Below are 230686 nucleotides of genomic sequence, written 5' to 3' on the forward strand. Positions count from 1 at the left end.
CCGGCTCGCTCCGCCGCGACCCGGTGACCGGCGGCTACTACGGCCGCAACGGCGTGGACTTCACCGGTTTCGGCCGGGTGCCCACCGACGCCGACGGCCACTACGCGGTCCGCACGCTGCCGCCGGGCGGCGCGCCTTACCTCTCCGTCTGCGTCTTCGCGCGCGGCCTGCTGCACCACCTCTTCACCCGCGCCTACCTCGACGAACCCGCCGGCGACACGCTGCTGTCGGGTCTGGAGCCCGCGCGGCGGGAGACTCTTCTCGCCAGGGCCGAGGCGGACAAGCACCGCACGTACCGCTTCGACATCCACCTCCAGGGCGACAAGGAGACGGTCTTCCTTGCCTTCGACTGACCCCATCGAGGGATCCGTGGCCGGGCCGGACGACGTGGGGCTGCTGGCCCCCGTCCGGGCCGGCTCGGCGGCCGAGCCCGCGACCGGGGACGCCGCGTTCCTCCAGGCCATGCTGGATGCGGAGGCCGCGCTCACCCGGGCGCAGGCCGCGCTCGGCGAGGCCCCGGCGGCCGCGGCCGAGGCCGTGACGGCCGCAGCCCGCGCGGACCGCTTTGACGTCCGCGACCTGGCGCTGCGTGCCCGCTCCGGCGGCAACCCGGTGATCCCGCTGGTCGCGGACCTCACCGCGGCCGTGAAGGAGGCGGCGCCGGACGCCGCCGCGTACGTCCACCGGGGCGCCACCAGCCAGGACATCTGGGACACCGCCGCGATGCTGGTCGCGCGGCGGACGGTGGCGCTGGTACTGGGTGACCTGGAGCGCACGGCGACCGCGCTGTACGGGCTGGCGGACGCGCACCGCGAGACGGTCATGCCGGGCCGCACCCTCACCCAGCACGCCGTGCCGACCACCTTCGGGCTGAAGGCGGCGGGCTGGCGGGCGCTGGTCCTGGACGCGTACGAGCGGCTGGCCGCGGTCCGGCTGCCGGCCCAGCTCGGCGGCGCGGCCGGGACGCTGGCCGCGTTCGGCGCGCTGTCGGAGACGTTCGCCCCCGAGGACGGGGAGCGGCTGATCGCCGCGTACGCGGCGGAGGCCGGGCTCGACGAGCCGACGCTGCCCTGGCACACCCTGCGCACGCCCGTCGCCGACCTGGCGGCCGCGCTCGCCTTCGCCACCGGCGCGCTCGGCAAGATCGCCGCGGATGTACTCGTGCTCTCCCGTACCGAGTGCGGCGAGGTCGCCGAGGGCAGCGGCGGCGGTTCGTCCGCGATGCCGCACAAGGCCAACCCGGTACGCGCCACGCTGCTCGCCGCCGCCACCCGGCAGGCGCCCGGACTCGCCGCGACCGTACTGGGCTCGCTGGCCGCCGAGGACGAGCGCCCGGCCGGCGCCTGGCACGCCGAATGGCAGCCGCTGCGCGAGCTGCTGCGGCTGGCCGGCGGCGCCGCCGAGCAGGCCGCCGGGCTGGCGGAGGGCCTGCGCGTCTTCCCCGACCGGATGCGCGCGAACCTGATGCGGACCAAGGGGCTGATGGCCGCCGAGCGGCTGTCCGCCGCGCTCGCGCCGGTACTCGGACGGCAGGCCGCCAAGGCCGCGCTGACCCGCGCCTCCCGCACCGCCGTCGAGGAGGACCGCACGCTGGCCGACGTGCTGCGCGCCGACCCGGAAGTGGCCGGCGCGCTGTCCCCGGAGGAGCTGACCGCACTGGCCGACCCGGCCGCCTACACCGGCTCCGCCGCCGCCCTCACCGACCGCGCCCTGCGCCGGCCGGGACCGACGGACGCCTGACCGCCGCCCCGCCGGGCACCCGTTCCCCATCCGTACCCGTAACTCCCCCGAGGAGGCCCCCACATGACCGAGCTCCCCCACCACCGGCTCGACGGACCGCAGGACGCCCCGCCGCTGATCCTCGGCCCGTCCATCGGCACCTCGCTCGACGTCTGGGAGCCGCAGCTGGCCGCCCTGACCCGGACGCACCGCGTGCTGCGCTGGGACCTGCCGGGGCACGGCGGTTCGGCGGCCGGGCTGGTGCCCGCCGAGGCCACCATGGCCGACATCGCCCGGCTCGTGCTGGGGCTGGCCGACGCGCAGGGCTGGGACACCTTCGCGTACGCCGGGATCTCCATCGGCGGCGCGGTCGGCCTGACGCTCGCCGCCGACCACCCCGAGCGGCTGACCCGGCTCGCAGTGGTGTGCTCCTCGGCCCACTTCGGCGGCTCGGACACCTGGCGGGAGCGGGCCGCGCTGGTCCGCAAGGACGGTACGGAGGCAATGGCGGCCAGCCGTCCGGGCACCTGGTTCGCGCCCGAGTTCGCCGCGGCGCACCGCGGCCAGGAGCTGATCAAGGACCTGCTGGACACCGACCCGGCCGGGTACGCCGCCTGCTGCGAGGCGCTCGCCTCGTACGACGTCCGGGACCGGCTCTCCGGCATCACCGTGCCCACGCTGGTCGTCGCCGGCCGCGAGGACCCGGCGACGCCGCCCGCGCACGCCCGCGAGATCGCCGACGGCATCCCCGGCGCGAGCCTGACCGAGGTCGCGGACGCCCACCACCTCGCGGGCGTGGACCGGCCGGGCCCGGTGACCGCCGCGCTGGCCGCGCACTTCGCGCCGAGTGCGGACGCGGGCGCCGAGACGGACGGGGTGCCGTCCGACGACGCGGGCCGGCACGCCGCCGGCATGGCCGTCCGCCGCGCCGTCCTCGGTGACGCGCACGTCGACCGCGCCGAGGCGAAGAAGACCCAGTTCACCACCCGCTTCCAGGACTTCATCACCCGCTACGCCTGGGGCGAGATCTGGACCGGCGACACCCTGGACCGCCGCACCCGCAGCTGCATCACGCTCACCGCACTGGTCGCCCACGGCCACCACGCCGAACTGGCCATGCACGTACGGGCCGCGGTACGCAACGGCCTCACCCCCGAGGAGATCGGCGAGGTCCTGATGCAGAGCGCGGTCTACTGCGGTGTCCCGGCCGCCAACGCCGCGTTCGGCATCGCCCAGGAGGTGCTGGCCGAACTGGAGTGACCTGCGTGGCGGGGGCGCGATGCCCCGGCCATGTCCCCCGGCCGGAATGATCTGTTGCGCGTTTCACGTGGTTGCCATGCGTGCATCACACCGGTGCGGCAGAGTGGTCGCCGCACCGGGTCGATCATCGACGAGCGCTGGGGGACAGCAGGCATGACGGACATCGGCAGACGGCGGCTGTTGGCGGCCGGCGGCGGTATCGCGCTCACCGGCGCACTGGCGGCCTGCGGCTCCAACACCGGCCGGAGCGGCGGAGGTTCGGGCCCGGCGCTGAGCCAGTGGTACCACCAGTACGGCGAGGCCGGCACCGAGCAGGCGGTGAAACGGTACGCCGATGCGTACGACAAGGCGCAGGTCACCGTCCAGTGGCGGCCCGGCGACTACGACCGGCAGACCGCCGCCGCCCTGCTGACCGACTCGGGCCCGGACGTCTTCGAGGTCAACGGCCCGACGCTGGACCAGATCCGCGGCGGCCAGGTCGTCGATCTGACCGACGCTGTCGAGCCCGTCAAGGACGACTTCAACCAGGCCGTCCTCGCGCCGAAGATCTGGCAGGACAAGATCTGGTCGATCCCGCAGGTCATCGACATGCAGCTGCTCTACTACCGCAAGAGCATGCTGGCGGACGCCGGGGTGCAGCCGCCCCGCACACTCGACGAACTGGTCGACGTCGCCCGCGAGTTGACCGCCAAGGGCAAGAAGGACAAGGTCAAGGGGCTGTTCCTGGGGAACGACGGCGGCGCGGGCGCGCTCGGCGGCACCCCGCTGTACGCCGCCGGGCTGTCCATCGTCACCGAGGACGGCAAGGTCGGTTTCGACGACCCGGCCGCGGCCCGCACGCTCGGGAAGATCCACGAGCTGTACGCCGACAAGTCCCTGCTCCTCGGCGCGCCCACCGACTGGTCCGACCCGGACGCGCTCACCCAGGGCCTGACCGCGATGCAGTGGTCGGGGCTGTGGGCGCTGCCGGAGGTGAAGAAGGCGCTGGGGGACGACTTCGGGGTGCTGCCGTTCCCGAAGGACGGCTCCGGCGGCAAGAACGCCGTGCCGGTCGGCGCGTACGGCTCGGCGGTCAGCGCGCGCAGCAAGCACAAGAAGGAGGCGGTGGCCTTCGCGAAGTGGCTGTGGATCGACCGCACGGACTACCAGCGCGACTTCGCGCTCTCCTACGGCTTCCACATCCCGGCCCGGCTCTCCCTCGCCGAGAAGGCGAAGGAGCTGCGTTCGGGCGCGGCCGCCGACGCCGTCTCGTACGCCACCGACCTCGGCCACTCCGAGCCGCTGCTGTGGACCACCGCAGCCAAGACCGCCTACCAGGACGCGGTCAGCCGCATCATCAAGGACGGCGCGAACCCGGAGAGCGAGCTGAAGACGGTCGTACGGAAGACCAAGGCCGAGCTGGACCGGGTCAAGAAGAAGTGATCCGCACGCTGCTGGGACCCCAGAACCGCAATCTGTGGTTCTGGGTGTTCGTCGGTCCGTTCGCGGTCGGGCTGGCCCTGTTCACGTACGTACCGCTGCTGTGGAGCGTCTGGCTCAGCTTCTTCGACGCGCACAACACCGTGACGCCGACGAAGTTCGTCGGGCTGGACAACTACGTCTCGATGCTGGGCGACGGCGCGTTCCTCAGCAGCCTGGGGACGTTCCTGCTGTTCTCGGCGTTCATCGTGCCGGCGACGTATGTGCTGTCGCTGGGGCTGGCGCTGATGGTGAACCGGGTGCGGTTCGCGCAGGCGTTCTTCCGGTCGGTCTTCTTCCTGCCCACCGCCTGCAGCTATGTCGTCGCGTCGCTGGTGTGGAAGCTGTCGATCTTCAACGGGGTGCGGTTCGGGCTGGCCAACACCGTGCTGGGGTGGTTCGGCGCGGACCAGACGGCGTGGCTTTCGACGACCGATCCGCCCTGGTACTGGCTGGTGATCGTCACCGTACGGCTCTGGCTGCAGGCCGGCTTCTACATGATCCTCTTCCTGGCCGGGCTGCAGCGGATCTCGCCACGGCTGTACGAGGCCGCCGCGGTGGACGGTGCCAAGCCCGGCTGGCAGACCTTCCGGCACATCACCTTCCCGCAGCTCCGTGCGACTTCGGTGGCCGTCGTCCTGCTCCTCGTGATCAACGCCTTCCAGGCGTTCGACGAGTTCTACAACCTGCTCTCCGACGCCCGCGGCTATCCGCCGTACGCCCGGCCGCCGCTGGTCTACCTGTACTACATCGCGCTCGGCAGCGAGCAGAACCTCGGGCTCGGCAGCGCGGGCGCGGTGATCCTCGCGCTGATCATCGCGGTGGCGACCATCGTCCAGGCCCGCTGGTTCGGGCTGGGCCGCAAGGAGGACTGACCGGTGGACCAGGCACTCATCCGGGCGGGCCGGGCCCTGCGGCTGGTCCTGCTGATCGCCCTCGCGCTGCTCTTCCTGATCCCGTTCTACCTGCTGCTGCGCAACGGGCTGGCGACCGAGGCGGACATCACCGCGCCGGACTGGACGTTCTTCCCGCGCTCGCTGCAGTGGGGCAACATCGCCGAGCTGTTCGCGGACCCGAATCTGCCGATGGCGCGGGCGCTGCTGAACTCCACGGTGATCGCGGTGGCCACGACGCTCGGCACGCTGCTGCTGGCCTCGCTGGCCGGATACGGCCTGGCCCGCATCCCGTACCGGCACGCGAACGCGGTCTTCTACGCGATCCTCGGCACGCTCATGGTCCCGGCCGCGGTGACTTTCGTACCGAGCTTTGTGCTGGTCTCGTCGCTGGGGTGGATCTCCACCCTCCGCGGGCTGATCATCCCGACCCTCTTCTCCGCCTTCGCGTGCTTCATCTTCCGGCAGTACTTCCTCGGCTTCCCGCGCGAGCTGGAGGACGCGGCGCGGGTGGACGGGCTGGGGTACTGGCGGACGTACTGGCGGGTGGTGGTGCCGAACTCCCGGCCGGTGTTCGCGGCGGTCGGCACCATCGTCTTCATCGGGGCGTGGAACGCCTTCCTGTGGCCGCTGGTGATCGGCCAGGACCGGGAGGCGTGGACGGTGCAGGTGGCGCTGTCGACGTTCACCACCGCGCAGAACGTCAATCTGCACGAACTGTTCCTCGCGGCCGCGGTCTCGATCCTGCCGCTGATCCTGGTGTTCTTCCTGCTGCAGCGGTACATCGTGGCCGGGGTGGAGCGGACAGGCATCGACGATTGATGTACGGTGCCAACATGATGGCGCGACCGACCTCCCGTGAGCAGGAGCCGCAGTTCTGCGGCCCCCGCGGTGAGTGCGCGCCCCGCGGTCTCAGCTTCCTGAGCCGCCGTGGCCGGGTGGGTTCTCCCCCGGTCTGTTCCTGCCGCTGAGCCCGTTCGCTCCGGTTTTCTCCCCCCTTTTCCCTTTGCTCGCCTTTCTCCTTCCTGCACACCTCTGTCTCTTCAGGAGGATCAGATGACGGCCATCGCCGTACCCACCGCCCCTGCCCTGCGCGACCACCGCATCCCCGCCGACGGCCTCTACGAAGGCGTACGCGTCCTGAACCGGCTGCCCGAAGGCTGGGAGGACCGGCCGTACGAGCGCTTCGAGGTCGTGCCGCAGGGCCGCACCATCGGCGCCGAGATCCGCGGTGTGGACCTGTCCCGCCCGCTGGGCGACGCGCTCCGCGCCGAGCTGAACCGGGCCCTGCTGGAGTGGAAGGTGCTCTTCTTCCGCGGCGCGCACCTGCCCTCCGGCGCGCAGGCCGCGTTCGCCCGCAACTGGGGTGAGCTGGAGACCAATCCGCTGCTGGCGCGCGGGGACAGCGAGGAGGTGGTGCGGTTCGACAAGAAGGACCCCACGGCACCCACCTTCGAGAACGTCTGGCACACGGACGTGACCTTCCGGGAGCGGCCGGCGCTGGGCGCGGTGCTCCAGTTGCGCGAGGTGCCGCCGTTCGGCGGGGACACGATGTGGGCCGACATGGCGGCCGCGTACGACAACCTGCCGCAGGAGGTGAAGAACCGCATCGACGGTGCCCGCGCCGTGCACGACTTCATCCCCGGCTTCTCGCGCTTCTACCCGGCCGAGCGGCTCGCCCCGCTCCAGGAGCAGTTCCCGCCGGTCGAGCACCCGGTGGTGCGCCGCCATCCGGAGACGGGCCGGAAGATGCTCTTCGTCAACACCTCCTTCACCACCCGCATCGTGGGCTGGGACCGGGCGGAGAGCGACCGCATGCTGCGGCTGCTGTTCCAGCAGGCCCATGTGCCGGAGTACCAGGTGCGGTTCCGCTGGCAGGCGGGCGACGTGGCGTTCTGGGACAACCGGGCGACGCAGCACTACGCGGTGGCGGACTACGCCCCGCACGGGCGGGTCGCGGAGCGGGTCGCCATCGCGGGTGACCGGCCGCAGTAGGACTGTCCGGCCTCCCGTTACCGCTTGTTGAGGCCACGTCAACTCGGGCCTCCTACGGTGCACTGCGCGTCTCCCCGGCCGCCACCCGGCGGCCGGGGCTCTCACGACACACGTGGAGTGACCGTGGAACGTCGTACCTTCCTGCGCGGAGCCGTCATCGGCGCCTCGGCGGCCGCCTTCGCCGGCACCCTGATGCCCGGTGCCGCATACGCCGCCCCCGCCCAGCCGGGCTCCGGCCCGTACGGCGCGCTCGGCGCCGCGGACGCCAACGGCATCCAGCTGCCCGCCGGCTTCACCAGCCGCATCATCGCCCGGTCCGGCCGACAGGTCGGCAGCACCGGCTACACCTGGCACAACGCCCCCGACGGCGGTGCCTGCTTCGCCGACAGCACGGGCTGGATCTATGTCTCCAACTCGGAGATCAACCCGGGCGGTGGCGTCAGCGCGGTGAAGTTCGGCGCGACCGGTGCGATCACCGGCGCGTACCGCATCCTGTCCAACACCCGGCAGAACTGCGCGGGCGGCAGAACCCCGTGGAACACCTGGCTCTCCTGCGAGGAGGTCTCGCTCGGCGCGGTGTACGAGACGGATCCGTTCGGGGCGAAGGCGGCCGTCCGCCGGGACGCGCTGGGGAAGTTCAAGCACGAGGCGGCCGCGGCCGACCCGGTGCGCAAGGTGATCTATCTGACCGAGGACGAGTCGGACGGCTGTCTGTACCGCTTCGTGCCGGCCACGTGGGGCGATCTGTCGGCCGGCCAGCTCCAGGTGCTGGTCGCCGGCTCCGCCACATCCGGCTCCTTCAGCTGGGCGAACGTGCCCGACCCGGACGGTTCGCCCGCCACCACCCGTACCCAGGTCTCCGGCGCCAAGCACTTCAACGGCGGCGAGGGCTGCCACTACGCCAACGACACGGTGTGGTTCACCACCAAGGGCGACAACCGCCTCTGGCAGCTGAACCTGGCGGACAACACGTACGAGCTGGCGTACGACGACTCGCTGGTCAGCGGCGGGAACGCGCCGCTGACCGGGGTCGACAACGTCACCGGCGCGTCCTCCGGCGACCTCTACGTCGCCGAGGACGGCGGCAACATGGAGATCTGCGTCATCACGCCGGACGACGTCGTGGCGCCGTTCCTGCGCGTCAACGGCCACTCGGGCTCGGAGATCACCGGCCCGGCCTTCTCGCCGGACGGCAAGCGGCTGTACTTCTCCAGCCAGCGCGGCACGACCGGCAGCTCGTCCGGTGGCATCACCTACGAGGTCACGGGGCCGTTCCGGGCGTAGCCGCCGATACCCGCTCCGCCGGGGCGCCGCCGCGGATGAGGGCGGCGCCCAGCGGGGTGAGGGTGTGCAGGACGGCGTTGCCCTGGCGCAGGGTGACCAGCAGTCCGGCCTCCCGCAGCACGGTCGCGTGCTGGCTCGCGGAGGCCAGCGACACCTCGGCGCGCCGGGCCAGTTCGCTGGTGGTGCAGCCGCCGCCGATGCCCCGCAGGATCGCGGAGCGGGTGCGGCCGACGAGCTTGCCGAGCGAGCGGCCCGGTGCCGCGGGGGCCGTGGGCCGTGGCGCCTGGTGCTCGACGGGGTAGACCAGGACCGGCGTGAGCTCCGGGTCGAGCAGGGTGACCGGGGTGCGGCGGCAGAAGAACGACGGGACCAGCAGCAGCCCGCGCCCGTCCAGGTACAGATCGCGGTCGACCGGGTAATCCGCCTCCAGGACGGGCGGCCGCCAGCGCATCATCGGCGGCAGCGAGCCGAGCAGCCGGTCGGCGCCGCCGTCCAGCAGGGCCCGGCCGCGCGTCGCCCGGTCCGCTTCGATACGGGCCTGGAGATGCGGCCAGTACGGCGCGATGGCCGCGTCGTGGTAGTGCCGCAGCACGCCGGCCAGCCGGTGCAGCGGCCGGGTGTCGCCCTGGGCGAGGTCGCGCACCCACGGCTGGGGCGGGCGGCCCTCGGTCAGCCGGGTGAGATCCCGGTGCAGTCGCGGGGCCGGTGTCGCCTTGAGCGCGGCGAGTGCGTCATCGATTCCGAGCAGTCCCTCGGGGGGCGTCAGGAAATCGGGAAAATATCCCTTGGTTGGGATCAGCGGGGCGAGATAACGTGTTTCACCATTCAACCGGGAGCGGGTTTCCGTACGCCATTCGTTGAGGGTCGTACCACCCTGCCGGTCGCGCAGCCGGTGAAAACTTAAAACGGTCTCCCACAGCACATCAGGGCGTGCGGCAATCCGCACGCGGGCCAGATCCGGTCCACTGAAATGGACGCGCAGCACCGAAACCCCACCATCGCCATCCGTTGTCGGCCCCCGAGCACCCGAGTATGCACACGGCCACGCGGGGTCACCACGCCCTTTTGGCCAGTCTTGAAAAGGGTCGCGTCGGAGCCGAACTCCCGGAATGCTGTTGCTCAATTCGGTGGCGATACGGATGGCACGGATTGCTCGGACCCGTGGGGGGTGACGAGTCATCACCGGCCGTCCCGCTACCCGCCGAAGGCCGCCGCCCGGGCCGAGCTGGCGGCGGCAGCTCCCGAGGGGGGAGTCCGGAAAAGGCGAGGGCGGCACCTCCGCACAGGTGCCGCCCTCGTTTCAGCGAGCCGGAGCCGCCCAACGGGCTGAGGGTCGGGGGCCCATACAGCGGCTCCGGTCGTCTGCAGGCCGGGTGACCGGCCGTTGTACCGCCTGCCGACCGGAGTTTCGTGCACCGGCCGGCAGACGTGCTCAGGGGGTCAGCGGCTGTCGCTGCCCTTGGACTCCGCCGCCGCGCGGCCCGCCTCCAGGCGCGCCACGGGGATGCGGAACGGCGAGCAGGACACGTAGTCCAGGCCCACCTCGTGGAAGAAGTGCACCGACTCGGGGTCGCCGCCGTGCTCGCCGCACACGCCGAGCTTGAGGTCGGGGCGGGTGGCCCGGCCGGCCTCGGCGGCGTTGCGTACGAGCGAGCCCACGCCGTCCTTGTCGATCGTCTCGAACGGGCTGACGCCGAAGATGCCCTTCTCCAGGTACGCGGTGAAGAAGCTGGCCTCCACGTCGTCCCGGGAGAAGCCCCACACGGTCTGCGTGAGGTCGTTCGTGCCGAAGGAGAAGAAGTCGGCGGACTCGGCGATCTGCCCGGCGGTGAGGGCCGCACGGGGCAGCTCGATCATCGTGCCGAGGGTGAGCCCCAGGTCCACACCGCGGGCGCGCTCGACCTCGGCGATGATCTGCTCGGCCTCCTCGCGGACGATCTCCAGCTCCTGGACGGTGCCCACCAGCGGGATCATGATCTCCGCACGCGGGTCGCCGTTGGCGGCCCGGCGCTCGGCGGCGGCCTCCGCGATCGCCCGTACCTGCATGGCGAACAGGCCGGGGATGACCAGGCCGAGGCGGACGCCGCGCAGACCCAGCATCGGGTTCTGCTCGTGCAGCCGGTGCACGGCCTGGAGCAGGCGCAGGTCGTTCTCGTTGGAGTCCTTGCGGGACTCGGCGAGCGCGACGCGCACCGACAGCTCGGTGATGTCGGGCAGGAACTCGTGCAGCGGCGGGTCCAGCAGCCGCACCGTCACCGGCAGCCCGTCCATCGACTCGAAGAGCTCGACGAAGTCGCCCTTCTGCAGCGGCAGCAGCTCCGAGAGCGCGGCCTCGCGCTCCTCGCCGGTGTCGGCGAGGATCAGCCGCTCGACCATCTCGCGCCGCTCACCGAGGAACATGTGCTCGGTGCGGCACAGGCCGATGCCCTGGGCGCCGAACCGGCGGGCGCGCGCGGCGTCCTCGGCGTTGTCGGCGTTGGCGCGTACCCGCAGCCGGCGCACCCGGTCCGCGTACGCCATGACCCGGTGCACGGCCTTGACCAGCTCGTCGGCGTCATCGGCACCGGCGTGCATCCGGCCCTCGAAGTACTCCACGACCGGGGACGGGACGACCGGGACCTCACCGAGGTAGACCTTGCCGGTCGAGCCGTCGATGGAGACGACGTCGCCCTCCTCGATGACCACGCCGCCGGGCGCGGTCAGGCAGCGCCGCTTGGTGTCGACCTCCAGCTCCTCGGCGCCGCAGACACAGGTCTTGCCCATGCCGCGGGCGACGACGGCCGCGTGCGAGGTCTTGCCGCCGCGCGAGGTGAGGATGCCCTCGGCGGCGATCATGCCGTTGAGGTCGTCGGGGTTGGTCTCGCGGCGGATGAGGATGACCTTCTCGCCCGAACGCGACCACTTCACGGCGGTGTACGAGTCGAAGACGGCCTTGCCGACGGCCGCGCCCGGCGAGGCGGCGATGCCCCGGCCCAGCAGCTCGGTCTTCGCCTTCTCGTCGAAGCGGGGGAACATCAGCTGCGCGAGCTGCGCGCCGTTGACCCGCTGCAGCGCCTCGGCCTCGTCGATCAGGCCCTGGTCGACGAGCTGCGTGGCGATACGGAAGGCCGCGCCCGCGGTCCGCTTGCCGACGCGGGTCTGCAGCATCCAGAGCTTGCCGCGCTCGATGGTGAACTCGATGTCGCACAGGTCCTTGTAGTGCGTCTCGAGCGTCTCCATGATCTGCATCAGCTCGTCGTACGACTTCTTGTCGAGCTGCTCCAGGTCCGCGAGCGGAACGGTGTTGCGGATACCGGCGACAACGTCCTCGCCCTGCGCGTTCTGCAGGTAGTCGCCGTACACGCCCTGGTGGCCGCTGGCCGGGTCGCGGGTGAAGGCGACGCCGGTACCGGAGTCCGGGCCGAGGTTGCCGAAGACCATTGAGCAGACGTTGACCGCCGTGCCGAGGTCGCCCGGGATGCGCTCCTGGCGCCGGTACAGCTTCGCCCGGTCGGTGTTCCACGAGTCGAAGACCGCGCGCACCGCGAGGTCCATCTGCTCGCGCGGGTCCTGCGGGAAGTCGCGGCCCGTCTCCTTGGAGACGATCTCCTTGAACTGGCCGACCAGCTTCTTCATGTCGGCCGCGTCCAGCTCGACGTCGACCTTGACGCCCTTGGCCTGCTTGGCCTCCTCCAGCGCCTCTTCGAAGAGGTCACCGTCCACGCCGAGCACGGTCTTGCCGAACATCTGGATGAGGCGGCGGTACGAGTCCCACGCGAAGCGCTCGGAACCGGCCTGCTGCGCGAGGCCGTTCACCGACTCGTCCGAGAGCCCGATGTTCAGCACGGTGTCCATCATGCCGGGCATCGAGAACTTCGCCCCGGAACGGACCGATACGAGCAGCGGGTTGTCCGCCTGCCCGAGCTTCTTGCCCATCTGGCGCTCCAGCGCGTCCAGATGCGCGGTGACCTCGGCACGCAGTGCCGCCGGCTCCTCGCCGTTCTCCAGGTACTCCTTGCACGCCTCGGTGGTGATGGTGAAACCGGGCGGGACGGGAAGTCCCAGATTGGTCATCTCGGCGAGGTTCGCACCCTTCCCGCCGAGCAGATCCTTCAGGTCCTTGTTGCCCTCGGTGAAGTCGTAGACGAACTTCACCGCGTCGGCGGACGGGGATACGTGGGGATCTTGTGTTTCCGACACGGGACTGACTCCTCGCGGACGGGCTGCCCTGACGGCGAGGAACATACCCAGATCGAAGGCGCCTGGGTACGTCCACTCGGTCGACATGCGCCCGTAACCCGGCGTCAGCCAACAGATCGAAAGTCGAGTGTCCCGACCGCATGCATTCACCTTATGAAGGCATGACTCCGGAAGGTGCGGGCGATCATGGCTGGTTCTGCACGGAGCGCGACGGCTGCCTTGATCATCTGAACTCAAGAGCCGTGGCACCCAGTGCCAGCTTTGGAGACATAGAACCCCGATGAATCGCTCATCTGAGCGCGACCCTTATCAAGGGTGGCGAGAATCACGCGCCGCGAGGCCCGCCGATCCCACGATTCGGACCCGTCGACGGACATGTAACGCCGCTGTCATCACGCCGCCGCAACCCGCTCCAGGAAGGCGTCCACGAGCGCGTACGCCCGCTCCCGCGCCTCGGGAAGCGCCGCCCGCACCTCCTTGACCAGCGCGTCGGGGTCGGCACCGAGCGACTCCGCGACACCCGTGTCATCGCCGTCGAACCAGGCCCGCAGCACCCCGGGCGTCAGCTCCGGATGGAACTGCACCCCCAGCGACCGCCCGCAGACGAACGCCTGCGACGCGACCTCGTTGCGCGCGAGTTCGCGGAGCGGCAGACCGGCGCCGCCCTCGTCCGGCACGGCCTCCGGGAGCAGCCACCGGTCCCCGTGGAACTGGAACCACGGCCCCGGCCCGACCAGCCCCGGCTCGTCCACCTCGACCTCCGTCCAGCCGAGCTCGAAGCGTGGAGCGCGCTCAATCGAGCCCCCGAGCGAAGCGGCCAGCAGCTGCCCGCCGAAGCAGATGCCGAGCACGGGTATCCCCAGCCGCCGCGCGTCCCGCAGCAGGTCCAGCTCGGCCCGTATCCACTCATTCATGCGGTTCACCGACCAGGGCGCGCCGAGCGACAGGATCAGGTCATATTCGGCGACCGCCGGAAATCGGGGCTCGACGTCCGGAGTCGCATACCGCTCGGCGGGGACCACGAGCAGTTCGTCGAGCGCGTATCCGCGCTGCGCCAGCCGGTCGCCGACATGGCCGGCGGCGGAGAGGTGGTCGTGGGCGATGACCAGGGCGCGCTTCGTCATGGAGACCTCGTTCGGTTCGGTACCTGCGGCCACGCGCCGTTCCGGCGCCGGCCTCTTGTGTCGTTTGATCTCAAACAATAACGTCGGACGGCATCGGAGAGCCCTCGTCGACCGACCTGGAGGCACTGTGCCGTCCCCCCGCATGCTGCTCGTCCTCAGCGAGAACTGGACCATGACCGGCGGCCGCTGCGACCTGGAAGCCCTGGTCCGCTGGGCCCGCGAGGCCGAGGACGCGGGCTTTGACTCGGTCATGCTCAGCGAGCACCTCGTCCTCGGCCCCGACTCCGGCGCACTCGGCGTGATGCCCAACCCCCGCGAGTACGCCCTCCCGGGCAACCAGGACCCGCACACGCCCTGGCCCAACTCGGTCGTCCTGCTCAGCGCGATCGCGGCCGTGACGTCACGCCTGCGGCTGGTCGCCGGTGCGATCCTGGCGCCGCTGCGCCACCCGCTCGTACTCGCCAAGGAGCTGGCCACCCTGGACCTGCTCAGCAAGGGGCGGCTGGTCGTCCTGCCGACGGTGAGCTGGAGCCGGGACGAGTACGCGGCGCTGGACGTCCCGTTCGGGAAGCGCGGCAAGCTGCTCGACGAGCACCTTGAGGCGTGGGAACGGCTCTGGCGCCCCTCCCCCGCGACGTACGAGGGCGAGCACTACGCCTTCTCCGACGTCTATCTGGAGCCCAAGCCGTACCGGCCCGGCGGCCCGGAGCTGTGGTTCGGGGGCGGCTCGCTGCACGGTCCGCTGCTGCGGCGCCTGGTCCGGTACGGCCACGGCTTCAACCCGCTGGGCCGGCCGGCCCCCGAGGAGCTGGAGAAGCTGCGCGCGGCGATGGCGGAGGCCGGGCGCTCGATGGACGAGCTGGAGATGATCGGCGGTACGCGGGCGGTCTTCCCCGGTCCGGACGCGGTAGCGGACCTGGGCCGCGCGCTGGAGAGCGTGCCGGAGCAGATGACGCAGGGCTTCGGCACGTTCTGCATCAAGCCGTCGCAGTTCACCGACGACCCGCAGGACGTCGGCCGCTTCTGCCGCGAGGTGATGCGGCGGGTGGAGCGGCTGACGTCCTGAGGGGCCGTGTGCTTGTGCTTCGAGCGGCTGCGGCTCAGTGGCCGCGGGCGATCCATTCCTCCAGGTGCGGGGCCTCGTCGCCGATGGTGGTGCTGTCGCCGTGGCCGGTGAACACCTTCGTCTCCGGCGGCAGGGTCAGCAGCCGCTTCCGGATCGACTCGACGATGGTCGGGAAGTCCGAGAACGACCGCCCGGTCGCGCCGGGGCCGCCCGCGAACAGGGTGTCCCCGGTGAACACGGCCCCCAGCGCCGGCGCGTACAGGCACACCGCGCCGGGCGCGTGCCCCGGCGTGTGCAGCACGGTCAGCTCCGTACCGGCGACCGTGAAGACCTGTCCGTCCTCCAGCTCGCCGTCCGGCAGCCGCTCGGGGTGGGTCAGCTTCCACAGCGGCCAGTCGTCCGGGTGCAGCAGGACCGGGGAGGCGGCCCGGTCCGCGAGTTCCGGCGCGGCGTCGATGTGGTCGTTGTGCGCGTGCGTGGAGATGATCGCCAGCAGCCGACGGTCCCCGACGGCCTGCAGGATGGCCTCGGCATCGTGCGCGGCGTCGATGACGACTGCTTCGTTGTCGTCCCCGATGATCCACACGTTGTTGTCGACGTCCCAGGTACCGCCGTCGAGGGAGAACGTCCCGGAGGTGACGAGGTGCTCGATGCGTGCCGCCATCACAGCACCACCACCGAGCGAAGCACGTCGCCTTCGTGCATCCGCGCGAACGCCTTCTCCACGTCCCCGATCCCGATCGTCTCGGTCACGAACGCGCCGAGGTCGATCCGCCCCTGCTGGTGCAGGTCGACGAGCATCGGGAAGTCGCGGGACGGCAGACAGTCGCCGTACCAGGAGGACTTGAGCGCTCCGCCGCGCCCGAAGACATCCAGCAGCGGCAACTCCAGGTTCATCTCCGGCGTCGGCACGCCGACCAGGACCACCGTCCCGGCCAGGTCGCGGGCGTAGAACGCCTGCTTGTACGTCTCCGGGCGACCGACCGCCTCGATGACGACATCGGCGCCGAAGCCACCGGTCAGCTCGCGGATCGCCTCGATCGGGTCCACGGCCTTGGAGTTCACCGTGTGCGTGGCGCCGATCGTCTCGGCGGTCGCCAGCTTCCGGTCGTCGATGTCCACCGCGATGATCTTCGCGGCGCCCGCCAGCCGGGCTCCGGCGATCGCCGCGTCACCGACGCCACCGCAGCCGATCACGGCGACCGAGTCGCCCCGCCCGACGTTGCCGGTGTTGATCGCGGCACCGATGCCGGCCATCACACCGCAGCCCAGCAGTCCTGCCACGGCCGGCGAAACGGCCGGATCCACCTTCGTGCACTGCCCCGCCGCCACCAGCGTCTTCTCCGCGAACGCACCAATACCGAGGGCCGGCGACAGCTCCGTACCGTCCGTCAAGGTCATCTTCTGCTTGGCGTTGTGCGTATCGAAGCAGTACTGCGGACGCCCCCGCAGACACGCCCGGCACTGCCCGCACACCGCACGCCAGTTGAGGATGACGAAATCGCCGGGCTCGACGTCCGAAACGCCCTCGCCGACCGACTCCACGACACCAGCGGCCTCATGCCCCAGCAGGAACGGGAACTCGTCGTTGATCCCGCCCTGCTTGTAATGCAGGTCCGTATGGCACACACCGCACGCCTGGATCTGCACGACCGCCTCACCGGGACCGGGGTCCGGGATCACGATCGTCTCCACCCGTACCGGCTCGTTCTTCCCCGGTGCGATGACTCCGCGTACTTCCTGCGCCATGGGAGCAGCCTTTCGCCACGTCAGTTCGCTGGGACGGGACTCCTGTCCTGCCCGCCCCCGGGACCACCCTCGCGCTCGCGCGGGTACCGCGTCCAACATCCAGTTCTGATCACATTCATCGCTGACTGTGCTCAATAGAAGGGTGCTCAAGGGAAGCGTGGTGCTCAAGGGAAGGCTGGTGCTCAATGGAAGCCAGCAGCGCCTGGGCCGCGGGCGAGAGCCGGCCGCTGCGGGGCACGGCGATGCCCACGTTCCACACCGTGTCGGCGGCGAGCGGTACCGAGGCGAGCCCGCGCGCCTGGTCCTTGTGCGTGACCGGGCGGGGCACCACCGCCACGCCCATCCCCCGCGCCACCAGGTCGAGGAGCGTGTAGACGTCGTTGACCTCCATCGCCACCGTGCGGCGCGTGCCCGCGGCGGCGAACAGCGCGTCGGCGGCCCGCCGGGCGCCCCAGTCGCGATGCAGGTCGACGAAGACCTCGCCGGCGAGCGCTTGAGGAGCGAGCGGGTCGCTGCCGGCGGCGAGCGGATGGTCCGGGCGGCACAGCAGCATCATCGGCTCGGTCGCCACGGGCCGGATGCGCACGCCCTCCTCATGCCCCTCGTACACGACGAACGCCAGGTCCAGGGCGCCGCGGCGGACCTCCCCCAGCAGGTGCGCCGAGCCGGACTGGACCATGTGGACCTCGACGCCCGGGTGGCGTCCGCGCAGGTCGGCCAGGAGCGAGACCGGGTCGACGATGCCCATGCACTGCTCGGTACCGACGGCGAGGGTGCCGGTGAACAGCCCGCGTACGGCCGCGACCGCCTCCCGCGCCGCCGCCGCACCGGCCAGCGTGCGGCGCGCCTCCACGAGGAAGGCCCGGCCCGCGGCGGTGAGCTGGACGCGGCGGGTGGTGCGGGCGAAGAGGTCGGCGCCGAGCTCACGCTCCAGAGCGCGTACCGAGGCGGACAGTCCGGACTGGGCGATGTGCAGCCGTTCGGCGGCGCGCGTGAAGTGCTGTTCCTCGGAGACCGCGACGAAGTGTTCCAGGTGCCTGAGTTCCACGATTAAGCACTGTAGGTGCTAGGGCCGTATGGCGGAACGGGTTGCGCATGACGCAGCGTACGACACTCGGCGCCCCACCAAAATCCCCCCGCCCTCTTGCGCCTCCCCCACACTTCCACATTAAGTTTGACCCCAAACGACTAGCCCAGTCAGCTGTCTCCGTCCTTCCTAAGGGGCTGCCGTGCCCGATCCCGCCGCTCCCGCCGACCTCACCGCTCCCGCCGATCTCGTCCTGCTCAACGGCCACGTCCTCACCCTCGACGCCGCGTTCCGTACGGCCGAGGCGGTCGCCGTGCGCGGCGGCGTCATCGCCGCCACCGGGACCACCGCCGAACTGCGCCCGCTCATCGGCCCGCGTACGGAGGTCGTCGACCTCGCCGGCGGCACCGTCCTCCCCGGCATCAACGACTCGCACCTCCACGGCTGCGCGTTCGGCGCCACCCGCCCGCCGCTCGCCGTCGACGTCTCGACCCCGGCCGTCTCCTCGATCGCGGACATCCGCGCGGCCGTACGCGCCCAGGCGGACCGGCAGCCGCCCGGGACCTGGATCTTCGGCAACGGCTGGGACATCGGCTACCTCGACGAGTGCCGCAAGGACCGCGCCCGCACGCCCACCCGCTGGGACCTGGACGAGATATCCCCCGACCACCCCGTTCTCCTGTACGAGTTCTCCGGGCACACCGCCTGGCTCAACTCCCGCGCCCTGCAGGCGGCGGGCATCACCGAGGACACCGGCGTACCGCCCGGCGGCGTCATCGAGCGCCGCGCCGACGGCGCCCTCACCGGCATCCTCCGCGAGAGCGCCCAGGAGCTGGTCAACACCGTCATCCCGCCCATGACCGAGGCGGCGCGCGAGGCCGCGATCCGGGCCGCGATCGACGTCTGCCACACCGAGGGCATCACCAGCTTCACCGAGCCGGGCCTCGGCCCCGGCGGCAAGAGCCTCTTCCTGGGCTCCGCCGACACCGCCACGCTGGAGGTGTACGCGCGTATGGCACGCGAGGGCGAACTCCGGGCCCGCGTCAGCGTCCTGCTCCTCCCCCTCGAAATGGGCGGCGCGGCCGCCGACCTCCCCGACCGCCTGGCCGCCCTCGAAGGACTCTGCGCCGGCGCCGACCCCCGCCTCCTCTCCGTCCTCGGCGTCAAGCTCTTCGCCGACGGGGTACCGCCCAGCCGTACGGCCTGGATGTCCGAGGAGTACGCGAACGGCGGCGGCCACGGCGGCCTCTGCCTGCACGGCCACACCGACACCCAGCGCGTCGGCGAACTCAACGCGATCGTCCGGCACGTCCACGCCGCGGGTCACCAACTCGGCGTCCACATCACCGGCGACGCGGGCATCGACGCCGTCGTGGACGCCTTCGCCGCCGCCCAGCTCGACCACCCGCGCCCGGACGCCCGCCACTACATCATCCATGGCGACTTCGCGTCCCCCGGCGCCCTGGCCACCCTCGCGAAGCACGGCTGGGGCGCCAACATGAACCCCGGCGTCAAGGACGCCATCGCCGACCTAATGGACGGCATCGTCGGCCCGGAACGCTCGGCGTACCAATGGCCCGTACGCAGCGCCGTCGACGCCGGCGTCCCCGTCACCGCCAGCTCCGACGCCCCCATCACCTACCCGAACTGGCGCGCCGGCGTCTCCTCCATGCTGCTCCGCCGCTCCAAGGCCACCGGCCGCCCCAGCGGCCCCGACCAGTGCGTAGACCTCCAAACGGCCCTCCGCGCCTACACCACCCACGCCGCCCACCAGGACTTCGCCGAATCCTGGAAAGGCACCCTCACCCCCGGCAAAGCCGCCGACCTCTGCGTCCTCGCAGGCGACCTCCTCCACACACCCCCAGAAGACATCCCGTCCCTCCCCATCACCATGACCGTCTTCAACGGCGAAATCGTCCACGACACCCGCTGACCGCCCAGCGGCAGCACCACCAGACAAGGAGGCCGCAATGGGCCCCACGCTCGACAGCAGTTACGAGGACTGGGTACGGGTCGCCGAGGGGGTCGTGCCGCCGGGGCGGCATCGGGTCGGGGGGCGGGAGGAGGGCGGGTCCGGGGCCGTGTTCGGCGTGGTCTCGCCGCGGGACGGTACGGAGCTCGCCGAGGTCGCCGACGCCGGGGCGAAGGAGGTGGATCTTGCCGTTGCCGCGGCTCGGCGGGCGTTCGACTCCGGGCCCTGGCCACGGCTCGCTCCGGCCGATCGGGGGCGTGTGCTGCTGCGGATCGCCGATCTCGTGGAAGAGCACCGGTCCGAGATCGCGGCGCTGATTTCGCTGGAGAACGGAAAGCCCGTCGCCGAGTCGTATGGCATCGAACTGCGGGCCGTTGCCGGGACGTTCCGGTGGTACGGGCAGCTCGCGGACAAGGTGTGCGATGAGGTGCCGCACACCGATCCCGGTGCGCTGGCGCTCGTCACGCGGGAGCCGGCCGGGGTGGTCGGGGCTGTCGTGCCGTGGAACTTTCCGCTCACGCTCGCCGCCTGGAAGATCGCCCCGGCGCTGGCCGCCGGCTGCACGGTCGTACTCAAGCCCTCCGAGCTGACCCCGCTCTCCACCCTGCTGCTGGGGCGGCTCGTCGACGAGGCCATGGAGGAGGCGGGGGTGCCGGGCGGCGTGCTGAACGTCGTCGCGGGCGACGGGCCGACCGCGGGCCGTGCGCTCGGCCTGCACCCGGACGTCGACGTGCTCGCCTTCACCGGCTCCACCGCCGTCGGCCGCCACTACCTGCGGTACGCCGCCGACTCCAACCTCAAGCGGGTCTGGCTGGAGCTGGGCGGCAAGTCGCCCAACATCGTGCTGCCCGACGCGCCGGACCTGGACGCCGCTGCCGCCACCGCCGCCTGGGGGATCTTCTTCAACCAGGGCGAGATGTGCACCGCGCCCTCCCGGCTGCTCGTGCACTCCTCGGTCGCGGAGCGGGTGACGGACGCGGTGGTCGAGCGCGCCGAAGCGCTGCGGGTCGGCGATCCGCTCGATCCGGCGACCGAGATGGGCGCGCTGGCGGGGGCCGCCCGGCTGGCCGCCGTACGCGGGCACATCGACGCGGCCCGCGCGGCCGGCGCCCGACTCCGTACCGGTGGCGCGCCGCTCGACCCGGCGCCCGTGCCCGGCGGTACGTACCTCCGGCCCACCGTCTTCGACCGGGTCACCCCCGACATGGCGGTGGCCCGCGAGGAGATCTTCGGGCCCGTGCTGTCCGTCCTCACCTTCGACACCGTCGAGGAGGCGGTGGCGCTGGCCAATGACACCGAGTACGGCCTGGCCGCCGGGGTGTGGACCGGCGATCTCCGCACCGCGCACACCGTCTCGCGCGCCCTGCGCGCCGGCACGGTCTGGGTCAACTGCTACGAGGAGGGCGATCTGACCGTCCCCTTCGGCGGCTACAAGCAGTCCGGCAACGGCCGCGACAAGTCCGCGCACGCGCTGGAGAAGTACACCGAACTCAAGACGACCTGGATTCAGTTGTGAGTACTCGCACGCATACGCCCACTCGTCCGCTGATCGCGTTGCCGCAGCGGTTCTCCGCTTCCACGTCCGCGCTGCGGTACGAGGCCGTGGTCACCGCGCGGGCGCTCGCCGATGCCGTACTGCGGGCCGGTGGCGAGCCGTTCATGATGCATCCGTACGCGCCCGAGGGGCGGGTGGACGAGGCGGAGGTCGCCGACCGGCTGGCGCGCTGCGACGGGGTGCTGCTGCCGGGCGGCGGGGATCTGACACCTCGGTGGTATTCGGAGGCGTCGGTGCACGAGAGCGTGTACGACGTGGACGAGGAGCAGGACGCGTTCGACCTGGCGGTCGCCCGGCACGCGCTGGCGGCCGGGCTGCCCGTGCTCGCCGTCTGCCGCGGGCTGCAGGCCGTGAACGTCGCGCTGGGCGGCACGCTGCGGCAGGACATGGGCGGCCCTGACCGGGAGCACCGGCACGTCGTGCATCCCGTACGGCTGGAGAGCGGGTCGGCCGTGGCCCGTGCGGCCGGTACCGAGCGGGTGGACGCGTCCTGCTTCCACCACCAGTGCGTGGACCGGCTGGGCGACGGGCTGGTGGTGACCGGCCGGGCGGCGGACGGGACGGTCGAGGCGCTGGAACTGCCGGACGGGCGGGGCTGGTTCGCCGCCGTGCAGTGGCACCCGGAGGACACGGCGGCGAAGGACCCGGCACAGCAAGGGCTGTTCGACGCGCTGGTGGCGGCCGCCTCGTAGCGCGCTACCCCCGCGCCCGCCGCCCACTTCTCCGTGGCCTCGGGTCCGCCCCGCCCAGCAGATCCAGGCGGCGCTGTTCGCCGTCCGTCTCGACGCGGACGACGATCCGGCGCAGCAGGTCGGCCAGTTGGCGGGCCTCGGCGTCGCTGAGGTCGTCGGTGACGAAGGCCTCCTCGGCGTTGAACTGGGGAAAGAGCTCCGCCATCAGTTCCTCGCCCGCCGGGGTGAGGGAGAGCAGTGCGAGGCGGCCGTCGGTCGGGTGGCCGCTGCGTTCCATGAGGCCGCGGCTCTGGAGCGTGCGGGCGACGCCGGTGAGCGTGCCCTTGGAGATGCCGGCCTCCTCGGCGACCCGCCGGGTCTCCATCTCGCCCCAGATCCACACCACCCACAGCACCACGAAGGAGGTCCAGGTCAGCTCGGCGCCGCGCAGTACCGAGTTCTCGAAGTGCTGCCGGACCGCGGCGGCGGCGCGGTAGATGTTGCCCACCGCGGCCATCTGCGCGTGCCGGATGGGCGTTTCACCGAGCTTGGCCTGTACCGCCTTCTCCGTGTCCCCGATGGAACGGTGGCCGGTCACCACAGCTTCTCCCGCATCTCCCCACACCTTCCTGCGAACCCGCCCGGACCCTTGCCGGGGGTCGTTTGTGGTCGTACGATCTCCCGCATCTGAACCCGTACGGGCTCAAACGATATCGCGGCGACGCCTGCTCCCCCGCCGCCCTCCCGTACGCCCGCGCCGCACGCACGCTCGCGCCCCATCATCCCCGCCCCAGGAGCCCGGCATGGCCATCGACCCACGCGCTCCCGCCGCCCGCCCGTCGGGCGCGGCACCGCCCGCGACCCCCTCGCCCCGCATCGGCGTCCCCGGCATCGTCTTCTTCATCATCGCCGCCTCGGCGCCGCTCACCGTCGCGGCCGGCGGCATCCCGCAGTCCCTCGGCGTCACCGGCGTCCTCGGCATCCCGCTGCTCTACCTGCTGATCGCGGCCCTGCTCGCGGTCTTCAGCGTGGGCTACGCCGCGATGAGCCGGCACATCACCGGCGCCGGCGCCTTCTACGCGTACGCGGCGCACGGCATCGGCCGCACCGCGGGCGTCGCCGCCGCCTTCGTCGCGCTGGTCTCGTACAACGCGATGCAGGTCGGCATCGCCGGGCTCTTCGGCGCCACCACCGCCGACTTCCTCAAGGCCCGCACCGGCCTGGACGTCCCCTGGTGGGCACTGGTGCTGGCCGCGACGGCGCTGGTCGGGGCGCTGGGCTACCGGCGGATCGACGTGGGCGTGAAAGTACTCGCCGTACTGATCGTCATCGAGTCCGGGACCGTGCTGGTCTTCGACATCGCACAGTTCGGGCACGCCCCGCAGGGCGTCTCGCTCGCCCCGCTCACCTGGCACGCCGCCACCGACGGTGCGCTCGGCGTCGCGCTGTGCTGCATCTTCGCCGCCTTCATGGGCTTCGAGTCGGCCGCGCTGTACGGCGAGGAGTGCAAGGACCCGCGGCGCACGATCGGCCGCGCGACCTACACCGCGGTCGCGCTCATCGGCGTCTTCTACGCCGGCACGGCCTGGGCGATGATCAGCGGCGCCGGGGACGGGCGCGCGGTGCGCTACGCCGCCGCGCACGGCCCGGAGATGATGTTCGCGCTCGGTGCGGACAGCCTCGGCCCGCTCTTCTCCGACCTGGCACAACTCTTCCTGATCACCTCCCTGATCGCCGCGCTGCTCTCCTTCCACAACGCGGTGGCCCGGTACGTGCGTTCCCTGGGCCGGGAGGGCGTACTGCCGCGCGGGCTCGGCGCACTGCACCCCCGGTACGCCTCCCCCGCCCGCGGCTCGCTCGTACAGACCGCGGTAACAGTGGCCGTGACCGCCCTCTTCGCGCTCGCCGGGCGCGACCCGGTGGACGACGTCTTCACCTGGCTCACCAACCTCGGCGCGCTGGGCGTCATCCTGCTGCTGCTCGTCACATCGGTGGCGGTGATCTGCTACTTCGCGCGCCGGGGCGGCCGCAGTACGGACGGCCGTACGGAGGAAGGGACGTGGCAGCGACTGATCGCGCCCGCGCTCTCGGCCGTCGCCCTCGCCGTGATCTTCTACCTCGCGCTCACCACGTTCCAGGTCCAGCTCGGCGTCGGCCCCGGCAACCCACTGCGCTGGATCCTCCCCTGCCTGGTCATCGTGGCCGCCGTGCTGGGCATCGCCTGGGCCCGTTACCTGCGTGCCGCGCGCCCCGCCGCGTACGCCACGATCGGCACCTGCGCCACGGACGACAGGCCCTGATCACAGCCCCCTTCCCCTTCCCCTCCGAGGAGTTCACCTGTGCCCGAGAAGCCGACTGCCGGAGGGCCGCTGTCCCGCCGCCGCCTCCTCGCCGCCACCGGCGCCGCCACGCTCGCCGGCGGAACCGCAGCCCTGGGAGCGACCCCTGCGTCCGCCACGTCCCGCATCCGCCCGCTCGACGGCCCCCGCCTCGTCCTCCTCGGTACCGCGGCGGGCCCGCCCCCGGAGAGGACCCGGCGCGGCATCGCCAGCGCGCTCGTCGTCGACGGTCGTACGTATGTGATCGACTGCGGCCGCTCGGCCGTGACCCAGTACCAGCTCGCCGGCCTGAAGCTGGCGGACCTCACGTCGATCTTCCTGACGCATCTGCACGCCGACCACATCGCCGACTACTACAACTTCTTCCTGCTCGGCGCGCAGCTCTCCAACGACGAGGACGACCTGATCACCGAGCCGGTGGACGTGTACGGGCCGGGCCCGGCCGGCGCCCTGCCGCCCGCCTTCGACAACGACGACCCGCCGGTCGTCGCGCCGCACCACCCCACCCCGGGCCTGAAGCGGCTGACGGAGAAGCAGATCGAGGCGTTCGCGTACAGCACCAACGTCTTCATCCGGGACTCCGGCATCGCGGACCCCCGCACCCTCGTCCGCACCCACGAGATCGAGCTGCCGGAGGGCACGGGCGCGCACCCGCTCGGCCCGACCGCGCCGCCGATGGAGCCGTTCGAGGTGGCGGACGACGGGACGGTCCGGGTGACGGCGATCCTGGTGGACCACGGGCCGGTGTTCCCGTCGTACGCGTTCCGGTTCGACACCGCGTACGGGTCGGTGGTCTTCTCCGGCGACACGGTCAAGCACGACAACGTCGTACGGATCGCCCGGGGCGCCGACCTCCTCGTGCACGAGGTGATGGACGCGGACTTCTACCGCAAGGCCGGGCTGCCGCCGGCCTATCTGGACCACATGCTGCAGTCGCACACCGACGTCACCGAGGTCGGCCCGATCGCCGAGGCCGCGGGCGTCGACACCCTCGTACTGAGCCACATCTGCCCCGCCGACCCGAAAAACGTCTCCTCGGCGGAGTGGCGCCGCCGCGCGGGCAAGGGCTTCTCGGGCCGGGTCATCGCGGGCGAGGACCTGCAGCAGATACCGCTGCGGAGGCGGTGACCGCACCGCGGCGGCCCGGCCGCGTCAGCCGCCCGACGTGTCCAGCTCCGCGTCCGCGCCCACGCCCGCGCAGTCGTACGGGTCGTCCAGCCAGCCGTCCGGGAGGACGACCTTGTTGCGGCCCGAGGTGCGGCCGCGGGGGCCGTCGGCGCCGGCCGGCCAGGGCTGGTCGAGGTCCAGCTCGGCGAGGTGGTCGGCGAGCTCGGCGAGGGAGGAGGAGACGGCGAGCTTGCGGCGCATCTCCGAGCCGACGGCGAAGCCCTTGGTGTACCAGGCGACGTGCTTGCGGAAGTCGATCACGCCGCGCGCCTCGTCGCCCAGCCACTCGCCGAGGAGCGTCGCGTGCCGGACCATGACCTCGGCGACCTCCTTCATGGTCGGCCGCGCGTAGTCCTCCTCGCGGCCCTCGAAGGCGGCCACCAGGTCGCCGAAGAGCCAGGGGCGGCCGAGGCAGCCGCGGCCGACGACCACGCCGTCGCAGCCGGTCTCGCGCATCATCCGCAGCGCGTCGTCGGCGGACCAGATGTCGCCGTTGCCGAGCACGGGGATGTCGCTGACCGCGCCGACGTGCTCCTTCAGGCGCGCGATGGCGTCCCAGTCGGCGGTGCCGCCGTAGTGCTGGGCGGCAGTGCGGCCGTGCAGCGCGACCGCCGTCACGCCCTCCTCGACGGCGATCCGGCCGGCGTCGAGGTAGGTCATGTGGTCGTCGTCGATGCCCTTGCGCATCTTGATCGTGACGGGCAGCGAGCCGGCGTTGCCGACCGCCTCGCGCAGGATCGAGCGCAGCAGATTGCGCTTGTACGGGAGGGCCGAGCCGCCGCCCTTGCGCGTCACCTTCGGGACCGGGCAGCCGAAGTTCAGGTCGATGTGGTCGGCCAGGTCCTCCTCCGCGATCATGCGGACGGCCTTGCCGACGGTGTCCGGGTCGACCCCGTACAGCTGGATCGAGCGCGGCTTCTCGCTCGCGTCGAAGTGGATCAGCTGCATGGTCTTCTCGTTGCGCTCGACCAGCGCCCGCGTCGTGATCATCTCGCTGACGAAGAGGCCCTTGCCGCCCGAGAACTCCCGGCACAGGGTCCGGAAGGGCGCGTTGGTGATCCCGGCCATCGGCGCGAGGACCACCGGGGGCTGCACACTGTGCGGGCCGATCTGCAGCGAGGACATGTGAGCGGATTCCTTCGACGGGTACGAGGGGTACGGCCTCCCATTGTCCCGCACCCGGGAAGTGAGTCGTCCCTGCGGCCGCCCGCGCCCCGTCAGGGGCGCGGGGAACTGCGCGAGCAACCACGACGGCGGGTCGGTCGGCAACGGCCGCAAACCCCTACGGCGAGCCGCCGCAGTCGGCCTCGGCCCCCTCCGCGGCCTTCGCCGCCACCGCCAGCTCCCGCAGCCGTTCCAGCCGCTCCCGCGACGCCTCGTCCTGCGGCGAGTACACCGTCACCCGGATGCCCTCCCGCGCGCCGACGTACATCGGGGTGTTGGCCACCCGCACCAGCCCGACCTCCGGGCTCTCGAACGTCTTGGTCTTCGCCCGGGCGCACAGCACCTCGTGCCGGTCCCAGAGCTCCCGGAACTCCGGCGAGGCCTGCTGCAGCCGCTTGAGCAGCGCCTTCCAGGCGGGCTCCGCGACATGCTCGGCCATCGCGGCACGGAAACGGGCCGTCATCTGGCTGAGCGTCTTCTCGAGGTCGGGCACGGCGGCCCGCCACTCGGGGTGCGTGAAGGTGAGCCACAGACAGTTGCGGTCCTGCGGCTCCAGCGCGTCGAGGTCGGTCAGCAGCCGCCCGTACGTGCGGTTGTACGCGAGGATGTCGTACCGCCGGTTCTGCACGCAGGCCGGGAACGGCTCCAGCTGCGCCAGCACCTGCCGCAGCTCCGGCGAGACCACCGCGCACTCGCCGCCGGGCGCCGGGTCGACCGCGTCGGCGAGCGCGAAGAGATGCGTACGCTCGCTGGCATCGAAGAGCAGCGCCCGCGCCACCGCGTCCAGCACCTGCGCCGAGACATGGATGTCCCGGGCCTGTTCGAGCCAGGTGTACCAAGTGACCCCGACCGCGGCGAGCTGCGCGACCTCCTCGCGGCGCAGCCCGGGGGTGCGCCGCCGCGGGCCGCGCGGCAGGCCGACCCGCTCGGGCGTGATGCGTTCGCGGCGGCTGCGCAGGAACGCGGCCAGCTCGTGCCGGCGGACCCGGGCGGCGTCGCGGGCGGGCGCGGGGAGGGCGGTGACGGTCATGCGTCCAGGGTGGCGCACCGCCGAGCCGGTTGCCAGGTAGTGCCGGTACCAGGATGAGCACACTCTGGTACCCGGCTGGGCGCTGCCGGATCGTCGCAGTGTGAGCACCACGACAACCACACCGGATCCCATCGCCCCCGACCAGAACCACACACCCGGAAGGGCCGCCCCCGCCGCCCATCTGTCCGCGTTCGGCCTGGCCACCCTCCTCCTGGGCGCCGCGCTGCCCATCACCGACTTCTTCATCGTGAACGTCGCGCTGCCCTCCATCGAGCACGATCTGCGGGCCGGGCCCGCCATGGTGGAGATGGTCGCGGCGGCCTACGCCATGGCGTACGCCGTGCTGCTCGTCCTCGGCGGCCGGCTCGGCGACACGTACGGCAGGCGGCGGCTCTTCCTGTGGGGCGCGGCCGCCTTCGGCCTGACCTCGCTGGCCTGCGGCCTGGCGCCGGACGCCTGGACGCTGGTCGCGGCGCGGGCCGCGCAGGGCGCGGCGTCCGCGGTGATGCTGCCGCAGGTGCTGGCCACCATCCACGCGACCACGTCCGGCGAGCGGCGCGGCCGGGCGCTCGGCCTGTACGGCGCGATGGGCGGCGCCGCCGCAGTGGCCGGGCAACTGCTCGGCGGGCTGCTGGTCTCCGCCGATCTGCTGGGCACCGGCTGGCGCGCGATCTTCCTGGTGAACGTGCCGGTGGTGGCGGCCGTCCTGGTGCTGGGCCGGTTCTCGGTACCGGACAGCCGGGCGGCGCGCCCGTCCCGCGGCGACCGGGCCGGCACGGTCCTCTTCGCGCTCGCCCTGGTCGCGCTGCTGCTGCCGCTGACCGAGGGCCGGGCGGCCGGCGGCCCACTGTGGTCCTGGCTGCTGCTGGCCGCCGCACCCCTGCTGGCCTGGGCGTTCTACGCGGTCGAGCGGCGGGCCGAGCGCAGCGGCGGTGCCCCGCTGCTGCCGCCGTCCCTGCTGCGCGAGCCGGGGGTGCGGCGCGGGCTGGCCGTCGCCGTGCCGCTCTTCGCCGGGTTCGGCGGCTTCATGTTCGTGCTGGCGATTTCGCTCCAGCAGGGGCTGGGGCTGTCGCCCGTGGTGGCGGGCGCCGCGGTGGCACCGATGAGCGTGGCGTACCTGCTCACGTCCCTGTGGGGTCCCCGGCTGGCACCCCGGCTGGGCAGCCGGGTGCTGACGGCCGGCGCGGTGGTCCACGCCGTGGGGCTGGCCCTGCTCGCCGGGACCGTCCTCACCCGCTGGCCGGACCTGGACCCGGTCTCCCTGGCCCCCGCGATGGCCGTCATCGGCGCCGGCCAGGGCTTCCAGCTCCCGACGTACTTCCGGGTGATGCTCGCCTCCGTACCGCCGGAGCGCGCGGGCGCGGGCAGCGGCCTCTCGGTCACCGCCCAGCAGACCTGCCTCGCCCTCGGCGTCGCGACGATCGGCTCGGTGTACTTGGCCCTCGTCCCGTCGGCCGGCGTACGCAACGCCCTGCTCATCGCACTCGCCGTCCAGTTCGCCGGCCTCCTGGCCATGACGGCCCTGTCCCTGCGCCTGCCGCGCGCCCTGCACTGAAAAACGCAGTTCCCCGCGCCCCTTGAGGGGCGCGGGGAACTGCGCGCTCAGTCAGAGCGGCGGGCCACCTCCGCTACGGAGGCGCGGCCCCACCCCGGGGGCCCGGAAAACCGCTGGGTCAGCAGCCCAGCAGACGCCCACCCAGGTAAGACTGGATCTGATCCAGAGAGACCCGCTCCTGCTTCATCGTGTCGCGCTCGCGCACGGTCACGGCATTGTCGTCGAGGGTGTCGAAGTCGACCGTGACGCAGAACGGCGTGCCGATCTCGTCCTGGCGGCGGTAGCGGCGGCCGATCGCGCCCGCGTCGTCGAAGTCGATGTTCCAGTTCTTGCGCAGGTCCGCCGCGAGGCCCTTGGCCTTCGGGGAGAGCTGCGGGTTCCGGGACAGCGGCAGGACGGCGACCTTGACCGGCGACAGGCGCGGGTCGAGGCGCAGGACGGTGCGCTTCTCCATCTTGCCCTTGGCGTTGGGCGCCTCGTCCTCGGTGAACGCGTCGAGCATGAAGGCGAGCATCGCGCGGCCGACACCGGCCGCGGGCTCGATGACGTACGGGACGTACCGCTCGCCGGCCTCCTGGTCGAAGTACGACAGGTCCTGGCCGGACGCCTTGGAGTGCGAGGAGAGGTCGTAGTCCGTGCGGTTCGCGACACCCTCCAGCTCGCCCCACTCCGAGCCGCCGAACTGGAAGCGGTACTCGATGTCAGCGGTGCGCTTGGAGTAGTGCGAGAGCTTCTCGGCGGGGTGCTCGTACCAGCGGATGTTCTCCTCGCGGATGCCGAGGTCGCGGTACCAGTTCCAGCGTTGCTCCATCCAGTACTCGTGCCACTGCTCGTCCTCGCCCGGCTTGACGAAGAACTCCATCTCCATCTGCTCGAACTCGCGGGTGCGGAAGATGAAGTTGCCCGGCGTGATCTCGTTCCGGAACGACTTGCCCATCTGGGCGATGCCGAACGGGGGCTTCTTCCGCGAGGTCTGCTGGACCTGGGCGAAGTTGGTGAAGATGCCCTGGGCGGTCTCGGGGCGGAGGTACGCGACCGAGCCGGAGTCCTGGGTCGGGCCGAGGTGCGTGGAGAGCAGGCCGGAGAACTGCTTGGGCTCGGTGAAGCCGCCCTTGTTGCCGCAGTGCGGGCAGTTGATGTCGGCCATGCCGTTGGCGGGCAGGTGGCCGTGCTTGGCCTCGTACGCCTCTTCCAGGTGGTCCGCGCGGAACCGCTTGTGGCAGGAGGTGCACTCGGTCAGCGGGTCGGTGAAGGTCGCGACGTGACCGGACGCGACCCAGACCTCGGAAGCCAGGATGACGGACGAGTCGAGACCGACCACGTCGTCGCGGGAGGTGACCATGTTGCGCCACCACTGGCGCTTGATGTTCTCCTTGAGCTCGACTCCCAGCGGCCCGTAATCCCAGGCGGCTCGCTGGCCGCCGTAGATCTCGCTACACGGGTATACGAAGCCACGGCGCTTGCTCAGGCTGACGATGGTGTCGATCTTGTCGGCGGCCACGGTGCTCTCTTCATTGCGACGACGAACAGCGAATGACTCAGGTTACCGGCGGCCATGCCCCCCGGATCAAATCGGTTCCCGCCGCTGTCCCCCTCTCACCTGGTTTGTTGACAATCGTTTCCAGCCTAGTTGAAAATGACTGTCATGAACGTACGCCGTCACATATCCACCGCCGCCCTCGCCGGCTCCGCCGTCCTGGGCCTGCTCGCCGTCTCCGCCTGCTCCACCTCCGGTGCGGCGGACAAGGAGGACGGCAAGCTCGCCGTGACGGCGTCCTTCTACCCGATGCAGTTCCTCGCCGAGAAGATCGGCGGCAAGCACGTCTCGGTGACCAGCCTCACCGCCCCCGGCACCGAGCCGCACGACCTGGAGCTCAGCCCGAAGCAGACCGCCCAGCTCGGCGAGTCCGACGCCATCGTGTACCTCAAGGGCGTCCAGCCGGCCGTGGACGAGGCCGTCAAGCAGTCCGGCGTGAAGCACACCGCCGACGCCGCCTCCTTCACGAAGCTGGAGAGCCACGGCGCCGAGGTCGGCGGGCACGACCACGGGGGCCACGAGGGCGAGTCCGCGGAAGAGCACGCCGAGCACTCCGAGCACGAAGGCCACGAAGGCGAAGAGTCCGGCCTCGACCCGCACATCTGGCTCGACCCCGTGAAGTACGCCGAGGCCGCCAAGGGCGTCGAGAAGACCCTCGCCGCGGCGGACCCCAAGCACAAGGCCGACTACGAGAAGAACACCGCCGCCCTGGTGAAGCAGCTCGACGAGCTGAACCAGGAGTACAAGGACGGGCTGAAGAACCGTAAGTCGGACACCTTCATCACCACTCACGCCGCCTTCGGCTACCTCGCCGAGCGCTACGGCCTGACCGAGGAGGCCATCAGCGGCCTGGACCCGGAGGCCACCGACGTCAGCGGCAGCCGCGTGAAGGAGCTGCAGGGGCTCGCCAAGAAGCACAACGTGGACACCGTCTTCTTCGAGACGCTGACCAGCCCCGACATGGCCAAGACGCTGGCCAAGGACGTGCACGCCAAGACCGACGTGCTCGACCCCATCGAGGGCATCACCAAGAAGTCCCGCGGCGACGACTACCTCGCCGTCATGGAGTCCAACCTCAAGGCACTGCAGAAGGCACTGGGCGCCAAGTGACCGTGCCCCACGCCAGGGAAGGAGCTGCCATGAGCGGTACGGACAGCGTTACGGGCGGGGCCCCCGCTGTCGTCTCGCTGCGCGGTGCGAGCGCCGCGCTGGGCGCCCGCCCCGTGCTGCGCGGCATCGACCTGACCGTGCGGCGCGGCGAGGTCGTCGCGCTGCTCGGCGCGAACGGCTCCGGCAAGTCCACGGCCGTGCGCGCGGTGGTCGGCCAGGTGCCGCTCAGCTCCGGCGAGCTGGAGCTGTTCGGTACGCCCGCGCGCCGCTTCAAGGACTGGGCGCGCATCGGCTACGTACCGCAGCGCACCACCGCGGCCGGCGGGGTGCCCGCCACGGTCCGCGAGGTCGTGGCGGCGGGCCGGCTGGCCCGTACGAAGCTGAAGTGGCCTGGCAAGGCGGACCGGGCGGCCGTGACGGCGGCCCTGGAGAAGGTCGGCATGGCCGACCGTGCCAAGGACTCGGTCGGCGCGCTCTCCGGCGGCCAGCACCAGCGCGTACTGATAGCCCGCGCGCTGGTCGCCGAGCCCGAGCTCCTGATCATGGACGAGCCGATGGCCGGGGTGGACCTCGCCAGCCAGGAGGTGCTGGCGCAGACGCTGCGCGCGCAGGTCGACGCCGGGGCCACGGTCCTGCTCGTGCTGCACGAGCTGGGCCCCCTGGAGCCGCTGATCGACCGTGCCGTGGTGCTGCGGGACGGCTGCGTCGTCCACGACGGGCCGCCCCCGGAGGCGGTCGGCCAGCACGCGCTGCCCGGCCACGATCACGTACACCCGCACGCGGACGCGGCCCACGAGCCCGTCCGGACAGGACTGCTGACCTGAGATGGACATCCTCACCTACGCCTTCATGCAGCGGGCGCTGATCGCCGCGGCCCTCGTCGGCATCACCGCGCCCGCCGTCGGCATCTATCTCGTGCAGCGCCGCCAGGCGATCATGGGCGACGGCATCGGGCACGTGGCGCTGACCGGTGTCGCGCTCGGCGTCCTGCTCAACACCTCGCCGGTGTGGATGGCCGTGCTGGTCGCCACCATCGGCGCGGTGATCATGGAGCTGGTCCGCTCGTACGGCAAGACCCGCGGCGACATCGCGCTCGCCATGCTCTTCTACGGCGGCATGGCCGGCGGCGTAATGATCATCAACCTCGCCCCCGGTGGCTCCACCGCGAACCTCACGAGCTACCTCTTCGGTTCCATCACCAGCGTCTCCCCCGAGGACGTCACGGTCACCGCGATCCTGGCCGCCTTCGTGCTGGTGATCACGCTCGGGCTGCGCCGCCAGCTCTTCGCGATCTGCCAGGACGAGGAGTTCGCCCGCGTCACCGGCCTGCCCGTACGCGTACTGAACCTCCTCCTCGCGGTCACCGCCGCCGTCACCGTCACGGTCGCCATGCGCGCCGTCGGCCTGCTGCTGGTCAGCGCGCTGCTGGTGGTGCCGGTCGCGGCCGCCCAGCAGGCCACCCGCGGCTTCGCCGCGACCCTCGCCATCGCGGTGGCGATCGGCGTGATCGTCACCCTCTCCGGTACGGCCGTGTCGTTCTACGTGGACGTGCCGCCGGGCGCGAGCATCGTGCTGCTGGCCATCGCGGTCTTCGCCGTCTTCTCGCTGATCGCCGCACCACTGGCGAAAAAACGCGCGCGATCGGCCGCCCGGGCCGAGGAGGGGTGCACCCTGGAGGTGCCGGGAGCCGTACCGGGGGCGCGGAAGCCGGCGGACGACGTCAGCGTGAGCAAGCCTTGAGCGTACGGGTGTAAGCGTCCCACCCGGCCTCCGGTCATCACCTGGCACAATGGCCGGACGTTCCGCAGGGGGATGTTCTACGCCTAAGGGAGGCAACGGTGGCGACGAGCGCGGGATCTCCGGTGCGCGGCCGGTCGACGCGGCAGCGAGCCGCCGTGGCCGCGGCTCTCGACGAGGTCGACGAGTTCCGCAGCGCGCAGGAACTGCACGACATGCTCAAGCACCGGGGCGACTCGGTGGGGCTCACCACGGTCTACCGCACGCTGCAGTCGCTGGCCGACGCCGGCGAGGTGGACGTGCTCCGCACCAATGAGGGCGAGGCCGTCTACCGCCGGTGCAGCACCGACGACCACCATCACCACCTGGTCTGCCGCACCTGCGGCAAGGCCGTGGAGGTCGAGGGTCCGGCGGTGGAGAAGTGGGCCGATCAGATCGCGGCGGAGCACGGCTTCCGTGACGTCGCGCACACGATCGAGATCTTCGGCACGTGCGGGGAGTGCGTGAAGGCCGCACAGGCGTCCTAGGGGCGCCGTCAGAACGACGAAGGGCCCGGTGGCCGCGCAGGCGGCTACCGGGCCCTTCAGCGTCCGCTCAGCCCTTCTGCGGCGCGTCCTGGACCTCGTTCGGCTGGGCGCCGCCGAAGCGCCGGTCGCGCTTGGCGTACGCCATGCACGCGTCCCACAGGTTCCGCCGGTCGAAGTCCGGCCACAGCACGTCCTGGAAGACCATCTCGGCGTACGCGCTCTGCCAGATCAGGTAGTTCGACGTGCGCTGCTCACCGGACGGCCGCAGGAACATGTCCACGTCCGGCATGTCCGGGTAGTACAGGTACTTCGCGAAGGTCTTCTCGCTCACCTTCGACGGGTCCAGCCGGCCCGCCTTCACGTCCTCGGCCAGCGCCTGCGCCGCGTCCGCGATCTCCGCGCGGCCGCCGTAGTTCATGCAGAAGTACAGCGTCAGCTTGTCGTTGTCCTGCGTCTGCTCCTGGGCGACCTGGAGCTCCTTGGCCACCGACTTCCACAGCTTGGGCATCCGCCCCACCCAGCGCACCCGGATACCGAGCGCGTCGAGCTGGTCACGCGTCTTGCGGATGAAGTCGCGGTTGAAGTTCATCAGGAAGCGCACCTCGTCGGGCGACCGCTTCCAGTTCTCGGTGGAGAAGGCGTACAGCGAGATGGCCTTCACGCCCATCTCGATCGCGCCCTGCAGCACGTCCAGCACCTGCTCGGCGCCGACCTTGTGCCCCTCGGTGCGCGGCAGCCCGCGCTCCTTCGCCCAGCGCCCGTTGCCGTCCATCACGATGGCCACGTGCTCGGGGACCAGCTCACCGGGGATCTTCGGCGGCCGCGCACCGGACGGGTGCGGCTCCGGCGCCTGGTACTCCCGCCGCGAACGGCCCAGAATCCCACGTCGTGCCATGCGTGCCACGTCTCCTAGCTCTTTGGGTGGTTACTTCGCTACGCGGCTATTTCTCCACGTAGCGGAGCGAGCGCAGTCCTCGCTCCAGGTGCCACTGCAGATACGCCGCGACCAGCCCGCTGCCCTCCCGGACGTGCCGGGCCTCGGCCGCGTCCGCCGTCCGCCAGTCCCCCGTCAGCAACGCGCTGAGCAGCGCGATCGACTCAGAGGAGGGTACGACGCTGCCGGGCACTCGGCACTCCCCGCATATGACTCCGCCCGCGCCGACCGAGAAGAACCGGTTCGGACCGGGCATTCCGCACCGCGCGCAGTCGTCAAAACTGGGTGCGTAGCCGTTCACGGCGAGCGAGCGCAGCAGAAAGGCGTCCAGCACGAGATGCGCGGCGTGCTCCCCGGAGGCGAGCGTCCGCAGCCCGCCCACCAGCAGCAGATACTGCTGCACCGCCGGCTCGCCCTCGTGGTCGGTGAACCGCTCCGCCGTCTCCAGCATCGCGGTCCCCGCGGTGTACCGGTCGTAGTCGCGGACGATGCCGCCACCGTACGCGGCGATCGTCTCGCTCTGTGTGCACAGCGGCAGCCCGCGCCCGACCAGCTCGCTGCCGCGCGCGAAGAACTGCACGTCCACGTGCGAGAACGGCTCCAGCCGCGCGCCGAACTTCGACTTCGTGCGCCGGACACCGCGGGCCACGGCCCGTACCCGGCCGTGGCCGCGGGTCAGCAGCGTGATGATGCGGTCCGCCTCACCCAGCTTCTGGGTGCGCAGCACGACGCCGTCATCACGGAACAGACTCATGCAGCCATTGTCCCGTACGGCCGTGCCGTGCGGGGACGGTCCCCCGTTGCTCCCCGTCGGCCGCCGTCAGCCCACCTCGCCGCGGCTGCGGGCGTTCACATACGCCGTGGCCGCGCTCAGCCGCTCACTCGCCGTCGCGATCCGGACGGCCTCGGGCGCGCAGTCCCACTCCCGCCCGCCGCCCACCGGCCGCAGCTGCAGATACGGCCCCTCGCTCCCCATCACCATTCCGACCTTGCCCGTCCGCGTGTCCACGACGTACGAACCCACCGCGGCGCTCATCGTTCCTCGCTCGCCTTCCTCGCCTCGAATTCGGCATTGGCCCGCGGTCTTTCGCGCACACTGCTTTCCGCCGCCGACCGCATGCCCCACTTTCCCGAAACGGACTTTTCCGCCGGGAGATTTTCGCCGTTCACATCCTTGACACGCGCCTGCGCGCCTAAAATCGACAGCGGCGTACGTGCATCAAGTGCGCGTGCCAGTAAGGGTGTTGGTGAAAGCAGGCGGCAATTTCGCCCGCGCGTACGAGGAAGTACGAGGAATCGACAACCGGTGCGCGCCGGCCCTAAGAAGGCGTGCGCGCGGCGGCGGCGAGAAGCCGGTCCGTGTCCGTCGCGTCGAGCGACAGCGCCGTGCCGACCGTCGTGAGGACTTCGCGCTCCGGGCCCGTGTAGGGGCCGTCCGCAAGGGCGATACGCGCGCCCTGAAGGAGCAGCGACTCACGCCCCGCGGGGGCGAGATGCGGAGCCAGCGGCTCCAGCGCTTCGTGGAGCTCTATGGCGAGCGCCGTGCCGCACGGGTCGAGGCCGTCGCGGCCGTCGTGGTAGGTGCCGGGGAGCCGCCCCGTGTCCGCGGCGAGCGCGGCCAGCAGGGAGAGCAGCTGCTCCTCCGTGCACTCGGTGAAGCCGGAGGCCCGTACCGCCGCGACCGCCTGCTCGCGGACCGTGCGCGAGGCCGTGCCGCCCGCCGCCAGCAGCGCGAGCGTCACCGTGTGCACGGCGTCCCGGAGCATCGCGGAGAAGCGGGTCGTGGTGGGGTGGTCGAGGGCGTCGAGGCCGAAGTGGCCCGTACAGGAGGAACATTCGAGGACGGGGCCCGCCGTGCCGCGCGGAAGGACGGGGACGCCGAGGAGCGTGAGCCGGCGCCTGCCCGTACGGCGGCGGTAGTTACGGTCGCCACCGCACTCGGGGCAGAAGAACTCGCCGTCGGCGAGGGTGCGCCATGACGTGCGCACGCCCACCATGCCCAGCTTGTGCATCACGTCCAGACCTCCATACCGCGCCGGCCACGCTGCCACGCTGACGTGATGTTAGCCACATCCACGATGCCGCGTCAGCATGTCGTACCGGACAATGCGGAAGGCCCCGCCCCTCTTTTCGCAGAGGAGCGGGGCCTTGCGCGGGCGTCGCGCGGGAGCGGTGAACCGCCCGTGGGTACGTTCCCGTACCCGGCCAGCGGGTTTACCGACCCCATCCGTCCGGGTGTCAGCGGCTCGCGCGGTTGACGGCGGAGACGACGGCCTTGAGCGAGGCGCGCGTCGTGTTCGCGTCGATGCCGATGCCCCACAGGACCTTGTCGCCGATCGCGCACTCGATGTACGAGGCGGCCTGCGCGGAGGCGCCCTCGCTCATGGTGTGCTCCTGGTAGTCCAGCAGGCGTACGTCGACGCCGATGCCCTGCAGCGCGTCGAAGAACGCGGAGATCGGACCGTTGCCGGAGCCGGTCAGGACGGTGTCCTGGCCGTCGACGACCGCCTCGACCGTGAGCGCGTCGATGCCGTCCCGGTCCGTCGTGGTCTGGCCGTTCTTGACCTGGATACGGCCCCACGGGTTCTCGGGGTTGGGCAGGTACTCGTCCTGGAAGGTGGACCAGATGGCCGCCGGGGTGACCTCGCCGCCCTCGGAGTCGGTCTTCTCCTGGATGGTCCGGGAGAACTCGATCTGCATCCGGCGCGGCAGTTCCAGCTTGTGGTCGTTCTTCAGGACGTACGCGATACCGCCCTTGCCGGACTGGGAGTTGACCCGGATGACGGCCTCGTAGGAGCGGCCGACGTCCTTCGGGTCGATGGGCAGGTACGGGACCGCCCACTCGATGTCGTCCACCGTCTTGCCCGCGGCGGCCGCGTCGGCCTCCATGGCGTCGAAGCCCTTCTTGATGGCGTCCTGGTGGGAGCCGGAGAAGGCGGTGTAGACCAGGTCGCCCGCGTAGGGGTGGCGCGGGTGGACCTCCATCTGGTTGCAGTACTCGGAGGTGCGGCGGATCTCGTCGATCTGGGAGAAGTCGATCATCGGGTCGACGCCCTGCGAGAACAGGTTCATGCCCAGCGTGACCAGGTCGACGTTGCCGGTGCGCTCGCCCTGGCCGAACAGGCAGCCCTCGACGCGGTCGGCGCCGGCCATGACCGCCAGCTCGGCGGCGGCGACGGCGGTGCCGCGGTCGTTGTGCGGGTGGGTCGACAGGCAGACGTACTCACGGCGGGACAGCCTGCGCGACATCCACTCGAAGCGGTCCGCGTGGGTGGACGGCGTGGAGCGCTCGACCGTGGCGGGCAGGTTCAGGATGATCTCGCGGCCCTCCTCGGGCTGCCAGACGTCCATGACCGCCTCGCAGACCTCCAGAGCGAAGTCCAGCTCGGTGTCGGTGAAGATCTCGGGGCTGTACTGGTAGCCGAAGATCGTCTCGTCGCCCAGGATCTTCTCGGCGTACTCCATGACCAGCCGCGTGCCGTCCACGGCGATCTGCTTGACCTCTTCCTTGGAGCCGCGGAAGACGACCCGGCGGAAGGTGGGCGCCGTGGCGTTGTACAGGTGCACCGTCGCGCGGTGCGCGCCGCGCAGCGACTCGACGGTCTTCTCGATCAGCTCTTCGCGGGCCTGCGTCAGGACGGAGATCGTCACGTCCTCGGGGATCGCGCCCTCTTCGATGATGGAGCGTACGAAGTTGAAGTCGGTCTCACCGGAGGAGGGGAAGCCGACCTCGATCTCCTTGTAGCCCATCTTGACCAGCAGGTCGAACATCTCGCGCTTGCGGGCGGGCGACATCGGGTCGATCAGCGCCTGGTTGCCGTCGCGCAGGTCGGTCGAGAGCCAGCGGGGCGCCTTCGTGATGCGCTTCTCGGGCCACGTACGGTCCGGAATCTCCACGGCCTCGTACTGGCCGTACTTGTGGACCGGCATTCCGGAGGGCTTCTGCGCCACGGTCGCGGCGGTGATGGGCGTGGGGCGACCGATGGAATTCGCGGGGTTCGACATGTGCGTTGGGCCTCTCGTATGTCCTTGAGGGACGGCCGACGGGGCGGTAAACCGCAACACCGAACTCCGCGGGGAGGGGGTCGGCCTACGACTACAGGCCCTCGCCGCGGCAGCTAAGGAGAAGCAGCCCGAAACGCATGATGCTCTGCACCCTAGCGGAGACCCGTGTCATATGGATGTCCCGTATCAGTATGCGGGACCGGAGATCCCTCGTGGCTGTTTAGCGAGCAAGCACACATTCGCGGGAATCTCCGCAGCGGGGAGTGACACGGCACACACACGGTGCCACGCTCGCCGCATGGACGCCACTTCCCGGAACCCCCGGAACCACAGTCATGCTGCCGGCCAGGTCTTCTGCGGAATCATCCCGCCGCATCTCCTCGACCACCTCTCCCGCGCGGAGAGCTCCACGATCTCCGGCCGGGCGCGCCGCACCCTCGAGCACGACGCCCTGCAGCGCACCCGCCGCCGCCTCACCACCGTCCGCGGCCTCGCCGCGCCGGCCGAAGCCCGGGCCGGCAGCGACAAGCCGCAGCGCACGATCTATGACGCGGAACACACCGAGACCCTGCCCGGCACGAAAGTCCGCGGCGAGTCCGACCCGGCGGGCCAGGACGCCTCCGTCAACCGCGCCTTCGCCGGCCTCGGCCACACCTTCGACCTGTACTCCAAGATCTACAGCCGGCGCTCCATCGACGGCATGGGTCTGCCGCTGGACGCCACGGTCCACTACGGCAGGGAGTACGGCAACGCCTTCTGGGACGGCGAGCGGATGGTCTTCGGGGACGGCGACGGCGAGCTGTTCCTGGACTTCACCACCTCCGTGGACGTCATCGGACACGAACTGACCCACGGCGTCACCCAGTACACCGCCAACCTGGAGTACCTCGGCCAGTCCGGCGCGCTGAACGAGTCCGTCTCGGACGTCTTCGGCTCGCTGATCAAGCAGTACTCCCTCCAGCAGAGCGCGGAGCAGGCGGACTGGCTGATCGGCGACGGGCTGCTCGGCCCGGACGTCGACAAGGGGACCGCGCTGCGCTCGATGAAGGCGCCCGGCACGGCGTACGACGACGATGTTCTCGGCAAGGACCCGCAGCCCGCCACGATGGACGGGTACGTGAACACCTCGCAGGACAACGGCGGGGTGCACATCAACTCCGGCATCCCCAACCACGCCTTCTACCTCGCGGCGGTCGCCCTGGGCGGCAACGCCTGGGAGCGGGCCGGGCAGATCTGGTACGACGTGCTGACCGGCGACGGGCTCGCCAAGGACGCCCAGTTCGCGGACTTCGCGAGGCTCACGATCGACGCGGCCAAGGCCCGCTACGGCGACCAGGGCGAGGAACACCAGGCACTGCTGAAAGCCTGGTCCCAGGTGGGCGTCACCAACAACCAGGGGCAGTGACCCGCGGCGGTCATTGGCCCGCGGCGGTCATTGACCGTCGGCATGCCGAGGAGAAGGCTGCGGCCATGCGGATTCAGGTGAGGCGCACCGGCGGTTTCGCCGGCATCGAGAAGCACGCCGAGATCGACACCGCTGACCGGGCCGATGCCGCCCAGTGGGACGACCTGGTCGAGCGGGCGCTGGCCGACGGGCGGGACACCCCGCCCGTCGGGGTGCCGGACGGGTTCATGTACCAGATCACCGTCGACGGCCGGACCGTGTACTGCGCGGACCCCCGGCTGACCGAGCACCAGCGCAAGCTGATCACTCGGGTACTGAAGGAAGGGGCGTAGGGCACCCGCCCTGGCCCCCTGCGACGCGTGTCAAGGGCGCGGGTGGGCGGCTCCGCCCGCGCCCTTGACACGTCACTGACGGGTCGGCGGCCACCCGGATGAGGAACTGACCGCGCTGCTCCCGGTACCGGTGGCGGAGGATCGGAAGATGATCTCCCAGCACCTGGACCGGTACGGCGTCGAGGACGCGCTGGCCGAGCCCGTCGTGCCGGTCGGGCGCGGCTGGACGGCGGCGCTGGTGGTGGCCAGTGGGGCGATCTGGGTCGGCTGGTTCGGGCCGCTGCAGATCCTGCTCGCCCTCCAGGCCGCCGAGCTGGCCCCGGCGGGCACCTCGAAGGAGACCGTACTGGCCTGGGTGACCGGCTGCGGCGCGGCCGTCGCGCTGTTCGCCACGCCGCTCTTCGGCGCGGCCTCGGACCGTACGTCCTCGCGCTTCGGCCGCCGTGCTCCATGGATCGCGGGCGGCGTCCCGGCCGGCGCCGGCGCGCTCGCGCTGCTGGCCACGGCGGACGGCGTGCCGTCCCTGCTGCTGGGCTGGTGCCTGGTCCAGCTCGCGCTGAGCGCCGCGTACGCCGCCCTCACCGCGGCGGTGCCGGACCGGGTGCCGCGGCGGCAGCGCGGGGCGGTCGGCGGCTGGCTGGGCGCGGCACAGATCCTGGGCGTACTGGCGGGCACGGGCCTGGCGACCGCGGCCGGCGGCATCGCGGCGGGCTATCTGGCCTGCGCCGCGTTCACGGTCCTGGCCACGCTCCCGTACGTCCTGCTCCACCGCGACCCGGTGCTGCCCGCCGACCGGCGCCCGCCGTTCGACCCGCGCGCCTTCCTGACCGCCTTCTGGATCAGCCCGCGCCGCCATCCGGACCTGGCCTGGGCCTGGCTGACCCGCTTCCTGGTCAACCTCGGGAACTCGATCGCGCTGCTGTACCTGCTGTACTACCTGCGGGACGCGCTGCACCACCCCGACCCGGCGACCGGGGTGCTGATCCTCACCGCGGTGAACAGTGCGCTGCTGCTGGCGACGGTCGTCGCCGCCGGCTTCTGGTCGGACCGCATCGGCCGCCGCAAACCGTTCGTCCTGTGGGCCGGCGTCCTGATGGCGGCGGCCACCGCGGTACTCGCCTGCTGGCAGAGCTGGCCCGGGGCGCTGGTGGCGGCGGGCACGCTGGGCATCGGCTTCGGCGTCTTCATGTCCGTCGACTTCGCGCTGATGACGGACGTCCTGCCGGCCGCGGCCCACCGCGGCAAGGACCTCGGCGTCATCAACATCGCCAACTCCCTGCCCCAGGTCGCCGCCCCGGCCCTGGCGGCGCCGGTGGTCCGCCACCTGGGCGGCTACCCGGTCCTGTACCTCCTGGCCGCGGCCATCGCCCTGGCGGGCGCACTCCTCGTACGCCGCATCCGAGGAGTGGGCTAGGGGACGGCTAGAAGCCCAGCTTGCGGAGCTGCTTCGGGTCCCGCTGCCAGTCCTTGGCGACCTTCACATGGAGATCCAGATACACGGGCGTGCCGAGCAGCGCCTCAATGTGCTTCCGCGACTTCATCCCGACCTCCTTCAGGCGCTTGCCCTTGGGGCCGATGATGATGCCCTTCTGGCTGGGCCGCTCGATGTAGACGATCGCGTGCACGTCCAGCAGCGGCTTCTCGGCGGGCCGGTCCTCGCGCGGCAGCATCTCCTCGACGACGACCGCGATGGAGTGCGGCAGCTCGTCCCGCACGCCCTCCAGCGCCGCCTCGCGGATCAGCTCGGCGACCATGACCTGCTCGGGCTCGTCGGTGAGGTCGCCCTCCGGGTACAGCGGCGGGCTCTCCGGCAGCATCGGCACGAGCAGATCGGCCAGCAGCCCCACCTGGCTGTCGCCGACCGCCGACACCGGAATGATCTCGGCCCACTCGATCCCGAGCTCTTGGCCCAGCTTGTCGATGGCGATCAGCTGCTCGGCGAGCGCCTTGGAGTCCACGAGGTCGCTCTTGGTCACGATGGCGACCTTCGGCGTCTTCTTGATCCCCGCCAGCTCACCCGCGATGAACCGGTCGCCCGGCCCGAGCTTCTGATCGGCGGGCAGACAGAAGCCGATCACATCGACCTCGGCCCACGTGGTCCGCACCACATCGTTGAGCCGCTCGCCCAGCAGCGTGCGCGGCTTGTGCAGACCGGGGGTGTCCACCAGCACGAGCTGGGCGTCCGGGCGGTGCACGATGCCGCGGACGGTGTGCCGGGTGGTCTGCGGCCGGTTGGAGGTGATGGCCACCTTCGTACCGACGAGAGCGTTCGTCAGGGTGGACTTGCCCGCGTTCGGGCGGCCGACGAAGCACGCGAAGCCGGCGCGGTGCGGGGCGGAGGAGTCTGTACGAACGCTCATGCCGCCCATTCTCCCCGATCGCGGGCATGACACCGACCACCGGCCCGGCCGGGCCGGTGGGTCAGCGGTATCTCAGCGGTATCTCTGTGGTGCTGCGGTGCTCAGCCCGCCTTGACGGTCTCGCGCAGGACACCGTCGGTGCCCGCGACCAGTACGGGGGTCTCCGCACCGCCCAGGTCGCGGACGGCCGCGCGGTCCGCGTCGGCCGCGGTCGCCGCCTCGGTGACCACCGCGGCGGCCTCCAGGGACTGCGCGCCGCTGGCGACGGCCATCGCGACGGCGGTCTGCAGGGCGCTCAGCTTGAGGGAGTCGAGGGTCACGGTCCCCGCGACGTACGTCCGCCCGGTCTCGTCCCGAACGGCGGCCCCCTCGGCAACACCGTTACGGGCACGCGCCGAACGGGCAAGCGTAATGATCTTGCGGTCTTCCGGATCCATCGCTTCGCTCATACGGCCGAGGATATGCGTTCACCACGCCCGCACGCGCAGCGGTATCCGCCCGCCTACGCTGGAAAGCGGGCAGCCGTACACGGAGGCGATCCGCATGGGTATCTACTCAGAACGCATCCTCCCGCGCATCAACGACGTCGCCTGCGGAATGAAACCCACCAAACCGCTGCGGCGCCAGGTCTGCGCACCCCTCAAGGGCGACATCATCGAGATCGGCTTCGGCACGGGCCACAACGTGCCCTTCTACCCGCCGGCCGTCAGCAGCGTGGCCGCCATCGAGCCCTCCGACCTCGGCTGGCAACTCGCGGGGACCCGCCTGCGAGCAACCCGTACGCCCGTCCACCGAGCCGGCCTCGACGGCCAGTCCCTCCCCTTCGAGGACAACAGCTTCGACGCCGCCCTCTCGACCTGGACGCTGTGCACCATCCCCGACGCCGAGGCCGCCCTCCGCGAGGTCCGGCGCGTCCTCAAGCCGGGCGGCACCCTGCGCTTCCTCGAACACGGCCTGGCCCCGGAGACGGATCAGTCCGTACGCCGGTGGCAGCGCCGCCTGGATCCCGTCAACGCACGCCTCTTCGGCGGCTGCCACCTCACCCGGCCGGTGGCCGACATGCTGAAGTCAACAGGCTTCACGATCACCGAACTCGAGACGTTCTACGAGAAGGGCGCTCCCAAGCCCATCGGCGCCGACTCGCTGGGCACAGCGGTGGCGCGCTAGTCCTCGTCGCTCCCGGCACCCTCGGTGCCGACCGGCTCCACCAGCACAGTCACGATCTTGTTCCGACGCCCCGCCGGCGACTCCGCGGTCAGCCGCAGCGCCTTGAGGGACGGGTCCACGGCGTCCTCGGAGAGATCGACCTCCGCCTGCGCCCCTGCGATCGGCACCCGCCCCAGCCGCTTGGCCAGCAGCCCGCCGACCGTCTCCACGTCCTCGTCGTCCAGCTCCAGGCCGTACAGCTCGCCGAGGTCGCCGATGTCGAGGCGGGCCGTGACCCGGTACCGCCCGTCGCCCAGCTCCTGCACGGGCGGCAGCTCGCGGTCGTACTCGTCGGTGATCTCCCCGACGATCTCTTCGAGGATGTCCTCGATGGTGACGATGCCGGCCGTGCCGCCGTACTCGTCGATCACCACGGCAACGTGATTGCGGTCCCGCTGCATCTCCCGCAGCAGATCACCCGCGTTCTTCGTGTCCGGCACGAACGCCGCGGGCCGCATCGCCGTCGAGACCAGCTCCGTCTCCGCGTCCCGGCTGATGTGCACCTTCCGGGCGAGGTCCTTCACGTACACCACACCCACCACATCGTCCTCGCTCTCCCCCGTCACGGGGATGCGCGAGAAACCGGAGCGCAGCGCGAGCGTGAGCGCCTGGCGGATGGTCTTGAAACGCTCGACCGAGACCAGGTCGGTCCGCGGCACCATCACCTCGCGCACGAGCGTGTCGCCGAGCTGGAAGACCGAGTGCACCATGCGGCGCTCCTCGTCCTCGATCAGCGACTCCTGCTCCGCGAGGTCGACCATCGCGCGCAGCTCGGCCTCGGAGGCGAACGGTCCCTTGCGGAAGCCCTTGCCGGGCGTGAGGGCGTTGCCGAGGAGGATCAGGAGCTGCGGGATCGGGCCCATGATGCGGGCCAGCGGCAGCAGGACGTACGCCGCTGCCGTCGCCGTGTTCAGCGGGTGCTGCCGTCCGATCGTCCGCGGCGAGACGCCCACCGCCACGTAAGAGACGAGCACCATCACCGCGATGGCGACGGTCAGCGCCTCCCACGTCTCCGCGAACCGCTGCACGCACGCGTACGTGACGACGACGGCCGCGGCCATCTCGCAGCCGACCCGCACCAGCAGTGCGACGTTCAGATAGCGGGTGGGGTCGGCGGCGACGGCGGCGAGCTTGGTGCTGCCGCGCCGCCCCGACCGTACGGCCTCCTCGGCGCGGAAGCTGGTCGTGCGGGCGAGGCCCGTCTCCGCGCAGGCGGCGAGCCAGGCGACCACGACGAGGAGGACCGCGACGGCGATCAGCTGGACGGACACCGCGTCACCGGGTGGTGGGTGCCGGGGACGGGCCCTCGATACCGCGCTCGGCCCGCCAGCCGTCGATGATCGCGGCCTGCAGGCCGAACATCTCGGCCTTCTCGTCCGGCTCCTCGTGGTCGTACCCGAGGAGGTGGAGGACGCCGTGGACGGTGAGCAGCTGCAGCTCCTCGTCCATGGAGTGCCCGGTCGGCGCCTCCTCGCCCTGCTTCGTGGCGACCTCGGGGCAGAGCACGATGTCGCCGAGCAGCCCCTGCGGGGGCTCCTCCTCGTCCTTGGCCGGCGGGCGCAGCTCGTCCATCGGGAAGGACATCACGTCGGTCGGGCCGGGGAGGTCCATCCACTGGATGTGGAGCTGCTCCATGGCGTCGGCGTCGACGACGATGACCGAGAGCTCGGACAGCGGGTGGATGCGCATCCGGGCGAGCGCGTAGCGGGCGACATCCAGGATCGCCTGCTCGTCGATGTCCGTACCGGACTCGTTGTTGACGTCGATTGCCATCGTTGTTGTGCTCAGTGCTTTCCGTTGCGGCTGCGGCTGTCGTGCTGGCCGGAGCGACCGTCGTTCTGGCCATTGCGGCTGTCGTACTTCTCGTACGCGTCGACGATACGGCCCACGAGCTTGTGCCGGACGACGTCGGTGCTGGTGAGGCGCGAGAAATGGACGTCGTCGACGCCCTCCAGGATCTCCTGCACCTGGCGCAGACCGCTCTTCGTGCCGCCGGGCAGGTCGATCTGCGTCACATCACCCGTGATCACGATCTTCGAGTCGAAGCCGAGGCGGGTGAGGAACATCTTCATCTGCTCGGGGCTGGTGTTCTGCGCCTCGTCGAGAATGATGAACGCGTCGTTCAGCGTCCGGCCTCGCATGTACGCCAGCGGCGCGACCTCGATCGTCCCCGCGGCCATCAGGCGCGGGATGGAGTCGGGGTCGAGCATGTCGTGCAGCGCGTCGTAGAGCGGGCGCAGATACGGGTCGATCTTCTCGTAGAGCGTGCCGGGCAGGAAGCCCAGGCGCTCGCCCGCCTCGACCGCGGGCCGGGTCAGGATGATGCGGTTGACCTGCTTGGACTGCAGGGCCTGCACCGCCTTGGCCATGGCGAGGTAGGTCTTGCCCGTACCGGCGGGGCCGATGCCGAAGACGACCGTGTGCTGGTCGATGGCGTCGACGTACCGCTTCTGGTTCAGCGTCTTCGGGCGGATCGTGCGGCCCCGGTTGGAGAGGATGTTCTGGGTGAGCACCTCTGCGGGGGTCTCGCTCGTCCCGCCCTCGCCGTTCTCCGCCGAGCGCAGCATGGCGATCGAGCGTTCCACTGCGTCCTCCGTCATCGGCTGTCCGGTGCGGAGCACCAGCATCATCTCGTCGAACAGGCGCTGGATGAGCGCGACGTCCTCGGGATTTCCGACGGCGCTGACCTCATTGCCACGGACGTGGATGTCGGCCGCCGGGAAGGCGTTCTCGATCACGCGCAGCAACGCGTCTCCCGACCCCAGGACCGTGACCATGGGGTGCTTGGGCGGGACGGTGAACTGGGCGCGCGCCTGCTGATTCGTGGGTGTCTGCGTCATGGGCCGGCTCTGTGGCCTGCTGATCCCCATTTCTACGTAGCGATGCCTGCGGCTCTCCTGAGCACGTCCAGGGTACGACGCACCACCGACATCGACGGAGAACTTTTCGAGGAGGGCCGGTGGAGGGGGCGGCTCCGCCCCCACCCTCGCGTGGAACCGTCAGCCGGAGCGGCGGAAGCCGATCGTGGGGAGGGCGCGGGCCAGCGGCCACTGGCGGTAGGCGGCGGGCAGTACGCCCTCCAGGAACGCGTAGCGCTCCCGCAGCGGGAGCCCGCCGCCCGGTGCCACGAGCCCCGCCACGGCCTCCGTGTGGTCGTCCCGTACCTGCTGCCACCACGCGGCGATCTCCGACCAGCCGGGCGCGGACAGCGAGCCGCCGAACTCCTGCACCGACAGCGCCGCCGTCAGGCCCGCGAACGCCAGCCGGTCGGCCAGCGGCCAGCCCGCGAGCGTGCCCGTGACGAAGCCCGCCACGAAGACGTCGCCCGCGCCCGTGGGGTCCAGCGCCTCCACCGCGATCGCCGGGACCTCGGCGCTCTCGCCGGTACGCGCGTCCACCGCGCACGCGCCCCGCGCGCCCATGGTGACCACGGCGACCGGCACCAGGTCGGCGAGCTTGCGGGCGGCGGCCTGCGGCGAGTCCGTACGCGTGTACCGCATCGCCTCCTCGGCGTTCGGCAGGAACGCCTCGCAGTGTTCGAGGTCGGCGAGATCGGCGGGGTCCCAGCGCCCGGTGTCGTCCCAGCCCACGTCCGCGAAGATCCGGGCGCCGCGGCCGGCCGCGCAGCCCAGCCAGCCCTCCCGCCGCCCCGGCACCAGCGAGGCGACGCAGGCGCGCGAGGCGGGCGGGCACCCCGGCGCGTGCGCCCCGTCGAAGGCGGACTCCGGCGGCGGCGCCTCGTGCCCGTGCGACACCATCGTGCGCTCGCCCTCGTACGCCATGGAGACGGTCACCGGCGAGTGCCACCCGGGCACCTTCCGCGACATCGACAGGTCGATGCCCTCCCCCCGGCGCAGCGCGTCCCAGCAGTACTCGCCGTACATGTCGTCCCCGAAGGCCGCCGCCAGCGAGGTGTGCAGCCCCAGCCGGGCCAGCGCGGTCGCCATGTTCGCGACGCCCCCGGGGCTCGACCCCATGCCGCGCGCCCAGGACTCGGTGCCGCGGACCGGCGCCGAGTCCAGCCCGGTGAAGATGATGTCGAGGAAGACCGTGCCGGTGAGATAGACGTCCGTGGCCGGGTCCCGCGGCCCCCGAAGGGCGGCGAGCGGGTCGAGCACCGCCGGTGTGGGACTCATGGGGGCGAACTGTTCTCCGCTGTGAGCGCTCACCTTGCCTGCCCCTTTCGTCCGTGCACGTCACGCCAGTGTGCCGGATCAGGGGTGGTCATGGCTGCGAGCGGGGCGGCTTCCGGCGCACCTTCGTGCGGTACGTTCCGGCCCATGAGGCTCACGATTCTCGGTGGTGGCGGCTTCCGGGTGCCGCTGGTCCACCGCGCGTTGCTCGACGACCCCGCGCGCGCCGTGACGGAGGTGACGCTGTACGACACCGACGCGGACCGGCTGCGGGTCATCGCGGCCGTACTGGAGCGGCAGGCGGCGGGCCGGGAGCGGCCGGTCCGGGTACGGCTGGCGACGGACCTCGACGACGCCCTGCGCGGCGCGGACTTCGTGTTCTCCGCGATCCGGGTCGGCGGCACCACTGGACGCGTCGCGGACGAGCGGATTCCGCTCGCCGAGGGCGTGCTCGGCCAGGAGACGGTGGGCGCGGGCGGCGTGCTCTACGGGCTGCGCACCATCCCCGTGGCGCTGCGCATCGCCGAGCGGGCCGCGGAGCTGGCCCCGGACGCCTGGGTCATCAACTTCACCAACCCGGCCGGAATGGTCACCGAGGCGATGGCGGAGGTGCTGGGCGAGCGGGTGATCGGCATCTGTGACTCGCCGGTGGGCCTGGTGCGCCGGGCCGCGCGGGCGGCGGGCGCCGACCCGGATGCGGTGACGTACGACTACGTGGGGCTGAACCACCTCGGGTGGCTGCGGTCGCTGTCCTACGAGGGCCGCGACCTGCTCCCGGGGCTGCTCGCCGACCCCGAAGCGCTCGGCTCGTTCGAGGAGGGCCGGCTCTTCGGGGCCGAGTGGCTGCACGCCCTCGGGGCGCTGCCCAACGAGTACCTGCATTACTACTACTTCCGCCGCGAGACGCTCGCCTCCGTACGGGAGGCGGACGAGACCCGCGGTGCCTTCCTCGACCGGCAGCAGGGCGGCTTCTTCGAGGCGGCGGCCCGGCGCCCGGAGGAGGCGTACGCGCTGTGGGAGCGCACGCGCCTGGAGCGCGAGGAGACGTACATGGCGGAGAGCCGGGAGGCGAGCGGCGGCTGGCAGCGCGACAGCTGCGACCTGGAGGGCGGCGGGTACGACCGGGTGGCGCTGGCCCTGATGCACGCGATCGCGGGCGACCGGCGGGCCCGGCTGATCCTGAATGTGCGCAACGGTACGACGGTTCCGGCGCTCGCCCCCGAGGCCATCATCGAGACGGTGTGCGAGGTGGGCGCGGACGGCGCCCGGCCGCTGCCGTGCGCCCCGCTCCGCAACGACCAACTGGGGCTGATGCTCCAGCTGAAGGCGGTGGAACGGGCCACGGTGGAGGCCGCCGTCTTCAAGGAGCGCGACGCGGCCCTACGGGCGCTCGCGCTGCACCCTCTGGTGGACTCACCGGCGGTGGCCGCCCGCATCCTGGAGCGGGCGGCGGACTGAACGTTCCGCCCGGCGGGCGCGGTTCGGCGGCCGGGCGGGCTCAGCGGCTGACGGACTCCGCCAGGGCGGCCAGGCGGCGCTGTACGTCGTCGCGGGCGCCGCTCCTGCCGGGCACCCGGCTCCGGAGGTTCGCCAGCTCCTCGCCCAGCTTCCGGGCCTCCTCGCCGTTGCTGATCTGGTGCCAGCAGTGGTGGGCACGGTCGACGGCGGCGGTGACCTCGGGGTCCGTCTCGCTCTGCCCGCCGGCCAGCCGGACGTGCGCGGACCGCATCCACAGCCCGCTCGCCCGCACCGGCTCGTCGGCCTGCCGGGCCAGCTCCGCCTGTACCTCGATCCAGTGCACCGCCTCGGGTGACACCGGCCCGTGGCTCCGGAGGGCGGCCTGCTCCCAGGCCGCGGCCATCGCGGCGGCCTCCCCGTGCCGCCCGGCCGCGGCAGCGGCGAACACGGCGTGATGCGGGTCGACGGCAGGCGCCGCACCGGGCACCGGGGGTATGGCGGCCACTACGGGAATCGGCGGCTGGGCGGGCTGCGTGGGCTGCGCCGGCACGGGAGCGGGCGCGGGCTCAGGAGCCGGGGCGGGCTCGGGCGTGGCAGCCGGAGCGGGAGCGGGCGCGAGCCTCGGATCAGACGCGGGCTCGGGCGCCGGGGTGGGCGCGGGCGCCACAGCGGGCGCAGACGCCCGAGCAGGAGCCGGTGCAGACGCCGGTGCAGGCGCCGGAGCGGAAGCCGGTGCAGGCGCGGGCGTGGGCGCCGGAGCAGACACGGGCGCGGACGTATGCGCGGCAGCCGGTACAGCCACACCCCCAGCAACCGGCCCAGGACCCGGACTCGGCGCCGGTACCGGTACCGGCGCCTCCCTCCACGCCATCGGCCGCTCCGGCGCCAGCCACAACGTCACCCCACCGTCCAGCCCCGCCTCACGCAGCGCCCAGTCGTGCAACTCCTCCGTACTGGGCCGCACCGCCGCCGTCCCCGTCTCCCCCACCGCCCGCAACACCCTCGTCAGAGCATGCGTGTACGCCGGCGCGAGCCGGTTCCGCTTGTCGCTCCGCTGCACCGTGCCGTACAGCAGGAACGGTCCGCCCAGCGACAGCTTCCCGCTGCCCAGGTCATGCCAGACCTCCGGCCCCGCCGCCAGGTCCGCCAGCACCGTCGTACTGCCCGGCGGCCGATGCTGCAGCTCCGCGGCGAGCCAGTGCCACGGCAGCGCCGTGTACCGGACCGTGCGGGGCACGGTCCGGGCCAGCGCCAGATGCGGTTTGCCCTGCCGCGCGTCGACCTGGAGGTGCCCCGCGACGTAGATCAGCAGCGGCCCGTCGACGGCGGCCGCGGTGCGGATGTGGGTCAGCACCGTATTCGGGTCGTCCGGGTTCGCCAGCTGTACGGCGCTGGCGTACGGAGCGCCCACGAGCCGCGCCGGCGGGACGGCCGCCAGCTGCGGCAGCGCGGCGGTCGCCGACAGCGGCCGACGCACCGGCGGATCGGCGGCAATCAGCAGGGCGTAGCCAGGAGCGGTCGGTGCGGTGCTGGTTGCCATACCGAGCACGGTAACCGGCCGCACTCCTGGTACGCATGGGATAGCGGCGCAAAGGTTCGAAAACCGGTAGCAAGTGACGCCGGTGCGGCCCCCTTTCAGTGGCCGCGCGCGATCCACTCCTCCAAATGCGGCGCCTCGTCCCCGATGGTCGTCGGGTCGCCGTGCCCGGTGAGTACCTTCGTCTGCGGCGGCAGGGTCAGCAGCCGCTTCCGGATCGACTCGACGATGGTCGGGAAGTCCGAGAACGACCGCCCGGTCGCGCCGGGCCCGCCCTGGAAGAGCGTGTCCCCGCTGAAGACGACCCCGAGATCCGGCGCGTGGAAGCAGACCGCGCCGGGCGCGTGCCCCGGCGTGTGCAGCACGGTCAGATCCGTACCGGCGATGGTCAGCACCTGCCCGTCCGTCAGCTCCCGGTCCGGGGGGCTGCCCGGATAGGTCAGCTTCCACAGCGGCAGGTCGTCGGGGTGGAGATGGATCATGGCGCCGGTACGGGACGCCAGCGCGGGCGCCGCGTCGATGTGGTCGTCGTGCGCGTGCGTACAGAGCACGGCACGCAGCCGCCGCCCGCCGAGCGCCGCGAGGATGGCATCGGCGTCGTGCGCGGCATCGATGACCACCGCTTCCTCGTCGTCCCCGACGATCCACACATTGTTGTCCACCTCCCACGTCCCGCCGTCCAGCGAGAACGTCCCGGAGGTGACCAGGTGCTCGATGCGCGCCGCCATCACAGCACCACCACCGAACGCAGCACATCGCCCTCATGCATCCGCGCGAACGCCTTCTCCACGTCCCCGATCCCGATCGTCTCCGTCACGAACGCCCCCAGATCCAGCCGCCCCTGCTGATGCAGATCAACGAGCATCGGGAAGTCACGGGACGGCAGACAGTCGCCGTACCAGGACGACTTGAGCGCCCCGCCCCGCCCGAAGACATCCAGCAACGGCAACTCCAGCTTCATCTCCGGCGTCGGCACGCCCACCAGCACGACAGTGCCCGCCAGGTCGCGGGCGTAGAACGCCTGCTTGTACGTCTCGGGACGGCCGACCGCCTCGATGACCACGTCCGCGCCGAAGCCACCGGTCAGCTCGCGGATCGCCTCCACCGGATCGGCGACCTTGGAATTCACCGAGTGCGTGGCGCCGATGGACAACGCCTTCTCCAGCTTCCGGTCGTCGATGTCCACCGCGATGATCTTCGCAGCGCCAGCGAGCCGGGCCCCCGCGATCGCCGCATCACCAACACCCCCGCAGCCGATCACGGCAACAGAGTCGCCCCGACCCACATTGCCGGTGTTGATCGCAGCCCCGATACCGGCCATCACACCGCACCCCAGCAACCCCGCCACCGCGGGCGACACCGCCGGATCCACCTTCGTGCACTGCCCCGCCGCCACCAGCGTCTTCTCCGCGAACGCACCAATACCGAGGGCCGGCGACAGCTCCGTACCGTCCGTCAGCGTCATCTTCTGCCGCGCATTGTGCGTATCGAACCAGTACTGCGGACGCCCCCGCAGACACGCCCGGCACTGCCCGCACACCGCACGCCAATTCAGAATGACGAAATCGCCGGGCGAGACGTCCGAAACGCCCTCCCCCACCGACTCCACGACACCAGCGGCCTCATGCCCCAGCAGGAACGGGAACTCATCATTGATCCCGCCCTGCTTGTAATGCAGGTCCGTATGGCACACACCGCACGCCTGGACCTGGACCACGGCCTCGCCGGGGCCCGGGTCCGGCACGACGATCGTCTCGACGCGCACCGGCTGGTCCTTGCCGGGTGCGATGACTCCGCGTACTTGCTGTGCCATGGGGGCGGCCCCTCTCGATGATCACGTACGGGACGGACCCATACCGTACGCGTTCCGCGCATTCCCGCCCAGAGGGCGACACCCCGGCTCCCGGCGCCGGGCGGCGCTCGCCGCCGCGCTCGCGGTTACCAGCGCGGCACGGCCGGCGTCGTCCACTCCGGGTCGGCGATCCGCATCGCCGCCGCGTCGTCCCGGTCGCGCTGACTGCCGTCGTCGTCCAGCCAGCGCCGGTGCAGCGCGGCGAGGCGGTCGCGGTCGAGTTCGACGCCCAGTCCCGGGCTGTCGGTGACCGCGACGGCGCCGCCGTCGAAGGCGATCCGCTCGGTGAGGACGTCCTCGGTCTGCCAGGGGTAGTGCGTGTCGCAGGCGTACCTCAGATCCGGGACGGTGGCCGCGACCTGCGTCATCGCGGCGAGGCTGATGCCCAGATGGGTGTTGGAGTGCATGGAGACGCCGACGCCGAACGTACGGCAGATCGCGGCCAGTTCGCGGGTGTTGCGCAGGCCGCCCCAGTAGTGGTGGTCGGAGAGGACGACCTGGACGGCGCCGCGGGTGAACGCCTCGGCGATCTCGTCGAAGGTCGTCACGCACATGTTGGTGGCGAGCGGAATCTCCGTACGGGCCGCCACCTGGGCCATCCGGTCCGTGCCGCTCGCCGGGTCCTCCAGGTACTCCAGTACGTCCTTGAGCTCCTCGGCGACCTGCAGCGAGGTCTCCACCGACCAGGCGCCGTTGGGGTCCAACCGGAGCGGCTGTCCGGGGAACTCCTTGGCCAGCGCGCGGACCGCGGCGATCTCCTCGGCCGGCTCGTGGACCCCGCCCTTGAGCTTGAACGAGCGGAAGCCGTAGGTGTCGGCGAGGCGGCGGGCCTGCGCGACCACGCCCGCCGGGTCGGTGGCCGCCGCCCAGTCGTCGGGCTCGCCGCGGCCGCCCGGGTGCTCGGCCCAGCGGTAGAAGAGGTACGCGCTGTAGTCGACGCGGTCGCGTACCTTGCCGCCGAGCAGGGCGTGCACGGGGAGTCCGGTGGCCCGGCCCCAGGCGTCCAGGCAGGCGACCTCGAAGCCGGAGAGGACGGAGAGGCGCAGCTTGTCGGCGGTCTGGACGCCGCGCAGCCCGCCGACGTCGACCGCGCCCGCGGCGGTGGCGCCCGGCGAGTCACCGCAGACCTCGGCGGCCACTACGGGAAGCGCGTTCAGATCCGTGACCGAGCGGCCGATGAGCGCACCGGCCAACGGCCGGGCGATGTCGAGGTACTTGGTGTCGCCGTAGGTCTCGCCGAGGCCGGTCGCGCCGCCCTCGGTGACCACCTCGACGATCAGCCGGGGGGTGTAGGGCTGGTGCACGCCCTGGGTGTTCAGCAGCGGCGGGTCGGCGACGAGGATCGGGGTGAGCCGGACTTCGGCGATCGTCAGTTCCGTGCGGGACATCGTGAGTTCCGTACGGGTCATCGGGTGGCTCCTACCAGGCCGAGGCCGCGCTCCAGGAGCGCCGCGAGGTCGGTGAGGTCGGCGGGGGTCGGGTCGGTGAGCGGGGCGCGCACGGGGCCGACGGGCAGCCCGCGCAGCCGGGCCGCCGCCTTGACCAGCGACACCGCGTATCCCGGCACCCGGTCGCGGAGCTCCACAAAGGGGATGTAGAAGCCGGTCAGGAGCTTCTCGACGGTGGTGTCGTCGTGCGCGCCGAGCGCCGCGAAGAAGGCACCGGCGATCTCGGGCGCGAAGGCGTGCACGGCGGAGGAGTACGCGGTGATGCCCAGGCTCGCGTAGGCGCGGGCCTGCAGTTCGGCGGTGGCGGCGCCGTTGAAGAACAGGAAGCCGTCGGGCGCGGCGAGCTTGCCGCGCTGCAGCCGGTCCAGGTCGCTGTGGCCGTCCTTGAGCCCGATGACGCCGGGGATCTCGGCGATCCGGCGGACGCTGTCGGCGGTGAAGGTGACGTGGTCGCGCTGGTAGGCGATCAGCGGCAGGCGGGTGCGGGCCGCGACCTCGCGCACCTGGGCGACCAGGCCGTCCTGCGGGGCCCTGACGAGGTAGTGCGGCATCAGCAGGGCCGCGTCGGCCCCGGCGTCCTCGGCGATCCTGGCGAACCGGGCTGCCTGCGCCCAGCCGTAGCCCACGCCGGCGACGACCGGCAGCCGCCCGTCCGCCACCTCGACGGCGGCCCTGATCACCCGGCCGTACTCGTCCTCGTCCAGCGAGAAGAACTCGCCCGTGCCGCAGGCCGGGAAGAGCGCGCCGGGCCCGGCGGCGATCCGGCTCGCGAGGTAGTCGCGGTACGCGGGCAGGTCCAGCGCGCCGTCGTCGGCGAAGGAGGTGAGGGGGAAGGACAGTACGCCGCGAGCCATGCCCGCGCGCAGCCGTTCGATGACCGTCATGGGCCTGTCTCCATATGTAGATGGCGTCCACGGATGAGAATGGAGGCTAGAGACAGGCATATCGGCCGTCAAGAGTGCAGACAGTCCGGTACGGGTACCGACAGACACTCCGTACAGACACTCACCGGCACTCCGTACGCCTGGAAATGCTTTGCCAACGATTTAATCTCCGCGCGTAGATACGCAGAAGCAACGCCTGCTAGATCTACCGGGGTCCCTCTTTCCGCCCCTACTCCGCAGGAGATCCACATGCGCTTCCGTGCGCGCCTGGGCGCCGTCGCCGCCGCGGCTGCCGTCGCCGCCACCACCGCGTTCGGCGTCGGCCAGGCCACCGCCGAACACTCCGTCCCGCGCTCGGACAAGGAGATACCGAACCTCACCCAGGTCCAGGACAAGATCAAGGCGTACTACGGCGACACCGTCACCGCCGACGGCGAGCACTACGCCTCGCCGAAGAGCAACTACGCCCGCCAGGTGCACGGCATCGAGGCGAAGGCACAGCGGTACCTGGACGACGCCGCCCGGAACCACCACGGCTCCGGCAAGCCCGCCATCGTCCTCGACATGGACGACACCACCCTGCTCACCTACAACTTCGAGCTGCAGATCGGCTTCGCCTTCAACGAGAAGGCCCAGGACGCGTACCTGAAGAGCCACGACATGGAGCCGGTCTTCGGGATGGACGCGCTGGTGAACCACGCCCGCGCCAAGGGCTACGAGGTCTTCTTCGTGACCGGCCGCAAGGAGGCCCAGCGCGACTGGAGCGTCCGCAACCTGAAGAACGTCGGCTACGACGTCCCGCTCGACCGCCGACACGTCTACCTCAAGAACAAGGAAAACCCGCCGTCGTACCTGTCCTGCGGCACCGGCTGCTCGACCATCGAGTACAAGTCGGGCACCCGCAAGCACATCGAGTCCCAGGGGTACGACATCGTCGCCAACTTCGGTGACCAGCACTCCGACCTGCAGGGCGGCTACGCGGACCGCACCTTCAAGCTGCCGAACCCGATGTACTACCTGCCGTAACGGGCACCGCTGGCATCCCCGGCAGTGCTCAGCGCCGCTTCGGAAGCGGTACCCGCAACAGGTCCCGGGCCACCGTCAGTTCGCCGTCGTAGCCCGCCTCCCGGGCCTCCCGCTCGAACTCCGACGGGTCGCTGTACCGCTGCGAGAAGTGCGTGAGCACCAGGTGCCGGACGCCGGCGTTGCGCGCGACCATGGCCGCCTGGCCCGCCGTCAGGTGGCCGTGCTCGGCGGCCAGCTGCCGGTCGCCGTCCAGGAACGTGGACTCGATGACGAGCATGTCGCAGCCCGCCGCGAGCTCGTGCGCGCCGGCGCACAGCCGGGTGTCCATCACGAACGCGAACGACTGGCCCGGCCGTACCTCGCTGACCTCCTCCAGGGTGACCGCCCGGCCGTCTTCTCGGACGATCGCGCCCTCCCGGCTCAGCCGGCCCACCTCGGGGCCGGAAATGCCGTGTTCGGCCAGCCGCTCGGGCAGCATCCGCCGCCCGTCCGGCTCCTGGAGGCGGTAGCCGTAGGACTCGACGGGGTGCGAGAGCCGGCGCGCGGTGAGGGTGTACGCGGGCGTGTCGGCGATCGCGCCGCCGTCGCCGGACACCGGCTCCTGCCGCAGCTTCACGGTCTCCCGGTACGCCGTCGAATAACGCAGCCGCTCGAAGAAGTGCGTCCCGCTCGCGGGGTAGTGGGCGGTGACCGGATGCGGCACCCGGTCGAGGTTGATCCGCTGGATCACCCCGGCCAGGCCCAGGCTGTGGTCGCCGTGGAAGTGCGTGACACACAGCCGGTTGACGTCGTGCGCGGCCACCCCGGCGCGCAGCATCTGCCGCTGCGTCCCCTCGCCGGGGTCGAAGAGCAGCCCCGCGCCGTCCCAGCGCAGCAGGTAGCCGTTGTGGTTGCGGTGCCGGGTGGGTACCTGGCTGGCGGTACCGAGGACGACCAGTTCGCGTACGGACAAGGCGCTGACTATCCGGGGGGCCAGTTGAGGCCGCGGCCGCCGAGGACGTGGGCGTGCGCGTGGAAGACGGTCTGGCCCGCGCCGGTACCGGTGTTGAAGACGATGCGGAAGCCGGTGCCGTCGACCTTGTCCTCCTCGGCGACCTTGCGCGCCTCGCACAGCACGTCGGCGGCGACCTGCGGCTCGGCGGCGGCCAGGGACGCGGCGTCCGGGTGGTGGACCTTGGGGATCACCAGGACGTGGGTGGGCGCCTGGGGGTTGATGTCGCGGAAGGCGACGGTCGTCTCGGTCTCTCGGACGATCGTCGCGGGCACGTCGCCCGCCACGATCTTGCAGAACAGGCAGTCGGCCTGCGGTTCTCCCGCCACCGGGTGCGCTCCTCACGGGTCGTCGGCTCGTACGACCCTGATCGTACCGATCGGGAGCGCGGCGGCGGCTACTGGCGTGCCGCGCGGTCGCCGTGGGCGTCGCCGTTGTCGTCCTTGCCGTCGTGCCACTTGCCGTCGTCGCCGTGCTCGCCGTCCGGGCAGTCGTCGTGGTTACCGTCGTCGTGGTGACCGTCGTCGTGGTTACCGTCGTCGTGGCTGCCGTCGTCCTGCCACTTACCGTCGTCGTGCCACTTACCGTCTTCCTGCCACTTGCCGTCGTCGTGGCCGTCGCCGTTCTGACCGCCACCCCCGCCGTTCTCGTTCCCGCCCTCGTCGCTCCCGGACCCCGGGTTATCGGAGTTACCAGGATTGCCGGAGTCATCAGGGTTGCCAGGGTTATCAGGGCTATCGGGGTTACCCGGGTTGTCGGCGTCCGGTGAGGCGTCCGCCGCAGGCGCATCGCAGTTGCCGATGGTGTTCGTGCGGAAGACCACCCGGTCGCCGACCCGGGCGGTCAGGTTGTTCCCCTCCACGCACCGGCCGCTGACCTCCCTGGTCACCGGCCCCCGGATGGTGATCCGCTCGCCGCTCACCGTCTCACCCTGGCAGTCGACCCGGGCGCGGTCGCCCGCGGCGGCCGGGGTGGCGGCGGCCGTTCCCGTCGGTGCCGGCCGGCCGCCGTTCGGGGCCGACGCCGTGCAGCTCAGCCACCGCACGTCGACGCTTTCCCACTCCAGTGCCCGGGTCCCCTGGCGGTCAGTGGTCACCGCTATCGCCGAGGTGTTGGAGTAGCTCGATGGCTCACATGCCGCTGTTCCGGCAGCCACCGCACCCGCGGCACCCGCCGCTGCCAACGCCCGTAACCAACGGCCCCGCACGCGTCCCTTCATGCCCCGCAGCGTGCCATTGCCGCCGTACGGCCCGACAGGCCCGCTCCGGCCAACTCCGCGCGGCGCTCCCCCGGCCGCGCCGATCATCACTAGCCTGGGCCCCGAAGAACCAGGTTCCGCCACATACGGGAGTGACCCACATGGCAGCGACGCGCACGGCCAGGACCCACTGGGAAGGCAACCTGATGGAGGGCAAGGGCCAGGTGACCCTCGCCTCCTCCAACATCGGTACGTACGACGTGAACTGGCCGGCCCGCACCGAGCAGCCGAACGGCACGACCAGCCCCGAGGAGCTGATCGCGGCGGCCCATTCCTCCTGCTACTCCATGGCGTTCTCGCACGCTCTGGCCGGTCAGGGCTACACCGTGGAGACGCTCGACACCCAGGCCGACGTCACGTTCCAGCCGGGTGAGGGCATCACCACCATCGCGCTGACCGTGAAGGCCGGCGTCCCCGGCCTCTCGGAGGCGGACTTCCAGGCGGCCGCCGAGGACGCCAAGAAGAACTGCCCGGTCAGCCAGGCCCTGGCGGCCGTCAAGAACATCACGATCGACGCGACCCTGATCTGACCCCGTACCGGCCGGGCGCTCAGCCCCACCGGGCGCTCGGCCCCACCGGCCGGGCTCAGTCCCAGCGGCCGGTACGCCCCAGCAGCAGCGCGGCCGCGGCCGTGCCGGCGGTGGAGGTGCGCAGTACGCTCGCCCCCAGCCGGTACGGCTTCGCGCCGGCCGCCGCGAACAGCTCCAACTCCTCCGGCGAGACGCCGCCCTCGGGGCCGACGACGAGCACGATGCCGCCGTCGGCGGGGAGTTCGGCGCGGGCCAGCGGCTCGCTGCCCTCCTCGTGCAGTACGGCGGCAAATTCGGCGCCGGACAGCAGCGCGGCCACGTCCTTCGTCGAGGCCGCATCCGCGACCTCAGGGAACGTCAGCCGGCGGGCCTGCTTCCCGGCCTCGCGCGCCGTATTGCGCCACTTCGTCAGCGACTTGGCGCCCCGCTCGCCCTTCCACTGCGTCACACAACGCGACGCCTGCCACGGCACGATCGCGTCCACGCCGGTCTCGGTCATGGTCTCCACGGCCAGTTCGCCGCGGTCGCCCTTGGGCAGCGCCTGTACGACGGTGATGCGCGGCCGCGGCGCCTCCTCGGTCCGTACCTCCGTCACGGCCACATCGAGGCGGTCCTTGCCCTCGACCGCGGCGACCGTCCCGTACGCGCCGGTGCCCGCGCCGTCCGTCAGCACGATCTCCTCGCCGGCGCGCAGCCGCCGTACCGACACCGCGTGCCGCCCCTCGGGGCCGTCCAGGGTGAGGGTCGCGCCGGGCGCGGCGCCGGCCAGCGAGTCGACGAGGAAGACCGGGGCGGTCACGAGGTACTCCCGAGGGGTCCGGTTCCGGCGGCGCCGGAGGGGTTCAACAGGTCGCGTGCGGCGGCCAGTTCGGCCACCAGTACCTCCGTCAGCTCGGCCGCGGGCAGCTGCCGGGCCAGCCGGTGGCCCTGGCCCGCCCACAGGCTCATGGCCTGCGGGTCGCCGGCCTTGGCGGCGGCCTTGCGTACCGGGGAGGTGAGGTAGTGGACGGCCGGGTAGGCGGCCGGAGCGTACGGGCCGTGCTCGCGCAGGAAACGGTTCGCCAGGCCGCGGGCCGGGCGTCCCGAGAACGCCCGGGTGAGCTCGGTACGGGTGAACAGCGGGTCGGTCAGCGCCTGCTTGTGCAGCGGGTGGGCGCCGGACTCGGGGCAGGCCAGGAAGGCCGTGCCGAGCTGGGCCGCGGCCGCGCCCGCGGCCAGTACGGCGGCGATCTGCGCGCCGCGCATCAGCCCGCCCGCGGCGATCACCGGGAGCCGGACGGCCTCCCGGACCTCGGCGATCAGCGTGAGCAGGCCGACGCCCGCTCCCCTACCGTCGCTCTGCTGGTCGTCGCGGTGCGTGCCCTGGTGGCCGCCCGCCTCTATGCCCTGGACGCACACGGCGTGGGCGCCCGCCTCCTGCGCGGCCCGCGCCTCGGCGGCCGTGGTGACGGTGACGACGGTGTACGTGCCGGCCCTGTCGAGGGCCTGCAGGGTCTTGCGGTCGGGGCAGCCGAAGGTGAAGGAGACCACCGGTACGGGGTCCTCGCGGAGGATCGCGAGCTTGGCGTCGTACCCGTCGTCGGCGGAGCCCGCGGTGTCGCCGAGCTCGGTCTCGTACCAGGTGGCCTCGCCCGCGAGCTGTTCGCGGTAGACCTCGACGGCGGCGGCGTCGGCGAGCTCCGGCTGCGGCATGAAGAGGTTCACGCCGAAGGGGCGGTCGGTCAGCCCGCGTACCTGCTTGATCTCCTGGTACATGCCGTCGGCCGTCTTGTATCCGGCCGCGAGGAAGCCGAGGCCGCCGGCCGCACTGACGGCGGCGGCCAGCTCGGGGCACGAGGCGCCACCCGCCATGGGGGCCTGCACGATCGGGTGGCGGCACAGATCGGTCAGCGCGGTGGGCATGCCCACATCGTGTCACGCGTCACGGCCGCCCCCTCAATCGGGGCGACCGTGACGGTACGCATATTCCGGAGCGATTCACCATCCGTAAGGACGGCCCCGCCCCTCTGCCTCATCGTCCGTTGGCTGTATCTCCCGGGGGACAACCCCCGGACCCCCGGCCGTGCTGCTCATCGTCCGTTGAAGGCATCTTTCAACCGCGAGAACAGCCCCTGCTGGCCCGGCTGGAACTGGCCCGTCGGGCGCTCCTCGCCGCGGAGCTTGGCGAGCCGGCGCAGCAGCTCCTCCTGCTCCGGGTCGAGCTTGCCCGGGGTCTGGACCTCGACGTGGACGACCAGGTCGCCGCGGCCGCCGCCGCGCAGATGCGTGATGCCGCAGCCGTGCAGCGGGATGGACTGGCCGGACTGGGTGCCGGGCCGGATGTCGACGTCCCGTACCCCGTCCAGCGTCTCCAGCGGGCACTTCGTGCCCAGTGCCGCCGCGGTCATCGGGATCGTGACCGTGCAGTGCAGGTCGTCGCCGCGCCGCTGGAAGACCGGGTGCGCGACCTCGTGGATCTCGACGTACAGGTCGCCGGCGGGACCGCCGCCGGGGCCGACCTCGCCCTCGCCCGCGAGCTGGATCCGGGTGCCGTTGTCGACACCGGCCGGGATCTTGACCGTGAGCGTACGACGGGACCGGATGCGGCCGTCGCCGGCGCACTCGGGGCACGGGGTCGGCACGACCGTGCCGAAGCCCTGGCACTGCGGGCACGGCCGCGAGGTCATGACCTGGCCCAGGAAGGACCGGGTGACCTGCGAGACCTCACCGCGGCCGCGGCACATGTCACAGGTCTGCGCGGAGGTGCCGGGCGCGGCGCCCTCGCCCGTACAGGTCGTACACACGATCGCGGTGTCGACCTGGATGTCCTTGGTCGTACCGAACGCGGCCTCGTGCAGCTCCACGTCCAGCCGGATCATGGCGTCCTGGCCGCGGCGGGTGCGCGAGCGCGGCCCGCGCTGCGACGCCGTGCCGAAGAACGCGTCCATGATGTCGGAGAAGTTCCCGAAGCCCGCGCCGAAGCCGGCCCCGCCGGCGCCGCCGCCTTGGGACATCGGGTCGCCGCCGAGGTCGTAGACCTGCTTCTTCTGCGGGTCCGACAGCACCTCGTAAGCGGCGTTGATCTCCTTGAACCGCTCCTGGGTCTTGGGATCCGGGTTCACGTCCGGGTGCAGCTCGCGCGCCAGCCGCCGGAAAGCCTTCTTGATCTGGTCCTGCGAGGCGTCGCGGCTGACACCGAGGACCGCGTAATAGTCCGTGGCCACTTACGACTCCGCCAGGATCTGTCCGACGTAACGTGCCACTGCGCGTACCGCTCCCATCGTTCCGGGGTAGTCCATGCGGGTCGGTCCGACCACGCCGAGTTTGGCGACTGCCTCGTCGCCCGAACCGTAGCCGACTGCGACGACCGATGTGGAAGTGAGGCCCTCGTGAGCGTTCTCGTGCCCGATGCGCACGGTCATGCTCGAATCCTTGGCCTCTCCCAGCAGCTTGAGGAGCACGACCTGCTCCTCGAGTGCCTCCAGCACCGGCCGGATCGTCAGCGGGAAATCATGTCCGAAGCGCGTGAGATTGGCGGTACCGCCGATCATCAGCCGCTCTTCGGTCTCCTCCACCAGAGTCTCCAGCAACACCGACAGCACTGTCGAGACCGTGCCGCGGTCCTCCGCCTCGAAGGACTCGGGAAGGTCCTGCACCAGCTGCGGCACATCGGTGAACCGGCGCCCCACGACCCTGCTGTTGAGCCGGGCCCGCAGGTCCGCCAGGGACGTTTCGCCGAACGGCGCCGGGCAGTCGATCATGCGCTGCTCGACCCGCCCGGTGTCCGTGATCAGGACGAGCATCAGCCGGGCCGGGGCCAGCGACAGCAGCTCGACGTGCCGGACGGTGGACCGGGTCAGCGAGGGGTACTGGACCACCGCGACCTGCCGGGTGAGCTGCGCGAGCAGCCGTACCGTACGGGCCACGACGTCGTCGAGGTCCACCGCGCTGTCGAGGAAGCTGTGGATCGCCCGGCGCTCGGGGCCGGAGAGCGGCTTTACGGCCGCCAGCTTGTCGACGAAGAGGCGGTAGCCCTTGTCGGTGGGGATGCGTCCGGCGCTCGTGTGAGGCTGGGCGATGAAGCCCTCCTCCTCCAGCACCGCCATGTCATTACGGACCGTGGCCGGCGAGACACCGAGCCGGTGGCGCTCCGTGAGCGCCTTGGAGCCGACCGGCTCCTCGGTGCCCACGTAGTCCTGGACGATGGCACGCAGCACTTCGAGTCTGCGTTCGCTGAGCATCGCGCACACCTCCAGTCCCGCGCTCTCCCCTGGGCCTCCGCGGCCGCCTGTCCGGCCGGGGTCCGGCCGACTGTCCCTGGCACTCGACCGGTCCGAGTGCCAAACCCTGACCAGTGTACGGCCGGGTAGCACGGGCAGGGCAAGGCCGGGCACCGCGGCGCGCGGCCCGGCGGGCCACCGTATCGCGCCGCGGCGGCTCCGTGTCCCCGGGATACGCCCAGGTCAGCCGGTCGGCCGCGCGCGTTTTCGCGGTATACGGGCTAGCGTCGCGGTATGCGCACGAGTTGGGAAGAGGCAGGGTGGGAGCGGCTCGCCGACGGGGTCGCCCGGCGCCGGCTGCCGCACTGGGACGCCACGGTCGGTGTCGTGGCCGGGACCACCGGCGTTCTTCTGGTCGACACCGGGTCCGGGCTGGCCGAGGGCTCCGAGCTGCGCCGCCAGGTGCGTGGCGTACTGGGCCGTGAGGTGTCCCACATCGCCCTCACCCACCCGCACTTCGATCATGTACTGGGCACGGCGGCGTTCGCGGGTGTGACGGTCTTCGGCGCGACCGGCATGGCCGAGCTGCTGCGCCGCGAGCCGGAGGCGCTGCTCTCCGACGCGGTACGGCACGGGGCCGACCCGGACGCGGCGGCCGACGCGGTGGACACCCTGGTGGTCCCGCAGCACACGGTCTGCGGCGAACGCACCCTGGACCTGGGCGACCGGCACGTCCTGCTGGCGAACGTCGGTCCCGGGCACAGCGCGCACGACCTGGCGGTGTGCGTGCAGGGCGGCGCGGGCGGACCCGAGGTGGTGTTCTGCGGCGATCTCGTCGAGGAGTCGGGCGAGCCGCAGGCCGGCCCCGACGCGCTCCCCGCCTGCTGGCCGGCCGCGCTGGACCGGCTCCTCTCCCTCGGCGGCGAGGACGCCCGCTACGTCCCCGGCCACGGCGCCGTCGTGGATGCCCGCTTCGTCCGCACCCAGCGCGACGACCTGGCCCGCCGCTTCGGCGTGTCGCCCGAATAGCCCCCACGGACGCCTCGCTCCCCGCATATCGTCTGTCGAATGCGCAGCAGAGAGTACGGGCCGGACCTCACCCCTCCTTGGAAGAAGCAGAAGCCCGCCCCCGAGGTCCCCGCGGAGCCCGACCTGGTCGTCGAAGAGATCACCACCGGCTACTGCGGTGCCGTCATCCGCTGCGAGAAGACGGCCGAGGGGCCGACGGTCACCCTGGAGGACCGCTTCGGCAAGCACCGCGTCTTCCCGATGACGCCCCGCGGCTTCCTGCTCGAAGGCAAGGTCGTCACCCTCGTACGGCCGTCTGCGCAGCCCCGGCAGCAGGGCCCGGCCCGTACCGCCTCCGGCTCCCTCGCCGTCCCCGGCGCCCGCGCCCGGGTCGCCCGCGCCGGGCGCATCTACGTGGAGGGCCGCCACGACGCCGAGCTGGTCGAACGCGTCTGGGGCGACGACCTCCGCATCGAAGGCGTCGTCGTCGAGTACCTCGAAGGCATCGACGACCTCCCCGCGATCGTCCGCTCCTTCTCCCCCGGCCCCGACGCCCGCCTCGGCGTCCTCGTCGACCACCTGGTCCCCGGCTCCAAGGAGTCCCGCATCGCGGCCTCGGTCACGGACGCGAACGTCCTGATCGTCGGCCACCCCTACATCGACATCTGGGAAGCCGTGAAGCCGTCGTCGGTGGGCATTGCGGAATGGCCGTCGGTGCCACGCGGCCAGGACTGGAAGACGGGGGTCTGCCGGTCCCTCGGCTGGCCGGAGAACACTGGCGCGGCCTGGCAGCGCATCCTCGGCTCGGTCCACTCGTACAAGGACCTGGAGCCGGCGCTGCTGGGACGGGTGGAGGAACTGATCGATTTCGTTACGGCCGGGAGTGCGGCCTGACGCCCTTGTATGTGTCGAACTCGCTGGTGTCCAGCTCGGCGCCGAGCAAGGGTAGCGGAAGGGATTCACCGAACTTCGTGATCTGCTGGGTCCGGTAGTCCGCTTCGTCCCCAGCGCCGACAGGCTGAGTGAGCAGAACGCACTGGGCGACGATGGGGTCGATGATCAAGTACGCGGGCACCTTGCCCGCAGCGTAGATCGAGCGCTTGATTCCGTAGTCATGATCGACGCTGGTCTTGGAAACGACCTCGACGACCGTCGCGATCACCCCGGACGGGATCGGCCCCGTCTCCGGGCGAGCATCGCGCGCCAGCACCACCAGGTCCGGGACAGGCTCACTCGCTTCGCACGGGACCGTGATGTCCTGTGTCTGGAGACGCATCCATGCGCGCCGGGGGATCTGGTCCTGTACCGACTCGACGATCTCGTTGTGCACGAGGTCGGGCGCCGCCATCATCACGATGTTCCCCCTGAGAAGCTCAACTTTGACGCCCTCGGGAACCTCCAGGTTCTGGAAGATCTGGGTCATCCGGTGATCGTCCACAACGGTCATCTCCGTGGCCCTCCACATCGCGCCGCGTTCTTGCGACGGCAGCCTAAGGACAGCGTAGGCAGGTCCCCCTCGTAACCGCAGGGGTTCACCCGGGCGAGTGATCAGTCCACCAAGTCCCGCACCACCGCGTCCGCCAGTAGTCGCCCACGCAGGGTCAGGACCGCCCGCCCGGCCTCGTACGGGCCGGGGTCCAGCAGGCCGTCCGCGAGCGCCTTCTCGGCCGCCGCGAGGCCGGTCGGCCGCAGGAGGGACAGCGGGCACCCCGCCGCCAGCCGCAGCTCCAGGAGGATGCGTTCGACGCGGCGGTCCTCCTCGGAGAGGAGCTCGCGGCCCGCGCCCGGGGAGCGGCCCTCGGTCAGGGCCTGGGCGTACGCGGCCGGGTGCTTCGCGTTCCACCAGCGGACGCCGCCGACGTGGCTGTGCGCGCCGGGGCCCGCGCCCCACCAGTCGGCGCCGGTCCAGTACAGCTCGTTGTGGCGGCAGCGGGCGGGCTGCGACGTGGCCCAGTTGGAGACCTCGTACCAGGCGAAGCCCGCGGCGGTGAGGGTTTCCTCGGCGATGAGGTAGCGGTCGGCGTGCTCGTCGTCGTCGGTCATCGGGACCTCGCCGCGGCGGATGCGGCGGGCGAGCTGGGTGCCCTCCTCGACGATCAGCGCGTACGCGGAGACGTGGTCGGGGCCCGCGCCGACCGCCGCGTCCAGGGAGGCGCGCCAGTCGTCGTCGGTCTCGCCGGGCGTGCCGTAGATCAGGTCGAGGTTGACGTGGTCGAAGCCGGCGGCGCGGGCCTCGGCGACGCACGCTTCGGGGCGCCCGGGGGTGTGCGTACGGTCGAGGATCTTCAGGACGTGCTGCCGGGCGCTCTGCATGCCGAAGGAGACACGGTTGAAGCCGCCGGAGCGCAGCTCCGCCAGATACCGGGGGTCGACGGACTCCGGGTTCGCCTCCGTGGTGATCTCCGCGTCCGGTGTGAAGCCGAATTCGTCGCGGATGGCGGCGAGCATGCGGGAGAGGTCGGCGGCGGGCAGCAGCGTGGGCGTGCCGCCGCCGACGAAGACCGTCTCGACGCGGCGCGGGTCGTCGCCCATGACCTTGCGGGCGAGCCGGATCTCCTCGATGAGGGTGTCGGCGTAGTTCTCGCGGGAGGCGAGCACCCCGCCGGAGCCGCGCAGCTCGGTGGCGGTGTAGGTGTTGAAGTCGCAGTATCCGCAGCGCGTCGCGCAGTACGGCACGTGCAGATAGAACCCGAGGGGCCGCTCGCCCGCTCCGTCCAGGGCGGAGGCGGGCAGCGCCCCGTCCTCGGGCATGGGCTCACCGTCGGGGAGTGCAGAAGGCATACCGCCATTGTCCGGCACGCGGGGAGTGATCCCCTCCGCGGCCGCCCACGGGTGTCCCGGCCGTCCGGCTACGGGCCCGGTACCGCCTGCAGCACCAGCAGCGCCAGGTCGTCGTCCGGCGGGGCCGTGCCGAAGGCGTGCACGCGGCGCCTCAGGTGCTCGGCGACGCCGTCGGCGCCCAGCCCCGCGCACTCGGCCAGGGCCTGCGCGAGGCCGTCCTCGTCGTCGAAGAGCCGGCCGCCCGAGCGGCGCTCGGTCACGCCGTCGGTCACGCACAGCAGCGTCTCGCCGGGCGCGAGGTCGAAGGACTCGCTCTCGTACTCGGTCTCCTCCATGACGCCGAGCAGCATCTGCGGCGCGGCGACCGCCCGCACCGTGCCGTCCGTGCCGAGCACCAGCGGCAGCGGGTGCCCGGCACTGGCCAGCGTGCAGCGGGCGCCGCCGGTGCCGTCCGCGTGCGGGACGATCTCGCCGTACAGGAGGGAGAGGAACCGTGCCTGCTCTTCCTCCTCGCGGTAGCCGGGCTGGAGCTCCGCCTCGGAGCCGGCCGCCACCACCGCGGCGGCCACCGCGGCGACGGAGTCGGCGGCCTCCCGCGCGACCGTGCGGTTCAGCCGGTCCAGCACGTCGCCGACGCCGTACCCCTCGCGGGCCAGCAGCCGCAGCACCGGGCGGGCCAGGCCGGTGACGGCCGCCGCCTCCGGGCCGCTGCCGCAGACGTCGCCGAGCATGAAGCACCAGCGGCCCTCGCCCGCCCGGAAGAGGTCCCAGAAGTCGCCGCCCGCCCAGGCGCCCTCGCGCGGTTCGTACACCACGGCCGAGGCCACGCCCGGCACGTCGGGGCGGCGGCCGGGCAGCAGCCGGCGCTGCAGCACCCGGCTGATGCGTTCCTGGCGGCTGTAGGCGTCCGCGGTGGCGATGGCCCGGGCCACCCGCCCGGCCAGGTCCTCGATGAGCGAGACGACCTCGTCGGGGAAGCGGAGCAGTCCGGCCCGGCCGATCAGGAGCGTGCCGTGCCGGCGCACGCCGGAGATCAGCGGGCAGGCCAGGGCCGCGCCGCCGGGGCCGAACCCGCTGGGCTCGCCCGGCCACGGCCAGGGGCCCGCGCCGGTGGGGTGGCCGTCGCCGCCGCGCCCGGTCAGTACCGGCGGGTCCTTCTCCAGCAGTTCGCGCAGCCCGTCGATGCGAGACTCCGTGGCGTGCCAGACGCGGGCCAGCCGGGGCGCGCCGAACTCCCCGCCGTCGTCCAGCCACACCGCGCACCAGTCGGCCATCCGCGGCACGATGAGCTGTGCGACCAGCGCGGCCACCTGGTCCGCGTCGAGCTGCCCGCTGAGCAGGTCGGACGCCTCGGCGAGGAAGGACAGCGCGCCGTGGTGGAGCCGCTCCACCTCGCAGCGGCGCAGCGCGACACGCTGCGGCCCCGGCGGCATCAGCTCGGTGGCCGGCGGCCCGCCCGGCGCCCTGCGGTCCGCGTGGAAGATCTCCACCGGCGGTCCGTACACCGCATCCGGCCCGTCCGCCGTCACCCGGAACCACACGGTCTTCAGGGTGCGCCGGTACGTGATGCCCCAGGAGTCGGCGATCGCGCCGACCAGTTGCAGGCCGCGGCCCGCCCCCTCGGCCGTCACGGCGTCGTGGCGGCCGCGCACCGGGCGGGCCGGGTGGTGGTCGGAGACCTCCACGGTCACGGCGGTGTGCGGGCCGTCCTCGTCCAGCCGGCACTGCAGCTCGACGGCGGTGCCGGCGTGCACGACGGCGTTGGTGACCAGCTCGCTGACGAGCAGTTCGGCCGCGTCGGTGAGGCGCGCGGTGAGGTACTCGGCGCCGGGCAGCCCGCGGGTGACCCAGTCGGCGAGCGTCGCGCGGACGAACTGGCGGGCGGCACCGGCGGCGATGGGCGTGCCGGGCAGTCCGACGGCGCGGAAACCGTCGGTTCCGTATGCATCGTCGGCGGGTTGTGCTCCCTCGGCGGGGCGGCCGTCGGCGGGCGGACCGCTCTCCTGGGCGGGGACGGCGTCGGACCGGGCCGTGGCCGGCCTGCGCACCACGTCGGTTTCCGACGGAGTTGTCGTCCTCATTGAGCACTCCCGAGCAGTTCCGCAATCGCGCCGAATGCGCCATCGCCAGAGTGACAGACTGAGCCCACCCATTCGCACCGAGTTACTGAAGTGGGTCACTATGTCGGTGGATTCCGCAGTGCCCCGCGATGCGCGGGAGGCAGGGACCGGCTGGGTGCGGGCGGCTGATCTCAGGCCGCTGCTGACCGCGCTCGTGTCGATGTCCTCCGGTGACTTCCGCACGCGGCTCCCCGTGGCGTACGACGGCGTCCTCGCCGATCTGCACGGGGCCTTCAACGACATCGTCCTGCGGGCGCGGCATCACTCCGACGAGCTGGTGCGGCTGCGCTCGGAGCTGATCCGGCAGGGCCGGCTGGACGAGCGGATGACGGCCAGTCCCGGCTCGGGCACGTGGGCTTCCTCGGTGCTCGCGACCAACGACATCATCGAGGCGCTGGTGGTCCCGGCGGCCCAGGCGACGCAGGTGCTGAACGCGGTGGCGGGCGGCGACCTGACCCAGCGCGTGGAGCTGCACGACGGGCACCGCAGACTGCGCGGCGACCGCTGCGGGCTGGGCCGCGCGGTGAACTCGATGGTCGATCAGTTGTCGCTGTTCACCGGCGAGGTCACGCGGGTGGCCCGCGAGTCGGGCAACGAAGGGCGGCTCGGCGGCCGGGCCAAGGTGGCGGGGCTGTCCGGGAGTTGGCGGGATGTGACGGAGGCGGTCAATACGATGGCCGCCCGGCTGACCGCGCAGGTGCGGGACATCGCGGCGGTGACGACGGCGGTGGCGCGCGGCGATCTGACGCGCCAGGTGACGGTGGAGGCGACCGGCGAGCTGCTGGAGCTGAAGCTGACGGTCAACACGATGGTCGACCAGCTCTCGGCGTTCGCCGACGAGGTCACCCGGGTCGCCAGGGAGGTCGGTACGGAGGGGCGGCTGGGCGGCCGGGCACAGGTGCCGGGCGTCTCCGGGGTCTGGAAGGACCTCACCGACAACGTCAATTTCATGGCCTCCAACCTCACCTCGCAGGTACGCAACATCGCCCAGGTCACCACCGCGGTGGCCAACGGCGACCTCAGCCAGAAGATCACGGTCGACGCGCGCGGCGAGATCCTGGAGCTGAAGGAGACCGTGAACACGATGGTCGACCAGCTCTCCGCGTTCGCCGACGAGGTCACCCGGGTCGCCAGGGAGGTCGGTACGGACGGGCGGCTGGGCGGCCGGGCGCAGGTGCGCGGGGTGTCGGGGATGTGGAAGGACCTCACCGACAGCGTCAACTTCATGGCGGACAACCTCACCACGCAGGTGCGCAACATCGCCCTGGTGGCGACCGCGGTGAAGGAGGGCGACCTCGGCCGGAAGATCACGGTCGAGGCCAAGGGCGAGGTCCTGGAGCTGAAGACGACGATCAACACGATGGTCGACCAGCTCTCCGCGTTCGCCGACGAGGTCACCCGGGTCGCCAGGGAGGTCGGTACGGAGGGCAACCTCGGCGGCCAGGCCCAGGTCCGCGGCGTCTCCGGAGTCTGGAAGGACCTCACGGACAGCGTCAACTTCATGGCCTCCAACCTCACCTCACAGGTACGCAACATCGCCCAGGTCACCACCGCGGTCGCCGACGGCGACCTGTCGAAGAAGATCTCGGTGGCCGCGCGCGGCGAGATCCTGGAGGTGAAGGACACCGTCAACGGCATGGTCGACCAGCTACGGGCGTTCGCCGACGAGGTGACCCGGGTGGCCCGTGAGGTCGGTACGGAGGGCGACCTCGGCGGCCGGGCCCAGGTGCGCGGCGCGTCCGGCGTCTGGAAGGACCTCACCGACAACGTCAACTTCATGGCGTCGAACCTCACGACGCAGGTACGCAACATCGCCCTCGTCGCCACCGCCGTCGCCCAGGGCGACCTGTCACAGAAGATCGACGTGGACGCGCGCGGCGAGATCCTGGAGCTCAAGACCACCCTCAACACCATGGTGGACACGCTGTCCTCGTTCGCCTCCGAGGTGACCCGGGTGGCCCGCGAGGTCGGCAGCGAGGGCCAGCTCGGCGGCCAGGCCCGCGTCGAGGGCGTCTACGGCACCTGGAAGTCCCTGACGACCAGCGTGAACGAGCTCGCGTCGAACCTCACCACACAGGTCCGGGCGATCGCCGAGGTGACCAGCGCGGTGGCCTCCGGCGACATGACGCGCAACGTCACGGTCGAGGCCCGCGGCGAGGTCGACGAGCTGAAGAACAACATCAACATGATGGTCTCCAACCTCCGCGAGACCACCCGCGCCAAGGACTGGCTGGACGCCAACCTCGCCCGGCTGGCGGGCCTGATGCAGGGCCACCGCGATCTGGTGGAGGTCGCCGACCTGATCCTGCGCGAGCTGACGCCGCTGGTGAACGCGCAGTACGGCGCGTTCTTCCTGGCCAGCGCCGAGACCGACGAGCTGCGGCTGGACTTCATCGCGGGGTACGGCTCCGCGCACGACGCCAGCATCGCCGTCCCCGGCTCGCACGGCCACGGCCTGGTCCGCCAGGCCGCCATCGAGAAGAAGCGCATCCTGATGGAGGAGGTGCCGCCCGACTACATCAAGGTCGACTCCGGGCTCGGCGAGGCGGCCCCGAACACCGTCGTGATCATCCCCGTGCTCTTCGAGGACCGGATCCTCGGCGTGATCGAGCTGGCGTCCTTCTCCCGCTTCTCCGACGTCCACCTCGCCTTCTTCGACCAGTTCGTGAACACCATCGGCGTCGCCATCAACACCATCGTCGCCAATTCCCGTACGGAGTCGCTGCTGAGCGAGTCCCAGCGGCTGGCCGGCCAGCTCCAGGAGCGCACGGGCGAGCTGCAGCGCCGCCAGGCCGAGCTGCAGCGCTCCAACGCCGCGCTGGAGGAGAAGGCCGCGCTGCTGGCCAGCTCCTCGCGGTACAAGACGGAGTTCCTGGCGAACATGTCGCACGAGCTGCGCAATCCGCTGAACTCCCTGCTGATCCTCGCCCAGATGCTCATCGACAACGAGCACGGCCACCTCAGCCGGCACGAGGTGGAGAGCGCGGCGATGATCCACCGCTCCGGCTCCGAACTCCTCCAGCTCATCAACGACATCCTCGACCTGTCCAAGATCGAAGCCGGCCGGATGGACGTCTTTCCGTCCCGGGTACCGCTGATCAAGCTGCTCAACTACGTCCACGACACCTTCCGCCCGCTGACCCTGGACCGCGGCCTGGCCTTCGAGGTCTCGGTCACCGACACGGTGCCCAAGGACCTGTACAGCGACGAGAAGCGGATCAAACAGGTGCTGCGGAACCTCCTCTCCAACGCCCTGAAGTTCACCTCCAAGGGCAAGATCGACCTGCGGGTGGACCGGGAGGACGAGGAGACCGTCACCTTCACCGTCACCGACACCGGCATCGGCATCGCCGCCGAGAAACTGCCGGTCATCTTCGAGGCGTTCCAGCAGGCGGACGGCACGACCAACCGAAAGTACGGCGGTACGGGCCTCGGCCTGTCCATCAGCCGGGAGATCGCGGGCCTGCTCGGCGGCGCGCTCACGGCACAGAGCGAGCCCGGCGCCGGCTCCACCTTCGCCTTCCGCATCCCCGTCCGCTGCCACAGCACGGCGGAGCCCTCCGAGCAGCCGCCCGACGACGACGGCGCGGACACCGACGAGGACGCGGCCCCCGCCGCCGCTCCGGAGCTCACCCGGTCGCCGGTCCCCGCGCCCGCCGCCTCCCCGGAGGAAAGCGCCTGGCCCGCCGTGTCCAATGTGGAGCAGTGGGCCAAGGGCGCCACCGGCGAACTGCTCTCGGGAGCCCAGGCCCTGGTCGTCGACGACGACATCCGCAACGCCTTCGCGCTGACGAACGTCCTCAGCCGGGTCGGTATGCGGGTGATCTACGCCGAGCACGGCCGGGAGGCCATCGAGATGCTCGGCAAGAACCCGGGCATCGACTTCGTGCTGATGGACATCATGATGCCGGAGATGGACGGGTACGAAACGATCCGCGCCATCCGCCGCACCCCCCGGTACGCCGATCTGCCGGTCGTCGTCCTGACGGCCAAGGCCATGCCGGGCGACCGCGAGAAATCCCTGGAGACCGGCGCCAACGAGTACCTTCCCAAACCACTGGACGTGGACCGGCTGCTGAACGTCGCCGTCGATCTGCTCTCCCAGTACCGGGCCCCCGCCTCCGCCCCTGACGGCGGCGCCCCGACCAGCCATGGGCACGCAGCCGACGCCGACCACGACGAGACCGGCCGGGCCGGCACTTCGTAGGGGCACACCAGTTCAGAGGCCACTCATGATCCACGTCACCCGCAATGACCGCGACGACCGGGCAGGAATCCTCCTCGTCGACGACATGGAGGAGAACCTCGCCGCGCTGGAAGCCGTCCTGCGCTCCCTCGGTGAACCGCTCGTCCGCGCGCGGTCGGGCGAGGAAGCGATGAAGGCGCTGCTCCGCCAGGACTTCGCGGTGGTCCTCCTGGACATCCTGATGCCCGGCATGGACGGCTTCGAGACCGCGAGCAACATCAAGCGGCTCGACCAGGCGAAACACATCCCGATCATCTTCCTGACCGGCACGGACGCCGACTCCGGCTACGCCTTCCGCGGCTACTCCACGGGCGCCGCGGACTATCTCACCAAGCCCTTCGACCCCTGGGTGCTGCGCGCCAAGGTCAAGGTCTTCCTGGAACTGCACCAGAAGAACCGGCAGTTGCGCCGGATGCGGCAGCAGGACCGGGACCGCCTCGACGAACTGGCGGACCGCATCGCCCTCATGGAGCAGACGCTGGCGGCCGGCGACGACGTCGAGGCGGGCGAACTGCGCGCCCGGATGTCCGCGCTGGAGGAAACGGTACGGGCGCTGCGCCACGGCCGGGCCTGACGCCTGCCGGGTCCGTACGTCCGCATGGAGAACGTACGGACCCGGCGGCCGGCGTTCAGGACTCGCGCGTCCCCGCGTACATGTCGTCCAGCAGGTCCTTGAAGGTCCGCTCGACGACCGGGCGCTTGACCTTCAGGCTGGGCGTGACCTCACCGTGCTCGATGTCCAGGTCACGGGGCAGAATGCGGAACTTGCGGATCTGCTGCCAGCGCTGCAGCCCCTCGTTGACCCGCTCGACGTAGCCGTCGATCAGCGCGCGGACCTGCTCGGTGGCGACCACCGCGGCGTAGTCCTTGCCCGCCAGGCCGTGCTCCTTGGCCCAGGTCAGGATGGTCGGCTCGTCCAGCGCGATCAGCGCCGTGCAGAAGTTCCGGTTGGCGCCGTGCACCAGGACGTTGGAGACGAACGGGCAGACCGCCTTGAACTGGCCCTCGACCTCGGCGGGCGCGATGTACTTGCCGCCCGAGGTCTTGATCAGGTCCTTCTTGCGGTCGGTGATCCGCAGATAGCCGTCGGCGGACAGCTCGCCGATGTCGCCGGTGTGGAACCAGCCGTCCGACTCCAGCACCTCGGCCGTCTTCTCCGGCAGCCCGTGGTAGCCCTGCATGATGCCGGGGCCGCGCAGCAGGATCTCGCCGTCCTCGGCGATCCGGACCTCGGTACCGGGCAGCGGCTTGCCGACCGTGCCGGTGCGGTACGCCTCGCCGGGGTTCACGAAGCTGGCCGCGCTGGACTCGGTCAGGCCGTAGCCCTCCAGGATGTGGATGCCGGCGCCGGCGAAGAAGTACCCGATCTCGGGGGCGAGCGCCGCCGAGCCGGAGACCGCGGCGCGCAGCCGCCCGCCGAACGCCTCGCGCAGCTTGGCGTAGACGAGCGCGTCGGCGACCTTGTGCTTGGCGGCGAGCCCGAACGGCACCGAGGCCGTCCCGGTCCGCCGGAAGTTCTCCTGGGAGACCTTGGCGTACTCCCGCGCCACCCCGGCCGCCCACTGGAAGATCTTGTACTTCGCCGCGCCGCCCTCCCGGGCCTTGGCGGCGACGCCGTTGTAGACCTTCTCGAAGATCCGCGGCACGGCGGCCATGTACGTCGGCCGCACGACCGGCAGATTCTCGATGATCTTGTCGACCCGGCCGTCCACGGCGATGACATGGCCCTGGGAGATCTGACCGGCGGTGAGCACCTTGCCGAAGACATGCGCGAGCGGCAGCCAGAGGTACTGCACGTCGTCCTCGTTCACCAGCCCGGTGGCCTGGATCGCGCGGGCCATGTACGCCCAGCAGTCGTGCGGCAGCCGCACACCCTTGGGCCGACCCGTCGTACCGGAGGTGTAGATCAGCGTGGCCAGCTGGTCGGCGCGGAGCGCCGCGACCCGCTCCTTCACACAGCTGGGGTGCTTCTCGAGGTACGCGGCACCGCGCTTCTCCAGCTCGGCGAGCGAGAGCACCCAGTCCTCGGGGTCACCCTCGGCCGGTACGGCATCCGCTTCCTGGATGACGATGACGTGTGCGAGGTCCGGCAGGTCGGCGCGGCACTCGCGCGCCTTGGCGAGCTGCGCGGCGTCCTCGGCGATCATGATGCGGCTGCCGGAGTCGGCGAGGATGTACGCCGTCTCGTCCGCGTTCGTGCTGGGGTACACGGTCGTGGTGGCCGCGCCCGAGCACAGCACGCCGAGGTCGGCGAGGATCCACTCCACCCGCGTACTGGAGGCCAGCGCCACCCGCTCCTCGGGGGCCACGCCCAGCTCGATCAGGCCCGCGGCGGTGGCGTACACCCGCTGTGCCGCCTCGGCCCAGGTCAGCGACTTCCAGTCGTCCGGACCCTGGCCCGAGGCAGGCGGGACGGGATACCGGTACGCCTCCCCCTCAGGGGTTGCGGCAACCCGCTCCAGGAAGAGCGTCGCCACGGAAGGTGGCCGGTTCTCGATCAACGACTGGCTGTCCGTCACGTGTTCCTCCGGGGCCCGCTTCATTGCTGGTGACTCGCGAGTAACCTTCGAGCAGGGATCAGACTAGAGCGCACCGCGCTCCCATGTAAGGGCCTGCAGCACACTCATTCACCTTGTGACCGATCGGTGTGCGCGGGGCTCCGCTGCGCGTCCGCGCATGGTCCTCAGAAGCCCGTCTTCCCCCGCACGGGGCGCCCGAACCGCGGTACGGCGGCGACCGCGCCGGTACGCGAAAGGCGCCCGTCCCCGGCTGGGAACGGGCGCCTCGCGTCGCCCGACGGCGCGCCGCCGCCTCGCGACGGTCACCGTCCGGCGTTACTTCTTGCTCTTGGAGTCACCATCGGAGTCCGAGGACAGGACCGCGATGAAGGCCTCTTGCGGAACCTCCACACTTCCCACCATCTTCATCCGCTTCTTGCCTTCCTTCTGCTTCTCCAGCAGCTTCCGCTTACGGGAGATGTCACCGCCGTAGCACTTGGCGAGGACGTCCTTGCGGATGGCGCGGATGGTCTCGCGGGCGATCACCCGGCTGCCGATGGCGGCCTGGACCGGCACCTCGAACGCCTGCCGCGGGATCAGCTCGCGCAGCTTGGCGACGAGCCGGACGCCGTACGCGTACGCCTTGTCCTTGTGGCAGATCGCGGAGAACGCGTCGACCTGGTCGCCGTGCAGCAGGATGTCGACCTTGACCAGGTCGGCGATCTGCTCGCCGGTGGGCTCGTAGTCCAGCGACGCGTAACCGCGGGTCTTGGACTTGAGCTGGTCGAAGAAGTCGAAGACGACCTCGGCGAGCGGCAGCGTGTACCGGATCTCCACCCGGTCCTCGGAGAGGTAGTCCATGCCGAGCAGATTGCCGCGGCGGTTCTGGCACAGCTCCATGACCGCGCCGATGAAGTCGCTCGGCGTGAGGATCGTGGCCCGCACGACCGGCTCGCGCACCTCGGCGATCTTGCCGGTGGGGAACTCGCTGGGGTTGGTCACCTCGTGCTCGGTGCCGTCCTCCATGGTCACGCCGTAGATCACGTTCGGCGCGGTGGCGATCAGGTCCAGCCCGAATTCGCGCTCCAGCCGCTCCCGGATGACCTCCAGGTGCAGCAGGCCGAGGAAGCCCACACGGAAACCGAAGCCCAGCGCGGCCGAGGTCTCCGGCTCGTACACCAGCGCCGCGTCGTTCAGCTGCAGCTTGTCCAGCGCCTCGCGCAGCTCCGGGTAGTCCGAGCCGTCCAGCGGGTACAGGCCCGAGAAGACCATGGGCTTCGGGTCCTTGTAGCCGCCGAGCGCCTCCGTGGCCCCCTTGTTCAGCTGGGTGATCGTGTCACCCACCTTCGACTGCCGGACGTCCTTCACACCGGTGATGAGGTAGCCCACCTCACCGACGGACAGACCGTCGGCCGGGGTCATCTCCGGCGAGTTCGTCCCGATCTCCAGCAGCTCGTGCGCGGCGCCGGTGGACATCATCCTGATGCGCTCGCGCTTGCCGAGCGTGCCGTCGACGACCTTCACATACGTGACGACACCGCGGTACGCGTCGTACACCGAGTCGAAGATCATCGCGCGGGCCGGCGCGTCCTTCACGCCGACCGGCGGCGGCACGTCCCGCACGACCTTGTCCAGCAGCTCGTCCACGCCCACGCCGGTCTTCGCGGAGACCTTCAGGACGTCCTCGGGCTCACAGCCCACGAGGTTCGCCAGCTCCGCCGCGAACTTCTCCGGCTGCGCGGCCGGCAGGTCGATCTTGTTGAGCACCGGGATGATCTGGAGGTCGTGCTCCATCGCCAGGTACAGGTTGGCGAGCGTCTGCGCCTCGATGCCCTGAGCTGCGTCGACGAGCAGAATGCAGCCTTCGCACGCGGCGAGCGACCGCGAGACCTCATACGTGAAGTCGACGTGTCCCGGGGTGTCGATCATGTTGAGGATGTGGGTCGCCCCACCCTCCTCGTCCGTACGGGCCCAGGGCAGGCGGACCGCCTGCGACTTGATCGTGATGCCCCGCTCGCGCTCGATGTCCATGCGGTCGAGGTACTGCGCGCGCATCTGCCTCTGCTCCACGACTCCCGTCAGCTGGAGCATCCGGTCGGCAAGCGTCGACTTGCCGTGGTCGATGTGCGCGATGATGCAAAAGTTACGGAGGAGAGCCGGGTCGGTACGGCTCGGCTCCGGCACGTTCGTAGGGGTCGCGGGCACGCAGAGGTCCATTCAGAGAACGCGGGTCAGAAAACGCGGTAGGCGGGACTCGGGTATTTCGTCCTCCCTATCGTCCCATGAGCTGCGGCCTCAAACTGTTCGGGAGTCCGGGGGCCCGGCTGTGGCGGTTGGGGCGGTCCGGTCGTGGCGGTGCTGCGGTCCGGTTTTGGGTGGCCGTTCCCCCTGCTGGTAGCCTGGTCCACTGTGTTTCGTGCGCTCTCGTGCACGCGACACGCAGAAAGCCCGGGACGGACGAGCTGCGGCTCGGCCCCCCGGAATCCAACGAACCTGAAAAGGCTCTTTCGTGGCGAACATCAAGTCCCAGATGAAGCGGATCAAGACCAACGAGAAGGCTCGTCAGCGCAACAAGGCTGTCAAGTCGACTCTGAAGACCGCGATCCGTCGCACCCGCGAGGCCGTGGAGGCCGGTGACCTGCAGAAGGCCACCACCGCCCAGGCCGAGGCGGCCAAGAAGCTCGACAAGGCCGTCAGCAAGGGCGTCATCCACAAGAACGCCGCCGCCAACAAGAAGTCGGCGCTGGCGAAGAAGGTCGCGTCCCTCAAGGGCTGACCTTCTGACGTTCTGCCGATACCTCCACAGAGGTCTCGCGGCCGCCGTCACGGGCCTGCCCCGTACGGCAGCCAACACGCTTCATCGCCGGTGAGGACCCAGCGGCCCCTCTCTCCGCTCCTCCCCGGCCCCCGCGCCGCACGCGGCCTGCGTTCGCCACGCGGGTGCGGCGCACCCAGCTTGATCCCGAGGACCCCGCTTCCGCCCTTCCCCAGGGCGGGGCGGGGTCTTCGGCTTGTGGGGCCCGGAATGGGTTACGTTCTGGTCTTCGTGGACGGGGCATCGGTGGCTGATTCCCGTCGGCTACGCTGCCGCCCATGTCCAACTCGGGGGAACAGCCCAATCCGTACGCCCAGCAGCCGCACCAGCCGCCGCAGGGGCCACCGCCGCCTCCGGCGGGGCCGCAGCCGGGGAATCCGTACGGTCAGGTGCCCCCGCAGCAGAACCCGTACGGCCGGCCCCAGCCACCGGCCGGCTACGGCTACCCGGCGGCCGCGCCGCACGGCGCACCGGGGCCGACCATGCCGGGCGCCGGCCCTGCTGGCCCTGCCGGCTACGCCGGCTACGGCGGCGGTCCGGGCGGCTCCGGCGGAACCAGCGGCGCCAAGGGCATGCCCTCCTGGCTGTGGGCCATCGGCGGAGCCGTGGTCGCCTCCGCCGTCTGGGCCGGCGTGCTCGCCGCGACCGGCGGCCTCGGCGAACCCAGCCCTGACCTGCGCGGCTACCGCTACCAGTCCGACCTCTGCCGGTCGGTCTCGTGGACGCCGTTCGAGGACGCGCGCTTCAGGATGGAGGACAGCAGCACCTCGGACAGCGCGGGCGAGAACCCCGAGCCCAGCGGCCACCAGGACCCCGCACTGGACTCCATGTGGTGCAATGCCGACCTGGTACCGGAGGACGCGGGCGACGACGACTACTCCTCCACGCTCGTCCACGCCAGGGCGTTCCTGCACAAGAAGACCGACCCGGCACCGGAGTTCGCGGCGCAGTACCGCTCGTACGAACAGGAACAGTCCTCGACCGACTACAAGGTCGAGCCCGTACGGGGCATCGGTGACGAGGCATACCTGGTGACCCGCGAGGAAACCGCCGACAGCAAGGGCTCGTACGTGGTCCTCGGCGTCCGCGACGGCTGGCTGACGTACGAGACCACCTGGTCCAGCTACTCCAGCAGCAACACCGCCACCAGCCCCGGCTCCGCCGAGGTGGCCGACATGCTCCGCACCAGCGCGAAGGAGACGCTGGGGAGGATGAAGGGCTGAGGCACTGCCTGCCTCGTGCCTGCCCCGTCGCGACCTGCCTCGTGCCGGCCCCGCCACGACGGGGCGGGTACCTTCGCACTGCCCGCCGGCTGAGCCGGCTCAGCGTCGCGAACGCGCCGCCCGGGCGATCGTCACGACCGCCTTCTCCAACGCGTACTCCGGGTCGTCCCCGCCGCCCTTCACCCCCGCGTCCGCCTCGGCGACCGCGCGCAGGGCCACCGCCACGCCATCCGCCGACCAGCCCCGCATCTGCTGCCGTACCCGGTCGATCTTCCACGGCGGCATCCCCAGCTCCCGCGCGAGATCGCCCGGCCGGGCGCCCCGCGGCGCGGAGGCGAGCTTGCCGATCGCGCGGACGCCCTGCGCCAGCGCACTCGTGATCATGACGGGCGCGACCCCGGTCGAGACCGCCCACCGCAGCGCCTCGAGCGCCTCGGCCGCGCGCCCCTCGACCGCCCGGTCGGCCACGGTGAAGCTGGAAGCCTCGGCGCGACCGGTGTAGTACCGCGCGACCACCGCGTCATCGATCGTGCCCTCGACATCCGCCGCGAGCTGCGCACACGCCGAGGCCAGCTCCCGCAGGTCGCTGCCGATCGCGTCCACCAGCGCCTGGCACGCCTCCGGCGTCGCCGACCGCCCCGCCGTACGGAACTCCCCCCGCACGAACGACAGCCGGTCGGCCGGCTTGGTCATCTTCGGGCAGGCGACCTCTCGCGCCCCGACCTTGCGCGCGGCGTCCAGCAGTCCCTTGCCCTTCGCGCCGCCCGCGTGCAGCAGCACCAGCGTGATCTCCTCGGCCGGCGCGCCGAGATACGCCTTGACGTCCTTGACCGTGTCCGCGGACAGGTCCTGCGCATTGCGCACGACCACGACCTTCCGCTCCGCGAACAGCGACGGACTGGTCAGCTCGGCCAACGTGCCCGGCTGCAGCTGATCGGGGGTGAGGTCACGCACGTCGGTGTCCGCGTCGGCGGCCCGCGCCGCCGCCACCACCTGCTGCACCGCGCGGTCGAGCAGCAGCTCTTCCTGCCCCACGGCGATCGTGAGGGGCGCGAGCGGGTCGTCGTTTGCTGTCTTCCTGGCCATCGCGAACAGCATCCCACGCCCCACTGACACACCGGCCGCCGCCGGTGCACGACCGCTGTCGGAGAATGGCCGGGTGAGCGATGTTCGACATGTACTGGTGCTGCCCGACCGGGACGCCGCTGAGGAAGTGGCCGAGGTGCTGACCGAGGAGTACGGCGTGGCCCACCAACCGCAGCTCGTACGGGACGCCCTGGCCGGCGAGGACGACGCCGAGGACGCCCAGTGGCTCGTCGTCCTGGAAGACCCGGAAGCCACGTACGACCCGGCCACCCTCGACACCCTGGCCGCCGAGCACGAAGGCTGGCTGGAACCGGCCCGCCCCTGACCACTCCACGGCGACCCCCGTCGGCCCCGTCCGGCCCCGTCCGGCCCGGCTCCGGCTCCGGCTGGGCCTCAGCAGGCGGGCGGCGGGCGGCGGCCCCCATCCGGCGGGTGGCGGTTCCTGGCCGTCCCGAGCGTGGTTCCGCGAGCCCTAGCCCGGTGCACTGCCTTCCGCCGGCTCAGTCGGCGATATCGGCGGACTCGGCGGTGTCGGGGCCCGGTCGAGGGTCATGCCGAAGTGCGTGCGATACGCAGCGAGTACCTCCGCCTCGGGAATCTCGCGCTCCCTCCGGCTCCCGTCGGGTGCGGTGATCACGAGCGTCCGGCCGGAGAGTGTGATCCGGCCGCCGTCTTCGGTGAGCCGCGAGCAGACCAGCGACTGCGTGAAGTGCGACTTCGGCGACGTGGTCTGCCACCAGCAGCCCGCCTCGAAGTCGGCGAGCGCCCGTGGCCGCAGTTCGAGGCGGTACTGCGGCGCCCCGTCCCGCAGTACGTCGAGATCACCCTCCGCCGTCTCCACGACCCGGAAGACCCCGCCCGGCTCGGCCTGCTCCTCCGCCGTGTCCAGCCGCAGCGGATAGTGACTGTGCCGCCCGAACCCGACATCGGCCAGCAGCGGCCCGTCAGGCGTACGAACACGCACGGCCGCGTGGTCGTACGGGATCCCCAGCCGCCCGTCCTCCCCGTAGACCCGCCCGGACAGCAGCTCGGCGTCGTACCCGAGCGCCGTCAGCAGGAACGCGAACGAGCCATTGAGTTCGTAGCAGAAACCACCCCGACGGTCCCGTACGACCTTGTCCAGCAACGCCTGCTCGGTGAGGACGATCTCCTCGCCGAGGTGGATGGACAGGTTCTCGAACGGCACCGTACGCAGATGCTGGAGGTGCAGCCGCCGCAACGTTTCGACATCGGGCACGGCCGGCCGCTCGCCCCCGATCCGCCGGAGATAGGCGTCGACGGCCTCGGCACCGGCAGCGGCCCCGGCCCCAGCGGCGCCCCCGTCGCGCTGCACGGTCGCGGCGGCCTCGGTGCGCCTGGCGGCCTCGGCGTGCCTGGCGGTCTCGGTGTCCATCAGCTGCCCGTCCTTTCCATCGCGAACCACCGGCGAGTACGGTCCGCCGCCGTGGCCGGAGCCGCAGCGAGGATGTCGGCCAGGGTCTGCGCGGCCAGCTCGCGGCGCCAGGCCAGCTCCGCGCGACGCATCGCCGTGGCGATGCCGCACGGCGCCCGGAAGTCGCGCCCCGGCCCCTCCGCACCCGCGCCCTGCTGCCGGATCTCCGTGCAGCGGAACGCCTCCTCCGGCCCCTCGATCGCGGCGACCACGTCCATGAGCGTGATCGCCTCCGGTGGCCGGGCGAGCCGGAACCCACCGCGGGCCCCCGGCGTCGAGCTGAGGATTCCGGCCCGTACGAGCGCCTGAAGGCGCTTATTGAGGTACGCGGCCGGCAAGTCGAAGGCCGCGGCCAGCCTCGCCGTGGACACCGGCCGCTCGTCCCCGAGCCAGGCCAGCGTCACGCAGCAGTGCAGCCCCCACTCGACGCCTTCACCCATTCTCATAATCTGGAGTTTACAGATCCGGGTTCTTCGGGTTCTCCGAGTCCTTCGGGTTCTCCGGGGCCTCCGAGTCCTCTCGGCTCTGACGGCTGTCGGCTGAACCTCTGGTGAAGGCTTGCCGAAGCGTGCTCGGCCACGGCGAGGGCTCCCTAGATTGCGGGCATCACCGTACTTGCCCTCAGTCCCACAGAGCGCAGCCGTCCCCTCTCCGATCTCCCCTGCGAGGTTGCCGTGGCCATGCCGGAAACCGAGACCGTCCTGGCCCTGGCCGGACTCGCGGTCACCGCCGTGATCTGGGCCGTGGAGCGCTTCCTGCCCGGCCGCAAGCGCATCGGCTACCGCGTCCAGATGGACACCCCGATCGGCATGAACCCCCAGGACGCCCACAGCCTCGTGCAGTTGCGGCTCCTGAGACAGGAACAGGAGATCTCCGACGCCACGCTGGCCCTGCTGCGGATCGAGAACGACGGCAGCAAGGACATCGTCCGGCAGGACTACCAGGAACCGCTGACGGTGGAGTTCACCGGCCGCACGGTCATCGGCGTCGAGGTACCGGACGCCAACCCGACCGACCTGATCAGCATGCTGACCCGGCCCGGCGCCGGCCTGCGCTACAGCGGCAACCGCCTGCACATACCGAAGGTCCCGCTCAACACCCGCAACCACTTCAAGCTGCTGGTACTGCTCTCCGGAACGGACGAGACCCCCGCGGGCCGCGGCCGGACGCGGGCCGGCGGTGAGGTGATCGTCGGCGGCTTCCTCAGCGGCGGCCGGATCCGCCGGAACACCCAACGCTGGGGTCCGCGCAAGTCGAGCCTCGCCCTCGGCGGCCTCTTCATCGTGCTGGTCGGGCTGCTGGGCGGACTGCTGCTCAACACCCCGGCACCGCCCGCCCGCGCCGAGTGCGCCACCGGGCGGCTGACCATCGACGGGTCCACCGCGTTCGCTCCCCCGATGCAGGAGATCGCCCGCCAGTATCAGGCGCGCTGCCCGGGTGCCGTGATCGACGTCGCCCGGAGCGGCAGCCTCTCCGGCCTCGCCAACCTGAACCGGGCCGGGCGCGCCACCCGCTCCGGCAGCCCGTCCTTCCTCGCCATGTCCGACGTCCCCGCCCCCTCGATCTACGGGCGGCTGCAGGGCGAGCGGGTGGGCGTCATCCTGCTGAGCCTGGTCGTCAACGAGCGCACCGGCGTCGACAACCTCACCGTCGACCAGGTGCGGAAGATCTACGACGGCACGTACACCAACTGGCGGGACGTGGGCGGCAACGACCTCGCCATCCACGTCGTCGGCCGCGACGCCGGCTCCGGGACCCGGCGGGCCTTCGAGACGACCGTGCTGCACCGTTCGGAGCCGGGCGTGGTGTCGTCGTACGACTGCACCGGCAAGGACCGGGACGAGCGGGCCCGCGTCACCCGCTGCGAGGTGAACAGCACCACCGGACTGCTGGACGCGGTCGACCGCGTGGAGGGCGCGGTCGGTTACGCCGAGACCTACGCGGCGGCCAAGCGACCGCACGTCATCGCCATCCGGCTGAACGGGCACGAGCCCGACATCGAGTGGGGACAGCAACATGAATACCCCTTCTGGACCGTTGAGTTCCTGTACTCCTACGGGCACCCGGCGGACGGCTCCCTCGCCGCGAAGTTCCTGACCTACCTGAACTCCGACACAGCGAAGAACGTCATGCGGATGTACAAACACGTGCCCTGCGCCGACGACCGAAGCCTGTCGGCCTCGGTATGCCGTCCCTGACACCCGCCCGCCGCCTGCGGCGGCCATTGCTGGTGGCGGCCGCGAGCCCGCTGGTGGCGCTGCCCGTCACGGCGATCGCGCCATCGGTGTCCGTACGCAGCACCCTCGCCCCCTGTATGCGCAGCGCGGCGACCGTGCTCGGAGCGGGATGTCCGTAAGGGTTCCCGGCACCGGAACTGATCACGGCGAGCCGGGGCGCCAGCGCGCGGAGGAGCGCCGGATCCTGATAGGCGGAGCCGTGGTGGGCGACCTTGAGCACGTCGATCGCGCGAAGCCCGGGGTGGGCGGCCAGCAGCGCCTGCTGAGCGGGCGGTTCGAGGTCGCCGAGGAGGAGTACGGTCAGTCCTGCCGTACGGACGAGGAGTGTGACGCTGGCGTTGTTGGGCCCTTCGGGCATGAAGCCGGCCGTGGGCCAGAGGACCTCCCAGGACACCGGCCCCGTCCGGCGTCGCTCACCCGGTGTCGCCCGGACCACCGGCACTTCCTGTGCGGCCGCAGCCTTGCGTACGAACGCCGCCTGATCCGGCGGGTCCTCGCGAGTCGTGGTCTCCAGCGCGCCGACGCTGCGGCCCCGGAGTGCACCGGAAAGGCCGTCCACATGATCGGCGTGAAAGTGCGTCAGGACGAGGAGCGGGATGCGGCGCACGCCCAGTTCCTGCAGGCAGCGGTCCATGGCCCGCGGGTCGGGCCCGGTGTCCACGACCAGCGCGCTGCCGGGGCCGGTGGCGACGACGAGGCCGTCTCCCTGGCCGACGTCGCACACGGCCAGCCGCCAGCCGGGCGGTGGCCAGCCGGTGACGATCCGGGTCAGGGGAACCGGCCGGACGACGAGCACGACCAGGAGCAGGGCACAGACGACGCACAACCAGCGGTACCGCAGCAGGACCCGGGCGACCGGCACCAGGGCGGCGATGGCCGCGGCCAGCAGAAAGCCCCCAGCCCAGCCACCGGGCCAGCCGAACTCGGCACCGGGCAGCCCCGCTCCCGTGCGCGCGATGGCCGCGATCCACTCGGCCGGCCACCCCCCGCACCAGGCGAAAGCGGTGGCGAGCGGCGGTAGGAGAGGCGCGGTGGCCAGGGCCGCGAATCCCAGCACCGTCGCGGGCGCCACGGCCAGCTCCGCGAGCAGGTTGCACGGGATGGCCACCAGGCCGACGCGGGCGGCGAGCACCGCGATGACCGGCGCGCACACGGCCTGCGCGGCGGCGGCCGCGGCGATCACCTCGGCGAGCCGGGGCGGTACGCGCCGCCGCTGCAGGGCGGCGCTCCAGCGTGGGGCAAGAGTGAGCAGCGCGCCGGTGGCCAGGACGGAGAGCAGGAAGCCGTAACTCCTGGCCAGCCAGGGATCGTAGAGAACCAGCAGCAGCACGGCGGCGGCGAGCGCGGGGAGCAGCGTACGGCGGCGCCCCGAACCGATGGCCAGCAGCGTGATCAGCCCGCAGGCGGCGGCGCGCAGCACGCTGGGATCGGGGCGGCACACGACGACGAAGGCGATCGCCACCGCGCCGCCGATCACCGCCGTGGTCCGCAACGACAGGCCCAAGCGGGGCGCGAGGCCCCGGCGTTCAGCACGTACGGCGAGATGCGGCGGGCCGATGAGCAGGACCAGCACGATGGTCAGGTTGCTGCCGGAGACGGCGAGCAGATGCGTCAGGTCGGTGGCCCGGAAGGCATCGTCGAGCTCCGGCGTCAGACGGGAGGTGTCACCGACGACGAGCCCGGGCAGCAGGGCGCGTGCGTCGGGCCGCAGGCCGTCGGACACCTCGCGCAGCCCTTCCCGGAGCGAGCCCGCGAGCTGCTGGAGAGACGTGGGGCCACCGATGCGCCGCGGCGGCGAGTCGGCCGCATCGGCCGCTACGCGCAGTACGGCGGCCACACGGCCGGTGGGCGGCAACGGCGGCGCGAGCCGTGCCTCGACCCGGATGCGCGTGGAAGGGAGCAGCGCCCGCCAGGCGTCGCCGGCTGCGCTGTCGGGGGCTTGCGTGGTCGAGTGGGCGCGCTCTCGCCCGTCTCCTGTATCGGGCGTGCGGTCCGGCTGAGGCCGGTGCTGGGGAACGATGACCAGGACGGGGGTGCGGACGGCGGTCACCGTACCGTCCGGTCCGGTGATGCGGCGTACCTCGGCGCGGAAAACGACGGCGGCCGGCATACGTTGCGCGCCGCGTACCCGCTGCCGGGCGAGGTGCGGATCCTCGGTCACCTCCAACTCGACGGTGGCTTGCGCGTACTGATGCGCCAGCCGCGGCACCGGGCCGCGCCGCAGATCCGCCCCCTGGAGCGCTGCCGAGGCAGCACCGCCCACCGCACAGAGCAGCACCGCGGCCGCCGCGACGAGGGTCCCCGCCTCCCACGCCGTACGCCGTCGACGCCACCCGCCGCGGGGAAGACCGCTGCCGGCATGCGGGCCAGGATCCGGGGAGACGGCTGGTCCGGCCGCGTGGCGGGGTACGGCCCGGAGGACGGCGAGGCCGGCCAGTACGAGGGCAGCGGCACAGAGCAGGAGCAGCGGGCCGACGGGCGCGTCCAGAGCCAGCGCCGCGGCTCCCCAGGCGGCCAGTGCCGGCCCAACCAGCCGCAGGTCGGCCGGCCCCTCCTCCTGCGGGGCGCCAGGGCCTGCCGGCGGCTGCGGGGCGCCCGGCATCTGCCGTGAGCCGGCCTGTTCTCCCTCGGGGCCGTTCGCCGACTGCACGGCCGCCGAGCCGTACGAGGAGGCCGGAGCGCTGGGGGTGGTCATGGCTGCACCAGGGGGCGCAAGTCGGCGAATCGTCGATCACCGATTCCGTTCACTTCTTGCAGCTGGTCGACCGAGGTGAAGCCGCCGTGCTGGGTGCGGAAGTCGATGATGTGCTGGGCGAGGACGGGTCCGACGCCCGGGAGGGTGTCGAGCTGGTCGGCGGTGGCGGAGTTCAGGCTGACCGGGCCGGCCGGTGCGCCACCGGCCGCAGCGGAGCCGCCCGAGGCACCCCCGCCTGCGGTACCGGGAGCGGCGGCAGCGGCGCCGCCCGATGCCGCCGGGACGGCGGCCGGAGCGCCGACGACGATCTGCTCGCCGTCCGCCAGGAGGCGAGCGCGGTTCAACGTGCGGGTGTTCGTCCCGGGCAGCACCCCGCCCGCGGCACGCAGCGCATCGGCGACGCGGGCGCCCGGGGGGAGGCGGTGGATGCCGGGGCGGCGCACCTTGCCCGCGACGTCCACGACAATCCGGCGGTCCGAGGCACTGGATACCGCACCGGCCGCCGCGCCTGCCGTGGTTCCGCCCGCTGTGGCACCGCTCGGTCCGGCAAGCCCTGCCGGCCCTGCCCGCTCCGCCTCGGTCGGCGCGCTGCCCGGTGCGGCTGCCGAGGCGTGCTGTGCGGTCGGCACCCGTACGGTCTGGGGCCGCGCGTTCCAGAAATGGTGGACCGCGAAGGCCACGGCGATCAGCAGCACGACGGCGAGTGCGCCGAGCGCCTTCGGGTCCGTGCCGCACCGCAACTGGATCCACAACGGCAGTCGCTCTTGCAGCGCCACCCGCCAACGGGCCATCGGCATCGGGCCAGTACCCAAGGAATCGGGTGGAGCAGCAGGCGGATCAGGTGGATGCGGCGGTGGCCGGCCGGTAGCCGGTTCGGAGCCGGAAGCAGCGGCAGAGGAATGCGCGGAGATGCGAGATCGCGGAGTCATGTCGACGACGCTAGAGCGACTTCGCGAATCCCGCTGATCACCACCAAATTCCGTGGATAACCGCCGAGTTGTGGATAACCCGGCCACCCGGACGAGGGATTCAGAACAGCGAAAACACCGTCACAGCGGCCTCAGACCACCGCCCCACCGCCCTACCGCGGCGACAGCACAACCCCCAGCAGCCCCGGCCCCGTATGCGCGCCGATCACCGCGCCCACCTCGCTGACGTGCAGGTCCATCAGGCCCGGCACGCGGGCGCGGAGGCGATCGGCCAGGGCGTCGGCGCGCTCGGTCGCCGCCAGGTGGTGCACCGCGACATCGACCGGGTCCGTGCCCGCCCGGTCCGCCACGATCTCTTCCAGGCGCGCGATGGCCTTGGAAGCCGTACGGACCTTCTCCCGCAGTTCGATGCGTCCGTCGGAGAGTTGGAGCAGTGGCTTGACCGCGAGCGCGGAGCCCAGCAGGGCCTGTGCCGCGCCGATGCGGCCGCCGCGGCGCAGGTACTCCAGGGTGTCGACGTAGAAGTACGCGGAGGTGCCCTCGGCGCGCTTCTCGGCCGCGGCCACCGCCTCGTCGACGTCCCCGCCGGACTGTGCGACCTCCGCGGCCGCGAGGGCGCAGAAGCCCAGTGCCATGGCGACCATGCCGGTGTCCACCACGCGCACGGGGACCGGCGCCTCCTTGGCCGCCAGTACGGCCGCGTCGTACGTCCCAGAGAACTCCGAGGAGAGGTGGAGCGAGACGATGCCGTCGGCGCCCGCGGCCGCGACCTCGCGGTAGGTCTCGGCGAACGCCTCGGGAGCGGGCCGGGAGGTGGTGACGTACTTGCGTTTCTGCAGCGCCTGGGCGACCGACCTGGCCGAGATCTCCGTTCCCTCTTCCAGGGCCTCGTCGCCGAGGACCACGGTCAGCGGCACCGCCGTGATGCGGTGGCGTTCCAGCGCCGTCCGCGGCAGGTAGGCCGTTGAATCGGTGACGATCGCGACATGGCGGGACATGACTGGGAGGTTATCCAGAGAACCCGGTGCCCGACAGTGCGGGCCCCGCCTCAAGATCTTCCCCGATCACCCGGTGATGCGCCACAGCCGACTTCGCGCCATCTGCGAGCTCACCTGTCGGCGATCCGGCAGGTCCCCGGCCCGCAGCCGGCCGCATCGAACACCGCTCTCCGGCCACGTCAGCCCGCGCTCTCCGGACGGGCCGTCTTCTGCCACGAGTACGGCGTCCGTATGCGCGGGTCCGGGGCGTCGATGGCCTGCGGGCCCTCGGGAGCAGCGGCAGTATCGGGCTGCTGCTCCGACGGCGGCGGCCATGCGGCGAGCGGGTCCGGCACGGCGTCCGTACCCGGCCCGGGCGTGGTTTCGTGCGGCCCCGGCGCCGACGTCCAGTGCCGCAATGCGCCCGCCTCCACGTCGATCTGTCCGGCCAGCGCCGCCAGGTCGTCGTCGGCGAACTTCTGGGCGCGGTCCTGGGCAGCCCAGCGCAGCGAGTCCGAGGAGTGCGTGATCCGCTCCAGGCGCTCACGCAGCTCGGGGAGACGGTCGGTGATCCGGGTCCGGTCCGGCTCGCGCTCCAGGCGCTTGAGGTCGGCGTCCAGCTCGTGGCCGTGCGCGCTGAGCCGCGCGAAGAGATTCAGCGCCTCGCTCAGCGACTGGTCCTCGGGGGCGGCCGCACGCAGCGCTTCCTGGGTGGCGCGCATCGAGGTGCGCAGGGAGAGCCGCATCTGGGCCAGCTGTCCGGCCGGGCCGGTCTGGGTGTACTGCCGGGCGCGCAGGGTGGTGTCCTCGACCGTGCGGCGGGCCTGGGCGACCGTACGGTCCACGCCGCGCTTGGTCGCCGAGACGGCCTTGACCGTCACGAACACGCCGGCCGCGACGAACAGCACGAACAGCAGGGCGAGGATCGCGAGCACAGCGGTCATGGGCTTACCTCATGTGGGCTCGGTCGGACCGACGGACGGACTGCTTCCTTCTCCCACCGTAAACGCCTCGGGCAGGTCGGGGGTTCCCACGAGAACCCCCAACCTGCCCGTAGTGGTCACCCCCCACGCGCGCCCGCCGGGCGAGCGCGCGTGGGAACCGGATCAGGCCGGAACGATGTTGACCAGCTTCGGAGCCCGCACGATCACCTTGCGGATGCCCGCACCGCCCAGCGCCGTCACGACCGCCGGCTCGGCCAGCGCCGCCGCCTCCAGGTCCGCGTCCGAGATGGCCGGCGAGACCTCCAGGCGGGCCTTGACCTTGCCCTTGATCTGCACGACGCAGGTCACGGTCTCGTCGACGACGTACGCCGGGTCGGCCACCGGGAAGTCCGCGTGCACCACGGAGTCGGTGTGGCCCAGCTTGCGCCACAGCTCCTCACCGATGTGCGGGGCCAGCGGCGCGACCAGCAGGACCAGCTGCTCGGCGACCACGCGCGGCACACTGCCGCCGGCCTTCGTCAGGTGGTTGTTCAGCTCCGTGACCTTGGCGATCGCGGTGTTGAAGCGCATCCCGGCCATGTCCTGGCCGACGCCGTCGATGGCCTTGTGCAGGGCACGCAGGGTGTCCTCGTCCGGCTCCGCGTCCGTGACGGTGACCTCGCCGGTGGCCTCGTCCACGATGTTGCGCCACAGGCGCTGCAGCAGGCGGTACTGGCCGACGACGGCGCGGGTGTCCCAGGGGCGCGAGACGTCCAGCGGGCCCATCGCCATCTCGTACAGCCGCAGCGTGTCCGCGCCGTACTCCTGGCAGATCTCGTCCGGGGTGACGGCGTTCTTCAGGGACTTGCCCATCTTGCCCAGGACGCGGCTGACCTTCTCGCCCTGGTAGTAGTACCCGCCGTCGCGCTCCTCGACCTCGGCCGCCGGGACGGCGATGCCGCGCTTGTCCCGGTAGACGAACGCCTGGATCATGCCCTGGTTGTACAGCTTGTGGAACGGCTCGGCCGAGGAGATGTGCCCCAGGTCGTGCAGCACCTTGGACCAGAAGCGGGCGTACAGCAGGTGCAGCACGGCGTGCTCGGCGCCGCCCACGTACAGGTCGACACCGCCGTGCGGCTGCCCCTCGCGCGGGCCCATCCAGTACTGCTCGACGGTCGGGTCGACCAGCTTCTCGTCGTTGTTCGGGTCCAGGTAGCGCAGCTCGTACCAGCAGGAGCCGGCCCAGTTGGGCATGGTGTTGGTCTCGCGGCGGTAGCGCCGCACGCCCCGGCCGTCGCCCAGGTCCAGCTCGACGTTGACCCAGTCCTCGTTGCGGGACAGCGGGGTCTCCGGGGAGGTGTCCGCGTCGTCCGCGTCGAAGGTGCGCGGCGAGTAGTCCTCGACCTCGGGCAGCTCCAGCGGCAGCATCGACTCGGGCAGCGCGTGCGCCACGCCGTCCTCGTCGTACACGATCGGGAAGGGCTCGCCCCAGTAGCGCTGCCGGCTGAACAGCCAGTCGCGCAGCCGGAAGTTGACGGTGCCCTCGCCGATGCCCTGCTGGGCCAGCCATTCGGTGATCTTCGCCTTGGCCTCGGTGACGCCCAGGCCGTCCAGCGAGATGGTGTCGTCCGAGGAGTTGACGATCTTCGCGTCGTACGAGGAGAACGCGTCGTCCCAGGTCGACGGGTCGGTGCCGCGGCCGTCCGAGGGCTCGACGACGCAGCGCATGGGCAGCTCGAAGGCGCGCGCGAAGGCGAAGTCACGGGAGTCGTGCGCCGGGACGGCCATGATCGCGCCGGTGCCGTAGCCCATCAGGACGTAGTCGGCGATGAAGACCGGGACGCGGTCGCCGCTGACCGGGTTGATCGCGTACGCGCCGGTGAAGACGCCGGTCTTGTCCTTGGCCTCGGCCTGGCGCTCGACATCCGACTTCGAAGCGGCCTGCTTGCGGTACGCGGCGACGGCCTCGGCCGGGGTGTCGTAGCCACCGGTCCACACGTCGTGCGTGCCCTCGGGCCACGCGTCCGGGACGATCGAGTCCTCACCGGAGACCAGATCGTGCTCCGGGGCCAGCACCATGTAGGTCGCGCCGAACAGGGTGTCCTGGCGGGTGGTGAAGACCGTGATGCGCCGGTCACCCACGGGGAAGTCGACCCGCGCGCCCTCGGAGCGGCCGATCCAGTTGCGCTGCTGCAGCTTGATCGCCTCGGGCCAGTCCAGCCCGTCCAGGTCCTCCAGCAGGCGGTCCGCGTAGGCCGTGATGCGCATGTTCCACTGGCGCAGCTTGGCCTTGAAGACGGGGAAGTTCCCGCGCTCGGAGCGGCCCTCGGCGGTGACCTCTTCGTTGGCCAGCACGGTGCCCAGGCCCGGGCACCAGTTGACGGGCGCGTCCGAGGCGTACGCCAGGCGGTACTCGCCCAGGACGTTGGCGCGCTCCAGGGCGCTCAGGTCGGCCCACGCGCGGCCGTCGGGCGTCTCGCGCTCCCCCGCCTCGAACTGGGCGACCAGCTCGTCGATCGGGCGCGCCTTCTTGGCGTCGGTGTCGTACCAGGAGTTGAAGATCTGCAGGAAGATCCACTGGGTCCACTTGTAGTACGCCGGGTCGATCGTCTCGATCGAGCGGCGCTGGTCGTGGCCCAGGCCCAGGCGGCGCAGCTGCGCCTTCATGTTGACGATGTTGGCCTCGGTGGAGACCCGCGGGTGGGTGCCCGTCTGGACGGCGTACTGCTCGGCGGGCAGGCCGAAGGCGTCGAAGCCCAGGGTGTGCAGGACGTTGTGGCCCGTCATGCGGTGGAAGCGGGCGTAGACGTCGGTGGCGATGTAGCCCAGGGGGTGGCCGACGTGCAGGCCCGCACCCGAGGGGTACGGGAACATGTCCATGATGAACTTCTTGGGCTTGGCCACCTGCTCCGGGGCGCCGGCCAGGTCACCACTGGGGTTCGGCGCCTCGTACGTGCCGTTTTCGTCCCAGAAGTCCTGCCAGCGTGCCTCGATGTCCGCGGCCAGCGCGGCCGTATAGCGGTGCGGGGCCGCCGCCTCGGCGGCCGTGGTCGTCTCGCTCATCGTCCTCAAAGCTCCATCGATCGTCTCTGCCTGCGGAAACGCACCCCTTGCGGGCACCTTCTTGCCGGCTGGCGCCTGAAACAAAAAGGCCCCTCGCACAGGAGGGGACGCCGCGCCGATGCCGACCTGGACCCGCAGTCCGTGATCCGGTCGGTACTGATCAGCGCGGCCCGCTAAGCAGAAGGCGTACGGCACGCATGGCGCCAGGGTACCGCAGCGCACCAGGGGCCCGCGCCGAGGATTCCCCCGCGCGGCCCCCGTCCCACATACCGGGACGAGCGTGCGCCCCGGTATGCGCGGCGCTCAACGCCCGTAGGAGTCCGCGTAGCCCCGGCCCGGTGAGCTCACGCCCGCACAAGAAGGGCGACCGATCGGGTGTACGGGGCGCGAACGGACCGACGTTAGCAGCGGGTCACGCCGTGCGGGCGGGATACGCGAAGGCCGCCGCGGGCCCCGGTGGCGGGCCCCTAGCTTGCCGGGCATGCAACCGCTCACGGGCTCGGCGGCGCGCCGAGCGGCCCGCGCCCGCCGCCCCCGCCGTTTACGCCTCCCCCACCGCCTCAAGAGGCCACGCCCCGCGCTCACCACCGGGGCCGGCGCCGTACTGGTCCTCCCCCTCCTCGCCGCGGCCCCCGCCTTCCGTGCGTTCTTCGACCACACCGCCGGGGTGCTCACGCTCGTCTCGCTCACCGCAGCCGTGGTGTGGGGCCTGCTCGCGGCCGGCCGCACCGTACTGGCGCCGCGCAGCAGGCTCCTGGCACAGGGCATCCACCGGGCGCTCGCCACCGCCTCGCTCGGCTTCCTGGTACTGCACATCGCGGTCAAGGTGGCCGAGGCGCACGCCCTGTTCTCGGATGCGTTCCTGCCCTTCGCCTCCGTAGTGCTCAGCGGGCCCGTCGCTCCTGGCACCGCGCCGCTCATCGGGTTCGGCACGCTGGCCGGGCTGCTGATGGTGCTGGCCGCCGCGACCGGCGCACTGCGCAGTTCCTTCGCCGGGCGCGGGCGCGTCTCCGGGCGCTGGCGCGCCCTGCACACCAGCGCGTACGCCGCGTGGTGCCTGGCCCTCCTGCACGGCCTCAAGTCCGGCCGCGCGCCTTCGGGGTGGGTCACCACCGGGTACGTACTCGCTCTGGCGGCGGTCATGACCGCGCTGCTGGCCCGTCTGTTGTTCACCCCGTGCGCGGAGTTCCCGTACTTCGCGCTGCGCCGGGAACTGCCGTTCTCGCTGCCCTTCCGGTCCCGAAGGCGGGACCGGAAGCAGGCGCTGCACAGGGCAGCGGACCGCACGGACACTCGCTCCGCTTCGGAGATGCCCGGGGTGACTGCCCCTGATGGCGCCCCCACGGGCGACGGTCCGCCTACGGGGCCGCGGCCCGTCCCGGACGTCCTTACGGGGGCGGCGAGCAGCGCTGCTCCAGGGGCTGCGCGGTACACGCCACCTTCTTGGGCTCTGCCCGACGCTCCTACAGAGACGCTCCCGCACGTCACCGACGCACCGCCCCTCGCCCTCGGAGCGGACGGGGCGCCCACGGAACGCATCCCCTTCGCCGGCTTCGACACCGTCCCCGAGTGGGGCGGCCCGCCCACTCTGGTGCAGCCCCGGCCCTCCGGCGCTCACCCCGAGGGGGCGCCCCTCCCCCAGGCCCCGAACGGCCGGACACCATGACCGGTACCGCGCTGGTCCCGTATACGGGCGGTGGACCGCTGCCCGATGTGCCCGCCGTGCGCGTACTCGGGCTGCCACGACTGTGCGCCGGATTCGACGAGGCGGAACGGCTGGACCGCAAGCGGCACCTGCTCCTCCACGGCTCCCTGCCCGCGCTCTCCGGCGAGCAGCTGGCCGCCGTCGCCGAGGCCGTGGCGCTGCGGGGCCGGGGCGGCGCCGGATTCCCGCTCGCGCGCAAGCTGACGGCCGTCGCGGAGGCCGCGGCCCGCCGCGGGGTTCGCCCCGTCGTCGTGGTCAACGGCTGCGAGGGCGAACCCGCCTGCCGCAAGGACACCGTGCTGCTGTGCCGTGCGCCACACCTCGTCCTGGACGGCGCGCTGCTGGCCGCCGCGGCACTCGGCGCACGCCTCCTGGTCATCGGCGTGACGAAGGCCACGACGGACAACTCCGTACGGGAAGCCCTCGCCGAGCGCGGGCTGGGGCGCAGACGGCGCGGGCGTGCGCTGCGCGCACAGGTCGTGCGCTCGCCCGAGCGCCTGGTGTCCGGGGAGGCGTCCGCGCTGATCCGGGCCGCCGAGGGCGGGCCCCCGGTACCACCGGGCCGCCGGGCACGCGCCGCCGAATCGGGCCTGGGCGGCGCACCCACGCTGCTCTCCAACGCAGAGACCTTCGCCCAACTCGCCGTCGCCGCCCGCCTCGGTCCCGACCGTTACGCCTCCACGGGCCTCCCCGGCGAACCGGGCACGCTCCTGCTGACGGTCTCCGGCGCGGTCCCCGCCCCCACGGTCGTCGAGGCCCCCTCCGGAGTACCGCTGCCGTACGTACTGCAGGCGTGCGGCGCGGAACCGGCACCGTCCGGCGTACTGGTCGGCGGCTACCACGGCGCCTGGCTGGACGCGGCCACCGCATACGGGACGCCGCTCTCGCGCGAGGCGCTGGCGGCCCGCGGCGGGGCGCTGGGCGCCGGGGCGGTGCTGCCGCTGTCCACCCGGACGTGTCCGCTGGGCGAGGCGCTGCGCATCGCCCGGTGGCTGGCGGCGGAGTCGGCGGGGCAGTGCGGCCCCTGCCGACTGGGGCTGCCGTCGCTCGCGGAGATGTTCGCGGACGCGCTGGGCGGTGGCGGGCAGCCGGCCTTGGAAGCGGTACGGGAAAGCGCGCGCGGCGTACGGGGGCGGGGCGCGTGCAAACACCCGGACGGCGCGGCGCGGTTCGTGCTGTCGGCGCTCGCCGCGTTCCCCGACGACCTGGCCGCGCACGTCCTGGGCAACGGCTGCGGGCGGCCCACGGCCGAGCTGCTGCCCCTGCCGCCCGAGGAGGGCGCAGGTGCGGCGAACGGCGGCGGAGAGGATGCCGGGGCCGTCGGTGCCGCCGGGGAGCGGCTGGCGGTGGACTGGACGCTGTGCGAGGGGCACGGGCTGTGCGCGGGGCTGCTGCCCGAGGCCGTACGGCTCGACCGGGACGGCTTCCCCGTACTGTCCGACGACGTACTGCCGGGCGCGCTGCGGGCCCGCGCGCAACGTGCCGTACGCCGCTGCCCGGCCCTCGCCCTCCGACTCGAGGAGTCCTGACGGCCGGCGGCGCCCATGCCCTGCCCCTGTCCGCGGCCCCGGCGGCACACGACAGAGGGCCCGTCCTCTTCGGACGGGCCCTCTGTTCACTGTGGAGCTAAGGAGAATTGAACTCCTGACCTCCTGCATGCCATGCAGGCGCTCTACCAACTGAGCTATAGCCCCGTGTTCTGTTGTCGTCTCCGGAAGTTTTCCTCGGGGGTTTCCCTCGCGGCGACATCGACTACATTACACGGCTGCCCCGGGCTTCTGCCAAATCGCTTTCCCGATGCCCACCGGCGGCAGCCCGCCGGAGACCTCCGAGGCGCCTGAGCAGCAGCCGCGACGCACCCGGCACCGCCCCCGGCGAGGCAGTCGGCAGCGGTACTGTCGACAATCCGTGCTCGAAGGAAACCGGGGGCCTGGACGTGACCGCGCTGAAGCTCGACCAGCCCGTCGGACGCCGCGGCCCGTTCTCCCGTGCGGGCCTCCACCGCCGCGTCCTGGCGGCCGCGCTGGCCTGTGTGCTGTCCTTCACGACCTTCTGGATCGCCCAGCGACTGGCCGGCGTCACCATGCTCGACCTCATGGTCTACCGCGCCGAGGGCTGGACCGCCCGCACCGGCGGCGACCTCTACGACATGCTGGCCACCTCCGCGCGGCTGCCCAACACCTACCCGCCCTTCGCCTCCCTGCTGTTCCTGCCGCTGACCTTCCTCGGCGTACCGGAGATGCGGACGCTCGCCACACTCGGCAACCTGCTGCTCCTGGTCGCCGTGGTGCACCTCACCCTGCGCCTGACCGGCCTGCCGTCGCTCGCGCGCGGGAAGCGCGCCCCGCGGGCGCAGCAGGCCACCGCGACGCTCGCCCTCTCCGCGCTACTGGTCTGGTGCGAGCCCGTGTGGACCACGCTGCGCTACGGGCAGATCAACCTCCTCCTCGCCGTCCTCGTGCTCTGGGACGTCACCCGCCGCGACACCAACCGCTGGGCCGGCATCGGCATCGGCATCGCCGCCGGAATCAAGCTCACGCCCGCCCTCTTCGCCGTGTGGCTCGCGCTGGCCGGGCTGCTGCGCGCCCGCCGGCTGTACCAGCCCGGGCAGGGACTGCGCGGCACCTGGAACCCCTGGCTGCGCCAGGCGTGCGCGGCGGTCCTGTCCTTCCTCGGCACCGTCCTCCTCTCCGCCCTGGTCCTGCCTCGTGACTCGGCCCGCTTCTGGACCGAGATCGTCTTCGCCTCCGACCGGCCGGGCGACGTGGAAATCACTGCCAACCAGTCGCTGCGCGGCGTCCTCGCCCGGCTGCTGCACACCCCCGACACCGGACTGTGGTGGCCCGCCGCCGCGGCCGTGGCGGCGCTCGCGGGGCTGGCCCTCGCCACCACCGCCCTGCTCCGCGGCGAGCGCGCCTGGGCGGCCGTGGCCTGCGCCACCACCGCACTGCTGGTCAGCCCGATCTCCTGGTCGCACCACTGGGTGTGGGCCGTACCGATGCTGATCCTGCTCGGCACCGAAGCGGTGCGCCGCGGCGGCCTGGCCACCCGGACGGGCCGCCGGCTGTGGGCCGCCACCGGAGCCCTCGGACTGCTCTTCGCCTCCTTCGCTCTGTGGTGGGTGCCACACCGCCCGCACAGCCACGCGGAACTGCACCAGAACGGCGGTCAGATGCTGCTCTCGGGCGTCTACCCGATCGCCGGTGTCGCGCTCCTGCTGCTGGCCGCCGCCCACCTGCGCCGGACCGGCGCGCCCGGTGTCAGTGAGCCGGGTGGCAATGAGTCCGGTGTCAGTGCTCCCCGTGGTCGTGACCACCGCCCGGATGGCCGTGACCACCACCGGGCTGATGGTGATGGAACGCCAGCACCTCCGGAGGCATCACCACGAACGGACGCATCATCCCCATGTCTTCGTGTTCCAGCAGATGGCAGTGGTACATGAAGCGGCCCTTGGCGCCGTGGAACCGGCCGATCACGTTCACCATCTGCCCCGGCGGCACCTGTATGACGTCCTTCCAGCCCTGATCACCGGGGGCTATCGGCAGCCGGCCACCGTACTCCAGCGGACTGCGGGTGCCCCCGAGCGCGTTGTCGTACGGACTGTCCGGCACCGCCGGGTACCGGTCGCGGCTGAGCACCTGGAAGTCGATCAGGTGGATGTGCATCGGATGCATCCCGGCGCCGCCGAGGTTCAGGAAGCTCCACTGCTCCCAGTCGTCGTGCCGGACCATGAAGCCGAGGGCGTCGTCGAACATCCGGGCGCCGCGCTGGTACGTACGCGTCGTGCCGTCGGCCCCCTTGACCTGGAGGATCCCCTCGGACGGGATGGTGACGTCCGCCGGGTCGACCTCGTGCAGCTCCCACATCTCCGGGTGGCCGTTGCCGATCGGGCCCGGCGGGGTGAGCGCTATGAGGCGGTGCTCGTGCTTCGGCGCGGTGTCATGGGTGATCCGCTCGAACGTCGACGAGATCACCGCGGGCAGTACGAAGGAATCGGCCACCTTCTTCGAACCGACCCGGAACTGCATCACCTGCGGATACGCCACGCCCCCCGCGGCGTTCACCAGCCGCAGCCGCCGCCCGCGCAGCCGGCCGAAGTCGATCAGCAGATCCATCCGCTCGGCCGCGGCCACCGACAGGGTCCCGTCGACGGGCAACGGCCGCGGCAGCAGGCCACCGTCCGACCCGATCTGATGCACCGCGCCGGTGACGGGGCGGCCCGTCTCCTCGTCCACCAGCTGCAGGGCGTACGTCCGGGCGTTGGAGGCGTTGAGCAAGCGGAAGCGGTACCACCTGGCATCGACGTCCAAGTGGGGCCAGATCGTGCCGTTCACGAGCGTGTAGGGGCCCGAGAACGGGATGGTGAGGTTCTTGCCGTCGTTGTCCTTGCCGACTATCAGGGTCTTGTGGAGCAGCCGGCCGGTCAGCCGGCCTTCGGCGTCCGTGTCGAGATTGCGGTCCTGGATGATGAGCGGGATCTCCCGCCCGCCCGAGGGGAGCCGGAGCGCGTCCTCCTCGTCGTCCCGCACCAGATACATGCCGGCCAGGCCCGAGAAGACGTTCCACCGGGTGATGTCCATGGCGTGGTCGTGGTACCACCACGTCGTCGCACGGTGGTCGTTGGGATACTCCGAGAGCTGCGCGTCACCGGGCGATACCGCGTTCTCCGACCAGCCGTCGTTGCCGCCGCCGGTCACCGCGCCGTGCAGGTGGGTGACCAGCCAGGGCGGGAGGGCGGCCACGCCGGCAATGGGCTCGGCGCCGCCGCGGCCCGGTTCGTTCAGCGGCGCGGGCACCTCGGGCGTCGCCACCACTTCCACGGCGGTCACCGGGAAGGCACCCGTGATGCGGTTCGTCCAGGACACCCGGAGGCGCCGGCCGCGGCGCACCTCGATGGTCGGGCCCGGGAAGTGCCCTTCGTACGCCCAGACTTTGGTGGGCGGCAGCTCGGAATGCAGCCGCACCCAGCTGGTCTTCTGCTCGATGGTGATGCCGCGCAGGGCTTCCGCGCGGCCCGGTTTGATGACAGGCGGCACGCGCAACGCGTCGACGAACGGCGTGAGTCCGGCCGCCGTGGCCTGTCCGTCCCGCTCCGCGATGGTCTCGATCCGCGGTGCGTCCCCCACAACTGTGTCTGTCACTTGCGACCCCCGTCGCTTCCCCCGTGCCGTCGACCGTTTCGCGGCGGCAACTCTGAGTCCTACAACGCCTCACGGTACGACCGGAGTTCCATCCCTCTCGTGAATTTTACGGCCAATCATCCGCAGTCCGCACATAGAGGAGCGGACCGGTCCGGTCCGGGGCGTCAGAACTGAAAGTAGCTCAGGAAGCGGAAAATGCGCCGAGGTTGTGGAGAAACGGTTATTCAGGGATCGACTGCCGTTCTCGGGCGCGGTTGTGCGCCCTCACAGCGCGGGGTGACGGCCCCTCAACGGCCCGGCAAACAGGGCCGGTTCTCAGGCGGTGGCGAAGGAGTAGAAACGCTTCAGCGTGCAGTGTTCGTCGAGCAGGCGGCCGTAGATGGGCTCGCCGTCCAGCTCACGGTAGGTCTCGATGGGGTCGCCTTTTATGATCAGCGCCCGGGCGCATTCCTCGCACCAGTACTGGAATTCGGGGTTCAGCGGCTCCATGTCGCGCACGACGGGCGTACCGCTGCCGCACCAGTCGCACTTCCGGCTGTGTGCCCCCATCAGTCAGCTCCAGCTGTGGCCGCAGGCCGTGCAGACGAACGAGACGCCGCCGTTGTCACCCAGCATCTGCGCCACGTGAGGCGAGCCGCAGGAAGGGCATTGCAGTGCGGAGGCGGCGACGCCGAGCAGGTCGCGGACCTCCTCGATGATGCTCGTGGGCATCGCGTTCTCTCCTCCCCTGCCGGCGCCGTCCGATTCTGCCACGGACCACCGACCAGGTCAGGCCCGCAGCCCTACGCGCACGGACGGGCTGCCCGCTACCGCCGCGCAGCCGAGCACGAGGCGTTGCGCGGGCGCTCACCCCGGCGCGCACAGCGACGCACGCGCCCCGAAAGCCCCGAAACAGCAGTGATCCCGCCTCCTGGTGAGGCGGAGAACATTCTCTCCGTCTCCGCCAGAGGGCGGGATCATCCGGGTTGTGGAGCTAAGGAGAATTGAACTCCTGACCTCCTGCATGCCATGCAGGCGCTCTACCAACTGAGCTATAGCCCCGGGTCTTGTTCCGCTCCTCCGGGTTTCCCCCGGCGGCGCCGCGAACAAGAAGAACTTTAGCCTGCGACCTGCCCAGATGTGAAATCCGGGTCCGGCCGGCCGCCGGACGGCCCCCGGAGAGCCGTCGCGGACCGGCCCGCGGCGTCAGTCGTCGTCGCCCAGCACCGGCTCGGGCAGCGTGCCGGCGTTGTGCTCCAGCAGGCGCCAGCCACGGGCGCCCTCCCCCAGGACGGACCAGCAGCAGTTCGACAGGCCGCCCAGGCCCTCCCAGTGGTGCGGCTCCAGGCCCAGCAGCCGCCCGATCGTCGTACGGATCGTGCCGCCGTGGCTGACCACGACCAGGGTGCCGCCGTCGGGCAGCTTGTCGGCGGCCAGCTGCACGACCGGCGCCGCGCGGTCCGCGACCTCGGTCTCCAGCTCACCACCACCGCGGCGCACCGGCTCGCCGCGCTTCCAGGCGGCGTACTGCTCGGCGTACTGCGCCACGATCTCCTCGTGGGTCAGGCCCTGCCAGGCACCCGCGTACGTCTCGCGCAGCGCCTCGTCGTGCGTCACGTCCAGGCGTGTGACGGCCGACAGCTCGGCGGCCGTCCGCGCCGCCCGCTGCAGGTCCGAAGCGATGATCGCGTCCGGCTGCAGGGCGGCGAGCAGCCGCGCGGCGCGGCGGGCCTGCTCGACGCCCGCCTCGGTCAGCTCGATGTCCGTGGTGCCCTGGAAGCGGCGCTCCAGATTCCAGGCGGTCTGGCCGTGCCGCCACAGGACGATCCTGCGGCCACGGCCCCCCTTCGTGCCGTTCAGTGCAGCTCTCCGTCCTGCTCGGCGGCGGTTTCCTCGGCGTGCGCGGCCGCCTTGCCGCGGGTCGCCTTGGCGTCCTCGGGCAGCTCCATCTCGGGGCAGTCCTTCCAGAGGCGCTCCAGAGCGTAGAAGACGCGCTCCTCGCTGTGCTGGACGTGGACGACGATGTCGACGTAGTCCAGGAGCACCCAGCGGGCCTCGCGGTCGCCTTCGCGGCGCACCGGCTTGGCGCCCAGTTCCTTGCTCAGCCGCTCTTCGATCTCGTCGACGATCGACTTGACCTGGCGGTCGTTGGGCGCCGACGCCAGCAGGAAGGCGTCGGTGATCGAGAGGACGTCGCTGACGTCGTACGCGATGATGTCGTGCGCGAGCTTGTCGGCGGCCGCCTGCGCGGCGGCGTTGATGAGCTCGGTGGAGCGGTCCGTGGCGGTCACAAGCCAAACTTCCGGGTCGGTGGCGGCGCTGCCCGGCCCGCCCGCGGGAAGCCCCGCCGGCCGCGGCCGAGTCAGCGGTCAAGTACCCCTCAAGGGTCTCACGGACCGCTGACACCCCGGCGGGCTTGTGGACAAGGGGGTATCCGGGCTGGTCAGGGAGGGTGACGGGCCGGCGGCGGAGGCGGCGCGACGCGAGCGGCGGGCGGAGCCTTGGCCAAAGCTCCGCCCGCCGCTCGCACCCCAAGGGCCGGTCACCCCTTGTAGTCGTGCCCCAGCATCACCGTGATGTCCGCGTTCGAGGCGACCTTGCCCTTCCGCACGGCGCTCGACGGCAGGCCCAGCGTCTTCGCGACCTCCGCGGCGCGCGCCCGGTGGGCCGCGTCCCCGTACGTCACCTGCGACGCCGACAGCGAGCCCGCGGCGGTGCCGCCGTCCACGAACGAGTATCCGCCGTTGACCAGCGCGGCCTGTGCCTGTCCGACCGCCTTCTGGCTGCCCGAGGCGTTGCGGACACTGACCCGCGCGGTCGCGCTCGGGTCGGTCTTCTTGACCTTGCCGCCCAGGACGTCCTTGACCACCTCGGAGGCGGTCTGCGCGCTGAGCGTGCCGTCCTGCTGCACGGGCAGCACCGTCGTACGGTACGCACCGGTCTTGGCGAGCTCCGCGCGCTCCGCGAGCGAGCTGCCCAGCTGGCCCTCGGTGAGCGGCGGGTCCAGGACCTGGAACAGAGACTTCACCGTCGCGGTCGCGCCGCCCGCGTCACTGGACACGCGCTTCAGGGTGGCCTGCATCACCTGCCCGAAGCGCGCCAGCTGCTTGGTCTGCAGCTCGCCCGGACCCCGGTAGGTGGCGTACGCGACGGCCGCCTGGCCGTTCAGTACGCGCCCCTTACCCGCCTTGACCAGCGGGCCGTCGCCCTTCTTGGCGCCCGGCACGGTGGTGTCGGCGTCGACGGTGATGCCGCCGACCGTCTCGACGAGGTTCTCCAGGTACGGCGTGTCCAGCCGCCAGCTCGCCTTGATGTCGGCGCCGAGGAGCGTATTGAGGGAGTCGCGGGTGGGCTCCGCGCCGGCGTCCTTCACGGACTTGCCCAACGTGGTGGCCTGACCGTCGTCCCCCGTGATGGCGAGGTTGTTGGGGAGGAGGACGGTGGTGCCCTTGTGGGTGGTCTCGTTGTCCACAAGCAGCGCCGTCGAGCTCTCGTCCGTACCGGTCCTGCGGAGGTGCACGAGCAGCACGTCGCGCTTCTGGCCCGCGGCGGCCGCCTCGTCCCCGGAGGCCGCCCCGCCCAGCCCGGGCAGCTTGCCTGCCCACCACAGGTAGCCGACGCCACCCGCGACCAGGAGGACGAGCACCACGATCAGCGCAATGATGCGGCTGCGGCCGCGGCGCTTGGCCTCCTCGCGCCGCTCGGTGCGGCTCTCGGTGAACTTCAGCCAGTCGATGACGTCTTCGGAGTCCTCGTCCTGCTCCTCGATGAACGAGAACTGTTCGGTGCGGTACTCCTCGCCGGAGGGGCGGTCGGCCCCGCCGGCCCGCTCGCCCCCGGCGGCCCTGTCGTCCGCGACCGGCGCCTCGTACGAGGGCGGAGCGGACGCCGGCTCGTACGGAGGCGCAGCCCCGTAAGGCGACGCGGAGGGCTCGGAACCGTACTGGGGCCGCGGCTCCTCATACGGAGGCTGCGGCGGCGCGTACTCCTGCTGCCCGTACTGCGCCTGCTGCGGGATCCACCCCTGCTGCTGGGTCTGCTGCGCAGCCTGGTGCTGCGACGGCCGGCCGTAGGGGTCGTGGCCCGGGGCATAGCCCTGCCCGTACTCCTGGCCGTAGCCCTGTTCGGGTGCCTGGCCGCTGTAGCCCTGGCCGTACCCCTGGGGGTGCTGCGTGCCGTACGGGTCGTACTGCGGCGGCGCTTCCTGGTACACCGGCTGCCCGTAGGCGTCGTAGACGTACCCCGGTCCACCGTGCTGCCCCTGAGCCCCCTCGTAGGGGTCCTGGGCATACGGGTCCCGTGGCGGGTACGGATCCTGTCGGTCGTTCACCGGTGCCCTCTTTCCGTCGGCCCCGTCGGCGGTCGTCGTCAGCGGTCGTCGTCGTGGTCGTGGCGGTGGTGATGCCGGTCGTCCCGGTAGAGGCGGCGCTTGTCGATGTAGCGCACCACACCGTCAGGCACCAGGTACCAGACCGGTTCCCCCTGGGCGACGCGCGACCGGCAGTCGGTCGAGGAGATGGCCAGCGCCGGCACCTCCACCAGGGAGACCCCGCCCTCGGGGAGACCGGGATCGGCCAGTACGTGACCGGGCCTGGTCACCCCGATGAAGTGGGCGAGCGAGAACAGCTCCTCGGCGTCCCGCCAGGTCAGGATCTGGCCCAGCGCGTCGGCGCCGGTGATGAAGAAGAGATCCGCATCCGTGTGCTCGGCGCGCAGATCCCGAAGGGTGTCGATGGTGTACGTCTTGCCGCCGCGGTCGATGTCGATGCGGCTGACGGAGAACTGGGGATTGGACGCGGTCGCGATGACCGTCATCAAATACCGGTCCTCGGCCGGGGACACCGCCTTGTGGCTCTTCTGCCACGGCTGTCCCGTCGGTACGAAGATGACCTCATCGAGGTGGAACTGGCTGGCCACCTCGCTGGCGGCGACCAGGTGACCATGGTGGATCGGGTCGAACGTCCCGCCCATCACTCCGAGCCGCCGCTTCACGGGCCCTGTCTGCTCTCCCATGCGTGCAGACCCTACTGGGCGCCGCGTATCGAGGGGATAGCGGTGCCCCGCCTCAGCGGTCCCGGTTGAAGCGCGTGGTGATCCACAGCAGGAGCAGCAGCACGATCAGGGCGCCGCCGCCCGTCACGTAAGGGCTGAGGCTCTCGTGGTTGCCGCCGTGCTCGCCGCCCTCGGCGAGGGCGACCAGGGACTGTGCGGTGGTGTGCAGGCTCATCGTCGGCAGAACCAATCCGGGCTGATGCGGGCAGGGACTTCGCCCACATCGTAAGCGTGGGCCCGTCCGGAGCTCACCCCGACTCCGCCGGAACGGTCCGTCAGGGGACCTTTCCGGTGGATTCCACCACCGTCCGTGGGGCCGCCGACGGGCCCCGAGGCACGGCCGCGTGCGGGCCCTCAGCGCCCCCAGTACCGCCCGCGCAGCCCCTCAGTCCTGGTCCCCGCCGTAGCCGCGCAGCAGGAACCACGCCATGAAGATCGCGCCGAGCACACCGACGATGATCACGGCGCGCAGGATCCAGCCCGGGCCGTCGGCGTTGGAGGTCTGCAGGGCGAGCAGCATGCTCGGGTCCACCATGAGGGGTCGGCTCCTTTGTGGGGGGTCTGTGCGGCCCGCTACGCATCACGCGCCACGGACCTCGGGCGCGCCCGGCCGCGGCCGGCGCCCCCTGCCGCGAGCGGCTGTCCTTGCGGGCATCTGCGGCGATTCGTTCCTTCGCCAGCGTACGCCGGGCATCCAAAGCACTGTCAGTGGCGTCCTCTACTCTGAATTCACGCAGTCGAATCAGGGGGAGGCTCCAATGACGGATGGCCCGAGCGGCAGCGAGCGCGTACCGAGCAGGGACCGCAGGCGGTTCCCGGGGATCTCTTCCCGGGCGTACGAGCACCCCGCGGACCGGTCCGCTCTGGTTGCCCTGCGCAAGCTGAGCGGGTTCGACACCGTCTTCAAGGCGCTGAGCGGCCTGCTGCCCGAGCGCAGCCTGCGGCTGATGTACCTCTCGGATTCGGTGCGCGTCAGCGACCAGCAGTTCTCGCACCTCAACGACATGCTGCGGGACGCCTGTTACATCCTGGACCTGGAGAAGGTCCCGCCGATGTACGTCAATCAGGACCCGCAGCCCAACGCCATGTGCATCGGCCTGGACGAGCCGGTGATCGTGCTGACCACGGGCCTCGTCGAACTGCTCGACGAGGAGGAGATGCGCGCGGTCGTCGGCCACGAGGTCGGGCACGCGCTCTCCGGACACGCGGTGTACCGGACGATACTGCTGTTCCTGACGAACCTCGCCCTGAAGGTCGCGTGGATCCCGCTGGGCAATATGGCGATCATGGCCATAGTGACCGGACTGCGCGAGTGGTTCCGCAAGTCCGAGCTGTCGGCGGACCGCGCGGGGCTGCTGACCGGCCAGGACCTGCACGCTTCGATGCGCGGCCTCATGAAGCTCGCGGGCGGCAACCACCTCCACGAGATGAACGTCGACGCGTTCCTCGCCCAGGCGGACGAGTACGAGCGCGGCGGTGACCTGCGCGACTCCGTCCTGAAGATCCTGAACGTGCTGCCGCGCAGCCACCCGTTCACGACCGTGCGCGCCGCCGAGCTCAAGAAGTGGGCCGCCTCGCGCGACTACCAGCGCATCATGGACGGTCACTACCCGCGCCGCGACGAGGACAAGGACACCTCCGTCTCCGACTCCTTCAAGGATTCCGCGACCCACTACGCCGACTCGGTGCGCAACAGCAAGGACCCGCTGATGGGCCTCGTGCGCGACATCGCGGGCGGCGCCGGTGACCTGGGCGGCAAGCTCCGCGACACGGTGTTCGGCAGCGGCCGCGCCGGCGGCGCGGGCCGGCAGGACCCGGGACAGTCGGACTCCGAGCGCCCGGGCTCCGACGGCCCGGACTCGTCGCCGGGCCGGTGACCAGGCAGGGGGTCTGCCTCCCGCCTGCCCCCGCTCGCGATGTCCGGCCTAAGGCAGCGGGCTCGGCTCCGCCGACGGGGCCATGACGCCACAGAGCGAGGCGTTCGTACTGCCGTGGGCGTACGGGTCGGTGCCCTGCGGGCGGCCGTTACCGGCCCGCTCGCCCGCCAGCAGCGGCCGCAGCGCGCTCTCCGGCCCGGAGCTGCACGACATCGGACCCGCCTGGAGATAGCTCGACTGCACCTCCAGGCGGCGGTCGCGCAGGTCGTCCCGGTCGAAGCGGAAGTGCAGTTCACGACGCACGGTGAACAGTGACGCACCGTCGGCACGCTGCTGCGCCGCCGACTGCGCCTTGCCACCGGTCCCAGAGGCCGCACTGGCTGACGCACTGACTGCCGTACTGACTGACGTACCGACAGCTCCGGCCGTGCTGCCGGTCGCGCTCCCCGCCGGCCTCTCGGCTGCGGCCGGAGCGGTGTTCCCGGAGCCGCCCGCAGCGGGCCTGCCGTCGGGCGGCCGCATCGCGTACACGAAGGTGTAGTCCGCGGTGACCTCCAGGGCGTTACCGGCTGCGGCCGACTCCACCGCCAGAGTGCCGTCGACCCGTACGCGCGGATCGGCGAGCCGGGCCTGCGAGGGGTCGAAGCGGACGAGCCAGCCGGTCGCGGCATGCCGCCCGTTGTCGGACGGCCGCCGCAGGCTCCGGTCGAACTGGTCGAGCTGCGAGGTGTCCAGCAGCAGCCGCACGCCCCGCGCGGGCCCGCCGGACAGCGTGTCCGGATCCAGCGAGGAACGCACGACGTACTCCTTCGCCGTGGTCAGGGCGGTCATGACCTGGCTGTCGGAGAACTCGCCGGTGCGCCGCACGACGGGGAGGTTGACGCCCGCCGCGCCGATCCGGAAACCGGCCGCCGGACTGCGGTCGAAGAGGTCACCCGGGCGCCCGCCGGGCACCGTGCCCACCGGGGCGAGCGGAATGACCGTACTGCGCAACGGCGGCGCGGGGGTGGGCTCAGGCGCACGGTACGGATGGCGAACACCCATGTAGATCGCGGTACCGAAGGCCAGCGCGATCAGGAGGACCAGGATCAGCGCCTGGCGTGACCCGCCGAAACGGGACCAGGCATGCCGACTGCGCACCGCGCGTGCGTGGTCCCCCATGCGCTCCTGGGCGGAGAACTCCTGCAAACGCGCAGCGCGTACAAACGATTCGTCGAACACGACGGATCGGTATTCGTCCTCCCCTCCACCCGGGGCGCCCTCGGGGGTCCCTTCGGGAGGGTCACCTGGCCCGGTCATACAACAAGAGTAGGTCGGCGGCGGCCGAGGTAAACGCCCAGGTGTGCGCCAACTTCCCCATGCAGGTCAGGCACGGCGCACAGATGGCTCAAGCGGGCGCGGACCGCTCCGGCGCGCGCGGGTGGATCAGCCGATGGATCACGGCGTGCGCGGCACGGCGGGCGCCGAGGGCGGGCCGGAGTCGGCGGACGCCGAGGGCGGTACGACGGGAGGCGCCGGGTTGCCGCGCTCGGCACTCGAGGCGGGCGCCTGCCCGATGTGCGCGGTGGGCGGCCTGCCGTCGACGCCCGTCGTGGCGGGCGGCGGGGCCGGGCTCTGAGTACGGCCCGAAGCGCCTCGGTAGACGGCCGTGAAGGCCAGCACGACCATGCCGATGCCCATGAGGACGGCGAGCACCCAGGCGATGGGCCGGTGCCAGCGGGCCGCGCCGCGGTACGGGCGCAGAGCGCCGCCGTACGGTCCGTACGGCCCGTAGGCCGAGATGTCCGAGACATCGTCCGGGTAATGGCCGTTCGGCGCTTCTGCGGGCCCTCCAGGCCCTTCTCGGCCGTCCCTGCCCTGTCGGCCCTGTCGGCCGCCGTCGAAGTCCCCGTCCCGGTCCGTGGCCGGCAGCGAGTGGCCGCGCCCGGCTTCCGACTCGGCGCGGGCCTGCGCGGCGGCGACCATCCGCTCCACGGCGGTCGGCTCATGAACGAGAGCGGACCGGACGAATTCCTCGTCGAAGACCACGGCGGCGAACTCGTCACCCTCGCCCTCGTAGGGCGAGCGCGCGTCCGCCTCTCCGCGGTTCCCGTTGTGGTGCTCGTCGGGCTCGCCGCCGTCCGGGAACGGCCCGGCCCCCACGTCGTCCGGCACGTGTCCAGATTAGCCGGAAGCGGCCAATCTGGGCAGTGTGAAAGGGAATTCGGCCACAGGGGCTGAGGATGGCTCAAGTGGCGCTGCCCGCCCCGCCCCCAAGGGCCGCGCCACGAGGCTCACTTCGCCGGCCCGTACGCACCCTTCGCCCGTACACGCCCTTCGCCAGCCCCGTACGCGCCCTTCACCGGCCCCGTAGGTGGCCGCAGTCCCGTACGTGTCCGTCCGATCCCGCCGTCAGTCCCGTACGTGTCCGTCGTCAGTCCCGTACGTGTCCGTCGCCCGTGACGATGTACTTCGTGGAGGTCAGCTCCGGCAGGCCCATCGGGCCGCGCGCGTGCAGCTTCTGAGTGGAGATGCCGATCTCGGCACCGAAACCGAACTGGCTGCCGTCCGTGAAGCGGGTCGAGGCGTTGACCGCGACCGTGGTGGAGTCCACCAGCTGGGTGAAGCGACGGGCGGCGCCCTGCGAGGTGGTCACGATGGCCTCCGTGTGACCGGAGGACCAGCGGCGGATGTGCGCGACAGCGGCGTCCAGGTCGGGCACCACGGCGGCGGCGATGTCGTACGAGAGGTACTCCGTCGCCCAGTCCTCGTCCGTGGCGGGCGCGACCATCCCGGGCCCGGCCTTCTGCCAGGTCTCGTCGCCGTGCACCATCACGCCTGCCTCCGTGAGGGCGGCCAGCGCGCGCGGCAGGAAGGTGTCCGCGATGCCGGCGTGCACGAGGACGGTCTCGGCGGCGTTGCACACACTCGGGCGCTGCGCCTTGGAGTTGATGAGGATCTTGAGCGCCGTCTCGATGTCGGCGTCCTTGTCGACGTACACGTGGCAGTTGCCGGTGCCGGTCTCGATGACCGGGACGGTGGACTCCTCCACGACCGTACGGATGAGCGAGGCGCCGCCGCGCGGGATCAGCACGTCGACCAGGCCGCGGGCGCGCATGAGCTCCTTCACGGAGTCCCGGCTCTCGCCCGGCACCAGCTGGACGGCGTCGGCGGGCAGCCCGGCCTCCGCCACAGCGTCGCGCAGGACGGCGACCAGCGCGGTGTTCGAGGCGTACGCGGAGGACGAGCCGCGCAGCAGGACGGCGTTACCCGACTTCAGGCAGAGCGCGGCGGCGTCGACCGTGACGTTCGGGCGGGCCTCGTAGATGATCCCGACGACGCCGAGCGGGACCCGGACCTGGCGCAGGTCCAGGCCGTTGGGCAGGGTCGAGCCGCGGACGACCTCGCCGACCGGGTCGGGCAGCGCCACGACGTGCCGCACGTCGGCGGCGATGGCGGCGATCCGCTCGGGGGTGAGGGTGAGCCGGTCCACGATGGCGTCGCTCGTACCAGCCGCGCGCGCCTTGGCGGTGTCCTCGGCGTTGGCGGCGACGATCTCGTCGGTCCTGGCCACCAGCGCGTCGGCGACGGCCAGCAGCGCGCCGTCCCGGGCCGTGCGCGGCAGCGGGGCGAGCGTGGCGGCCGCCTCCCTGGCGCGACGGGCGGTGTCGAGGACGGGCGAGTTCTGGGCGGTCTGCGTGGCGTCGGATGCGCTGGTCATGGCCCGCAGCCTAGCTGGGCCGGGCTCGGCGCCCGGCCCGCATTTCACAGTGCGGGACGCGGTGGGGGCGGGGGTGGACACCCGGCGGTGGGGCGGTCGCACATTCACCGGCGCGCGGGCACCGCCGGCGCGGGGCCCCGGGTCAGCTGCACACGGGCCCGCCATACGGGCGGCCGTCGCCGGCGCCGTCGCCGCGGGGGGCGCGGGGGGGGCGAGGGCTGGAGTGGCCGCGGGAGGTGTCACTCGCGCCGCCCTGAACCCCGGATCTCGTCGGGAATCCTCGGATCTTGTCGGGAATCCCCGGATCTCGTCGGGGCCGGTTCGCCGCCGCCTCCTTCTTCCTTCTTCGGCAACGATTACTGAGAGTGGTTCGTTTCTCGTTTTTGTTGCCTGATGTGATGAGTTTCGGGAGGGGAGGCGGGGCGAATAGGGGCGGTCAGTAGGGGTGGACGCCTACTGGGGAGGCGGGGGGTGGGCCGTAGCCCTCGGCGATGCGTTGGTGGTAGGTCTCGCGGTCGATGACTTCCAGGCCGACGATCTCCCAGGGGGGCAGCTTCGCCGAGGAGCGGTGTTCGCCCCACAGGCGCAGGGCCACCGCCGCCGCGTCGTGCAGGTCCCTGGCCTCCTCCCAGTAACGGATCTCCGCATGATCGTTGGCGTACCTGCTGGTCAGCAGAAAGGGGTGGTCGTGGGCCAGCTGTTCCAGGGCCCGCCGGACCTCCTTCAGCGGCGCCTCCTTGCCGGAGACGCTGAGGGTCACGTGCCAGAGCCGGGACACCTCCCGCTCGCGCGGGAGCGGTGCCTCTTTGAGCCGCCCGCCCGGCTGCGCACCTTCGCCCGGCTGTGGCCGGCCGCCCGGTTGTGCCCGTTCGTCGTGGTCCGTTCCGGCGGTCTCCTCACCGGTCTGGATGCTGGTCCCCACGCTGGTCAGCGTCCGCTCCGCCGTCCCTCGGGGCAGCGCCCCTCGGCGCCCTCGTCTCACCGGCGGCCTCCTGTTATGCGTATCGCTCCGCTCGCGCGTGGCGGAGCCGATCGGTGCTGTCTCACATCGGCGTAGCGCGCTCGTACTGCGCCGGGAGCGCCGCTCCCCTACAGCGCCCCTGCAACAAAGTTGACCAGCCCGCGGGCCTTCGCGGGGGCGTTTTCGAGAAGGTCTCCGTTGAAAGGCTGGTCTTTCGGCCGTGCTGCCGGATGCCGCACGGATGCCGTATGGGCCCCGTACAGATCCTGTACGGATCTCGTACAGATCCGGCACGGGCGCCGTACGGATCCCATGTGGGCCCCCACCGGCCCTCGCGGCGAGTTCCCCTGGACCGCCGCGCCAAGCCCCCAGCACCTCACGTCGAGCGCCTTCTCATCGGCCAGCGGCCCGCCACGACCACAGGCCCTCGCCTCGAGCGCCTTCAGCGGCCCGTCACGACCACCAAGTCGTCCCGGTGGACCACCTCGCGCTCGTACGCCGGGCCCAGTTCGCGGGCGAGGTCGCGGGTGGAGCGGCCGATCAGGTGGGGGATTTCGCGGGCGTCGAAGTTGACGAGGCCGCGGGCGATGGGGGTGCCGGCGGTGTTGCGGAGTTCGACCGGTTCGCCGGCGCTGAAGCTGCCCTCGACGGCGGCGATGCCGGCCGGGAGGAGGGAGGAGTGCCGTTCGACGATGGCTTCGACAGCGCCGTCGTCGAGGATGAGCGCGCCGCGCGGGGTGGAGGCGTGCGCGAGCCAGAGGAGCCGGTCGGCGGAGCGGCGTCCGGTGCGGAGGAAGTGGGTGCCGGTGGGGCCGCCGGCGAGGGCTTCGGAGGCGTGTACGGCGGAGGTGAGGACGACCGGGACGCCGGCGGCCGCGGCGATGCGGGCGGCCTCGACCTTGGTGACCATGCCGCCGGTGCCGACGCCGGCCTTGCCCGCGCTGCCGATGGAGATGCCTTCGAGGTCGGCGGGCCCGCTGACCTCCGCTATGCGCGAGGTCCCGGGCAGGGACGGGTCGCCGTCGTACAGGCCGTCCACGTCCGACAGCAGTACCAGCAGGTCGGCGCGGACCAGGTGGGCGACGAGGGCCGCCAGCCGGTCGTTGTCGCCGAAGCGGATCTCGTCGGTGGCGACCGTGTCGTTCTCGTTGACGATCGGTACGGCGCCCATGGCGAGGAGTTGGTCGAGGGTGCGGTAGGCGTTGCGGTAGTGGGTGCGGCGGCTGGTGTCGTCGGAGGTGAGGAGGACCTGGCCGACGCGGCGGCCGTAGCGCGCGAAGGAGGCGGTGTAGCGGGCGACGAGGAGGCCCTGGCCGACGCTGGCGGCCGCCTGCTGGCGGGCCAGGTCGCGGGGGCGCTTCTCCAGGCCGAGGGGGGCGAGGCCGGCGGCGATGGCGCCGGAGGAGACCAGGACGATCTCCTTGTCCTGGTGCTTGGCGAGGACGTCGACGAGGGCGTCCACGCGGTCGGCGTCCAGTCCGCCGGCCGCGGTGGTGAGCGAGGACGAGCCGACCTTCACGACAATCCGGCGGGCGTCGGTGACGTCCTTCCGGGCGTCCGACACGTTCGGCCGGGGGCCCGTGCCGCCCTGCCGCGCATTCGTCACCTGCGTCACGTTCGTCACGTCCGGGCGGGCGTCCGCCCCGTCCCGTCGCCCGTCTGCCGCCTGCCCTGCGCTTGTCACCATTACCCCTGTACTCGCTGCTCGCCCGTGCGCGCCCTTGGTCGCCGTACTGGCCGTGCCCGTCGCCGTATGGCCCAGTGGATGCTGCCGTACGGCCTACGGACAGTGATGCCGTACGGCGTACTGACATGAACGCCCGTACGGGGGAAATCTACGGCAGACGGAGCATCGGGCGCCTGTGCATATCGTCTGCCGGACAGGTGGGGCGTACGACTGTGGTCCCTGTGATCATGGTTATGGGCAACCTACGCAAGACGGAAAAGGGCTGCATTTGGTTCCGAGCGAATCGTCCTGGTTCGTGGTGATGCGAGCCACAGCAGATTGTCACCGGGGCAGCCAAAGTCATACGGTCGGTTGTCGACCTGTCCCTTCCTGCCGCCCGGACGGCCCGCAGGGAGTGTTCAGGGAGTGTCGCCCGGGTCACACCTGCCCCGGGCCCCGGCCGCCCCACCGGCCCCCCACCTGACCGACTTGCCGCCAGGAGCCCCGCCCGTGCCTTCAGCCGGATTCGCCAACCGACGAGCTCTCAAGCTCGTGGCCCTGCTCGCGATGCTCATCGCGTTCGTGGCCCAGCTCGTCGGTGCCCTGCTGCCCGTGGTCCCGTTGTTCATCGCCGCGTCCGTGGTGAACCTCGGCCTCGACCTCTATCTGCAGCACAAGCAGCCCGGGCTGCTCTCCCTGCTGGGAAAGATCCGGCTGGACATCACCGTCCGCCAGCTCATCCGCGACATGCTGATCCTGGTCGGACTGCTGCACATCCCCGGCATCAACCCGCTCAAGGAGCAGGCCCCCCTCACGATCGGCCTGCTCGTCTTCTATGTGGCGCACTTCGCGTGCCAGGCGGCGGCCGTACTGGTCCGCCGCACCCGTACGCTGCCGTTCCTCACCCGGAACATCGACTCCTCCGCGCTGCGCCTGACCAAGGCCCCGCCGCGTCTCCTGGCCCGCCAGACCGGCCGCCGTCTGCTGCGTTTCTCCGTGCCGACCACGCTCGGCATGATGGCCACCGCGATCACCCGGGACGCCCTGTGGGGCGGCATCGGCCTGGCCGTCTCCCTGGTCCTCGCCATCGGCGGCACGGTGTACCTCGCGACGTGGCTGCTCCCCAAGAAGCGCGCGGTCAACAGCGAGCGGGCCCTGGAGTGGCTGGACGAGTGGCTGCAGGAGTACCGGCCGACCGTCGGCATGTACTTCTCCGGCGGCACGACCTCCGCGTACCAGGCCAACATGTGGCTGAGCACGCTCGCCGAGCTGGACGGCAAGCCGATCATCGTGCTGCGTGAGCGCTTCATGGTGCAGAAGATCGACGCGACGGACATCCCGATCGTCTGCATCCCCAAGGTCGCGAACCTGATGCGGCTGGAGCACTCGGCGCTGAAGGTGCTGCTGCACCCCGCGAACTCCGGCAAGACCTCGCAGATCCTGCGCATCCCCTCCATCAAGCACGCGTTCATCAACCACGGCGAGAGCGACAAGCTCTCCTCCTGCAACCCGTACGCCAAGGCGTACGACGAGGTGTGGGTGGCCGGTCCGGCGGCGCGCGACCGTTACCAGCTCGCCGACATCGGCGTGGAGGACAAGGACGTCGTCGAGGTGGGCCGCCCGCAGCTGTCGCCCATCAAGGCGTACGAGGGCGCGCCCAAGGGCGAGTACACGACCGTGCTGTACGCGCCGACGTGGGAGGGCTGGGACGGCAACCCCGGCAACACGTCCGTGATCCTGGCCGGCGAGAACATCGTGCGCGAGCTGCTCGCCGACCCGAAGGTGCGGCTGCTGTACAAGCCGCACCCGATGACCGGTTCGGTCGACCCGGCGGCGGGTGCCGCCAACAGCCGTATCCAGGCGATGATCGCCGAGGCGAACGCGCAGCGTGACGGGGTCCGTCCGGGCCCGGAGGCCGCTGCCGAGCTGGAGGCCCGCCTCGCCGATCTGTCCGCGCTGACCACCTCGGGCTTCCGCCGCAGCGCGGACGAGCTGGAGCGGATGCTGGTCCAGGGCGCGCCTGAGGAGGGCCGTGCCGCGGCCGTGGCGGCCGCGACCGACGCCTGGGTCGAGGCGTACTGGGCGTCGTTCCCGGAGTGGGAGCACCGCATCATCACGTCCTCCCGCCCGGCGATCTTCGCCTGCTTCAACCAGGCGGACGTCCTCATCAGCGATGTCTCCAGCGTGGTCTCGGACTACCTGAGCAGCGAGAAGCCGTACGCGGTCGCGAACACCTCCGGGATGACCGAGGAGGAGTTCCGTACGAACTTCCCGACGGTGCGCGCCGCGACGATTCTCACGCCCGAGGCGGACGGCGTCGCCGGGCTGCTGGAGACGGTGCGGAACCCGGAGCGGGACACGCTCGTTCAGGCCCGTAAGGAGCTGAAGGAGCACCTGCTCGGCCCGTCGGACCCGCCGTCGCTGGCCCGCTTCAACGCGGCCGCGCTTGCGCTGCACGCCGCGGCCGAGGAGCGGCAGATCCGGATGGAGGCCCGTCTGGCGGGCGTCCCGGGCCAGCGCGACGAGGGCACGGAGGCGCACGAGGCCGTGGAGGCGGCCGAGGAGATGGAGCTGGACCCGTCGGAGTCGACGGACCCGGCCGAGCCGTCCACGGAGCCGGCGGAGGCCGCCGAGGCCGCGGACGCGGCGGAGGCCGGCGAGCAGCCCGGCTCGGGGGCGCGCGCGGCGGTCTGACGCCGCCGGAAGCACGACACGGGAAGGCCCCGCGAGGTGATCCTCGCGGGGCCTTCCCGTTGCCGGATGCGGGGCCTTCCCGTACCGGGCGGAGTGCGGTCAGCCGGGGCAGACCCGGTGGGGCATCTCGGCGGGCACCGTGTCCCGTTCCGCCGCGGCGAACTCCTGGCTCCCGACGACCCGGCAGAGCGACCGTCGCCAGCGGTCCGGGTCGAGGTGGACTACGCGGAGATCGAGCCGGAGGGGGGTGGCGGCGCCGAGGGTGTCGCCGACGCGCCCCGACACCAGCAGGTTCTTTCCGTCCGGGGTCAGCCCTTCGAACGTGGTGGGCTTCCCGAAGTCGTACGACTGCTCGTAATCCTTCTTGCCCGCGACGTAGACGCGCACGGAGTCCCCCTGGGCGACGAGGTAGCGCCGGCTGCCGTCGAGGAAGGACGTCACGAATCCACCGCCGTTGCTGTCGTGCGCGAGCGGCCCGATCGGCCCCAGGGTGCGCCGTTCCTTTCCGTCCGGAGGCACGGACCACAGTTCGAGGAACGATCCGGCGGTGTACACGGCCGCGTACCGGCCGCTCGCGTCGACGGTCACCGACATGACGTCCTTCGTCACCCGGAAACCCAGCTCCTTCACCTCGCGTCCCGTGCTCAGGTCCACGACGTGCACGTCGGGGTCGTTCTCGACCTTGACCAGTACGTGGTCCTTCCGGGGGTACGAGGTCACCGAGTAGCCGGAGTCGGGCGGGTCCTCGTCCGGGTCGAACGGCTCGGGCCCGGTGTCGGAGAGCTTCAGGTCGCGGAGGTCGAGCGTCGACAGCTTGCGCCCGGTCCGGGGGCCCCACGTGTTCAGCCGGCTCCCGACCCGGGTCAGCAGCTTGCCGCTGCTGAGGAAGGAGTAGTCCGGCGCCTCACGGGAACCGAACTCCGTTGCCCGTGCCAGCGGAAGCTGGATCGACGCCACCTCGCGCAGTGAAGGCAGTGCGCGGACGAGGATCCGTCCGTACGTCACCGCCTCGGCGACCAGCTTCCCGCCGGCTCCGACCATGAGCGGGAGCTCCTCGCCCTCGCCCGCCCACACCGGATCCCGGCCGGTGTCCTTCTCGGTCAGGGGCCGGCTCTTGGTGAGGACCCGCATCCGCCGGGTGGGGTCGACGACGACGGTGCGCTGGTCCTTCTCCCTGCCCTCCCGGCCGATCAGCCGGCGTCCGTCCCCGCTCAGTACCGGTCTGGCGAGCTGGGGCCGCAGCCGCGTGTCCAGGGGCCGGGCGGCGACCTGGTTGCCCCGCACCGTGATCAGCGTCGGCTCACCGGGCCCGCCGTACAGCCGGGGATCGGTCACCTTGTCGTCCTCGGAGAACCCTCCGGTGGCGGAGAGCAGCTTTCCGCTCCGCACGTCGATCAGCACCCGCACGCCCTCGTCGTACTGGAGGGCCATCCGGCTCCCCGTGCGGTCGATGGCCATCGGTCCGCAGCCGAACATGTTGGCGTCACTGAAGCGGCCGACCTCCCGGCCGTCCCTGACCCGTACCGCGCGGTAGACACCGGGCTCGCCGCCGGGTTCTCCCTTGCACATCACCGCCGTCGAGCCGTCGGCCGACACCACGGCCGGGCCGCTGCTGGTGCCGGTCGACTCACCCAGCTTCCGGGTCTTGCCCGTTCGGAGGTCCACCGCCCGCACGCGGTGCGACGCGTCGAAATCGGCGTCGGGATCGGCTTCCTCGTCCATCACCAGGGTGTCGTCTCCCGAAGCGAACGAGATGGAGGCGGCCCGGGGCGTCGAGGCCGGCAGCCGCCGGTACTCACGAGTCTCCAGGTCCCACAGGGCGATCCGCCCGCTCCGGGTGACGGCCGCGACGCGCCTGCCGTCCGGTGACATGGCGGCGACGCGGTTCATGATCGTGATGTCCGGGCCCTTGATGTCGTACGGCCGGTCCTCGCCGCCCCGGACGACATGGGCGGGGCCGAGCAGCCCCTCGGTGTCCGGCCGTACCTCGCGCCAGATCAGCGAGTTCTTGGACGTCGTGTAGGCGATCCGCTTCCCGTCCGGGCTGATCAGCGGGTAGATCACGTACGGATCGGCGGCGATGTGAGCCCGGCGAACGCGCCCGTCCGTTCCGCGGACGAAGAGCGTCGCCCGCCCCAGTTCGGTGGTGGCGAAGACGACCCGCCCGTCCGCGCTGGTCGCCGCGGCGTCGATGTTCCCCTGTGTGCCGGAGACCGCCCACTCCACGCCGCTGAACGCCTCGTACCGCTGCAGCAGTTGGTCGCGGGCCTCCTCCGTCGGCGCGGTCCGGTACGCGGCCATCGCCACCCTGGCGGCCAGTGTCGGGTCCCGTTCCACGAGGTCGGCGGAGATGACGGCCAGCCGGCGGGAGCGCGCGTCCGCGTCCCGCTCCGCCTTGGCCTTCGACTGGACGACGAAGCCCGTGCCGAACGTCACCAGGAGCGCCATCACCAGGGCCGCCGCGCCCCAGGCAGCCCGCCTGTTCCGCGTCGTCCGTTCCTGCTGGCGCCGCCCCCGGTCGAGGAAGTCCAGTTCCGCCGTCGTCAGCTCCTGCCGCCGGGACGCCAGCCAAGGGCGGGCCAGGCGCAGTTCGTCATCGCCGGGCAGCCGGTCGGTGCGCTGCCCGGCGGACTCCCAGCGCTCGATGTCCCGGCGCAGCCCCGCCCGCCACGTCAGGAACGCGCGGTCGTCCTCGACGCGCTCCGCGAGCCGGGGCCAGGCGCCGATCAGCGCCTCGTGCGCGAGTTCGACGGTCTCCCTGCGCTCGGTGTCGCTCGCCAGGACAAGCAGCCGGCGCCGTGCGAGTGACTGGGCGAGCCGCCACTGGTCCTCGCCCGCCTCCGCCCGGGGGAGGACGTTGCGCAGCGGCCCCTCGCCGCCGGGGCGCAGCCGCACCAGGCCGGTCAGGAGCCGCCGCCCCGCCGCCGCGTCGGCCTCCGGTACGCACTCGCGCCAGATGCTCTCCGCCTGGCGCCCCAACGCGCCCTGCACGCCGCCGAGTTCCTGGTACGCCTCGAAGCGCAGCCGCCCGTGTTCCTGGGTCTGCCACAGCCGGTCGAGCACGAAGCCCAGCAGCGGCAGTGCTCCCGGTTCGCCGCCCGCGTCGTCCAGCATGGTGTCGACGAGCCCCGGGTCGTACGTCACCGCCGCGACCGACTCGACCGGCCGGACGATCACCGCGCGCAGCTGCTCGCGGGTCATCGGCGCGAGGGCGTAGACGGTACGGCTGAGGGCGGGCCCGACACCCGGATGGGACAGCGCCGCCTCCAGGAAGTCCGCGCGCAGGGTGACCAGTACGCGCAGCTCCTCGGGCGGTTCGGCGGGCAGCAGTACGTCGGCCGCGGTGTCGGCCTCCCGCCCGCCGCCCGCGAACAGTTCCTCGCCCTGGTCGAGGACGACCAGCAGCCGCCGGGCGCCGCCGCCCGACTCGGCCAGCGCCAGCCGGATCGTTTCCGCAAGACCGCCGGGCTCGGTCATCAGCGGTTCCAGCTCACGGGCCCGGGCGAGCCTGTCGGTGCCCCGCAGCCCGGGGTGGAGCAGCGCCACCAGCTCGGTCGCGAGCGTGGTCAGCAGGGAGCGCCCGGCGGCGGGGCGTACGACAACGGCCTCGAAGCCGTCCGTGCGCAGCTGCGGCACCACTCCGGCCAGGGCCAGTGAGGACTTCCCGCTGCCCGAGGCACCGACCATGGTCACGCAGGGGTGTGCCCGTACGAGCCGGGCCACCTCCGCCGCCTCCTCCTCCCGCCCGAAGAAGACCTCGGCGTCGTCCTCCCGGAAGGCCGCGAGGCCCCGGAACGGTGACACGGGGCGCAGTACCTCGGCGAGCTCCGGCAGCGCCCCGGCGATCGTGCGCGTCGGAAGGAGGAAGCTCTGCCGCCGCTCGCCGGTGATCTGGGCCCGCGCCACCATCCCGACGACAGCCCCGAGTTCCTCGTCCCATACCGGGCTGCCGCTGAAGCCGCCCAGCACGGGGGCGGACTCGCCGTCGGCCGCGGAGAACTGCACCCAGCCCTCGGCCGTCCTGCCGAGCAGCCGCCCCCGGTGCCAGACCCCTCCGGGCGAGGTCACCGGGAAGCCGGCGGCCCGTACGGCGTGCTCCCACACGCTTCCGGCGTCCGCCATCCGTACCGGCCGCGCGTGGGGAATCTCCGACCGGAGCCGCAGCACGGCGATGTCGCCGCTGCCGTCGGCCGCGGCGGGCAGCCAGTGCGCCACGTCGGCCCCGGCGCTCCCGCCGCCGCCCAGCGGCAGGTCCACCGTGAGGTGCACGCCCTCGGGCGGCGCCGCGTCGCGCGGCAGCGACAGCGCGTCGCACACGACGTGCGCGCAGGTCACCGCGAGGTCGGGCGCGATGAGGAAGCCGGCTCCGCCGATGGCGCCGTCCGGCGCGCGCACGCGGAGGACCGCAGCCCCCAGTACCTCTTCGGGGCTGCGTAACCCCGCCATTGCGATTCCCCCTCGCGCTCCCTGAGCTTCCCCGGGCGTCAACTCCTCATCAAAGTATGACCAGTTCCACTACGGGCACACCAGGCGCACGTACGCCACGAGGTCGGCGAACGCGCCGGGGGTGACGGTGACGACGGGCCCGTCGGGGTTCTTGGAGTCCCGGATGGCGACGAGGGCGGGGAGGAGTTCGGCGACCTCGACGCACTCGCCGCCTTCGTTGGTGCTGTAGCTGGACTTACGCCACCGGACGCGGTCCAGGTTCGCGGGCGTGGCCATAGCGCTCCTCCATCACACGGGCAATCAGCTCTGCCGAGAGATTCGGCGCCAGGGCTGCAGATTGCAGATGATCGTAGCGGAGCGAGCAATCCTCGGCGGATTCAGGATTGGCGGTCGGCTCGGCACCGCCGTAGCCCTCGGCGTAGACGATATCCGCCTGGTCTCTGTACGAGAACAGGGAGAACGCACCGACGAGACCCGCGTGTGCACCGGCCGAGTACGGCAGAACCTGGATGTGCACATGGCGGGAGTCGCGGTAACTCAACAGGTGCGCCAGTTGCTTTCGCATCACCTCTCGGCCGCCGATTTCCTGGTAGAGAACGCCCTCGCCCATGACGACCCAGAGCAATGGCGGCTTCGCGCCCTCCAGAATGCGCTGCCGCGCCAGCCATGCCTCCACGCGGTCGTCGAGACCTTCCTTGTCGAGTACGCCGAGCACGGCCCGTGCGTACTCCGGGGTCTGCAGAAGCCCGTAGACCACCTGGGGCTGGAAAGCGAGGATGCGCCTGGCGGACGACTGGAGTTCGGTTACGCGCCGGTGCTTGTACGGCAGCTTGCTCCGGCGTACCAGATCCCATAGGCGCACCAACGCGCCCTTCGCGCCCAACGTCTCGTCGAGCCGCGGGATGTGTTCATCCTTGGGCATCTTCGCGGCCGTTTCGATCTGGCCGATCATCGAGCCGGTCAAGTACACCAGCTTGCCGAGCTGTTCGAGTGTCAGGCCGGCTTCCTCGCGCAGTCTCCGGAGCTCCGCTCCGAAGTAGTCGAGCGGAGATGCTCCCGGATCGAGCGACTTGCAATTGGCCATGGGAGCCCCCTCGCTCAACCAGCGCAACCAGTCGTCCAGTTGTATTCACGACGTAGCTGAGCGTAATCGACGCAGCGCACGATGGGACTGTGAATGACACTTCCGACACCGACACCTACGCCTTCCCGACGCGGGAGTACCGCATCTCCCTCCGCGTCGGCACGCACAGCCCCCGGCACGTGCGGCGCGTCGTGCGCGCGCTCGTGCGGCTGTGGGGGCTGGCGCATCTCGCCGACGCCGCCGAGCTCGCCGTGACGGAGCTGCTGGTCAATGTGTACCGGCATGTACCGGACCGGCGGTGCACCGTCGCCGTGCGGCGACACCAGGACGGCGGGGACGGCGGCGACGGGGTGGTGGTCGCCGTCCATGACGACCATCCCGTACTGCCCGCAGCGCAGGACGCCGGCCCGTGGGAGGAACGCGGGCGCGGGCTCGCGCTCGTCGCGGCGGCCGCGGACAAGTGGGGCGTGGCACCGGACGACGAAGGCCCGCAGCGCACCACCGGGAAAACCGTGTGGTGCGAGCTGCGGGCCTGACCAGTCGGGCTGCGGGCCTGACGGAACAACAGGCGGCGAAGCCGCCTCAGCCCAGCGGGTTGAAGCCGTCGTACTCGGCCTCCGCCTCGTCCCGCTCCGCGTCGCGGTCCCGGCGGCGCTGTGCGGCCGGGCGGGGGGCCTCCAGGCGGTGGTCCTCGCCGCGGCGGCCGAGCATCTCCGCGCCGGCCATCATCGTCGGCTCCCAGTCGAAGACGACCGCGTTGTCCTCGGGGCCGATGGCGACGCCGTCACCCGCGCGCGCACCGGCCTTGAGCAGCGCGTCCTCGACGCCGAGGCGGTTGAGGCGGTCGGCGAGGTAGCCCACGGCCTCGTCGTTGTTGAAGTCGGTCTGGCGCACCCAGCGCTCCGGCTTGTCGCCGCGGACGCGGAAGAGGTTCTCTCCCTCGGGGGTGACGGTGAAGCCGGTGTCGTTGACGGCCTGGGGGCGGATGACGACGCGGGTCGCCTCCTGGACCGGCTTCGCCGCGCGGGCCTGCGCGACGATCTCGGCGAGGGCGTAGGAGAGCTCCTTGAGGCCCATGTGGGCCACCGCGGAGACCTCGAAGACGCGGTAGCCGCGGGCCTCCAGGTCGGGGCGGATCATGTCCGCGAGGTCCTTGCCGTCCGGGATGTCGATCTTGTTGAGGACGACGACGCGGGGCCGGTTCTCCAGGCCGCCGTACTGCGCCAGCTCCTCCTCGATGATGTCGAGGTCGGAGACCGGGTCGCGGTCGGATTCGAGGGTGGCCGTGTCCAGGACGTGGACGAGGACCTCGCAGCGCTCCACGTGCCGCAGGAACTCCAGGCCGAGGCCCTTGCCCTGGCTGGCGCCGGGGATGAGGCCCGGGACGTCCGCGATCGTGTAGACCGTCGAACCGGCCGTCACCACGCCGAGGTTGGGGACCAGGGTGGTGAAGGGGTAGTCGGCGATCTTCGGCTTGGCGGCGGACAGTACCGAGATGAGGGACGACTTGCCGGCGCTGGGGTAGCCGACGAGGGCGACGTCCGCGACCGTCTTCAGCTCCAGGACGATGTCCCGCTCCTCGCCCGGCTCGCCGAGCAGCGCGAAGCCGGGGGCCTTGCGGCGGGCGGAGGCCAGCGCCGCGTTGCCGAGGCCGCCGCGGCCGCCCTGGCCCGCGACGAAGGTGGTGCCCTGGCCGACCAGGTCCGCGAGGACGTTGCCCTTGCCGTCGAGGATGACCGTGCCGTCCGGGACCGGCAGGACGAGGTCCTGGCCGTTCTTGCCGGAGCGGTGGTCGCCCGCGCCGGGCGCGCCGTTGGTGGCCTTGCGGTGCGGGTGGTGGTGATAGTCCAGGAGGGTGGTGACGTCCTGGTCGACGACCAGGATCACATCGCCGCCACGGCCGCCGTTGCCGCCGTCGGGGCCGCCGAGCGGCTTGAACTTCTCCCGGAAGACGGAGGCACAGCCGTGGCCTCCGTTACCCGCGGCGACGTGCAGCTCGACGCGGTCCACGAAGGTGGTCATGAGGGGTGCCTCCAGATACGGCGGGGACGTACGCGGTGACGTACGGAGTTACGGGGTTCCCGTACAGAGTTACGTACGGAATTGTCTCTTCGTTAACACGCGAAAGGCGGACCCGCTTCCCGTACGGGAAGGGGATCCGCCCTCGCGAAGAACCGTTGAACGGTTCCGCGGTGTCTTACGACCTGGTGGGTCAGACGCCCGGAACGATGTTCACGACCTTGCGGCCGCGGTGGGTACCGAACTCCACCGCACCGGCCTGGAGCGCGAACAGCGTGTCGTCGCCGCCGCGGCCGACGCCGGTGCCCGGGTGGAAGTGGGTGCCGCGCTGGCGGACGATGATCTCACCGGCGAGGACGGCCTGGCCGCCGAAGCGCTTGACGCCGAGCCGCTGAGCGTTGGAATCGCGACCGTTCCGAGTGGACGATGCGCCCTTCTTGTGTGCCATGTCTCCTCAGTCCCTTACTTCGCCGGAGCGTCGATGCCGGTGATCTTCAGCGCGGTGTGCAGCTGACGGTGGCCGATCCGCTTCTTGTAACCGGTCTTGTTCTTGTACTTCTGGATGCGGATCTTGTCGCCCTTGTGGTGGTCCACGACCTCGGCCTGGACCTTCACGCCGGCGAGCACCCACGGGTCGCTCGTGACGGACTCGCCGTCGACGACCAGCAGCGTGGAGAGCTCGACGGAGTCGCCGACCTTGCTGGTGGAAATGCGGTCAACCTCGATGACGTCGCCGACAGCAACCTTCTGCTGACGGCCGCCGGTGCGCACGATCGCGTACACGCGGAACTCTCTCTCGCTAGAAACGGGGACCACTGATGCCAGCCGCCCGGGAGCCCTTGCGGGCCCGGCTTCCGACGCGATCCGCATGACGCGATCCGCACTGGACGAGCGGCCTCCCCCGGCGAACCGGGAGGTGTTTGCTCAGGTGGTTGGCGTACACAGACGCCGAAGGTCAAGGTTACGGGGCCTTGACCAGGGGGTCAAACCGGGCCCCGGGCCGTGACGTACGGCCCGGGGCGCCGGGTACTGCTCAGTCCTCCGCGGGGGCGGAGACCGACGAAGGAGCGGACTGCTCGGCGGCCGCGGTCTTCTTGGCCGCCGTCTTCTTCGCAGTCGTCTTCTTCGCCGCGGTCTTCTTCGCGGTGGTCTTCTTGGCCGCCGCCTTCTTGGCGGTGGTCTTCTCCGCGGTCTTCTCGGCGGTCTTCCCGGCCGGGGCCTCGTCGGCGGTGGCCTGCTCGGCCTCCGCCTTCTCGGCCGCAGCCTTCTTCGCCGTCTTCTTGGCCGGGGCCTTCTTCGCGGCGGCCTTCTTGGTCGTCGCCTTCTTGGCCGTGGCCTTCTTCGCGGTGCTCTTCTTGGCCGTCTTCTTGGCGGGCTCCTTGGCCTCGGTCGCCGCCTCGGGCTCCGCGGCCTCGGCCTCGGGGGCCTGCGGCTCCGTGGGGGCCTCGTGCGGGGCGCCGGTGGCCACCTCGGGGGTCGCCTCCGCCGCCGCCTCGGCAGCGGCCTCGGGGGCCGCCTCGCCGCCGGCCTCGGTGGGCGCGGCGGGCTCGGCGCCGGCCGGGGCCGACACCGCGCGGGTCACCCGGCGGCGGGCACGGGCCGGACGGGCCGCGGGCTGCGGCTCGGGCTGCGGCTCCGGCTCGGCGGCGGGCTGCTCGGCGGCCACGGGCTCCTCGGCCTGCGCCGGCTGCTCGGCCTGCGCCGGTACCGGCTCCTGGTCCGCCGCGGCGGACTCAGGGGCGGACTCGGCAGCGGGCACCACGATCGCGGCGCTGTCGTCGGCGGCCTTCGGGGAGCCCGCCGGAGCGGACACCTTCCGGCTCGCGCGGCGACGGCCACGCCCACGGCCGCGGTCGGCGGCCGCCTCGGCCTCGGCCGGGCTGGAGAACCACTCGTCGGCGTCGGCGACCGCGGGGGCCAGCTCCGCCTCGGTGACGGGCGCGGGCTCCAGCTCGGGCGCCGGGGCGGCCTGCTCCGCGGCCTTCTCGGGCTGGTGGTCGTGCTTCTCGCCGTTGCCGCCCTTGCCCTTCTTCTTCCGCTTGCCGCCACCGCCGGTGCTCGTGGCCTGGTCCATGTGGACGATCACGCCACGGCCGTTGCAGTGCACGCACGGCTCGGAGAAGGACTCCAGGAGGCCCTGGCCGACCCGCTTACGCGTCATCTGGACCAGGCCCAGCGAGGTCACCTCGGCGACCTGGTGCTTCGTACGGTCCCGGCCCAGGCACTCCAGCATCCGCCGCAGCACGAGGTCCCGGTTGGACTCCAGCACCATGTCGATGAAGTCGATGACGACGATGCCGCCGAGGTCCCGCAGGCGCAGCTGGCGGACGATCTCCTCGGCCGCCTCCAGGTTGTTTCTGGTGACGGTCTCTTCGAGGTTGCCGCCCTGGCCGGTGAACTTGCCGGTGTTGACATCGATCACGACCATGGCCTCGGTCTTGTCGATCACCAGCGAGCCGCCGGACGGCAGCCAGACCTTGCGGTCCAGCGCCTTCATGAGCTGCTCGTCGATCCGGTACGTCGCGAAGACGTCGACGTCCGAGGTCCACTTCTGGAGCCGGTCGCCGAGGTCCGGCGCGACGTGCGAGACGTAACCGGAGATCGTCTGCCAGGCGTCCTCGCCGCTGACGATGACCTTGGAGAAGTCCTCGTTGAAGATGTCGCGCACGACGCGGACGGTCATGTCCGGCTCGCCGTACAGCAGGGTCGGGGCGTTGCCGCTCTTCGCCTTCTTCTGGATCTCCTCCCACTGCGCCTGGAGGCGCTCCACGTCGCGGCGCAGCTCGTCCTCGCTCGCGCCCTCGGCGGCGGTGCGCACGATGACGCCCGCGTCCTCGGGGACGATCTTCTTGAGGATCTGCTTCAGGCGCGACCGCTCGGTGTCGGGGAGCTTGCGGCTGATGCCGGTCATCGAGCCCTCGGGCACGTAGACCAGGTACCGGCCGGGCAGGGAGACCTGGCTGGTGAGGCGGGCGCCCTTGTGGCCGATCGGGTCCTTGGTGACCTGGACCAGGACCGACTGGCCGGACTTCAGGGCGGTCTCGATGCGGCGCGGGCCGTGGCCCATGCCGAGCGCCTCGAAGTTGACCTCACCGGCGTACAGGACGGCGTTGCGGCCCTTGCCGATGTCGACGAAGGCGGCCTCCATCGACGGCAGGACGTTCTGGACCTTGCCCAGGTAGACGTTGCCGACGTACGAGGTCGACTGCTCCTTGTTGACGTAGTGCTCGACGAGCACGTCGTCCTCGAGGACGCCGATCTGGGTGCGCTCGCCGCTCTGGCGGACGACCATCACGCGCTCGACGGCCTCGCGGCGCGCCAGGAACTCCGCCTCGGTGATGATCGGCACCCGACGGCGGCCCTGCTCGCGGCCTTCGCGGCGGCGCTGCTTCTTGGCCTCCATACGGGTCGAGCCCTTGATGGACTGGACCTCGTCGAAGCCGGTACCGGGCTCGCGCTCTTCCTTCTTGCGCGGCTCGCGGACCTTGACGACCGTACGCTCCGGGTCGTCGCCGTTCGTGCCGGGCTCGGCCCCGTCACCGCTGCGACGGCGGCGACGGCGGCGGCGACGGCTGCTGCTGGAGCCGCCGGACGGCTGCTCGTCGGCGTCCCCGGCCTCCGGCTCCTCGGCCTCGGCAGGCTCCTCGGCGGGCTGCTCCTCGACGGCCTCGGACCCGTCGCGGGGCTCAGCGGACTCGCCGGCCTCGTCCGTGCCGTCGGTCTCCGCGGCGTCGCCACGGCGACGGCGGCGGCCACCGCGACGGCGACGGCGCGAGGGACGGTCGCCCTGCTCCTCGTCGCCCTGCGCGGCCTCGGCCTCGGGCTCTTCCTCGGTCTCTGCGGTCTCCTCCTCGGCGGGGGCGACCTGCTGGGGCTCGGCCTCCGCGGCCGCACCGCGACGACGGCGGCGGCGCGCCGGGCGCTCCTCGGCCTCCGCGGGCTCCTCCTCGACGGGGGCGGCCGCAGCGGCGGCGGCAGCGGTCTCCGGGGTCTGGAACATCGGCTCGGTGAAGACCGGGGCCTGGAAGACGGCGCTCGGCGGCTGGGCGGAGCGGCGGCGGCCACGCGCCGGGGCCGCCTCGGCGGCGGGCTCCTCGGTGGCGGCCCGGTCCTGCGCGGCCGGGGCCTGGGCGGGCTGGGCGAACGCGGGCGCGGCGGGGCGCTCGGCGCGGCGGCGCGCACGCCGGCGCGGGCCCTCGGTGGGCTCCTCGGCCTGCTCGGCGGCGGGTGCTTCCTGTACGGGCTGCTCGGCGGCCTCCGCCGCCTCGCCCTGCGGGCTCTCGGCCGGGCGCTCCGCGCGGCGGCGGGTGCGGCGGCGCGGGGCCTGCTCGGCGACCGGGGCCGGCGGGGCCGTCTCGGCGGCGACCGCCTGCGCGGCGGCCGCGACCGGCTGCTCGTCCTCGTCCGCGGCGACCGGGGCCTGGGTGGCGGGCGTGCCCTCCGGAGCCGATGCCTTACGGGTGGCTCGGCGGCGGGTACGGGCGGGCCTGGCGGGCTGCGGCTCGGCCTCGGCGGACACCGTGGCGGCCTCCTCGGCGCTCGCCTCCTCCGCCGCTGCCTCGGCGGCGGCCTCGATCTGGTCCTCGTCCTCGTCCTCGGCGGCGACCTCCGCGACGGCGAGGGCCGGCTCCGGGGTCACCGGCGGGGGGGCCTCGGCGGGCTGCGGCGAACCGGCGGGCGCGGACGCCCGGCGGGTGGCCCGGCGACGCGTACGGGCGGGCCTGGCCTCTGCTGCGGGGGCCTGCTCTTCCGCGGCGGCCTGCGGCTGCTCGGCGGCCTCCTGCACGGGCTGCGGCTGCTCAGCGGCGGCCTGCGGCTCTTCAGCGGCGGCCTGCTCCTCCGCCGGGGCCGGCGTACCGGCCGGAGCGGTGACCTTGCGGGTCACGCGGCGGCGCGAACGGGCCGGGCGGGACTCCGCGGCGGCGGTGGCGGCCCGCGCGGGGGCCTCGGCGGCAGCGGCCTCGGCGGCGGCCGTCTCGGCAGCGGCGGCGGACTCGGCCTGCGCCTCGTCGTCGGCGGCCACGGCGACCGGCTCCGCGACGACGGCCCGCTCGGCCACCGGCGCGCCGGTCTCGTCGGGCTGCGGCGTGCCGGCCGGGGCCGAGACGCGGCGGGTGGCACGGCGGCGGGGGCGCGCGGGCGCGGCCTCGTCACCGGTCACGACGGCCGGCTGCTCGGCAGCGGCCTGCGGGGTGCTCTCGGCCGGCGCGGCGGGCGCGGCGGCGTCCTCGGCGGCCGGTGCCTCGGCAGCGGCCGTCTCAGTGGTGGTGCGCGGTGACCCGGCCGGGGCCGACGTACGGCGGGTGGCGCGGCGGCGCGGGCGCGCCGGGGCGGCCTCGTCACCGGTCACGACCGTGCCGGCAGCGGGCTCCTGGGGAGCGGCTGCGGCACCGGGCCCGTCGGCCGGCTGTACGGCCGTCGCCTCGGGGGCGGCGGCGCCTCCCACCGGCGGCCCCGCGGGCCGGGACGCCGCACGGCGCCTGCGGCGCGGCGGCAGGGTGTCACTCGGTGTGCTGTTGTCGGAGCGGCTGTTCGCCGGCTCCGCGGATTCCGTGGGCTCAATGGGTTCGAGCATGCGGGCGGTTCTCCCGTCACGCTCCCGGGCGCCGCGTCCGGTTCCGGCCGCGGCCCGCGTCCAGCGCGGTGCCGCGGTCCGGGGCGCGGGCGCCACACGGGAGCTTTAGTCTCGCTCGCCGGGCCCTTGTGTCCGGGACCGGCGAAAGTCTCCTGGTCAGTTCGTTCGCCGGACCGGGGTGGCTCCCTGGCTGATCGGCGACGCGACGACGGCTCCTACGCTGCGCCGTCCGCCGCTCCACCGCCTGCGGGCGGTGCCTGCGTCGCGGCGGTCAGCCCGGCGGCCGTGGGTGGGGCGGCCGTGGCTGCTGCGTCGCGGTCGGGCGCGAGCGGGTCGGTCACCGCGCCGGTCTCCTCATCGAGCAGCCCCTGCGCCAGCCTGGTCACCGCTGCGGGGACCGGCGGCGCCAGGTCGGCCGTAGCTCGGAGGCCGGACAGGACGTCGTCGGGTCGTACGGCAGGTGTCAGATGCCGAACAACCAGCCGCAGTATCGCACAGGGACCAGCGCCGGGCCTATCGGCCTCGCACGCACCCGCCTGCAGATCCGCGACCGCAGCCCGCGCGTCGAAGGTACGGATGCCCTTCTTCGTCGCGCGCTCGACCGGCACTTCTTCCGCCGCGAGGAACGCCGCGACGGCCCGCTCCGCGTCCGCGACGGCCACGCCGTCCAGGCGCAGCTCCCACACCGATGCCTGCAGCCGGTCGGCGAGCCCGGAGGTGTGCGCCTCCACGGCGTCGGTCACATCGAGGCCGTCCGGCAGCGACTCGTCCAGCAGCGCACGCAGCACCGCCGGGTCCCGTCGCTCGGTGAGGGCGATCTCCAGGTACTCGGCCTCGCTGCCGGTGCCCGTGGGCGCGGCATTGGCGTACGACACCTTGGGATGCGGGGTGAATCCCGCGGAGTACGCCATGGGCACCTCGGCACGGCGCAGCGCGCGCTCGAAAGCGCGCTGGAAGTCACGGTGGCTGGTGAACCGGAGGCGGCCGCGCTTGGTGTAGCGCAGTCGGATGCGCTGCACCGCCGGTGCGGGCGGCGGGCCTTCGGGCTGTCGCTTGCCCAGTGTCGTCAGTCCTTCGTGAGTGGGGTCGTACTGCTACCTAGAGTACGTGCCTGCCGGGCCGTCGGTTCCCGCCGGGGTGTGCGGCGTCACCCGAAGAGCGCGAGCCGCACCTCCCGGGCGGCGGTGCGCGCGGCGGACAGCGCGGCCCGCACCGGCCGCCAGAGGACCGCCCGGATCGCATGCCCCACAGGGGTGAGGATCCAGCGGTACACCCAGCGCAGCGGCGCGACGACCAGCCACCGCCACAGGGCGGCGATGCCCCGGCCGACCGCCCGGGAAACGTACCCGGCGATCCGCCACGCCCACGCGACGGCCGCGCCGACCGCCCGCAGGACGGGCCACAGCACGTACTCCCACACGGCCACGGCCGGCACCACGAGCAGATAGTGGGCGAGCCAGGCGAGCGCATGCCCGACCGGCGTCAGCACCCACCGGTAACACCACCGGACCGGCACCACCAGCAGGTAGTACGCCAGCCAGGCCAGCGCCCGCCCGACCGGCGTCAGGATCCAGCGGTAGAACCAGACCGCCGGCACCACGATCAGATACCGGATCAGAAAGACCAGCGGCACCACGATCAGGTACTGGACCAGCCAGCCGATCGCCCGCCCGACCGGGGCGAGAATCCACCGGTACACCCAGCGCCCGACCGGCGCCAGCACATGACGCCCGATCCAGCACAAGGCATCCCACAACAGCCGCAACGGAACGACGACGATCAACACAGGGATCTTGATCACCTGCGCGAGGCAGCACCCGCCGCCCGGCTCCCACTCCCGCTCTCGCGTATTCGGTGCCTTATGAGTGCCGTCGTACGCCATGCCCTGCTTCCCCCGGTACCGCAATGTCCTGCTATGTCCTGTCGCTCACGTGCTCCGCCCGCGTCGGCACCCAGTAGCGCAGCTTTCCGCCGCGCTCGTCCTCGAAGATCCCGCCACAGGCCTCGATGACCTTACGTGACGCGATGTTGGTGGTGTCACACGTGACCAGCGCGGACCTGATGCCGAGCGCGTGGGCCAGCGGCAGGGCCGCGCGCAGCATGGCGGTGGCGTGGCCACGGCGGCGGGCGCTGGGCCGCACGTCGTAGCCGATGTGCCCGCCGAGCTCCAGCAGGAAGTCGTTCAGCTCGTGCCGCAGCCCGAGGCGACCGAGGTAGGTGTCGCCGTCGACGTACCAGAGGTTGGTGCACGGCACATAGCCCATCGGCCGCACGACCTCTTCGCGGGTCATCGAGCGCAGCCAGTCGGTGTACCGGGAGAAGACGACCGGGTCGTCCCACTCCCCCGCGAACTCACGGATCTCCCGCCCGACGGCCGAATCGTCACCGTCCTCCCCCCGCCCCTCGGCCCGAAGCTCCTTCATCGCCTCCAGAAACGACGCCTGGACACGCAACGTGGGTGCGATCAGCTGTGGCATCGCAACAGTGTGCGACGCACGCTTCGGCCCGGCCACCGGATTCCGGTAGCCGGGCCGAACTGCCTTGTGTCAGCGGGTCACTTCACGACCGTGAGCGGGAGCAGCTTCTTCCCGGTCGGGCCGATCTGGATCTCCGTGTCCATCTGCGGGCACACCCCGCAGTCGAAGCAAGGGGTCCAGCGGCAGTCGTCGACCTCGGTTTCGTCGAGGGCGTCCTGCCAGTCCTCCCAGAGCCAGTCCTTGTCCAGGCCGGAGTCCAGGTGGTCCCAGGGGAGGACCTCTTCGTAGGTGCGCTCGCGGGTGGTGTACCAGGCGACGTCGACGCCGTAGTCGGGGAGGGTCTTCTCCGCGGCCTGCATCCAGCGGTCGTAGGAGAAGTGTTCGCGCCAGCCGTCGAAGCGGCCGCCGTCCTCGTAGACCGCGCGGATCACGGCGCCGACGCGGCGGTCGCCGCGGGAGAGGAGACCCTCGACGATGCCGGGCTTGCCGTCGTGGTAACGGAAGCCGATCGAGCGGCCGTACTTCTTGTCGCCGCGGATCTTGTCGCGGAGCTTCTCCAGGCGGGCGTCGGTCTCCTCCGCCGAGAGCTGCGGGGCCCACTGGAAGGGGGTGTGCGGCTTGGGGACGAAGCCGCCGATGGAGACCGTGCAGCGGATGTCGTTCTGGCCGGATACCCGGCGGCCCTCGGCGATGACGTTGACCGCCATGTCGCCGATCTGCAGCACGTCCTCGTCGGTCTCGGTCGGCAGGCCGCACATGAAGTACAGCTTCACCTGCCGCCAGCCGTTGCCGTAGGCCGTGGAGACCGTACGGATCAGGTCCTCCTCCGAGACCATCTTGTTGATGACCTTGCGGATGCGTTCCGAGCCGCCTTCCGGCGCGAACGTCAGGCCCGAGCGGCGGCCGTTGCGGGTCAGCTCGTTGGCCAGGTCGATGTTGAACGCGTCGACGCGGGTGGAGGGGAGGGAGAGGCCGATCTTGTCCTCTTCGTACCGGTCGGCGAGGCCCTTCGCGATGTCGCCGATCTCGGTGTGGTCCGCGGAGGACAGCGACAGCAGGCCGACCTCCTCGAATCCCGTGGCCTTCAGGCCCTTGTCCACCATGTCGCCGATGCCGGTGATGCTTCGCTCCCGTACGGGACGCGTGATCATGCCGGCCTGGCAGAAACGGCAGCCGCGGGTGCAGCCACGGAAGATCTCGACCGACATCCGTTCGTGGACGGTCTCGGCCAGGGGGACGAGCGGCTGCTTCGGGTAGGGCCACTCGTCGAGGTCCATGACGGTGTGCTTGGACACGCGCCACGGGACGCCGGAGCGGTTCGGCACGACGCGGCTGATGCGGCCGTCGGCGAGGTACTCCACGTCGTAGAACTTGGGGACGTAGACGCTGCCGGTCTTCGCGAGGCGGAAGAGCAGCTCGTCGCGGCCGCCGGGGCGGCCCTCGGCCTTCCACGCCCGGATGATCTCGGTGATCTCCAGGACGGCCTGCTCGCCGTCGCCGACCACCGCGCAGTCCAGGAAGTCCGCGATCGGCTCGGGATTGAAGGCGGCGTGGCCGCCCGCGAGGATCAGCGGGTGGTCCTCTGTGCGGTCCTTGGCGTACATGGGGATGTTCGCCAGGTCCAGCGCGGTGAGCAGGTTCGTGTAGCCCAGCTCGGTGGAGAAGGAGACGCCGAGCACGTCGAACGCGTCGATGGGGCGGTGCGCGTCGACCGTGAACTGCGGCACACCGTGCTCGCGCATCAGCGCTTCGAGGTCGGGCCAGACGCTGTAGGTGCGCTCGGCGAGCACGCCGTCGCGCTCGTTCAGGACCTCGTACAGGATCTGGACGCCCTGGTTGGGCAGTCCGACCTCGTACGCGTCGGGGTACATGAGCGCCCAGCGCACGTCGCAGGAGTCCCATGGCTTCACCGTGGAGTTGAGTTCTCCACCGACGTACTGGATGGGCTTCTGCACATGCGGGAGCAGGGCCTCGAGCTGTGGGAAGACCGACTCGGCAGACATCTCACGGACCTTCGTAGCTGACAGGGGTGACCCTCAAGCCTAACGCGGCTGAGAGGCACCCCCTGCCAGCAGCGAGGAGCATCCCCGCGTCGGCGGGGACCACAGCGCCCAGCGCGCCTCGCAAGCGTCGCAGTCCGGGCCAACCCCACTGGTGCGGGGAATCACACCCGGCTCAACGACCGCCGGCAGGCGTGGTCACGTGCAGGTCCGGCGCAGCGACCGTGGCCCACAAGACCGGCAGCTCGGCCTCCAAGGCCGTCGCGCGGGCCTCCTCGCGGGCGTACAGGACGCCGTACGCGAAGGCGTTCTCGCCCGCCGCGTGGGCCTGGGCGGCCAGCTCGCGCAGTGCTTCGCGGGCGACCACGCCGTCCTGGTGGTCGCCGAGCAGTTCCTGCAGTTCCGTCATGCGGGCGGCGAGCTCCTTCGCGGGGCGGCCCAGCTCGGGGCGTGCCGCCTCCGCCGCGTAGCGGGTGCGCTTGGCGGCCTTGCGGGCCTCGTGGAGGGCGAGGTCCCGGTCGGGGCCGGGCGGCGCGGCCAGTGCGGTCGCGACGTGGCCGGCCAGCCGCCGGAAGTCCCGCTCGACCGCTTTGGGCAGTACCTGAGCGGCCGGGCGGGTCGCGGCGCGGGCCCGGGGCGGGTCGGTGACCAGCGCGTCCAGGGAGTTCAGGAGGGTGAGGTAGCGGTCGCCGTCGAGGACGGCGATGAGGTGTTTCCGGGAGCCTTTGCGGTGGGCCTGGGTCCAGGTGCGCAGTCGGGTGCGTACGGGGCCGGGGCGCAGCTCCTTGGGGAGCGCGGCGAGGGCTTCCTGGATGCGGGCGGTGAGCACCTCGGAGTCGCGGCCGATGCCCAGCTCGGCGGCGAGCCATTTCAGTTCGGCGCTGAGGGGGTCGGTGGCGGTCCGGTCCAGGACGGTGGCGTACGAGCGGAGGGCGCTGCGGAGGCGGCGGGTGGCGACGCGCATCTGGTGGACGGAGTCGGGGAGGTCGCGGCGGACGGCGGGGTCGAGTTCGGTGATCGCGCGGACCTGGCGGGTGAGGTAGCGGAGGATGATCTCTTCGGCGGTGGGCGGCTCGCTGCGCCGGTCTCCTTCTGTCGTCCTGGTGGCTGCCTTCCGTTCGGCCTTGGGGGCCGTGTCGCGGAGCGCGCGGGCGGCTTTGGAGGCCGTGGTGGCGGGGCGCAGCCCGGCGCGCAGGAGCCGGTCCTCGACCGCGTCCAGGAGGGTCATGTCCCCGCCCGCCGTCAGCTCGACCTCGATCTCGGCCCATTCGGCGGTGCGGCCGGGGCCGGCCGGGCGGGTGGCGTGCACCCGGTCGGCGGCGATCTCCGCGAGGGCCGTGCCGTCGGCGGCCAGCAGCTGCCGGGTCTCGCGGCGGGTCTCGATCCGTACGAGGGGCAGCAGCTCGGCGTCGCGGACGCGGGAGCGGAGGAGGCCGCGCAGGGCGCGGGGGACGGTGTCGGAGAGCGGGGCGCGGATCTCGTCGCGTACGTGTGCGGCGACGGGCAGTTTCAGGTGCCAGCCGGCGTCGTCGCCGCCGGTGCGGCGGCGCAGGGTGATGCCGTCGCGGGCCAGCCGCCGGTCGGCGGTGTCGTAGTAGGTGGCGTCGAGGGTGGCCGTGCCGCGGTCCGTGACGGACGCGACCCGGTCGACGCCGGTGAGGTCGGGGAGGGCGTCGGGCGGCAGGCCCGCGCCGTTGGCTTCGTACTTCCGCTCGATCTCGCGCACGGTGTCCGCCATGGGGCGAACGTACTGGCCTGTCCTGCTTTTGGGGAGCCCCACGGCGCCTCCAGGCGCAGTGCGGGCGGCGCCCGGAGGCTCCCCGCCCGCACTACGCCCAGAGGCGCTCCGCTCACTCCACGACGCTCACTCCACGACGATGAGCAGGTCGCCGCCCTCGACCTGGGCGATCGGGGAGATGGCGATGCGGGTGACCGTGCCGCCGGTGGGTGCGGTGATCGCGGCCTCCATCTTCATGGCCTCGATGGTGCCGATGGTGGCGCCCGCCTCGACCTTTTGGCCCTCCTCGACGGCGAGGGTGACGACGCCGGCGAACGGGGCGGGCAGGTGGCCGGGGTTGTTCTTGTCGGCCTTCTCGGCGGTCGGCACCTCGCTGGCCACCGACCGGTCGCGGACCTGGATGGGCCGCAGCTGGCCGTTGAGGATGCACATCACGGTGCGCATGCCGCGCTCGTCGGCCTCGGAGATCGCCTCCAGGCCGATGAGCAGCTGGACGCCGGGGGCGAGCCGGACGACGTGTTCCTCGCCGTGGTGCAGCCCGTAGAAGAACAGGTCGCTGGAGAGCGGGGAGGTGTCGCCGTAGCGCTCGCGGTGGGTCGTGAAGTCCTTGGCCGGGCCGGGGAAGAGCAGCTCGTTGAGGACTTCCTGGCGCTCCGCGGAGGTCCCGGAGAGGCGCTTGGACTCGTCGGCGGACAGTTCGGTGATGCCGGGGGCCTCGGCGCGGCCTTCGAGGGCGCGGCTGCGGAGCGGCTCGGGCCAGCCGCCGGCCGGTTCGCCCAGCTCGCCGCGGAGGAAGCCGATGACGGAGCCGGGGATGTCGAAGCGGGCGGGGTCGGCGGCGAACTCCTCGGTGGAGACCCCGGCGCCGACCAGGGCGAGCGCGAGGTCGCCGACGACCTTGGAGCTGGGGGTGACCTTGACGAGGCGGCCGAGGAGGCGGTCGGCGCCCGCGTAGGCGTTCTCGATCTGCTCGAAGCGGTCGCCGAGGCCGAGGGCGATGGCCTGCTGGCGGAGGTTGGAGAGCTGGCCGCCGGGGATCTCGTGCGCGTATACGCGTCCGGTGGGGGCGGGCAGGCCCGCCTCGAAGGGCGCGTAGACCTTGCGTACGGCTTCCCAGTACGGCTCCAGGGCGCAGACCGCGTCGAGGTCGATGCCGGTGTCGCGGTCGGTGTGGGCCGCGGCGGCGACGATCGCGGAGAGGGCGGGCTGGCTGGTGGTACCGGCCAGGGCGGCGGAGGCGCCGTCGACGGCGTCCGCGCCGGCCTCCCAGCCCGCGAGGTACGTGGCGAGCTGGCCGCCGGGGGTGTCGTGGGTGTGGATGTGGACGGGCAGGTCGAAGTTCTGGCGGAGGGCCGTGACCAGCTTCTTCGCGGCGGGCGCGCGGAGCAGCCCCGCCATGTCCTTGATGGCGAGGACATGGGCGCCCGCGTCGACCATCTGCTCGGCGAGGCGGAGGTAGTAGTCGAGGGTGTAGAGCTTCTCGCCGGGGTTGGCGAGGTCGCCGGTGTAGCTCATGGCGACCTCGGCGATCGCGGTGCCGGTCTCGCGCACGGCGTCGATCGCGGGGCGCATCTGGTCGACGTTGTTGAGCGCGTCGAAGATGCGGAAGATGTCGATGCCGGTGTCGGCGGCCTCCTGCACGAAGGAGCGGGTGACCTGCTCGGGGTACGGGGTGTAGCCGACGGTGTTGCGGCCGCGCAGCAGCATCTGGAGGCAGATGTTGGGGACGGCTTCGCGCAGCGCCGCCAGCCGCTCCCACGGGTCCTCGTACAGGAAGCGCAGCGCCACGTCGTACGTCGCGCCGCCCCACGCTTCGAGGGAGAGCAGCCCGGGGGTGGTGCGGGCGACGTGTCCCGCGACCTCCAGCAGGTCCTTGGTGCGGACGCGGGTGGCCAGCAGGGACTGGTGGGCGTCGCGGAAGGTGGTGTCGGTGACGCCGAGCGCGGGCCGGGCGCGCAGGTCGGCGGCGAAGCCCTCGGGGCCGAGCTGCCGGAGCCGCTGCCGGGAGCCGTCGGGGATCGGCGCGGAGGTGTCGATCGCGGGCAGCTTCTCGTGCGGCGCGACGGTGGCGGGGCGGTCGCCGTGCGGCTTGTTGACCGTGACGTCGGCGAGGTATTCGAGGATGCGGGTGCCGCGGTCGGCGGAGCCGCGCTGGGTGAGCAGTTCGGGGTGCTGCTCGATGAAGGAGGTGGTGACCTTCCCCGCGCGGAAGTCCGGGGTGTCCAGTACCGCCTGCAGGAACGGGATGTTGGTGGCGACGCCGCGGATGCGGAACTCGGTGACGGCGCGCCGCGCGCGGCCGACGGCGGTGGCGAAGTCGCGGCCCCGGCAGGTGAGCTTGACCAGCATCGAGTCGAAGTGCGCGCCGACCTCGGCGCCGAGGTTGGTGCCGCCGTCCAGGCGGACGCCCGCGCCGCCCGGGGAGCGGTAGGCGGTGATCCGGCCGGTGTCGGGCCGGAAGCCGTTGGCGGGGTCCTCGGTGGTGATGCGGCACTGCAGCGCCGAGCCGCGCAGCACGATCTTCTCCTGGCTGAGCCCGAGGTCGGCCAGCGATTCACCGGCGGCGATGCGCAGCTGCGACTGTACGAGGTCGACGTCCGTCACTTCTTCGGTGACGGTGTGCTCGACCTGGATGCGCGGGTTCATCTCGATGAAGACGTGGTTGCCGCGCGCGTCGACGAGGAATTCGACGGTACCGGCGCAGGTGTAGCCGATCTGCCGGGCGAAGGCGACGGCGTCGGCGCAGATGCGTTCGCGCAGCTCGGCGGGGAGGTTGGGAGCCGGGGCCAGCTCGATGACCTTCTGGTGGCGGCGCTGGACGCTGCAGTCCCGCTCGTACAGGTGGATCACGTTGCCGTGGGTGTCGGCGAGGATCTGCACCTCGATGTGGCGCGGGTCGACGACGGCCTGCTCCAGGAAGACGGTCGGGTCGCCGAAGGCCGACTCGGCCTCGCGGGCCGCCGCCTCGACGGCCTCGCGCAGCTGGGCGCGCTCGGCGACCCGGCGCATGCCGCGCCCGCCGCCGCCGGCCACCGCCTTCACGAAGACCGGGAACTCCATGTCCTCGGCCGCCGCCAGCAGCTCCTCGACGTCGGAGGAGGGCGCGGAGGAGGCGAGGACGGGCAGCCCGGCGGCCTTGGCGGCGGCGATGGCCCGCGCCTTGTTGCCGGTGAGCTCCAGTACTTCGGTGGAGGGGCCGACGAAGGTGATGCCGTGCTCGGCGCAGGCGGCGGCCAGGTCGGGGTTCTCGGAGAGAAAGCCGTACCCGGGGTAGACGGCGTCGGCGCCGGCCTGGCGTGCCGCGCGGACGACCTCCTCGACCGAGAGGTACGCGCGCACGGGGTGGCCGGGCTCGCCGATCTGGTAGGCCTCGTCCGCCTTGAGGCGGTGGCCGGAGTTGCGATCCTCGTGGGGGAACACCGCTACGGTCTGCGCGCCCAGCTCATAGGCGGCGCGGAAGGCGCGGATGGCGATTTCGCCACGGTTGGCGACCAGGACCTTCGAGAACATGGGAGCTGACTTCTCCTGACGGGGCGGCTTGGGGGCGCCTGCGTACGGATACGGAACTCTGTCTCGGGATACGGACTGTTGTCTCGCTGAAGCTGTGCGCGACAGCATGCCGTCCGGGCGGCGTTACCGCCACGTAAGACCTGTCACAGTCCGTGTCCGTGTGCACGGGGTAGACGTACCGGAACGGGTGTGGTCCGGCCCCCTGGCGGGGAACCGGACCACGGTGGTGCCGACGACGGGCCGGGCGGCGTCAGGCGGAGACGGGCCGCTGCACTCTGATCGACTGCAGCAGTCCGATGGCGATCCATACGGCGAACATCGAGGTGCCGCCGTAGGAGACGAAGGGCAGCGGCAGGCCGGTGACCGGCATGATCCCCAGCGTCATCCCGATGTTCTCGAACGCCTGGAACGCGAACCAGGCGATGATGCCGGAGGCGACGACCGTGCTGTACAGCTCGGAGGACTCCCGGGCGATCCGGCAGGCGCGCCAGAGCACCACGCCCAGCAGGAAGATGATCAGGCCCGCGCCGAGGAAGCCCAGCTCCTCACCGGCGACCGTGAAGATGAAGTCGGTCTGCTGCTCGGGCACGAACTGGCCGGTGGTCTGGCTGCCCTGGAACAGGCCCGCGCCGAACAGCCCGCCGGAGCCGATCGCGATGCGCGCCTGGTTGGTGTTGTAGCCGACGCCCGCCGGGTCCAGGCTCGGATTGGCGAAGGCCGCGAACCGGGCGATCTGGTAGTCGTCGAGCAGATGCAGCTGCCAGACGCTCAGACAGCCCACCACGCCGAGGGTCACCAGGCCGATGACCCAGCGGTTGGACGCGCCCGAGGCGAGCAGCACGGCCAGCACGATCGTGCCGAGCACCATCACCGAGCCGAGGTCCGGCATCAGCATGATGACCACTATCGGGACCAGCGCGATGCCGAGAGCCTGGAGGACGGCGCGGTGGCCGGGGTGCTCCCGGTCGCCCGCGTCGACCCGTGCCGCGAGGACCATCGCCATGCCCAGCGTGATGGTGATCTTCGCGAACTCGGCGGGCTGCAGGGAGAGTCCGCCGGGGATGGCGAGCCAGGACCGCGAGCCGTTGATGGTGGCCCCGAGCGGGGTGAGCACCAGCGCGGACAGCAGCAGCGAGAGGCCGTACAGGATGGGGACGGCGCCGCGCAGCGTGCGGTGGCCCAGCCACACCGTGCCGGCCGCGAGCGCGAGGCCGATGCCGGTGTTGAGCAGGTGCTTGAGAACGTAGGAGTACTGGTCGCCGTGGTTCAGCTCGATGCGGTTGCGGGTGGCCGAGAAGACCAGGACCGCGCCGATGAGCGAGAGGGCCAGGCAGGAGAAGAGCAGTATCCAGTCCAGCCGCCGGACGACGGAGTCCCGCGCGGTGAGCTTGGACCAGACGCCGCGGTCGGGGGCGTAGCGCCGGATGGCGTAGCTGCTGCTGGTCACTGGACCGCCCCTTCCGGCTTCTTCTCGTCGTTGACGATCGGCTTGGTCAGCTTGCCGGCGGTGATGTTGCCGTCCCGGTCGATCCTCGGGAGGGTCGCCTGCGGCTTCGGCAGCAGCGCCTTGTCCTTGTGGATCTTGCCCTTGGCGTCCACGCCGTAGATCGCGTCGTAGATCTTGCGGACGGCCGGACCCGAGGCGCCGGAGCCCGTACCACCCTGGGAGATCGTCATGACGATCGTGTAGTCCTTGGTGTACGTGGCGAACCACGACGTCGTCTGCTTGCCGTAGACCTCCGCGGTACCGGTCTTGGCGTGCATCGGGATCTGCTTCTGCGGCCAGCCCTCGAACCGCCAGGCGGCGGTACCGCGAGTGGCCACACCCTCCAGCGCCTTGTCGATCTGCTTCAGCGTCTTCGGCGTGTCGGGCAGCTTGCCGTGCGCCTCCGGCGCGATCTCGCGGACCTTCTTGCCGTCGGCGCTGATGATCGCCTTGCCGATGGTCGGGTCGTACATCGTCCCGCCGTTGGCGAGCGCCGCGTAGATCGTCGCCATCTGGATCGGCGTCACGAGGGTGTCGCCCTGGCCGATGGAGTAGTTGACCGAGTCACCGGCGCGCATCTTCATGCCTTCGAGACAGCTCTCGTAGGCGAGGCGCTGGACGTAGCTGCCGCCCTTCTTGCCGGTCTTGCACCAGGAGTCCTTGTTGGCCTTCCAGAAGTCCTTCTTCCACTGGCGGTCCGGGACCCGGCCCTTGACCTCGTTGGGCAGGTCGATGCCGGTCTCCTTGCCGAGGCCGAACTGGTGCGCGGTCTTGTAGAACCAGTCCTTGGGGTCCTTGGGCTTGTTGCCGCCGTCCTTGACCCACTGCTTGTAGGCCAGGTCGTAGAAGACGGTGTCGCAGGAGACCTCCAGCGCCCGGCCCAGGGTGATCGCACCGTGGCTCTGGGACTCGAAGTTCTTGAAGACCTGCCCGCCGACGTTGTACGAGCTGGAGCAGTTGTACCGGCCGTTGAACTCGTACCCGGCGTTGACCGCGGCCGAGGTCGAGATGACCTTGAAGATCGAGCCGGGGGCCGCCTGGCCCTGGATCGCGCGGTTCAGCAGCGGGTAGTTGGACTTCTTGCCGGTCAGCCTGGCGTAGTCCTTCGCCGAGATGCCGCCGACCCAGGCGTTCGGGTCGTACTCCGGCTGGGAGGCCATGGAGACCACCCTGCCGGTCTTGTTCTCCATGACGACCACGGCACCGGCGTCCGCCTTGTAGTTGGTACCGGTGTTCCGGTCGTGCTGCTTGCGGGCCTCCACCATCGCCTGGTGGAGCTCCTTCTCGGCAACGGCCTGCACACGGGCGTCTATCGAGGTGACGACGTTGTCCCCGGGCCGGGCCGGATCGCTCTTGGCCTTGCCCATGACCCGGCCGAGGTTGTCGACCTGGTAGCGCGTGACGCCGGCCTTGCCGCGCAGCGCGCTGTCGTACGTCCGCTCAAGACCCGAGCGGCCGACCATGTCCGAGCGCAGGAACGGCGAGTTCGTGTGCTCCGCCTTCTTGATCTCCTCGTCGGTGACCGGCGAGAGATAGCCGAGCACCTGGGAGGTCGCGGCCTTGGCGGGGGCCGGGTAGCGGCGTACCGCGGTGGGCTCGGCGGAGATGCCGGGGAAGTCCTCGGAGCTCTCCCGGATCTTCAGGGCCTGCTGGGTGGTGGCCTCGTCCGTGATCGGGATGGGCTGGAAGGGCGAGCCGTTCCAGCAGGGCTGCGGCGTCTTGGAGTCGCAGAGCCGGACCTTGTTCTTGACGTCCGTGTACGACATGCCCAGGACGTGCGCCAGGCGGGTCAGTACGGCCTTGCCCTCGTCGTCCATCTTCATCAGCGCGGTGCGGCTGGCGGAGACGACGAGGCGGGTCTCGTTGTCGGCGAGCGGCACGCCGCGCGCGTCGAGGATCGAGCCGCGCACGGCCGGGTCGACGACCTGCTGGACGTGGTTGCCGCTGGCCTCGGCGGCGTACTCGTCGCCGTTGCGGATCTGGAGGTACCAGAGCCGGCCGCCGAGGGTGAGGAGCAGCGAGAAGACCAGTATCTGGATGGCGACGAGGCGGACGGTGACGCGGGTGGTCCTGCCCGTCTCAGGAATATTGCTCACAGACGCTTGACCCCCTTGATGCGTGCCGACTTCGTGCGGTTCGCCTTGCCGCCGAGCAGGCCGCCGCGCTGGCTGCCGATCCGCGGCGTCCGGCCCCCGCGCCCGGGGCGGCTCATGCGCAGCCCGCTGCCGGTGGAGAGCCAGCCGTACGCGGCCTCGCCCGTCGCCAGGCCACCGGACTGGGTGCCGCCGGAACTGTCGGAGGCCAGCGGATCGTTGTCCGAGCGACGGGCCAGGGCCATCACGAGCGGCACGCTGAAGGGGGCGAGCACGAGGTCGTAGACGATGGCGGTGAACAGCAGGAGGGGGATGCCGACGGTGTTGCCCGCGTTGTCGCCGGCCAGCGAGCCGACGCCGGCGTAGAGCAGGGTCGAGCCGACGGCGGCGCAGACCACGACGGTCAGCGGCAGCGAGGCGGAGCGGTGCCGGCTCTTGTCGGGCCTGGTGAGCCCGGCGGCGTAGCCGATGACGCAGAGCACGAGGGCGTAGCGGCCGATCGCGTGGTCGGAGGGCGGCGCCAGGTCGGCGAGGAGCCCGGCGCCGAAGCCGATGAAGGCCCCGGCGACATGCCCGTACACCATCGACAGGCCGAGGACGACGAGGAGGAGCAGGTCCGGTACTGCTCCGGGGAGGTGCAGTCTGGCGAGCACACCCACCTGGACGACGAGGGCCACGGCCACGAGGGCGGTGGAGAGGAGGATCCGGTTGATGCGCATCGGGCTCAGCTCCTGGTGGCGCCGCTCGGGGAAGGCTTGGGCTTGGCGGTCACGGTGACCGTCGGGGTGGGCTTGGGCTTGGCGGGCTTGGGCGGCAGGACCGTGTCCCGGGGGTTCTCGCGCGGCGGCTGGACGACGACGCCGACGACGTCCAGGCGGGAGAAGCCCGCGAAGGGCTTCACCTGGACCGTCCGGGTGAGGTCGCCGTTGGCACTGCCGACGTGGGTGATGGTGCCGACCGGCACGCCGGGCACGAAGGGCTTGCCCTCGCTGGAGCCGAAGGTGACCATCCGGTCGCCCTTCTTCACGTTCGCCTTGCCGTTGAGGAGCTGGACGCGCAGCGGCCCGCCGCCCTGTCCGTTGGCGAAGCCGATCTCGTTGGTCTTCTCCATACGGGTGCCGACGGTGAAGTCCGGGTCGATGGCGAGCAGGACGGTGGCGGTGTCCTTGCCGACGGTGGTGACCCGGCCGACGAGCCCGTCGCCGTTCAGTACCGTCATGTCGCGGGCGATGCCGTCCTTGGCGCCGGCGTCGATCGTGACGGTCCAGGAGAAGCCCTGGGCGGCTCCTATGGCGATGACCTGGGCGCCCTTGATGCCGTACTGGCCGGCGCCCGCGGTTTTGAGCATCTTGTCCAGCTCCCCGGCGCGCACATGGTCGCGGTCGGAGGAGCCGAGCTTGGCCTTCAGGGCGGCGTTCTCGCGTTCGAGCTGGGCGATGCGACTGTGCCGGCCGTCCGAGTCACGGACGGCGTCGACGGCGTTGCCGACGGGGTCCACGACCGAGGCGACACCGGTCTCGACCGGCCCGAAGGCGGAGGCCGCGACCTGCCGGGCACCCTGCAGCGGGGACTGCTCGCCGCCGCGGATGTCCACCGTGATCAGTGCGAACGCGATCGCGACCAGCAGCACCAGCAGGAGCCGGCTCTCTCGTGTGTCCCTCACGTGCGGCGGCCGTGTCCTTCCTCGTAGGACCGGCCGGCTGCGGGCCCGCGCCGGTCTCGCTGGGGATCTGGGTTGTGCCTGAGTTGAGTTGTACAGCTGGAGTTGGCGCGGGCCGCCGCGCGGCGGGCGGTACCGGAAGTGCCGGTACTGCGGGGCGTCGGGGCGGGGTGCGGGGGGTGAGTACTAAGGGAGGCGAAGTACTACGGGAGTGGATGCTGTCTGTTGTATATCAACGATCTGCTGAATATCAGCGATCTGCCGTACGGGCTGGCAGGCGGCCGTACGGCAGATCGCCGACGGAGGTCATCTGCGCGGCTGCGAGTCGAGGACCTGCTGAAGAGCCTCGAACTCCTCCACGCACTTGCCGGAACCGAGCGCGACGGAGTCGAGCGGGTCCTCGGCGATGTGGATCGGCATGCCGGTCTCGCGGCGGAGCCGCTCGTCCAGGCCGCGGAGCAGGGCGCCGCCACCCGTGAGGACGATGCCGCGGTCCATCACGTCACCGGACAGCTCCGGCGGGCACTTGTCGAGCGTCGTCTTGACCGCGTCGACGATGGAGTTGACCGGCTCCTCGATGGCCTTGCGGACCTCGGCCGCGGAGATGACCACGGTCTTGGGCAGGCCCGAGACCAGGTCGCGGCCGCGGATCTCGGTGTGCTCGTCCTGGTCGAGGTCGTACGCCGAACCGATCGTGATCTTGATGGACTCGGCCGTCCGCTCACCGAGGAGGAGGCTGTACTCCTTCTTGATGTGCTGGATGATCGCGTTGTCCAGCTCGTCGCCGGCCACCCGGATGGACTGTGCCGTGACGATTCCGCCGAGCGAGATGACCGCGACCTCGGTCGTGCCGCCGCCGATGTCCACCACCATGTTGCCGGTGGCCTCGTGGACCGGCAGCCCGGAACCGATGGCCGCGGCCATGGGCTCCTCGATGATGTGCACCTGACGCGCACCGGCCTGCGTCGACGCCTCGATGACCGCACGGCGCTCGACACCTGTGATGCCGGAGGGCACACAGACGACGACCCGCGGCCGGGCGAGGTACCGGCGCTTGTGGATCTTGAGGATGAAGTAGCGGAGCATCCGCTCGGTGATCTCGAAGTCGGCGATCACGCCGTCCTTGAGCGGGCGAACGGCCACGATGTTGCCAGGGGTCCGGCCGATCATCTTCTTGGCCTCTGCGCCCACGGCGAGGATCCCGCCGGTGTTGGTGTTGATGGCCACGACCGACGGTTCGTTCAGAACGATCCCTCGACCCCTGACGTACACCAGCGTGTTGGCGGTGCCGAGGTCGACAGCCATGTCACGGCCGATGAACGACATGTTGTTCCCCATGAGGATACGTCTGGCCTTCCCAACTGGAGCGAATGCTTACTGGAGGTCGGCAGGAGGTGATGCGCTGACGCGCGGAAGCCTTCATGGTAGTCCGGGAAGGCCCGTCCGCTCGAACGCGGTGCGGGGTTCCTCCGCCATTGTCAGCGGAACACGTGCCCGCCCCCCTTAATGGTGACGTCGTGTCGGGGTGATGCGTTCCCCGGTTGGCTGTACGTATGCCGAAGGGCGACCGAATTTCTTCGGTCGCCCCAGGTCGCGCGCGGTTTGTGCCTGATGCCCCGTCAGGACAGGCCAGGGAAGAAAATCTTGATCTCGCGCTCCGCGGACTCCTCGGAGTCGGACGCGTGAATGAGGTTCTCCCGGGTGATTGTGCCGAAGTCGCCCCGAATGGACCCGCTCGGTGCCTTGATCGGGTCGGTAGGACCAGCCAACTGGCGTACGCCCTCGATCACCCGCTCGCCTTCAACGACGAGCGAGACGATCGGACCGGAGGACATGAACTTCACCAGCGGCTCGTAGAAGTCCCGGCCGACGTGCTCGGCGTAGTGCTGCTCCAGGACCGCACGGTCCAGGGTCCGCAGCTCCAGCGCGCTGATCGTCCAGCCGGCCTTGCGCTCGATGCGGCCGAGAATCTCGCCGACCAGGCCGCGCTGCACGGCATCGGGCTTGAGAAGGACGAGGGTGCGCTGGCTCATCGGTGGGGCTCCTTGCAATACAGACAGTTGGGGGTGTGCCGAGGCTACATGGGGCGGGTGACCTGCCGGGGGCCGGGCCTGCGGGGGCTGTGCCGCCGGGCGGCGCCCGGCGGCACAGCCCCCGTACAGGTCAGGCCGGGTCCGGGCCCGCCGCGTCCGCCTGGGCCGCCCAGCGGGCCTTCGCCTCGTCGATCTTGCGGCCGAAGTGGACCGAGGCCCACCACAGGGCCGCGAAGACCACGCCGAGGAAGTACATCGTCGGCACGATCACCCCGCTCGCGATCAGCGCGATCTGCAGCACCCAGCCGAGCGCCACCCCACCGGGCCGCGAAATCATGCCGCACAGCAGCAGCGACAGCAGCATCGCGATGCCGCTGACCGTCCAGACCGTGGCCGTGGACAGATCCGAGGTCTGCATGGCCACCAGCCCGGCGAAGCCGATCACGAAGAACTCGCCGATCAGCGTGCTCGCACACAGGGTGCGCATGTCAGTTCCTCCCCATGAGGAGCCGGGCCTCGCCCACCGTGATCACGGAACCGGTGACCAGCACACCCGCACCGCTGTACTCGCCCTCTTCCTCGGCCAGCGTGATCGCCGCCTCCAGGGCGTCGTCCAGCCGCGGCTCGACCTGCACCCGCTCGGCGCCGAACACCTCGACCGCGAGGGCGGCCAGCTCGTCCGGATCCATCGAACGGGGCGTGGAGTTCCGCGTCACCACGACCTCGGCGAAGATCGGCTCGAACGCCTCCAGCAGCCCGCGCACGTCCTTGTCCCCACTCGCACCGACCACGCCCACAAGTCGGCTGAAACCGAACGCCTCGGTCACCGCTTCGGCAGTCGCGCGAGCGCCCGCGGGGTTGTGCGCCGCGTCCAGCACCACCGTGGGGCTCCGGCGCACGACCTCCATCCGGCCCGGCGAGGACACCGAGGCGAACGCGGAGCGGATCGTGTCGATGTCCAGCGTGCGCGCGTGCTCCGTACCGACCCCGAAGAACGCCTCGACGGCGGCGAGCGCGACGGCCGCGTTGTGCGCCTGGTGCGCGCCGTACAGCGGCAGGAAGACGTCCGTGTACTCGCCGCCCAGACCGCGCAGCGTCAGCAGCTGCCCGCCGACCGCCTGCTCGCGCGCGAGCACCCCGAACTCCATGCCCTCGCGGGCGACCGTGGCGTCCACGTCGACGGCGCGCTTGAGCATCACCGAAGCGGCCTCCACCGGCTGCTGCGCGAGCACGACCGTGGCGTCCTTCTTGATGATCCCGGACTTCTCCCCGGCGATCGCCTCCGGCGTGTCACCGAGCCGGTCGGTGTGATCGAGCGAGATCGGCGTGACCACGGCGACATCCCCGTCGATCACATTGGTGGCATCCCACTTACCCCCCATCCCGACCTCCACGACCGCGATGTCGACGGGCGCGTCCGCGAAGGCCGCGTACGCCATCCCGGTCATCACCTCGAAGAAGGACAGCCGGTAGTCCTCCCGCTCGTCGACCATCTCCACGTACGGCTTGATGTCCTCGTACGTCTCGATGAACTTCTCGGCGGAGATCGGCGCGCCGTCCAGGCTGATCCGCTCGGTGATCGACTGGACGTGCGGGCTGGTGTAGCGCCCGGTACGCAGGTCGAAGGCGGCCAGCAGCGCCTCGATCATGCGGGCCGTGCTGGTCTTGCCGTTCGTGCCGGTGATGTGGATCGAACGGTACGAGCGCTGCGGCTCCCCGAGGATGTCCATCAGCGCCGCGATGCGCTGCACCGAAGGGTCGAGCTTGGTCTCGCCCCAGCGGGTCGCCAGCTCGGCCTCCACGGCACGCAGCGCGCGGTCCACCTCGGGGTCCTCGGGGCGCGCCGGCACATCGCTCGTCGGCGGTCCGGCCTGGGCCCGCAGCGTACGGCTGCCGGCCTCGATCACCGCGAGGTCGGGGTCTCGGTCGGTCTCGGCCTCGATCATCTCGTCGAAGGCGTCGACCTCCGGGCCGGGGATCAGGTCGGGGTCGATCGGGTCGGGGTCGTCGTTCTCGGGGCGCTCGCTCACAGCACCAGTCTAGGAGAACGACCGCATTTCCCTCACAGGGCGTACAACTACAATATGTAATTGACCCAGGGCACTTTCTCACCCCCCGTAATCGTTGCCGTAATAAGAAGTAAGGAGGAGGCGACACACGGCGGACGCGAGTCCCTCCGGGGAGCGGACGGGAGTCCCTCCGGGGCTGAGTACAGCCACCGCACACGGTCTCTTCACTGTTCTTGGCTGTTCTTGGCTGTCGTTACTGTGATCCCGTGACCGCTGCCGACACGGGCCAAGGGCCCGACGCCCTGGACCGCCGGATCATCGCCGCGCTGCAGATCGACGGCCGGGCGTCCTGGCGCCGCATCGCCGCCGCGCTCGGCGAGCCGGAGCGCACCGTCGCGCGCCGCGGCCTGCACCTGCTGGGCAGCGGCCAGGTGACGGTCACCGGGCTGGTCGCCCGCGGCGAGACGGCGATCGTGCGGCTGGGCTGCCCGCCCGGTACGGCGCGGGACGCGGCGCTGGCGATGGCGGACCGCGCCGGCACGGTCTTCAGCTACGTGCTGTCCGGGCCGCCGGACTGCGTGGCGGAGGTGCAGTGCCCGCCGGGCCGGCTGGCCGCACTGATGCTCGACGAGGCCCCGGCCGTGCCGGGCCTGACCGCCCAGCACGTCTCCCCCGTCCTGCGGTACTTCCGTACGGTCCACGACTGGCGCCCCGGCATCCTGGACGAGGCCGAGGCGGCCGCGCTGTCCCGCTTCCCGGCCCGCCCCGAGCAGGCGAGCGCGCCGGCCGAGGAGCTGGGGCCGGAGGAGCGGCGCATCGTGGAGGCGCTGGCCGAGGACGGGCGGCGCACGCACGAGGAGCTGGCCGCGCTGGCCGGGGTGTCCGAGGCGACGGCGCGGCGCCGGGTGGAGGCGCTGACCCGGTCGGGTGCGGTGTCGATACGGGCCGCGGTGGAGCCCGCGCTGCTGGGGCTGCCGGTCGAGGCGCTGCTGTGGATCAGGACCCGGCCGGACGCGGTGGAGACCGTCGGGCGGCTGCTGACCGAGTCGCCGCTGGTGCGGTACGCGGCGGTGGTGATGGGCGAGCACCAGCTGCTGGTGGACGTCACCCAGCCGTCGATGACGGCGCTGCACGCCTTCCTCACCGAGGGGCCGTGGGTGCGGCACGTGGAGGCGGTCAGCTCGCACCTGGTGGTGGCGGCCCTGAAGCGCAGCGCCACACCGACACCGTTGATGCGGGCGCTGCGGGCGGCGGGCTGACGGCAGCGGGCCGGCGGCAGCGAGCTGACGGCAGCGGGCCGACGGCAGCGGGCCGACGGCAGCTCGGGCCCGGGCGGGGCGTTGCGGGTGGCGGGCCGCCCCGGCCGATCGGTATGGCCAGGTGGCCAGTGCGGTGCGGCTGTAAGCGTCACTTGTTGAATGTGGGCGTCTGAAAGATTCATTCGGGCATGACTATTGACCACTTCCTGCACACGACCGCAGGATGAGCGCTCATCCAGCCCAGTTCAGGCCAGCCCAGTTCAGGACGGATGGTCATGCATGACTGACGAGATCACGTACGCGTCCGCCACCGAGCTTGCCGCTCGGATTCGGAAGCGGGAGGTGTCGGCACGGGAGGTCGTGCAGGCTCACCTCGACCGGATCGAGGACGTTAATTCGCAGGTCAATGCGGTGGTTACGGTTGATCACGCGGGGGCGCTGGCCGCTGCTCGCGATGCCGATGAGCGGCTCGTGCGGGGGCGTGAAGTCGGTCCGTTGCACGGGCTGCCGATCGCCTTCAAGGACACGCACCTCACGCGTGGGATGCGCACCACCCACGGTTCGCCGCTCTTCGCCGATCATGTGCCGGACGAGGACGAGCTTCTCGTGGAGCGTGTTCAGGCGGCCGGTGCGATCCGTATCGGTAAGACCAACGTTCCGGAGTTCGCGGCCGGTTCGCACACTTTCAACCCGGTCTTCGGGGCCACCCGTAATCCGTACGATCGCAGTCGGTCCGCCGGTGGGAGCAGTGGTGGCGCGGCCGCCGCACTTGCCGCCGGGTTGCAGCCGCTCGCCGACGGGAGCGACATGGGCGGGTCGCTGCGGAATCCCGCCTCGTTCTGCAATGTGGTCGGGCTGCGGCCCACGCCGGGCCGGGTGCCGAGCCATCCCGCGAGCGACCCGTGGGACACCCTGGCCGTCGCCGGGCCGATGGGCCGTACCGTCGCCGACGTCGCGCTGCTGCTGTCGGTCATGGCCGGGCCCGACCCGCGCTGCCCGCTTTCCCTGGACACCCCGGGCTCGGCCTTCCGCGCTCCGCCGGCGGCGGATCTGCGTGGACTGCGGGTCGCCTGGACGCCGGACCTGGGCGGGCGGGTGCCGGTCGATCCGGAGGTCACGGCCGTACTGGAGCCGCAGGTACGGGTCTTCGAGGAGCTGGGCTGCCGGGTCACGGAGGACTGCCCGGACCTGGACGGCGCCGAGGATGTCTTCCGTACGCGGCGGGCGCAGTTGTTCGCCCAGGGGCTCGGTGAGCTCCTCGATGAGCACCCCGGCGCGCTCAAGCCCAGCCTGGTGTGGAACATCGAGGAGGGCCGGAAGTTGACCGGTCCCGACCTCGCCCGTGCCACTGCCGCGCACGCCCGTATCCATCTGGCGGCGACGGACTTCTTCTCCCGTTACGACGTGCTGCTCGCGCCGGTCAGCCAGGTGGTGCCGTTCGACGCGGAGGTGGAGTACCCGAGGCTGGTCGCGGGCGAGGAGCAGCACACGTATCTGGACTGGATGCGTTCGGCGTACTTCGTGACCGTGCTGGGGGCGCCCGCGCTGTCCGTGCCGGCCGGGTTCACGCCCGGTGGGCTGCCGGTCGGTCTGCAGGTGGTCGCGGCGCCCCGTGCCGAGCTGACGGCCCTGCGCGCCGCGCACGCCTATGAGGCCGCCACGGGCCACGGCCTGCGCCGCCCCGCCCTTCTCCATAGCTGACCCCAGCTCCCCCCACACCGCTGTTCTGTTCCCCTCCCCTCCTCCCCCGGGATCCGACATGAGCCAGCGTCATCTGGTGTACCTCGCCGTGCCCACGGCCGGGTTCTTCGCCACCCCGTATCTGCCCTTCGTCAACACCACCACGTTGTGGCTGGGTCTGCCGGCCGTCCTGGTGTGGAGCGTGCTGTGGACGGTGGGTACCACCGTTGCGCTCGCCCTGTACGAGGTGCGCGCCCCGCACCCCGAGGACGCCGAAGAGGAGGCCGCGGCATGAGTACGACCATGGCGGTCACCCTGGCCGGCATTCTCGCGATCGCCGCCGTGGGTCTGTCCGGTCGCCGCAATACCGGGCACGACCTGGGCGAATGGGCCGTCGGCGGGCGCCGTTTCGGTGCCGTGACGATGTGGTTCCTGCAGGCCGGCGAGTCGTTCACGACGTTCAGCTTCCTGGGGCTGGCGGGGCTGGCCTTCAGTGACGGGGTCGCCGCCACGTATGCGTTGGGGTATCTCTCCCTCTGTCTGATCGGGCAGTACCTGACCGGGCCGCGGCTGTGGCGGCTCGGCAAGGAGAACGGGTACATCACGCAGGCGGACTTCTTCGCCGACCGGTTCAACAGCCCGCTGCTGGGCAAGGTCGTCGCGGTGGTGGGGGCCGTCTTCCTGCTGCCGTACCTGCAGTTGCAGATCACCGGGCTGGGGCTGATCGTGCAGCTGGCCACCGGCAGCGAGTCGGGCGCGACCGGTTCGATGATCCTGGCGACGGTGCTCACCGTCGGTTTCGTCCTGTGGTCGGGGCTCCGGGGTATCGCGCGCGCCGCGTACTTCAAGGACGTGCTGATGGTCGTTGCGCTGCTGGTGCTGGTGATCGCCGTGCCGCTCGCCCTCGACGGCGGGCTCGGCGGGCTCTTCACCGCCGTACGGGAGAGCCGTCCGGATCTGCTCACCCTGCACGGGGGCGGCACCGACGCGACGTGGTTCACCACCGCGATGCTGATCAGCGCGATCGGCGCGGGGCTGAACACCATGCCGCATCTGTGGTCGGCGATCCTGTCCGCGAACAGTTCCCGGGCGCTGCGCCGGAATTACATCTGGCTGCCGCTGTACCAGGTGGCCATCGCCGTGCCGGTGGTGGTCGGCTTCGCCGGGGCGCTGACGTTGAAGCCCGGTACGGACAGCAAGGCGGCGCTGCTCACGGTGGCCGGGGGTGCGCTGCCGGGGTGGCTGGTGGGTGTGGTCGCGGTGGCCGCGGCGGCGACGGCGATGGTGCCGTCGGCGGCGTTGCTGCTCGGTATCTCGACGTTGGTGTCGCGCAATCTGCTGCCGGCGCGGAGCCCGCGCATGACGATGCGGATCAACCATGTGTGCGTGCTGCTGGCGTCCGGGCTGGCGTTGGTGCTGGGGCTGACGCGGCCCGCGCTGTTGGCGAATCTGCTGTTGCTCACGTATGGGGGGTTGGCGCAGCTCGCCCCGGCGACGGTGATGGCGCTGGCCCGGCGCAATCGGCTGGGCGCCGGGCCCGCGCTGCTCGGCATCGTCGCGGGGGTGCTGACGTTGGCCTGGCTGACGTTCGGTGGGGTCGATATCGGCACGGTCGACGCCGGGTTGCTCTCGCTTGTACCGAACGTTGTGGTCACCGTGGGGGCGCAGGTGCTGTGGCGTGGGGGTGCGGGTGGGGCGGAGCGGCTCCCCGCCGGTGGAGGTGCCGCTGCGCCCACCCGTGCCGCCCCTAGCGGCACGACTGCCCGCAGCTAAGGGTTACTTGAGCGCCGCCTTCATCATCGCCTTGGCCACCGGCCCAGCCAGTCCCCCGCCCGAGATGTCGCCGCGGGCCGCGTCGCTGTCCTCGACGACCGTTGCCACGGCGACCTGGTTGCCCTCGGAGTCCTCGGCGTAGGAGACGAACCAGGCGTAGGGCATGCCGCTGTTGTCCACGCCGTGCTGGGCGGTGCCGGTCTTGCCGCCGACCGTGAGGCCGTCGATCTTGGCGCCGGAGCCGGTGCCCTTCTCGACGACGGTCTGCATGGCGGACTGGAGCTGTTCGGCGTTGGCCTTCGACAGCGCGGTCTTGTACGTCTTCGGCTCGTACTGCTGGACGGTGTTGCCGCCGCCGTCGGTGAGCTTGTCGACCTCGTACGGGGTCTTCAGCTCGCCGTCATTGGCGATCGCCGAGACGACCATGGCCATCTGCAGCGGGGTGGCCTGGTCGTCGAACTGGCCGATGCCCGACAGTGCGGTCTGTGCGGAGTCCATGCCGGAGGGGTAAATGCTCTTGGCGGCGCGGACCGGGACGTCGATCTTCGCGTCGTTGAAGCCGAACTTCTCCGCCTGCTCCTTGACCTTCTTCTCGCCCAGGTCGGCGGCGAGCTTGCCGAAGACGTTGTTGCAGGAGTACTGGAGCGCGGTGCGGATCGTGGCGTCCTCGCAGGGCGCGGCGGCGTTCTCGTTGGTCAGGTCGGTGCGGGTGTTCGGCAGCCGGTAGGGGTTGGGGCTGTCGGTGCGCTCGTCGACGGAGGAGTACAGGCCGTTCTCCAGCGCGGCGGCGGCGACGACCAGCTTGAAGGTGGAGCCGGGCGGATAGGTCTGGCGCAGGGCGCGGTTCAGGTGGGGCTGGTCCTTGTCGCCGGTCATCTCCGCCCAGGCCTTCTGGTCGGCGCCGGACTGTCCGGCGAACTTCCCGGGGTCGTAGGAGGGTGTGGAGACCATGCCGAGGATGCGGCCGGTGGCGGGGTCGAGGGCGACGGCGGCGCCGGTCTTGTTGCCGAGCGCTTCGTAGCCGGCCTTCTGGACCTTGGCGTCGAGGGTGGCCGATATGTCGCCGCCCTTGGCGCGCTCGCGGGACACCAGGTTGACCGGGGACTGGAGGCGGCTGTCGGAGCCGTCGAGTACGTCGCCATAGAGGCTCTCCAGCTGGGTGGAGCCGTAGATCTGGGAGGAGTAACCGGTGAGCGGGGCGTACAGCGGGCCGTCGGTGTAGGTCCGCTTGTAGGCGAGGGTGCCGTCGGTCGGCGTGGAGCCGGTGACCGGGTGGCCGTCGACGAGGATGTTGCCGAGCGGGCGGGAGTACTTCTCGATGTTGACCCGCGGATTGTTGTCGTCGTCCGCGAGGGAGTCCGCCTTCGCGCCCTGGATCCAGGTGGCCCAGCCCATCAGGGCGAGGACCAGGGCGAGGCAGAAGACGGAGACGCGTCGCAGGGGCTTGTTCATGGCTTCGAGCGTCGCGCGGCTGGATGAGAGCCGGATGAGAATTCGGTACGCGTATGCCGACAATCAGCATGCTTTGTCCCGACGGCCGGCGCGAGGCCCGGTCCGGGCAGGCGGCATGCGCCAGGCCCCCGCTGCATGCGCGAGGCCCCCGTCCGCAGCGGACGGGGGCCTCGGCAGCGGTCCGGGGGTCAGCCCTTCGGCAGGCGCTCCAGCTGGGCGGTGATGCGGACGATGTCCGCCTCGGCGGTCTCGAGGCGGGTGCGGATCTTGTCCACGACCTTCTCGGGGGCCTTGGCGAGGAACGCTTCGTTGCCGAGCTTGCCGGTGGCCTGCGCCTTCTCCTTCTCGGCGGCGGCGAGGTCCTTGGCCAGGCGCTTGCGCTCGGCCTCGATGTCGATCGCGCCGGAGAGGTCGAGGGCGACGGTCGCGCCGGCCACCGGCAGCGAGGCGGTGGCGGCGAAGTCGTCACCGGCGGGCTGCAGGCGGAGCAGCGAGCGCATCGCGGCCTCGTGCGCGGCGAGTGCCGTGCCCGCGAGGTCGAGCTGGGCCGGGACCCGCTGGCCGGGCTGGAGGCCCTGGTCGGAGCGGAAGCGGCGGACCTCGGTGACGACCTGCTGGACCGTCTCGATCTCCTTCTCCGCGGCCTGGTCGCGGAAGCCGCTGTCGGCGGGCCAGTCGGCGACGACGACGGACTCCTTGCCCGTGAGCGTGGTCCACAGCGCTTCGGTGACAAAGGGCACGATCGGGTGGAGCAGGCGAAGGGTGACGTCGAGGACCTCGCCGAGGACGCGGGCCGAGACCTCGGCGGCACGCCCGCCGCCCATGAAGGTGGTCTTGGACAGCTCGACGTACCAGTCGAAGACCTCGTCCCACGCGAAGTGGTAGAGCGCGTCGGAGAGCTTCGCGAACTGGAAGTCGTCGTAGTACGCGTCGACCTCGGCGACCGTGGCGTTCAGCCGGGAGAGGATCCAGCGGTCCGTCGCCGACATCTCGGCGGGGTCCGGGAGCGGGCCCTCGACGTTCGCGCCGTTCATCAGCGCGAAGCGGGTGGCGTTCCAGATCTTGTTGGCGAAGTTCCGGGACGCCTGGACCCAGTCCTCGCCGATCGGCACGTCCGTACCGGGGTTGGCGCCGCGGGCGAGGGTGAAGCGGACGGCGTCGGAGCCGTACTCGTTCATCCAGTCCAGCGGGTCGACGACGTTGCCGAAGGACTTCGACATCTTCTTGCCGCGCTCGTCGCGGACCAGGCCGGTCAGCGCGATGGTCTTGAACGGCACCTCGCCGTCCATCGCGTACAGGCCGAACATCATCATCCGGGCGACCCAGAAGAAGATGATGTCGTGGCCGGTGACCAGCACGTCGGTGGAGTAGAACTTCTCCAGGTCCGGGGTCTTCTCGGGCCAGCCCAGGGTCGAGAAGGGCCACAGGCCGGAGGAGAACCAGGTGTCCAGGACGTCGGTGTCCTGGGTCCAGCCCTCGCCGGTCGGCGGCTCCTCGTCGGGGCCGACGCAGACGACTTCGCCCTCGGGGCCGTACCAGACCGGGATGCGGTGGCCCCACCAGAGCTGGCGCGAGATGCACCAGTCGTGCATGTTGTCGACCCAGTCGAAGTAGCGCTTCGACATGTCCTCGGGGTGGATCTTCACGCGGCCGTCGCGGACCGCGTCACCGGCGGCCTGCGCGAGCGGGCCGACCTTGACCCACCACTGCATCGACAGTCGCGGCTCGACCGTGGTGCTGCAGCGCGAGCAGTGGCCCACGGAGTGGGTGTACGGGCGCTTCTCGGCGACGATGCGGCCCTGCTCGCGCAGTGCGGCGACGATCGTGGAGCGCGCCTCGAAGCGGTCCAGGCCCTCGAAGGGGCCGTGCACGGTGATCACGCCGCGCTCGTCCATGACGGTCATCGACTCCAGGCCGTGGCGCTGGCCGATGGCGAAGTCGTTGGGGTCGTGGGCGGGGGTCACCTTGACGGCGCCGGTGCCGAACTCCGGGTCGACGTGGGTGTCCGCGACGACGGGGATGGTGCGGTCGGTCAGCGGGAGCTTGATGCGCTTGCCGACGAGGTGGGCGTAGCGCTCGTCGTCGGGGTGGACGGCGACGGCGGTGTCGCCGAGCATCGTCTCGGCGCGGGTGGTGGCCACGACGAGGGTCTCGTCGCCCTCGCCGTACTGGATGGAGACGAGCTCGCCGTCGTCCTCCTGGTACTCCACCTCGATGTCGGAGATGGCGGTCAGGCAGCGCGGGCACCAGTTGATGATGCGCTCGGCGCGGTAGATCAGCTCGTCGTCGTAGAGCCGCTTGAAGATGGTCTGGACGGCCTTGGAGAGGCCCTCGTCCATCGTGAAGCGTTCGCGGGACCAGTCGACGCCGTCGCCGAGGCGGCGCATCTGGCCGAGGATCTTGCCGCCGTACTCTTCCTTCCACTGCCACACGCGGTCGACGAACGCGTCGCGGCCGAGGTCGTGGCGGGACTTGCCCTCCTCGGCGAGCTGCTGCTCGACCTTGTTCTGGGTGGCGATGCCGGCGTGGTCCATGCCGGGCAGCCAGAGCGCCTCGAAGCCCTGCATGCGCTTGCGGCGGGTGAGGGCGTCCATCAGCGTGTGCTGGAAGGCGTGGCCGAGGTGGAGTGAACCCGTGACGTTCGGCGGCGGGATCACGATCGTGTGAGCCGGCTTGTCGCTCTTCGCGTGTGCCTCGAAGTAGCCGCGCTCTACCCAGCGCTCGTACAGCGGCCCCTCTACGTCGGCCGGCGCGTACTGGGTCGGCAGTTCTGCGGGGGTGCTGTTCGGCCCGGAAGCAGGGCTCTTCTGAGGTGTCTCGGTCACGACGCTCAGTGTACGGGCGCGCATGTCGCAGTCTCGAATCGGTTTGGCCCCCGAGGCATCAGTGACGCCTGGTGTCGTACAGGATGTGAGCAACGCATAAAGCTGTCCGTTGTTCTGTTGTCACGAGGGGAAACCGCTCCATGAGCTACAACCAGCCGCCACCCGGCCCTTACGGGCAGCCGCAGCAGCCGGGGCCGTACGGTCAGCCGCAGCCGCCGCAGGGCCCGCAGCCGGGGTACGGCTACCCGCAGCAGGGCGGCCCGGTGCCCCCGCAGCAGGGTTACGGCGGTCAGCCCCAGGCGCCCTACGGACAGCCCCCGCAGCAGCCTTACGGACAGCCGCAGCAGGCTCCCCAGCAGCAGCCTTACGGACAGCAGGCGCCGTACGGGCAGCCGCAGGCCCCGTACGGTCAGCAGCAGCCGGGCCAGTTCCCGCAGCAGGCCCCCTACGGCCAGCAGCCGCAGTACGGCCAGGTTCCGCCGCCCCCGCCCGCCGGCGGCAGCGGCAAGGGCAAGAAGATCGCGCTGATCGTCGGTGCCGTCGTGGTCGTGGCCGCGATCGCGGGCGGCGCGATCGCCGTGTTCGGCGGGGGCGGCGGCCTGGAGAACGACGGCCCGCACAAGCTCACGACGCCGGGCACGGCGGCCGGGTACAAGCTGGTGCCGGGCTCGGGGCGGACCTCCGCCGGCAAGGACGGCATGTCCAAGAACCTGCCGATGAAGGACCCGACCTCGGTACAGGGCGTCTACGCGCCCGGTCTCGAACCGAAGAACGGCCTGGTGCTGCAGGGCTCCTACGGCACGATGGATGACCCGGGCACGGCGCTGGACGCCTTCTTCCTGTACATGCAGAAGCAGGCCACCAAGGACGGCAGCGACGCGGAGCTGGTGGGCGCGCCCGAGGAGTTCACGCCCGAGGGCGGCGAGGGCGCGCTGGTGAAGTGCCAGACGGCCAAGGCCAAGGAGCCGAAGCCGGGCGAGGTCTCGGAGGTGCCGATCTGCGCCTGGGCGGACTACAGCACCTTCGGCGTCGTCATGCCGGGCGAGAAGAACACGGCGCGCGACCTGGAGTCCGCGGCCGATCTGCTCGGCAAGGTCCGCAAGGACGTCCGCGAGAAGAAGTGACCCCGCGGGCCTCGGCCGCGGAGCGGTGACAACAGAGCGGTGACACGAAGAAGGGGGCTCCCGGCCGGTGCCGGGAGCCCCCTCTCGTCTGTCCGCAGTGCGGGCTACGCGCTCTTCTCGTGGTGCTCGCCCGACTCGCCGCCGCGGTTGCGCGGGACCAGCGTCGGGTTCACGTTCGAGTGAACGGCCTCCTCGGTGATGACGACGCGGGCGACGTCCTTGCGGGACGGCACCTCGTACATCACCGACTGGAGCACCTCCTCCATGATCGCGCGCAGACCACGGGCGCCCGTGCCGCGCAGGATCGCCTGGTCGGCGATGGCCTCCAGCGCCGGGCGGTCGAAGTCGAGCTCGACCCCGTCCAGTTCGAAGAGCCGCTGGTACTGCTTGACCAGCGCGTTCTTCGGCTCCATCAGGATCTGCAGGAGCGCCTCGCGGTCGAGGTTGTGCACCGAGGTGATCACGGGGAGGCGGCCGATGAACTCGGGGATCATCCCGAACTTCACCAGGTCCTCCGGCATGACCTCCTGGAACTGGTCCTTGGACTCGATCTCGCGCTTGGAGCGGATCGTCGCGCCGAAGCCGATGCCCTTGGCGCCGGCCCGGGACTCGATGATCTTCTCCAGGCCCGCGAACGCGCCGCCCACGATGAACAGCACGTTCGTCGTGTCGATCTGGATGAATTCCTGGTGCGGGTGCTTCCGGCCGCCCTGCGGCGGGACCGAGGCGGTGGTGCCCTCCAGGATCTTCAGCAGGGCCTGCTGGACGCCCTCGCCGGAGACATCGCGGGTGATCGAGGGGTTCTCGCTCTTGCGGGCGACCTTGTCGATCTCGTCGATGTAGATGATGCCCGTCTCGGCCTTCTTGACGTCGTAGTCGGCGGCCTGGATGAGCTTGAGGAGGATGTTCTCCACGTCCTCGCCGACGTACCCCGCCTCCGTCAGCGCCGTCGCGTCGGCGATGGCGAACGGGACGTTCAGCATCCGGGCGAGCGTCTGCGCGAGCAGCGTCTTGCCGGAGCCGGTCGGGCCGAGCAGCAGGATGTTGGACTTGGACAGTTCGATGCCCTCGTCATTGCCGCGCGCTCCGCCGTTCTCGCCCGCCTGCACCCGCTTGTAGTGGTTGTAGACGGCGACCGAGAGCGCCTTCTTCGCGGCCTCCTGGCCTACGACGTAGCCCTCCAGGAACTCGTAGATCTCCCGGGGCTTGGGCAGTTCCTCCCAACGCACCTCGGAGGTCTCGGCGAGCTCCTCCTCGATGATTTCGTTGCAGAGGTCGATGCACTCGTCGCAGATGTACACACCAGGACCCGCGATGAGCTTCTTCACCTGCTTCTGGCTCTTCCCGCAGAACGAGCACTTGAGCAGGTCGCCGCCGTCACCGATGCGTGCCACGAGGTGCTTCCCCTTCGCCTGGGATCCGCATTGCTCCTACGGACCCGGGTGCTTGCCTATCGACGGTACCTTGCCGGGCCCCCGCTGCGGGCCCCCCTTGAACCGACTCGGCCGACTCGGTACAAGGGGGAGCCACTCCGGCTCAAGTCGCGACCAGCGCGATCAATCGAACGGTCAAACCGAAACGGAACTCTTCCGGGTCGACACGATCTGGTCCACAAGACCGTACGCGAGGGACTCCTCTGCCGTAAGAATCTTGTCGCGCTCAATGTCGTCGCGGATCTTCTCGATCGGCGTGGTGGAGTGCTTGGCCAGCATCTCCTCGAGCTGCGTGCGCATGCGCAGGATCTCGTTGGCGGCGATCTCCAGGTCGGAGACCTGGCCGCGGCCCGTCTCGCTGTACGGCTGGTGGATCAGGATGCGGGCGTTGGGCAGCGCCATCCGCTTGCCGGGGGTGCCGGCCGCGAGCAGCACGGCGGCGGCGGAGGCCGCCTGGCCCATGCACACGGTCTGGATGTCCGGCTTCACGAACTGCATCGTGTCGTAGATCGCGGTGAGCGCCGTGAAGGAGCCGCCGGGCGAGTTGATGTAGATGGAGATGTCGCGGTCGGGGTCCATCGACTCCAGGCACAGGAGCTGCGCCATGACGTCGTTGGCGGACGCGTCGTCGATCTGCACGCCGAGGAAGATCACGCGCTCCTCGAAGAGCTTCGCGTACGGGTCGTACTCCCGGACGCCCTGCGAGGTGCGCTCGACGAAGCGCGGAACGATGTAGCGCGACTCGGCCTGAGGGCCCTCGTACAGGCCGCTGCCGGAGAAGTTGTTCATCTGGGTGTTCACCGTCCTGGTGGCGATCAAGTGGGCTGGGGTCGGCTGCGGGGTGAGTGGACCGGGCCGTCAGGCGCCGGTGCCGCCCCCGCCCGGGACGCCGGCGGCGGAGCCCATGACGTCGTCGATGAGGCCGTACGCCTTGGCCTCGTCGGCCGAGAACCAGCGGTCGCGGTCCGAGTCGCGGGTGATCTGCTCGACGGTCTGGCCGGTGTGGAAGGCGGTCAGCTCCGCCATCCGCTTCTTGGTGTGCAGCAGCCGCTCGGCGTGGATCTTGATGTCCGACGCGGAGCCCGCCAGGCCCGCGGAGGGCTGGTGGATCAGGATCTCGGCGTTCGGCAGCGCGAAGCGCTTGCCCGGGGTGCCGGCACTCAGCAGGAACTGGCCCATCGAGGCCGCGAGGCCCATGGCGATGGTGACCACGTCGTTCTTGATGTACTGCATCGTGTCGTAGATCGCCATGCCGGCCGAGATCGAGCCGCCCGGGGAGTTGATGTAGAGGTAGATGTCCTTCTCCGGCTCCGCGGCCAGGAGGAGCAGCTGCGCGGTGATCTTGTTGGCGATGTCGTCGTCGACCGGCTGGCCGAGGAAGATGATCCGCTCGCCGAGCAGCCGGTTGTAGACCTGGTCGCCGAGGCCACCGAAGGTCGGCTCAGCGGCGGCGGAAGGCATCGGGATCGTCACGTGTCCACCTGCTCGTTGTCGGACGGCTTTTCAGGACCGTCTCAGCGTCGTCGTCTGGGGCGCGGGACCCGGCGCCGTGTTGGTGCCCCGGCGCGGTGTCGGAAAGTCCCCTGCCCACGTATCTACGGACCCTAACGCGCTGGTCGGCGGGCGCCATCCCGCATCGAGAACTGTTCGCTCTGAGCGCAGGTGCCCGGGGGCTGCCGGGGCCGGGGGGACACGCCGGTACGCGACGGGCCCGGACCACGCGCGTGTGCGCGGTCCGGGCCCGTACGCCGACGTGCTGCGGCGGCTGCGGGAGCCGCCTCGGCCGGTCGGAACCGGCCGGGGGACTTACTTGGCCTCGTCCTCGGCCTGCTCGTCCTTGGCCTCGGCGGCCTCGGCGGTGGCCTCCTCGACGGACTCGGCGGCCTGGACGGTCTCGGCCGTCTCGTCCTCGTCGTCCAGGTCGACGACCTCACCGTTGGTGTCCTTGACCGTGGCGGCCTCGACGACGACCGCGAGGGCCTTGCCGCGGGCGACCTCGCCGACGAGCATCGGCACCTGGCCGCCCTCGACGACGGCCTGCGCGAACTGGTCGGGGGACATGCCGGAGGACTGCGCGCGGCGCATGAGGTGCTCGGTGAGCTCCTCCTGGCTGACGTTCAGCTTCTCCTTGTTGACCAGCTCGTCGAGGACGAACTGGGTCTTGATGCCCTTCTCGGCCTGCTCCTTGGTCTCGGCGTCGAACTCTTCCTCGGTCTTGCCCTGGATCTCCAGGTACTTGGCGAGGTCGAGGCCCATCTGGCCGAGCTGGTGGTTCACGAGGTTGTGCTTGCGGGTCTCGATCTCGTCCGCGAGCAGCTTCTCGGGGATCGGGACCTCGACGAGCTCGAGCAGCTCCTCCAGGACCTTCTCCTGGGCCTGGGTGGCCTGGTCGTACTTCTTCATCTGCGCGAGGCGCTTGCGGCTGTCGTCCTTGAGCTCGTCAAGGGTGTCGAACTCGCTCGCGAGCTGCGCGAAGTCGTCGTCCAGCGCGGGCAGTTCCTTGGCCTTGACCTCGGTCACCTTGACAGTGACCTCGGACTCCTTGCCCGCGGCGGAGCCGCCCTTGAGCTCGGAGGTGAAGGTGGCCTCGCCGCCGGCCTCCAGGCCCGTGACGGCCTCGTCGATGCCGTCCAGCAGCTCGCCGGAGCCGATGGTGTAGCTGACGCCCTCGGCGACGCCGTCCTCCAGGACCTCGCCGTCGACCTTGGCCTGCAGGTCGATCGTCACGACGTCGCCCTCGGCGGCGGCGCGCTCGACGACGGAGGTGGAGGCGAAGCGCTCACGGAGCTGCTCGACCGACTTCTCGACGTCCTCGTCCGACACCTCGATGGCGTCGACCTCGACCTCGATGCCGGAGTAGTCCGGGATCTCCAGGGCCGGGCGGATGTCCACCTCGGCGGTGAAGGCCAGCAGCTCGCCGTCCTTCAGCTCGGTGATGTCCACCTCGGGCTGGCCGAGGACGTTGAGCTCACCCTCGTTGACCGCCTCGGTGTAGAACTTCGGGAGCGCGTCGTTGACGGCCTCCTCCAGCACCGCACCGCGGCCGAACCGCTGGTCGATCACGCGGGCCGGGATCTTGCCCTGGCGGAAGCCCTTCACCGTGACCTGCTGGTTGATCTTCTTGTACGCCGCGTCGAGGCTGGGCTTGAGCTCCTCGAAGGGCACCTCGACAGTGAGCCGAACCCGGGTCGGGTTCAGGGTCTCCACGGCGCTCTTCACGGTTCGGTCTCCTTGGGGCTGACTTCTGGGGTTCTGCTGGAAGATCCCCCGGCCTTCGAGACGCGCGTGGCGTATCGGGCCCGGCGGATCGCGCCCGGTAGACCTGAAAAAGAGGGCACACGGACGCGCAGCTTGCATAGTAACCGCAAGCACGACGCGCCCCACAATGCGATCTTGGGAACGCCTGTCCGGGCAGGCCGGACAGGCGGCCCCCAGGGCTGGTGATGCGATCATGAGGATGGCTGGAAAGCCGCATGATGGTCGGGGTGGCCGGATTCGAACCGACGACCTTCCGCTCCCAAAGCGGACGCGCTACCAAGCTGCGCCACACCCCGTCGGTGCGACACGTAGGGTACATGGCCGCAGGCCATGCGGCTGCCAGTTATCCGAGGGACGAGTGGGGTGTGCGGCGGACCGCCTCGACCCGCTACGATGCTCACCGTGCCGGAGGCCGCTCGACGGTCCACGGCGCATGCGGGCGTAGCTCAATGGTAGAGCCCTAGTCTTCCAAACTAGCTACGCGGGTTCGATTCCCGTCGCCCGCTCCACGTCGGAAGGCCCGGCCGCGCGCAGGACAGCGCGGCCGGGCCTTCGGCGTATCCGGGGGCACGCGGCGCCGGGGCGCCCAAGGGGCGTACGCGGGCGGGCCGGCTGGCTAGGGTGCGGGCATGGAGATCTGGGTGAACCCCGCGTGTTCGAAGTGCCGGTCCGCTGTGGAGCTGCTGGACGAGGAGGGCGCGCAGTACACCGTGCGCCGCTACCTGGAGGACCCGCCGAGCGCGGCGGAGCTGCGGGCGGTCCTGGAGCGGCTCGGGCTGGAGCCGTGGGACATCACGCGCACGCAGGAGGCCGCGGCCAAGGAGCTGGGCCTGAAGGACTGGGAGCGGACCGCGGACGCGCGGGAGCGCTGGATCGAGGCGCTGGCCGCGCACCCCAAGCTGATCCAGCGGCCGATCATCACCGCGGACGACGGCAGTGCCGTGGTGGGCCGCAGCGAGGAGTCCGTACGGGACGCGCTGGGCCGCGGCGGGCGCTGAGCGACGCGCGTACGGAGCGAGCGGCGCCGGGCCGCGGGGAGCCGGTCCGGTGCCCGTTCGCGGTGGTCAGAAGGTGATGTTGTTGATCGTGTCCGCGACGGAGTTGAAGAACCTGTTGACGGACGGGGCTATGCCGGTGGACGCGAGGAAGAAGCCGAAGAGTATGGCGACGAGCGCGGGTCCCCACTTCAAGGTCTTGTTGCGGAGCAACACGATCAAGATGATCGCCAACAGCAGCACCACAGACAGCGAAAGTTCCACAACTGATCACACCCTTGGTCGGAATGCCACACCGGCCCTGGAAGCATGCAGCCGCGCACACCCCCGCCAGCACCCATCGTGCCACCAACTGTCTTCCCGGTGGAGACGAGTGACGAATCATCGGCCAAGGCTTTACGCACTTCCCGTGCCCCTATGCCTTCAGGTCAGCTCTCCGGCACCGGCCCGCGCAGGGCATTGAAGCAGTCCCCCGGCGACCCCCGATTCGGCCTGATCATTTCCGTCGGGCGGGATTCCGCTGTCGCGCGTATACCCACCTCACGCCCGCGAATTCGAATTCCGGGGACATGATTTCGTGAGCCGCACCACTCGAACGAACCATCACAGAGTGGGACATTCCCTCCGGGCCGTTCGCGCCGCCTATGCCCCGATTAGTCGGGATGATTCCGTACAGAACGGGCGCTCAGCAGCCAGCAGACGGCCCGGACAAGAACGGCCGGATCTTCTCGCCTACCCGTCATCTCCGCGGGTAGCTGCAGAAATAGCCGGGAAATAAGAAGACGGTTTTACGCAATCTCCGGTTCACCACTAAGGTGCCTCAGATGTTCCACGGCGATCAGCGAAGCCCGCTCCCCCCGGCCAAGGAATCGACCGCCACGGCCGCACCCCCGGCCGAGAAGCCGTCCACTCCTGACGCACCGGCAGGGAAGCCGGCCGGTCCTGCCGCAGCGCAGAAGAAGAAGGCCCGTGATCCTTTCTTCGACAACGCCAAGTACCTGGCGATCGTGCTGGTCGCGATGGGTCACGCCTGGGAGCCGCTGACCGACGGCAGCCGTGCCGCGGAAGCGCTGTACATGGTCGTCTACACGTTTCACATGCCGGCGTTCATCATCATCTCCGGCTACTTCTCGCGCAGTTTCGACATGCGCAAGGACCGGCTGCAGCGGCTGATCACCGGCGTCGCCGTGCCGTACATCCTCTTCGAGGTCGCCTACAGCTTCTTCAAGCGCTGGGCCGACGACGATCCGGGACACCCGATCAGCCTGCTCGACCCGTGGTTCCTGACCTGGTTCCTGGTCGCGCTCTTCATCTGGCGGCTCACCACGCCGCTGTGGAAGATCGTGCGCTGGCCCGTCCCGCTGGCCCTGGTCATCGCGATGCTGGCGTCCGTCTCGCCGGACATCGGCGACGATCTGGACCTCCAGCGCGTCCTGCAGTTCCTGCCGTTCTTCGTCATCGGGCTCTTCATGAAGCCCGAGCACTTCCAGTGGGCGCAGCGCCGCGCGGTGAAGTGGGCCTCGCTCCCGATCTTCGCCTCGGCGCTGGTGATGGCGTACTGGGCCGGGCCCCGGATGACCTCGGCGTGGTTCTACCACCGCGACAGCGCGCAGGAACTGGGCGCGCCCTGGTGGTCGGGCCTGGTGATGACGCTGGCCCTCTTCGGCTGCTCGGCGGTGCTGGTGACCTGCTTCTTCGCGTGGGTGCCGAAGCGGCAGACGTGGTTCACGGTGCTGGGCGCCGGCACGCTGTACGGCTATCTGCTGCACGGCTTCCTGGCAAAGGGCTCGCGCTTCTGGGGCTGGTTCGACGACTACCAGTGGCTGCACACGCCGCTGGGTGAGATCGCGGTGACGGTCATCGCGGGGGCCGTGGTCACCGCGCTGTGCACGCCGCCGGTGCAGCGGGCCTTCCGGTGGGCGATGGAGCCGAGGATGGCCTGGGCGTTCAAGAAGGACCCGGCGGAGACGGCGCGGGCGCGCGGGGCCGGCGGCACGGCGGCGTAACCGGCGCCCGGTACGGGCTCTCAAGGTGCGGGAGCGGCAGTGATGCCGCTCCCGCACCTTTTGCGTTCCGGCGGCTTCCGAGCGGTCCGGGCCCCCTCCAGAAGTCGTTTGGTAAACTAATTACATACGTTCCCTTGACCTTGTCTTGACCATTGCCATTGCCCGAGCCCCACCCGAACCCTGGAGGAGCCATCGGACACGCGGAGACCCTCGTCGCCATGGGCGGTGCCTTTCTGGCCGCCGCCGTCCTCGCCCGCCTCGGCGGCCGCATCGGCCTGCCGACCATCCCCCTCTTCATCCTGGCCGGCATCCTGCTCGGCCCGAACACTCCCGGTTACGTCCTCGTCTCCGACCCGCACGACCTGGAGATGCTCTCCCTGCTCGGCCTGGTGCTGCTGCTCTTCTACCTGGGCCTCGAGTTCCATATGGACGACCTCAAGACGGGCGGCCGCAAGATGGCCCTGGCGGGCGGCGCGTATCTCGCGCTGAACGTCGGCGCCGGTCTCGGCTTCGGCTTCGCGCTCGGCTGGGGCACGGCGGAGGCGCTGGTACTGGCCGGTGTCCTCGGCATCTCGTCCTCGGCGATCGTCACCAAGGTCCTGGTCGACCTGGGCCGGCTCGGCAACCCCGAGACCCGCCCCGTCCTCGGCATCATCGTGGTCGAGGACATCTTCCTCGCGCTGTACCTCGCGGCCCTCCAGCCGGTGATCTCCGGCGCCGACTCGATGGCCGCCGCCGTCGGGGACGCCGGCAAGGCGTTCGGCTTCCTGCTGCTGCTCGCGGCGGCGGCCCGCTGGGGTACGAAGCTGATCGGCCGCCTGATCGCCACCCGTGACAACGAACTGCTGGTCATCTCCTTCCTCGGCGCCGCCGTGCTGGTGGCCGGGGTCTCGGAGTGGTTCGGCGTGGCCGACGCCATCGGCGCGTTCATGGTGGGTCTGATGCTCGGCAGCACGAGCTCCGGCGCGCGGATACGGGAGCTGGTGCATCCGCTGCGGGACGCGTTCGGCGCGATCTTCTTCTTCGCCTTCGGGCTGTCCATCGCCCCGGGCGACCTGCCGACGGTGCTGTGGCCCGTCCTGGCGGCGGTCGCGGTGACGCTGCTGATGAACGTCCTCGCGGGGATCGTCGTCGGCCGTCTCTACCGCTTCGGCCCACGCCCCTCGGCGAACGTCGCCACGTCGCTGCTGGCCCGCGGCGAGTTCGCGCTGATCCTCGCGACGATGGCCGCGACGGCGGGGCTGGACGACCGGCTGTCGCCGTTCATCGCGGGATACGTCCTGATCCTCGCGGTACTGGGGCCGCTCGCCGCGGGGCGCGCGAACTGGCTGGCGCGCATCCTGCCGGGGCGTGCGGCGCGCCAGGACGCGGAGGTACCGGCGGAAGCGGAGCCGGTGGCGGCGAGCCGGGGCGCGTGACCGGCGGCGCGGGTTCGCGGCGGGCGCCCCGGGCGCGGGCGCCCGCGGAGCCCGCGCCCTTCGCGCGCTCTCAGTCCCGGCAGATCAGCAGCAGCGCGCGGTCGTCGTGCACGTCCTTGGCGACCGCCTCGATCAGATGCCAGGCGGCACCGGCGAAGCCGGTAGTCACATAGCGGTCGGCCTCGCCGGTGAGCCGGTCGATGCCCTCGGCGATGTCCCGGTCGGACGCCTCGACCAGCCCGTCGGTGAAGAGCATCAGCACGTCGCCCGGACGCAGCGTGCCCTTGATCGGATCGAAGTGGGCGCCGTCCATGATGCCGAGCAGCGGGCCCTCGGCCGCCTTCTCCTCCCAGCGGCCGCTGCCCGCGCTGAGCTGGAGGGCCGGCGGATGCCCGGCGGAGAACAGCTCGTAGTCCCCGGACTCCAGGTCCAGTACGAGGTGGATGGCGGTCGCGAAGCCCTCGCTCCAGTCCTGGCGGAGCAGATAGCCGTTGGCCGCGGGGAGGAAGCCGTGCGGCGGCAGCGAGCCGAGCAGCCCGCCGAACGCGCCCGACAGCAGCAGCGACCGGGAGGCGGCGCCCATGCCCTTGCCGGAGACGTCCGTGAGGACGACCTCCAGGATGTGGCCGCCGTGGGTGCGCGAGGCGACGACGAAGTCGCCGGAGAAGGACTGGCCGCCGGCCGGGCGCAGCGACATCTCGCGGTGCCAGCCGGGCGGCAGCTCCGGCAGGGCGCTCTGTACGCGGATGCGTTCGCGCAGGTCGAAGAGCATGGTGCCGCCGCGCCGCCACGGCACGCCCACCCGGCTGCGGAACTGTGCGATCAGCAGCCCGAAGAGGCCCACGGCGGCGACCACCAGGACCGTGCCGGGCGTGATCCGGTTCGGGCCCTGCTCGTACGGGCCGAGGACCGCGGCCTCCACGATCAGCGCCACCGCCGCCGTGCCGTACAGGGCCAGCAGGCTGGCGGGGCGCAGCAGCAGGCCGCCCGCGACGATGGGCAGGACCAGGGCTGCCGGGGCGATCCAGTCGGGGTGCCAGACGGTGCCGCCCATGATGGCCGGTACGGAGATCAGCAGGGCGGCCAGCGCGACCCAGTCGGAGCCGTCGCCGCGGAAGTAGTCGACCATGGCCTTGCGCACGCCGATGCGAGCCCGGTGCATCGCCTTGCGCACCCGGGCCGTCAGGGTCTCCGCTGCCGCGCCGCTCGCCATTGCCCCGAGACCATATCCACCCCTTTGGCGGCGCGTCGATTCGCAGCACACCGCCGAGGGCAATTGCCAGGAAAATGTGTTCGAAATCCAGTCGCGTCCGCGAGTCGCCGCCTGCTACGCATGGCGTATGACGACAGAGCTACGGACGCTGCGCGCGGCCGAATGGGACGGCTGGTACGGAAAGTTGGAGCGCGCCTTCGGGGGCGTGGCCGAGGCACCCGAGGAGCGCGGGCTGTACCGGGACCTCACCGAGGTGGACCGGTCGATCGGGGTGTGGGACGGGCCCGAAGTGGTGGGCACGGCGGGCGCGTTCTCCTTCCGGATGACCGTGCCGGGCGGCGCGCAGCTGCCCGCGGCCGGCGTCACGATGGTCAGCGTGCAGCCGACGCACCGGCGGCAGGGGCTGCTGACGGAGATGATGCGGCAGCAGCTCGCCGACGTACGCCGCCGGGAGGAGCCGCTCGCCGTACTGACCGCGTCCGAACCGGTGATCTACGGCCGGTTCGGATACGGCATGGCCACCCGCCAGGCCACGCTGCGGGTGGAGACGAAACGGGTCGCACTGACGCTCCCGGACGGCACGGACGGCGTACGGCTGCGGCTCGTGCCGCTCGCCGAGGCGGTGGCCGACTGCGAGCGGGTGTACGCGGCGGTGGCCGCGGAGCGCCCCGGAATGCTCGCCCGGCAGCCGGGCTGGGAGCGGCTGCCGCTGCTGGACCCGCCTGCCGACCGGGAGGGCGCGGGGGAACTGCTGTGCGTGCTGGCGGAGGTGGCCGGCGAGGTGCGCGGGTACGCGCGGTACGCGGTCAAGGCGGAGTGGAGCTCGCGCGGCCCCGACGGGTCGGTCAAGCTGCGGGACATCGAGGCGCTGGACCCGGTCGTGCGCGCCGCCCTGTGGCGCTATCTGCTCGACATCGACCTGACGTCCGCCCTGGTCAGCCACAACCGCCCGGTCGACGAGCCGCTGCTGTCCATGGTCTCCGACCTGCGGCGGTGCGAGCTGCGGGTGCGGGACGGGCTGTTCCTGCGCCCGGTGGAGGTGGGCGCCGCGCTCTCGGGCCGTACGTACGCGGCACCGGTGGACGTCGTCCTGGACGTCGAGGACACGTTCTGCCCGTGGAACCAGGGCCGCTGGCGGCTGTCCGGCGACGCGAAGGGGGCGTCCTGCGAGCGGACGACGGACGCGGCGGATCTGGCGCTGTCCGTACGGGAGTTGGGCGCGGCGTACCTGGGCGACACGCGGCTCAGCGCGCTGGCGGCGGCGGGGCGGGTCCGCGAGCTGCGGCCGGGGGCCTTGGCCGAGGCGTCTGGAGCCTTCGGCTCCGATGTGGCGCCTTGGCTGCCGCACGGATTTTGAGTGCCCCCGCCCCTTCCCGGCTGTGACATATGCGGCTCCGCCGCGGGGTGGCTCTGCCCCGGCCCCGAATCGCCCTTCGGGCTCGTCCTCAAACGCCGGACGGGCTGGGTTGCTGGCACTGCGGACACCAGAACAGGTTCCGGCCCGCCAGCTCCGCCATGCGGACACTCGTTCCGCAGAGGTGGCACGGTTGCTGCGCGCGGCGATAGACGTATACCTCGCCGCCGTGGTCGTCGACGCGCGGCGGCCGGCCCATGGCCTCGGGTTCGTGTTCCGGCCGCACCGTGTCGATGCGGTTGTTGCGGACGCCCTCGCGCATGAGGGCGACCAGATCCGACCAGATCGCGTCCCATTCGGCGCGCGTCAGATCGCGCCCGAGGCGGTACGGGTCGATTCCGTGCCGGAAGAGGACCTCGGCGCGGTAGACGTTGCCGACGCCGGCGATGACCTTCTGGTCCATCAGCAGCGCGGCCACCGACGTACGGCTGCGGGAGATCCGCCGCCAGGCCCGCTCCCCGTCGTCGTCGGCGCGCAGCGGGTCGGGGCCGAGCCGGTCGTGTATCGCCTGCTTGTCGGCGTCGGTGACCAGCGCGCAGGCCGTGGGCCCGCGCAGATCGGCGTAGTACCGCTCGTTCAGCAGCCGCAGCCGCACCGTGTCGGTGGGCGGCGGCGCCGGCGCCGTGCCGAAGCCGAGCTTGCCGAAGAGCCCGAGGTGGATATGGACCCAGCCGGTCGCGGCGAAGCCGAGGAAGAGGTGCTTGCCGTGCGCCTCCGCGGCCTCCAGGACCTGCCCGTCGACCAGCGCGGCGCCGTCGGCGAACTTGCCCTGCGGGCTGGCCGCACGCACGGCCCGGCCGCCGAACCTCTCGAAGTGGTCGGCGGCCAGCCGGTGGATCGTGTGCCCCTCGGGCATCGAGGAATCAGCCTGCCCCGGTCAGCCCTGCTGCGGGTGGTGCGCCGGGATCGCGGGCAGCTCGCCGGTGGTCTCGTACGTCGAGAGCATCTCGATGCGGCGGGTGTGCCGCTCCTCGTTGCTGTACGGCGTGGCGAGGAACGCCTCGATGAACTTGGTGGCCTCGTCCTGGGTGTGCATCCGCCCGCCGACGGAGATCACGTTGGCGTTGTTGTGCTCACGCCCGAGCTTGGCGGTCTCCTCGCTCCAGGCCAGCACGGCCCGTACGCCCTTGACCTTGTTGGCGGCGATCTGCTCGCCGTTGCCCGAGCCGCCGATCACGACGCCGAGCGCGTCCGGGTCGGCGGCGGTCTTCTCCGCGGCCCGGAGGCAGAACGGCGGGTAGTCGTCCTGGGCGTCGTAGATGTGCGGGCCACAGTCGACGGGCTCGTGGCCATTGGCCTTCAGCCACTCGACGAGGTGGTTCTTCAGTTCGAAACCGGCATGATCGGAGCCGAGGTACACGCGCATGCGACGAGTGTGACACGGCGGGGTCCGGGTAAGCGCCGTTGGGTCTCCCTATGAGTCTGCGAGAGGAAACTCCGACGTTACGTCTCGTACACAAGTTCGTCGTACAAACACACGAAGACGTTAACGATCCGGATTCGACTCTTCCCTTCGCCGGGCTCCCGAGGATCTCATCCAGGGGCTCGACACATCCATGAACCATTACAAGGACGGTGCACATGGGCGCGCACCCGCCGACCACGACCGCCGAGCCGGCCACCGGTGACCCCGCCGACGGCCGGTCGCCGGAGGGCCTGCAGGCAGGGCTCAAGAACCGCCATCTGTCGATGATCGCCATCGGCGGGGTGATCGGCGCCGGCCTCTTCGTGGGCTCCGGCGCCGGCATCGCGGCCGCCGGGCCCGGCATCCTCCTCTCCTACGCGCTGACCGGCCTGCTGGTCGTCCTCGTGATGCGGATGCTCGGCGAGATGGCCGCGGCCTCCCCCACCTCCGGCTCCTTCTCCGCGTACGCGGACCGGGCGCTCGGCCGCTGGGCGGGCTTCACCATCGGCTGGCTGTACTGGTTCTTCTGGTCGGTCGTCCTGGCCGTCGAGGCGACCGCCGCGGCCGCGATCCTCACCAACTGGGTCCCGGCCGTCCCGCAGTGGGGCTGGGCCCTGCTGGTGATGATCGTGCTGACCGGTACGAACCTGATCTCCGTCGGCTCCTTCGGCGAGTTCGAGTTCTGGTTCGCCGGCATCAAGGTCGCCGCGATCGTGATCTTCATCGTGGCGGGCGCGCTGGCCGTCTTCGGGCTGCCGCCGGGCGACGAGGCCGTGGGCCTGTCCAACCTCACCGGCCACGGCGGCTTCCTGCCGAACGGGCCGGGCGCGATCCTCTCCGGGATGCTGCTTGTCGTCTTCTCCTTCATGGGCAGCGAGATCGTCACCCTCGCGGCCAGCGAGTCGCCCAACCCGGTGCAGGCCGTCCGCAAGGCCACGAACAGCGTCATCTGGCGGATCGCGATCTTCTACCTCGGTTCGATCGCGGTGATCGTCACGCTGCTGCCGTGGGACGACAAGGGCGTCGCGGCCAGCCCGTACGTCGCCGTACTGCGCTCCCTGGACATCCCGTACGCGGGCACGGTGATGGACGTGGTCGTGCTGACCGCCGTCCTCTCCTGCCTGAACTCCGGCCTCTACACGGCCTCCCGGATGGCCTTCTCGCTCGGCGAGCGGGGTGACGCGCCGAAGTCCTTCACCCGCCTCAACAAGGGCGGCGTGCCCTCGGTCGCGATCTGGGCCTCGGTCGCGTTCGGCTTCATCGCGACGATCTTCAGCTACACCTCGCCGGACACGATCTTCCAGTTCCTGCTGAACTCGTCGGGCGCGGTGGCGCTCTTCGTATGGCTGGTCATCTGCTTCTCGCAGCTCCGGATGCGCCGCACGATCGAGCGGGACACCCCGGAGCGGCTGACCGTCCGGATGTGGCTGTACCCGTACCTCACGTACGCCACGATCGCCCTGATCCTCTTCGTCGTCGGCTACATGTTCTACAACCCCGAAGGCCGCCAGCAGATGGTCATGTCGGTACTCGTGGGCGCCCTGGTCCTCGCGGTAGGCGTCATACGCGACCGCCGCCGCGCACGCGCCTGACGCCCCGGAAACGACACGGGCCCCGCACCCCCCAGAGGGGTACGGGGCCCGTCGCGTACGCGGCGTCAGCCGCGCCGGCCGACCAGCTTCCAAGCCGTCGGCAGCGCGCCCATGGCGAGCACTGCCTTCAGCGCGTCCCCGACCAGGAACGGCACCAGCCCGGCCGCGACGGCCTGCCCCAGCGACATCCCGGTCGCCATCGCCAGGTACGGCACGCCGATCGCGTAGATCAGCGCCTCGCCGAGCAGCATCGTGCCGGCGGTCCGCAGCACCCCGCGGTCCCCACCGCGCCGCGCCAGCGCACCGACCACCGTCGCGGCCAGCAGCATGCCGAGCACGTACCCGAAGGACGCCCCGCCGGCACCGGCCTCGGCACCCGCGAACCACGGCATACCCGCCATGCCGACCAGTGCGTACAGCGCGAGGGAGAGGAAACCGCGGCCCGCGCCGAGCGAGGCGCCGACGAGCAGCGCGGCGAAGGTCTGCCCGGTCACCGGCACCGGGGAACCCGGCACCGGCACGGCGATCTGGGCGGCGACGCCGGTGAGCGCCGCACCGCCGAGCACCAGCGCGGCGTCACGGACGCGGGCGCGCGGAGCGGTGGCGGCGGGCAGCAGGTCGGCGAGGACCGCGCCCGGGCGGCTGGAGGCGGCGGCAAGGCTCATCGGGACTCCCCGGGGTGAGAGACAACAGGACCAGTGCGAAGCATGCTTCGAACAGCGCTCTGAATCTAGACCAGCGGCGGTCCACTGATCATCGTGCGACGGCGACAAACGCGTCACACCGCACTTGGCGGCTTCCGCACTTCTCCCACCTGGGGCCGGTGATCGGCCGATTGGCCGTTTCTCCAGGTCACGTGATGCTCGTCACGGACTGCAGGCCCACCGCACGGGCATTTTGTGCTAGTGCGGCCCGGCCGGAGACACTGTGGAGTCCCCCCAACGTCTCCTGTGAGAGTACGAGCGCATGCACGAGGCACCGACCACCTCCGGCACCGGCCCGACCGGCGGCGCGGACAGCGGCGAACCCCTGTCCGGCGGACTGAAACAGCGTCACCTGACGATGCTGGGCCTGGGCGGCGTGATCGGCGCGGGCCTGTTCGTGGGCTCCGGCGCCGGCATCAAGGTGGCGGGCCCGGGCATCGCGCTGTCGTATCTGATCGCGGGCGCGCTGGCGATGCTGATCATGCGGATGCTGGGCGAGATGTCCTCGGCGATGCCCGCCTCGGGCGCGTTCTCGGTGCACGCGGAGCGCGCGCTGGGCCGCTGGGCGGGGTTCAGCGTGGGCTGGCTGTACTGGTTCATGCTCGTGGTCGTGCTCGCCGTCGAGGCGACCGGCGCGGCGCAGATCGCCAACGGCTGGGTGCCGGCGGTCCCGCAGTGGGGCTGGGTGCTGATCTTCATGCTCTTCTTCACGGGCGCCAACCTCGCCGCGGTCCGCAACTTCGGCGAGTTCGAGTTCTGGTTCGCCACGCTCAAGGTCGGCGCCATCGTGCTCTTCCTCGTACTGGGGCTGCTGGCGATCCTCGGGGTGCTGCCGGCCTCCGGCGGGTACGACGGGAATCCGGTGGGCCTGGCGCACCTCACCGGCGACGGCGGCTTCCTGCCGAACGGCTGGTCCGGGGTGGTCTCCGGGGTGCTGGCCGTGGTGTTCGCGTTCGGCGGCCTGGAGGTCGTGACGATCGCGGCGGCCGAGTCCGACAATCCGGCGCGCGCGGTGGGCCGCGCGGTGCGCAGCGCGGTCTGGCGGATCCTCTTCTTCTACGTCGGCTCGATGCTGGTCATCGTCACTCTTCTGCCCTGGTCCTCGATCGAGCCGGGCAAGAGCCCGTACGTGGCGGTGCTGGACCGGCTGGGGGTGCCGGGCGCGGGCCAGATCATGAACGTGGTGGTCTTCGTGGCGCTGCTGTCGGCGCTGAACGCCAACCTGTACGGCTCTTCGCGGATGGTGTTCTCGCTGGCCGAGCGGGGTGAGGCGCCGCGCGGGCTGCTGAAGGTGTCGGGCGGCGGGGTGCCGCGCCGGGCCGTGCTGGCCTCGGTCGCCTTCGGCTTCATCTCGGTCCTGCTCAATCTGAAGTGGCCGGATTCTGTCTTCCTGTACTTGCTCAATGCCGTCGGTGCGGTACTGCTCTTCGTCTGGGGCCTGATCGCCGTCTCGCAGCTCCGGCTGCGCCGCCGGCTCGAACGCGAGGCGCCCGAGAAGCTCACGCTCCGTATGTGGGGCTTCCCGTGGCTGACCTGGGTGGCGCTGGCCGGTATGGCGGCCGTGATCGTGCTGATGCTGACCGATGCGACGGCCCGCCCCCAGCTGCTGTGGTCGGCCGGCGCGACCGCGCTGGTACTGCTGATCGCGGGCGCGCGGGAGGTGCGGGACCGGCGCCGGGCAGCGGCGTGACCGGCACCCCCGGGTGAGACGCCGGTCACCCTCCGTCGCTGTCGATCACACGTCGAGCGCGGTCGGTCACGATTCAGTCTGAATATCGAACAACAAGTGCACGGCTGTTGTCCTGAGCGGACGCCCCGCCCAAACTGAGCGGGCTCAAATGGATTCGCCTCAGCTCCGCTCTCACATCTTGGGACAGGTACGACCATGAATCGGACACCTTCGTCCACTGCGCCCGAGCGCGGGCCGGCCCACCAGGCCGCGGGCGCCGGACCGGACGGCGGCACCCCGCTGTCCAACGGGCTCAAGCAGCGCCACCTCTCGATGATCGCCCTGGGCGGCGTGATCGGCGCCGGGCTCTTCGTCGGCTCCGGCGCCGGCATCGCCGCCGCCGGCCCCTCCATCGTCATCGCGTACGCCATATCCGGCTGTCTGGTCATGCTGATCATGCGCATGCTGGGCGAGATGTCCGCGGCCAACCCGGCCTCCGGCTCCTTCTCCGTGCACGCCGAGCGGTCGATCGGCTCCTGGGCCGGCTTCACCGCGGGCTGGATGTTCACCGCGCTGCTGTGCGTGGCCGTCGCCGCCGAGGCGCTGGGCGCCGCCGGCATCATGGTGAGCTGGTTCCCCGGCACCGAGCCGTGGATGTGGGTCCTCCTCTTCATGGTGATCTTCTGCGGCACCAACCTCGCCGCGGTCGCCAACTTCGGCGAGTTCGAGTTCTGGTTCGCCGCCCTCAAGGTCGCCGCGATCGGCATCTTCCTGATCCTCGGCCTGCTCGCCATCTTCGGCCTGCTGCCCGGCACGGACGCGCCGGGCGCCGCGCACCTCACCGGCGACGGCGGCTTCCTGCCCAAGGGCGTGGAGGGGCTGATGGTCGGCCTGCTCGCTTCGGTGTTCGCGTACGGCGGCCTGGAGACGGTGACCATCGCGGCCGCCGAGTCCAAGGACCCGGTGCGCGGCGTGGCGAGCGCGGTGCGCACCGCGATGTGGCGCATCGCCCTCTTCTACGTCGGCTCGATGGCGATCATCGTGACGGTCATCCCGTGGAGCGCGCCGGAGATCGCCAAGGCCGGCCCGTACGTCGCGGTCCTGGACTACCTGAAGATCCCCGCGGCCGGCCAGATCATGAACGTGGTCATCCTGGTCGCGCTGCTCTCCGCGATGAACGCGAACATCTACGGCGGGTCCCGGATGGCGTACTCGCTCACCTCCCGCGGCCAGGGCCCGCGGGTCCTGAGCCGGGTCAGCGGCGGCGTGCCGCGCTTCGCCGTGCTGCTCTGCTCGGCCTTCGGCTTCCTCACCGTGGTGTTCAGCATCGTGTGGCCGGACACCGTCTTCCAGTGGCTGCTGAACATGGTCGGCGCGGCCATCCTGGTGGTCTGGGGCTTCATCTGCGTGGCCCAGCTGCGGATGCGCCGGCAGCTCGAGCGGGAGGCGCCGGAGCGGCTGGTCGTACGGATGTGGGCGTTCCCGTTCCTCACCTGGGTGGCGCTGGCCGGCATCGCGGCCGTGCTGCTGCTGATGCTGCGGGACGAGGCGCAGCGCGTCCAGCTGTACTTCACCGGCGGCTTCGGGCTGGTGCTGGCCGCGATCGGCCTCGTACGGCAGAAGACGCGCGCCCGCGACTGACGCGCGCCACGTCCCCTTGAGGCGGGGCGGGACTCCTACGGGAGTCCCGCCCCGCCTCCGTCTTTGGTACCGGCCCCCGCCCCTTGCCCGGCCTCTCGATCTTGCTGCTGTTAGCCTGCTCTTGCAACTTACTTGCAACTACTGCTTTTGAGCAGCTTGGAGGCTCGGCGCGCATGGCGACCTACACACTTCCTGAACTCCCCTACGACTACTCGGCGCTGGCGCCCGTCATCAGCCCCGAGATCATCGAGCTGCACCACGACAAGCACCACGCGGCCTACGTGAAAGGCGCCAACGACACGCTGGAGCAGCTCGCCGAGGCCCGCGACAAGGACCAGTGGGGCGCGATCAACGGCCTGGAGAAGAACCTGGCCTTCCATCTCTCCGGCCACATCCTGCACAGCATCTACTGGCACAACATGACCGGTGACGGCGGCGGCGAGCCGCTGGAGAAGGACGGCGTGGGCGAGCTGGCCGACGCGATCGCGGAGAGCTTCGGCTCCTTCGAGAAGTTCAAGGCGCAGCTCACCAAGGCGTCGGCGACGACGCAGGGCAGCGGGTGGGGCGTGCTCGCGTACGAGCCGGTCACCGGGCGGCTCATCGTCGAGCAGATCTACGACCACCAGGGCAACGTCGGCCAGGGCTCGGTCCCGATCCTGGTCTTCGACGCCTGGGAGCACGCCTTCTACCTCCAGTACAAGAACCAGAAGGTCGACTTCATCGAGGCCATGTGGCGCGTCGTCAACTGGCAGGACGTCGCCAAGCGGTACGCGTCCGCGAGGGAGCGCGCGAACAACCTGCTGCTGGCGCCGTAGGCGCGGAGGCGCCATAGGCGCCGGAGCGCCGGTGGTCGTCCTGCCTCGTGATCGTCTTCTCACCCTTCACTTGGCAGGCGGATAAAGGGGTCGCCCCCGCGAGGACGTGACTCGCGGGGGCGGTTCTGTATCTGTGACGGCTGCGGGCGCGTTGTGGCTGGGCGCGCAGTTCCCCGCGCCCCTGATGGGGCGCCTAGTCGAAGCTCGGGGCTGCCGTCCTGGTGCGCTTGATTTCGTAGAAGCCCGGGATGGAGGCGACCATCAGGGTGCCGTCCCAGAGCTTGGCGGCTTCCTCGCCCTTGGGGGACGGGGTGACGACCGGGCCGAAGAAGGCGATCTGCTCGCCGTCGGCGCCGGGGACGGCGATGACCGGCGTGCCGACCTCCTGGCCGACCAGGTCGATGCCCTCCTTGTGCGAGGCGCGCAGCCGCTCGTCGTGCGCGTCGGTGTCGGCCGCGTCCGCCAGCTCGGCCGGCAGGCCCGCCTCCTCCAGCGCCGCGAGGATCGTCTCGCGGGTGCGCGGCAGGCCCTGGTTGTGGAAGCGGGTGCCGAGCGCGGTGTAGAGCGGGGCCAGGACCTCGCTGCCGTACTTCTCCTCGGCCGCGATGCAGACCCGTACCGGCGCCCACGCCTCGGTCCGCATCATCTCCTGGTACTGCTCGGGCAGATCGTCGAGCTTGTCCTCGTTGAGCACGGCCAGGCTCATCACGTGCCAGCGCACCTCCACCGGCCGGACCTTCTCCACTTCGAGCATCCAACGGGAGGTCAGCCAGGCCCAGGGGCACAGCGGGTCGAACCAGAAGTCTGCGGGGGTCTTGCCGGTGTCGGACACGAAGGTCTCCTCTACGAGCGGGTCGGTAACCGGTTCAACCGCGGCGGGCCGTGCCATGATTCCCAGTGTTCGATATTCGAGACACAGACGAGGGAGTCGCGTCGTGCCCGGTGAAAACCTGTCCCGAGACGAGGCCCGCGAACGGGCCCGGTTGCTGACCGTCGACGGGTACGAAGTGGCGCTGGACCTGCGGTCCGCCGTGGAGCAGGGTGACGCCTCCCGGACGTTCCGCTCCCGCACGACCCTCCGCTTCCGCTGCGCGGAACCGGGCGCCGACTCCTTCGCGGACCTGGTCGCGCCGTCGGTCACCTCGGTCACCCTGAACGGCCGCGAGCTGGACCCCGCCGTCGTCTTCGACGGCGCCCGGATCGCCCTGCCGGACCTGGCGGCGGAGAACGTCCTCGTCGTGGACGCGCAGTGTGCCTACAGCCGCACCGGCGAGGGCCTGCACCGCTTCGTCGACCCCGAGGACGGCGAGGTCTACCTCTACACGCAGTACGAGCCGGCCGACGCCCGCAGGGTCTTCGCGAACTTCGAACAGCCTGATTTGAAGGCGCCGTTCGACTTCGAGGTGACCGCGCCCGAGGGGTGGGTGGTGCTCAGCAACGGTGTCCAGGAGGGCGCCGCCGAGGGCGGGGTGCACCGTTTCGCGCGTACCGAGCCCATCTCCACGTACATCACGGCCGTGGTCGCGGGCCCGTACCACTACGTCTCCGACACCTACCGGCGTACGTTCGCGGACGGCACCGAGCTGGAGGTGCCGCTCGGCGCGCTCTGCCGCAAGGGGCTGGCCCGGCACTTCGACGCCGACGACGTCTTCACCGTCACCAAGCAGGGCCTGGACTTCTTCCACGACCACTTCGACTACCCGTACCCCTTCGGGAAGTACGACCAGGCGTTCGTGCCGGAGTACAACATCGGCGCGATGGAGAACCCGGGCTGCGTCACCTTCCGCGAGGAGTTCATCTTCCGGGGGAAGGTCACGCAGGCGTCGTACGAGCGCCGGGCCAATGTGATCCTGCACGAGATGGCCCACATGTGGTTCGGCGACCTGGTCACCATGGAGTGGTGGGACGACCTGTGGCTCAAGGAGTCCTTCGCGGACTTCATGGGCGCGCTGTCGCTGGTGGAGGCCACCCGCTTCACCAACGGCTGGATCACCTTCGCCAACGGCCGCAAGGCCTGGGCGTACCGCGCCGACCAGCTGCCCTCCACGCACCCCATCACCGCCGACATCCGCGACCTGGAGGACGCCAAGCTCAACTTCGACGGGATCACCTACGCCAAGGGCGCGTCGGTGCTCAAGCAGCTCGTCGCGTACGTGGGGCGGGACGCCTTCCTGGACGGTGCGCGGCGGTACTTCAAGCGGCACGAGTACGGCAACACCACCCTGGCCGACCTGCTGGCCGTGCTGGAGGAGACCTCGGGCCGCGACCTGGCCGCCTGGTCCCGCTCCTGGCTGCAGACGGCGGGCGTCAACGCGCTCACCCCGCAGGTCACCTACGACGCCCAGGACCGCATCACCGAGCTGGCCGTCCTGCAGGAGGCCTCCCCCGCCCGGCCCGAGCTGCGGCCGCACCGGGTCGCGGTCGGCCTGTACCGCCGGGAGACCGTGTTCGGTAAAGGCGGCGACGGGACGCTGGTCCGGTACGCCCGTGCCGAGCTGGACGTCTCCGGGCAGCGCACCGTCGTCGCGGAGCTGACCGGGGCCGAGCGGCCCGACCTGGTGCTGGTCAACGACGAGGACCTGACGTACTGCAAGGTCCGCTTCGACGAGCGGTCGCTGGCCACCCTGCGCGGCCACCTCGGCGAGATCGCCGACCCGATGGCGCGCGCCCTGTGCTGGTCCGCGCTGTGGGGCCTGACCCGCGACGGGCTGATGCCGGCCCGCGACTACCTCGACATCGTGCTGCGGTTCGCCGGGCGGGAGTCCGACATCGGCGTACTGCAGACGCTGCACGCCCAGGCCCGTACCGCGCTGCACCACTATGCGGCGCCCGACTGGCGGCAGCTCGGCGCGCAGCAGCTCGCCCAGGGCGCCCTGCACGAGCTGCGCGTCGCCGAGCCCGGCAGCGGCCACCAGCTCACCTGGGCCCGCTTCTTCGCCTCCGTCGCCTCCACCGAGGCCGACCTGCAGCTCCTGGGCGGCCTGCTGGACGGCACCGCGAAGATCGACGGGCTGGCGGTGGACCAGGAGCTGCGCTGGGCGTTCCTGGAACCGCTGGCCTCGCACGGCGCCGCCGACGCACAGCGGATCGACGCCGAACTGGCCCGCGACGACACCGCGTCCGGCAAGCGCCACCACGTCCGCTGCCTGGCCGCCCGCCCCGCCGCCGAGGTCAAGGCACGCGCCTGGGCGGACGTGGTGGAGTCCGACGCGCTCTCCAACGCCCTGGTGGAGGCCACGATTTCGGGCTTCGACCAGGCCGGGCAGCGCGATCTGCTCGCTCCGTACGCGCCGAAGTACTTCGACGCGATCGGGCGGGTGTGGAACGAGCGGTCGATCGAGATCGGGATGGCCGTGGTCCGCGGCCTCTTCCCGGCGCTGCAGAGCAGCCAGGAGACGCTGGACGCGGCCGACGCCTGGCTGATCGAGCACGCGGACGCGCCGCCCGCGCTGCGCCGGCTGGTGTCGGAGGCGCGGGACGATCTCGCGCGGGCGCTGCGGGCACAGGCTTGTGACGCAAAGGTCGGCGCGAAGCCGTAACCCTCGGTAGGACCAGCACTTATCGGCCGTCGAACGCCCGTACTTTAGGCCGTGGTTGTGCGGAAACGTCGACGGAACGGTAACAGCGGTTAGGGGGCGGCGCGGGCGCGGGAATGGCGGGGGCATGAACCACAACACCCCACTCTCGCCCCGCCCGCTCCACCACCTCGCCGACGTACGGCACCGCGTCCTGACCGCACGGCAGCTGCGCGAGCACGGCATCGCGCCGTCCGACCTCGCCGAGCGCTGCCGGCCCGGCGGCCCCTGGCAGCAGATCCTGCCGGGCGTCCACCTGCTCCACCCCGGCCCGCCCACCAGCGAGGAGCGGCTGCACGCCGTCCTGCTGTACGCGGCCCGGCGCACGCCGGCGGCAGCCACCGGCCCGGACGGCGAACCGGCCGTCCCGGCCCAGGGCGACGGCGCCGACCGCTACGAACCCGAGGCGATGATCACCGGGCTGGCGGCGCTCGCCCTGCACCGCTTCTCCTCCGCTCCCCCGCTGCTCTCCCTGGACCGCATCGAGGTGCTCCTGCCGCGCTCGCGGCGGCTGCGCTCGGCGGGCTTCGCGCAGGTCGTACGGGCCCAGAACCCGCCGCCCGCGGTCGAGGTCACCGGAGTGCCGGTCGCCCCGGTCCCCAGAGCGCTGGCCGACGCGGTGGCCCGGCTCACCGGCCCGCAGACCGCCAGGGCCGGGCTGGGGGAAGCGGAGATGACCGCGCTGGAGGCGGTCGGCGGGCCGACGGCGATCCGCCGGCTGCTGTCCGAGGCGGTGCGCGGCGGGCACTGCGACCCGACGGCCGTGGTGCGCGAGCTGAGCCGGGCGCGGCTGCTGGGCAGGCCGCAGGTGATGGACGCGGTGGACGGCCTGCTCGCGGAGGGCCGGGCGCTCGCCGAGGGCCTGCTGTACGCGCTGGTGCGCGAGTACCGGCTGCCGGACCCGGTGTGGAACGTGGACCTGCGGCTGCCGGGCGGCCCGTACCTCGGCGGCGTGGACGCGTTCTGGCCGGTACAGGCGGTCGCGCTGACGATCGACGCGCGGTCCCCGAAGTACGCCGACCAGACGCTGTGGCCGGAGCACACCCGCACCCGTGAGCGGCTGGAGCGGCTGGGCATCACGGTCGTGCAGGTGACGCCGAAGAAGCTGCGCGAGGCGCCCGAGCAGCAGGCGGTGGTGGTGCGGACGGCGCTGATGGCGGCGGCGGACCGGGAGCCGAGCGCGTATGTGGCGGTGCTGCCGAAGTAAAGCCGGTGTCTCTCAGCGCGATGCGAAAGGGGCGGGCCACCGGGGCCCGCCCCCGCGGGCGCGAGGTCAGCCGCAGAACTCCGCCTCGACCACCGGCCCGCTGTCGCCGGTCCAGTCCGCGTTGGAGTTGAACGCCGCGGTGTGCCGGCCGTCGCGGGTGCTGACGGCCTCCGAGGACGAGCCGTGGATGCCGCCGCCGTGGCCGTACAGCCGGACCCCGCAGGACAGTTTCTGCGTCATCAGGCCCAGTCCGTACCGGATGTGCGGGGCCTCCTTGCCGACCGGAACCGTCGTGAGCATCTCCTTCAACTGCCGCTGCGGGAACAGCTTTCCGCGCAGCACCGCCGCGTAGAAGCGGTTGAGGTCACCCGCCGTGGAGACCATCTCGCCGGCCGCACCGGCGAGCGAGGGATTGAGCTCGGTCGCGTCGTACACCTCGGTCCCCGGCTTCTCCACCAGCAGCTTGGAGTACGCGATGCCGTGCGGCCCCGGGATGCGCGGGTCGGTGCCGGGCACGACGGTGTCGCGCAGCCCGAGCGGCTTCAGGACGCGCCGCTGGACCTCGGTGGCGTACGGCTTCCCGGTGGCCTTCTCGATGACCATTCCGGCGAGCACGTAGTTGGTGTTGGAGTAGCTCCAGGACGTGCCCGGCTCGAAGGTGGGTTTGCCGTTCATGGCCAGGCGTACGAGCTGCCGCGGCGTCCAGGTGTCGTAACGGTGCTTCAGGAAGCCCGGCCCGGTCACCTTGTCGCGGAACTCCTGCTCCTCGAAGATCTCGCGGATTCCGCTGGTGTGGTTGAGGAGCTGCCGCAGCGTGATGCGGCTGCCGTCGTGGCCGTGCCCCCGGACGACGCCCGGCAGCCACTCCTCGACCGTGTCGTCCAGGTCGAGCCGGCCCTCCGCCTCCAGTTGCAGCAGGACCGTGGCCACGAAGGTCTTGGTGATGCTGCCGACGCGGAAGGCGTCGCCGGCGCCGCGCGGTTCGCCGGTGTCGAGATTCCCGACACCGACGGTGGCCTTCCAGACCCGGCGCCCCTCGCCGACCTGGCCGATCATGCCGGGGACCCCCTTGGCGACCTGGGCCTCCATGGCGGCCTTGGTGCGCGCGTGGCCGTCGTCGGCCGGTCCGGCGGCGGTGGCCGCGGGCGCGGTGAGCAGTACCGTTCCTGCAAGAGCGGCGGCCAGGGCCCCCGCCAGTGCGCTCCGTGCTCTCATCGTCGTTCCCCCTCGCTGCGGCGCGCGGCGCCGCTGCTGACTGCGGTCGGGGGAAGGGACCGCACGGCCCGGCCCGGAGTTGCCGGGCGGGCCGCGGTTGAGCGTCAATCAGCCACGTTTCACGAGGAGTTCGGTGTTGCGGTCGCCCGGCTGCCCGGCCAGGTCGGTGCGGCCCTGCGGCTGATTGGCGGACAGCTCGCGGTAGAGCGAGGCCAGGCCGGTCTGCGAGAGGTCGTGGAAGTCCGTGCGGTGCGGGGCCGCGGACTCCACGAGAGTGGTGAAGAGCGACAGCGTCCCGTCGTGGTTGTCCACGACCTCGATGATGCGCGCGAGCTGCGGGAAGTCGATGTGGGAGGCGGTGGAGACCTCCCAGAAGCCGTCGTGCGCGGTGATGTCGTTCTTGTGGCTGTGGCCGTTGATCCAGGCCAGAACGTTGCGGTGGCCGGACAGCAGCCGTACGAGCTCGTCGCCCCCGTGGCGGCCCTCGTCGGGCCGGGCCGGGTCCGGCCGGGTGTTGTCCATGGTCTTGCTGGTGTGGTGGCTGAAGACCAGGACGTAGGAGTCCTTGTGCTCCTTCAACTGCCGCTCCAGCCAGCGGAGCTGGCCGGTGCCGACGGAGCCGGTGTAGTGGCCGCCGGGGTCGGTGGTGTCCAGACTGATGCCGATCACGTCGTCGGACACCTGGAAGGTGTAGTAGAGCTGGTCGTCGTGGACGTTGGCCTCGGTGAAGCCGTGGCCGTGCGGGCCCGCGCCGGTGTAGGCGGGGTCGAGGTGGGCGCGGACGTACTCGGCGCGGGTGAAGGGCGCCCGCCGCGGGTCCGGCGTCACCTGGCGGGTGTGCCGGCGGTTGGCCTGCATCAGCGCCTTGAAGTCGGCGCCGGTCGGGTCCAGGCCCTTCTTCACGGCCGCCCAGACCTGCTTCGCCTGGTCCGCCGGGAGCGTCTCCAGCTTGCGGTCGCCGGTCGCGATCTCCGTCCAGTACGAGTCGCCGGGCGCGTAGCAGCCGCCGGGCAGCTGATCGTGGTTGCCGACCGTGGTGTACCAGGGGATGTCCAGCCCGGGGCTGTGCACGGTGCGGAGTGCGGCGTCCAGGAAGCCGGGCAGCCGCGGGAAGCCGAGCTGCTTGTCGGCGTCCCGCAGGTCGCTGTCCGGCTGCCAGTACAGCTTCAGGCCGCTGTCCTGCACGCCTTCGTAGTGCCGCGGGTCGCCGGTGTTGGGGACGATGCGGCCGCCGCTCATCGCGCCCAGGAACCACTCCAGCTCGATCTTGGAGTTGTTGTCGGTGTTGTCGCCGGTCGTCATCACGAAGCCGAGCGGGGAGCCGGTGGCCGGGCCGCCCTTGAGCGCGTTGACCCGCTCGATGAGCGAGACCATGCCGGCCACGGACAGCGCCTCCTGCGGGCGCCAGGCGCTCGCGGTCTGCGCGCGCAGGTACTCGTACCGCAGCGGGCTCTGCACGTCGACCAGGTGCAGGTCGGTGAATTGCGCGAAGGACGCGAGGGTGGTGCGCCGCTCGTCCCGGCCGGAGCGGGCGGCGGCCAGCTCGGTACGGACGACACGGGACCAGGCGGGGCCGTCGCCGAGGCGGCGGTAGCCGGTGGTGCCGCGCGGGGCGGCGACGGAGTCGAGGGTGGTGCCGCGGCGGAACGGCACGGGCGGCACGGCCGGCGGGTCGACCGGCTGCGGCGCGAAGGGCGGGGGCCCGGCCTGGGGTGGCACGGCGGTGGCCGTCCGGCCGCTCAGTCCGAGGGTCAGTCCGGCCCCGGCGGCGGCGCCGGCCACTCCGGTGGCGGCGAGGAAGGTACGGCGGTCGAGGGTGGCGGCGGACCGAGTGCGGGACATGCGCGGACTCCCCGAGTGCGAACGCGGTGGTGTCGGGGCGGGCCGGCCGCCCCCTCACCGGGGATGGTTCGCACCGGGGATGGACTGTGCGTGAACATGACCACAACGGGCGCCGCCGATCTCTGCACAGGGATCATCAGGGCGCTCGGCGTGACGCGCCGGCCACCGGACGCTCGGAGATCCGGCGCCCGCGCTTCATGTGACGTTCACGTCATGGGGTACCGGGGAGCGGCCTCGGGCTCCGGCCGGTACTGGGGCCGCGTACGCAGGAGGTGCGCGTCACCACCAGTACAGCGGATACCGGCGGCCGCTCAGCCGGTGCAGGCACAGGCCCACCGTGGTCAGGATCACGGTGGCCGCCAGCAGCAGGGGCAGGAACCGCAGCGGGTCGGGCCCCTGGAAGCCGACGATCACGGACGTGGCGACGCCCGGCGAGTGCGGCGCGCGGGCCAGGGCGGTCGCGCCGAAGGCCAGCGCGCCGGCCGCGGCCGCGCTCCAGACGCCGGGTCCCGCGACGGCCACCACGACGAAGCCGGCGGTGGCGCCCAGCAGATGGCCGCCGATGACGCTGCGCGGCTGCGCGAGCGGCAGCGCCGGGGCGCCGGCGATCAGCGCGGCGCTGGCCGCCAGCGGCGGGATGAGCACCGGGTGCCGGACGAGCACCCCGGTCCCGGCCAGCAGCAGCAGCGCGAGCGCGATGGCGGTGGTCGCGGCCAGCAGGACGAGGGGGCGGGGGCGCGGCGGGGCGGACGAGCGCAGGGCGCGCGCGGCGCGGCCGGGCGCGGGAGCTTCGGCCTCCGGGGCGTCGGCGACGGGGGCAGGGGCGGTCACGGGAGCCTTTCCGGGGGCGGGCTACGCCCCGTTCAGTACCGGTACGTGCGTCTTTCGCGCCGGCACCTCGTTGTGACCTTCGCCTGTCTTCGCACTCTTCTTCGCCTGCGAGATTATGGGAGAGGAGTAGCTGCTCAGAAGTCCTTTGCCCCAGAGGCACACTCCTTGCCCCGCGCTCACTCCCTGAAACGGATTGGACAAGGCGACGGGTGTCACACGCATGATGGAGGGACTTCTGAGCAGGGTTTCCAGTCGGAAATCGTCGCCAGTTCCCTAGAAGGAGTGCCATGAGGATCGGAATCGTCGGAGCCACCGGCCAGGTCGGCGGTGTGATGCGAGGGATTCTCGCCGAGCGGAACTTCCCCGTGGAGCAGCTGCGGCTGTTCGCCTCGGCGCGGTCCGCCGGTCGTACGCTCCCGTGGCAGGACACCGAGATCACGGTCGAGGACGCGGCGACGGCCGACTACTCGGGCCTGGACATCGTCCTCTTCTCCGCGGGCGGCGCGACCGCCAAGGAGCTGGCGCCCAAGGTCGCGGCGGCCGGTCCGGTCGTGATCGACAACTCCTCCGCCCTCCGTCGTGACCCCGAGGTCCCCCTCGTGGTCTCCGAGGTGAACCCGCACGCGGCCGCGGACCGCCCCAAGGGCATCATCGCCAACCCGAACTGCACGACGATGGCCGCGATGCCGGTCCTGCGTCCGCTGCACGACGAGGCCGGCCTCACCGCCCTCGTCGTCGCCACCTACCAGGCGGTCTCCGGCTCCGGCCTCGCCGGTGTCGAGGAGCTGGACGAGCAGGCCCGCAAGGCCATCGACCAGGACGCGACCAAGCTGGCGCACGACGGCTCGTCGATCGACTTCCCCGAGCCGAACAAGTACGTCCGTCCCATCGCCTTCAACGTGCTCCCGATGGCCGGCTCCATCGTCGACGACGGCCTCAACGAGACCGACGAGGAGCAGAAGCTCCGCAACGAGAGCCGCAAGATCCTGGAGATCCCCGAGCTGAAGGTCTCCGGCACCTGCGTGCGCGTCCCGGTCTTCTCCGGCCACTCCCTCCAGGTCAACGCCCGCTTCGAGCGCCCGATCAGCCCCGAGCGGGCGACCGAGCTGCTGGCGGGCGCGCCGGGCGTCGCCCTCTCCGACGTGCCCACCCCGCTGGAGGCCGCCGGCCAGGACCCGTCCTACGTCGGCCGCATCCGCAAGGACGAGACGGTCGAGCACGGCCTGGCGCTCTTCCTCTCCAACGACAACCTCCGCAAGGGCGCGGCCCTCAACGCCGTCCAGATCGCGGAACTGGTCGCGGCGGAGCTGAAGGGCTGACGCCCGGCTTTTCCGACTGCGCGCGAGGCCCGTACGGATCTTCCGTACGGGCCTCGCGCCGTTTCGGCGTTCCGTCAGAGCGCCAGATGCCGCCGCATGGCGGTGTCGACCTCGGCCATTCGCTGCCGCGGGACCGCTCCGATGCGTCTCAGCAGACGCTCCGGGGCTATGGCGCGCACCTGCTCGCACTGCGCCTTGGAGTCCTTCACCAGCCCGCACTCGTCCGCCGGCAGCAGGGCCTGGAAGGGGTAGACCCGGGACGTGTTGGACGTCAACGGCACCACGGTGACCACTCCTCGGCCGGTCCGCTGCACTATCGCGTTGGCGCCATCATTGGAAACGATCACCGACGGACGCGCCTTGTTGGCCTCGCTGCCGCGCACCGGCTCGTAGTCGACCAGATAGATGTCACCGCGCCTCATCGCTCAGCCCGTCCCCCGAGAACCGGTCCCAGAACGCGGCATCGTCGCTCGCGTCCCATTCGGCGAACGCCGCCTCGTAATCGGCCTCCAGCTCGGCGGCGCGCAGCATCTCGATGGCGGCGTGTATCACGGCGGACCGCGACTCGGCCTCAGTTCTCGTGGCGTACTCGTCCACGAAAGCCACGTCCTCCTGCGGCAGGCTCACACTGATCTTCATGCCACCAATGCTACCTGGGTAGGAAGATCCTTACTACCCGAAATACCACTCGTCGTCCAGGGGTCCCGGCGTGGAAGGATGGCGGGAACGTCGCATGCAACGCCGTATACCGGAGGAGATGACCGCGTGCCTGGCACGAATCTGACCCGCGAAGAGGCGCAGGAGCGGGCGCGCCTGCTGACCGTCGACGCGTACGAGATCGATCTGGATCTGAGCGGCGCGCAGGAGGGGGGCGTTTTCCGGTCCGTGACCACGGTGCGTTTCGACGTGGCCGAGGACGGTGCGGATTCGTTCATCGATCTGGTGGCGCCGGCCGTGCACGAGGTCGTGCTGAACGGCGCTCCGCTGGACGCCGCCGCCGTGTTCCAGGACTCGCGGATCGCGCTGACGGGACTGCGGTCCGGGCGCAATGAGCTGAAGGTCGTGGCGGATTGCGCCTACACCAATACGGGTGAGGGGCTGCACCGCTTCGTCGACCCGGTGGACCAGCAGGCTTATCTGTACACGCAGTTCGAGGTGCCGGACGCGCGGCGGGTATTCGCGTCCTTCGAGCAGCCGGACCTCAAGGGCACGTTCCAGTTCACGGTGAAGGCACCCGAGGGCTGGACCGTCGTGTCGAATTCCCCGACGCCGGAGCCCAAGGACAACGTGTGGTCCTTCGAGCCGACGCCGCGGATCTCCAGCTACATCACCGCGCTGATCGTGGGCCCGTACCACGCCGTGCACAGCAGTTACGAGAAGGACGGGAAGCGGGTGCCGCTGGGCATTTACTGCCGGCCCTCGCTCGCCGAATTCCTGGACGCGGAGGAGATTTTCGCGGTCACCCGGCAGGGATTCGACTGGTTCCAGGAGAAGTTCGACTACGAGTACCCGTTCGCGAAGTACGACCAGCTCTTCGTGCCGGAGTTCAACGCGGGCGCGATGGAGAACGCGGGCGCGGTCACCATTCGCGACCAGTACGTGTTCCGGTCGAAGGTGACGGACGCGGCGTACGAGGTGCGCGCGGAGACCATTCTCCACGAGCTCGCACACATGTGGTTCGGCGATCTGGTCACCATGGAGTGGTGGAATGACCTCTGGCTGAACGAGTCGTTCGCGACGTACACGTCCATCGCCTGCCAGGCGTATGCGCCGGGGAGCAAGTGGCCGCATTCCTGGACCACGTTCGCGAATTCCATGAAGACCTGGGCGTACCGGCAGGACCAGCTGCCCAGCACGCACCCGATCATGGCGGAGATCCGCGATCTGGATGATGTGCTGGTCAATTTCGACGGCATCACGTACGCCAAGGGCGCGAGCGTGCTCAAGCAGCTCGTGGCGTATGTCGGGATGGATGAGTTCTTCCGCGGCGTGCAGCAGTACTTCAAGGCGCACGCGTACGGGAACACCCGGCTCTCCGACCTGCTCGGCGCGCTGGAGGAGACCTCGGGCCGGGACCTGAAGACCTGGTCGAAGAAGTGGCTGCAGACGGCCGGCATCAACATCCTCCGCCCGGAGGTCGAGACGGACGCGGCGGGCAACGTCACCTCCCTCGTCATCCGCCAGGAGGCCCCCGCGCTCCCCGAGGGCGCCACCGGCGAGCCCGTCCTGCGCCCGCACCGCATCGCGGTCGGCTGCTACGACCTCAGGGACGGCAAGCTGGTCCGCTCGGACCGGATCGAGCTGGACGTGGACGGCGAGCGCACCGAGGTGCCGTTCCCGGCGAACACCCCGCGCCCGGCGGTCATCCTGCTCAACGAGGACGACCTCTCGTACGCCAAGGTCCGCCTCGACGAGGAGTCGCTGAAGACCGTCACCGCGCACCTCGGCGACTTCTCCGAGTCGCTGCCGCGCGCGCTGTGCTGGGCCTCGGCCTGGGACATGACCCGGGACGGCGAGCTGGCCACCCGTGACTACCTGGAGCTGGTGCTCTCCGGCATCGGCAAGGAGTCCGACATCGGCGTGGTGCAGTCGCTGCACCGCCAGGTGAAGCTGGCGCTGGAGCTGTACGCGGCGCCGGAGTGGCGCGAGACCGGCCTCGCCAAGTGGACCGACGCCTGCCTCAAGCAGCTGCGCGCCGCCGAGTCCGGCAGCGACCACCAGCTCGCGTGGGCCCGCGCGTTCGCCGCGACGGCCCGTACGACCGCGCAGCTGGACCTCCTGCAGAACCTCCTCGACGGCACCGAGGAGATCACCGGCCTCGCCGTCGACACCGAGCTGCGCTGGGCGCTGCTGCAGCGGCTGGCCGCCACCGGCCGCGCGGACGAGAAGGCGATCGCGGCGGAGCTGGAGCGGGACCGGACCTCGGCGGGCGAGCGGTACGCGGCGACCGCCCGCGCGGCCCGCCCGACGGCCGAGGCCAAGGCCGAGGCCTGGGCGTCGGTGGTCGAGTCCGACAAGCTCCCGAACGCCGTGCAGGAGGCCGTCATCGGCGGCTTCGTCCAGACCGACCAGCGCGAGCTGCTGGCCCCGTACACCGGGAAGTACTTCGACGCGCTGAAGAGCGTGTGGGACGCGCGCAGCCACGAGATGGCGCAGCAGATCGCCGTCGGGCTGTACCCGTCGCTCCAGGTCTCGCAGGAGACCCTGGACGCGACGGACGCGTGGCTCGCCTCGGCGAGCCCGAGCGCGGCCCTGCGCCGCCTGGTCACGGAGAACCGGGCGGGCGTCGAGCGGGCCCTGAAGGCGCAGGCAGCCGACGCCGCTGCCGCGGCCTGAGCCGACATAGCGGGGTGCCCGTCCCCTGTGGCTGAGCGCGCAGTTCCCCGCGCCCCTTAAGGGGCGCGGGGAACTGCGCGAGCAACCGAGACGGCGGGACGGTCGCGCAGAAACGGATGGCGCCCCGGCGTCGGCGTGGTGGTACCGCCCGGCGTCGGCGCGCGAATCGCTGCCGTCCGCCGGACGAGTCGGTGCCGCCGGGCCGCTCCCCTCCGGCGGCCCGGCGGAAGGCGGAAGGTCAGCCGTTGAGCTCGTCGAAGCGACGGCCAAGCGCGGCGCGGCCCGCTTCGGTGAGGCTGCCGTGCACCCGCATGCGGGCGAGCCCACCGTCCGGGAACACGTCCAGCCGGACATGCGTGGCGGTCACCGCGGCCGGCAGCACGAAGCGATGCGGAGTATCCGGCTGCAGCTTCGTCTTCGGCAGGATCTCGAACCACGAGGACTCGTCCTCGGGCGTGCCGTCACAGCCGTAAAGCGCCGCCCAGCCCGCGGAGTTGCCCTTGAGGTACGCCGTGTCGATCTCGATCGCGCGGATCTCGCCCTGCGCGGCGAGGCGGAAGCGGACCCAGTCGTTGGTGCCCTTGACGCGGCGGCGGCGGTTCTCCCAGCCGTCGTCCATCTTGCGGGACAGGTCGGGCTGGATGATCTGGGTGGGCGAGGAGTAGAAGCGGTCCGAGGCGTCCTCGACCGCGCCGCCGTTCAGTACGGACGCCAGGTCGATGGTGCCCAGGACGTCCAGCCACGCCGGGTCGGCCACGACCTCGCCGTGCACGCGGAGCCGGGCTATGCCGCCGTCGGGGTGCTGCTTGAGGCGGAGGTGGGTGAAGCGGCGCTCGGCGGTGACCTCGAAGCCGTTGGCGGCGTGGCCGCGAACCGGCGTGCGGGGGACGATCTCCTCCCACTTCACGTCGTCGGCGAGCAGCTCCTCCGGGCTCGGGCTGCCCGGTACGGAGGTGGCCTCGACGGTGACCTGCTGCGGGTAGTTGCCGCGGAAGTGCGCGGTGTCGACGATGACGCCGCGGATCACGCCGGGGACGGCGAGGCGGATCAGCGCCCAGTCGTGCTCGTCGTCGGTCGGGAAGGGGTGGTCACCGTCGGCGCCGCGGCGGCGCCGGGTCTCCCAGCCGTCCATGATCTTGCCCTTGTGCCCGAAGTGCTCCGGGTCGAACACGGCGCGCTCGCGCTTCAGCAGGTTCTCCCGCTCGGCGAAGAACTCGTCGTTCGCGGCGATCACGCCGGCGCCGAAGCGGCGGTCGGCGAGGTCGACGAGCGAGGTGAAGGCGTAGTCCCCGTCGCGGTAGTCGGCGTAGGGGTCGCCACCGCCGTACGGGGCGGCGTCGTTGGCGTGCGGATCAGTGGAGGAGGCGGCCGGGGTGGTGGTCATCTCTGCCCTTCGTCGTCCGGTGGTGGGAGCGCCCGGAAGCGCTCACCACTGACCTTCGCAGAGGCGTTCGGGCAGGTCTATCGAAAGTTTCTGGAGTGGCCTTTAAGCAAACGCGAAAGGTTCGGATACGGGATGGACAGCCGGCTACTGGTCGGACAGTCCCGCCGCCACGTGCCGCAGCGCGGCCAGTACCTTCGCCATCCCCGGCGCGTCCTCAGCGCCCCGGCGCGCCGCCGCGATGACATGGCGGCGCGGCTGATCGGCGTGGAGCACCCGGACCGCCACCCCGGCCCCGCCCCGCTCCGGCCGCATCGCCATGCGCGGGACGAGCGCCACACCCATGCCCGCGGCGACCATCGCCAGGATCGCCGCCCAGTCGGCGGCCGCGTGCGCCTGCTCCGGTACGAATCCGGCGTTCTCGCAGGCCGTGGTGGTGATCTGGGACCACGGCCCGCTGCGCCCGAAGATCCATGGCTCGCCCGCGAGATCGGCCAGCCGCAGCCCCGGCTCGGCGGCCAGCGGGTGGCCGGCCGGCAGCGCCACGTCCAGCGGGTCGGCGAGCAGGGAGAGCCGGGCGAACTTGGGGTCGCGCGGGGTGGGCGCGTGCGCCGCGAGGGAGAGGGCGAGGTCCACGCTGCCCTCCGAGAGCAGCTCGTACGCCTCGGCCGCCTCGGCCTCCCGTACCCGGACGACCAGGCCCGGGTGGGTACGCCGCAGCTGCTCGACGGCCGGCACCACCAGTGCCGGAATCGCCGTGGAGAACGCGCCGACCTGCACCTCGCCGGCCTCGCCCTGCAAGTACCCGAGCAGCTCGGCGTCCGCCCGCTCCAGCTGCGCGAAGACCGCGTCGGCGTGCCGGAGGACGAGATGGGCCGCGTCGGTGAGGCGTACCCGACGGCCGTGCGCCTGGAGCAGGGTCACCCCGAGCTGCTTGGCGAGCCCCGTCAGCTGCTGCGAGACCGCCGAGGGCGTCATGTGCAGCGCCTCGGCGGTCGCGGTCACCGTGCCCAGCTCGCCGAGTGTGCGCAGGATGCGCAGCTTCTTGATGTCCCAGTCGGCCATGCGGGCAGCGTATGCGGTCACCGACCGGCTCTCCTCGGTACACCTGCGGCGAGCACCACGCCGCCCAGGATCAGCGCCATGCACAGGATCTGCACCGGGCCCGTGTGTTCGTCGAGCAGCAGGAGGGAGAGCAGGGCGACGCAGACCGGCTGGAGGTAGTAGACGGCGCCCGCGCGGGCCGCGCCGACCAGCGCGATGGCCTTGTTCCAGGTGAAGAAGGCCACCGCGGAGGAGAAGATCCCGACGTAGAGCAGCGGGCCGACCGTCCCGGGGCGCGGTGTGAAGCCGCCCTGCACGGCGAGGCTGACGGCGTACGCGGGCGCCAGCAGCAGCGTGCCGAACGCGAAGGTCGTGAAGAGGAAGGCCGGGCCGGTGATCTCCGCGGGCTTGCGGCGGACCAGTGCGCTGTACCCGGCGAAGCAGGCCATGGCGGCGAGCATCCACAGGCCGCCGGTGGAGAGGTCGAGCCGGAACACGGCCGTCGGGTCGCCCTTGCCGAGCAGGGTGAGCACGCCCGCGGTCGCGACCAGCATGCCGGCGGCGCGCCGTGCGCCGATCCGCTCACCGCCGCCTCCGAAGCGCCCGAAGAGCACCATCAGCGTCGGCGACGCGGCCATGATCATGCCCATGGTGCCGGCGGGGGTGGTCAGTCCGGCCTGGTTGACCAGCGTGTTGTAGACGGTCACGCCGAGCAGCGAGGCGAGCGTCAGAAAGCGCCAGTGGCGGCGGAGCAGCGCGCGCTGCCGCCAGACCTGCGGGAGCGTCACCGGTGCCACGGCGAGCAGCGCGATCACCCACCGCCAGAACGCGGCCTGTACGGGCGGGACGCTGTCGTGCAGCGCCCGGGACGTGACGAAGCTGCCGGACCAGACGACGGTGGCGGTCAGTGCCAGCGCGAGGCCGGTGAGCGCGGCGCGCCGGGCGGCGGTGGGGCGTACGGACCGGGCTTCGTTCCCGGTCCGTACGGCTGCTTCGTTCTCCAGGACTGTCACGGCTTCCCTTCGGTCGGTGCGATCGCACCTACCGTGACAGCCCGATACTCATCAGGTCCATCGAATGTTCCTGACGATTCCTTTCAGGAGAAGTGAAAGGATGGGCTCAGCCCTGGCGGGCCGCCTTGCGGGCCTCGCGGGCCGCCAGCCGCTCGTCGAACTTGCGGGCCTGGTCGTCCAGACCGCCCATGAAGAGCCCCAGCTCCTCCTGCGCCTTCAGGCCCTCCGGGCCCAGGCCGCTGATCTCCAGGACCTTCAGGAAGCGCAGCACCGGCTGGATCACGTCGTCGTGGTGGATCCGCAGGTTGTAGATCCCGCCGATCGCCATCCGGGCCGCGGCCCGCTCGAAACCGGGCATGCCGTGTCCGGGCATCCGGAAGTTCACGACGACGTCGCGTACGGCGCACATGGTCTGATCGGGGGCCAGCTCGAACGCCGAGCCGAGGAGGTTGCGGTAGAAGACCATGTGCAGGTTCTCGTCCGTGGCGATACGGGCGAGCATCCGGTCACAGACCGGGTCGCCGGAGTGCCGTCCGGTGTTCCGGTGCGAGATGCGGGTCGCCAGCTCCTGGAAGGCCACGTACGCCACGGAGTGCAGCATGCTGTGGTTGTTGTCGGACTCGAAGCCCTCTTCCATGTGCGCCATGCGGAAACGTTCGAGCTGGACCGGGTCGACGGCACGGCTGGTCAGCAGGTAGTCCCGCATGACGATGCCGTGCCGGCCCTCCTCGGCCGTCCAGCGGTGCACCCAGGTGCCCCACGCGCCGTCCCGTCCGAAGAGGGTCGCGATCTCGTGGTGGTAGCTGGGGAGGTTGTCCTCGGTGAGCAGGTTCACGACCAGGGCGGTGCGGCCGATGTCGGTGACCTTGGACTGCTCGGGCGCCCAGGGCTCACCGCCCATCACGCCGTCGAAGTTCCGCCCGTCGCTCCAGGGCACGTACTCGTGCGGCATCCACTCCTTGGCTATCGCCAGGTGGCGGTTGAGTTCCTTCTCGACGACCTCTTCGAGCGCGTAAAGGAGCTGAGCGTCACTCCAGGCGGTCTGGCCGCGCTCTCCGTCTTGGTGGGCGGGGGCGTTGGTCATACGGGGGTCTCCTGGGGACGTGGAGAAAACCTTACGGAACCGTAGGTTACGGCATCGTAGGTTAGTTCTCCGTCAAGACGCATCGCCAGAGCATTCGGGTGAATCGGCGGAAAATGGACCTGCAGAACACGACAAAAGGCGCCGAACGGTTCGTACGAACCGTTCGGCGCCTTGCAGTCTGTGGTGGTGAGCCCGGAGGCCGGGGGGTCAGCTCTTCTGGGTCTTGCGGGACTTGTCGCCCACCATGACCAGGCCGGCGATGACCAGGAAGAGGACGATGGGCAGCGCCACGTAGAGGCCGAGCGTCTCGACAACGCTCAGGCCCGGACCCGGGTCGTCACCGTCGTCGCGGGTGAGCGCGAAAGCAGGGGACGACATCAGCAGCATCAGCGCGGTACCGGCGGTGATCGTTCCGGCGCGCAGGGCGTGGTTCTTGACCTTGTTGCTCACGTACCTCAACGTATCGGACGCCCGTACGGCCCGCGCGCCCGGGGTGCCCTAACGGCTGACCTCTCCGCTGACCTCGCCGTCCGGTACGGCCTCGAACTCGCGCATGAGCGCCCGCAGCCGGGGCGACTCCATGATCTCTTCCAGCGTCATCGGCCGGCCGTCCGGCGCCGCGACCGGCAGCCGCCAGTTGGGGTACTCCACCGACGTACCGGGGAGGTTCTGCGGCCGCCGGTCGCCCACCGCGTCCGGCAGCCACACGCCGACCATCCGGGCCGGGGCCCGCAGCAGGAAGCGGTGCAGCGCCGCGACCGCGGCCTCCTCGTCGGCCGCGGCGTCCCCGGTGGCCGCGCCCTCCGGCAGCAGCCCCAGCGCGACCAGCCACTCCAGCCACGTGGCGACCTCGGCGGCCTCGGCGGCCCGCGCCTCCTCCAGGGAGCCGTCCAGCAGGCCGATGCGGTGCCGCAGCTCCGTGTGCTCGCCGGTCAGCCGCCCGGCCGTGCTGGGCAGGTCGTGCGTGGTCACGGTCGCCAGGCAGTCCGCGCGCCAGTCCTGCGGCGGCAGCGGCGGCTGCCCCTCGGCGGTCCAGTCGCGCTCGAACCACAGGACGGACGTCCCGAGGACGCCGCGCCCCTCCAGCGCCTCGCGCACCCCGTTCTCGACCGTCCCCAGGTCCTCGCCGATGACCGTGGTGCCGGCCCGCGCCGCCTCCAGCGCCAGTACGGAGAGCATCGCCTCGGCGTCGTACCGGACGTAAGCGCCCTCCGTGGGCGGCCGGCCCTCCGGAATCCACCACAGCCGGAACAGGCCCATCACATGATCGATGCGGAGCGCGCCCGCGTGCCGCAGCAGGCCGCGCAGCAGCGCGCGGAAGGCCGCGTACCCGGTCCGCGCGAGCGTGTCGGGGCGCCACGGCGGCAGGCCCCAGTCCTGGCCGCGCGAGTTGAAGGCGTCCGGCGGCGCGCCGACGGACATGCCGGCCGCGAAGGCGTCCTGCCGGGCCCAGGTGTCGGCCCCCGCCGGATGGACGCCGACGGCCAGGTCGTGGACCAGCCCGATGCTCATGCCCGCGTCGCGCGCGGCGCGCTGCGCGGCGCCGAGCTGCTCGTCGGTGAGCCAGGCGGCCCTGCGGTGGAAGTCGACTCGGTCGGCCAGGGCGCGCCGCATCCGCTCCGTACGGGCCGAGCGCGGGTCGCGCAGCCCGTCGGGCCACTTGCGCCAGTCCGGGCCGTGCTCCTCGGCCAGCGCGTACCAGGTGGCGTGGTCCTCCAGGTCGCGGCCCTGGACGGCGCGGAAGGCGTCGTACGCGGCCTGCCGGGACGTGCTCAGCGGCACGGTCCGCAGCAGCTCCAGCGCTTCCTTCTTCAGCTCCCAGACCGCGTCCCGGTCGATCAGCGCACCGTTCTTCAGGACGGCGTCCCGCAGCGCGGCGGCCCTCCCGGCCAGCTCGTCGGCCCGCTGCCGGGCCGCGTCGGAGAGCTGCCCGTATTCGGGCACGTCCGCGATCCGCAGATGTACGGGGTCGGGGAAGCGGCGCGAGGAGGGGCGGTACGGGGAGGGGTCGGTCGGCGGTCCCGGTACGGCCGCGTGCAACGGGTTCAGCTGCACGAAGTCCGCGCCGAGCGTCCGCCCGGACCAGTCGGCGAGCCGGGCCAGGTCGCCGAGGTCGCCCATGCCCCAGGAGCTCTGGGAGAGCAGGGAGTAGAGCTGGACCATGAAGCCGTGGGCGCGGCCGGACGCCGGGGGCATCCGGTCCGGCGCCACGACGAGGTGGGAGTGCGCGGAGCGGCCCTCGGGGGAGTAGGCGCGCAGCAGGTGCACGCCGGGCGGCAGCGGCGCCGCGCGCCCGCCAGGCACCAGGCCCCAGTCCAGCGTCCGCCCGTCCTCGGTGTCGACGCACAGCGTCGTGCCGCCGGGCAGCCCCGCCAGGTCCGGCGGGCGGCCCTCACGGGTGACGAGGGTGGGCGGGAGGAGGGCACGGGCGGGGCCGTACTCGTACGCGTCCAGTGCGTCGCGGACGGCCTGCGGCGTGGAGGCGTCGACCCCCAGCGCGGCGAGCACGGATACGACCGTGTCCTCGGGTACGTGGACGGTGCGGCCCGGCGCGGGCTCGTAGGACGTGGTGACGCCGTGCAGCCGGGCGAGCCGCGCTCGGCCCATCAGACCTCCATGGGCTCCGTGCCGTAGCCGGCGGCGGGCTCACTGGTGAGCGGCAGCCCGGCGGCGATGGGGGTCTCGCTGGTGAGGGGGGTGGTGTCGGCGAGCGGGGGCTCGCTGGTCAAAGGGGGCTCGGAGAAGGTGAACGAGCCGCATCCGTCCAAGCCGCAGTCCGGGTCGGAGACCCCTGCCAGCAGATCCGGCTCGGTCGGTTTGGAGAGGGCGTCGAGAAGAAGCTGAGCGGACGGAGCCACGAGGGCCTCCCGTTCGTCGAGAGTAGGACACGAGGGCCTTACCCAATCCATGCCGTCGCAGACGTATCCGGTCGCTAAACGTGCGCCACCTCACACCCTCGCTCTGACGAACGATTTCGCGGCGTGGGCCGGTCCCCCACGCAGGAGATACCGACTAATCGGACATCATAGCGAAACTCCTGCGGCATTTCCCGCGGACTCGCACCCCCGCGTGTCCCGCCCGTCACACAGGGCAAAGGGGGGCACTTCGGTAACCGTCGTTGACACCTCGACCCCCGAGTGGTGGGCTCACAGCCAATGGCGGCCGCTCCGCCGACCGACCACATGGAGCGGGCCCGGCCAGAGGCCGCAGACCGACGGGGAACGAGGAGAGGCCGTGCGATTCCGGGGCGCCGGCGCCAGTAAACGGAACGGTGCCGGGTCCGGCGCCAGGGTGGCAGGCACGACGGCACTGGCCGCCGCCGTCATAGGGGGACTCTTCGGCGGCGTACCGGCCGCCCAGGCCGCGCCCGACGAACCGGCCGTCGGCGCGCCCGATCAGGCCGCCGACGCGGGAGAGACGCCCGCCGTCTGGCCGCGCCCGCAGTCGCTGCGCTCCCTCGGTACCGCCGTGCCACTGGGCACCACCGCCACCGTCGTCACCGACGGGGACACCGACCCGTACGCCATGGAGGCGCTGCTCAAACTGCTGCGCGGCGCCGGGGTCCGCACGGTCCACGAGGCGGAGCCCGGTGCGCCGCTGCCGTCCGACGGGCCGCTGATCCGCGTCGGCGGGCGGCAGGCGGCCGACGCGCTGCGCGCCCTGCACGCCCCGGCCCGCGGCACGGACCTGCCCTCCGGCGGCTACCGTCTCGCCACCGGCCAGGTCGCGGGCCGCGCCACGGTCGCCATGGAGGGCGCGGGCCCCGACGGCCTCTTCCACGCCGTGCAGACCCTGCGGCAGCTCGTCACGCGCGGCGAGGACGGCGCACCCCGGATCGCCTCCGTCGCCGTGCGCGACTGGCCCGGCACCGCGGTCCGCGGCACGACCGAGGGGTTCTTCGGCGCCCCCTGGTCCCAGGCCGAGCGCCTCGCCCAGCTCGACTTCATGGGCCGTACGAAGCAGAACCGCTACCTCTACGCGGCCGGCGACGACCCCTACCGCCAGGCCCGCTGGCGCGAGCCGTACCCGGCGGCCCAGCGCGCCTACTTCCGCGAGCTGGCCGAGCGGGCCCGCGCCAACCACGTCACGCTGGGCTGGGCCCTCTCCCCCGGCCAGTCCCTGTGCATGTCCTCCGAGGAGGACCTGAAGGCCCTCAAGCGCAAGGTCGACGCGATGTGGGCGCTGGGCGTGCGCAGCTTCCAGCTCCAGTTCCAGGACGTCAGCTACAGCGAGTGGCACTGCGACGCCGACCGGGACGCCTTCGGCAGCGGCCCGGAGGCGGCGGCGCGCGCCCAGGCGAAGGTCGCCGGCGCCCTCGCGGCCCACCTCGCCGACCGCCACCCCGGCGCGGCACCGCTGTCGCTGATGCCGACCGAGTACTACCAGGACGGCTCGACGGCGTACCGCGAGGCGCTGGCGGCCGCGCTCCCGGACCGGGTGGACGTGGCCTGGACCGGCGTCGGCGTCGTGCCGCGCACCATCACCGGCGGCGAACTGGCCAAGGCCCGCGAGGTGTTCGGGCACCGCCTGATCACGATGGACAACTACCCGGTCAACGACTACGCGCAGGACCGGATCTTCCTCGGCCCGTACACCGGGCGCGAGCCCGCCGTCGCCACCGGCTCCGCCGCCCTCCTGGCCAACGCCATGGAACAGCCCACGGCCTCCCGCATCCCCCTCTTCACCGCCGCCGACTACGCCTGGAACCCGCGCGAGTACCGCCCCCAGGAGTCCTGGGAGGCGGCCCTCGACGACCTGGCGGCGGACCAGGCGGACCAGGCGGGCGGCGGGGCCGGCGCGTCCGCCACGGACGCGGACCGGGACCGCCTGGCCCGCATCCGCGCCGCGCTGCACGCCCTCGCCGGCAACGACGCCTCCTCCGTCCTGCACACCGGCGAATCGGGCTACCTCCGCCCCCTCATCGACCGCTTCTGGAAGACCCGCGCCGCCGCGATCGACAGCGGCGACCCGGCCCGCGACAAGGAGTACGCCAAGGCCGCGGCCGCCCTCCGCGCGGCGTTCACCACGATGAGCGAGACGCCCGAGCGGCTGACCGGCGGCCTCGCCACCGAGGTACGCCCCTGGTCCGCGCAGCTCGCACGGTACGGGCGGGCCGGCGTGCAGGCCATCGACATGCTGCGCGCCCAGGCCCGCGGCGACGGCGCGGCCGCGTGGCGGGCCCAGCGCGCGGCGGAGGACCTCCGCGAGGACATCGGCAAGCGGTCGGCGACGGTCGGCAAGGGCGTGCTCGGCCCGTTCCTGGACCGGGCGCTGCGCGAGTCCGACGCCTGGACGGGCGCCGCCTCCGACGCCCCGGAGCCGCACGAGGCCGCCCACGCGACGTCCCTGACCGTGCCCTTCGCGCGCACCCGCACGCTCACCGCGGTCACCGCGCTCACCGACCCCTCCCCGGACGGCGCGCGCGCCTCGGTGGAGGCCCGCGTCCCGGGCAAGGGCTGGCAGCGCCTCGGCCGCCTCGCCGCCTCCGGCTGGACCCAGACCGCCGCCCACGGGCTGCGCGCCGACGCGGTCCGGCTCCGCTGGGGCCACGACGACCCGGCGCCCTCGGTGACGTCCCTCACCCCCTGGTTCGACGACACGGCACCGGCCGGCCTGGAGCTCTCCCGCAAGGAGGTCGACGCCGAGCCGGGCGGCACGGTCGACGTCGACGTCCGCCTCTTCTCCCGGCGCCCCGCCGACGTCCCCGGACGGCTGCGCGTCCAGGCCCCCAAGGGCTTCGCCGTGCACGCCCCCGACCGCCTCACCGCGCCGCGCGGCGGCACCGCGACCGCCCGCGTCCGGCTCGCCGTCCCGAAGACCGCGGGCTCCGCCACGTACGAGATCCCGGTCACCTTCGGTGACGAGCGGCAGACCCTGACCGTCCGTACGTTCCCGCCCACCGGCGGCAAGGACCTGGCCCGCGGCGCGGTGGCGGTTTCGTCGGGCGACGAAACCGCCGACTTTCCGGCCTCGGCGGCCACGGACGGGGACCCGAAGACTCGCTGGTCGTCCCCGGCGGAGGACAACGCCTGGCTCCGGTTCGAGCTGGCCCGGCCGGTCCGGCTCGGGCGCGTGGTCCTGCACTGGCAGGACGCGTATGCGGCGCGCTATCGCGTGCAGGTGTCCCCTGACGGGCGCACGTGGCGCACGGCGGCCACGGTGCGGGACGGGAAGGGCGGCCGTGAATCGGTCCGGATGGACGAGAAGGACGTCCGTTACGTCCGCGTCCAGGGCGAGGAGCGGGCGACCCGGTACGGGTACTCCCTGTGGGGTGTGGAGGCTTACGCGGTCTCGCCGTAGGGCGGACTCCCGGCGGGCGGGTGCGACCACGTCGTGGCTGGTCGCGCAGTTCCCCGCGCCCCTTCAGGGCGCGCCCCGTAAGGGGCGCGGGGAACTGCGCGAGCAACCCACCACGGTGGGTCACCCGGCCGACGGCCGAAGCCCCCCACGGCGGCAGCCCGGCGGCGGGTGGCCGGGGCTCGCCCAGGAGACGCGAATGGCCCGGATCTACGCGGAAACCGCGTCAATACGGGCCATCGCATCCTCCGCGCCATACGGCTGCAGATATGGCAGCCAGCGCGGATCCCTATGCCCCGTGCCGATGATCCGCCAGGCGAGGCCCGACGGCGGCGCGGGCTGATGCCGCAACCGCCAGCCGATCTCGGCGACGTGCCGGTCGGCCTTCACGTGATTGCACCGGCGACACGCGGCGACCACGTTTTCCCAGGTGTGCTGCCCGCCACGGCTGCGCGGGATCACGTGGTCGACGCTGGTTGCGACGCCACCGCAGTACGCACACCGGCCGCCGTCGCGCGCGAAGAGCGCACGGCGGGTCAGGGGAACGGGGCCTCGAAAGGGCACCCGGACGAAACGCTTGAGACGGACCACACTGGGCGCGGGCATCGCGCGGGTCGCACTGTGCATCAGGGCGCCGGAATCCTCGAGGCTGACGGCCTTCTCATTGAGGACGAGGATGAGCGCGCGGCGGAGCGGTACGACGCCGAGCGGCTCGTACGACGCGTTGAGGACCAGGACATGCGGCACGGGTGCCTCCTTGTACGCCGGCGGCGCGTGGCTCGCGCCGGGACGATCTCCCCACAGTGTCCCCCGGTGCCTGGTCGGAGCGCCACCATGACCAGGTAACGGGTCGGAGGTGTTTTCGACCACACTTCTTTACTGCCCAGCATTTCGGCCCGCGCTACTCGAACAGCGGCGCGGACTGCCCGCGTTGCCCCGTTAGTGTGGTTGGTCTGCCCGACGTGCGGTGCGTGCCGCCCGGGTCTGCTGTCCCACACGGAAGGTCCTTGCTGTGTACTGGTCCGCTTCTCCGGTCGCCGCCGCGCCGCCGGATCCGTCCTCCATATCCGAGGCCACGGAGAAGGCCACCGACGCCGCCGGCTGGGTGCAGGAGAACTGGCAGAGCTGGCTCAGCGCCGGTCTGCGCATCATCCTGATCATCGTCATCGCGCTCGTCCTGCGGTCGCTCGTGCGCCGCGCGATCACCAAGTTCGTCGAGCGGATGAACCGCTCCGCGGGAGCCGCGCGCAACGGCGCGCTGGGCGGTCTGCTGGTGAACGCCGAGCGCCGCCGCCAGCGCTCCGAGGCCATCGGTTCGGTCCTCCGCAGCGTCGCGTCTTTCGTGATTCTCGGCACAGCGGCCCTGACGGTTCTCTCCGTCCTCAACATCAACCTCGCCCCGCTGCTGGCCAGCGCGGGTGTGGCGGGCGTCGCAATCGGCTTCGGCGCCCGCAACCTCGTCACGGACTTCCTCTCCGGCGTCTTCATGATCCTGGAGGACCAGTACGGCGTCGGCGACACCATCGACGCGGGCGTCGCCTCCGGCGAGGTCATCGAGGTCGGGCTGCGGGTCACGAAGCTGCGCGGCGCCGACGGCGAGATCTGGTACGTACGCAACGGCGAGGTCAAGCGCATCGGGAACCTCAGCCAGGGCTGGGCCACGGCCAGCGTCGACGTCCAGCTCCGCGCGAGCGAGGACCTGGACCGCGTCCGCGAGGTGATCACTCAGGCGGGCGAGGAGATGGCCAAGTCCGAGCCGTGGAACGAGCGCCTGTGGGAGCCGGTCGAGGTGCTCGGCCTCAGCGAGGTCTTCCTCGAGTCGATGACGATCACGGTCTCTGCCAAGACGATGCCGGGCAAGTCCTTCGCCGTCGAACGCGAACTCCGCTGGCGTATCAAGAAGGCCCTGGACGCGGCGGGCATCCGCATCGTCGGCAACGAGCCGCTGCCGCCGGAGGAGGGCGAAACCGCCGACCCCACGGCCGCCGTCGCCGCGCCGTCCGCCTTCGCGAACCCCCTCTCCCCCCAGTCGGTCGCCAGCAACCCGGTCACGCCGCCGCCGAACATGAGCAAGTAACGCCACGCCCGTACACCGTTGGCCCGCTCCCCCGCCTCACAGGGGGAGCGGGCCAATTGCGTGCGACCCATTGACGGCCCACGCACGGGGACTTACCTTCCTGGAAAGCTGATTGGAAACTTTCTTAACAGATCAGTTTCCGTACAGATCGGTTTCCCTCACAGATGGCGGGTTCGGACATGGCGGGGACGCCTCGGGTGCTGCGGGCGATGAACGACCGGGCCGCGCTGGAACTGCTCGTGGCGCACGGGCCGTTGACGCGCACCCGGATCGGGGAGCTCACCGGGCTGTCCAAGCCCACCGCTTCCCAGCTGCTGGGGCGGCTGGAGGCCGCCGGGCTGGTGCGGACGACCGGGAACGTGACCGGACGGCCCGGGCCCAGCGCGCAGCTGTACGAGGTGAATCCGGCGGCGGCGTACGTGGCCGCGCTGTCCGTGGACCCGGCCGGGGTGACCGCGGTCGTCGCGGACATCACCGGTGCGGTGGTCGGGGAAGAGCGGGTCGCGGCCGACGCCGTCGTCGCCGAGGGCGCCGGAAGTGTCACCGCGCGAGTGGTGGTCGCCGCCGTGGACGGAGCACTGGAGAAGGCCGGGCTGGGCCGGGGGGAGCTGCACGGGGTCGTCATCGGGACGCCGGGCGCGCTGGACCCGCGTACCGGCGAGCTGCGGTACGCGCCGCACCTGCCCGGCTGGCACTCGCGGTCGCTGCTGGGCGAGTTGGGGGACGCGCTGGGCGCACCGGTCGTCATCGAGAACGACGTCAATCTCGCGGCGCTGGCCGAGCAGTACGACGGGTCGGCGCAGGACCACGACGACTTCGTACTGGTGTGGGTCGACGAGGGGGTCGGCGCGGCGATCGTGCTCGGCGGGACGCTGCTGCGCGGGGCGACCGGCGGGGCCGGGGAGATCGGGTACATGCCGCTGCCCGGCGCGCCGCTCGCGCGGGGCGGGCCGGCCGCGGCGGCCGCGCCGGACGCGGGCGGCGGCTTCCAGAGCCTGGTGGGGCAGCCCGCCGTGTTCGGGATCGCCCGCGGCCTGGGGCTGGAGCCGGCCGATGTCACCGAGGCGCTCGCGGACCCGGGCGTCGTGGACGAGGTGGCGCGCCGGCTGGCGACGGGCCTGGCCGCCGTGGTCGCGGTGGTCGATCCCGAGCTGGTGGTGCTGTCGGGGACCGTCGCGCAGGCGGGCGGCGAGCGGCTGCGCGCACGGGTAGAGGAGGAGCTGACCGGCCTCGCGCTCCCCCGCCCGCAGCTGCGGATCAGCGACATCGAGGGCGACCCGATCCTGACGGGCGCCCTGCGGACGGCCCTCGTGCAGGCGCGGGACGCCGTTTTCGACACAGGCTGAAGAACAACCCACTCTCACAGGGGTCGAGGGCTGAGCACTTATGACAGGTATCAAGCTTGCGGTGGTCGGCGGAGGATCGACCTACACCCCCGAACTCATCGATGGTTTCGCGCGGTTGCGGGACGTGCTGCCGGTGGACGAGTTGGTACTCGTCGATCCGGCGGCGGACCGGCTGGAGCTGGTGGGCGGGCTGGCCCGGCGGATCTTCGCCAAGCAGGGGCATCCGGGCCGGATCAGCTGGACGGGCGACCTGGACGTCGGCGTGGACGGCGCGGACGCGGTACTGCTCCAGCTGCGCGTCGGCGGGCAGGCGGCGCGCAACGAGGACGAGACCTGGCCGCTGGAGTGCGGCTGCGTGGGCCAGGAGACGACGGGCGCGGGCGGGCTCGCCAAGGCGCTGCGTACGGTCCCGGTGGTGCTCGACATCGCCGAGCGGGTCCGCCGCCGCACCCCGGACGCCTGGATCGTCGACTTCACCAACCCGGTCGGGATCGTGACGCGGGCGCTGCTCACCGCCGGGCACAAAGCGGTCGGGCTCTGCAACGTGGCGATCGGATTCCAGCGGAAGTTCGCACGGCTGCTGGACGTGGCGCCGCAGGACGTCCAGCTCGAACACGTCGGGCTGAACCACCTGACCTGGGAGCGGGCCGTACGCGTCGGCGGCGAGGACGTACTGCCGAAGCTGATCGCCGAGCACGGGGACGCGATCGCCGCCGATCTGCACATGCCGCGCACCCTGGTCGAGCGCCTCGGCGTGGTGCCCTCGTACTACCTGCGCTACTACTACCAGCACGACGAGGTCGTACGGGAGTTGCGCACCAAGCCGTCGCGCGCCGCGGAGGTCGCCGCGATGGAGCAGGAGCTTCTCGCGCTGTACGGGGACCCGGCGCTGGACGAGAAGCCGGAGCTGCTGGGCAAGCGGGGCGGCGCGTATTACTCGGAGGCGGCCGTCGCCCTCACCTCCTCCCTGCTGCGCGACACGGGGGACGTGCAGGTGGTGAACGCGCTGAACAACGGGACGCTGCCGTTCCTGCCGGACGACGCGGTGATCGAGGTACCGGCCACGGTGGGTGCCCGGGGCGCGGTGCCGGTGCCGGTACGCCCGTTGGAGCCGCTGTACGCCGGTTTGGTCGCAGGCGTCACGGCGTACGAGCATCTGGCGCTGGAGGCGGCCCTGAAGGGCGGCCGGGACCGGGTCTTCGAGGCGCTGCTCGCACACCCCCTCATCGGCCAGCTCGACCACGCGGACCGCCTGACCGACGAGCTGCTCGCACACAACCGGGAGCACCTGGCGTGGGCGTGAACGGGGGAACGGACGGGGGCGGGGCGGGCTCGGCGGACCGGGCGCGGGCCGGCGGCGAGGGGCGCGAGGGCCGGGCGGCGCGCCCAGAGCCGCGCGCCTACGGGGCGAATCGAACTACCCCGTCCCCCCAGCAGGGGGTTACCCAAGGGGGGCGGCGCGAGAACGTCTCGTGCGGGTGCGAGAACGTCCCGTGCGGGGTGGCGCTGCTCGCCGTGGACGCCGGGAACAGCAAGACGGACGTGGCCGTGGTCGGCGCCGACGGGGCGGTGCTCGGCGCGGCCCGCGGTGGCGGCTTCCGGCCGCCTTCCGTCGGCGGTGACCGGGCCGTCGCCGACCTGGCCGTGACCGTGGAACGCGCGCTGGCGCAGGCCGGTCTCCACCGCGTCGCGCACCTCACCGCCTGCCTCGCCAACGCCGACCTCCCCGTGGAGGAGGCACAGCTCACCGAGCTCCTCGCGGCGCGCGGCCGGTCGGACACGGTGACCGTCGCCAACGACACCTTCGCGCTGCTGCGGGCCGGGCTGCCGGACGGCGGCCCGCACACCGGCGTCGCGGTGGTCTGCGGGGCCGGTATCAACTGTTCGGGGCTCGGCCCGGACGGCCGTACCGCGCGCTTCCCCGCCATCGGCCGCCTCTCCGGCGACTGGGGCGGCGGCGGGCACCTCGCCGAGGAGGCGCTGTGGTGGGCGGCGCGGGCCGAGGACGGGCGGGGCGCGCCCAGCGCCCTCGCGGACCGGCTGCCCGCGCACTTCGGGCTGTCCGGGATGCCGGAGCTGATCGAGGCGCTGCACCTGGGGGACGTACCGGCCGAGCGCCGCCATGAACTGGTACCGGTGCTCTTCGCGGTGGCCGCCGAGGGGGACGACGTGGCGCGGGCCCTCGTGGCGCGCCAGGCCGAGGAGATCGTCCTCATGGCCACGGTCGCGCTGCGCCGCCTGGATCTCCTGGACGAGCCGGTACCGGTGGTCCTCGGCGGCGGGGTACTGGCGGCCCGCCACCCGGTGCTGCACGAGGCGGTGCTCGCGCTGCTCGCCGAGCGCGCCCCGAAGGCGGTACCGGAGGTGGTCACCGCTCCCCCGGTACTCGGCGCCGCCCTGCTGGCCCTGGACGAGACGGGCGCGCCTGCCTCCGCGTACGCCCGCCTGCGCGCCCAGTACGCCTGAAGCCGATCACGGCTGACGTCGCTCACGCCCGACAGCCAGTGGCTGGCGCCGGGCGGTCCACACCGTCCGTTCAGTCCGCACAGCGAGGTCGTCGCGGTGCAGGACGCTGTGCGGTCCGTCGCTGTCGATCAGGGCGTCGAGCGTGGCCAGGTCGTCGGCGTCGGCCCGGCCGTCGAGCGCGGTACGCATCCGGCCCAGCACCGCCCGGGCGTACCGGCCGGTGGCCGCGGGCAGCGGCGGGACCAGCTCGACGGTGTACGGCCGCTCGGCCTCGTCGGTGAACCCGGCCCGGGACAGCAGCGGGCCCCAGTCGGCGCCCAGGTGCGGCATCGTCTCGGCGTGAACACTCGCCAGCGCGGCGCGGCAGCGGGCTTCCAGACCCGGGCGCCCGATGCCGAGATCGTGGGGCAGGAAGTACGGGACGCCGGCCATCTCGATCACGGCCAGCAGCCCGCCCGGGGCGAGCGCGGCGAACGCCTCGCGCAGCGCGCGGTCGGGGTCGCTCATGTGGTGCAGGGCCCCCGCCGCCCACACCAGGTCCACGCCTCCGAAGTCCGGCCACGCCGCGTCCAGATCGGCCTCGACGGTGCGCACCCGGTCCGCCACGCCAAGCTCGCGGGCCCGGCCCCGGAGGTGCTGCAGGAGCCGCGGGGAGGCGTCGACGGCGATCGCCTCGGCGTCCTCGAAGCGCCGGAGCAACGCGAAGGTTCCGGTACCGGTCCCGCTGCCCAGGTCCAGAATCCGGCGCACGGGCCGGTCCTCCGCCGATTCCGCGGTCAGGTCCGCCAGCCGGCCGGTCACCTCGGTGAGGTGCGCGTGCAGGACCTCGCCCTCCAGGTCGAGCAGCTCGGCGACGAACGGCTCGCCGTGTTCAGAAGCGTCGTGTGCAGAAGTGTCGTGTTCAGCAGCGTGGTGTTCATGCGCGTGGGGTGCCATGTCTCGACCGTACGACCACCTTGCCGTACCGACATACCATCTTGCCCATGACGCAAGAAGATGAGGATCTGGACGTCCTCGTGCGCAAGCGGATCAGGGGCCTGAGGGTCGCCATGGGCTGGTCGCTCGACGATCTGGCCGCCCGTTGTTACCTGAGTCCCTCGACTCTGAGCCGTATCGAGACGGGTCACCGGCGGATCAGCCTGGATCAGCTCACGGCGATCGCCCGGGCCCTGGGCACCACGCTGGACCAGCTCGTGGAGTCCGCCACCGACGACGTGATCATCAGGCCGCAGCACCACGCGGCACGCGGGCTGACCACCTGGATGCTGAAGCGGGACCCCGGCGTCACCGTCGCCAGGCTGCGCCTCACGGAGCCGGCCCCGACCGGCAGCGGCGCGCTCAAGGCCCACCCGGGGCAGGACTGGTTCACCGTACTGTCCGGGACCGTCGTCCTGCTGCTGGGGGACCGCAGGATCGTCGTCGAGGAGGGGCAGGCGGCCGAGTTCTCCACGATGGTTCCGCACGCGTTCGGCGCGCAGGGCGGCCCGGCGGAGATCCTCGGCATCTTCGACCACGACGGACAGCGCACCCATCTGCGGTCCGCCCACTGAGAGACGAGCCGTCGGCGGCCGGCAGACGACGGCAGGCCGGCAGCCGGCTCAGTCGTCCAGCGGCAGTGCCAGATCCCGTACGTGACCGGCGAGCAGCTCCACCGCGGCGTCCACCGCGGCCGCCTGGTCCCGCTCCCGGATCGCCTCGACGAGGAGGTGGTGCGGGTCGGCAGGGGCGGCCGTCGCGGTGTCCAGGCAGGCGGCGCGGCGGAGCTCCGCGCGGAGGGCGGTGCTCAGCGAGCGGTAGATGTCGGCCAGTACGGGATTGGCGCTCGCCTCGGCGACCAGGACGTGGAAGTCGGCGTCGGCGGCGGTGAAGGCCTCGTCCTCGTGCGCCGCGAGCGCGGCCCGGCGCCGGCCCAGCGCCGCCTCTATGGCGGCGAGCTGGGCGTCCGTGCGGTGCCGTGCGGCCTGCCGTGCCGCGATCACGTCCAGGCCCTGCCGGACCTGTGTGACATGGGTCAGCTCGGCGCGCTCCAGGCGGCGGCGGAGCGCCACCGCGCTGTCGTCGTCGGAGAGGACGAACGTGCCGTCGCCCTGCCGGGTCTCCAGCAGTCCGGAGTGCACGAGGGCGCGGATGGCCTCCCGTACGGAGGCCCGGCTCACCTGGAGCGTCTCGGAGAGGGCGCTTTCGGGCGGGATGCGGCTGCCCACCGGCCAGATCCCCTTGAGGATCTGTTCCCGGATCTCGTCGGTCGCGGTCTCCACCAGCGACACCCTGCGTATCGTCCGCACCGCACCGCTCCATTTCCCAGGTCACCTGACGTCAGGCAACTTTAGCCAGCCCGGCCGGCGCCCGGCTGCCCCTTGGGAGAAGCCGGGGAACCGAACACCGTACGAATGCGTGAAGGGAGGCAACGGGGGCGAGAGGTGCGGGGCGCCGGGCCACGGGGCTCGAACGAGATCCCGATACGAACAAGATCCAGGCAATACCGGTGTGGTGGTCGGCCCCTGCAGCCATACTGCTGGCGGTGCACCCCTGCCCGCGGCGCGGGCCGCGGGGCACGGCCAGCGACCGAGGGGGAGGTTCCGTGTCATATCCGCCGACCGGCAGCGCGGCACCGCCCGCGCCCGCAGCGCCTCCCGGACCGGACACGACCACACCGGGCATGACCGCACCGGAGCCGTCCGCTCCGCCACCGCCCTCCGGCGAGCGCGCCGTATGGACCGAGGCGCTGCGCCGGCTGCGCGCCGCGATGCTCACCGAGCCGGGCCGGCTGCGCTTCATCGGTGCCGTACTGGCCGCGCTGGTCGTGCTGTTCGGCGCCATGACGGCCTGGCAGGTGGCGGACCGGTCGGCCGCCGCCGACGACGTCCTGGGGAGCAGCCAGCCGCTGAGCCGGGACGCGGCCGACATCTACCGCTCGCTCGCGGACGCCGACACCACGGCGGCCGGCGGCTTCCTGGCCGGCGAGCGGGAGAGCGCGGACAGCCGGCGGCGCTACAAGGACGACATCTCCACCGCCGCCAGGCTGCTGGTCCGCGCCTCCGCCAACTCCCGGGGCTCGGAGACGGCCCGGGACCGGATCGAGCGGCTGAACGACGGCCTGCCGCGGTACACGGGCCTGGTGGAGACGGCGCGGATGTACAACCGGCAGGGCCTGCCGGTGGGCGGCGCGTACCTCCAGTACGCCAACAACCTGATGCGCACCCAACTGCTGCCCGCCGCCCAGGAGCTCTACGACGCCGAGACCGCCCGGCTCGACGGCGACTACGAGGACGCCAGGGCCTGGCCCTGGGTCGCGGTGGCCGCCGGTGTGCTGGCGCTCGGCGCGCTCGGCTGGGCGCAGCGGCGCAACTACCGGCGCACGAACCGGGTGTTCAACCAGGGGCTGCTGATCGCCACCACCGCCTCCATAGGCGTCCTGCTGTGGATGACGGCCGGGCACGCCTTCGCGCGTGCGGGGCTCGACGACTCCATCGAGCACGGCGTGAAGTCCCTGCGGGTGCTCAACGAGGCGCGGATCGCGACACTGCAGGCGCGCGGCGACGAGAACCTCACGCTGGTGGCGCGCGGCGGCAAGGTGACCGCGGACCAGCGGGACTTCTACGAGGTCGAGTACGCCTCCGGCATGAAGACGCTGGCGGGTGACGGGAAGGGCGCGGAGGACCGGGCGGGCGGCAAGCTGGCGGAGGCGCTGGCCCTGGCGGACGACGCGGAGGGCCGCGCGCCGGTGCAGGAGGCGCTGGCGAACGTACGGGAGTGGCGCGCGCGGCACGCCGAGGCGCGCGCGGAGAACGACCAGGGCGACTACGAAGGCGCGCTGGCGAAGGTGATCGGGAAGGACCGGCCCACGAAGGAGTCCTTCGACAAGGTGGACGCGGCGCTGAAGCGGGCGCTCGAGCACGAGCAGGCCGAGTTCCACGATGCGGCGCGGGGCGGCCGGCACGCGCTGGACGGGCTCGCCGTGGGAGCGGCGGTGCTGGCCGTGCTGGCGGCGGCCGGTGCGGTGCTGGGCATCGGCCGCAGGCTGTCGGAGTACCGGTGACGAGGGCAGGGATGAGCATGCGCGCGCGAATGGCGGACCTCGGGTCAGCGCTGGCTCCGGTGGCCGCCGGCATGGGCGTGATGGCCGCGGCCGCCGCGGTGCTGGTGCCGGTGCTCAGCAGCGCCCCCGCCGTGCCGCACGACCCGCCGCTCCCCGCGCCGCCCCGCGCCGCGTCGGCCGCGCCCGCCGCCGCGGGCTGCACGGAGGAGAACGCGGCGGAGAGCCTGCGGCCGTCCCCCGCCGACGGCGACGCGGTGAAGCGGATCAAGAAGGCGGGCGTCCTGGTCGTCGGCGTCGACCAGAACAGCTACCGCTGGGGCTACCGGGACCCGGACAACCCGAAGAACCTCATCGGCTTCGACATCGACCTGGCGAAGGCCATCGCCCGGGACATCCTCGGGCCCGACCCGGACATCGTGTACCGCGCCATCCCCACCAACCAGCGCATCGACGCCGTGAAGCAGCGCAAGGTGGACATGGTCGTGCGGACGATGACGATCAACTGCGAGCGCAAGAAGGACGTCGCCTTCTCCACCGCCTACTTCAAGGCCGGCCAGCAGGTGCTCGCGCCCAAGAGGTCGTCGATCGACGCGTTCGACGACTCGCTGCGGGGAAAGAAGATCTGCACGGCGAAGGGATCAACGGGCGAGCAGGAACTGGACGGTGAGGATCACGGCGCGACGGTCATGACCGTGCCGAACCAGCTCGACTGCCTGGTGCGGCTGCAGCTGGGCGAGGCCGACGCCGTCGTGACGGACAGCGCGCTGGCCGCCGGACAGGCCGCGCAGGACCCGGCCGTGGAGCTCAAGGGCGAGCCGTTCAGCACGGACCTGTACGGCGTCGCCATGAACAAGGAGGACGAGGACCTGGTGCGGCGGGTGAACAAGGTGCTGGAGGACTACCGCGCGGGCGGCGCCGACAGCCCCTGGACGACCGCGTACGACAAGTGGCTCAAGGCCGACCTGCCGGGCGTCTCCGGGCCGCCGGCGCCCCAGTACAGCGACTGAAAGGCCCGGCCGGACGGCCGGTCGCCCGCAGCGCACCGCACGCACTCTGGAGAGGTGATCGATGGGGGTCCCTGGACCCGCCCCGGCCATGAGCCGCGACGAGGTGGACCGCGCCCTCGGCAGGCTCGGCGCCGAGCACGAAGCGATCGAGACCTCGCTGCTGGCGCTGCAGGACCATGCCGGCCGCCGCCTCCTGGAGGGCGCCGAGCTGACCGGTGTCACCAAGGACCGCTGGGCGACCGCCGAGCAGCGGATCACGGTGCTCTGGGCGCACTTCGAGGCGTACAGCGCGGCGCTGGAGGCCGCCCGTGAGCTGCGCGCCCGCCGCCGCTGGCTCTCCCCGGAGGACCTGGCCACCCTCACCGACATGCTGCGCGGCAACGGCGTCACGGTCTCCGGCGCCGCCGTCGGCAGCCTCACCGAACTCAGCGAACAGCTCAGCCTGGAGGCGCTGGTCGACCGGATGAACGGGCTGTACGCGCGAGCGCTGGACGTCATCGTCAGCGCCGACTCCGTATGGACCGCGCTGCCCGCCCGGATCGACCTGCTCGCCGCCGAACTGCGCCGCACCCGCTCCCTCGCGCACTCCGTCGGCGTCCGCCCCGGCGAGCACCCCTCCGGTGACGACCTGGAGCAGATCACCGAGGAGCTGACCCGGCTGCGCGCCGAGGTGCTCACCGACCCGCTCGCCTTCTGGGTGCCCGCCACCGACGCCAGCGCCGCGCCCGGCGGCGGCCGTCCGGACACCGAGCGGTACGACCGCGCGGCCCGCGCCCTGGAGGACGTGCGGCGCGAGATCGAGGCGGTCCTCGCGGTGCGGCAGGACGCCGAGCGGCGGCTGATGCTCGTGCGCGACCTGCTCTCGCGCGCGGACCGCACGCTCACCGAGGCGCGGGAGGCGCGCGGCGAGGTGCTGGCGAAGATCGCCGCATCCGAAGTACCGGCCGTCTCGGGCCCGTCGGCCGCCCTCCACGAGCAGCTCGCCACCGCCGCCGAGTACCGCAGACGCGCCCAGTGGCACCTGCTGTCGCCGCTGCTGGAGAGCCTGGAGGAGCGCGCCGAGGACGAGCTGCTGCGCGCCCGCGAGTCGCTGACCGCGGTGACCGCGCCGCTGGCCGTCCGCGCCGAGCTGCGCGGCCGCCTCGACGCGTACAAGGCGAAGACGGCGCGGCACGGCCTGGCCGAGGACCCGCTGCTGATCGAGCGGTACGACATCGCCCGCCGGATGCTGTGGAGCGCGCCCTGCGACCTGCGCGCCGCCGAGCACGCCGTACTGCGCTACCAGCAGGCGGCGGCCGAGGCGCTGGCGGCCGGGCAGCCGGACCGCGAGGGGGAGTCATGACCGGCGAGCCGGGCGAGAAGTACGAGAAGGACGAGAAGTACGAGAAGGACACAGTCTGCCAGCGGCCGGAGTGCGCCGGCCGCTACGAGGACGTCGGCGGCGGCGAACTGTACTGCGACGTCTGCGGGATGGCGCCGGTCGTCTCGGCGACCGGCATGGTGGCCTCGCCGCCGACCGGCGTGGCGGGCGCCGGCCGCGCCGCCTCCGGGTCCAACGGCTCGCAGAACTCCAGCAGCGCCCGTACGTCGGCTTCCTCCCGCTCCTCCGGCTCCCGCCGTTCCGTCTCCGGGCGCCTCTCGCGCTCCCTGTCCGGCCCGTCGACCCGCTCGGTGTCCGTGCGCAGCGGCAGTTCGGGGCAGAGCTCCGGGTCGAGCTCGGGGCCGGGGCGCGGGCGGCTGGGGGCCGGGCTGGTGGCGGTCCCCGACGTGCCGCGGCCCGATCCGCGCACGGTCGTGCTGGAGAACCCGGAGGTTCCCGAGCGCAAGCGGTTCTGCAGCCGCAGCGACTGCGGGGCGCCGGTGGGCCGGGCGCGCAGCGGACGCCCGGGGCGTACGGAAGGTTTCTGCACCAAGTGCGGCCACCCGTACAGCTTTGTGCCCAAGCTGCGGGCCGGCGACGTGGTGCACGGCCAGTACGAGGTCGCGGGCTGTCTGGCGCACGGCGGGCTGGGCTGGATCTATCTCGCGGTGGACCGCGCGGTCTCCGACCGGTGGGTGGTGCTCAAGGGCCTGCTGGACACCGGTGACGAGGAGGCGCTCGCGGTCGCGGTCTCCGAGCGCCGCTTCCTCGCCGAGATCGAGCACTCCAACATCGTCCGCATCTACAACTTCGTCGAACACCTCGACCAGGCGACCGGCAGCCTCGACGGCTACATCGTCATGGAGTACGTCGGCGGCAAGTCCCTCAAGGAGATCGCCAACGAGCGGCGCACGCCCCAGGGGCGGCGCGACCCGCTCCCGGTCGAGCAGGCGTGCGCGTACGGCATCGAGGCGCTGGAGGCCCTCGGCCACCTGCACAGCCGGAACCTGCTGTACTGCGACTTCAAGGTCGACAACGCCATCCAGCAGAACGACCAGCTCAAGCTGATCGACATGGGCGCGGTCCGCAGGATGGACGACCACGAGAGCGCGATCTACGGCACGGTCGGCTATCAGGCGCCCGAGGTCGCCGAGGTCGGACCGTCCGTCGCCTCCGACCTGTACACGGTCGCGCGCACCCTCGCCGTCCTCACCTTCGACTTCCAGGGCTACACGAACGTTTTCGCGGACTCGCTGCCGGACCCCGAGCACATCGAGGTGTTCCGCCGCTACGAGTCCTTCTACCGGCTGCTCGTACGGGCCACCGACCCCGATCCGGCGCGCCGGTTCGCCTCCGCCGAGGAGATGGCCGAGCAGCTGACCGGCGTGCTGCGCGAGGTCGTCGCACTGCAGACCGGCGAGCAGCGGCCCGCGCTGTCCCAGCTGTTCGGGCCCGAACTGCGGGTGGTCGACACCGAGCTGATGCCCGCGGTGGACGGGGACACCTCGCTGCTCGGCGGGCGGGCCGCGCCGCCCCGCCGCTGGGGCCTGCGGAAGCAGACGGTCGCCGCCCTGCCGGGCGAGGGCCCCTCGGCGGGGCTCGTGGGCACGGCACCGGCCACGCCGTCGATCCCGGCGCAGATGTCGTACGAGGTCTCCCCACTGCCCGGGTACGGCAGCCCGGGTCCGGTACTGCGCACCGTGGACACGGCGGCCACCGTGCTCGCGCTCCCCGCGCCGCGGGTCGACCCCGGCGATCCGAACGCCGGTTTCCTGGCCGGTCTGCTGGCCGCGGCGCCCGCGGAGCTGCTCGTCGCGCTGCGCTCCGCGCCCGCCGACTCCCTGGAGCTGCGGCTGCGCGACCTGCGGGCCCGGCTGGAGATGGCCGACGGGTCGGTGGCCCAAAGAGTGCTGCGGGAGATCGAGACCGATCCGCTGGCCGACTGGGCGTCGGACTGGCGGGTGATCTGGTACCGCGGCCTGGTGGCCCTGGCCACGGGCGACAAGGAGACCGCCGCGCTGTCCTTCGACGCGGTGTACGACGCGTTCCCCGGGGAACCCGCGCCCAAGCTGGCGCTGGGCGTCTGCGCCGAGGTACTGGGCCAGCTCGACAACGCCGCCGAGTACTACCACCTGGTGTGGACCACCGACCACAGCTATGTGAGCGCGGCGTTCGGGCTGGCCCGGGTGCGGCTCGCGACCGGTGACCGCAGCGGCGCGGTGCGTGCCCTGGAGGCCGTACCGGAGTCCTCGATCCACTTCACCGCGGCCCGCATCGCCGCGGTGCGGGCCCGGCTCCGGCAGCGCCCGGCGAGCGACCCGCTGCTGCCCGACCTGCAGGCCGCGGCCCGGCAGATCGAGCGGCTGACGGACTTCGGGCTGGACGCGCAGCGCCGCGAGACACTGACGACGGAGGTACTGGGCTGCGCGCTGGACTGGGTACTGTCCGGGCGCGCCGGGGAACGGCCGACGCCCGGGGCCGTCCCCGTCCTGCTCGGCTGCGAGGTGGACGAGCGCGGGCTGCGCTTCGGCCTGGAGCGGTCCTGCCGGCTGCTCGCCAGGCTGGCTCAGCGCGGTGATGAGAGGATCGAACTGGTGGAGCGGGCCAACCGCTTCCGCCCCAGGACGTGGGTGTGAGATGGCAGTGACAGGTCCTTCCCGGTGCCCGGGATGCGCCGAGCCGCTGGAGCCGGGGGACAACTTCTGCGGTGTGTGCGGTGCGGATGTCTCCGCGGCGGCGCCTGACGACGCGGCGGCCGGGGCGTACGGTGCGGCCGGGGGATACGGGGCGGCTCCGCCGCCTGCTCCCGAGAGCCGGCTCCCGGACGGCTCGGGCGGCGCCGGCGGCGCGGACGGCTCCGGCGGTTCGGACGGTTCGGGCGGTTCGGACGCCGAAGCCGCCGCGGTCGGCGCGGACTCCCCGGCCCCGATGACCGACGCCCCGGCCGACCCCCGTGAGTCCTTCGCCGCGAAGACCTGCGTGGCCTGCCGGACCGGCACGGTCGACCAGGACGGCTACTGCGAGCACTGCGGCCACGCCCAGCCCCGCGAGCGCGACCACTTCGAGCGTGAGCTGGAGCGGGTCGCCGCCGTCAGCGACCGCGGCCACCGCCACCACCGCAACGAGGACTTCTTCACCGTCGCCGGCACCGCGCTGTCCGACGGCTCCCCCGCGGTGCTCGCCGTGGTCTGCGACGGCGTCTCCTCCGCGACCCGGCCCGACGAGGCGTCGCAGGCCGCCGCCGAGACGGCCGCCGAGTCGCTGCTGGCGGCGCTGCCCCGGGAGGCCCACCCGCAGCAGGCCATGCACGACGCGATCCTGGCCGCCGCCAAGTCCGTCGACGCGCTCGCCGAGGAGCCCGACCACCCGCGCGACCCGTACCGTCAGCAGAACGCCCCGGCCTGCACGCTCGTCGCGGCCGTCGTGGCGGCCGGGGTGCTGACCGTCGGCTGGGTCGGCGACAGCCGCGCGTACTGGATCCCCGACGACCGCACCGCGCCCGGTGCCCGGCTCACCGAGGACGACTCCTGGGCCGCACAGATGGTGGCGAACAACCTGATGACGGAGGCCGAGGCGTACTCCGACGAACGGGCCCACGCCATCACCGGCTGGCTGGGCGCCGACGCGTACGAACTGCAGCCGCACACCGCCGCGTTCCGGCCGGACCGCCCGGGCGTGGTCGTGGTGTGCACCGACGGCCTGTGGAACTACACCGAGGCGGCGGCCGAACTGGCGGCGCTGCTGCCCCCGGACGCGGGTGAACGCCCGCTGCACAGCGCACGTACCCTCGTTCGCCACGCTCTGGACAGCGGGGGCCACGACAACGTAACAGTGGCCGTGGTGCCGTTCCCGGTACCCGCGCCCGGGGCAGTATCGGCGTGAGTCACCACAGCAACGCGTAACGCAGTCTGCGCAGTCAGCGCAGGAGAACGGTCCGGCACCTGGGGAGGTGCCGACGGGGGGACGGCCTGGGGTACTTCCGCCCGCCCGCACGCCGACGAGCACGACGGAGCGTCAAGGAGCGGAAGAGATGGCCAACTTCTCGAAGTCCACGGTCCCGCAGTTCTCCGTGGAGGTGTACCAGAACGAGTACCTCCCCGAGGGCGGCCGCGAGGTGAACGCCATCGCCACGGTCACCGCCACCGGCGGCGGCACCTCCGGCGGCCGGCCGCTCGCCGACGCCGCCGGGCAGCCCGCGCCCGCGCCGGGCGGCGCCCCGGACGCCGCCGTGGTCATCATGGTCGACTGCTCCGGCTCCATGGAGTACCCGCCCACCAAGATGCGCAACGCCCGCGACGCCACCGCGGCGGCGATCGACACGCTGCGCGACGGGGTGGCCTTCGCGGTGATCGCCGGCACCCACCAGGCCGCCGAGGTCTACCCCGGCGGCGGCCGCCTCGCGCAGGCGTCGCCCGCCACCCGCGCGCTGGCCAAAGAGGCGCTGCGCAGGCTGCGTTCGGGCGGCGGCACGGCGATCGGCACCTGGCTGCGGCTGGCCGACCGGCTGCTGTACTCCGCGGACGTGGCCATCCGGCACGGCATCCTGCTCACCGACGGCCGCAACGAACACGAGTCGCCCGAGGATCTGCGGGCCACCCTGGACGACTGCGCCGGGCGGTTCACCTGCGACGCGCGCGGGGTGGGCACGGACTGGGAGGTCAAGGAGGTCACCGGCATCGCCTCGGCCCTGCTGGGCAGCGCCGACATCGTCGCCGATCCGGCCGGGCTGACCGCGGACTTCACGCGGATGATGGAGACCGCGATGGGCAAGGAGGTCGCGGACGTGGCCCTGCGGGTGTGGACCCCGCAGGGCGCCGAGATCCGGTTCGTGAAGCAGGTCGCGCCGACGGTCGAGGACCTGACCGGCCGGCGCACCGAGGCCGGGCCGCGGGCCGGTGACTACCCGACCGGCTCCTGGGGCGACGAGTCCCGCGACTACCACGTGTGCGTACGCGTCCCGGACGCCGGCGTCGGCCAGGAGATGCTGGCCGCGCGGGTGGCACTGGTGCTGCCTGCGCCCGGCGGCGGTGCGCCCCGGACGCTCGCGCAGGGCCTGGTACGGGCCGTGTGGACGACCGACATGGCCGCATCGACGCAGATCAACCCGCAGGTGGCGCACTACACGGGGCAGGCGGAACTGGCCCGGGCCATCCAGTCGGGGCTGGATGCCCGTAAGGCCGGAGATGTCGACGGCGCGACCGCCAGGCTGGGCCGGGCCGTGCAGCTGGCGAGTGCCTCCGGGAACGAGGACACTGCGAAACTGCTTGCGAAGGTGGTGGACGTCGTGGACGCGGTGACCGGTACTGTGCGGCTGAAGGCGAAGGTCGCGGAAGCGGACGAGATGACGCTCGAAACGCGCTCTACCAAGACCGTTCGCGTCAAAAAGTGACAAACGAGTGACGAGCTAGACGTAAAACCGTTGGAAGACGGTACGGAGGGGGACATACCGACATGCCGACCTGCCCGAACGGCCACCAGTCAGTGGCCGAAGACTGGTGCGAGGTGTGCGGCCACCGCATGGCGGGCACTGTCGCTCCGCCGCCTCCCCCGCCGGCCGGCTTCCCCGGCGCCCCGGCCCAGCAGCCTCCGCAGCAGGGGGGCTACGGCTTCCCGCCGCCCCCGCCCGGCGCGGGTCACGCCCCCGGGCCCGGCACCGGCCAGTCCGAGCCGTGCCCGCAGTGCGGCACGCCGCGCGAGGCGATGGCGCCGTTCTGCGAGGGGTGCCGGTACAACTTCCTGACGCACTCCTCGACCTCCGCGTCGTACGGGGCGCCCGCGCCGCAGTCCTCGCAGCCGCCCGGCTTCCCGGCCCAGCCCGGCCCGCCGGACCAGTACGAGTACCAGAGCTCGCGGCCCTCGCAGATGAACCGGCCCGCCGAGCCGCTGGGCCCCGGGCAGCAGCCGTTCGGCGCCTACGGTGAAGCGGGCCCGCCGCAGCAGCAGCCCCCGGCCCCGTCCCAGGGCGGCGACGACTGGCTGCTGCCGCCGCCCGGCGGCCATCAGGCACCCCCGCCGCAGGCCCCGCCCGGCCAGCAGGGCCCCCCGCCGCAAGCCCCACCCGGACAGCAGTTCCCGCCCGGTCAGCAGGTTCCGCCGGGTCAGCAGGGGCAGGGCCCGTTCGCGCCGCCCGGGCCGCCCCCGCCGTACGAGCAGTCCGCGCCCCCGGCCCCGCCCGGCCAGTACGAGCAGCAGTCCGGCCAGTACGGGCAGCAGCAGCCGCAGCCCCCGTTCCCGCAGCAGCCGCAGCAGCCTCAGCACGGGCAGACCGGCGAGCAGCCGTGGGCCCCGGGCGGCGAGGCGCCGGGGCAGGCGCCCGCCGGTGCCGGCTGGGTCGCGGTGATCGCTCCGGACCGTGAGTACTTCATGGCGATGATGGGCCGCAGCGGCCCCGAGGCGGCGGGCCTGAACCTCCCCGCCTACTCCCCCGAGCAGCAGCTGCCGCTCGACGGTCAGCAGGTCACGATCGGCCGCCGCCGGCACAGCACGGGCGAGTCGCCGGACATCGACCTGGGGCGCCCGCCGGAGGACCCGGGCGTCTCGCACCAGCACGCGATGCTGGTGCAGCAGCCGGGCGGCGGCTGGGCGGTGGTGGACCAGAACTCCACCAACGGCACGACCGTCAACGGCGGCGAGGACCCGATCCAGCCGTACGTCCCGATCCCGCTCCAGGAGGGCGACCGCGTGCACGTCGGCGCCTGGACGACGATCACGGTCCGGCGGGGCTGAGAGCCTGCGCGCCCGGCTGCGGTCAGTCCCGGCCGGGCAGCGGCCACCGGTGGGGGCCGTCGGGGGCGTCCAGCCACGCCCACTGGCGGTCCCCTTCCACCGTCACGCCGAACCGCGAGCGGTGCGGCCGCCGCTCCGCGCGCCACAGCTCGTACGCGCCGCGCGGGCCCAGCCCCCCGGCGCTCAGCGTGCGGAGGAAGTGGAACCGCTCGTCGCGCAGCGCCTCCCGCGGCAGCGCCGCCGTGGCGGCCCACGTCCCGGCGCGCTCCTCGGACGCGGCTCCGTCCTCGCCCCCGTGCTCACCTTCGGGGGCCGCGCTGCGCAGCCGTACGAAGTACGCCGGGGTGGACAGGAACCGTCCCTCCGCACGCCCCTCCCCCGTCACCCGCAACAGCACCAGCCCCGTGGCCAGCGGCGTGAGGATCAGCCCGCCGGTCCTGCCCTGCGCCACCCACGCCGCGGGCACGGACGGCAGCTGGCAGGTCGCCATGATCCGGTCGAACGGCGCCCGCTCCGGGCAGCCCAGCGCCCCGTCCCCGGTGACCACCGGAGGCCGGTACCCGGCCGCCGCCAGATGCTCCCGCGCCGGCCCGGTGATCTCCTCGTCCAGATCGACCGTGGTGACCCGCTCGTCCCCCAGCCGGTGCGAGAGCAGCGCCGCGTTGTAGCCCGTGCCCGCGCCGATCTCCAGTACCGCGTCACCGTCCCCGACGTGCAGCGCGTCCAGCATCTCCGCCATCAGCGACGGCTGGCTGCTCGAGGAGACCAGCTCCCCGTGGCGCACGTGGGTGGCCAGCGGGCTGTCGGCGTACGCCCCGCGCAGCCACTCCGCCCGGCGCTCCGGATCGGGGTGGTCCGCCGTGCGCCGCTCGTACCCGCCGGCCACGCCCACGTAGTACACCGGCACGAACAGATGCCGGGGCACCTCGGCGAACGCCGCCCGCCAGCGCGGATCCGACAGCCCGCCGCCCATCGTGATCAGCCGCACCAGCCCGGCCCGGGCCGCCGCGGCCTCGACGGCGTACGGATCGCTGCGTGGCTCCGTACCGCTCCGTGGCTCCGTACCGCTCCCGCTCATACCTCCACTGTGCTCCTCGCTCGCGGTCCGACGCCTTCCGGTCCTACGTCTCCCGTACTCGGCCGGTACGTCTGAGACCATGGAAGCGTGAACGAGATTCCGCGCGGCACGCTTCAGGAGCAGACCTTCTACGAGCAGGTCGGTGGCGAGGAGACCTTCCGGCGTCTGGTGCACCGCTTCTACCAGGGCGTCGCGGAGGACCCGCTGCTGCGGCCCATGTACCCGGAGGAGGACCTCGGCCCGGCCGAGGAGCGCCTCGCGCTGTTCCTCATGCAGTACTGGGGCGGTCCCCGGACGTACAGCGACAGCCGCGGCCACCCCCGGCTGCGGATGCGGCACATGCCCTTCACCGTCGACCGCGCGGCGCACGACGCCTGGCTGCGGCACATGCGGGACGCCGTGGACTCCCTGGAGCTGGCGCCCGAACACGAGACGCAGCTGTGGAACTACCTGACGTATGCGGCCGCTTCGATGGTCAACAGCGAGGGCTGAGCACGCACGAGGTGACAGAGGCCGGGCCGCCCATGAGGGCGGCCCGGCCTCTTTCATGCCATGCAGGTGCGCGTCAGGCGGGTGTGATCACGCGGGTGTGACCGACAGCCCTTGGAGCCCGCCCGTACGGACCGCGACCGAGCCGAGCGGCGTACGGAGCCGGAGCCAGCCGCCCGCCGCGAGCAGCGTGTACGGCTCGGGGAGCGGGCCGGTGCCCGTGGCACCGACCGGGGTGCGTACCGGGCGCAGGAAGCCCAGCGACTGCGCGGCGTGCACGGCGCGCAGCGGGAGGTGGGTGTCGCCGACCGTGCGCGACCAGATCTCCCGGCCGATCCGGTCCCGCTCCGCCCGGGTCCGCTGCTCGGGCGGCAACGCCCCGTCGCGGGCCCGGAACTCGGCGACCGAGACCGCGAGCATCCGGCCCAGCGCGTCGGGCGCGGGCAGCCCCGGCACCCGGCGCCAGCCGCCCTGCGGCGGCAGCACCCCGGCCCAGGGCGGGCCGGTGACCTCGGCGGGGACGGTGAGCGTGCCGGCCGCCTCGTCGATGCCGTCGAGCAGTTCGCCGGCCGAGACGGTCGCGTCCAGCTCCACCGGCTCGGCGAGGCGCGCCGTACGGATGGCCAGTACCTCGAAGGACGGCGGCCGGCCGAAGACGGCGAGCACGCCGCCGTCCCCGGCACCGCCGGCGGGGGCCGCCTGGAGGCGCACCGCCGCCGCACGGTCGTAATGCAGCAGCCTGGACAGGAAGGCGGCGAGGTCCGCCGCCTCCCCGTCGTCGGCGAGGCGCAGGACCGTCATGCGGCGACGGCCTCCGACTGCTTGTCCGCGCCGTCAGCGTCGTCAGCGTCGTCCATGTACTCCTGCAGGAACGCCTTCTCCTCGGCCGAGATGCGCCGGGGACGTCCCGCTTCGAGGTCGTAGGGCACCACGACGGTCGAGGCGCGCACGTACAGCGTGTCCTCGTCCTTGACCTCGTACGCGATCGTCAGGGACGCCGCGGTGATCCGGGTCACCCAGGACTCGATGGTCACCGGCGCGTGCCGGTGGACCAGCGGGCGGACGTAGTCGATCTCGTGGCGGGCCACGACGGACCCGCCGGAGAACGACGGGCTGCCGTCCCCCGGCGCCAGCCGGAACATGAAGTCGATCCGCGCCTCTTCGAGGTAGCGCAGGAAGACCACGTTGTTGACGTGGCCGAACGCATCCATGTCCGCCCAGCGCAGCGGGCAGGAGTAGACGTGTCGCACGCGATCAGCCTCAGCCTCGGGTCAGCTTCTTGTAGGTGGCACGGTGCGGACGGGCGGCGTCCGGGCCGAGCCGCTCGATCTTGTTCTTCTCGTACGACTCGAAGTTGCCCTCGAACCAGAACCACTTGGACTCGCCCTCGTACGCCAGGATGTGCGTGGCGACTCGGTCCAGGAACCAGCGGTCGTGGGAGACGACCACGGCGCAGCCCGGGAACTCCAGCAGCGCGTTCTCCAGCGAGGACAGGGTCTCGACGTCGAGGTCGTTGGTCGGCTCGTCGAGGAGGAGCAGGTTGCCGCCCTGCTTGAGCGTGAGCGCCAGGTTGAGGCGGTTTCGCTCACCACCGGACAGCACGCCGGCCGGCTTCTGCTGGTCCGGGCCCTTGAAGCCGAACGCGGAGACGTACGCGCGGGACGGCATCTCGACCTGGCCCACGTTGATGTAGTCCAGCTCGTCCGACACCACGGCCCACAGGGTCTTCTTGGGGTCGATGTTGGCGCGGTTCTGGTCCACGTACGAGATCTTGACCGTGTCGCCGACCTTGATCGAACCGGAGTCCGCGGACTCCAGGCCCTGAATCATCTTGAACAGCGTGGTCTTACCGGCGCCGTTCGGGCCGATGACGCCCACGATGCCGTTACGGGGCAGGCTGAACGACAGGTCGTCGATCAGGACCTTCTCGCCGAACGCCTTGCTGAGGTTCTCGACCTCCACGACGACGTTGCCCAGGCGCGGGCCCGGCGGGATCTGGATCTCCTCGAAGTCCAGCTTCCGGGTCTTCTCGGCCTCGGCCGCCATCTCCTCGTACCGGGTCAGACGGGCCTTGGACTTGGCCTGCCGGCCCTTGGCGTTGGAGCGGACCCAGTCCAGCTCTTCCTTCAGACGCTTCGCACGCTTGGCGTCCTTCTGGCCCTCGACCTTCAGGCGCGTGGCCTTCTTGTCCAGGTACGTGGAGTAGTTGCCCTCGTACGGGTGCGCACGGCCGCGGTCCAGCTCCAGGATCCACTCGGCCACGTTGTCGAGGAAGTACCGGTCGTGGGTGACGGCGACGACGGTGCCGGCGTACTTGGCGAGGTGCTGCTCCAGCCACTGCACGGACTCGGCGTCCAGGTGGTTGGTGGGCTCGTCGAGGAGCAGCAGGTCGGGGGCCTCGAGGAGGAGCTTGCAGAGCGCGACGCGGCGCTTCTCACCACCGGAGAGGTTGGTGACTCCCCAGTCGCCGGGCGGGCAGCCCAGCGCGTCCATCGCCTGCTCCAGCTGCGTGTCCAGGTCCCACGCGTTGGCGTGGTCGAGGTCCTCCTGGAGCTTGCCCATCTCCTCCATCAGCGCGTCGGAGTAGTCGGTCGCCATGAGCTCGGCGACCTCGTTGAAGCGCTTGAGCTTGTCGATGACCTCACGGGCGCCGTCCTGGACGTTCTCCAGGACCGTCTTGGACTCGTCCAGCGGCGGCTCCTGCAGGAGCATGCCGACGCTGTAACCGGGCGACAGGAACGCGTCGCCGTTCGACGGCTGCTCCAGGCCCGCCATGATCTTCAGCACCGTGGACTTACCGGCACCGTTGGGGCCCACGACACCGATCTTCGCCCCCGGCAGGAAGTTCAGGGTGACGTCGTCGAGGATCACCTTGTCGCCGTGCGCCTTGCGCGCCTTGCGCATGGTGTAAATGAACTCAGCCAAGAGAAACCGTCCGCCAGTCTGGATCTGTAAGTATCGATGTGCGGCTCCGCCGCGTGTGGGCAGTACTACCCATCTTGCCGTACGGCGGTCCCCGGAAGGAAACGGGTAGCCGCCGAGAGCGACCGGGAGTGAGGCCGCACGCACGGAGAGTGGGGCGGGGCGGCTGGGCCGGCGGACAGCGATGGCCCCGGGGCGCTGGGCGCACTCCGGGGCCATCGGCCTGACTCACTGGCTTACTGACTTACTGCGTCACACCGTCTTCTTCTTGCGGAGGAAGAACACCGCCGCGCCGCCGATCACGACGAGCACGACCGCGACCCCCGCGATCACCGGGGTGGCGCTGCTGGAACCGGTCTCGGCCAGGTCACCGGCCGAGTCGCCGCCCGTACCACCGGCCGAGGCCGGGCTCGGGTGCGCGGACGGAGCCGGGGACGGGCTGCTGCCGCCACCGCTGCCGGCGGTCTTGCAGTCCAGGACGCCGGAGAACGTCTTCGAGAAGCCGCCCGCGCCCTTCACCGTTATCTCGTACGACTGGTCCTCGCCGACCGGCACGGTCACCGTCTCGGACTTGCCGGGCGCGACCTCGTGGTCCTTGCCGGACAGCTGGAAGCCGAACGCCTCGTCACCCTTGTTGCTGACGGTGATGTCGACACCACCCTTGGCACAGTTCTTCTCGGCGGTGACCGCCGGAACCGCGCCCTGCTTCGCCCAGGAGGCGCCGGCCACCGCGGAGACGGTGGACTCGCTGGAGCCCGCGAGGATCTGCGTCTGGCTCTTGGCGTGATCACCGACACCGGTGAACGCCCGGCCGACCGGCACCTTCGTGGCGGCCTGGACGGTCATCGAGGTGGCACCGTCCTCCGCACCGGCCGGCACGTCGAAGAACAGCTGCGAGCCGTTGGTCACCGTGCCGAGCGGCTTGCCGTCCTTGGCGACCGCCTTGCCGGTCTTGTCGACGATCGAGACGCCGGCCGGGGCGTCCGCCGCCGGGGTGACCGTCGCGCTCTGGGCATTGGTGTGCACCGTGACCGGGCCTATGCGGCTGCCGGGCTTGCCGGAGACCGCGGGCGGGTCGAGCGTCAGGGACGCCGTCGGCTCCGCGAGGTCCTGCGCGCTCTTCTGGAGGTAGTCCGCCAACTTCTCCGCCGCGGGGTCGACCGCGTCGACGTCGGCGTGGTCGGAGAAGCGCCAGATCGCGACCTGCGTACCGGCCGCCGCGGTCTTCTCGGTGAGCGTCCCGGAGCCCGCCTTGCCCGCGAGCGCGGCCAGGTCGTTCACCTGCGGGTAGGAGTTCTGCAGGATCCAGCGGATCTTGCCGGCGTCCGCGTTGTTGTGCAGCGACGACTGGCTCCAGGGCACTTCCTGGTACTTGGCCTGGTCCTGCGTCGGGTTGTGAATGTCGATGCAGTACGTCTGGAGTGAGCCGCCCCCGTCGACGGCCATCTCGAAGAGCCCGGCACCGATCTTCTGGTCCCGGCCGTGGTCGTGAATGACGGCCTGGTCGTACGTCGTCAGACCACCGAGCGTGGCGGTCACTCCGCTGTGCCCCGGGGGCGCGTCATCCGCGGCGGCAGGCCCCGCGGTGGCTATCGCACCCGCCGCGACGAGGCCGGAGGCCAGGACCGCGGCGGCAAGGCGGGCCGCACCGCGCCTCTTCACAGAAATCATGGAATTCCCCTCTGGGCGGGGCAGGTCATTGGGAGGTGGCCCCGCCGGAAAGAACGCAAAGAACTCAACAGCCGAACGGAAGGTCGCCGAACGGAACGATCAGTCCCCGTGAGTACTCGTGATGATCAGCCCCCGTGAGTACTCGTGGATCCTAGAGAGCAAGCGCAACACCGTCCCCGGTAGCAACCGTCGGACAGGCGATCCGAATCGCAATCGTTACCGAAGGAAGCCTCGCTGACCTGGGATTATCGACAAATCCCCGGGGGCAATTCAGGACACTGGCACCTTCTCCGGCGAATCACTTCCGGTCATGGAATCATCAATTCCGGTCGTGTGGGCGGCAATCGCTAGCGCTGAATCGCCACTTTCGGTGCCGGAGCGGCGAGTTCCGCTCGTGAAATCGTCAGTTTCCGCGTTGCTCTCGCGAGTTGCGTTGGTTCCGTTGGGAGCGTCGGCCCGTTCGGCCGCGGGCGGACCGACATCGTCGCGCGTGTCAACGCCTTTACCGGGTGGGGCAGTCGCCCAGAGGGACGTGGTGGCTGCCGCGTCGCCCGCCGTCGGCTGTGCCGATCCGAACGGCGCCGAGTCGGACTGTGGCGGGGTGAACTGCGACGGGCCGGACTGCGTCAGCGTCTCTGTACGGGCTCGTGCGGCGCGGCGGAAGGCGGCGGTCCCGCGGGTCAGGTCGTGCCCGATCGTCACGGCATCCACCTCGGCCGCGAACCACCGGCCGCCGCCCCGCTCCGGCGGGTGCTCCCCTTCTCGTACCGTCAACCGGCCCCGTACGACCAGCGGTTCGCCCACCGCCACCGAAGCGGCGAGGTTGTCCGCGAGCGTGCGCCACGCCCGCACGGTGTAGAAACTCGTGGTGCCGTCCGTCCAGCGGCCCTGCTCCCGGTCGAAGCGGCGTGGCGTGCAGGCCATCCGGAACCTCGCCGCTGCCGCGCCGTCCTTTGTATAGCGGTGCTCCACCGCCGTCGCCGCGTTCCCCGTCAGCGTCACCATCGTGTCGGTCATCGTCATCTCCCCCGTTCCTGCTCTTCCCGATCTTCCCGATCTTCCCGATCTCCGTCGGCCCGGTCGTCGATCCCGCCCTCGACCGCGCTTGGAACTCATGCTGCACGAGTTCACAAAAGCTCGTCGGGGGCTGTGGACAACCGCCGGGGACAACCGACGGGCAGGAAGGAATGGGGAAAAGTCGGCCACCCTTATGGGTGATCCGCTCACACCCCCGCCGCCACCGCGTACTGCTCGCGCACCTCCCGGTACCGCAGGAGTTCCGCCGCGACCGGCTCCAGCACCCGGGCCCGGCCGCAGCCGGCCGCCGCGGCCCGCAGCTCCCGTTCGGCGTCCTGCCCGTACCGTCGCGCGGGGCCGCGTGCCGCCACGCCGCACAGCCAGGACAGCGCGGGCCCGCCGACCGTACCGGCCGTGATCAGCACCAGCGCCGGCAGCCAGCCCGGCCCCCTGGCTGCCCACGCCACCCCGCACAGCAGGCCCACCATCCACAGCACACCCAGCGCCTGCAGTGCGACCAGCAGGCCCTGGCCCGCCGCCGCCACGGTCCACCACCGCGGTTTCGCCGGAGGCCCGGCCCGCAGTGCCCTGTCGGCCGCGTCCGCCGCCCGGTCCAGCGCCTCCGGCAGCCCCCGCGCCCCCTTGTCCGCCGCCTCGCGCACGGCCTGCGCCCACGGCACGGGCAGCCCTCGCGCCGCCTCACCGGCCACGGCCCGCACCGCCTGCTCGGTCACGGCACGCGACGCCTGCCCAGGCAAGGCCTGCCCGGGCGAGGTCTGCCCAGGCGAGGCTTGTCCGCACGAGGTCCGGCCGGGCGACGCGCCGTGTCTCGAACTCCGCAGCCGTACCCACGGAGTGGCACAAGCGTGTTCCGCGTGGCGCAGCCAGTCTCGTTCGGCCGCGCGCCCGGCAGCCGTGGCGCCCACGGCCTCGGCGAGCCGTTCCTCGAAGTCCTCCCGCGCCCGTTCGGTCAGCCCGGCGTGCCCCTCCGCCACGTACACGGGTTGCAGGCGTTCCGCCGCGGCATCCACGTCCGCGGCCAGGCGGCGCCCCGCCGCCCCCTGCTCCGCGACGAACTGCCGCAGTGCGTCCCGCAGTTCGTCCACGCCCTCCCCGGTGGCCGCGGACAGCGCGAGTACCGTGGCGCCCGGCTCGTCGTGTTCGCTGAGCGCCAGCCCGTCCTCGTCGAGGAGCCGCCGCAGATCATCCACCACCTGGTCGGCGGCGTCACCGGGCAGCCGGTCCACCTGATTGAGCACGACGAAAGTCACCTCGGCGTAGCCCGCCAAGGGGCGCAGATACCGCTCGTGCAGCACCGCGTCCGCGTACTTCTCCGGGTCCACGACCCAGATGACGGCGTCGACCGCCTTCAGTACCCGGTCCACCTGAGCGCGGTGGCCGGCCGCCGCCGAGTCGTGGTCCGGCAGGTCGAGCAGGACGAGTCCGCGCAGGTCCTCGTCGCCCGCAGGCCCCGAGGCGGGTACGAAGCGCTGCGCTACGGGGATGGCCAGCCGGTGCAGCAGCCCCTCGGCGCCGGCCCGGTCGCCCGGCCACACGCACGCCACGGGCTGCGAGGTGGTCGGGCGGCGCGCCGCCACCTGCGAGCACGGTGCGCCGGCGAGCGCGTTGAAGAGCGACGACTTGCCGCTGCCGGTCGCTCCGGCGACCGCCACGACGGTGTGCTCGCCCGACAGCCGGTACCGCTCGTCCGCCGCGTCCAGTACCTGCCCGGCCTCGTCCAGCGTCCGCCCGTCCAGCCGCGTCCGGGACAGCCCGATCAGCTCCCGCAGCGCGTCGATCCGCGGCTGCAGTTCGTCCTCCACGGTGCGCCGTCCCCGTGGCACGCATCCATAGCCGGCCGCGTCCTCGCCCTCACCGCTCACCATGAAGCCCTCTCTGCAGATACCACTCACACTCCGACGGCGACGCCGCCGCCACGGGCATCTCGGCCATCGACGTCTCCGCCACCGGTGTCTCCATCACCGGCATCTCCATGGCCGGCGTCTCCGTCACCTGGCCATCGCCCCCTCCGGGGCGGGCCCCGACGCCGGCCC

General features: G+C 71.7%; 186 protein-coding genes, 4 tRNA genes and 1 pseudogene (2 of these 191 cut by a window edge). 72 read left to right on the top strand and 119 right to left on the bottom strand.

The features are described from left to right. The 8 genes from pcaG to IF04_RS0101080 all read left to right on the top strand — a co-directional run. A protein-coding gene (gene pcaG / locus IF04_RS0101040; RefSeq protein ID WP_030249376.1) for a protocatechuate 3,4-dioxygenase subunit alpha crosses the window boundary here: on the top strand, window positions 1-353 show its 3' portion. Its footprint begins 226 nt before the window's first position; only the last 353 of its 579 coding nucleotides appear in the window; the start codon falls outside the window, past its left edge; it ends in the stop codon at window positions 351-353. Next, window positions 340-1740 carry a 3-carboxy-cis,cis-muconate cycloisomerase gene (gene pcaB / locus IF04_RS0101045; protein WP_030249378.1) on the top strand — a complete coding sequence of 467 codons (1401 nt, stop codon included), beginning with the start codon at window positions 340-342 and terminating at the stop codon, window positions 1738-1740. Before pcaG ends, pcaB begins: the two co-directional genes overlap by 14 nt. 63 nt (window positions 1741-1803) lie before the next feature. After that, window positions 1804-2979 carry a bifunctional 3-oxoadipate enol-lactonase/4-carboxymuconolactone decarboxylase PcaDC gene (gene pcaDC, locus IF04_RS0101050; protein WP_030249380.1) on the top strand — a complete coding sequence of 392 codons (1176 nt, stop codon included), beginning with the start codon at window positions 1804-1806 and terminating at the stop codon, window positions 2977-2979. Window positions 2980-3132: 153 nt separating this feature from the next. Further along, complete coding sequence (locus IF04_RS0101055; protein WP_030249382.1) at window positions 3133-4401, top strand: ABC transporter substrate-binding protein; 1269 nt, start codon at window positions 3133-3135, stop codon at window positions 4399-4401. Further along, window positions 4398-5312, top strand: a complete 915-nt coding sequence (locus IF04_RS0101060; RefSeq protein ID WP_030249384.1) for a carbohydrate ABC transporter permease — start codon at window positions 4398-4400, stop codon at window positions 5310-5312. Before IF04_RS0101055 ends, IF04_RS0101060 begins: the two co-directional genes overlap by 4 nt. Window positions 5313-5315: 3 nt before the next feature. Continuing rightward, entirely contained in the window at window positions 5316-6152 is an 837-nt protein-coding gene (locus IF04_RS0101065) for a carbohydrate ABC transporter permease (protein WP_030249385.1), read from the top strand. Window positions 6153-6386: 234 nt separating this feature from the next. Then, window positions 6387-7325: a TauD/TfdA dioxygenase family protein gene (locus IF04_RS0101075; RefSeq protein ID WP_030249387.1), complete on the top strand. Its 939-nt coding sequence runs from the start codon at window positions 6387-6389 to the stop codon at window positions 7323-7325. 123 nt (window positions 7326-7448) lie between these two features. Then, entirely contained in the window at window positions 7449-8609 is a 1161-nt protein-coding gene (locus IF04_RS0101080) for an alkaline phosphatase PhoX (protein ID WP_030249389.1), read from the top strand. On the opposite strand, the gene IF04_RS0101085 is transcribed toward IF04_RS0101080, so the two are convergent. The 3 genes from IF04_RS0101085 to IF04_RS0101095 all read right to left on the bottom strand — a co-directional run bounded on the left by IF04_RS0101085 (window position 8587) and on the right by IF04_RS0101095 (window position 13945). Next, window positions 8587-9438, bottom strand: coding sequence for an ArsR/SmtB family transcription factor (locus IF04_RS0101085; RefSeq protein WP_030249392.1), 852 nt, complete (start codon window positions 9436-9438; stop codon window positions 8587-8589). The genes IF04_RS0101080 and IF04_RS0101085 overlap by 23 nt on opposite strands. 611 nt (window positions 9439-10049) lie before the next feature. Next, entirely contained in the window at window positions 10050-12833 is a 2784-nt protein-coding gene (gene ppdK, locus IF04_RS0101090; RefSeq protein ID WP_245654236.1) for a pyruvate, phosphate dikinase, read from the bottom strand. Window positions 12834-13180: 347 nt separating this feature from the next. Then, window positions 13181-13945 carry a type 1 glutamine amidotransferase gene (locus IF04_RS0101095; RefSeq protein WP_245654237.1) on the bottom strand — a complete coding sequence of 255 codons (765 nt, stop codon included), beginning with the start codon at window positions 13943-13945 and terminating at the stop codon, window positions 13181-13183. Between the two features lie 94 nt (window positions 13946-14039). Here IF04_RS0101095 and IF04_RS0101100 point away from each other — a divergent pair, with 94 nt between their 5' ends. Then, window positions 14040-14978 carry a TIGR03619 family F420-dependent LLM class oxidoreductase gene (locus tag IF04_RS0101100; RefSeq protein WP_342668100.1) on the top strand — a complete coding sequence of 313 codons (939 nt, stop codon included), beginning with the start codon at window positions 14040-14042 and terminating at the stop codon, window positions 14976-14978. 34 nt (window positions 14979-15012) lie between these two features. Here the strand turns inward: IF04_RS0101100 and IF04_RS0101105 are convergent, their stop codons facing one another. From IF04_RS0101105 to IF04_RS0101115, 3 genes are all read right to left on the bottom strand, one after another. Further along, window positions 15013-15642: an MBL fold metallo-hydrolase gene (locus IF04_RS0101105; RefSeq protein ID WP_030249404.1), complete on the bottom strand. Its 630-nt coding sequence runs from the start codon at window positions 15640-15642 to the stop codon at window positions 15013-15015. Beyond that, window positions 15642-16727, bottom strand: coding sequence for an S-(hydroxymethyl)mycothiol dehydrogenase (locus IF04_RS0101110; RefSeq protein WP_030249407.1), 1086 nt, complete (start codon window positions 16725-16727; stop codon window positions 15642-15644). Before IF04_RS0101110 ends, IF04_RS0101105 begins: the two co-directional genes overlap by 1 nt. Before the next feature lie 115 nt (window positions 16728-16842). Next, the gene (locus tag IF04_RS0101115; protein ID WP_051830549.1) at window positions 16843-17775 is read right to left on the bottom strand and encodes a LysR family transcriptional regulator; all 933 of its coding nucleotides are present in this window, start codon (window positions 17773-17775) and stop codon (window positions 16843-16845) included. Between the two features lie 181 nt (window positions 17776-17956). Here IF04_RS0101115 and IF04_RS0101120 point away from each other — a divergent pair, with 181 nt between their 5' ends. From IF04_RS0101120 to IF04_RS0101130, 3 genes are read left to right on the top strand one after another with little or no spacing between them, the layout of a single operon-like run. Continuing rightward, entirely contained in the window at window positions 17957-19687 is a 1731-nt protein-coding gene (locus IF04_RS0101120; RefSeq protein ID WP_051830551.1) for an amidohydrolase, read from the top strand. Window positions 19688-19724: 37 nt separating this feature from the next. Further along, window positions 19725-21242, top strand: a complete 1518-nt coding sequence (locus tag IF04_RS0101125) for an aldehyde dehydrogenase (protein ID WP_030249417.1) — start codon at window positions 19725-19727, stop codon at window positions 21240-21242. Further along, the gene (locus tag IF04_RS0101130) at window positions 21239-21973 is read left to right on the top strand and encodes a gamma-glutamyl-gamma-aminobutyrate hydrolase family protein (protein ID WP_030249420.1); all 735 of its coding nucleotides are present in this window, start codon (window positions 21239-21241) and stop codon (window positions 21971-21973) included. Before IF04_RS0101125 ends, IF04_RS0101130 begins: the two co-directional genes overlap by 4 nt. 4 nt (window positions 21974-21977) lie before the next feature. Here IF04_RS0101130 and IF04_RS0101135 read toward each other — a convergent pair whose 3' ends face one another. Continuing rightward, complete coding sequence (locus IF04_RS0101135; protein WP_030249422.1) at window positions 21978-22550, bottom strand: MarR family winged helix-turn-helix transcriptional regulator; 573 nt, start codon at window positions 22548-22550, stop codon at window positions 21978-21980. Window positions 22551-22755: 205 nt separating this feature from the next. Here IF04_RS0101135 and IF04_RS0101140 point away from each other — a divergent pair, with 205 nt between their 5' ends. Together IF04_RS0101140 and IF04_RS0101145 are read left to right on the top strand one after the other, a co-directional pair. Continuing rightward, complete coding sequence (locus IF04_RS0101140; RefSeq protein ID WP_037957933.1) at window positions 22756-24252, top strand: APC family permease; 1497 nt, start codon at window positions 22756-22758, stop codon at window positions 24250-24252. 39 nt (window positions 24253-24291) lie between these two features. Then, window positions 24292-25419: an MBL fold metallo-hydrolase gene (locus tag IF04_RS0101145; protein ID WP_030249426.1), complete on the top strand. Its 1128-nt coding sequence runs from the start codon at window positions 24292-24294 to the stop codon at window positions 25417-25419. Between the two features lie 24 nt (window positions 25420-25443). Here the strand turns inward: IF04_RS0101145 and dusB are convergent, their stop codons facing one another. Together dusB and IF04_RS0101155 are read right to left on the bottom strand one after the other, a co-directional pair. Continuing rightward, window positions 25444-26583: a tRNA dihydrouridine synthase DusB gene (gene dusB, locus IF04_RS0101150; RefSeq protein WP_030249428.1), complete on the bottom strand. Its 1140-nt coding sequence runs from the start codon at window positions 26581-26583 to the stop codon at window positions 25444-25446. Window positions 26584-26740: 157 nt separating this feature from the next. Next, a complete protein-coding gene (locus IF04_RS0101155; RefSeq protein WP_051830553.1) occupies window positions 26741-27652 on the bottom strand; it encodes a helix-turn-helix transcriptional regulator in 912 nt (303 codons plus the stop codon). 100 nt (window positions 27653-27752) lie between these two features. Between IF04_RS0101155 and IF04_RS0101160 the strand changes: the two genes are divergently transcribed. Then, a complete protein-coding gene (locus IF04_RS0101160) occupies window positions 27753-29207 on the top strand; it encodes an MFS transporter (protein ID WP_030249430.1) in 1455 nt (484 codons plus the stop codon). A gap of 118 nt (window positions 29208-29325) precedes the next feature. Here the strand turns inward: IF04_RS0101160 and IF04_RS0101165 are convergent, their stop codons facing one another. Next, a complete protein-coding gene (locus IF04_RS0101165; protein ID WP_030249432.1) occupies window positions 29326-30708 on the bottom strand; it encodes a glycine--tRNA ligase in 1383 nt (460 codons plus the stop codon). A 144-nt stretch (window positions 30709-30852) separates the two neighbouring features. Here IF04_RS0101165 and IF04_RS0101170 point away from each other — a divergent pair, with 144 nt between their 5' ends. The 4 genes from IF04_RS0101170 to IF04_RS0101185 all read left to right on the top strand — a co-directional run bounded on the left by IF04_RS0101170 (window position 30853) and on the right by IF04_RS0101185 (window position 34118). Further along, a complete protein-coding gene (locus tag IF04_RS0101170; protein WP_030249433.1) occupies window positions 30853-31854 on the top strand; it encodes a metal ABC transporter substrate-binding protein in 1002 nt (333 codons plus the stop codon). Window positions 31855-31883: 29 nt separating this feature from the next. Then, on the top strand, window positions 31884-32678 hold the full coding sequence (locus tag IF04_RS0101175; protein ID WP_030249435.1) for a metal ABC transporter ATP-binding protein: 795 nt from the start codon (window positions 31884-31886) through the stop codon (window positions 32676-32678). A gap of 1 nt (window position 32679) precedes the next feature. Beyond that, complete coding sequence (locus IF04_RS0101180) at window positions 32680-33594, top strand: metal ABC transporter permease (protein WP_030249437.1); 915 nt, start codon at window positions 32680-32682, stop codon at window positions 33592-33594. Between the two features lie 98 nt (window positions 33595-33692). Beyond that, window positions 33693-34118: a Fur family transcriptional regulator gene (locus tag IF04_RS0101185; protein ID WP_030249439.1), complete on the top strand. Its 426-nt coding sequence runs from the start codon at window positions 33693-33695 to the stop codon at window positions 34116-34118. 67 nt (window positions 34119-34185) lie between these two features. On the opposite strand, the gene IF04_RS0101190 is transcribed toward IF04_RS0101185, so the two are convergent. From IF04_RS0101190 to leuA, 5 genes are all read right to left on the bottom strand, one after another. Next, a complete protein-coding gene (locus IF04_RS0101190; RefSeq protein ID WP_030249441.1) occupies window positions 34186-35013 on the bottom strand; it encodes an isoprenyl transferase in 828 nt (275 codons plus the stop codon). Between the two features lie 46 nt (window positions 35014-35059). Continuing rightward, a complete protein-coding gene (gene recO / locus IF04_RS0101195) occupies window positions 35060-35806 on the bottom strand; it encodes a DNA repair protein RecO (protein WP_030249442.1) in 747 nt (248 codons plus the stop codon). Between the two features lie 66 nt (window positions 35807-35872). Further along, a complete protein-coding gene (locus tag IF04_RS0101200) occupies window positions 35873-36088 on the bottom strand; it encodes a hypothetical protein (protein ID WP_030249444.1) in 216 nt (71 codons plus the stop codon). A 283-nt stretch (window positions 36089-36371) separates the two neighbouring features. Next, entirely contained in the window at window positions 36372-37064 is a 693-nt protein-coding gene (locus IF04_RS0101205) for a TerB family tellurite resistance protein (RefSeq protein ID WP_030249447.1), read from the bottom strand. 226 nt (window positions 37065-37290) lie between these two features. After that, complete coding sequence (gene leuA / locus IF04_RS0101210) at window positions 37291-39057, bottom strand: 2-isopropylmalate synthase (RefSeq protein ID WP_030249449.1); 1767 nt, start codon at window positions 39055-39057, stop codon at window positions 37291-37293. A gap of 298 nt (window positions 39058-39355) precedes the next feature. Between leuA and IF04_RS0101215 the strand changes: the two genes are divergently transcribed. The 3 genes from IF04_RS0101215 to IF04_RS0101225 all read left to right on the top strand — a co-directional run bounded on the left by IF04_RS0101215 (window position 39356) and on the right by IF04_RS0101225 (window position 42208). Further along, on the top strand, window positions 39356-40462 hold the full coding sequence (locus IF04_RS0101215; protein WP_030249452.1) for a M4 family metallopeptidase: 1107 nt from the start codon (window positions 39356-39358) through the stop codon (window positions 40460-40462). Window positions 40463-40527: 65 nt separating this feature from the next. Continuing rightward, window positions 40528-40794 (top strand): protealysin inhibitor emfourin, encoded by a 267-nt coding sequence (locus IF04_RS0101220; protein WP_030249454.1) that lies wholly within the window; start codon window positions 40528-40530, stop codon window positions 40792-40794. Window positions 40795-40942: 148 nt separating this feature from the next. Further along, window positions 40943-42208 carry an MFS transporter gene (locus IF04_RS0101225; protein ID WP_051830635.1) on the top strand — a complete coding sequence of 422 codons (1266 nt, stop codon included), beginning with the start codon at window positions 40943-40945 and terminating at the stop codon, window positions 42206-42208. 7 nt (window positions 42209-42215) lie between these two features. Here IF04_RS0101225 and era read toward each other — a convergent pair whose 3' ends face one another. After that, entirely contained in the window at window positions 42216-43154 is a 939-nt protein-coding gene (gene era / locus IF04_RS0101230) for a GTPase Era (RefSeq protein ID WP_030249460.1), read from the bottom strand. Between the two features lie 101 nt (window positions 43155-43255). Next, complete coding sequence (locus tag IF04_RS0101235; RefSeq protein WP_030249463.1) at window positions 43256-43603, bottom strand: hypothetical protein; 348 nt, start codon at window positions 43601-43603, stop codon at window positions 43256-43258. 94 nt (window positions 43604-43697) lie between these two features. Here IF04_RS0101235 and IF04_RS0101240 point away from each other — a divergent pair, with 94 nt between their 5' ends. Beyond that, the gene (locus IF04_RS0101240) at window positions 43698-44321 is read left to right on the top strand and encodes a class I SAM-dependent methyltransferase (protein ID WP_030249466.1); all 624 of its coding nucleotides are present in this window, start codon (window positions 43698-43700) and stop codon (window positions 44319-44321) included. Here the strand turns inward: IF04_RS0101240 and IF04_RS0101245 are convergent. The 4 genes from IF04_RS0101245 to IF04_RS0101260 form a co-directional block, all read right to left on the bottom strand. Continuing rightward, window positions 44318-45631 (bottom strand): hemolysin family protein, encoded by a 1314-nt coding sequence (locus IF04_RS0101245; RefSeq protein WP_030249469.1) that lies wholly within the window; start codon window positions 45629-45631, stop codon window positions 44318-44320. The two genes, IF04_RS0101240 and IF04_RS0101245, sit on opposite strands and share 4 nt — an antisense overlap. A 4-nt stretch (window positions 45632-45635) precedes the next feature. Continuing rightward, window positions 45636-46133, bottom strand: a complete 498-nt coding sequence (gene ybeY, locus IF04_RS0101250; RefSeq protein WP_030249473.1) for an rRNA maturation RNase YbeY — start codon at window positions 46131-46133, stop codon at window positions 45636-45638. An 11-nt stretch (window positions 46134-46144) separates the two neighbouring features. Next, the gene (locus IF04_RS0101255; protein ID WP_030249476.1) at window positions 46145-47200 is read right to left on the bottom strand and encodes a PhoH family protein; all 1056 of its coding nucleotides are present in this window, start codon (window positions 47198-47200) and stop codon (window positions 46145-46147) included. A 159-nt stretch (window positions 47201-47359) separates the two neighbouring features. Then, on the bottom strand, window positions 47360-48496 hold the full coding sequence (locus IF04_RS0101260; protein WP_030249477.1) for a carbohydrate kinase family protein: 1137 nt from the start codon (window positions 48494-48496) through the stop codon (window positions 47360-47362). A 144-nt stretch (window positions 48497-48640) separates the two neighbouring features. On the opposite strand from IF04_RS0101260, the gene IF04_RS0101265 reads away from it, so the two are divergent. Beyond that, the gene (locus tag IF04_RS0101265; RefSeq protein WP_030249480.1) at window positions 48641-49951 is read left to right on the top strand and encodes a 6-phospho-beta-glucosidase; all 1311 of its coding nucleotides are present in this window, start codon (window positions 48641-48643) and stop codon (window positions 49949-49951) included. A 40-nt stretch (window positions 49952-49991) separates the two neighbouring features. Here IF04_RS0101265 and IF04_RS0101270 read toward each other — a convergent pair whose 3' ends face one another. The 5 genes from IF04_RS0101270 to IF04_RS0101290 form a co-directional block, all read right to left on the bottom strand. Next, window positions 49992-51491 (bottom strand): hypothetical protein, encoded by a 1500-nt coding sequence (locus tag IF04_RS0101270; RefSeq protein ID WP_030249484.1) that lies wholly within the window; start codon window positions 51489-51491, stop codon window positions 49992-49994. Between the two features lie 95 nt (window positions 51492-51586). Continuing rightward, entirely contained in the window at window positions 51587-52216 is a 630-nt protein-coding gene (locus IF04_RS0101275) for an MBL fold metallo-hydrolase (RefSeq protein ID WP_030249486.1), read from the bottom strand. Then, complete coding sequence (locus tag IF04_RS0101280; RefSeq protein WP_030249489.1) at window positions 52216-53301, bottom strand: S-(hydroxymethyl)mycothiol dehydrogenase; 1086 nt, start codon at window positions 53299-53301, stop codon at window positions 52216-52218. Before IF04_RS0101280 ends, IF04_RS0101275 begins: the two co-directional genes overlap by 1 nt. A 125-nt stretch (window positions 53302-53426) precedes the next feature. Further along, window positions 53427-54728, bottom strand: a complete 1302-nt coding sequence (locus IF04_RS0101285; RefSeq protein ID WP_030249492.1) for a glucarate dehydratase family protein — start codon at window positions 54726-54728, stop codon at window positions 53427-53429. Between the two features lie 17 nt (window positions 54729-54745). Continuing rightward, complete coding sequence (locus IF04_RS0101290) at window positions 54746-55672, bottom strand: 5-dehydro-4-deoxyglucarate dehydratase (RefSeq protein ID WP_030249495.1); 927 nt, start codon at window positions 55670-55672, stop codon at window positions 54746-54748. A gap of 249 nt (window positions 55673-55921) precedes the next feature. On the opposite strand from IF04_RS0101290, the gene IF04_RS0101295 reads away from it, so the two are divergent. Beyond that, complete coding sequence (locus IF04_RS0101295) at window positions 55922-56698, top strand: HAD family acid phosphatase (RefSeq protein WP_030249497.1); 777 nt, start codon at window positions 55922-55924, stop codon at window positions 56696-56698. A gap of 28 nt (window positions 56699-56726) precedes the next feature. On the opposite strand, the gene IF04_RS0101300 is transcribed toward IF04_RS0101295, so the two are convergent. From IF04_RS0101300 to IF04_RS38045, 3 genes are all read right to left on the bottom strand, one after another. Then, a complete protein-coding gene (locus tag IF04_RS0101300) occupies window positions 56727-57650 on the bottom strand; it encodes a ribonuclease Z (RefSeq protein ID WP_030249499.1) in 924 nt (307 codons plus the stop codon). Between the two features lie 8 nt (window positions 57651-57658). Further along, window positions 57659-58018, bottom strand: coding sequence for a histidine triad nucleotide-binding protein (locus IF04_RS0101305; protein WP_030249501.1), 360 nt, complete (start codon window positions 58016-58018; stop codon window positions 57659-57661). A 68-nt stretch (window positions 58019-58086) separates the two neighbouring features. Then, complete coding sequence (locus tag IF04_RS38045; protein ID WP_063829423.1) at window positions 58087-58785, bottom strand: hypothetical protein; 699 nt, start codon at window positions 58783-58785, stop codon at window positions 58087-58089. Between the two features lie 263 nt (window positions 58786-59048). On the opposite strand from IF04_RS38045, the gene IF04_RS0101315 reads away from it, so the two are divergent. After that, on the top strand, window positions 59049-59477 hold the full coding sequence (locus IF04_RS0101315) for an OsmC family protein (RefSeq protein WP_030249505.1): 429 nt from the start codon (window positions 59049-59051) through the stop codon (window positions 59475-59477). Window positions 59478-59532: 55 nt separating this feature from the next. Here the strand turns inward: IF04_RS0101315 and IF04_RS0101320 are convergent, their stop codons facing one another. The 4 genes from IF04_RS0101320 to hrcA all read right to left on the bottom strand — a co-directional run bounded on the left by IF04_RS0101320 (window position 59533) and on the right by hrcA (window position 63697). Next, on the bottom strand, window positions 59533-60276 hold the full coding sequence (locus IF04_RS0101320) for a 16S rRNA (uracil(1498)-N(3))-methyltransferase (protein ID WP_030249507.1): 744 nt from the start codon (window positions 60274-60276) through the stop codon (window positions 59533-59535). Then, window positions 60273-61379: a nitronate monooxygenase gene (locus IF04_RS0101325; protein ID WP_030249509.1), complete on the bottom strand. Its 1107-nt coding sequence runs from the start codon at window positions 61377-61379 to the stop codon at window positions 60273-60275. Before IF04_RS0101325 ends, IF04_RS0101320 begins: the two co-directional genes overlap by 4 nt. Window positions 61380-61546: 167 nt before the next feature. Beyond that, entirely contained in the window at window positions 61547-62680 is a 1134-nt protein-coding gene (gene dnaJ, locus IF04_RS0101330) for a molecular chaperone DnaJ (RefSeq protein ID WP_030249511.1), read from the bottom strand. Beyond that, window positions 62681-63697: a heat-inducible transcriptional repressor HrcA gene (gene hrcA, locus IF04_RS0101335; RefSeq protein ID WP_030249513.1), complete on the bottom strand. Its 1017-nt coding sequence runs from the start codon at window positions 63695-63697 to the stop codon at window positions 62681-62683. It lies immediately after the preceding gene. A 273-nt stretch (window positions 63698-63970) separates the two neighbouring features. On the opposite strand from hrcA, the gene IF04_RS0101340 reads away from it, so the two are divergent. Further along, window positions 63971-64705, top strand: a complete 735-nt coding sequence (locus IF04_RS0101340; protein WP_030249516.1) for an MBL fold metallo-hydrolase — start codon at window positions 63971-63973, stop codon at window positions 64703-64705. A 39-nt stretch (window positions 64706-64744) separates the two neighbouring features. After that, window positions 64745-65578: a DUF3097 domain-containing protein gene (locus tag IF04_RS0101345; protein ID WP_030249519.1), complete on the top strand. Its 834-nt coding sequence runs from the start codon at window positions 64745-64747 to the stop codon at window positions 65576-65578. Here the strand turns inward: IF04_RS0101345 and IF04_RS0101350 are convergent. The 3 genes from IF04_RS0101350 to IF04_RS0101360 form a co-directional block, all read right to left on the bottom strand. Further along, the gene (locus IF04_RS0101350) at window positions 65556-66131 is read right to left on the bottom strand and encodes a Uma2 family endonuclease (protein ID WP_037958109.1); all 576 of its coding nucleotides are present in this window, start codon (window positions 66129-66131) and stop codon (window positions 65556-65558) included. The two genes, IF04_RS0101345 and IF04_RS0101350, sit on opposite strands and share 23 nt — an antisense overlap. A 101-nt stretch (window positions 66132-66232) precedes the next feature. After that, complete coding sequence (gene hemW / locus IF04_RS0101355) at window positions 66233-67465, bottom strand: radical SAM family heme chaperone HemW (protein WP_030249524.1); 1233 nt, start codon at window positions 67463-67465, stop codon at window positions 66233-66235. Between the two features lie 68 nt (window positions 67466-67533). Further along, on the bottom strand, window positions 67534-69546 hold the full coding sequence (locus tag IF04_RS0101360) for a SpoIIE family protein phosphatase (protein WP_030249526.1): 2013 nt from the start codon (window positions 69544-69546) through the stop codon (window positions 67534-67536). A 100-nt stretch (window positions 69547-69646) separates the two neighbouring features. Between IF04_RS0101360 and IF04_RS0101365 the strand changes: the two genes are divergently transcribed. Both IF04_RS0101365 and IF04_RS0101370 read left to right on the top strand, forming a co-directional pair. Then, the gene (locus IF04_RS0101365; RefSeq protein ID WP_078599703.1) at window positions 69647-73792 is read left to right on the top strand and encodes a HAMP domain-containing protein; all 4146 of its coding nucleotides are present in this window, start codon (window positions 69647-69649) and stop codon (window positions 73790-73792) included. A gap of 25 nt (window positions 73793-73817) precedes the next feature. Beyond that, window positions 73818-74405 carry a response regulator gene (locus IF04_RS0101370; RefSeq protein WP_030249533.1) on the top strand — a complete coding sequence of 196 codons (588 nt, stop codon included), beginning with the start codon at window positions 73818-73820 and terminating at the stop codon, window positions 74403-74405. A 55-nt stretch (window positions 74406-74460) separates the two neighbouring features. Here the strand turns inward: IF04_RS0101370 and IF04_RS0101375 are convergent, their stop codons facing one another. Together IF04_RS0101375 and lepA are read right to left on the bottom strand one after the other, a co-directional pair. Continuing rightward, window positions 74461-76350 carry an AMP-dependent synthetase/ligase gene (locus IF04_RS0101375; protein WP_030249536.1) on the bottom strand — a complete coding sequence of 630 codons (1890 nt, stop codon included), beginning with the start codon at window positions 76348-76350 and terminating at the stop codon, window positions 74461-74463. A 315-nt stretch (window positions 76351-76665) separates the two neighbouring features. Then, window positions 76666-78534, bottom strand: a complete 1869-nt coding sequence (gene lepA, locus IF04_RS0101380; protein ID WP_030249537.1) for a translation elongation factor 4 — start codon at window positions 78532-78534, stop codon at window positions 76666-76668. 304 nt (window positions 78535-78838) lie between these two features. Between lepA and rpsT the strand changes: the two genes are divergently transcribed. Both rpsT and IF04_RS0101390 read left to right on the top strand, forming a co-directional pair. After that, window positions 78839-79105 (top strand): 30S ribosomal protein S20, encoded by a 267-nt coding sequence (rpsT, locus tag IF04_RS0101385; RefSeq protein WP_030249540.1) that lies wholly within the window; start codon window positions 78839-78841, stop codon window positions 79103-79105. Between the two features lie 317 nt (window positions 79106-79422). Further along, window positions 79423-80367 (top strand): hypothetical protein, encoded by a 945-nt coding sequence (locus IF04_RS0101390; protein ID WP_281179619.1) that lies wholly within the window; start codon window positions 79423-79425, stop codon window positions 80365-80367. A 99-nt stretch (window positions 80368-80466) separates the two neighbouring features. Here IF04_RS0101390 and holA read toward each other — a convergent pair whose 3' ends face one another. Continuing rightward, entirely contained in the window at window positions 80467-81453 is a 987-nt protein-coding gene (gene holA / locus IF04_RS0101395) for a DNA polymerase III subunit delta (protein WP_037958118.1), read from the bottom strand. A gap of 73 nt (window positions 81454-81526) precedes the next feature. Between holA and IF04_RS0101400 the strand changes: the two genes are divergently transcribed. Continuing rightward, window positions 81527-81778: a hypothetical protein gene (locus IF04_RS0101400; protein WP_063829424.1), complete on the top strand. Its 252-nt coding sequence runs from the start codon at window positions 81527-81529 to the stop codon at window positions 81776-81778. A 147-nt stretch (window positions 81779-81925) separates the two neighbouring features. Here IF04_RS0101400 and IF04_RS0101405 read toward each other — a convergent pair whose 3' ends face one another. Together IF04_RS0101405 and IF04_RS0101410 are read right to left on the bottom strand one after the other, a co-directional pair. Then, window positions 81926-82846 (bottom strand): arylamine N-acetyltransferase family protein, encoded by a 921-nt coding sequence (locus IF04_RS0101405; RefSeq protein WP_078599705.1) that lies wholly within the window; start codon window positions 82844-82846, stop codon window positions 81926-81928. Beyond that, window positions 82846-83331: an RrF2 family transcriptional regulator gene (locus IF04_RS0101410; protein ID WP_030249554.1), complete on the bottom strand. Its 486-nt coding sequence runs from the start codon at window positions 83329-83331 to the stop codon at window positions 82846-82848. The genes IF04_RS0101405 and IF04_RS0101410 overlap by 1 nt, the downstream gene beginning before the upstream one ends. A 234-nt stretch (window positions 83332-83565) precedes the next feature. Between IF04_RS0101410 and IF04_RS0101415 the strand changes: the two genes are divergently transcribed. Then, entirely contained in the window at window positions 83566-85083 is a 1518-nt protein-coding gene (locus tag IF04_RS0101415) for a PstS family phosphate ABC transporter substrate-binding protein (protein ID WP_030249556.1), read from the top strand. On the opposite strand, the gene IF04_RS0101420 is transcribed toward IF04_RS0101415, so the two are convergent. The 5 genes from IF04_RS0101420 to leuS form a co-directional block, all read right to left on the bottom strand. After that, window positions 85013-87724: a ComEC/Rec2 family competence protein gene (locus tag IF04_RS0101420; protein ID WP_078599772.1), complete on the bottom strand. Its 2712-nt coding sequence runs from the start codon at window positions 87722-87724 to the stop codon at window positions 85013-85015. The genes IF04_RS0101415 and IF04_RS0101420 overlap by 71 nt on opposite strands. 89 nt (window positions 87725-87813) lie before the next feature. Then, the gene (locus tag IF04_RS0101425) at window positions 87814-88746 is read right to left on the bottom strand and encodes a ComEA family DNA-binding protein (RefSeq protein WP_078599707.1); all 933 of its coding nucleotides are present in this window, start codon (window positions 88744-88746) and stop codon (window positions 87814-87816) included. Window positions 88747-88898: 152 nt separating this feature from the next. Further along, window positions 88899-89744, bottom strand: a complete 846-nt coding sequence (locus tag IF04_RS0101430; protein WP_030249564.1) for a DegV family protein — start codon at window positions 89742-89744, stop codon at window positions 88899-88901. A gap of 179 nt (window positions 89745-89923) precedes the next feature. After that, a complete protein-coding gene (locus IF04_RS0101435) occupies window positions 89924-90667 on the bottom strand; it encodes a TraB/GumN family protein (RefSeq protein WP_030249567.1) in 744 nt (247 codons plus the stop codon). A gap of 162 nt (window positions 90668-90829) precedes the next feature. Next, on the bottom strand, window positions 90830-93709 hold the full coding sequence (gene leuS, locus IF04_RS0101440) for a leucine--tRNA ligase (protein ID WP_030249569.1): 2880 nt from the start codon (window positions 93707-93709) through the stop codon (window positions 90830-90832). Between the two features lie 481 nt (window positions 93710-94190). Here leuS and IF04_RS0101445 point away from each other — a divergent pair, with 481 nt between their 5' ends. Together IF04_RS0101445 and IF04_RS0101450 are read left to right on the top strand one after the other, a co-directional pair. After that, window positions 94191-95375, top strand: coding sequence for a ferric reductase-like transmembrane domain-containing protein (locus IF04_RS0101445; RefSeq protein ID WP_051830555.1), 1185 nt, complete (start codon window positions 94191-94193; stop codon window positions 95373-95375). Then, a complete protein-coding gene (locus tag IF04_RS0101450) occupies window positions 95372-96943 on the top strand; it encodes an NADH-ubiquinone oxidoreductase-F iron-sulfur binding region domain-containing protein (RefSeq protein ID WP_051830556.1) in 1572 nt (523 codons plus the stop codon). Before IF04_RS0101445 ends, IF04_RS0101450 begins: the two co-directional genes overlap by 4 nt. 92 nt (window positions 96944-97035) lie before the next feature. On the opposite strand, the gene IF04_RS0101455 is transcribed toward IF04_RS0101450, so the two are convergent. Beyond that, window positions 97036-97108 (bottom strand) — tRNA-Ala (locus IF04_RS0101455). Window positions 97109-97350: 242 nt separating this feature from the next. Here IF04_RS0101455 and IF04_RS37040 point away from each other — a divergent pair. Further along, entirely contained in the window at window positions 97351-98856 is a 1506-nt protein-coding gene (locus tag IF04_RS37040) for a glycosyltransferase 87 family protein (protein ID WP_030249576.1), read from the top strand. On the opposite strand, the pseudogene phsA reads toward IF04_RS37040, so the two are convergent. The 10 genes and pseudogenes from phsA to IF04_RS39000 all read right to left on the bottom strand — a co-directional run. Beyond that, window positions 98822-100555 (bottom strand): annotated as a pseudogene (gene phsA, locus IF04_RS0101465) (O-aminophenol oxidase PhsA); the annotation flags it as partial. The gene IF04_RS37040 and the pseudogene phsA overlap by 35 nt on opposite strands. A 315-nt stretch (window positions 100556-100870) precedes the next feature. Further along, window positions 100871-101104 carry a hypothetical protein gene (locus IF04_RS0101470; protein ID WP_030249581.1) on the bottom strand — a complete coding sequence of 78 codons (234 nt, stop codon included), beginning with the start codon at window positions 101102-101104 and terminating at the stop codon, window positions 100871-100873. A 3-nt stretch (window positions 101105-101107) separates the two neighbouring features. Further along, complete coding sequence (locus IF04_RS38050) at window positions 101108-101266, bottom strand: hypothetical protein (protein ID WP_106975511.1); 159 nt, start codon at window positions 101264-101266, stop codon at window positions 101108-101110. 257 nt (window positions 101267-101523) lie between these two features. Then, window positions 101524-101596, bottom strand: a tRNA-Ala gene (locus IF04_RS0101480). Window positions 101597-101740: 144 nt separating this feature from the next. Then, window positions 101741-102394, bottom strand: a complete 654-nt coding sequence (locus tag IF04_RS0101485; protein ID WP_030250497.1) for a histidine phosphatase family protein — start codon at window positions 102392-102394, stop codon at window positions 101741-101743. After that, complete coding sequence (gene rsfS, locus IF04_RS0101490; protein WP_030249584.1) at window positions 102391-102825, bottom strand: ribosome silencing factor; 435 nt, start codon at window positions 102823-102825, stop codon at window positions 102391-102393. Before rsfS ends, IF04_RS0101485 begins: the two co-directional genes overlap by 4 nt. Window positions 102826-103076: 251 nt before the next feature. Then, complete coding sequence (locus IF04_RS0101495; protein WP_030249587.1) at window positions 103077-104864, bottom strand: LCP family protein; 1788 nt, start codon at window positions 104862-104864, stop codon at window positions 103077-103079. Window positions 104865-104902: 38 nt separating this feature from the next. After that, on the bottom strand, window positions 104903-105547 hold the full coding sequence (gene nadD / locus IF04_RS0101500; RefSeq protein WP_051830560.1) for a nicotinate-nucleotide adenylyltransferase: 645 nt from the start codon (window positions 105545-105547) through the stop codon (window positions 104903-104905). A gap of 52 nt (window positions 105548-105599) precedes the next feature. Continuing rightward, window positions 105600-105761 (bottom strand): hypothetical protein, encoded by a 162-nt coding sequence (locus tag IF04_RS38995; RefSeq protein ID WP_030249591.1) that lies wholly within the window; start codon window positions 105759-105761, stop codon window positions 105600-105602. Window positions 105762-105971: 210 nt separating this feature from the next. Further along, on the bottom strand, window positions 105972-106121 hold the full coding sequence (locus IF04_RS39000) for a hypothetical protein (RefSeq protein ID WP_169746103.1): 150 nt from the start codon (window positions 106119-106121) through the stop codon (window positions 105972-105974). 223 nt (window positions 106122-106344) lie between these two features. Here IF04_RS39000 and IF04_RS0101515 point away from each other — a divergent pair, with 223 nt between their 5' ends. After that, complete coding sequence (locus IF04_RS0101515) at window positions 106345-107463, top strand: M48 family metallopeptidase (RefSeq protein WP_030249593.1); 1119 nt, start codon at window positions 106345-106347, stop codon at window positions 107461-107463. A gap of 48 nt (window positions 107464-107511) precedes the next feature. Here the strand turns inward: IF04_RS0101515 and IF04_RS0101520 are convergent, their stop codons facing one another. From IF04_RS0101520 to proB, 5 genes are all read right to left on the bottom strand, one after another. Continuing rightward, window positions 107512-108762, bottom strand: coding sequence for an SCO2583 family membrane protein (locus IF04_RS0101520; RefSeq protein ID WP_030249596.1), 1251 nt, complete (start codon window positions 108760-108762; stop codon window positions 107512-107514). Between the two features lie 138 nt (window positions 108763-108900). After that, a complete protein-coding gene (locus IF04_RS0101525; protein ID WP_030249599.1) occupies window positions 108901-109617 on the bottom strand; it encodes an SCO2584 family spore wall biosynthesis protein in 717 nt (238 codons plus the stop codon). A gap of 259 nt (window positions 109618-109876) precedes the next feature. Further along, complete coding sequence (locus IF04_RS0101530; protein ID WP_030249601.1) at window positions 109877-111163, bottom strand: glutamate-5-semialdehyde dehydrogenase; 1287 nt, start codon at window positions 111161-111163, stop codon at window positions 109877-109879. Window positions 111164-111599: 436 nt separating this feature from the next. Further along, a complete protein-coding gene (locus IF04_RS0101535) occupies window positions 111600-112145 on the bottom strand; it encodes a hypothetical protein (protein WP_030249604.1) in 546 nt (181 codons plus the stop codon). Between the two features lie 421 nt (window positions 112146-112566). Next, the gene (gene proB / locus IF04_RS0101540) at window positions 112567-113730 is read right to left on the bottom strand and encodes a glutamate 5-kinase (RefSeq protein WP_425428346.1); all 1164 of its coding nucleotides are present in this window, start codon (window positions 113728-113730) and stop codon (window positions 112567-112569) included. A gap of 570 nt (window positions 113731-114300) precedes the next feature. On the opposite strand from proB, the gene IF04_RS0101545 reads away from it, so the two are divergent. Next, a complete protein-coding gene (locus IF04_RS0101545; RefSeq protein ID WP_245654238.1) occupies window positions 114301-116484 on the top strand; it encodes a hypothetical protein in 2184 nt (727 codons plus the stop codon). A gap of 99 nt (window positions 116485-116583) precedes the next feature. Here IF04_RS0101545 and IF04_RS0101550 read toward each other — a convergent pair whose 3' ends face one another. The 3 genes from IF04_RS0101550 to IF04_RS0101560 form a co-directional block, all read right to left on the bottom strand. Beyond that, complete coding sequence (locus IF04_RS0101550; RefSeq protein WP_030249612.1) at window positions 116584-120930, bottom strand: nSTAND1 domain-containing NTPase; 4347 nt, start codon at window positions 120928-120930, stop codon at window positions 116584-116586. 69 nt (window positions 120931-120999) lie between these two features. Further along, window positions 121000-121206 (bottom strand): DUF397 domain-containing protein, encoded by a 207-nt coding sequence (locus IF04_RS0101555; protein ID WP_030249615.1) that lies wholly within the window; start codon window positions 121204-121206, stop codon window positions 121000-121002. Beyond that, on the bottom strand, window positions 121166-122014 hold the full coding sequence (locus tag IF04_RS0101560; RefSeq protein WP_030249617.1) for a helix-turn-helix domain-containing protein: 849 nt from the start codon (window positions 122012-122014) through the stop codon (window positions 121166-121168). The genes IF04_RS0101555 and IF04_RS0101560 overlap by 41 nt, the downstream gene beginning before the upstream one ends. 89 nt (window positions 122015-122103) lie before the next feature. Here IF04_RS0101560 and IF04_RS0101565 point away from each other — a divergent pair, with 89 nt between their 5' ends. Continuing rightward, complete coding sequence (locus IF04_RS0101565) at window positions 122104-122550, top strand: ATP-binding protein (protein ID WP_030249620.1); 447 nt, start codon at window positions 122104-122106, stop codon at window positions 122548-122550. A gap of 46 nt (window positions 122551-122596) precedes the next feature. On the opposite strand, the gene obgE is transcribed toward IF04_RS0101565, so the two are convergent. The 18 genes from obgE to folC form a co-directional block, all read right to left on the bottom strand. Further along, complete coding sequence (obgE, locus tag IF04_RS0101570) at window positions 122597-124036, bottom strand: GTPase ObgE (protein WP_030249622.1); 1440 nt, start codon at window positions 124034-124036, stop codon at window positions 122597-122599. 190 nt (window positions 124037-124226) lie between these two features. After that, entirely contained in the window at window positions 124227-124481 is a 255-nt protein-coding gene (gene rpmA / locus IF04_RS0101575) for a 50S ribosomal protein L27 (RefSeq protein ID WP_030249625.1), read from the bottom strand. Between the two features lie 14 nt (window positions 124482-124495). Next, window positions 124496-124816 (bottom strand): 50S ribosomal protein L21, encoded by a 321-nt coding sequence (gene rplU / locus IF04_RS0101580; protein WP_030249628.1) that lies wholly within the window; start codon window positions 124814-124816, stop codon window positions 124496-124498. A 250-nt stretch (window positions 124817-125066) separates the two neighbouring features. After that, window positions 125067-129608 carry an Rne/Rng family ribonuclease gene (locus IF04_RS0101585; protein WP_030249631.1) on the bottom strand — a complete coding sequence of 1514 codons (4542 nt, stop codon included), beginning with the start codon at window positions 129606-129608 and terminating at the stop codon, window positions 125067-125069. Between the two features lie 215 nt (window positions 129609-129823). After that, window positions 129824-130627 carry a TIGR03936 family radical SAM-associated protein gene (locus IF04_RS0101590; RefSeq protein WP_030249634.1) on the bottom strand — a complete coding sequence of 268 codons (804 nt, stop codon included), beginning with the start codon at window positions 130625-130627 and terminating at the stop codon, window positions 129824-129826. Window positions 130628-130755: 128 nt separating this feature from the next. Then, window positions 130756-131394 (bottom strand): hypothetical protein, encoded by a 639-nt coding sequence (locus IF04_RS35400; protein WP_425428355.1) that lies wholly within the window; start codon window positions 131392-131394, stop codon window positions 130756-130758. 127 nt (window positions 131395-131521) lie between these two features. Continuing rightward, on the bottom strand, window positions 131522-132085 hold the full coding sequence (locus IF04_RS0101600) for a GNAT family N-acetyltransferase (RefSeq protein WP_030249636.1): 564 nt from the start codon (window positions 132083-132085) through the stop codon (window positions 131522-131524). Between the two features lie 77 nt (window positions 132086-132162). Then, complete coding sequence (locus tag IF04_RS0101605; RefSeq protein WP_030249639.1) at window positions 132163-134088, bottom strand: TIGR03960 family B12-binding radical SAM protein; 1926 nt, start codon at window positions 134086-134088, stop codon at window positions 132163-132165. Window positions 134089-134260: 172 nt separating this feature from the next. After that, window positions 134261-135823, bottom strand: a complete 1563-nt coding sequence (locus IF04_RS0101610) for a CYTH and CHAD domain-containing protein (protein WP_030249642.1) — start codon at window positions 135821-135823, stop codon at window positions 134261-134263. Window positions 135824-135949: 126 nt separating this feature from the next. Beyond that, a complete protein-coding gene (locus tag IF04_RS0101615) occupies window positions 135950-139333 on the bottom strand; it encodes a pyruvate carboxylase (RefSeq protein WP_030249645.1) in 3384 nt (1127 codons plus the stop codon). A gap of 250 nt (window positions 139334-139583) precedes the next feature. After that, window positions 139584-140780 (bottom strand): rod shape-determining protein RodA, encoded by a 1197-nt coding sequence (gene rodA / locus IF04_RS0101620; RefSeq protein ID WP_030249648.1) that lies wholly within the window; start codon window positions 140778-140780, stop codon window positions 139584-139586. Beyond that, window positions 140777-142915, bottom strand: coding sequence for a penicillin-binding protein 2 (gene mrdA, locus IF04_RS0101625; protein WP_030249650.1), 2139 nt, complete (start codon window positions 142913-142915; stop codon window positions 140777-140779). Before mrdA ends, rodA begins: the two co-directional genes overlap by 4 nt. Next, window positions 142912-143631: a rod shape-determining protein MreD gene (mreD, locus tag IF04_RS0101630; RefSeq protein WP_030249653.1), complete on the bottom strand. Its 720-nt coding sequence runs from the start codon at window positions 143629-143631 to the stop codon at window positions 142912-142914. The genes mrdA and mreD overlap by 4 nt, the downstream gene beginning before the upstream one ends. 5 nt (window positions 143632-143636) lie before the next feature. Beyond that, window positions 143637-144575, bottom strand: a complete 939-nt coding sequence (mreC, locus tag IF04_RS0101635; protein ID WP_030249656.1) for a rod shape-determining protein MreC — start codon at window positions 144573-144575, stop codon at window positions 143637-143639. Between the two features lie 303 nt (window positions 144576-144878). Then, on the bottom strand, window positions 144879-145898 hold the full coding sequence (locus tag IF04_RS0101640; RefSeq protein WP_030249658.1) for a rod shape-determining protein: 1020 nt from the start codon (window positions 145896-145898) through the stop codon (window positions 144879-144881). Window positions 145899-146191: 293 nt separating this feature from the next. Next, window positions 146192-146605, bottom strand: a complete 414-nt coding sequence (gene ndk, locus IF04_RS0101645; RefSeq protein ID WP_030249661.1) for a nucleoside-diphosphate kinase — start codon at window positions 146603-146605, stop codon at window positions 146192-146194. A gap of 130 nt (window positions 146606-146735) precedes the next feature. Beyond that, window positions 146736-147092 carry a DUF4233 domain-containing protein gene (locus IF04_RS0101650; RefSeq protein ID WP_030249663.1) on the bottom strand — a complete coding sequence of 119 codons (357 nt, stop codon included), beginning with the start codon at window positions 147090-147092 and terminating at the stop codon, window positions 146736-146738. A 1-nt stretch (window position 147093) separates the two neighbouring features. Then, the gene (gene folC, locus IF04_RS0101655) at window positions 147094-148635 is read right to left on the bottom strand and encodes a bifunctional tetrahydrofolate synthase/dihydrofolate synthase (RefSeq protein ID WP_030249666.1); all 1542 of its coding nucleotides are present in this window, start codon (window positions 148633-148635) and stop codon (window positions 147094-147096) included. A 245-nt stretch (window positions 148636-148880) separates the two neighbouring features. Between folC and IF04_RS0101660 the strand changes: the two genes are divergently transcribed. The 4 genes from IF04_RS0101660 to IF04_RS0101675 all read left to right on the top strand — a co-directional run bounded on the left by IF04_RS0101660 (window position 148881) and on the right by IF04_RS0101675 (window position 153326). After that, complete coding sequence (locus IF04_RS0101660) at window positions 148881-149873, top strand: Lrp/AsnC family transcriptional regulator (protein WP_037957939.1); 993 nt, start codon at window positions 148881-148883, stop codon at window positions 149871-149873. Window positions 149874-150152: 279 nt separating this feature from the next. Further along, window positions 150153-151574, top strand: a complete 1422-nt coding sequence (locus IF04_RS0101665) for an amidase (RefSeq protein ID WP_030249671.1) — start codon at window positions 150153-150155, stop codon at window positions 151572-151574. Window positions 151575-151632: 58 nt separating this feature from the next. Continuing rightward, the gene (locus IF04_RS35405) at window positions 151633-151848 is read left to right on the top strand and encodes a hypothetical protein (protein ID WP_037957941.1); all 216 of its coding nucleotides are present in this window, start codon (window positions 151633-151635) and stop codon (window positions 151846-151848) included. Next, entirely contained in the window at window positions 151845-153326 is a 1482-nt protein-coding gene (locus IF04_RS0101675) for a sodium:solute symporter family protein (protein WP_063829425.1), read from the top strand. The genes IF04_RS35405 and IF04_RS0101675 overlap by 4 nt, the downstream gene beginning before the upstream one ends. Window positions 153327-153329: 3 nt before the next feature. Here the strand turns inward: IF04_RS0101675 and IF04_RS0101680 are convergent, their stop codons facing one another. Continuing rightward, complete coding sequence (locus IF04_RS0101680) at window positions 153330-154778, bottom strand: peptidoglycan D,D-transpeptidase FtsI family protein (protein ID WP_030249677.1); 1449 nt, start codon at window positions 154776-154778, stop codon at window positions 153330-153332. Window positions 154779-154966: 188 nt separating this feature from the next. After that, the gene (locus IF04_RS0101685; protein WP_030249679.1) at window positions 154967-157603 is read right to left on the bottom strand and encodes a valine--tRNA ligase; all 2637 of its coding nucleotides are present in this window, start codon (window positions 157601-157603) and stop codon (window positions 154967-154969) included. Window positions 157604-157743: 140 nt separating this feature from the next. On the opposite strand from IF04_RS0101685, the gene IF04_RS0101690 reads away from it, so the two are divergent. Beyond that, window positions 157744-158727 carry a hypothetical protein gene (locus tag IF04_RS0101690; protein WP_030249682.1) on the top strand — a complete coding sequence of 328 codons (984 nt, stop codon included), beginning with the start codon at window positions 157744-157746 and terminating at the stop codon, window positions 158725-158727. Window positions 158728-158831: 104 nt separating this feature from the next. Here IF04_RS0101690 and clpX read toward each other — a convergent pair whose 3' ends face one another. The 5 genes from clpX to IF04_RS0101715 all read right to left on the bottom strand — a co-directional run bounded on the left by clpX (window position 158832) and on the right by IF04_RS0101715 (window position 163714). Next, on the bottom strand, window positions 158832-160121 hold the full coding sequence (gene clpX / locus IF04_RS0101695; RefSeq protein ID WP_030249684.1) for an ATP-dependent Clp protease ATP-binding subunit ClpX: 1290 nt from the start codon (window positions 160119-160121) through the stop codon (window positions 158832-158834). A gap of 174 nt (window positions 160122-160295) precedes the next feature. Continuing rightward, window positions 160296-160961, bottom strand: coding sequence for an ATP-dependent Clp protease proteolytic subunit (locus IF04_RS0101700; RefSeq protein ID WP_037800896.1), 666 nt, complete (start codon window positions 160959-160961; stop codon window positions 160296-160298). A gap of 57 nt (window positions 160962-161018) precedes the next feature. Next, complete coding sequence (locus tag IF04_RS0101705; protein ID WP_030249688.1) at window positions 161019-161621, bottom strand: ATP-dependent Clp protease proteolytic subunit; 603 nt, start codon at window positions 161619-161621, stop codon at window positions 161019-161021. A gap of 345 nt (window positions 161622-161966) precedes the next feature. Further along, complete coding sequence (gene tig, locus IF04_RS0101710) at window positions 161967-163379, bottom strand: trigger factor (protein ID WP_030249691.1); 1413 nt, start codon at window positions 163377-163379, stop codon at window positions 161967-161969. A 258-nt stretch (window positions 163380-163637) separates the two neighbouring features. Then, window positions 163638-163714 (bottom strand) — tRNA-Pro (locus IF04_RS0101715). Between the two features lie 139 nt (window positions 163715-163853). On the opposite strand from IF04_RS0101715, the gene IF04_RS0101720 reads away from it, so the two are divergent. Both IF04_RS0101720 and IF04_RS0101725 read left to right on the top strand, forming a co-directional pair. Further along, window positions 163854-163927, top strand: a tRNA-Gly gene (locus tag IF04_RS0101720). A gap of 120 nt (window positions 163928-164047) precedes the next feature. After that, on the top strand, window positions 164048-164416 hold the full coding sequence (locus IF04_RS0101725; RefSeq protein WP_030249693.1) for an arsenate reductase family protein: 369 nt from the start codon (window positions 164048-164050) through the stop codon (window positions 164414-164416). A gap of 66 nt (window positions 164417-164482) precedes the next feature. Here IF04_RS0101725 and IF04_RS0101730 read toward each other — a convergent pair whose 3' ends face one another. Further along, window positions 164483-164677 (bottom strand): hypothetical protein, encoded by a 195-nt coding sequence (locus IF04_RS0101730; RefSeq protein WP_030249696.1) that lies wholly within the window; start codon window positions 164675-164677, stop codon window positions 164483-164485. Window positions 164678-165237: 560 nt separating this feature from the next. On the opposite strand from IF04_RS0101730, the gene IF04_RS0101735 reads away from it, so the two are divergent. Continuing rightward, window positions 165238-166419, top strand: a complete 1182-nt coding sequence (locus IF04_RS0101735) for an acyltransferase family protein (protein ID WP_030249698.1) — start codon at window positions 165238-165240, stop codon at window positions 166417-166419. Window positions 166420-166637: 218 nt separating this feature from the next. Further along, a complete protein-coding gene (locus IF04_RS0101740) occupies window positions 166638-167837 on the top strand; it encodes a cation:proton antiporter (RefSeq protein WP_030249700.1) in 1200 nt (399 codons plus the stop codon). 70 nt (window positions 167838-167907) lie between these two features. On the opposite strand, the gene IF04_RS0101745 is transcribed toward IF04_RS0101740, so the two are convergent. Further along, a complete protein-coding gene (locus IF04_RS0101745; RefSeq protein ID WP_030249703.1) occupies window positions 167908-169050 on the bottom strand; it encodes a PP2C family protein-serine/threonine phosphatase in 1143 nt (380 codons plus the stop codon). 127 nt (window positions 169051-169177) lie between these two features. On the opposite strand from IF04_RS0101745, the gene IF04_RS0101750 reads away from it, so the two are divergent. Further along, window positions 169178-170407: a GNAT family N-acetyltransferase gene (locus IF04_RS0101750; RefSeq protein ID WP_030249706.1), complete on the top strand. Its 1230-nt coding sequence runs from the start codon at window positions 169178-169180 to the stop codon at window positions 170405-170407. Between the two features lie 88 nt (window positions 170408-170495). Here the strand turns inward: IF04_RS0101750 and IF04_RS0101755 are convergent, their stop codons facing one another. Together IF04_RS0101755 and IF04_RS0101760 are read right to left on the bottom strand one after the other, a co-directional pair. Further along, entirely contained in the window at window positions 170496-171320 is an 825-nt protein-coding gene (locus tag IF04_RS0101755; RefSeq protein ID WP_030249708.1) for an Fpg/Nei family DNA glycosylase, read from the bottom strand. A gap of 21 nt (window positions 171321-171341) precedes the next feature. Beyond that, complete coding sequence (locus IF04_RS0101760) at window positions 171342-171830, bottom strand: ribose-5-phosphate isomerase (RefSeq protein ID WP_030249711.1); 489 nt, start codon at window positions 171828-171830, stop codon at window positions 171342-171344. A gap of 215 nt (window positions 171831-172045) precedes the next feature. Between IF04_RS0101760 and IF04_RS0101765 the strand changes: the two genes are divergently transcribed. After that, window positions 172046-173461, top strand: coding sequence for an amino acid permease (locus IF04_RS0101765; protein WP_030249715.1), 1416 nt, complete (start codon window positions 172046-172048; stop codon window positions 173459-173461). Between the two features lie 65 nt (window positions 173462-173526). Here the strand turns inward: IF04_RS0101765 and IF04_RS0101770 are convergent, their stop codons facing one another. Then, window positions 173527-174126, bottom strand: a complete 600-nt coding sequence (locus IF04_RS0101770) for a biotin transporter BioY (protein ID WP_030249717.1) — start codon at window positions 174124-174126, stop codon at window positions 173527-173529. 301 nt (window positions 174127-174427) lie between these two features. Between IF04_RS0101770 and IF04_RS0101775 the strand changes: the two genes are divergently transcribed. The 3 genes from IF04_RS0101775 to IF04_RS0101785 all read left to right on the top strand — a co-directional run bounded on the left by IF04_RS0101775 (window position 174428) and on the right by IF04_RS0101785 (window position 178290). Then, on the top strand, window positions 174428-175855 hold the full coding sequence (locus IF04_RS0101775) for an amino acid permease (protein WP_030249720.1): 1428 nt from the start codon (window positions 174428-174430) through the stop codon (window positions 175853-175855). Between the two features lie 195 nt (window positions 175856-176050). Beyond that, the gene (locus IF04_RS0101780; protein ID WP_030249723.1) at window positions 176051-177475 is read left to right on the top strand and encodes an amino acid permease; all 1425 of its coding nucleotides are present in this window, start codon (window positions 176051-176053) and stop codon (window positions 177473-177475) included. Between the two features lie 173 nt (window positions 177476-177648). Beyond that, the gene (locus tag IF04_RS0101785) at window positions 177649-178290 is read left to right on the top strand and encodes a superoxide dismutase (RefSeq protein ID WP_030249726.1); all 642 of its coding nucleotides are present in this window, start codon (window positions 177649-177651) and stop codon (window positions 178288-178290) included. Between the two features lie 193 nt (window positions 178291-178483). Here the strand turns inward: IF04_RS0101785 and IF04_RS0101790 are convergent, their stop codons facing one another. Next, window positions 178484-179122: a mycothiol-dependent nitroreductase Rv2466c family protein gene (locus IF04_RS0101790; RefSeq protein WP_030249729.1), complete on the bottom strand. Its 639-nt coding sequence runs from the start codon at window positions 179120-179122 to the stop codon at window positions 178484-178486. Between the two features lie 103 nt (window positions 179123-179225). Between IF04_RS0101790 and pepN (IF04_RS0101795) the strand changes: the two genes are divergently transcribed. After that, window positions 179226-181829 carry an aminopeptidase N gene (gene pepN, locus IF04_RS0101795; RefSeq protein ID WP_030249732.1) on the top strand — a complete coding sequence of 868 codons (2604 nt, stop codon included), beginning with the start codon at window positions 179226-179228 and terminating at the stop codon, window positions 181827-181829. Between the two features lie 124 nt (window positions 181830-181953). After that, window positions 181954-183072 (top strand): hypothetical protein, encoded by a 1119-nt coding sequence (locus IF04_RS0101800; protein ID WP_030249736.1) that lies wholly within the window; start codon window positions 181954-181956, stop codon window positions 183070-183072. A 66-nt stretch (window positions 183073-183138) separates the two neighbouring features. Here the strand turns inward: IF04_RS0101800 and IF04_RS0101805 are convergent, their stop codons facing one another. From IF04_RS0101805 to IF04_RS0101815, 3 genes are all read right to left on the bottom strand, one after another. Further along, complete coding sequence (locus IF04_RS0101805) at window positions 183139-184287, bottom strand: serine hydrolase domain-containing protein (RefSeq protein ID WP_051830567.1); 1149 nt, start codon at window positions 184285-184287, stop codon at window positions 183139-183141. 108 nt (window positions 184288-184395) lie between these two features. After that, window positions 184396-186129, bottom strand: coding sequence for a TIGR03767 family metallophosphoesterase (locus IF04_RS0101810; RefSeq protein ID WP_030249743.1), 1734 nt, complete (start codon window positions 186127-186129; stop codon window positions 184396-184398). A gap of 279 nt (window positions 186130-186408) precedes the next feature. Then, window positions 186409-186960 carry an HPP family protein gene (locus IF04_RS0101815; RefSeq protein ID WP_030249746.1) on the bottom strand — a complete coding sequence of 184 codons (552 nt, stop codon included), beginning with the start codon at window positions 186958-186960 and terminating at the stop codon, window positions 186409-186411. 287 nt (window positions 186961-187247) lie between these two features. On the opposite strand from IF04_RS0101815, the gene IF04_RS0101820 reads away from it, so the two are divergent. Next, window positions 187248-188279, top strand: coding sequence for an aspartate-semialdehyde dehydrogenase (locus tag IF04_RS0101820; RefSeq protein WP_030249749.1), 1032 nt, complete (start codon window positions 187248-187250; stop codon window positions 188277-188279). Window positions 188280-188353: 74 nt separating this feature from the next. Here the strand turns inward: IF04_RS0101820 and IF04_RS0101825 are convergent, their stop codons facing one another. Then, window positions 188354-188701, bottom strand: a complete 348-nt coding sequence (locus IF04_RS0101825; RefSeq protein ID WP_030249753.1) for a type II toxin-antitoxin system PemK/MazF family toxin — start codon at window positions 188699-188701, stop codon at window positions 188354-188356. After that, window positions 188688-188918, bottom strand: a complete 231-nt coding sequence (locus IF04_RS0101830) for a ribbon-helix-helix domain-containing protein (protein ID WP_030249754.1) — start codon at window positions 188916-188918, stop codon at window positions 188688-188690. Before IF04_RS0101830 ends, IF04_RS0101825 begins: the two co-directional genes overlap by 14 nt. A gap of 126 nt (window positions 188919-189044) precedes the next feature. Between IF04_RS0101830 and pepN (IF04_RS0101835) the strand changes: the two genes are divergently transcribed. Next, window positions 189045-191615: an aminopeptidase N gene (pepN, locus tag IF04_RS0101835; protein ID WP_030249757.1), complete on the top strand. Its 2571-nt coding sequence runs from the start codon at window positions 189045-189047 to the stop codon at window positions 191613-191615. Between the two features lie 238 nt (window positions 191616-191853). Here the strand turns inward: pepN (IF04_RS0101835) and alc are convergent, their stop codons facing one another. From alc to IF04_RS0101870, 7 genes are all read right to left on the bottom strand, one after another. After that, window positions 191854-192999 (bottom strand): allantoicase, encoded by a 1146-nt coding sequence (alc, locus tag IF04_RS0101840; RefSeq protein ID WP_030249760.1) that lies wholly within the window; start codon window positions 192997-192999, stop codon window positions 191854-191856. A gap of 144 nt (window positions 193000-193143) precedes the next feature. After that, window positions 193144-194061 (bottom strand): LysR family transcriptional regulator, encoded by a 918-nt coding sequence (locus IF04_RS0101845; RefSeq protein ID WP_030249762.1) that lies wholly within the window; start codon window positions 194059-194061, stop codon window positions 193144-193146. A 17-nt stretch (window positions 194062-194078) separates the two neighbouring features. Beyond that, window positions 194079-195044 (bottom strand): DMT family transporter, encoded by a 966-nt coding sequence (locus IF04_RS0101850; RefSeq protein ID WP_425428356.1) that lies wholly within the window; start codon window positions 195042-195044, stop codon window positions 194079-194081. 115 nt (window positions 195045-195159) lie between these two features. Further along, window positions 195160-196137, bottom strand: coding sequence for an acyl-ACP desaturase (locus tag IF04_RS0101855; RefSeq protein ID WP_030249768.1), 978 nt, complete (start codon window positions 196135-196137; stop codon window positions 195160-195162). Between the two features lie 207 nt (window positions 196138-196344). After that, entirely contained in the window at window positions 196345-196587 is a 243-nt protein-coding gene (locus IF04_RS0101860; protein ID WP_030249771.1) for a hypothetical protein, read from the bottom strand. Window positions 196588-196635: 48 nt separating this feature from the next. Next, window positions 196636-198744, bottom strand: coding sequence for a 4-alpha-glucanotransferase (malQ, locus tag IF04_RS0101865; RefSeq protein WP_030249774.1), 2109 nt, complete (start codon window positions 198742-198744; stop codon window positions 196636-196638). Next, a complete protein-coding gene (locus IF04_RS0101870) occupies window positions 198744-198995 on the bottom strand; it encodes a hypothetical protein (RefSeq protein WP_030249777.1) in 252 nt (83 codons plus the stop codon). The genes malQ and IF04_RS0101870 overlap by 1 nt, the downstream gene beginning before the upstream one ends. Window positions 198996-199428: 433 nt before the next feature. On the opposite strand from IF04_RS0101870, the gene IF04_RS0101875 reads away from it, so the two are divergent. Then, on the top strand, window positions 199429-202437 hold the full coding sequence (locus IF04_RS0101875; RefSeq protein WP_030249780.1) for a glycoside hydrolase family 84 protein: 3009 nt from the start codon (window positions 199429-199431) through the stop codon (window positions 202435-202437). Window positions 202438-202644: 207 nt separating this feature from the next. On the opposite strand, the gene IF04_RS0101880 is transcribed toward IF04_RS0101875, so the two are convergent. Next, the gene (locus IF04_RS0101880) at window positions 202645-203181 is read right to left on the bottom strand and encodes an HNH endonuclease (RefSeq protein WP_030249782.1); all 537 of its coding nucleotides are present in this window, start codon (window positions 203179-203181) and stop codon (window positions 202645-202647) included. Window positions 203182-203446: 265 nt separating this feature from the next. Here IF04_RS0101880 and IF04_RS0101885 point away from each other — a divergent pair, with 265 nt between their 5' ends. The 4 genes from IF04_RS0101885 to IF04_RS0101900 all read left to right on the top strand — a co-directional run bounded on the left by IF04_RS0101885 (window position 203447) and on the right by IF04_RS0101900 (window position 208323). Beyond that, on the top strand, window positions 203447-204511 hold the full coding sequence (locus IF04_RS0101885) for a mechanosensitive ion channel family protein (protein ID WP_030249785.1): 1065 nt from the start codon (window positions 203447-203449) through the stop codon (window positions 204509-204511). Between the two features lie 179 nt (window positions 204512-204690). Then, complete coding sequence (locus tag IF04_RS0101890) at window positions 204691-205857, top strand: ROK family transcriptional regulator (protein WP_245654239.1); 1167 nt, start codon at window positions 204691-204693, stop codon at window positions 205855-205857. A gap of 49 nt (window positions 205858-205906) precedes the next feature. After that, window positions 205907-207160 (top strand): 6-phospho-beta-glucosidase, encoded by a 1254-nt coding sequence (locus IF04_RS0101895; RefSeq protein WP_037958131.1) that lies wholly within the window; start codon window positions 205907-205909, stop codon window positions 207158-207160. Window positions 207161-207363: 203 nt separating this feature from the next. After that, complete coding sequence (locus IF04_RS0101900) at window positions 207364-208323, top strand: N-acetylglucosamine kinase (RefSeq protein WP_030249794.1); 960 nt, start codon at window positions 207364-207366, stop codon at window positions 208321-208323. Between the two features lie 6 nt (window positions 208324-208329). On the opposite strand, the gene IF04_RS0101905 is transcribed toward IF04_RS0101900, so the two are convergent. After that, window positions 208330-209259 carry a class I SAM-dependent methyltransferase gene (locus IF04_RS0101905; RefSeq protein WP_051830569.1) on the bottom strand — a complete coding sequence of 310 codons (930 nt, stop codon included), beginning with the start codon at window positions 209257-209259 and terminating at the stop codon, window positions 208330-208332. Window positions 209260-209306: 47 nt separating this feature from the next. Between IF04_RS0101905 and IF04_RS0101910 the strand changes: the two genes are divergently transcribed. Further along, entirely contained in the window at window positions 209307-209873 is a 567-nt protein-coding gene (locus IF04_RS0101910) for a helix-turn-helix domain-containing protein (RefSeq protein WP_030249800.1), read from the top strand. Window positions 209874-209921: 48 nt separating this feature from the next. On the opposite strand, the gene IF04_RS0101915 is transcribed toward IF04_RS0101910, so the two are convergent. Beyond that, the gene (locus IF04_RS0101915) at window positions 209922-210608 is read right to left on the bottom strand and encodes a FadR/GntR family transcriptional regulator (RefSeq protein WP_030249804.1); all 687 of its coding nucleotides are present in this window, start codon (window positions 210606-210608) and stop codon (window positions 209922-209924) included. Window positions 210609-210904: 296 nt separating this feature from the next. On the opposite strand from IF04_RS0101915, the gene IF04_RS0101920 reads away from it, so the two are divergent. The 7 genes from IF04_RS0101920 to IF04_RS0101950 all read left to right on the top strand — a co-directional run bounded on the left by IF04_RS0101920 (window position 210905) and on the right by IF04_RS0101950 (window position 221455). Further along, window positions 210905-212362 (top strand): hypothetical protein, encoded by a 1458-nt coding sequence (locus IF04_RS0101920; RefSeq protein WP_030249806.1) that lies wholly within the window; start codon window positions 210905-210907, stop codon window positions 212360-212362. A 17-nt stretch (window positions 212363-212379) separates the two neighbouring features. Further along, window positions 212380-213369 carry a glutamate ABC transporter substrate-binding protein gene (locus IF04_RS0101925; protein WP_078599776.1) on the top strand — a complete coding sequence of 330 codons (990 nt, stop codon included), beginning with the start codon at window positions 212380-212382 and terminating at the stop codon, window positions 213367-213369. A 61-nt stretch (window positions 213370-213430) separates the two neighbouring features. Then, window positions 213431-214711 (top strand): hypothetical protein, encoded by a 1281-nt coding sequence (locus IF04_RS0101930; RefSeq protein WP_030249810.1) that lies wholly within the window; start codon window positions 213431-213433, stop codon window positions 214709-214711. Further along, on the top strand, window positions 214708-217365 hold the full coding sequence (locus IF04_RS0101935; protein ID WP_051830571.1) for a serine/threonine-protein kinase: 2658 nt from the start codon (window positions 214708-214710) through the stop codon (window positions 217363-217365). Before IF04_RS0101930 ends, IF04_RS0101935 begins: the two co-directional genes overlap by 4 nt. A gap of 1 nt (window position 217366) precedes the next feature. Beyond that, a complete protein-coding gene (locus IF04_RS0101940; protein ID WP_030249814.1) occupies window positions 217367-218611 on the top strand; it encodes a protein phosphatase 2C domain-containing protein in 1245 nt (414 codons plus the stop codon). A 148-nt stretch (window positions 218612-218759) separates the two neighbouring features. After that, window positions 218760-220118 carry a VWA domain-containing protein gene (locus tag IF04_RS0101945; RefSeq protein WP_030249816.1) on the top strand — a complete coding sequence of 453 codons (1359 nt, stop codon included), beginning with the start codon at window positions 218760-218762 and terminating at the stop codon, window positions 220116-220118. A gap of 62 nt (window positions 220119-220180) precedes the next feature. Continuing rightward, complete coding sequence (locus IF04_RS0101950) at window positions 220181-221455, top strand: FHA domain-containing protein (RefSeq protein ID WP_030249818.1); 1275 nt, start codon at window positions 220181-220183, stop codon at window positions 221453-221455. A gap of 22 nt (window positions 221456-221477) precedes the next feature. On the opposite strand, the gene IF04_RS0101955 is transcribed toward IF04_RS0101950, so the two are convergent. Beyond that, window positions 221478-222533, bottom strand: coding sequence for a methyltransferase domain-containing protein (locus IF04_RS0101955; RefSeq protein WP_030249820.1), 1056 nt, complete (start codon window positions 222531-222533; stop codon window positions 221478-221480). Between the two features lie 87 nt (window positions 222534-222620). Here IF04_RS0101955 and IF04_RS0101960 point away from each other — a divergent pair, with 87 nt between their 5' ends. Continuing rightward, window positions 222621-223025, top strand: coding sequence for a globin (locus IF04_RS0101960; RefSeq protein WP_030249823.1), 405 nt, complete (start codon window positions 222621-222623; stop codon window positions 223023-223025). An 87-nt stretch (window positions 223026-223112) separates the two neighbouring features. On the opposite strand, the gene IF04_RS0101965 is transcribed toward IF04_RS0101960, so the two are convergent. From IF04_RS0101965 to IF04_RS0102000, 7 genes are all read right to left on the bottom strand, one after another. Then, entirely contained in the window at window positions 223113-223823 is a 711-nt protein-coding gene (locus IF04_RS0101965; RefSeq protein ID WP_030249826.1) for a DUF8010 domain-containing protein, read from the bottom strand. Then, complete coding sequence (locus IF04_RS0101970) at window positions 223820-224272, bottom strand: acyl-CoA thioesterase (RefSeq protein ID WP_030249828.1); 453 nt, start codon at window positions 224270-224272, stop codon at window positions 223820-223822. Before IF04_RS0101970 ends, IF04_RS0101965 begins: the two co-directional genes overlap by 4 nt. Window positions 224273-224282: 10 nt before the next feature. Beyond that, window positions 224283-225947, bottom strand: a complete 1665-nt coding sequence (gene ettA / locus IF04_RS0101975; RefSeq protein WP_078599711.1) for an energy-dependent translational throttle protein EttA — start codon at window positions 225945-225947, stop codon at window positions 224283-224285. Between the two features lie 249 nt (window positions 225948-226196). Then, on the bottom strand, window positions 226197-227615 hold the full coding sequence (locus IF04_RS0101980) for a Cys-Gln thioester bond-forming surface protein (protein ID WP_063829426.1): 1419 nt from the start codon (window positions 227613-227615) through the stop codon (window positions 226197-226199). Between the two features lie 270 nt (window positions 227616-227885). Beyond that, window positions 227886-228638 (bottom strand): single-stranded DNA-binding protein, encoded by a 753-nt coding sequence (locus IF04_RS37045; RefSeq protein ID WP_425428348.1) that lies wholly within the window; start codon window positions 228636-228638, stop codon window positions 227886-227888. 200 nt (window positions 228639-228838) lie between these two features. Further along, window positions 228839-230518, bottom strand: a complete 1680-nt coding sequence (locus IF04_RS0101990; RefSeq protein ID WP_078599713.1) for a GTPase — start codon at window positions 230516-230518, stop codon at window positions 228839-228841. 123 nt (window positions 230519-230641) lie between these two features. Beyond that, window positions 230642-230686: the end of a dynamin family protein gene (locus tag IF04_RS0102000; protein WP_051830576.1), read on the bottom strand. Its footprint extends 1899 nt past the window's final position; the window shows 45 of its 1944 coding nt (coding positions 1900-1944); the start codon falls outside the window, past its right edge; its stop codon occupies window positions 230642-230644.

The organism is Streptomyces violens (genome assembly GCF_000717745.1).
Classification (GTDB): Bacteria; Actinomycetota; Actinomycetes; order Streptomycetales; family Streptomycetaceae; genus Streptomyces; species Streptomyces violens.

What these genes read in the sequence shown, in the direction of transcription:
- IF04_RS0101820 (WP_030249749.1), top strand. Translation starts at nt 187,248, where the DNA reads ATGAGGATCGGAATCGTCGGAGCCACCGGCCAGGTCGGCGGTGTGATG.
- IF04_RS0101725 (WP_030249693.1), top strand. Translation starts at nt 164,048, where the DNA reads ATGGAGATCTGGGTGAACCCCGCGTGTTCGAAGTGCCGGTCCGCTGTG.
- IF04_RS0101640 (WP_030249658.1), bottom strand. Translation starts at nt 145,898, where the DNA reads ATGTCGTTCATCGGCCGTGACATGGCTGTCGACCTCGGCACCGCCAAC.
- IF04_RS0101220 (WP_030249454.1), top strand. Translation starts at nt 40,528, where the DNA reads ATGCGGATTCAGGTGAGGCGCACCGGCGGTTTCGCCGGCATCGAGAAG.
- IF04_RS0101675 (WP_063829425.1), top strand. Translation starts at nt 151,845, where the DNA reads ATGAGTACGACCATGGCGGTCACCCTGGCCGGCATTCTCGCGATCGCC.
- nadD (WP_051830560.1), bottom strand. Translation starts at nt 105,547, where the DNA reads ATGGGAGAGCAGACAGGGCCCGTGAAGCGGCGGCTCGGAGTGATGGGC.
- ndk (WP_030249661.1), bottom strand. Translation starts at nt 146,605, where the DNA reads ATGAGCCAGCGCACCCTCGTCCTTCTCAAGCCCGATGCCGTGCAGCGC.
- IF04_RS0101285 (WP_030249492.1), bottom strand. Translation starts at nt 54,728, where the DNA reads ATGTCCCGCACGGAACTGACGATCGCCGAAGTCCGGCTCACCCCGATC.
- IF04_RS35405 (WP_037957941.1), top strand. Translation starts at nt 151,633, where the DNA reads ATGAGCCAGCGTCATCTGGTGTACCTCGCCGTGCCCACGGCCGGGTTC.
- IF04_RS0101810 (WP_030249743.1), bottom strand. Translation starts at nt 186,129, where the DNA reads ATGTCCCGCACTCGGTCCGCCGCCACCCTCGACCGCCGTACCTTCCTC.
- IF04_RS0101175 (WP_030249435.1), top strand. Translation starts at nt 31,884, where the DNA reads ATGAGCGGTACGGACAGCGTTACGGGCGGGGCCCCCGCTGTCGTCTCG.
- IF04_RS0101405 (WP_078599705.1), bottom strand. Translation starts at nt 82,846, where the DNA reads ATGGACACCGAGACCGCCAGGCACGCCGAGGCCGCCAGGCGCACCGAG.
- IF04_RS0101445 (WP_051830555.1), top strand. Translation starts at nt 94,191, where the DNA reads ATGCAACCGCTCACGGGCTCGGCGGCGCGCCGAGCGGCCCGCGCCCGC.
- IF04_RS37045 (WP_425428348.1), bottom strand. Translation starts at nt 228,638, where the DNA reads ATGACGATGACCGACACGATGGTGACGCTGACGGGGAACGCGGCGACG.
- IF04_RS0101420 (WP_078599772.1), bottom strand. Translation starts at nt 87,724, where the DNA reads ATGCCGGGCGCCCCGCAGCCGCCGGCAGGCCCTGGCGCCCCGCAGGAG.
- IF04_RS0101765 (WP_030249715.1), top strand. Translation starts at nt 172,046, where the DNA reads ATGGGCGCGCACCCGCCGACCACGACCGCCGAGCCGGCCACCGGTGAC.
- IF04_RS0101845 (WP_030249762.1), bottom strand. Translation starts at nt 194,061, where the DNA reads ATGGCCGACTGGGACATCAAGAAGCTGCGCATCCTGCGCACACTCGGC.
- IF04_RS0101110 (WP_030249407.1), bottom strand. Translation starts at nt 16,727, where the DNA reads ATGGCGCAGGAAGTACGCGGAGTCATCGCACCGGGGAAGAACGAGCCG.
- IF04_RS0101425 (WP_078599707.1), bottom strand. Translation starts at nt 88,746, where the DNA reads ATGACTCCGCGATCTCGCATCTCCGCGCATTCCTCTGCCGCTGCTTCC.
- IF04_RS0101235 (WP_030249463.1), bottom strand. Translation starts at nt 43,603, where the DNA reads ATGAGCGAAGCGATGGATCCGGAAGACCGCAAGATCATTACGCTTGCC.
- IF04_RS0101750 (WP_030249706.1), top strand. Translation starts at nt 169,178, where the DNA reads ATGACGACAGAGCTACGGACGCTGCGCGCGGCCGAATGGGACGGCTGG.
- IF04_RS0101215 (WP_030249452.1), top strand. Translation starts at nt 39,356, where the DNA reads ATGGACGCCACTTCCCGGAACCCCCGGAACCACAGTCATGCTGCCGGC.
- IF04_RS0101905 (WP_051830569.1), bottom strand. Translation starts at nt 209,259, where the DNA reads ATGGCACCCCACGCGCATGAACACCACGCTGCTGAACACGACACTTCT.
- IF04_RS0101780 (WP_030249723.1), top strand. Translation starts at nt 176,051, where the DNA reads ATGAATCGGACACCTTCGTCCACTGCGCCCGAGCGCGGGCCGGCCCAC.
- IF04_RS0101755 (WP_030249708.1), bottom strand. Translation starts at nt 171,320, where the DNA reads ATGCCCGAGGGGCACACGATCCACCGGCTGGCCGCCGACCACTTCGAG.
- dusB (WP_030249428.1), bottom strand. Translation starts at nt 26,583, where the DNA reads ATGTCCTCGCTGCAGATCGGCCCGCACAGTGTGCAGCCCCCGGTGGTC.
- IF04_RS0101550 (WP_030249612.1), bottom strand. Translation starts at nt 120,930, where the DNA reads ATGGCGGGGTTACGCAGCCCCGAAGAGGTACTGGGGGCTGCGGTCCTC.
- IF04_RS0101665 (WP_030249671.1), top strand. Translation starts at nt 150,153, where the DNA reads ATGACTGACGAGATCACGTACGCGTCCGCCACCGAGCTTGCCGCTCGG.
- IF04_RS0101530 (WP_030249601.1), bottom strand. Translation starts at nt 111,163, where the DNA reads ATGACCAGCGCATCCGACGCCACGCAGACCGCCCAGAACTCGCCCGTC.
- recO (WP_030249442.1), bottom strand. Translation starts at nt 35,806, where the DNA reads ATGAGTCTGTTCCGTGATGACGGCGTCGTGCTGCGCACCCAGAAGCTG.
- IF04_RS0101585 (WP_030249631.1), bottom strand. Translation starts at nt 129,608, where the DNA reads ATGCTCGAACCCATTGAGCCCACGGAATCCGCGGAGCCGGCGAACAGC.
- IF04_RS0101785 (WP_030249726.1), top strand. Translation starts at nt 177,649, where the DNA reads ATGGCGACCTACACACTTCCTGAACTCCCCTACGACTACTCGGCGCTG.
- mreD (WP_030249653.1), bottom strand. Translation starts at nt 143,631, where the DNA reads ATGCGCATCAACCGGATCCTCCTCTCCACCGCCCTCGTGGCCGTGGCC.
- IF04_RS0101910 (WP_030249800.1), top strand. Translation starts at nt 209,307, where the DNA reads ATGACGCAAGAAGATGAGGATCTGGACGTCCTCGTGCGCAAGCGGATC.
- IF04_RS0101350 (WP_037958109.1), bottom strand. Translation starts at nt 66,131, where the DNA reads ATGACCGTTGTGGACGATCACCGGATGACCCAGATCTTCCAGAACCTG.
- IF04_RS0101075 (WP_030249387.1), top strand. Translation starts at nt 6,387, where the DNA reads ATGACGGCCATCGCCGTACCCACCGCCCCTGCCCTGCGCGACCACCGC.
- IF04_RS0101805 (WP_051830567.1), bottom strand. Translation starts at nt 184,287, where the DNA reads ATGAGAGCACGGAGCGCACTGGCGGGGGCCCTGGCCGCCGCTCTTGCA.
- IF04_RS0101190 (WP_030249441.1), bottom strand. Translation starts at nt 35,013, where the DNA reads ATGGCACGACGTGGGATTCTGGGCCGTTCGCGGCGGGAGTACCAGGCG.
- hrcA (WP_030249513.1), bottom strand. Translation starts at nt 63,697, where the DNA reads ATGCTCAGCGAACGCAGACTCGAAGTGCTGCGTGCCATCGTCCAGGAC.
- IF04_RS0101945 (WP_030249816.1), top strand. Translation starts at nt 218,760, where the DNA reads ATGGCCAACTTCTCGAAGTCCACGGTCCCGCAGTTCTCCGTGGAGGTG.
- IF04_RS0101370 (WP_030249533.1), top strand. Translation starts at nt 73,818, where the DNA reads ATGATCCACGTCACCCGCAATGACCGCGACGACCGGGCAGGAATCCTC.
- IF04_RS0101260 (WP_030249477.1), bottom strand. Translation starts at nt 48,496, where the DNA reads ATGAGTCCCACACCGGCGGTGCTCGACCCGCTCGCCGCCCTTCGGGGG.
- holA (WP_037958118.1), bottom strand. Translation starts at nt 81,453, where the DNA reads ATGGCCAGGAAGACAGCAAACGACGACCCGCTCGCGCCCCTCACGATC.
- IF04_RS0101925 (WP_078599776.1), top strand. Translation starts at nt 212,380, where the DNA reads ATGCGCGCGCGAATGGCGGACCTCGGGTCAGCGCTGGCTCCGGTGGCC.
- IF04_RS0101155 (WP_051830553.1), bottom strand. Translation starts at nt 27,652, where the DNA reads ATGACCGTCACCGCCCTCCCCGCGCCCGCCCGCGACGCCGCCCGGGTC.
- IF04_RS0101965 (WP_030249826.1), bottom strand. Translation starts at nt 223,823, where the DNA reads ATGACGGTCCTGCGCCTCGCCGACGACGGGGAGGCGGCGGACCTCGCC.
- rpmA (WP_030249625.1), bottom strand. Translation starts at nt 124,481, where the DNA reads ATGGCACACAAGAAGGGCGCATCGTCCACTCGGAACGGTCGCGATTCC.
- IF04_RS0101180 (WP_030249437.1), top strand. Translation starts at nt 32,680, where the DNA reads ATGGACATCCTCACCTACGCCTTCATGCAGCGGGCGCTGATCGCCGCG.
- IF04_RS0101325 (WP_030249509.1), bottom strand. Translation starts at nt 61,379, where the DNA reads ATGCCCACCGCGCTGACCGATCTGTGCCGCCACCCGATCGTGCAGGCC.
- IF04_RS0101610 (WP_030249642.1), bottom strand. Translation starts at nt 135,823, where the DNA reads ATGGCGGACACCGTGCGCGAGATCGAGCGGAAGTACGAAGCCAACGGC.
- IF04_RS0101105 (WP_030249404.1), bottom strand. Translation starts at nt 15,642, where the DNA reads ATGGCGGCACGCATCGAGCACCTCGTCACCTCCGGGACGTTCTCCCTC.
- IF04_RS0101200 (WP_030249444.1), bottom strand. Translation starts at nt 36,088, where the DNA reads ATGAGCGCCGCGGTGGGTTCGTACGTCGTGGACACGCGGACGGGCAAG.
- ybeY (WP_030249473.1), bottom strand. Translation starts at nt 46,133, where the DNA reads ATGGCAATCGACGTCAACAACGAGTCCGGTACGGACATCGACGAGCAG.
- IF04_RS0101415 (WP_030249556.1), top strand. Translation starts at nt 83,566, where the DNA reads ATGCCGGAAACCGAGACCGTCCTGGCCCTGGCCGGACTCGCGGTCACC.
- IF04_RS0101205 (WP_030249447.1), bottom strand. Translation starts at nt 37,064, where the DNA reads ATGCACAAGCTGGGCATGGTGGGCGTGCGCACGTCATGGCGCACCCTC.
- IF04_RS0101365 (WP_078599703.1), top strand. Translation starts at nt 69,647, where the DNA reads ATGTCGGTGGATTCCGCAGTGCCCCGCGATGCGCGGGAGGCAGGGACC.
- IF04_RS0101950 (WP_030249818.1), top strand. Translation starts at nt 220,181, where the DNA reads ATGCCGACCTGCCCGAACGGCCACCAGTCAGTGGCCGAAGACTGGTGC.
- IF04_RS0101770 (WP_030249717.1), bottom strand. Translation starts at nt 174,126, where the DNA reads ATGAGCCTTGCCGCCGCCTCCAGCCGCCCGGGCGCGGTCCTCGCCGAC.
- IF04_RS0101555 (WP_030249615.1), bottom strand. Translation starts at nt 121,206, where the DNA reads ATGGCCACGCCCGCGAACCTGGACCGCGTCCGGTGGCGTAAGTCCAGC.
- IF04_RS0101980 (WP_063829426.1), bottom strand. Translation starts at nt 227,615, where the DNA reads ATGATTTCTGTGAAGAGGCGCGGTGCGGCCCGCCTTGCCGCCGCGGTC.
- IF04_RS0101470 (WP_030249581.1), bottom strand. Translation starts at nt 101,104, where the DNA reads ATGGGGGCACACAGCCGGAAGTGCGACTGGTGCGGCAGCGGTACGCCC.
- IF04_RS0101055 (WP_030249382.1), top strand. Translation starts at nt 3,133, where the DNA reads ATGACGGACATCGGCAGACGGCGGCTGTTGGCGGCCGGCGGCGGTATC.
- IF04_RS0101560 (WP_030249617.1), bottom strand. Translation starts at nt 122,014, where the DNA reads ATGGCCAATTGCAAGTCGCTCGATCCGGGAGCATCTCCGCTCGACTAC.
- IF04_RS0101615 (WP_030249645.1), bottom strand. Translation starts at nt 139,333, where the DNA reads ATGTTCTCGAAGGTCCTGGTCGCCAACCGTGGCGAAATCGCCATCCGC.
- IF04_RS0101265 (WP_030249480.1), top strand. Translation starts at nt 48,641, where the DNA reads ATGAGGCTCACGATTCTCGGTGGTGGCGGCTTCCGGGTGCCGCTGGTC.
- IF04_RS0101690 (WP_030249682.1), top strand. Translation starts at nt 157,744, where the DNA reads ATGAGCTACAACCAGCCGCCACCCGGCCCTTACGGGCAGCCGCAGCAG.
- IF04_RS0101600 (WP_030249636.1), bottom strand. Translation starts at nt 132,085, where the DNA reads ATGCCACAGCTGATCGCACCCACGTTGCGTGTCCAGGCGTCGTTTCTG.
- IF04_RS38995 (WP_030249591.1), bottom strand. Translation starts at nt 105,761, where the DNA reads ATGAGCCTGCACACCACCGCACAGTCCCTGGTCGCCCTCGCCGAGGGC.
- alc (WP_030249760.1), bottom strand. Translation starts at nt 192,999, where the DNA reads ATGACCACCACCCCGGCCGCCTCCTCCACTGATCCGCACGCCAACGAC.
- IF04_RS0101125 (WP_030249417.1), top strand. Translation starts at nt 19,725, where the DNA reads ATGGGCCCCACGCTCGACAGCAGTTACGAGGACTGGGTACGGGTCGCC.
- IF04_RS0101605 (WP_030249639.1), bottom strand. Translation starts at nt 134,088, where the DNA reads ATGTCTGCCGAGTCGGTCTTCCCACAGCTCGAGGCCCTGCTCCCGCAT.
- pcaDC (WP_030249380.1), top strand. Translation starts at nt 1,804, where the DNA reads ATGACCGAGCTCCCCCACCACCGGCTCGACGGACCGCAGGACGCCCCG.
- IF04_RS0101170 (WP_030249433.1), top strand. Translation starts at nt 30,853, where the DNA reads ATGAACGTACGCCGTCACATATCCACCGCCGCCCTCGCCGGCTCCGCC.
- IF04_RS0101340 (WP_030249516.1), top strand. Translation starts at nt 63,971, where the DNA reads ATGCGCACGAGTTGGGAAGAGGCAGGGTGGGAGCGGCTCGCCGACGGG.
- IF04_RS0101240 (WP_030249466.1), top strand. Translation starts at nt 43,698, where the DNA reads ATGGGTATCTACTCAGAACGCATCCTCCCGCGCATCAACGACGTCGCC.
- IF04_RS0101930 (WP_030249810.1), top strand. Translation starts at nt 213,431, where the DNA reads ATGGGGGTCCCTGGACCCGCCCCGGCCATGAGCCGCGACGAGGTGGAC.
- IF04_RS0101435 (WP_030249567.1), bottom strand. Translation starts at nt 90,667, where the DNA reads ATGACCGCTGTGCTCGCGATCCTCGCCCTGCTGTTCGTGCTGTTCGTC.
- IF04_RS0101705 (WP_030249688.1), bottom strand. Translation starts at nt 161,621, where the DNA reads ATGCCTTCCGCCGCCGCTGAGCCGACCTTCGGTGGCCTCGGCGACCAG.
- IF04_RS0101270 (WP_030249484.1), bottom strand. Translation starts at nt 51,491, where the DNA reads ATGGCAACCAGCACCGCACCGACCGCTCCTGGCTACGCCCTGCTGATT.
- IF04_RS0101315 (WP_030249505.1), top strand. Translation starts at nt 59,049, where the DNA reads ATGGCAGCGACGCGCACGGCCAGGACCCACTGGGAAGGCAACCTGATG.
- IF04_RS0101515 (WP_030249593.1), top strand. Translation starts at nt 106,345, where the DNA reads ATGACGGATGGCCCGAGCGGCAGCGAGCGCGTACCGAGCAGGGACCGC.
- IF04_RS0101935 (WP_051830571.1), top strand. Translation starts at nt 214,708, where the DNA reads ATGACCGGCGAGCCGGGCGAGAAGTACGAGAAGGACGAGAAGTACGAG.
- IF04_RS0101740 (WP_030249700.1), top strand. Translation starts at nt 166,638, where the DNA reads ATGGGCGGTGCCTTTCTGGCCGCCGCCGTCCTCGCCCGCCTCGGCGGC.
- IF04_RS0101450 (WP_051830556.1), top strand. Translation starts at nt 95,372, where the DNA reads ATGACCGGTACCGCGCTGGTCCCGTATACGGGCGGTGGACCGCTGCCC.
- IF04_RS0101735 (WP_030249698.1), top strand. Translation starts at nt 165,238, where the DNA reads ATGTTCCACGGCGATCAGCGAAGCCCGCTCCCCCCGGCCAAGGAATCG.
- IF04_RS0101275 (WP_030249486.1), bottom strand. Translation starts at nt 52,216, where the DNA reads ATGGCGGCGCGCATCGAGCACCTGGTCACCTCCGGGACGTTCTCGCTG.
- IF04_RS0101890 (WP_245654239.1), top strand. Translation starts at nt 204,691, where the DNA reads ATGGCGGGGACGCCTCGGGTGCTGCGGGCGATGAACGACCGGGCCGCG.
- IF04_RS0101360 (WP_030249526.1), bottom strand. Translation starts at nt 69,546, where the DNA reads ATGAGGACGACAACTCCGTCGGAAACCGACGTGGTGCGCAGGCCGGCC.
- IF04_RS0101775 (WP_030249720.1), top strand. Translation starts at nt 174,428, where the DNA reads ATGCACGAGGCACCGACCACCTCCGGCACCGGCCCGACCGGCGGCGCG.
- malQ (WP_030249774.1), bottom strand. Translation starts at nt 198,744, where the DNA reads ATGGGCCGAGCGCGGCTCGCCCGGCTGCACGGCGTCACCACGTCCTAC.
- IF04_RS0101855 (WP_030249768.1), bottom strand. Translation starts at nt 196,137, where the DNA reads ATGACCAACGCCCCCGCCCACCAAGACGGAGAGCGCGGCCAGACCGCC.
- IF04_RS0101390 (WP_281179619.1), top strand. Translation starts at nt 79,423, where the DNA reads ATGTCCAACTCGGGGGAACAGCCCAATCCGTACGCCCAGCAGCCGCAC.
- IF04_RS0101410 (WP_030249554.1), bottom strand. Translation starts at nt 83,331, where the DNA reads ATGAGAATGGGTGAAGGCGTCGAGTGGGGGCTGCACTGCTGCGTGACG.
- IF04_RS0101255 (WP_030249476.1), bottom strand. Translation starts at nt 47,200, where the DNA reads ATGACGCAGACACCCACGAATCAGCAGGCGCGCGCCCAGTTCACCGTC.
- IF04_RS0101800 (WP_030249736.1), top strand. Translation starts at nt 181,954, where the DNA reads ATGAACCACAACACCCCACTCTCGCCCCGCCCGCTCCACCACCTCGCC.
- IF04_RS0101940 (WP_030249814.1), top strand. Translation starts at nt 217,367, where the DNA reads ATGGCAGTGACAGGTCCTTCCCGGTGCCCGGGATGCGCCGAGCCGCTG.
- IF04_RS39000 (WP_169746103.1), bottom strand. Translation starts at nt 106,121, where the DNA reads ATGGTGGACCCGAGCATGCTGCTCGCCCTGCAGACCTCCAACGCCGAC.
- hemW (WP_030249524.1), bottom strand. Translation starts at nt 67,465, where the DNA reads ATGCCTTCTGCACTCCCCGACGGTGAGCCCATGCCCGAGGACGGGGCG.
- IF04_RS0101745 (WP_030249703.1), bottom strand. Translation starts at nt 169,050, where the DNA reads ATGGCGAGCGGCGCGGCAGCGGAGACCCTGACGGCCCGGGTGCGCAAG.
- obgE (WP_030249622.1), bottom strand. Translation starts at nt 124,036, where the DNA reads ATGACCACCTTCGTGGACCGCGTCGAGCTGCACGTCGCCGCGGGTAAC.
- IF04_RS0101290 (WP_030249495.1), bottom strand. Translation starts at nt 55,672, where the DNA reads ATGACGGTCATCGAACGGCTGCGCGCGGGCATGGCTCGCGGCGTACTG.
- IF04_RS0101955 (WP_030249820.1), bottom strand. Translation starts at nt 222,533, where the DNA reads ATGAGCGGGAGCGGTACGGAGCCACGGAGCGGTACGGAGCCACGCAGC.
- IF04_RS0101140 (WP_037957933.1), top strand. Translation starts at nt 22,756, where the DNA reads ATGGCCATCGACCCACGCGCTCCCGCCGCCCGCCCGTCGGGCGCGGCA.
- IF04_RS0101825 (WP_030249753.1), bottom strand. Translation starts at nt 188,701, where the DNA reads ATGAGGCGCGGTGACATCTATCTGGTCGACTACGAGCCGGTGCGCGGC.
- IF04_RS38050 (WP_106975511.1), bottom strand. Translation starts at nt 101,266, where the DNA reads ATGCCCACGAGCATCATCGAGGAGGTCCGCGACCTGCTCGGCGTCGCC.
- IF04_RS0101990 (WP_078599713.1), bottom strand. Translation starts at nt 230,518, where the DNA reads ATGGTGAGCGGTGAGGGCGAGGACGCGGCCGGCTATGGATGCGTGCCA.
- IF04_RS0101760 (WP_030249711.1), bottom strand. Translation starts at nt 171,830, where the DNA reads ATGCGCGTGTACCTCGGCTCCGATCATGCCGGTTTCGAACTGAAGAAC.
- IF04_RS0101830 (WP_030249754.1), bottom strand. Translation starts at nt 188,918, where the DNA reads ATGAAGATCAGTGTGAGCCTGCCGCAGGAGGACGTGGCTTTCGTGGAC.
- IF04_RS0101295 (WP_030249497.1), top strand. Translation starts at nt 55,922, where the DNA reads ATGCGCTTCCGTGCGCGCCTGGGCGCCGTCGCCGCCGCGGCTGCCGTC.
- IF04_RS0101225 (WP_051830635.1), top strand. Translation starts at nt 40,943, where the DNA reads ATGATCTCCCAGCACCTGGACCGGTACGGCGTCGAGGACGCGCTGGCC.
- IF04_RS0101520 (WP_030249596.1), bottom strand. Translation starts at nt 108,762, where the DNA reads ATGACCGGGCCAGGTGACCCTCCCGAAGGGACCCCCGAGGGCGCCCCG.
- IF04_RS0101430 (WP_030249564.1), bottom strand. Translation starts at nt 89,744, where the DNA reads ATGTCCCGCCATGTCGCGATCGTCACCGATTCAACGGCCTACCTGCCG.
- leuA (WP_030249449.1), bottom strand. Translation starts at nt 39,057, where the DNA reads ATGTCGAACCCCGCGAATTCCATCGGTCGCCCCACGCCCATCACCGCC.
- IF04_RS0101280 (WP_030249489.1), bottom strand. Translation starts at nt 53,301, where the DNA reads ATGGCACAGCAAGTACGCGGAGTCATCGCACCCGGCAAGGACCAGCCG.
- IF04_RS0101680 (WP_030249677.1), bottom strand. Translation starts at nt 154,778, where the DNA reads ATGAACAAGCCCCTGCGACGCGTCTCCGTCTTCTGCCTCGCCCTGGTC.
- leuS (WP_030249569.1), bottom strand. Translation starts at nt 93,709, where the DNA reads ATGAGCGAGACGACCACGGCCGCCGAGGCGGCGGCCCCGCACCGCTAT.
- IF04_RS0101650 (WP_030249663.1), bottom strand. Translation starts at nt 147,092, where the DNA reads ATGCGCACCCTGTGTGCGAGCACGCTGATCGGCGAGTTCTTCGTGATC.
- era (WP_030249460.1), bottom strand. Translation starts at nt 43,154, where the DNA reads ATGAGCGTTCGTACAGACTCCTCCGCCCCGCACCGCGCCGGCTTCGCG.
- IF04_RS0101345 (WP_030249519.1), top strand. Translation starts at nt 64,745, where the DNA reads ATGCGCAGCAGAGAGTACGGGCCGGACCTCACCCCTCCTTGGAAGAAG.
- ppdK (WP_245654236.1), bottom strand. Translation starts at nt 12,833, where the DNA reads ATGTTCCTCGCCGTCAGGGCAGCCCGTCCGCGAGGAGTCAGTCCCGTG.